Annotated in this window: 222 protein-coding genes, 2 tRNA genes and 2 riboswitches (2 of these 226 running past the window's edge); of the genes, 64 read left to right on the top strand and 160 right to left on the bottom strand. The window is 66.2% G+C overall.

The window, feature by feature from the left end:
• From xth to G0A00_RS01355, 5 genes are all read left to right on the top strand, one after another.
• On the top strand, positions 1–310 hold the final stretch of the coding sequence (gene xth, locus G0A00_RS01375; RefSeq protein WP_066100685.1) for an exodeoxyribonuclease III. It extends 500 nt beyond the left edge of the window; 310 of the gene's 810 nt are visible here — the last part of the coding sequence; the start codon falls outside the window, past its left edge; it ends in the stop codon at positions 308–310.
• A 124-nt stretch (positions 311–434) separates the two neighbouring features.
• Positions 435–677, top strand: coding sequence for a BolA/IbaG family iron-sulfur metabolism protein (locus tag G0A00_RS01370; protein WP_066100688.1), 243 nt, complete (start codon positions 435–437; stop codon positions 675–677).
• A gap of 60 nt (positions 678–737) precedes the next feature.
• Positions 738–1103: a Grx4 family monothiol glutaredoxin gene (grxD, locus tag G0A00_RS01365; protein ID WP_164179098.1), complete on the top strand. Its 366-nt coding sequence runs from the start codon at positions 738–740 to the stop codon at positions 1101–1103.
• 14 nt (positions 1104–1117) lie between these two features.
• On the top strand, positions 1118–1618 hold the full coding sequence (locus G0A00_RS26475) for a GNAT family N-acetyltransferase (protein WP_164179097.1): 501 nt from the start codon (positions 1118–1120) through the stop codon (positions 1616–1618).
• A gap of 115 nt (positions 1619–1733) precedes the next feature.
• Positions 1734–2489, top strand: coding sequence for an SDR family oxidoreductase (locus G0A00_RS01355; protein ID WP_164179096.1), 756 nt, complete (start codon positions 1734–1736; stop codon positions 2487–2489).
• Between the two features lie 84 nt (positions 2490–2573).
• On the opposite strand, the gene ccmE is transcribed toward G0A00_RS01355, so the two are convergent.
• The 3 genes from ccmE to G0A00_RS01340 form a co-directional block, all read right to left on the bottom strand.
• Positions 2574–3029 carry a cytochrome c maturation protein CcmE gene (ccmE, locus tag G0A00_RS01350; protein WP_164179095.1) on the bottom strand — a complete coding sequence of 152 codons (456 nt, stop codon included), beginning with the start codon at positions 3027–3029 and terminating at the stop codon, positions 2574–2576.
• Between the two features lie 175 nt (positions 3030–3204).
• A complete protein-coding gene (murI, locus tag G0A00_RS01345; protein WP_164179094.1) occupies positions 3205–4017 on the bottom strand; it encodes a glutamate racemase in 813 nt (270 codons plus the stop codon).
• Between the two features lie 341 nt (positions 4018–4358).
• Positions 4359–7784: an indolepyruvate ferredoxin oxidoreductase family protein gene (locus G0A00_RS01340; RefSeq protein WP_164179093.1), complete on the bottom strand. Its 3426-nt coding sequence runs from the start codon at positions 7782–7784 to the stop codon at positions 4359–4361.
• Between the two features lie 166 nt (positions 7785–7950).
• On the opposite strand from G0A00_RS01340, the gene G0A00_RS01335 reads away from it, so the two are divergent.
• The 5 genes from G0A00_RS01335 to G0A00_RS01315 all read left to right on the top strand — a co-directional run bounded on the left by G0A00_RS01335 (position 7951) and on the right by G0A00_RS01315 (position 13919).
• The gene (locus G0A00_RS01335) at positions 7951–8856 is read left to right on the top strand and encodes a LysR family transcriptional regulator (protein WP_066100705.1); all 906 of its coding nucleotides are present in this window, start codon (positions 7951–7953) and stop codon (positions 8854–8856) included.
• 262 nt (positions 8857–9118) lie between these two features.
• Positions 9119–9994: a class I SAM-dependent methyltransferase gene (locus tag G0A00_RS01330; protein ID WP_164179092.1), complete on the top strand. Its 876-nt coding sequence runs from the start codon at positions 9119–9121 to the stop codon at positions 9992–9994.
• A 64-nt stretch (positions 9995–10058) separates the two neighbouring features.
• Complete coding sequence (gene purL / locus G0A00_RS01325; RefSeq protein ID WP_164179091.1) at positions 10059–12218, top strand: phosphoribosylformylglycinamidine synthase subunit PurL; 2160 nt, start codon at positions 10059–10061, stop codon at positions 12216–12218.
• A 293-nt stretch (positions 12219–12511) separates the two neighbouring features.
• Complete coding sequence (locus G0A00_RS01320) at positions 12512–13369, top strand: LysR family transcriptional regulator (RefSeq protein WP_164179090.1); 858 nt, start codon at positions 12512–12514, stop codon at positions 13367–13369.
• Between the two features lie 160 nt (positions 13370–13529).
• Positions 13530–13919 carry a hypothetical protein gene (locus tag G0A00_RS01315; protein WP_164179089.1) on the top strand — a complete coding sequence of 130 codons (390 nt, stop codon included), beginning with the start codon at positions 13530–13532 and terminating at the stop codon, positions 13917–13919.
• A 112-nt stretch (positions 13920–14031) separates the two neighbouring features.
• Here G0A00_RS01315 and G0A00_RS01310 read toward each other — a convergent pair whose 3' ends face one another.
• The 3 genes from G0A00_RS01310 to G0A00_RS01300 are packed head-to-tail and all read right to left on the bottom strand — an operon-like array spanning position 14032 to position 17448.
• Positions 14032–15504 (bottom strand): carboxypeptidase M32, encoded by a 1473-nt coding sequence (locus G0A00_RS01310; protein ID WP_164179088.1) that lies wholly within the window; start codon positions 15502–15504, stop codon positions 14032–14034.
• Between the two features lies 1 nt (position 15505).
• Complete coding sequence (gene ctaA, locus G0A00_RS01305; RefSeq protein WP_164179087.1) at positions 15506–16648, bottom strand: heme A synthase; 1143 nt, start codon at positions 16646–16648, stop codon at positions 15506–15508.
• A gap of 56 nt (positions 16649–16704) precedes the next feature.
• The gene (locus G0A00_RS01300; protein ID WP_164179086.1) at positions 16705–17448 is read right to left on the bottom strand and encodes an RNA methyltransferase; all 744 of its coding nucleotides are present in this window, start codon (positions 17446–17448) and stop codon (positions 16705–16707) included.
• A gap of 155 nt (positions 17449–17603) precedes the next feature.
• On the opposite strand from G0A00_RS01300, the gene G0A00_RS01295 reads away from it, so the two are divergent.
• Together G0A00_RS01295 and G0A00_RS01290 are read left to right on the top strand one after the other, a co-directional pair.
• Positions 17604–18128, top strand: coding sequence for a GNAT family N-acetyltransferase (locus G0A00_RS01295; protein WP_164179085.1), 525 nt, complete (start codon positions 17604–17606; stop codon positions 18126–18128).
• Between the two features lie 221 nt (positions 18129–18349).
• On the top strand, positions 18350–18970 hold the full coding sequence (locus G0A00_RS01290; RefSeq protein ID WP_164179084.1) for a thiamine phosphate synthase: 621 nt from the start codon (positions 18350–18352) through the stop codon (positions 18968–18970).
• 30 nt (positions 18971–19000) lie between these two features.
• On the opposite strand, the gene G0A00_RS01285 is transcribed toward G0A00_RS01290, so the two are convergent.
• From G0A00_RS01285 to G0A00_RS01275, 3 genes are all read right to left on the bottom strand, one after another.
• The gene (locus G0A00_RS01285) at positions 19001–19825 is read right to left on the bottom strand and encodes a lysophospholipid acyltransferase family protein (RefSeq protein WP_164179083.1); all 825 of its coding nucleotides are present in this window, start codon (positions 19823–19825) and stop codon (positions 19001–19003) included.
• On the bottom strand, positions 19822–20580 hold the full coding sequence (locus G0A00_RS01280) for a GNAT family N-acetyltransferase (RefSeq protein WP_164179082.1): 759 nt from the start codon (positions 20578–20580) through the stop codon (positions 19822–19824). Before G0A00_RS01280 ends, G0A00_RS01285 begins: the two co-directional genes overlap by 4 nt.
• Before the next feature lie 131 nt (positions 20581–20711).
• Positions 20712–20894 (bottom strand): DUF3553 domain-containing protein, encoded by a 183-nt coding sequence (locus tag G0A00_RS01275; RefSeq protein ID WP_164179081.1) that lies wholly within the window; start codon positions 20892–20894, stop codon positions 20712–20714.
• Between the two features lie 26 nt (positions 20895–20920).
• Here G0A00_RS01275 and G0A00_RS01270 point away from each other — a divergent pair, with 26 nt between their 5' ends.
• Complete coding sequence (locus G0A00_RS01270) at positions 20921–21526, top strand: histidine phosphotransferase family protein (RefSeq protein WP_164179080.1); 606 nt, start codon at positions 20921–20923, stop codon at positions 21524–21526.
• A gap of 26 nt (positions 21527–21552) precedes the next feature.
• Here the strand turns inward: G0A00_RS01270 and G0A00_RS01265 are convergent, their stop codons facing one another.
• The 6 genes from G0A00_RS01265 to G0A00_RS01240 form a co-directional block, all read right to left on the bottom strand.
• The gene (locus G0A00_RS01265; RefSeq protein WP_066100743.1) at positions 21553–22818 is read right to left on the bottom strand and encodes a glutamate-5-semialdehyde dehydrogenase; all 1266 of its coding nucleotides are present in this window, start codon (positions 22816–22818) and stop codon (positions 21553–21555) included.
• Positions 22819–23040: 222 nt separating this feature from the next.
• The gene (proB, locus tag G0A00_RS01260; RefSeq protein ID WP_164179079.1) at positions 23041–24147 is read right to left on the bottom strand and encodes a glutamate 5-kinase; all 1107 of its coding nucleotides are present in this window, start codon (positions 24145–24147) and stop codon (positions 23041–23043) included.
• On the bottom strand, positions 24135–25166 hold the full coding sequence (gene obgE / locus G0A00_RS01255) for a GTPase ObgE (protein ID WP_164179078.1): 1032 nt from the start codon (positions 25164–25166) through the stop codon (positions 24135–24137). The genes proB and obgE overlap by 13 nt, the downstream gene beginning before the upstream one ends.
• Positions 25167–25423: 257 nt before the next feature.
• A tRNA-Asp gene (locus G0A00_RS01250) sits at positions 25424–25500 on the bottom strand.
• Between the two features lie 33 nt (positions 25501–25533).
• A tRNA-Asp gene (locus G0A00_RS01245) sits at positions 25534–25610 on the bottom strand.
• 217 nt (positions 25611–25827) lie between these two features.
• On the bottom strand, positions 25828–26118 hold the full coding sequence (locus G0A00_RS01240) for a hypothetical protein (RefSeq protein WP_164179077.1): 291 nt from the start codon (positions 26116–26118) through the stop codon (positions 25828–25830).
• A gap of 551 nt (positions 26119–26669) precedes the next feature.
• Between G0A00_RS01240 and G0A00_RS01235 the strand changes: the two genes are divergently transcribed.
• The 5 genes from G0A00_RS01235 (at position 26670) to tpiA (ending at position 31312) form a co-directional block, all read left to right on the top strand.
• Positions 26670–27653, top strand: coding sequence for a LytTR family DNA-binding domain-containing protein (locus G0A00_RS01235; RefSeq protein WP_164179076.1), 984 nt, complete (start codon positions 26670–26672; stop codon positions 27651–27653).
• Between the two features lie 80 nt (positions 27654–27733).
• Positions 27734–28090: an SUF system Fe-S cluster assembly protein gene (locus G0A00_RS01230; protein ID WP_066100759.1), complete on the top strand. Its 357-nt coding sequence runs from the start codon at positions 27734–27736 to the stop codon at positions 28088–28090.
• 146 nt (positions 28091–28236) lie between these two features.
• A complete protein-coding gene (locus G0A00_RS01225) occupies positions 28237–29898 on the top strand; it encodes a mechanosensitive ion channel family protein (protein ID WP_164179075.1) in 1662 nt (553 codons plus the stop codon).
• A gap of 144 nt (positions 29899–30042) precedes the next feature.
• Positions 30043–30426 carry an iron-sulfur cluster assembly accessory protein gene (locus tag G0A00_RS01220; RefSeq protein WP_066100770.1) on the top strand — a complete coding sequence of 128 codons (384 nt, stop codon included), beginning with the start codon at positions 30043–30045 and terminating at the stop codon, positions 30424–30426.
• Between the two features lie 145 nt (positions 30427–30571).
• Entirely contained in the window at positions 30572–31312 is a 741-nt protein-coding gene (gene tpiA, locus G0A00_RS01215; protein WP_164179074.1) for a triose-phosphate isomerase, read from the top strand.
• Positions 31313–31482: 170 nt separating this feature from the next.
• On the opposite strand, the gene G0A00_RS01210 is transcribed toward tpiA, so the two are convergent.
• The 5 genes from G0A00_RS01210 to G0A00_RS01190 form a co-directional block, all read right to left on the bottom strand.
• Positions 31483–32859, bottom strand: a complete 1377-nt coding sequence (locus tag G0A00_RS01210; RefSeq protein ID WP_164179073.1) for a TRAP transporter large permease — start codon at positions 32857–32859, stop codon at positions 31483–31485.
• A gap of 5 nt (positions 32860–32864) precedes the next feature.
• Positions 32865–33554: a TRAP transporter small permease gene (locus G0A00_RS01205; protein WP_164179072.1), complete on the bottom strand. Its 690-nt coding sequence runs from the start codon at positions 33552–33554 to the stop codon at positions 32865–32867.
• Between the two features lie 105 nt (positions 33555–33659).
• Positions 33660–34664, bottom strand: a complete 1005-nt coding sequence (locus G0A00_RS01200) for a TRAP transporter substrate-binding protein (RefSeq protein ID WP_203595224.1) — start codon at positions 34662–34664, stop codon at positions 33660–33662.
• A gap of 302 nt (positions 34665–34966) precedes the next feature.
• A complete protein-coding gene (locus tag G0A00_RS01195) occupies positions 34967–36190 on the bottom strand; it encodes a sigma-54 dependent transcriptional regulator (RefSeq protein WP_066100785.1) in 1224 nt (407 codons plus the stop codon).
• Positions 36187–37986: a sensor histidine kinase gene (locus G0A00_RS01190; RefSeq protein ID WP_235952893.1), complete on the bottom strand. Its 1800-nt coding sequence runs from the start codon at positions 37984–37986 to the stop codon at positions 36187–36189. Before G0A00_RS01190 ends, G0A00_RS01195 begins: the two co-directional genes overlap by 4 nt.
• A 16-nt stretch (positions 37987–38002) precedes the next feature.
• Between G0A00_RS01190 and G0A00_RS01185 the strand changes: the two genes are divergently transcribed.
• Positions 38003–39175, top strand: coding sequence for a cytochrome P450 (locus tag G0A00_RS01185; RefSeq protein WP_164179071.1), 1173 nt, complete (start codon positions 38003–38005; stop codon positions 39173–39175).
• Positions 39176–39326: 151 nt separating this feature from the next.
• On the opposite strand, the gene G0A00_RS01180 is transcribed toward G0A00_RS01185, so the two are convergent.
• The 34 genes from G0A00_RS01180 to G0A00_RS01015 all read right to left on the bottom strand — a co-directional run bounded on the left by G0A00_RS01180 (position 39327) and on the right by G0A00_RS01015 (position 71176).
• The gene (locus tag G0A00_RS01180; protein ID WP_164179070.1) at positions 39327–40994 is read right to left on the bottom strand and encodes a ribonuclease J; all 1668 of its coding nucleotides are present in this window, start codon (positions 40992–40994) and stop codon (positions 39327–39329) included.
• Entirely contained in the window at positions 40991–41773 is a 783-nt protein-coding gene (locus tag G0A00_RS01175) for a type III pantothenate kinase (protein WP_066100798.1), read from the bottom strand. The genes G0A00_RS01180 and G0A00_RS01175 overlap by 4 nt, the downstream gene beginning before the upstream one ends.
• Before the next feature lie 11 nt (positions 41774–41784).
• The gene (locus G0A00_RS01170; protein ID WP_203595222.1) at positions 41785–42528 is read right to left on the bottom strand and encodes a biotin--[acetyl-CoA-carboxylase] ligase; all 744 of its coding nucleotides are present in this window, start codon (positions 42526–42528) and stop codon (positions 41785–41787) included.
• A 115-nt stretch (positions 42529–42643) separates the two neighbouring features.
• Positions 42644–44086 (bottom strand): NADH-quinone oxidoreductase subunit NuoN, encoded by a 1443-nt coding sequence (nuoN, locus tag G0A00_RS01165; RefSeq protein ID WP_164179068.1) that lies wholly within the window; start codon positions 44084–44086, stop codon positions 42644–42646.
• An 11-nt stretch (positions 44087–44097) separates the two neighbouring features.
• The gene (locus G0A00_RS01160; RefSeq protein ID WP_164179067.1) at positions 44098–45648 is read right to left on the bottom strand and encodes an NADH-quinone oxidoreductase subunit M; all 1551 of its coding nucleotides are present in this window, start codon (positions 45646–45648) and stop codon (positions 44098–44100) included.
• On the bottom strand, positions 45648–47834 hold the full coding sequence (gene nuoL, locus G0A00_RS01155) for an NADH-quinone oxidoreductase subunit L (RefSeq protein WP_164179066.1): 2187 nt from the start codon (positions 47832–47834) through the stop codon (positions 45648–45650). Before nuoL ends, G0A00_RS01160 begins: the two co-directional genes overlap by 1 nt.
• 6 nt (positions 47835–47840) lie before the next feature.
• Positions 47841–48146: an NADH-quinone oxidoreductase subunit NuoK gene (gene nuoK, locus G0A00_RS01150; RefSeq protein ID WP_066100814.1), complete on the bottom strand. Its 306-nt coding sequence runs from the start codon at positions 48144–48146 to the stop codon at positions 47841–47843.
• A gap of 122 nt (positions 48147–48268) precedes the next feature.
• On the bottom strand, positions 48269–48877 hold the full coding sequence (locus G0A00_RS01145; RefSeq protein WP_066100817.1) for an NADH-quinone oxidoreductase subunit J: 609 nt from the start codon (positions 48875–48877) through the stop codon (positions 48269–48271).
• Positions 48874–49281, bottom strand: coding sequence for a carboxymuconolactone decarboxylase family protein (locus tag G0A00_RS01140; RefSeq protein ID WP_066100820.1), 408 nt, complete (start codon positions 49279–49281; stop codon positions 48874–48876). The genes G0A00_RS01145 and G0A00_RS01140 overlap by 4 nt, the downstream gene beginning before the upstream one ends.
• Positions 49282–49403: 122 nt before the next feature.
• Positions 49404–49898 carry an NADH-quinone oxidoreductase subunit NuoI gene (nuoI, locus tag G0A00_RS01135; RefSeq protein ID WP_066100823.1) on the bottom strand — a complete coding sequence of 165 codons (495 nt, stop codon included), beginning with the start codon at positions 49896–49898 and terminating at the stop codon, positions 49404–49406.
• A gap of 6 nt (positions 49899–49904) precedes the next feature.
• A complete protein-coding gene (nuoH, locus tag G0A00_RS01130; protein WP_164179065.1) occupies positions 49905–50942 on the bottom strand; it encodes an NADH-quinone oxidoreductase subunit NuoH in 1038 nt (345 codons plus the stop codon).
• Positions 50943–50952: 10 nt separating this feature from the next.
• The gene (locus G0A00_RS01125; protein WP_164179064.1) at positions 50953–51345 is read right to left on the bottom strand and encodes a hypothetical protein; all 393 of its coding nucleotides are present in this window, start codon (positions 51343–51345) and stop codon (positions 50953–50955) included.
• A 3-nt stretch (positions 51346–51348) separates the two neighbouring features.
• Positions 51349–53337 carry an NADH-quinone oxidoreductase subunit NuoG gene (nuoG, locus tag G0A00_RS01120; protein ID WP_164179063.1) on the bottom strand — a complete coding sequence of 663 codons (1989 nt, stop codon included), beginning with the start codon at positions 53335–53337 and terminating at the stop codon, positions 51349–51351.
• Between the two features lie 85 nt (positions 53338–53422).
• The gene (locus G0A00_RS01115) at positions 53423–53836 is read right to left on the bottom strand and encodes a DUF5333 domain-containing protein (RefSeq protein WP_164179062.1); all 414 of its coding nucleotides are present in this window, start codon (positions 53834–53836) and stop codon (positions 53423–53425) included.
• Positions 53837–53964: 128 nt separating this feature from the next.
• Positions 53965–54321 (bottom strand): hypothetical protein, encoded by a 357-nt coding sequence (locus tag G0A00_RS01110; protein ID WP_164179061.1) that lies wholly within the window; start codon positions 54319–54321, stop codon positions 53965–53967.
• Positions 54322–54328: 7 nt separating this feature from the next.
• Positions 54329–54760, bottom strand: a complete 432-nt coding sequence (locus G0A00_RS01105) for a DUF5333 family protein (protein WP_235952891.1) — start codon at positions 54758–54760, stop codon at positions 54329–54331.
• 4 nt (positions 54761–54764) lie between these two features.
• Positions 54765–56060 carry an NADH-quinone oxidoreductase subunit NuoF gene (gene nuoF / locus G0A00_RS01100; protein WP_164179060.1) on the bottom strand — a complete coding sequence of 432 codons (1296 nt, stop codon included), beginning with the start codon at positions 56058–56060 and terminating at the stop codon, positions 54765–54767.
• Between the two features lie 3 nt (positions 56061–56063).
• Positions 56064–56294, bottom strand: a complete 231-nt coding sequence (locus G0A00_RS01095; protein ID WP_164179059.1) for a DUF5337 domain-containing protein — start codon at positions 56292–56294, stop codon at positions 56064–56066.
• 67 nt (positions 56295–56361) lie between these two features.
• On the bottom strand, positions 56362–57081 hold the full coding sequence (locus tag G0A00_RS01090; protein WP_164179058.1) for an endonuclease: 720 nt from the start codon (positions 57079–57081) through the stop codon (positions 56362–56364).
• A 28-nt stretch (positions 57082–57109) separates the two neighbouring features.
• Positions 57110–58270 carry an NADH-quinone oxidoreductase subunit E gene (locus G0A00_RS01085; protein ID WP_164179057.1) on the bottom strand — a complete coding sequence of 387 codons (1161 nt, stop codon included), beginning with the start codon at positions 58268–58270 and terminating at the stop codon, positions 57110–57112.
• A 90-nt stretch (positions 58271–58360) separates the two neighbouring features.
• On the bottom strand, positions 58361–58693 hold the full coding sequence (locus G0A00_RS01080) for a hypothetical protein (protein ID WP_164179056.1): 333 nt from the start codon (positions 58691–58693) through the stop codon (positions 58361–58363).
• On the bottom strand, positions 58690–59910 hold the full coding sequence (locus G0A00_RS01075) for an NADH-quinone oxidoreductase subunit D (RefSeq protein WP_066100855.1): 1221 nt from the start codon (positions 59908–59910) through the stop codon (positions 58690–58692). The genes G0A00_RS01080 and G0A00_RS01075 overlap by 4 nt, the downstream gene beginning before the upstream one ends.
• Positions 59910–60521, bottom strand: coding sequence for an NADH-quinone oxidoreductase subunit C (locus tag G0A00_RS01070; protein WP_164179055.1), 612 nt, complete (start codon positions 60519–60521; stop codon positions 59910–59912). The genes G0A00_RS01075 and G0A00_RS01070 overlap by 1 nt, the downstream gene beginning before the upstream one ends.
• Before the next feature lie 19 nt (positions 60522–60540).
• Positions 60541–61074, bottom strand: coding sequence for an NADH-quinone oxidoreductase subunit B family protein (locus G0A00_RS01065; protein ID WP_066100862.1), 534 nt, complete (start codon positions 61072–61074; stop codon positions 60541–60543).
• On the bottom strand, positions 61065–61430 hold the full coding sequence (locus G0A00_RS01060; protein WP_066100865.1) for an NADH-quinone oxidoreductase subunit A: 366 nt from the start codon (positions 61428–61430) through the stop codon (positions 61065–61067). The genes G0A00_RS01065 and G0A00_RS01060 overlap by 10 nt, the downstream gene beginning before the upstream one ends.
• Before the next feature lie 399 nt (positions 61431–61829).
• Positions 61830–62621 (bottom strand): crotonase/enoyl-CoA hydratase family protein, encoded by a 792-nt coding sequence (locus G0A00_RS01055; RefSeq protein ID WP_164179054.1) that lies wholly within the window; start codon positions 62619–62621, stop codon positions 61830–61832.
• Between the two features lies 1 nt (position 62622).
• Positions 62623–62778, bottom strand: coding sequence for a hypothetical protein (locus tag G0A00_RS01050; RefSeq protein WP_164179053.1), 156 nt, complete (start codon positions 62776–62778; stop codon positions 62623–62625).
• A gap of 2 nt (positions 62779–62780) precedes the next feature.
• Positions 62781–63635 carry a hydroxymethylglutaryl-CoA lyase gene (locus G0A00_RS01045; protein WP_164179052.1) on the bottom strand — a complete coding sequence of 285 codons (855 nt, stop codon included), beginning with the start codon at positions 63633–63635 and terminating at the stop codon, positions 62781–62783.
• Positions 63636–63701: 66 nt separating this feature from the next.
• Positions 63702–64364, bottom strand: coding sequence for a glutathione S-transferase family protein (locus G0A00_RS01040; RefSeq protein WP_164179051.1), 663 nt, complete (start codon positions 64362–64364; stop codon positions 63702–63704).
• Complete coding sequence (locus G0A00_RS01035; protein WP_164179050.1) at positions 64361–66301, bottom strand: biotin carboxylase N-terminal domain-containing protein; 1941 nt, start codon at positions 66299–66301, stop codon at positions 64361–64363. The genes G0A00_RS01040 and G0A00_RS01035 overlap by 4 nt, the downstream gene beginning before the upstream one ends.
• Before the next feature lie 237 nt (positions 66302–66538).
• Positions 66539–68143, bottom strand: a complete 1605-nt coding sequence (locus G0A00_RS01030) for a carboxyl transferase domain-containing protein (RefSeq protein WP_164179049.1) — start codon at positions 68141–68143, stop codon at positions 66539–66541.
• Positions 68140–69699: an AMP-binding protein gene (locus G0A00_RS01025; protein WP_164179139.1), complete on the bottom strand. Its 1560-nt coding sequence runs from the start codon at positions 69697–69699 to the stop codon at positions 68140–68142. Before G0A00_RS01025 ends, G0A00_RS01030 begins: the two co-directional genes overlap by 4 nt.
• Positions 69700–69704: 5 nt before the next feature.
• Positions 69705–70010 carry a hypothetical protein gene (locus G0A00_RS01020; RefSeq protein ID WP_164179048.1) on the bottom strand — a complete coding sequence of 102 codons (306 nt, stop codon included), beginning with the start codon at positions 70008–70010 and terminating at the stop codon, positions 69705–69707.
• Between the two features lie 2 nt (positions 70011–70012).
• Positions 70013–71176, bottom strand: coding sequence for an isovaleryl-CoA dehydrogenase (locus G0A00_RS01015; RefSeq protein ID WP_164179047.1), 1164 nt, complete (start codon positions 71174–71176; stop codon positions 70013–70015).
• 161 nt (positions 71177–71337) lie between these two features.
• Here G0A00_RS01015 and G0A00_RS01010 point away from each other — a divergent pair, with 161 nt between their 5' ends.
• Positions 71338–71823: a pyridoxamine 5'-phosphate oxidase family protein gene (locus tag G0A00_RS01010; RefSeq protein WP_164179046.1), complete on the top strand. Its 486-nt coding sequence runs from the start codon at positions 71338–71340 to the stop codon at positions 71821–71823.
• Between the two features lie 21 nt (positions 71824–71844).
• Entirely contained in the window at positions 71845–72312 is a 468-nt protein-coding gene (locus tag G0A00_RS01005; RefSeq protein ID WP_066100886.1) for a CreA family protein, read from the top strand.
• A 7-nt stretch (positions 72313–72319) separates the two neighbouring features.
• Here G0A00_RS01005 and G0A00_RS01000 read toward each other — a convergent pair whose 3' ends face one another.
• Entirely contained in the window at positions 72320–73489 is a 1170-nt protein-coding gene (locus G0A00_RS01000) for an FAD-dependent monooxygenase (protein ID WP_368667648.1), read from the bottom strand.
• A gap of 107 nt (positions 73490–73596) precedes the next feature.
• A complete protein-coding gene (dksA, locus tag G0A00_RS00995) occupies positions 73597–74019 on the bottom strand; it encodes an RNA polymerase-binding protein DksA (RefSeq protein ID WP_164179045.1) in 423 nt (140 codons plus the stop codon).
• A gap of 259 nt (positions 74020–74278) precedes the next feature.
• Here dksA and G0A00_RS00990 point away from each other — a divergent pair, with 259 nt between their 5' ends.
• Together G0A00_RS00990 and G0A00_RS00985 are read left to right on the top strand one after the other, a co-directional pair.
• Complete coding sequence (locus G0A00_RS00990) at positions 74279–75118, top strand: MoxR family ATPase (protein WP_164179137.1); 840 nt, start codon at positions 74279–74281, stop codon at positions 75116–75118.
• 274 nt (positions 75119–75392) lie between these two features.
• Entirely contained in the window at positions 75393–76904 is a 1512-nt protein-coding gene (locus tag G0A00_RS00985; RefSeq protein ID WP_164179044.1) for a DEAD/DEAH box helicase, read from the top strand.
• A gap of 288 nt (positions 76905–77192) precedes the next feature.
• Here G0A00_RS00985 and G0A00_RS00980 read toward each other — a convergent pair whose 3' ends face one another.
• From G0A00_RS00980 to G0A00_RS00970, 3 genes are all read right to left on the bottom strand, one after another.
• Complete coding sequence (locus G0A00_RS00980; protein WP_164179043.1) at positions 77193–77618, bottom strand: OsmC family protein; 426 nt, start codon at positions 77616–77618, stop codon at positions 77193–77195.
• Positions 77619–77706: 88 nt separating this feature from the next.
• Positions 77707–77997, bottom strand: a complete 291-nt coding sequence (locus tag G0A00_RS00975; RefSeq protein WP_203595243.1) for a SelT/SelW/SelH family protein — start codon at positions 77995–77997, stop codon at positions 77707–77709.
• An 18-nt stretch (positions 77998–78015) separates the two neighbouring features.
• A complete protein-coding gene (locus G0A00_RS00970) occupies positions 78016–78471 on the bottom strand; it encodes an Lrp/AsnC family transcriptional regulator (protein ID WP_066100897.1) in 456 nt (151 codons plus the stop codon).
• Positions 78472–78623: 152 nt separating this feature from the next.
• Between G0A00_RS00970 and G0A00_RS00965 the strand changes: the two genes are divergently transcribed.
• The 5 genes from G0A00_RS00965 (at position 78624) to G0A00_RS00945 (ending at position 82767) form a co-directional block, all read left to right on the top strand.
• Positions 78624–78929, top strand: coding sequence for a DUF2849 domain-containing protein (locus tag G0A00_RS00965; protein ID WP_164179041.1), 306 nt, complete (start codon positions 78624–78626; stop codon positions 78927–78929).
• A 50-nt stretch (positions 78930–78979) separates the two neighbouring features.
• On the top strand, positions 78980–80650 hold the full coding sequence (locus G0A00_RS00960) for a nitrite/sulfite reductase (RefSeq protein WP_164179040.1): 1671 nt from the start codon (positions 78980–78982) through the stop codon (positions 80648–80650).
• A gap of 16 nt (positions 80651–80666) precedes the next feature.
• Complete coding sequence (locus G0A00_RS00955) at positions 80667–81458, top strand: phosphoadenylyl-sulfate reductase (protein WP_164179039.1); 792 nt, start codon at positions 80667–80669, stop codon at positions 81456–81458.
• Positions 81455–81832 carry a DUF934 domain-containing protein gene (locus G0A00_RS00950; protein ID WP_066100907.1) on the top strand — a complete coding sequence of 126 codons (378 nt, stop codon included), beginning with the start codon at positions 81455–81457 and terminating at the stop codon, positions 81830–81832. The genes G0A00_RS00955 and G0A00_RS00950 overlap by 4 nt, the downstream gene beginning before the upstream one ends.
• Positions 81833–81903: 71 nt before the next feature.
• Positions 81904–82767, top strand: coding sequence for a ferredoxin--NADP reductase (locus G0A00_RS00945; RefSeq protein ID WP_164179038.1), 864 nt, complete (start codon positions 81904–81906; stop codon positions 82765–82767).
• Positions 82768–82958: 191 nt separating this feature from the next.
• Here G0A00_RS00945 and argE read toward each other — a convergent pair whose 3' ends face one another.
• The 4 genes from argE to G0A00_RS00925 form a co-directional block, all read right to left on the bottom strand.
• Complete coding sequence (gene argE / locus G0A00_RS00940) at positions 82959–84164, bottom strand: acetylornithine deacetylase (RefSeq protein WP_164179037.1); 1206 nt, start codon at positions 84162–84164, stop codon at positions 82959–82961.
• Positions 84161–85651 (bottom strand): tripartite tricarboxylate transporter permease, encoded by a 1491-nt coding sequence (locus tag G0A00_RS00935; protein ID WP_164179036.1) that lies wholly within the window; start codon positions 85649–85651, stop codon positions 84161–84163. Before G0A00_RS00935 ends, argE begins: the two co-directional genes overlap by 4 nt.
• 12 nt (positions 85652–85663) lie before the next feature.
• Positions 85664–86158 (bottom strand): tripartite tricarboxylate transporter TctB family protein, encoded by a 495-nt coding sequence (locus G0A00_RS00930; protein ID WP_164179035.1) that lies wholly within the window; start codon positions 86156–86158, stop codon positions 85664–85666.
• Between the two features lie 109 nt (positions 86159–86267).
• Positions 86268–87239 (bottom strand): tripartite tricarboxylate transporter substrate binding protein, encoded by a 972-nt coding sequence (locus G0A00_RS00925; protein ID WP_164179034.1) that lies wholly within the window; start codon positions 87237–87239, stop codon positions 86268–86270.
• Between the two features lie 124 nt (positions 87240–87363).
• On the opposite strand from G0A00_RS00925, the gene G0A00_RS00920 reads away from it, so the two are divergent.
• Positions 87364–88275, top strand: a complete 912-nt coding sequence (locus tag G0A00_RS00920) for a LysR family transcriptional regulator (protein ID WP_164179033.1) — start codon at positions 87364–87366, stop codon at positions 88273–88275.
• Between the two features lie 23 nt (positions 88276–88298).
• On the opposite strand, the gene G0A00_RS00915 is transcribed toward G0A00_RS00920, so the two are convergent.
• Both G0A00_RS00915 and G0A00_RS00910 read right to left on the bottom strand, forming a co-directional pair.
• Positions 88299–88937 (bottom strand): hypothetical protein, encoded by a 639-nt coding sequence (locus G0A00_RS00915; RefSeq protein WP_164179032.1) that lies wholly within the window; start codon positions 88935–88937, stop codon positions 88299–88301.
• Positions 88938–89118: 181 nt separating this feature from the next.
• Positions 89119–89823 (bottom strand): hypothetical protein, encoded by a 705-nt coding sequence (locus G0A00_RS00910; protein WP_164179031.1) that lies wholly within the window; start codon positions 89821–89823, stop codon positions 89119–89121.
• 208 nt (positions 89824–90031) lie between these two features.
• On the opposite strand from G0A00_RS00910, the gene infC reads away from it, so the two are divergent.
• Positions 90032–90577, top strand: a complete 546-nt coding sequence (infC, locus tag G0A00_RS00905) for a translation initiation factor IF-3 (protein ID WP_095881355.1) — start codon at positions 90032–90034, stop codon at positions 90575–90577.
• A gap of 184 nt (positions 90578–90761) precedes the next feature.
• Here the strand turns inward: infC and G0A00_RS00900 are convergent, their stop codons facing one another.
• The 4 genes from G0A00_RS00900 to G0A00_RS00885 are packed head-to-tail and all read right to left on the bottom strand — an operon-like array spanning position 90762 to position 94879.
• Positions 90762–91754, bottom strand: coding sequence for a molybdopterin-binding protein (locus tag G0A00_RS00900; RefSeq protein WP_164179030.1), 993 nt, complete (start codon positions 91752–91754; stop codon positions 90762–90764).
• The gene (locus tag G0A00_RS00895) at positions 91751–92746 is read right to left on the bottom strand and encodes an XdhC family protein (RefSeq protein ID WP_164179029.1); all 996 of its coding nucleotides are present in this window, start codon (positions 92744–92746) and stop codon (positions 91751–91753) included. The genes G0A00_RS00900 and G0A00_RS00895 overlap by 4 nt, the downstream gene beginning before the upstream one ends.
• 32 nt (positions 92747–92778) lie before the next feature.
• Positions 92779–93987, bottom strand: a complete 1209-nt coding sequence (locus G0A00_RS00890; RefSeq protein ID WP_164179028.1) for a DegT/DnrJ/EryC1/StrS aminotransferase family protein — start codon at positions 93985–93987, stop codon at positions 92779–92781.
• A gap of 46 nt (positions 93988–94033) precedes the next feature.
• Positions 94034–94879: a LysR family transcriptional regulator gene (locus G0A00_RS00885; RefSeq protein ID WP_164179027.1), complete on the bottom strand. Its 846-nt coding sequence runs from the start codon at positions 94877–94879 to the stop codon at positions 94034–94036.
• Positions 94880–94983: 104 nt separating this feature from the next.
• On the opposite strand from G0A00_RS00885, the gene G0A00_RS00880 reads away from it, so the two are divergent.
• Positions 94984–95202 carry a hypothetical protein gene (locus G0A00_RS00880; RefSeq protein ID WP_164179026.1) on the top strand — a complete coding sequence of 73 codons (219 nt, stop codon included), beginning with the start codon at positions 94984–94986 and terminating at the stop codon, positions 95200–95202.
• On the opposite strand, the gene G0A00_RS00875 is transcribed toward G0A00_RS00880, so the two are convergent.
• Positions 95192–95854: an HAD-IA family hydrolase gene (locus G0A00_RS00875; RefSeq protein WP_164179025.1), complete on the bottom strand. Its 663-nt coding sequence runs from the start codon at positions 95852–95854 to the stop codon at positions 95192–95194. The two genes, G0A00_RS00880 and G0A00_RS00875, sit on opposite strands and share 11 nt — an antisense overlap.
• 120 nt (positions 95855–95974) lie before the next feature.
• Here G0A00_RS00875 and glmU point away from each other — a divergent pair, with 120 nt between their 5' ends.
• Positions 95975–97345 (top strand): bifunctional UDP-N-acetylglucosamine diphosphorylase/glucosamine-1-phosphate N-acetyltransferase GlmU, encoded by a 1371-nt coding sequence (glmU, locus tag G0A00_RS00870; RefSeq protein WP_164179024.1) that lies wholly within the window; start codon positions 95975–95977, stop codon positions 97343–97345.
• A 4-nt stretch (positions 97346–97349) separates the two neighbouring features.
• Complete coding sequence (glmS, locus tag G0A00_RS00865) at positions 97350–99167, top strand: glutamine--fructose-6-phosphate transaminase (isomerizing) (protein WP_164179023.1); 1818 nt, start codon at positions 97350–97352, stop codon at positions 99165–99167.
• A gap of 221 nt (positions 99168–99388) precedes the next feature.
• Here glmS and G0A00_RS00860 read toward each other — a convergent pair whose 3' ends face one another.
• The 11 genes from G0A00_RS00860 to G0A00_RS00810 all read right to left on the bottom strand — a co-directional run bounded on the left by G0A00_RS00860 (position 99389) and on the right by G0A00_RS00810 (position 108080).
• Positions 99389–100609, bottom strand: coding sequence for a cysteine desulfurase (locus G0A00_RS00860; RefSeq protein WP_164179022.1), 1221 nt, complete (start codon positions 100607–100609; stop codon positions 99389–99391).
• A complete protein-coding gene (locus G0A00_RS00855) occupies positions 100602–101183 on the bottom strand; it encodes a YIP1 family protein (RefSeq protein WP_164179021.1) in 582 nt (193 codons plus the stop codon). Before G0A00_RS00855 ends, G0A00_RS00860 begins: the two co-directional genes overlap by 8 nt.
• Positions 101180–101689 carry a YIP1 family protein gene (locus tag G0A00_RS00850; RefSeq protein WP_066100966.1) on the bottom strand — a complete coding sequence of 170 codons (510 nt, stop codon included), beginning with the start codon at positions 101687–101689 and terminating at the stop codon, positions 101180–101182. Before G0A00_RS00850 ends, G0A00_RS00855 begins: the two co-directional genes overlap by 4 nt.
• Positions 101689–102969 (bottom strand): Fe-S cluster assembly protein SufD, encoded by a 1281-nt coding sequence (gene sufD, locus G0A00_RS00845; protein WP_164179020.1) that lies wholly within the window; start codon positions 102967–102969, stop codon positions 101689–101691. The genes G0A00_RS00850 and sufD overlap by 1 nt, the downstream gene beginning before the upstream one ends.
• Positions 102970–103725 (bottom strand): Fe-S cluster assembly ATPase SufC, encoded by a 756-nt coding sequence (gene sufC, locus G0A00_RS00840; protein ID WP_164179019.1) that lies wholly within the window; start codon positions 103723–103725, stop codon positions 102970–102972.
• 24 nt (positions 103726–103749) lie between these two features.
• Positions 103750–104346, bottom strand: coding sequence for a hypothetical protein (locus tag G0A00_RS00835; protein WP_164179018.1), 597 nt, complete (start codon positions 104344–104346; stop codon positions 103750–103752).
• Positions 104343–104660: a heavy metal-binding domain-containing protein gene (locus G0A00_RS00830; RefSeq protein WP_066100976.1), complete on the bottom strand. Its 318-nt coding sequence runs from the start codon at positions 104658–104660 to the stop codon at positions 104343–104345. The genes G0A00_RS00835 and G0A00_RS00830 overlap by 4 nt, the downstream gene beginning before the upstream one ends.
• Positions 104661–104670: 10 nt before the next feature.
• Positions 104671–104865 (bottom strand): hypothetical protein, encoded by a 195-nt coding sequence (locus G0A00_RS00825; protein WP_066100979.1) that lies wholly within the window; start codon positions 104863–104865, stop codon positions 104671–104673.
• Between the two features lie 23 nt (positions 104866–104888).
• A complete protein-coding gene (gene sufB, locus G0A00_RS00820) occupies positions 104889–106409 on the bottom strand; it encodes a Fe-S cluster assembly protein SufB (protein ID WP_066100982.1) in 1521 nt (506 codons plus the stop codon).
• A gap of 70 nt (positions 106410–106479) precedes the next feature.
• Complete coding sequence (locus G0A00_RS00815) at positions 106480–107523, bottom strand: cysteine desulfurase family protein (RefSeq protein ID WP_164179017.1); 1044 nt, start codon at positions 107521–107523, stop codon at positions 106480–106482.
• 71 nt (positions 107524–107594) lie between these two features.
• Entirely contained in the window at positions 107595–108080 is a 486-nt protein-coding gene (locus tag G0A00_RS00810) for an Rrf2 family transcriptional regulator (RefSeq protein WP_066106582.1), read from the bottom strand.
• 168 nt (positions 108081–108248) lie between these two features.
• Here G0A00_RS00810 and G0A00_RS00805 point away from each other — a divergent pair, with 168 nt between their 5' ends.
• The 3 genes from G0A00_RS00805 to G0A00_RS00795 are packed head-to-tail and all read left to right on the top strand — an operon-like array spanning position 108249 to position 109812.
• Positions 108249–108902: an alpha/beta hydrolase gene (locus G0A00_RS00805; protein ID WP_066100987.1), complete on the top strand. Its 654-nt coding sequence runs from the start codon at positions 108249–108251 to the stop codon at positions 108900–108902.
• 59 nt (positions 108903–108961) lie between these two features.
• Positions 108962–109228: a hypothetical protein gene (locus G0A00_RS00800; protein WP_164179016.1), complete on the top strand. Its 267-nt coding sequence runs from the start codon at positions 108962–108964 to the stop codon at positions 109226–109228.
• Complete coding sequence (locus G0A00_RS00795) at positions 109225–109812, top strand: HD family hydrolase (RefSeq protein ID WP_164179015.1); 588 nt, start codon at positions 109225–109227, stop codon at positions 109810–109812. Before G0A00_RS00800 ends, G0A00_RS00795 begins: the two co-directional genes overlap by 4 nt.
• Positions 109813–110021: 209 nt before the next feature.
• Here G0A00_RS00795 and lpdA read toward each other — a convergent pair whose 3' ends face one another.
• The 3 genes from lpdA to G0A00_RS00780 form a co-directional block, all read right to left on the bottom strand.
• On the bottom strand, positions 110022–111416 hold the full coding sequence (gene lpdA, locus G0A00_RS00790; RefSeq protein WP_164179014.1) for a dihydrolipoyl dehydrogenase: 1395 nt from the start codon (positions 111414–111416) through the stop codon (positions 110022–110024).
• Between the two features lie 256 nt (positions 111417–111672).
• On the bottom strand, positions 111673–112257 hold the full coding sequence (locus G0A00_RS00785) for a DUF924 family protein (RefSeq protein WP_164179013.1): 585 nt from the start codon (positions 112255–112257) through the stop codon (positions 111673–111675).
• A gap of 131 nt (positions 112258–112388) precedes the next feature.
• A complete protein-coding gene (locus G0A00_RS00780; RefSeq protein WP_164179012.1) occupies positions 112389–113690 on the bottom strand; it encodes an MFS transporter in 1302 nt (433 codons plus the stop codon).
• 438 nt (positions 113691–114128) lie between these two features.
• Between G0A00_RS00780 and G0A00_RS00775 the strand changes: the two genes are divergently transcribed.
• Positions 114129–114512 carry a TadE/TadG family type IV pilus assembly protein gene (locus G0A00_RS00775; RefSeq protein ID WP_066101007.1) on the top strand — a complete coding sequence of 128 codons (384 nt, stop codon included), beginning with the start codon at positions 114129–114131 and terminating at the stop codon, positions 114510–114512.
• Positions 114512–115807, top strand: coding sequence for a TadG family pilus assembly protein (locus G0A00_RS00770; protein WP_164179011.1), 1296 nt, complete (start codon positions 114512–114514; stop codon positions 115805–115807). The genes G0A00_RS00775 and G0A00_RS00770 overlap by 1 nt, the downstream gene beginning before the upstream one ends.
• Before the next feature lie 10 nt (positions 115808–115817).
• Here G0A00_RS00770 and queA read toward each other — a convergent pair whose 3' ends face one another.
• Together queA and G0A00_RS00760 are read right to left on the bottom strand one after the other, a co-directional pair.
• Positions 115818–116867, bottom strand: a complete 1050-nt coding sequence (gene queA, locus G0A00_RS00765; protein WP_164179010.1) for a tRNA preQ1(34) S-adenosylmethionine ribosyltransferase-isomerase QueA — start codon at positions 116865–116867, stop codon at positions 115818–115820.
• 32 nt (positions 116868–116899) lie between these two features.
• Positions 116900–120181 (bottom strand): DUF3971 domain-containing protein, encoded by a 3282-nt coding sequence (locus G0A00_RS00760; protein WP_368667647.1) that lies wholly within the window; start codon positions 120179–120181, stop codon positions 116900–116902.
• A gap of 88 nt (positions 120182–120269) precedes the next feature.
• On the opposite strand from G0A00_RS00760, the gene G0A00_RS00755 reads away from it, so the two are divergent.
• From G0A00_RS00755 to G0A00_RS00745, 3 genes are all read left to right on the top strand, one after another.
• A complete protein-coding gene (locus G0A00_RS00755; protein ID WP_066101019.1) occupies positions 120270–120722 on the top strand; it encodes a peroxiredoxin in 453 nt (150 codons plus the stop codon).
• 321 nt (positions 120723–121043) lie between these two features.
• Positions 121044–122351, top strand: a complete 1308-nt coding sequence (locus tag G0A00_RS00750; protein ID WP_164179009.1) for a DUF5930 domain-containing protein — start codon at positions 121044–121046, stop codon at positions 122349–122351.
• Positions 122341–122835, top strand: a complete 495-nt coding sequence (locus tag G0A00_RS00745) for a polymer-forming cytoskeletal protein (RefSeq protein WP_164179008.1) — start codon at positions 122341–122343, stop codon at positions 122833–122835. The genes G0A00_RS00750 and G0A00_RS00745 overlap by 11 nt, the downstream gene beginning before the upstream one ends.
• 115 nt (positions 122836–122950) lie before the next feature.
• Here G0A00_RS00745 and G0A00_RS00740 read toward each other — a convergent pair whose 3' ends face one another.
• The gene (locus G0A00_RS00740; RefSeq protein WP_164179007.1) at positions 122951–123535 is read right to left on the bottom strand and encodes an HNH endonuclease; all 585 of its coding nucleotides are present in this window, start codon (positions 123533–123535) and stop codon (positions 122951–122953) included.
• Positions 123536–123725: 190 nt separating this feature from the next.
• Here G0A00_RS00740 and G0A00_RS00735 point away from each other — a divergent pair, with 190 nt between their 5' ends.
• Positions 123726–124157, top strand: a complete 432-nt coding sequence (locus G0A00_RS00735; RefSeq protein ID WP_164179006.1) for a VOC family protein — start codon at positions 123726–123728, stop codon at positions 124155–124157.
• A gap of 103 nt (positions 124158–124260) precedes the next feature.
• On the opposite strand, the gene G0A00_RS00730 is transcribed toward G0A00_RS00735, so the two are convergent.
• A complete protein-coding gene (locus G0A00_RS00730) occupies positions 124261–124926 on the bottom strand; it encodes an alpha/beta hydrolase (RefSeq protein WP_164179005.1) in 666 nt (221 codons plus the stop codon).
• Positions 124923–125570: a DNA-3-methyladenine glycosylase gene (locus G0A00_RS00725; protein ID WP_164179004.1), complete on the bottom strand. Its 648-nt coding sequence runs from the start codon at positions 125568–125570 to the stop codon at positions 124923–124925. Before G0A00_RS00725 ends, G0A00_RS00730 begins: the two co-directional genes overlap by 4 nt.
• Before the next feature lie 114 nt (positions 125571–125684).
• Between G0A00_RS00725 and G0A00_RS00720 the strand changes: the two genes are divergently transcribed.
• Entirely contained in the window at positions 125685–126899 is a 1215-nt protein-coding gene (locus G0A00_RS00720) for an MFS transporter (RefSeq protein WP_164179003.1), read from the top strand.
• Between the two features lie 26 nt (positions 126900–126925).
• On the opposite strand, the gene G0A00_RS00715 is transcribed toward G0A00_RS00720, so the two are convergent.
• From G0A00_RS00715 to G0A00_RS00665, 11 genes are all read right to left on the bottom strand, one after another.
• Positions 126926–127711 carry a squalene/phytoene synthase family protein gene (locus G0A00_RS00715; protein ID WP_164179002.1) on the bottom strand — a complete coding sequence of 262 codons (786 nt, stop codon included), beginning with the start codon at positions 127709–127711 and terminating at the stop codon, positions 126926–126928.
• A complete protein-coding gene (cimA, locus tag G0A00_RS00710) occupies positions 127698–129329 on the bottom strand; it encodes a citramalate synthase (RefSeq protein ID WP_164179001.1) in 1632 nt (543 codons plus the stop codon). The genes G0A00_RS00715 and cimA overlap by 14 nt, the downstream gene beginning before the upstream one ends.
• Before the next feature lie 97 nt (positions 129330–129426).
• A complete protein-coding gene (gene cysS / locus G0A00_RS00705) occupies positions 129427–130896 on the bottom strand; it encodes a cysteine--tRNA ligase (protein ID WP_164179000.1) in 1470 nt (489 codons plus the stop codon).
• A 135-nt stretch (positions 130897–131031) separates the two neighbouring features.
• Positions 131032–131583, bottom strand: coding sequence for a DUF1697 domain-containing protein (locus tag G0A00_RS00700; protein ID WP_164178999.1), 552 nt, complete (start codon positions 131581–131583; stop codon positions 131032–131034).
• Between the two features lie 125 nt (positions 131584–131708).
• Positions 131709–132488: a DUF4167 domain-containing protein gene (locus G0A00_RS00695; RefSeq protein ID WP_164178998.1), complete on the bottom strand. Its 780-nt coding sequence runs from the start codon at positions 132486–132488 to the stop codon at positions 131709–131711.
• Between the two features lie 228 nt (positions 132489–132716).
• Positions 132717–133574, bottom strand: coding sequence for a peptide chain release factor N(5)-glutamine methyltransferase (gene prmC, locus G0A00_RS00690; protein ID WP_164178997.1), 858 nt, complete (start codon positions 133572–133574; stop codon positions 132717–132719).
• Positions 133571–134617, bottom strand: coding sequence for a peptide chain release factor 1 (prfA, locus tag G0A00_RS00685; protein WP_164178996.1), 1047 nt, complete (start codon positions 134615–134617; stop codon positions 133571–133573). The genes prmC and prfA overlap by 4 nt, the downstream gene beginning before the upstream one ends.
• A 99-nt stretch (positions 134618–134716) precedes the next feature.
• On the bottom strand, positions 134717–135124 hold the full coding sequence (locus G0A00_RS00680; RefSeq protein ID WP_164179133.1) for a DUF1499 domain-containing protein: 408 nt from the start codon (positions 135122–135124) through the stop codon (positions 134717–134719).
• A gap of 150 nt (positions 135125–135274) precedes the next feature.
• A complete protein-coding gene (gene speB / locus G0A00_RS00675) occupies positions 135275–136234 on the bottom strand; it encodes an agmatinase (protein WP_066101066.1) in 960 nt (319 codons plus the stop codon).
• A gap of 5 nt (positions 136235–136239) precedes the next feature.
• Positions 136240–137406, bottom strand: a complete 1167-nt coding sequence (locus G0A00_RS00670; RefSeq protein WP_164178995.1) for a M20 aminoacylase family protein — start codon at positions 137404–137406, stop codon at positions 136240–136242.
• An 88-nt stretch (positions 137407–137494) separates the two neighbouring features.
• Positions 137495–138655 carry a M20 aminoacylase family protein gene (locus G0A00_RS00665; protein ID WP_164178994.1) on the bottom strand — a complete coding sequence of 387 codons (1161 nt, stop codon included), beginning with the start codon at positions 138653–138655 and terminating at the stop codon, positions 137495–137497.
• A gap of 57 nt (positions 138656–138712) precedes the next feature.
• Between G0A00_RS00665 and mazG the strand changes: the two genes are divergently transcribed.
• Positions 138713–139591, top strand: a complete 879-nt coding sequence (gene mazG / locus G0A00_RS00660) for a nucleoside triphosphate pyrophosphohydrolase (RefSeq protein ID WP_157373934.1) — start codon at positions 138713–138715, stop codon at positions 139589–139591.
• A gap of 91 nt (positions 139592–139682) precedes the next feature.
• Entirely contained in the window at positions 139683–140693 is a 1011-nt protein-coding gene (locus tag G0A00_RS00655) for a Fe(3+) ABC transporter substrate-binding protein (protein ID WP_203595217.1), read from the top strand.
• A gap of 197 nt (positions 140694–140890) precedes the next feature.
• Here G0A00_RS00655 and G0A00_RS00650 read toward each other — a convergent pair whose 3' ends face one another.
• On the bottom strand, positions 140891–142033 hold the full coding sequence (locus G0A00_RS00650; protein ID WP_164178993.1) for an alpha-D-ribose 1-methylphosphonate 5-triphosphate diphosphatase: 1143 nt from the start codon (positions 142031–142033) through the stop codon (positions 140891–140893).
• 73 nt (positions 142034–142106) lie between these two features.
• Between G0A00_RS00650 and G0A00_RS00645 the strand changes: the two genes are divergently transcribed.
• Entirely contained in the window at positions 142107–142790 is a 684-nt protein-coding gene (locus G0A00_RS00645; RefSeq protein WP_235952889.1) for a DUF1045 domain-containing protein, read from the top strand.
• Here G0A00_RS00645 and G0A00_RS00640 read toward each other — a convergent pair.
• The 8 genes from G0A00_RS00640 to phnG all read right to left on the bottom strand — a co-directional run bounded on the left by G0A00_RS00640 (position 142772) and on the right by phnG (position 148214).
• Positions 142772–143341: an AAA family ATPase gene (locus tag G0A00_RS00640; RefSeq protein WP_164178991.1), complete on the bottom strand. Its 570-nt coding sequence runs from the start codon at positions 143339–143341 to the stop codon at positions 142772–142774. The two genes, G0A00_RS00645 and G0A00_RS00640, sit on opposite strands and share 19 nt — an antisense overlap.
• Positions 143338–144021 carry a phosphonate C-P lyase system protein PhnL gene (phnL, locus tag G0A00_RS00635; RefSeq protein ID WP_164178990.1) on the bottom strand — a complete coding sequence of 228 codons (684 nt, stop codon included), beginning with the start codon at positions 144019–144021 and terminating at the stop codon, positions 143338–143340. Before phnL ends, G0A00_RS00640 begins: the two co-directional genes overlap by 4 nt.
• Positions 144022–144085: 64 nt before the next feature.
• On the bottom strand, positions 144086–144856 hold the full coding sequence (gene phnK, locus G0A00_RS00630; RefSeq protein WP_066101087.1) for a phosphonate C-P lyase system protein PhnK: 771 nt from the start codon (positions 144854–144856) through the stop codon (positions 144086–144088).
• Positions 144853–145722, bottom strand: a complete 870-nt coding sequence (locus G0A00_RS00625; RefSeq protein ID WP_164178989.1) for an alpha-D-ribose 1-methylphosphonate 5-phosphate C-P-lyase PhnJ — start codon at positions 145720–145722, stop codon at positions 144853–144855. Before G0A00_RS00625 ends, phnK begins: the two co-directional genes overlap by 4 nt.
• On the bottom strand, positions 145719–146111 hold the full coding sequence (locus tag G0A00_RS00620) for a hypothetical protein (RefSeq protein ID WP_164178988.1): 393 nt from the start codon (positions 146109–146111) through the stop codon (positions 145719–145721). Before G0A00_RS00620 ends, G0A00_RS00625 begins: the two co-directional genes overlap by 4 nt.
• Complete coding sequence (locus G0A00_RS00615; RefSeq protein WP_164178987.1) at positions 146108–147199, bottom strand: carbon-phosphorus lyase complex subunit PhnI; 1092 nt, start codon at positions 147197–147199, stop codon at positions 146108–146110. The genes G0A00_RS00620 and G0A00_RS00615 overlap by 4 nt, the downstream gene beginning before the upstream one ends.
• Entirely contained in the window at positions 147199–147765 is a 567-nt protein-coding gene (gene phnH / locus G0A00_RS00610) for a phosphonate C-P lyase system protein PhnH (protein WP_164179131.1), read from the bottom strand. The genes G0A00_RS00615 and phnH overlap by 1 nt, the downstream gene beginning before the upstream one ends.
• Positions 147765–148214: a phosphonate C-P lyase system protein PhnG gene (gene phnG, locus G0A00_RS00605; RefSeq protein ID WP_164178986.1), complete on the bottom strand. Its 450-nt coding sequence runs from the start codon at positions 148212–148214 to the stop codon at positions 147765–147767. The genes phnH and phnG overlap by 1 nt, the downstream gene beginning before the upstream one ends.
• A 114-nt stretch (positions 148215–148328) precedes the next feature.
• On the opposite strand from phnG, the gene phnF reads away from it, so the two are divergent.
• The 4 genes from phnF to G0A00_RS00585 all read left to right on the top strand — a co-directional run bounded on the left by phnF (position 148329) and on the right by G0A00_RS00585 (position 153938).
• The gene (gene phnF, locus G0A00_RS00600; RefSeq protein WP_164178985.1) at positions 148329–149102 is read left to right on the top strand and encodes a phosphonate metabolism transcriptional regulator PhnF; all 774 of its coding nucleotides are present in this window, start codon (positions 148329–148331) and stop codon (positions 149100–149102) included.
• A gap of 41 nt (positions 149103–149143) precedes the next feature.
• Positions 149144–150325 (top strand): alpha-D-ribose 1-methylphosphonate 5-triphosphate diphosphatase, encoded by a 1182-nt coding sequence (locus G0A00_RS00595; RefSeq protein ID WP_164178984.1) that lies wholly within the window; start codon positions 149144–149146, stop codon positions 150323–150325.
• 154 nt (positions 150326–150479) lie between these two features.
• A complete protein-coding gene (locus tag G0A00_RS00590; RefSeq protein WP_164178983.1) occupies positions 150480–151520 on the top strand; it encodes a D-ribose ABC transporter substrate-binding protein in 1041 nt (346 codons plus the stop codon).
• A gap of 129 nt (positions 151521–151649) precedes the next feature.
• Positions 151650–153938 carry a methyl-accepting chemotaxis protein gene (locus G0A00_RS00585; protein WP_164178982.1) on the top strand — a complete coding sequence of 763 codons (2289 nt, stop codon included), beginning with the start codon at positions 151650–151652 and terminating at the stop codon, positions 153936–153938.
• 149 nt (positions 153939–154087) lie between these two features.
• On the opposite strand, the gene G0A00_RS00580 is transcribed toward G0A00_RS00585, so the two are convergent.
• The 5 genes from G0A00_RS00580 to phnC form a co-directional block, all read right to left on the bottom strand.
• Positions 154088–154708, bottom strand: coding sequence for a chloramphenicol acetyltransferase (locus G0A00_RS00580; RefSeq protein WP_164178981.1), 621 nt, complete (start codon positions 154706–154708; stop codon positions 154088–154090).
• Complete coding sequence (gene phnE / locus G0A00_RS00575; RefSeq protein ID WP_164178980.1) at positions 154709–156019, bottom strand: phosphonate ABC transporter, permease protein PhnE; 1311 nt, start codon at positions 156017–156019, stop codon at positions 154709–154711.
• Position 156020: 1 nt separating this feature from the next.
• On the bottom strand, positions 156021–156887 hold the full coding sequence (phnE, locus tag G0A00_RS00570; protein WP_235952887.1) for a phosphonate ABC transporter, permease protein PhnE: 867 nt from the start codon (positions 156885–156887) through the stop codon (positions 156021–156023).
• Between the two features lie 130 nt (positions 156888–157017).
• Positions 157018–157917 carry a phosphonate ABC transporter substrate-binding protein gene (gene phnD / locus G0A00_RS00565; RefSeq protein WP_164178979.1) on the bottom strand — a complete coding sequence of 300 codons (900 nt, stop codon included), beginning with the start codon at positions 157915–157917 and terminating at the stop codon, positions 157018–157020.
• Between the two features lie 51 nt (positions 157918–157968).
• Positions 157969–158787 carry a phosphonate ABC transporter ATP-binding protein gene (phnC, locus tag G0A00_RS00560; RefSeq protein WP_164178978.1) on the bottom strand — a complete coding sequence of 273 codons (819 nt, stop codon included), beginning with the start codon at positions 158785–158787 and terminating at the stop codon, positions 157969–157971.
• A 289-nt stretch (positions 158788–159076) separates the two neighbouring features.
• Here phnC and G0A00_RS00555 point away from each other — a divergent pair, with 289 nt between their 5' ends.
• From G0A00_RS00555 to thiD, 3 genes are all read left to right on the top strand, one after another.
• A complete protein-coding gene (locus tag G0A00_RS00555) occupies positions 159077–160501 on the top strand; it encodes a hypothetical protein (RefSeq protein WP_368667646.1) in 1425 nt (474 codons plus the stop codon).
• 24 nt (positions 160502–160525) lie between these two features.
• On the top strand, positions 160526–161584 hold the full coding sequence (locus G0A00_RS00550; protein WP_164178977.1) for a dipeptidase: 1059 nt from the start codon (positions 160526–160528) through the stop codon (positions 161582–161584).
• 105 nt (positions 161585–161689) lie between these two features.
• Positions 161690–161808: riboswitch (TPP riboswitch) on the top strand.
• Positions 161809–161843: 35 nt separating this feature from the next.
• Complete coding sequence (gene thiD / locus G0A00_RS00545; protein WP_235952885.1) at positions 161844–162668, top strand: bifunctional hydroxymethylpyrimidine kinase/phosphomethylpyrimidine kinase; 825 nt, start codon at positions 161844–161846, stop codon at positions 162666–162668.
• Here thiD and thiE read toward each other — a convergent pair.
• The 4 genes from thiE to fabD form a co-directional block, all read right to left on the bottom strand.
• On the bottom strand, positions 162665–163294 hold the full coding sequence (gene thiE / locus G0A00_RS00540) for a thiamine phosphate synthase (protein WP_164178975.1): 630 nt from the start codon (positions 163292–163294) through the stop codon (positions 162665–162667). The genes thiD and thiE overlap by 4 nt on opposite strands.
• Positions 163291–164091 (bottom strand): hydroxyethylthiazole kinase, encoded by an 801-nt coding sequence (gene thiM / locus G0A00_RS00535; RefSeq protein WP_164178974.1) that lies wholly within the window; start codon positions 164089–164091, stop codon positions 163291–163293. Before thiM ends, thiE begins: the two co-directional genes overlap by 4 nt.
• Positions 164088–165893: a phosphomethylpyrimidine synthase ThiC gene (gene thiC, locus G0A00_RS00530; RefSeq protein WP_164178973.1), complete on the bottom strand. Its 1806-nt coding sequence runs from the start codon at positions 165891–165893 to the stop codon at positions 164088–164090. The genes thiM and thiC overlap by 4 nt, the downstream gene beginning before the upstream one ends.
• A 129-nt stretch (positions 165894–166022) precedes the next feature.
• Positions 166023–166141, bottom strand: a riboswitch (TPP riboswitch).
• 208 nt (positions 166142–166349) lie between these two features.
• Positions 166350–167285 carry an ACP S-malonyltransferase gene (fabD, locus tag G0A00_RS00525; RefSeq protein WP_066101141.1) on the bottom strand — a complete coding sequence of 312 codons (936 nt, stop codon included), beginning with the start codon at positions 167283–167285 and terminating at the stop codon, positions 166350–166352.
• Between the two features lie 307 nt (positions 167286–167592).
• Here fabD and G0A00_RS00520 point away from each other — a divergent pair, with 307 nt between their 5' ends.
• The 5 genes from G0A00_RS00520 to G0A00_RS00500 all read left to right on the top strand — a co-directional run bounded on the left by G0A00_RS00520 (position 167593) and on the right by G0A00_RS00500 (position 172791).
• Positions 167593–168816 (top strand): ABC transporter substrate-binding protein, encoded by a 1224-nt coding sequence (locus G0A00_RS00520; protein WP_164178972.1) that lies wholly within the window; start codon positions 167593–167595, stop codon positions 168814–168816.
• Positions 168817–168941: 125 nt separating this feature from the next.
• Complete coding sequence (locus tag G0A00_RS00515) at positions 168942–170801, top strand: ABC transporter permease (protein WP_164178971.1); 1860 nt, start codon at positions 168942–168944, stop codon at positions 170799–170801.
• Positions 170798–171568 carry an ABC transporter ATP-binding protein gene (locus G0A00_RS00510; RefSeq protein ID WP_164178970.1) on the top strand — a complete coding sequence of 257 codons (771 nt, stop codon included), beginning with the start codon at positions 170798–170800 and terminating at the stop codon, positions 171566–171568. The genes G0A00_RS00515 and G0A00_RS00510 overlap by 4 nt, the downstream gene beginning before the upstream one ends.
• Entirely contained in the window at positions 171561–172262 is a 702-nt protein-coding gene (locus tag G0A00_RS00505; RefSeq protein ID WP_164178969.1) for an ABC transporter ATP-binding protein, read from the top strand. Before G0A00_RS00510 ends, G0A00_RS00505 begins: the two co-directional genes overlap by 8 nt.
• A gap of 82 nt (positions 172263–172344) precedes the next feature.
• Entirely contained in the window at positions 172345–172791 is a 447-nt protein-coding gene (locus tag G0A00_RS00500; RefSeq protein WP_164178968.1) for a MarR family winged helix-turn-helix transcriptional regulator, read from the top strand.
• A 15-nt stretch (positions 172792–172806) separates the two neighbouring features.
• On the opposite strand, the gene G0A00_RS00495 is transcribed toward G0A00_RS00500, so the two are convergent.
• The 14 genes from G0A00_RS00495 to G0A00_RS00430 all read right to left on the bottom strand — a co-directional run bounded on the left by G0A00_RS00495 (position 172807) and on the right by G0A00_RS00430 (position 190339).
• The gene (locus tag G0A00_RS00495) at positions 172807–175914 is read right to left on the bottom strand and encodes a multidrug efflux RND transporter permease subunit (RefSeq protein WP_164178967.1); all 3108 of its coding nucleotides are present in this window, start codon (positions 175912–175914) and stop codon (positions 172807–172809) included.
• 3 nt (positions 175915–175917) lie between these two features.
• Positions 175918–177108, bottom strand: coding sequence for an efflux RND transporter periplasmic adaptor subunit (locus G0A00_RS00490; RefSeq protein ID WP_164178966.1), 1191 nt, complete (start codon positions 177106–177108; stop codon positions 175918–175920).
• A 178-nt stretch (positions 177109–177286) separates the two neighbouring features.
• Positions 177287–178528 (bottom strand): OpgC family protein, encoded by a 1242-nt coding sequence (locus tag G0A00_RS00485; protein WP_164178965.1) that lies wholly within the window; start codon positions 178526–178528, stop codon positions 177287–177289.
• A complete protein-coding gene (mdoH, locus tag G0A00_RS00480; protein WP_203595215.1) occupies positions 178515–180308 on the bottom strand; it encodes a glucans biosynthesis glucosyltransferase MdoH in 1794 nt (597 codons plus the stop codon). The genes G0A00_RS00485 and mdoH overlap by 14 nt, the downstream gene beginning before the upstream one ends.
• Before the next feature lie 10 nt (positions 180309–180318).
• Entirely contained in the window at positions 180319–180513 is a 195-nt protein-coding gene (locus tag G0A00_RS00475) for a hypothetical protein (RefSeq protein WP_164178964.1), read from the bottom strand.
• Positions 180498–182051, bottom strand: a complete 1554-nt coding sequence (locus G0A00_RS00470; RefSeq protein WP_164178963.1) for a glucan biosynthesis protein — start codon at positions 182049–182051, stop codon at positions 180498–180500. Before G0A00_RS00470 ends, G0A00_RS00475 begins: the two co-directional genes overlap by 16 nt.
• A 282-nt stretch (positions 182052–182333) precedes the next feature.
• Positions 182334–182957 (bottom strand): aspartate/glutamate racemase family protein, encoded by a 624-nt coding sequence (locus tag G0A00_RS00465; RefSeq protein WP_164179127.1) that lies wholly within the window; start codon positions 182955–182957, stop codon positions 182334–182336.
• A gap of 40 nt (positions 182958–182997) precedes the next feature.
• Positions 182998–183459, bottom strand: a complete 462-nt coding sequence (locus G0A00_RS00460; protein WP_164178962.1) for a RidA family protein — start codon at positions 183457–183459, stop codon at positions 182998–183000.
• 16 nt (positions 183460–183475) lie between these two features.
• The gene (locus G0A00_RS00455; protein ID WP_164178961.1) at positions 183476–184681 is read right to left on the bottom strand and encodes an amidase; all 1206 of its coding nucleotides are present in this window, start codon (positions 184679–184681) and stop codon (positions 183476–183478) included.
• Between the two features lie 10 nt (positions 184682–184691).
• Positions 184692–185669, bottom strand: a complete 978-nt coding sequence (locus G0A00_RS00450; protein WP_066101178.1) for an ABC transporter ATP-binding protein — start codon at positions 185667–185669, stop codon at positions 184692–184694.
• Positions 185670–185751: 82 nt separating this feature from the next.
• Positions 185752–186840 carry an ABC transporter ATP-binding protein gene (locus G0A00_RS00445; RefSeq protein WP_164178960.1) on the bottom strand — a complete coding sequence of 363 codons (1089 nt, stop codon included), beginning with the start codon at positions 186838–186840 and terminating at the stop codon, positions 185752–185754.
• Positions 186827–187714: an ABC transporter permease gene (locus G0A00_RS00440; protein ID WP_164178959.1), complete on the bottom strand. Its 888-nt coding sequence runs from the start codon at positions 187712–187714 to the stop codon at positions 186827–186829. Before G0A00_RS00440 ends, G0A00_RS00445 begins: the two co-directional genes overlap by 14 nt.
• A 3-nt stretch (positions 187715–187717) precedes the next feature.
• A complete protein-coding gene (locus G0A00_RS00435; RefSeq protein WP_164178958.1) occupies positions 187718–188671 on the bottom strand; it encodes an ABC transporter permease in 954 nt (317 codons plus the stop codon).
• 69 nt (positions 188672–188740) lie between these two features.
• On the bottom strand, positions 188741–190339 hold the full coding sequence (locus tag G0A00_RS00430) for an ABC transporter substrate-binding protein (protein WP_164178957.1): 1599 nt from the start codon (positions 190337–190339) through the stop codon (positions 188741–188743).
• Positions 190340–190715: 376 nt separating this feature from the next.
• Between G0A00_RS00430 and G0A00_RS00425 the strand changes: the two genes are divergently transcribed.
• The 3 genes from G0A00_RS00425 (at position 190716) to G0A00_RS00415 (ending at position 195051) form a co-directional block, all read left to right on the top strand.
• The gene (locus G0A00_RS00425; RefSeq protein WP_164178955.1) at positions 190716–191741 is read left to right on the top strand and encodes a glycosyl hydrolase family 8; all 1026 of its coding nucleotides are present in this window, start codon (positions 190716–190718) and stop codon (positions 191739–191741) included.
• Positions 191742–191879: 138 nt separating this feature from the next.
• Positions 191880–193058: an HlyD family efflux transporter periplasmic adaptor subunit gene (locus G0A00_RS00420; protein ID WP_164178954.1), complete on the top strand. Its 1179-nt coding sequence runs from the start codon at positions 191880–191882 to the stop codon at positions 193056–193058.
• A 1-nt stretch (position 193059) separates the two neighbouring features.
• Positions 193060–195051 (top strand): glycosyltransferase, encoded by a 1992-nt coding sequence (locus tag G0A00_RS00415; RefSeq protein ID WP_164178953.1) that lies wholly within the window; start codon positions 193060–193062, stop codon positions 195049–195051.
• 15 nt (positions 195052–195066) lie between these two features.
• Here G0A00_RS00415 and G0A00_RS00410 read toward each other — a convergent pair whose 3' ends face one another.
• The 4 genes from G0A00_RS00410 to G0A00_RS00395 all read right to left on the bottom strand — a co-directional run bounded on the left by G0A00_RS00410 (position 195067) and on the right by G0A00_RS00395 (position 198497).
• Positions 195067–195648 (bottom strand): hypothetical protein, encoded by a 582-nt coding sequence (locus tag G0A00_RS00410; RefSeq protein WP_164178952.1) that lies wholly within the window; start codon positions 195646–195648, stop codon positions 195067–195069.
• Between the two features lie 242 nt (positions 195649–195890).
• Positions 195891–197084: a 3-oxoadipyl-CoA thiolase gene (gene pcaF / locus G0A00_RS00405; protein WP_164178951.1), complete on the bottom strand. Its 1194-nt coding sequence runs from the start codon at positions 197082–197084 to the stop codon at positions 195891–195893.
• Between the two features lies 1 nt (position 197085).
• Positions 197086–197769, bottom strand: a complete 684-nt coding sequence (locus tag G0A00_RS00400) for a 3-oxoacid CoA-transferase subunit B (RefSeq protein ID WP_203595237.1) — start codon at positions 197767–197769, stop codon at positions 197086–197088.
• A 20-nt stretch (positions 197770–197789) separates the two neighbouring features.
• The gene (locus G0A00_RS00395) at positions 197790–198497 is read right to left on the bottom strand and encodes a 3-oxoacid CoA-transferase subunit A (RefSeq protein ID WP_066101203.1); all 708 of its coding nucleotides are present in this window, start codon (positions 198495–198497) and stop codon (positions 197790–197792) included.
• Between the two features lie 120 nt (positions 198498–198617).
• Here G0A00_RS00395 and G0A00_RS00390 point away from each other — a divergent pair, with 120 nt between their 5' ends.
• The gene (locus G0A00_RS00390) at positions 198618–199379 is read left to right on the top strand and encodes an IclR family transcriptional regulator (RefSeq protein WP_164179125.1); all 762 of its coding nucleotides are present in this window, start codon (positions 198618–198620) and stop codon (positions 199377–199379) included.
• A gap of 171 nt (positions 199380–199550) precedes the next feature.
• On the opposite strand, the gene G0A00_RS00385 is transcribed toward G0A00_RS00390, so the two are convergent.
• From G0A00_RS00385 to rpiA, 6 genes are all read right to left on the bottom strand, one after another.
• Positions 199551–200954, bottom strand: coding sequence for a DegQ family serine endoprotease (locus G0A00_RS00385; protein ID WP_235952898.1), 1404 nt, complete (start codon positions 200952–200954; stop codon positions 199551–199553).
• 276 nt (positions 200955–201230) lie between these two features.
• Positions 201231–201422 carry a DUF2065 domain-containing protein gene (locus G0A00_RS00380; RefSeq protein ID WP_066101205.1) on the bottom strand — a complete coding sequence of 64 codons (192 nt, stop codon included), beginning with the start codon at positions 201420–201422 and terminating at the stop codon, positions 201231–201233.
• Complete coding sequence (gene hflC, locus G0A00_RS00375) at positions 201419–202450, bottom strand: protease modulator HflC (RefSeq protein ID WP_164178950.1); 1032 nt, start codon at positions 202448–202450, stop codon at positions 201419–201421. The genes G0A00_RS00380 and hflC overlap by 4 nt, the downstream gene beginning before the upstream one ends.
• Position 202451: 1 nt before the next feature.
• On the bottom strand, positions 202452–203606 hold the full coding sequence (gene hflK, locus G0A00_RS00370; protein WP_164178949.1) for an FtsH protease activity modulator HflK: 1155 nt from the start codon (positions 203604–203606) through the stop codon (positions 202452–202454).
• A 62-nt stretch (positions 203607–203668) separates the two neighbouring features.
• Complete coding sequence (locus tag G0A00_RS00365) at positions 203669–205126, bottom strand: FAD-dependent oxidoreductase (protein ID WP_164178948.1); 1458 nt, start codon at positions 205124–205126, stop codon at positions 203669–203671.
• 258 nt (positions 205127–205384) lie between these two features.
• Positions 205385–206149: a ribose-5-phosphate isomerase RpiA gene (gene rpiA, locus G0A00_RS00360; RefSeq protein ID WP_164178947.1), complete on the bottom strand. Its 765-nt coding sequence runs from the start codon at positions 206147–206149 to the stop codon at positions 205385–205387.
• A gap of 203 nt (positions 206150–206352) precedes the next feature.
• Between rpiA and G0A00_RS00355 the strand changes: the two genes are divergently transcribed.
• Together G0A00_RS00355 and G0A00_RS00350 are read left to right on the top strand one after the other, a co-directional pair.
• A complete protein-coding gene (locus tag G0A00_RS00355; protein WP_164178946.1) occupies positions 206353–207726 on the top strand; it encodes an L-serine ammonia-lyase in 1374 nt (457 codons plus the stop codon).
• Positions 207727–207849: 123 nt separating this feature from the next.
• Complete coding sequence (locus G0A00_RS00350; protein WP_164178945.1) at positions 207850–208704, top strand: sulfotransferase; 855 nt, start codon at positions 207850–207852, stop codon at positions 208702–208704.
• A gap of 3 nt (positions 208705–208707) precedes the next feature.
• Here G0A00_RS00350 and G0A00_RS00345 read toward each other — a convergent pair whose 3' ends face one another.
• The 18 genes from G0A00_RS00345 to G0A00_RS00260 all read right to left on the bottom strand — a co-directional run.
• A complete protein-coding gene (locus tag G0A00_RS00345) occupies positions 208708–209247 on the bottom strand; it encodes a GNAT family N-acetyltransferase (protein ID WP_164178944.1) in 540 nt (179 codons plus the stop codon).
• Entirely contained in the window at positions 209244–209840 is a 597-nt protein-coding gene (locus tag G0A00_RS00340; protein WP_164178943.1) for a helix-turn-helix domain-containing protein, read from the bottom strand. Before G0A00_RS00340 ends, G0A00_RS00345 begins: the two co-directional genes overlap by 4 nt.
• A gap of 98 nt (positions 209841–209938) precedes the next feature.
• A complete protein-coding gene (gene hypE, locus G0A00_RS00335; RefSeq protein WP_164178942.1) occupies positions 209939–210997 on the bottom strand; it encodes a hydrogenase expression/formation protein HypE in 1059 nt (352 codons plus the stop codon).
• 35 nt (positions 210998–211032) lie between these two features.
• Positions 211033–212172 (bottom strand): hydrogenase formation protein HypD, encoded by a 1140-nt coding sequence (gene hypD, locus G0A00_RS00330; RefSeq protein ID WP_164178941.1) that lies wholly within the window; start codon positions 212170–212172, stop codon positions 211033–211035.
• Positions 212169–212465 (bottom strand): HypC/HybG/HupF family hydrogenase formation chaperone, encoded by a 297-nt coding sequence (locus G0A00_RS00325; RefSeq protein ID WP_164178940.1) that lies wholly within the window; start codon positions 212463–212465, stop codon positions 212169–212171. The genes hypD and G0A00_RS00325 overlap by 4 nt, the downstream gene beginning before the upstream one ends.
• A gap of 3 nt (positions 212466–212468) precedes the next feature.
• Positions 212469–213944, bottom strand: coding sequence for a sigma-54 dependent transcriptional regulator (locus tag G0A00_RS00320; protein WP_164178939.1), 1476 nt, complete (start codon positions 213942–213944; stop codon positions 212469–212471).
• On the bottom strand, positions 213944–214822 hold the full coding sequence (gene hypB / locus G0A00_RS00315; RefSeq protein ID WP_164178938.1) for a hydrogenase nickel incorporation protein HypB: 879 nt from the start codon (positions 214820–214822) through the stop codon (positions 213944–213946). Before hypB ends, G0A00_RS00320 begins: the two co-directional genes overlap by 1 nt.
• Entirely contained in the window at positions 214822–215163 is a 342-nt protein-coding gene (gene hypA, locus G0A00_RS00310; protein WP_164178937.1) for a hydrogenase maturation nickel metallochaperone HypA, read from the bottom strand. The genes hypB and hypA overlap by 1 nt, the downstream gene beginning before the upstream one ends.
• Positions 215156–216040 carry a hydrogenase expression/formation protein HupK gene (locus G0A00_RS00305; RefSeq protein ID WP_164178936.1) on the bottom strand — a complete coding sequence of 295 codons (885 nt, stop codon included), beginning with the start codon at positions 216038–216040 and terminating at the stop codon, positions 215156–215158. Before G0A00_RS00305 ends, hypA begins: the two co-directional genes overlap by 8 nt.
• Positions 216040–216870 carry a [NiFe]-hydrogenase assembly chaperone HybE gene (hybE, locus tag G0A00_RS00300; protein WP_164178935.1) on the bottom strand — a complete coding sequence of 277 codons (831 nt, stop codon included), beginning with the start codon at positions 216868–216870 and terminating at the stop codon, positions 216040–216042. Before hybE ends, G0A00_RS00305 begins: the two co-directional genes overlap by 1 nt.
• Entirely contained in the window at positions 216867–217688 is an 822-nt protein-coding gene (locus tag G0A00_RS00295; RefSeq protein ID WP_164178934.1) for a hydrogenase expression/formation protein, read from the bottom strand. Before G0A00_RS00295 ends, hybE begins: the two co-directional genes overlap by 4 nt.
• Positions 217689–217705: 17 nt before the next feature.
• Positions 217706–218116: a hydrogenase accessory protein gene (locus G0A00_RS00290; protein WP_066101262.1), complete on the bottom strand. Its 411-nt coding sequence runs from the start codon at positions 218114–218116 to the stop codon at positions 217706–217708.
• 25 nt (positions 218117–218141) lie between these two features.
• Positions 218142–218462, bottom strand: a complete 321-nt coding sequence (locus G0A00_RS00285) for a HypC/HybG/HupF family hydrogenase formation chaperone (RefSeq protein ID WP_164178933.1) — start codon at positions 218460–218462, stop codon at positions 218142–218144.
• Positions 218462–219076: a HyaD/HybD family hydrogenase maturation endopeptidase gene (locus G0A00_RS00280; RefSeq protein WP_164178932.1), complete on the bottom strand. Its 615-nt coding sequence runs from the start codon at positions 219074–219076 to the stop codon at positions 218462–218464. The genes G0A00_RS00285 and G0A00_RS00280 overlap by 1 nt, the downstream gene beginning before the upstream one ends.
• A gap of 279 nt (positions 219077–219355) precedes the next feature.
• Positions 219356–220132 carry a Ni/Fe-hydrogenase, b-type cytochrome subunit gene (gene cybH / locus G0A00_RS00275; RefSeq protein ID WP_066101269.1) on the bottom strand — a complete coding sequence of 259 codons (777 nt, stop codon included), beginning with the start codon at positions 220130–220132 and terminating at the stop codon, positions 219356–219358.
• 4 nt (positions 220133–220136) lie between these two features.
• Entirely contained in the window at positions 220137–220319 is a 183-nt protein-coding gene (locus G0A00_RS00270; RefSeq protein ID WP_164178931.1) for a hypothetical protein, read from the bottom strand.
• A 14-nt stretch (positions 220320–220333) separates the two neighbouring features.
• Positions 220334–222127, bottom strand: coding sequence for a nickel-dependent hydrogenase large subunit (locus G0A00_RS00265; protein WP_164178930.1), 1794 nt, complete (start codon positions 222125–222127; stop codon positions 220334–220336).
• Between the two features lie 3 nt (positions 222128–222130).
• Positions 222131–222714, bottom strand: partial view of a hydrogenase small subunit gene (locus G0A00_RS00260; RefSeq protein WP_066101279.1) — the 3' portion only. It continues 511 nt past the right edge of the window; the window shows 584 of its 1095 coding nt (coding positions 512–1095); its start codon lies beyond the right edge, outside the window; it ends in the stop codon at positions 222131–222133.

The raw sequence follows: 222714 nt of genomic DNA, 5'->3' as shown, positions 1-222714 counted from the left end.
GGATGCCGCCAAGCCGCAGGCCTGGGAGAAGGACGCGCTTTATCTGCAGCAGAGCCGCGACGCCTTCCGCCGCATTCTCAACCTCGGCTTCACCGAGGCGTTCCGCGCCCGCGTGCAGGGGCCGGGGCATTATTCCTTCTGGGACTATCAGGCGGGCGCATGGCAACGGAACAACGGCATCCGCATCGACCACGTGCTGATGACCCCCGCCTGCGCCGACCTGATGCTCGACTGCGGCATCGACCGTGACATCCGTGGCCGCGACAAGCCCTCGGACCACGTGCCGGTCTGGGTCGAGCTGGCGCTCTGAGCAAAACGCAGTCCCTTTGAAACACGGCGCTTCCGGCGCCGTGCCAAGCGACGGGCCGTGCTTGCACCCGCGCGGCGCCCGTCTTACATCTGAGTAGAACAGTCAGACAGCGGAGTCCACCCACATGGCAATCGAAGCGACGGAGATCGAGCAGCTCATCCGCGCCGCCTTTCCCGAGGCCAAAGTCACCATCACCGACCTTGCAGGCGACGGCAATCACTACGCCGCCGAGGTCATCGACGAAAGCTTCCGCGGCCAGAACCGCGTGCAGCAGCAACGCGCCGTCTATGCCGCGCTGAAGGGCAAGATGGACGGCAACCATGGCGAGTTGCACGCGCTGGCGCTCACCACCAAAGCCCCGGACTAAACCATTCCACGCCGCGTGCCCGTGCCGCAGCACCTTGGCGCGCGCAGACAGGAGACAGAGATGACGACCGAAGCGACCACCCAGATCGAAGAGACGGTGAAAGCCAACGACGTGGTGCTCTATATGAAGGGCACCAAGACCATGCCCCAGTGCGGCTTTTCCAGCCGCGTGGCCGGTGTGCTCAACTACATGGGCGTCGAATATCTCGACGTGAACGTGCTGGCCGATGACGCGATCCGTCAGGGCATCAAGGATTACTCGGACTGGCCGACGATCCCCCAGCTCTATGTGAAGGGCGAGTTCGTCGGCGGCTGCGACATCATCACCGAGATGACCCTCTCGGGCGAACTCGACAGCCTCTTCGAGCAGAGCGGCGTGACCTACGACAAGGACGCCGCCGACAAGATCCGCGAAGCCAACGGCTGAGAACGGGCGCTCGCTTGAGCACGATCGACATTCGCGCGGCGGCGGGTCCCGAGGATTTCGCCGCCGTGCGCAGCCTGTGTCTCGCCTATCGCGAAGACCTGCGCGCGCATCACCCCGCCGCCCCGGCGCTGGTGAGCCTCTTCTACCCCGACCCCGCCTATACCGACCTGCTGGACGCGCTGCCCGGCAAGCATGACGCCGTGCTGCTGGCCACACTGGGCGGCGCGCCGGTGGGCTGCGCCATGAGCCAGCCGCTGTCCGATGGCAGCCTCGAGATCAAGCGCGTCTATGTCGCCCCCGCGGCCCGCGGCCATGGGCTGGCGCAGCGGCTGATGGAGGACTTGGCGGCCCGCGCCCGCGCCAAGGGCGTGCCCCTGCTTCGGCTCGACACGATGAAAACGCTGAGCGCGGCGCGGCGGCTCTACGCGCGGCTCGGCTTTGCCGAACGCGGCCCCTATCAGCGGGTGCCCGAGGCGGCGCTGCCGCATCTGTGCTTCTACGAACGCGCGCCCTGAACCAGCGCCCTGAGCGAGCGGCAGCCGCAGACCCGCGACGCTTTGCGCAGGAACCGGGTCGGCCCCTCCCGCCGCTGCAGGCTATCCCTAGGCCCATCCTGAAACGGAGGGCGACATGCGCTTGCACGGAAAGACCATCCTCATCACCGGCGCCAGCAGCGGCATCGGCGCCGAAACCGCACGGCTCTGCGCCGCGGCAGGCGCCAATGTGGTGCTGGGCGCACGGCGTGGCGAGCGGCTCGCGGCCCTTTCCGAAGAGATCACCGCCGCCGGAGGCGCTGCCGCCTATGCGCCGGGCGACATGCGCAGCGCCGCCTATGCCGCCGAACTGGTGGCGCTGGCGCAAAGCCGTTTCGGCGGGCTCGACGGCGCGTTCAACAATGCCGGGATCACCGGCACCCTCGGACCGCTGGCCGAGATGGCGGAAGACACTTGGCGCGAGGTGATCGAAACCAATCTCACCAGCGGCTTTCACGCGGCCAAAGCGCAGATCCCCGCGCTGCAGCAGCGCGGCGGCGGCGGCGCGCTGGTCTTCACCTCCTCTTTCGTCGGCCACACGATCGGCCTGCCCGGCATGGCCGCCTATGCGGCCTCGAAGGCGGGGCTCATCGGCATGACGCAGGCGCTCGCCACTGAGCTCGGGCCGCAAAACATCCGCGTCAACGCCCTGCTGCCCGGCGGCACGATGACCGAGATGGCGGGCGAGGACCGCACCTTCCATGAGACCGTCGCCGCCATGCATGCGCTCAAGCGGATGGCCGCCCCTGCCGAGATCGCCCGCGCGGCGCTGTTCCTGCTCTCAGACGACGCCTCCTTCGTAACTGGCAGCGCCATGCTGGCCGACGGGGGCAATTCGATCACCAAACTCTGAGTAGGCCCCGCCTCACCATGCCAGAACGCAAAAGGCGCCCCCAAGAGGAGCGCCTTTTCGAAATCTTCGAGCCGCGCGCCACGCTCAGCTTTCGGGCGTGGGCTCCTCATAGACGCCCTGCTCTTTCAGCGCGTCGATCACTTCCTTGGGCATATAGGTCTCGTCGTGCTTGGCGAGGATCTCGGTCGCCTGAAACACGCCATCCACATAGCGCCCGGTGCCGACCATGCCTTGGTTCTCGTCGAAGAGATCGGGTAGTACCCCGGCAAACACCACCGGCACCGAGGCACCGCCGTCGGTCACCGAAAAGCTGATCTCATGGCCCTGACCGCGCACCAGCGAGCCCTCTTCCACCAGCCCGCCGATGCGGAAGGTCTCGTTCGGCGAGGGCGGCGCTTCGACAATCTGGCTCGGAGAGCGGAAGAAGTTGATCCCGTCGCGCATGGCGTAGCCGATCAGCGCGGTCGAGACGACCAGCGCCACCGCTGCCAGTGCGACGATCTGGATGCGCCGCTGCTTCTTCAGCGATTTGAGACCCATCTTCTACTCCTCAGCACGTATGCCGTTATCCCTATATGGCATCTTAAAGCCGCAAGAGAACTGTTCCAAATCAAATTGCGTCACCGCGCCGCGCCCGCCCTTCCTCTTGGCGGAAATATCCCGGGGGCCCGGGGGCAGAGCCCCCGTTTTATCTGGCCTGCAAACGCAGGACGGCTCAGACGCTCTCGAAGCTGAGCGGCCGCTTCAGGAACTGCGTGGCATGCACCGACACCTTGCGCGGATCGCCCGTGGTCAGAAAACGGCTTTCCTTGCCGGTGCCATACATATCGGGATGGCGCTGCAGGTAGTCGGCCAGCGACGAAGCCACGAGGTTGGCCTGCGAATAGACCTTCACCTCCGGCCCCAGCGCCTCCTGAAAGACCTCCTGCATCAGCGGGTAATGCGTGCAGCCGAGGATCGCCGCCTGCGGCTCGGGCATCTTGCGCTTCAGCGCCTCCACATGGCTGCGCACCAGCGCCTCGGCGAGGATCATGTCGCCTTCCTCGATGGCATCCACCAGACCGCCGCAGGCCTGCGCTTCCACATCCACGCCGATCGCCCGGAACGCCAGTTCGCGCTGGAAGGCGCGGGCGCGGACGGTGGCGGGGGTGGCAAAGAGCGCCACATGCTGCACCGCCACCTCGCGCGGGGGGGAATTGTCGCCCCACTGCCGCTCGGTCAGCGCCTCGATCAGCGGCACGAACACCCCCAGCACCCGCTTGCCCTTGGGCAGACCGCCCTCCTGCATGCGGCGCAGCGCGGCGGCAGAGGCGGTGTTGCAGGCGAGGATCACCAGATCGCAGCCCGCATTCCAGAGGTTGTGCACCGCATCGACGGTCAGATTGTAGATGTCCTCGGCATCGCGCACGCCATAGGGCGCATGGCTGCTGTCGGCGTAATAGACAAAGGGCACCTCGGGGAGCCGCTTGGCCACCGCGTCGAGAACCGTGAGCCCGCCCAGCCCGGAATCGAACACACCAACCGCCATATCCTGCCCTCCTTGCCGCGCATCGCGGGCCTGCACTCAGCCGGTCTTTGCCGGTCTGCCTCGGATCTCCGCCGCACGACTCGCGCAGCGGAAGCCTTGGGATCCGGTCTTACGGCGCTTTGGCTGGGAGATCCATTGCGGCATGCGGCGCGCTCACGACAACGTTCGCGGGGGCGCGGGATGCGGCGGGGCAAGACGGGGGCTCTGCCCACACGCATGATACGACGGGGGCGCTGCCCCCACACGCATGATAAGACTGGGCCCCGCCCCCGAGCCCCCGGGATATTTTTCTCTAGACGAAGAGGAAGAGGGACGCTCGGCGAAAGCGTCCCTCCCTTGGTTTACTCGGCGGCCCTGGCCAGCGGCGCGCCGCCGGCGCGAATGGCGGCGAGCAATTCCTCGCGGCGTTTGGCGGCCTCGCGCTCGTTGGCCTCTTTCACCGGGCCGTAGCCGCGGATCTTCAGCGGCAGTTCGGCCAGCGCCACCACGGCGTCGAGCGTCTCGGGCGTGACCTTTGGCAGCACGTCGGCCATATCGGCCTCGTATTGCGCGATGAGAGCACGCTCCATCCGGCGCTCTGCGGTGCGGCCAAAGGGGTCGAGCGCCGTGCCGCGCAGCCACTTCAGCTTGGCCAGCAGGCCGAAGGTCTTCAGCATCTTCTCGCCATAGGTCTTCTTGACCGGACGGCCATCCGAACCCTCTTTCGAGAGCATCGGCGGCGCGAGGTGGAAGCTCATCTCAAAGCCCGGCTCGAAGGTCTCTTCGGCCTTTTTGCGGGTCTCGAGATGCAGGCGGGCCACCTCGTATTCGTCCTTGTAGGCGAGCAGCTTGTGATAGCCTTTGGCCAATGCCTCGCGCAGCCGCGGCTCGGTGACGGGCTCGAGCATGGCGCGGTATTTCTTCGCCAGCCGCGCGCTCTGATACTGCGTCAGGTGATCGGCGCGGAAGGCGATTTTCTCGTCCAGAGACTTGGGCTTTTCCACAACCGTCGCTTTCGGCGAGACCAGCCCGGCCGCCTCGGCCGGGTGGAGCACCGCCCAGCGTCCGATCTCGAAGGCGCGCAGATTGCGCTCCACCGCCGCGCCATTGAGGCGGATGGCCTCTTCGATGGCCTCATGCGGCAGCGGCAAGAGCCCCTGCTGCCAGGCCGCGCCGAGGATCATCATGTTCGAGAAGATCGAGTCGCCCATGGTGACCCGCGCCAGTTCGGTGGCGTCGAAGATCGCCAGCCGGTCCTGCATCCGCGCCTCGAGCGCCACGCGCAGCTGATCGAAAGGCAGCGTGAACTCGGTGTCACGGGTGAACTCGCCGGTGATGATCTCATGCCCGTTGACCACCGCACCGGTGCGACCGCGCTTGGTGAGGCCGAGGGTCTTGGCCCCGGCGCTGACCACCAGATCGCCGCCGATGAGCGCATCGGCCTCGCCGGTCGCCACGCGCACCGCCGAGATGTCTTCGGGGCGGTTCGCCAGCCGCAGGTGGATGTGCACCGCGCCGCCCTTCTGGGCGAGGCCTGCCATTTCCATCATGCCCGCGCCCATACCGGCGATCTGCGCCGCCTGTGCCAGCACCGCGCCCACGGTCACCACCCCGGTGCCACCGACGCCGGTGATCACCACGTTGTGGGTCTTGTCGATGCTGGGCAGGTGCGGCTGCGGCAGATGCGGCAGGTCGAGGTCCGTGGTCTCGCCCTTGCGCATCTTCGCGCCCTTGAGCGTCACGAAGGAAGGGCAGAAGCCGCGCAGACAGGAATAATCCTTGTTGCAGCTCGACTGGTCGATGGCGCGCTTGCGGCCAAGCTCGGTCTCGGCGGGGACGATGGAGACACAGTTCGACTGCACCCCGCAATCGCCGCAGCCTTCGCAGACGTCCGTGTTGATGAAGACACGCTTGTCCGGGTCCGGGAAGGCGCCCTTCTTGCGGCGGCGGCGTTTTTCAGCGGCGCAGGTCTGGATGTAAAGGATGACCGACACGCCGCCGATCTGCTCGAAGCGCTTCTGCACGGCCATCATGTCGGCCCGCTCGAAGGTTTCGATGCCCGCCGGGAAGAGATCGAAATCGACGTCTTCCTTCTCGTCATAGACCACCGCCAGATGCTCGACGCCCATGGCTTTGAGCTCGCGCGCGATGCGGTCGGCGGTAAGCCCGCCTTCGTTGGGCTGGCCGCCGGTCATGGCGACCGCGTCATTGTAAAGCAGCTTGTAGGTGATGTTGGTGCCCGCGGCGAGCGCCGCGCGAATGGCCAGCGAGCCGGAGTGGTTGTAGGTGCCGTCGCCGAGGTTCTGGAACACATGGCTGCGCTTCGAGAAAGGCGCCTCGCCAACCCAGTTCACGCCTTCTCCGCCCATATGGGTGAAGCCGGTGGTCTCGCGGTCCATCCACTGCACCATGTAGTGGCAGCCGATGCCCGCGTAGGCGCGCGAACCTTCCGGCAGGCGCGTCGAGGTGTTGTGCGGGCAGCCCGAGCAGAAATACGGCAGACGCGCCGCCAGATCGGGGGCGTTGTCGGCCTTGCGCGCCGCGTCGAGTGCGGAAAGACCGGCCTTGATGCCCTCGGTGCCGCGGCCTTCCTCGACGAAAATCTCGCCCAGCTTCTGCGCGATCCAAACCGGATCGAGCGCGCCGCGGGTCGGGAACAGCTCTTCGCGGTGCATGCCGCCTGCCCCGCCCTTGTACCAGCCATAGACCCGGCGGCCGCGGCGGTCGTCAAAGATCGCTTCCTTGACCTGCACCTCGATCAGCTTGCGCTTTTCCTCGACGATGATGATCAGATCGAGCCCCTCGGCCCAATCGTGGAAGCCCTTCATGTCGAGCGGGAAGGTCTGGCCGATCTTATAGGTGGTGAGCCCCAGCCGCTCGGCCTCTGCTTCGTCGATATTCAGCAGCGACATGGCGTGCTGCAGGTCGAGCCAGTTCTTGCCCGCCGCCACAAGACCGATCTTGGCGCCGGGCTTGCCCCAGACGCGCTTGTCCATCTTGTTGGCGTGGGAAAACTCTTCGGCGGCGAACCGCTTGAAGTCGATCATCCGCGTCTCTTGCAGATGCGGCGTGTCGCCGAGGCGGATGTTCAGCCCGCCGTCGGGCATGGCGAACTCGGGCACCACCAGCGACATGCGGTCCCAGCGGCCATCGACCACGGCGGTCGCCTCGACCGTGTCCTTCATGGTCTTGAGCCCGCACCAGACGCCGGCAAAGCGCGAGAGCGCAAAGCCGTAGACGCCGTAATCCAGCACTTCCTGCACACCGGCGGGCGAGACCACGGGCATATAGGCATCCACCAACGCCCATTCGGACTGATGCAGCACCGTCGAGCTTTCGCCGGTGTGATCGTCGCCCATGGCCATAAGCACGCCGCCGTGCTGCGAGGTGCCCGCCATATTGGCGTGGCGCATCACGTCGCCCGAGCGGTCGACGCCGGGGCCCTTGCCGTACCAGAGGCCAAAGACCCCATCGTACTTGCCCTCGCCCCTCAGCTCGGCCTGTTGCGAGCCCCATAGCGCCGTGGCCGCGAGGTCTTCGTTCAGGCCTTCCTGAAAGACGATGTCATTCTCGGTCAGCAGTTTGCCAGCGCGCTTCATCTGGATGTCGACGGCGCCCAGCGGCGAGCCGCGGTAGCCCGTAACATAGCCGGCGGTGTTCAAACCGGCGGCGCGATCGCGCTCTTTTTGCATCAGCATCAGGCGAACCAACGCCTGCGTGCCATTCAAAAGGACCGGACTCTTGCTTAAATCGAACCTGTCCTGCAGGGAAATTGCTTGCTTGCTCATGCGCGCCTCCCTTCGCTCATTGTGCTTGCAGCTGTCGTTCTATGATAGGTCACACATGCTGACCCGGATAGGGGAATTTTCGTTATTTTCCCACAGTCGGCTAAGATGTGTTTCCGTTTACCGTTCCTGTCGTATACAGGGCGCCAAAGTTGAATAAGATGCCGCCATGGATTGGGATAAGCTCAGGATCTTTCACGCTGTCGCAGATGCGGGCAGCCTGACTCATGCGGGAGATGCGCTGCATCTGTCGCAATCCGCGGTCTCGCGGCAGATTCGTGCGCTGGAGGAGGCGCTCGATACCACCCTTTTCCACCGTCATGCCCGTGGCCTGATTCTCACCGAACAGGGTGAGCTGCTGTTTGATGCCACCGCCTCGATGGTGAAGCGGATCGACAGCGCCACCGCGCGCATCCGCGACAGCGAAGAGGAAGTGTTCGGCGAACTCAAGGTCACCACGACCCATGGCTTCGGCGTACTCTGGCTGGCCCCGCGCCTGACCAAGCTCTACGAAAAATACCCCGATCTGAAGATCGACCTGATGCTCGAAGAGCGGGTGCTCGACCTGCCCATGCGCGAAGCCGACGTGGCGATCCGCATGAAAGAGCCGAGTCAGGCCGACCTGATCCGCAAGCGCCTGATGTCGATCCGCATGCGCATGTATGCGTCCCCGGCCTATCTTGAGCAGAACGGTCTGCCCGAGTCGCTCGAGGATCTTTCGGCGCATCGGCTGATCTGCCAGAATCCGAACTCGGCGCAGGTGCTGTCGGGCAAGGCGCTGGTGCAGAAGCTGCTCACCTATGACATCCGCACGGGTCTCACGGTGAACAACTACTTCGGTGTGCTGCAGGCGGTGATCGCCAATCTCGGCATTGGCGTGCTGCCCGACTACATCATAGAGGATTTCCCGCATGTGGTGCGGGTTCTGCCTGATGTGGAGTCCAACGAAGTGCCGGTGTTCCTCGCCTACCCCGAAGAATTGCGTCATTCCAAGCGCGTAACCGCGTTCCGCGACTTCGTGCAGGACGAGATCTTCGCGCATCGGCGGCAGCTGAAAGCGATGGGCGCCGACTGAATTTGCTCAAAAATCAGGCGTCATGCAAACAATGCATGGCAGCAATGACGTTGAGCGGCGCATTCGGCCCTTGATCGACTCAATACTGATCACATATTCAGCACACGAAGCTTGAAGCGCCCTAGCGCGCGTCATCTTCAACCTCCCTGTTGGACTTCGGCCGAGCTTTGTGCTCGGCCTTTTTTTTTTGCGGAATCGCCAGAGGTTGCTTTGGCGGGGCCACGCGCTGCGGTACCCTTGGCCCTTGAACAGGGAGGGTGGCATGGCAGCGAAAGAGGTCTCCGCCGGGAGCGTTTCACCGGGCAACGCGGCGCAGCAGGCATTCTGGACCGAGGGGCCCGGCCTCACGTGGGTCGCCATGCGCGACGAGCTTGATACGCTGCATTCGCATATCTCGGAGCTGGTGCTTGCGGCGGCGGCGGCCCAGCCCGGCGAGACGGCCCTTGATCTGGGCTGCGGCGCGGGGGCGACGACGCTGGCGCTGGCCGAAGCCGTGGCGCCCGAAGGACATGCCACCGGCATCGACGTCTCCACCTCTTTGCTCGAAGTCGCCCGCGCCCGCGCCGAGGCGCTGGGGGGCATCCGGCCCGATTTCATTCATGCGGACGCGCAGGTCTGGCGGCCCGAGACGCAGGCAGACCTCTGCCTCTCGCGCATGGGGGTGATGTTCTTTGACGATCCGGGCGCCGCCTTCGCCAATATCCTGTACTTCCTGCGCCCCGGTGGGCGGCTCGCCTTCATCTGCTGGCGCGCGAGCGACGAGAACCCGTGGTTCGATCTGCCGATGAAAGCCGCCGTCGCGCATCTTGGCCCACCCGAGGCCGGCGACCCCGATGCCCCCGGCCCCATGGCCTTCCGCGATCCCGAGCGGGTGCGGCGCATCCTTTTGGGGGCTGGGTTCGAACGGATCACCATAGAGACGGTCGAGGCGGTGCTGCGCCTGCCTCAGGGGGCCAAAGCCTCTGATCTGGCCACGCGCATCGGCCCCGCCGTGCGCCACATGCGCGACAAGGGCGCCAGCGAGGCGCAGGCCGAAGCGATCCGCGCAGACATAGAGACCGCCTTTGCCGCGCTGATGGCCAACGGCAGCGCCACAATCCCCGCAAGAATGAACCTTGTGACCGCTTCGAGGCCTTGACCCCTCTTCCCCCTTTGCCGCCCTTGCCTTAAAGAGCGCCTCAACCACGCTAAGGGGAGTCAGGATGCAGGAACCGTCCATCACCGAAGAGCTCATTGCCGCCCACGGGATCAGTCCCGACGAATACGAGCGGATCCTGCAGATCATCGGCCGCGAGCCGACGTTCACAGAGCTGGGGATCTTCTCGGCCATGTGGAACGAGCACTGCTCTTACAAGAGCTCGAAGATCCACCTGCGCAAGCTGCCGACCAAAGGCCCGCAGGTCATCTGCGGTCCGGGCGAGAACGCGGGCGTTGTCGACATTGGCGACGGTCAGGCGGTCATCTTCAAGATGGAAAGCCACAACCACCCCTCCTACATCGAGCCCTATCAGGGCGCGGCGACGGGCGTGGGCGGCATCCTGCGCGACGTCTTCACCATGGGCGCGCGCCCCGTCGCGGCGATGAACGCGCTGTCCTTCGGTGAAAAGGACCACCACAAGACCCGCCAGCTGGTGCATGGCGTGGTCGAAGGCGTGGGCGGCTACGGCAACTGCTTCGGCGTGCCGACGGTGGGCGGCGAAGTGCGCTTCCACCCGGCCTACAACGGCAACTGCCTTGTGAACGCTTTCGCGGCGGGCCTCGCCGACACCGACAAGATCTTCTACTCCGCCGCATCCGGCGTTGGCCGCCCGGTGGTCTACCTCGGCGCCAAGACCGGCCGTGACGGCGTTGGCGGTGCGACCATGGCCTCGGCGGAATTCGACGAGACCATCGAGGAAAAGCGCCCCACCGTTCAGGTTGGCGATCCCTTCACCGAAAAGCGCCTGATGGAAGCCACGCTGGAGCTGATGCAGACCGGCGCGGTGATCTCGATTCAGGACATGGGCGCTGCGGGCCTGACCTGCTCGGCCGTGGAAATGGGCGACAAGGGCAACCTCGGCGTGCGCCTCGACCTCGAAAAGGTGCCGGTGCGCGAGAAGCACATGACCGCCTACGAGATGATGCTCTCGGAAAGCCAAGAGCGCATGCTCATGGTGCTCGACCCCGCGAAAGAGGCCGAGGCCAAGGCCGTCTTCGACAAATGGGACCTCGACTTCGCCATCGTCGGCGAGACCATCGCCGAGGACCGTTTCCTCATCGTGCTGAACGGTGAAGTGAAGGCCGACCTGCCGCTCAAGGCACTTTCGGGCACCGCGCCCGAATATGACCGCCCGTGGGTTCCCACCCCCGCCGCCGAGCCGCTGGCCGATGTGCCGGGCGTCGATCCGATCGACGGGCTGAAGGCGCTGGTCTCTTCGCCGAACTACTGCTCGCGCGAGTGGGTCTACGAGCAATACGACAGTCAGGTGATGGCCGACACCGTGCGCATCCCCGGCTTCGGCGCGGGCGTGATCCGCGTGCATGGCACCGACAAGAAGCTGGCCTTCACCTCGGACGTGACGCCGCGCTACGTGCGCGCCAACCCGGTCGAGGGCGGCAAGCAGGCGGTGGCCGAGGCGTACCGCAACCTCGTCGCCGTGGGCGCCCGCCCGCTGGCCACCACCGACAACATGAACTTCGGCAACCCCGAGAAGCCCGAGATCATGGGTCAGTTCGTGGGTGCCATCGACGGTATCGGCGCGGCCTGCCTTGCGCTCGACACGCCGATCGTCTCGGGCAACGTCTCGCTTTATAACGAGACCGACGGCGAGCCGATCCTGCCGACGCCCACCATCGGTGCCGTTGGCCTGATCGCCGCTGGCGAAGAGCCGATCCTCGGGTACGCCCGCGAAGGCCATGTGGCGCTGCTCGTTGGCGAGACCAATGGCCATCTTGGCCAGTCGGCCCTGCTGGCCGAAGTGTTCAACCGCGAAGACGGCGACGCCCCGGCGGTCGACCTCGAGGCAGAGCGCCGCAACGGCGAGTTCATCCTCGCCAACCGCGATCTGATCCGCAGCTGCACCGACCTTGCCGACGGCGGTCTGGCGATGGCGGCCTTCGAGATGGCCGAAGCCTCGGGCGTGGGTGTGCAGCTTGATGCCGCCGACACGCCGACGCTCTTTGGTGAAGATCAGGGCCGCTACCTGATCGCCTGCAACTTCGACAGCGCCGAAGCCCTGATGACCGCCGCCTCGCAGGCTGGGGTGACCCTCAGCAGCGTTGGCAAGTTCACCGGCGACACGGTCCGTTTCGGCTCCAGCGAAGCGCCGCTTGCCGAGCTTGCCGCCGCCTACCGTGGCAGCTTTGGCGAGTATTTCGGCTGAGCCTACCGGCCCTGCTGCGGTAACGCGACCAAAGCAGCGAACATCGGGCAGATGCCCTCAGAAATCGCCGTATCCTTCCGGGGTACGGCGTTTTTTTCTTCTTCTGTTACAGCCACCTGACACAAATCAGGGTCACTCACTTCTGGTCCCGGCCTTGCTTGACCTAGGGTCCAGCCCTAGTTTGTACCAAAGTTACTACCGCTGAGGGCGCAGGCCCCGCCGGTTGCAACTTCAGACAGGTACCGCGCCGGCACGACACGACGCCCCAGAAAAGTTCGAGTACACCCACGACCATGAATAATTGGGACGACCTTCGTTTCCTCGTCGCGCTTTCCAAGACCGGCACAATGACTGCGGCGGCGAAGCTTCTCGGGACGAACACTGCAACCGTCTCGCGCAGGATTGAACGCCTGTCCGAAACGCTCGGCGTGCCTGCCTTCGTCAAGACCGCAGATGGCTGGCGCCCCTCCGAAGCGGTGCGCGATCTGATCGACGTCGCGCTGAATTTCGACGGTCAACTGAAAGCCACGCTGAACAGTCAGACCTCGGGCATCGAGGGAGAGATTGTGCCCCTCGCGCTTGGGGCCTCGCCGATCATCAGTGCCCTGCTCCTGTTTCCGGGGCTGGCTCCGAAGGCAAATCCTTTGACCGGCGTGCAGCTCAACATCACCGACCGGCTCGACCGCGAGGGACTGGGCCAGAACGATCTGGTTGTGCAGTTCGGGCGTCCGGATCAGGGCCGCATCGTTGCGCGCAAGGCAGGTGACATCAGCTTCCGCCCCTACCGCTTTCGCGATGCCGATCCCGACTGTGACTGGATCGGCCTCAACAATGCGCCGGCCCGCTCGCGCATTCTGCGCAGCGCGCATGACCTTTTCGGCAAGGAACCGAAGTTCCGCGTCGATCACTTCATGGCGCTGCACACGCTGATGCAGACGACCAGACTTGGCGGCCCCCTTCCCGATCTTCTGGCGCAGAACACGCCGGATCTCGTGCCCGTTTGCGCCTCGGCCACGCCGGTGACGCTGGACTGCTGGCTGTTCTATCACGAGAGCCGCCGCTCGGATCCGGGCATGCGCCGCGCGGTCGATTGGGTCATCCATTGTTTCGAAAGCTTTGGCGTCGCGGCGACGCAATCCGAACACGCCTAACAAAGGCCTTGCAAAGAGAGTACAGCCCGCAAGGCACAACCAATGGTTTACGCAAGCTCAAGTTTGATCAATTGAGTCTTGGATTTGACATAGATTACTGTAACACTAACATTTATAGAGAGTTCCGCTAGGTAACTCTCTAAACGTAACGAGCAACAGAATGGTCAGTTTGATACCTACCTTGCAATGTGCCCTGCGTGTCGCGCTCGCCCTTACCCTCGGCGATGCGGTGGCAAAGGAGATTTTTACAGCCGATCCTACCCTCATCGGCGCACTCTCCGTGCAGGTTCCGGGCCTTGCGACTTCTCTCTTGTGCGCGCTTCTGGCGTCGATCGCCATCTGGCTGATCCTCGGCATTGGTGTGCGCGCCGTAGCTCTGATCGGGCTGGGCCTCTATTCCCTCCATGCAATTTTCGCACCGGGACTGGAGCCGTTCGATCTCACCACACTCTACAGCTGCGGCTTGGTCGCGCTGCTGGCGGTCCCGCTCGTTCTCTTCGGCGGCGGACGGTTCAGCATAGCCCATCCCATTGCACCTGACGCGAATTAAGCTCGAAGCACATCACTCACGAACACACACACCTAAAGCGGCCCCTCGGGGCCGTTTTTTTTTTGCGCTGCCGGAAATGCTGGGGGCGACCTGCCCGGCCGCCCCGTCTAAATCACAGCCCGTAGATCGCGCCGAATTTCTCTTCGAGATACTCCAGCAGCGGCGCCTCGCTGGGGGCAAAGCCGCAGGCTTTCTCGATCACCTCGCGCGGAGCATAGAGCCCGCCGTGGCGCTGCACGTTCTCGCGCAGCCAGCCGGTCGCCGCCGACAGATCACCCGCCTGCATCTGCGCGTCGAGATCGGGCACCGCCGTGCGCAGCGCCTTGTGCAGACAGCCCGCGTAGACATTGCCAAGGCTGTAGGTCGGGAAGTAGCCAAAAAGCCCCGCCGACCAATGCACATCCTGCAGCACCCCGTCCGAAGCTTTGTCGACGGCAAAGCCGAAGTCCGCCTTGAACCGCTCGTTCCACGCGCCTTCCAGATCGTCCACCGCCAGATCGCCAGAGATCAGCGCCCGCTCCAGATCGAAGCGCAGCAGCACATGCAGGTTGTACTGCACCTCGTCGCTTTCGGTGCGGATGTAGTTGTTCTGCACCCGGTTGGCGGCCTTGTAGAACTCTTCCGCGCTCAGCCCGATGTCGCCAAAGGCCTCGGTGACCTGCCCGTGCAGCCAATGGGTGAAGGCTGCCGAACGGCCCATCTGGTTCTCGTAGATGCGGCTCTGGCTTTCGTGCACGCCCATCGAGACGCCCTCGCCCAGCGGGGTAAAGCGATAGTCCGGCGCGATCGCCTGCTCATAGGCCGCGTGGCCGGTCTCGTGGATGATCGAGTAGATGCAGTTGAACGGGTCGAGCGCATTGGTGCGCGTGGTGATCCGCACGTCGTCGCCGCTGCCCGAGCTGAACGGGTGCACTGCCTTGTCGACGCGGCCCCGGCTCATGTCGTAGCCGAAAGTCTCGGCCAGCTCGCGCGACAGCGCCATCTGCGCGGCATCGTCATAGGTGCCCGAGAGCGGCTTCGGCGCGGGCCGCTCGAGGATCGCCTGCCGCAGCGCCACGAGGCGCGGACGCAGCGCGCCGAACATATCCGAAAGCTGCTGCGCCGTGGCACCGGGCTCGTAATCATCAAGCAGGGCATCATAGACATCGCCGCCATCCGCGAGCGCCGCGCCCTCTTCGCGCTTCAGCGCCACCACGTCGCGCAGCACAGGGGCAAAGGCGGCGAAATCATCATCCGCCCGCGCCTCGGCCCAGATGCGATGCGCCCGGCTGGTGAGCCGCGCCAGATCGGCCGCCAGTTTGCCCGGCACCCGCCCCGCGCGGGTGTAGCTGCGGGTGATATGGCGCAGCTGCGCCTGCCCGACCTGATCCAGCTCTTCGGGGCGGATCACCGCCAACCACTCGCCGACGCGCGGATCGGTGCGGCGAGCGTGCAGCACGCCCTCCAACGCCGCGATCTCTTCCGAGCGCTGGTCCGCCGCGCCATGCGGCATGGTCGTCTCTTGGTCCCAGCCGAGCCGGCCAGCGACCTGCGCCAGCGCCCCGGTGTCGCGCTGGAACGCCATCAGATCATCGAATGCGGACATTTCAGCGGGTCTCCCGGATGGATTGCGTCTTGGGGAATTGCGCACCGAAGCGGGCGCGCAGGATCAGCACCCAAAGCACCACAGCGCCAAGTTGGTGGGTGATCGCGATATGCCACGGTGCGACGTAAAGGACCGTGGTGATGCCCAGCACCAGTTGCACACAGAGCATCGCCATCACCGCATTGAAGCGGAAGCGCGTGTCGGCATTGGCGGACTTGCGGCCCTTCAGCCATGTGACGATGCCGAAGATGAACAGCAGGTAGCCCGCCATCCGGTGCATGAATTGCACCAGCCCCGGATCCTCGAAGAAGTTGCGCCAGAGCGGCACCAGATCGAAGGGCTGCGGCGGGAAGAAGCCGCCCGCCATCAGCGGCCAGTCGGTGTAGGAGCGCCCGGCGTCGATGCCCGCCACCAGCGCGCCCAGCAGGATCTGCAGGAAGGCGAAATGCAGCATCCCCGTCGACATCGAAAAGAGCTTCGGCTCACGCAGGCGCCGCGCCTGCATCAGATCCCGCTCCTCGCGCCCCAGCAGGAAGATGTCCCAAGCGATGAAGCCAAGGATGATGAACGCCAGCCCCAGATGCGTCGCCAGCCGGTAGGAGGCGACCGCGATCATTTCGCCGACAAGGCCCGACGAGACCATCCACCAGCCCACGGCCCCCTGCAGCCCGCCGAGCGCGCCCAAAAGCAGCAGACGCCCGCTCCAGCCGGTGGGGATTTTCCGCGCGATCAGGAAACCGAAGAAACCAAGCGCCCAGACAAGGCCGATCACCCGGCCCAGCTGGCGGTGGCCCCATTCCCACCAGTAGATGCCCTTGAACTCCGAAAGGGTCATGCCCTTGTTGAGCAGCTCATATTGCGGGATCTGCTGGTAGAGGGTGAATTCCTCCTGCCATTCGGTCTCGTTCAGCGGCGGGATGGCGCCATGCAGCGGCTTCCACTCGGTGATCGACAAGCCGCTGTCGGTGAGCCGGGTCAGCCCGCCGACGCAGATCATCGCCACCACCAGCGCAAAGATCAGCATCAGCCAGATGCGGATCGCGCCGCGGGCGCCGCCGCGCCCTTTGTCGATCATGCCGCCCGCCGGGGCAGCTTTCTGGGTCTCCGCCCCAACCTCTTCAAAGAGCTTGCGGTTTCCGGCCATGATCTTCTCCTTCATCCGTCGCGGCGACGATAGGCGGCGCCTGCCGCCCCATCAAGTCAGCCGCGTTCCTTCCAGCGCACCATCTGGCGCATCACCCCATGCAGGGTCTTCACGTCTTCGCGGGTCAGCGGCATGCGGCTCCAGAGGTTGCGCAGCGTCAGCTTCATGCTCTCGGCCTTGTGGTCCGGAAAGAAGAACCCGGCCTCGCTCAGCCGCTCCTCGTAATGCTCGGCCAGCTTCTCGACCTCGAGACCGCTGGCCCATTCGGCGCCCGCCATCTCGACCCGCTGCGCCTCGATCTGCGTCGAGGCCCGCTGCCATTCGTAGGCACAGAGCAGCACGCATTGCGCAAGGTTGAGCGAGGGAAACTCGGGGTTCACCGGCACGTTGATCAGCGCATTGGCCACGGCAACGTCGGAGTTTTCCAGACCAGCGCGCTCGGGGCCGAACATCACCGCCACCTTGCCGCCCTGCGCGAGGCGCTCGGCGGCCTCCTTCATTGCCTGCTCGGGCGAATAGACCGGCTTGGTGAGCCCGCGCATCCGCGCCGTGGTGGCGAACACCAGATCGCAATCCTCGACCGCCTGCGCCGTGGTCTCGACCAGCTGCGCCTCGTCCAGCAGCCGCCCCGCGCCCGAGGCCATGGCCACAGCCGAAGGGTTCGGCCAGCCATCGCGCGGGCTGACCAGACGCATCCGGTCCAGACCAAAGTTCCACATGGCGCGCGACGCCGCGCCGATATTCTCGCCCATCTGCGGCCGCACCAGCACAAACGCCGGCTGCCTCGTCTCGCTTGGCATGACAAACTCCGTAAATTCCGCTCCCGCATAGTCCTGCCCGCCGCCAAGAGCAAGAAAGCCGCACATCACGGCTCCGATTTGTCGCGGGGCACGCCGCGCTTGCCCTGCGCCGCGCGCCCTGCCACGCAGGCCCGGAAAGCCAGAGACGAAACCCCATGCCGCTCAGAGACGCCACCCTCACCGATGCCTCCAGCCTTGCCGCCCTGTCGGTCGAGGTCTGGCTCGGCACCTACATCCGCCACGGGGTGAGCGCGCGCTTTGCCAACTACGCATTGGACACCTTCACCCGCGCCAACTTCGAGCGCTGGCTGAAAAGCCCGCCCGAGCGCTTCATCGTCTCGCAGAACCGCGACGGGATCGACGGCTTCCTGCGCCTCTCGACCGGCGCCCCCGGCCCGCTGCCCGGCTGCGGCAGCTGCGAGATCGCCACGCTCTACGTGCAGCCGCGCCACCATGGCCGCGGCATCGGCCGCGCGCTGCTGCAGGCGGGCCTGCGCATGGCCCGCGATCAGGGCGCCGCATCGGTATGGCTCACCACCAACTCCGAAAACGCCCCCGCCATCGCCTTTTACCACCGCATGGGCCTTCAGCACATCGGCGAGACCCATTTCCGCATCGACGGCGAGGCCTACCCCAACCACGTCTTCGTGCATCCCCCGAGCCAACCGCCCGCCGCCTGACCCCTAGCTTCCTCTTGGCAAAGATATCCCCGCCGGAGGCATCCCACGGTTCCGCCGGGCGCACCCCCCGGCAGAAGCGCCCAGACCACGCCCTCCGCGCCCCGCGGGCCGAAGTTTCGCTGGACTTTGTCCGCGCGCTGCCGCCGAAATGACGCTGCCCCCTTTTCTTGCCCCCTAAAGCCGCGATATAGGGGCGCAATTCGCAAGTCAGGAGCCGCGCCATGGCCGAAGCAGACCAGCCTCAGCTCTATCTCGTCACCCCGCCCGAGTTCGATCTCTCGAGCTTCCCCGATCAGCTCGCCTCGGTGCTCGAGGCCGAGGAGTTCGCCTGCATCCGCCTGTCGCTCGCCACGCGCGACGAGGACCGGCTGCAGCGCGCCGCCGATGCGGTGCGCGAGGTGGCGCATCGCTTCGACATCGCGCTGGTGATCGACACCCATGTGGTGCTCGCGCAGCGGCTGGGGCTCGACGGGGTGCATCTCACCGACGGCTCGCGCTCGGTGCGTGCCGCGCGCAAGGAACTGGGCGCGGACGCCATCGTCGGCGCGTTCTGCGGCAGCTCGCGCCATGACGGCATGAACGCGGGCGAGGCCGGGGCCGATTACGTCTCCTTCGGCCCGCTCAGCGGCACGGCGCTTGGCGACGGCACGCTGGCCGATTTCGAGGTCTTCGAATGGTGGTCGCAAATGATCGAACTGCCGGTGGTGGCTGAGGGCGGGCTGACGCCCGAGCTAGTCGCCAAACTGGCGCCGGTCACCGACTTCTTCTCGATCGGTGAAGAGATCTGGAATGCCGAAGACCCGGTTGCCGCGCTGCGTGAGCTGACCGCCGCAATGCGCTGATCTTACAGCGCATTCACGCCATTCTTAACGCTACTCCGCAAAGGGATGCGCGGCCCGGAGCCGCGCTTCCGCCTCGCGCGCCAGCGGCTTTCGTCCGGCGAAACCTGCCACCTGCAGCGGCGCGTGATAGATCACCTCGACCCGGCCCTGACGGCGCGCGCCCAAGACCCGCAGAAGATGCGGCCCCAGCGCCATATCCCCCCACCATCCGTAGAACGCAGGCGCCACCCCCGGCGGCGCATGATAGACCACGGTAACCGGCTGCAGCTGCAGATCCGCCTTCACACCTTCCGACAGGAACGCCTCGAAAAGCGTTGTTTTAAATGGTAAAACACGCAGGCCATCTGTCGAGGTTCCCTCGGGAAAGAACAGCAGCCGATCGCCCGCAGCAAGCCGCGTCTCGATCACGCCGCTCTGCGCCGCTGCCTCACGCCGGTCGCGCCGGATGAACACCGTGCCGGTGAGTTTGGCCAGAAGCCCGATGCCCGGCCAGCCCGCCACCTCGGCCTTCGAGACGAAGAGCACATTGCGCCGCGCGTTGAGCACGAAGATGTCGAGCCATGACGAATGATTGGCCACATAGGCGCCGCGCCCGCCCATCCGCGGCCCGCGCGCCTCGTGCCGCAGCCCGAGGATCAGCAGCACCAAACGGCAGGTCAGCTGCGTGACAAACGGCGACCAGATGCGCCGCCCGCCGCACAGCAGCCGCTCGCCGACCAGAACCAAAAGCTTGACGACGATCCCCACCAGCAGCGCCGCGCCGACCACCAGAGCGCGCAGCGCCGCGCGCAGATAGTCAGCCCAGCCCAGCGAGATGACCGGCGGCTCCGCTCCGCGCCAGGTCGGATCGCTCACCGGCGCGCCCGCGTGTAGCGCGAGGCCGCCTGCGCGTTGAGCCGCTCGGTATCCATCACCAGACAGACATCGGTGGTGTTGAAGGCATGATCGACAAAGGCCCCCTCGCCGACCGTCCCGCCAAGGCGCAGATAGCCTTTGATCAGCGCCGGCGTCTCGACCATGGCGCGGCGGCGGTCAATCTCGGCCTCGGGCAGCAAGTCCATCCGCTGAAACGCCCGGCTGCGCACGCGCAGGTCTTCGGGCGCGAGATGCCGCTCGTGCAGCAGCGAGAGCGGATGCGCCAGCGCCTGCACATCGGTGCCATGGAACGACGCGGTGCCGAAGAGAATCTCGATCCCATGCTCGGCCACATAGCTCGCCAGCGCCTGCCACATCAGCATCACCCCCGGCCCGCCCCGATACTCGGGATGCAGGCACGAGCGCCCCAATTCCAGAAGCCGCCGCCCAGAGGCGCGCAGCAGCGCCAGATCATATTCATCCTCGGAATAGAACTGCCCGGCCGCCTTGGCCTGATCGTCGCGCAGCAGGCGGTAGACGCCCACCACCTCGCCCCCCCGCCGTGCGTCGCTGAGCAGAAGATGATCGAAGAAGGGATCGAACCGGTCGCGCTCCAGCCGCCGCGCGTGATCCACCATCTCGCCGCCGCCGCCAAGTTCGGAGACAAAGACCTCGTAGCGCAGGCGCTGCGCCGCCTCGATCTCGTCCTGCGTGCGCGCCAGCCGCACCGTCAAATTCCTGTCGTCCAGCGCCATGGCCGTCCTCTTTCGCTTGTCGCGGTTCTAATGCGACAAACCACAAAGGAAAACAGTTTTCCCTATGCAGAGGGCCTCCGGCAAAATTCGGAAATGTTGGTTAACTATTCGTAAACGACTGCGCTCTAAGCCTAGGCGTCGAACACCGGCAGGAGGGTCACCCGCTCACCATCGAGCACGACCTTGCCCTGCTCCCTGAAATTGACAGTGATACGGCCCCCGATATTGGATTGCACCTGCCCTATTCCCCAATCCGGTTGGTCGGGATGCTGGACCAGCATCCCCGGCTCGAGAAACGCGTTGAGCTCACTCATGTATGTCCCCTTTCATCGAGGCTTGAATGGAAGATCGTAACGCCAAACTCGCGACGCTGGTAGCCTCGCGCCTCTGCCATGATCTGGTTAGCCCGGTCGGCGCCATCGCCAATGGGCTCGAGCTTCTGGCGCTGTCGGGCGATATGATGGACCGCCCCGAACTTGCGCTGATCAACGACAGTTGCAACGCCGCCCGTGCGCGGATCAACCTGTTCCGCCTCGCCTTTGGCAATGCCGAGGGCGAGCAGATGATCGGCCCTTCCGAGGCGGCCCGGCTGCTGCGCGACTATTGCGCGGGCGGGCGGCTCAGCCCCGACTGGCGGCGGATCAGCGATGCGCCGCGCCCCGAGGTGCAACTGGCGATGCTGGCGTTCCTGTGCTGCGAAAGCGCGCTGCCGCTCGGCGGGCAGATCGAGATCGCCGAACATGAGGGCGGATGGCGGATCACCGGCACCGGCCCGCGCATCGGCCATGACCCTGCGCTCTGGGCCTTGCTCGGGGCACCCGGCGCGCTGCCCGGCGTGTCGGGCGCGCAGGTGCATTTCCCGATGCTGGCCGCGCTCGCCGCCCGCAGCGACCGCCGGATAGAGGTGACCGCGGGCGATGCCGCGGTCACGCTCGATCTTGTCTGAGCGCAAAGCGCCCGGGCTTGCCCGGATCAGCTGCGCACCGCGCCCTCAGAGCGCACCACATATTTGAAGCTGGTCAGCTGCTCGGCCCCCACCGGACCGCGCGCGTGCATCTTGCCGGTGGCGATGCCGATCTCGGCGCCCATGCCAAATTCGCCGCCATCGGCGAACTGGGTCGAGGAGTTGACCATGACGATGGCGCTGTCGACCCGCTGGATGAACGTCTCGATCGCCGCCTCGTCCTGCGACAGGATGCAATCGGTGTGCTGCGAGCCATAGCGGCGGATATGCGCGATGGCGTCCTCCTCGTCGGCCACGAGCTTGGCGGCGACGATCTTGTCGAGATACTCGCGCCCCCAGTCCTCTTCGGTGGCCGGGACCACCCCGTCGATCTGCTGCAGACCGCTGTCACCCCGCACCTCGACCCCCGCATCGAGCAGCGCCCGAATGACGCCCTGCCCGACGGTGTCCATCGCCTCGCGGTGGATCAGCAGGCATTCGGCGGCGCCGCAGATGCCGGTGCGCCGGGTCTTGGCGTTGAGCACGACCTTCAGCGCGGTGACCGGATCGGCGGATTTGTCGATATAGATGTGCACGATGCCCTCGAGATGGGCAAAGACCGGCACCCGCGCCTCGCGCTGCACCAGCCCGACGAGCCCCTTGCCGCCGCGCGGCACGATGACATCGACGTAATCGGTCATGGTCAGCAGCTGCTGCACCGCCGCGCGGTCGCGCGTCGGCACCAGTTGGATGGCATCCTCGGGCAGGCCCGCCTTGCGCAGCCCATCCACGAGGCACTCATGGATCGCGCCGGAGCTGTGGAAGCTTTCCGAGCCGCCGCGCAGGATCACCGCATTGCCCGCCTTGAGGCAGAGCGCCCCGGCATCGGCGGTCACATTGGGGCGGGATTCGTAGATCACGCCAATGACGCCGAGCGGCGTGCGCACGCGCTTGATGTGCAGCCCGCTGGGCTGGTCCCATTCGGTGATCACCTTGCCGACCGGATCCTCCTGCGCCGCAATCGCGCGCAGACCGGTGACGATGCCCTGCAGCCGCTCTTCGGTCAGCTTCAGACGGTCCATCATCGCATCCGACAGGCCCTTCTCGCGACCGAACGCCATGTCCTTGTCGTTGGCGGCGAGGATCTCGGCGCGGCGCGCCCAGACCGCATCCGCGGCGGCCTCGAGCGCCTCTGTCTTGCGCTCTGGCGGGGTAAAGGCGAGCTCCGCGGCGGCGGCCTTGGCACGTTTGCCGAGGTCGGTCATGATCGCTTGGATATCGCTGAGGTCTTTCATCGCTCTTTACCCTTGGTGTTGGGGTTTGGAGCCCTCTTATAGCGCCGTGACCTTGGGGGATACAGTGCCGATTGCGCCCCCTTCCGGCCTATTGCGGGGTTGGCCAGCGCCGGGCCGTGCGTATTTTCAAAGAGAAGAAGCCCGAAGGTTTCCACGTCCTTCTTCTCTTTTCTAAATACGCATTCCGAGGCGCGCCACACGCGCGAGGCCTGGCAGAGGCGCTCAGAGCGCCATATCGTCGCGGTGGATCAGCACGGCGCGGCCGGGATAGCCCAGCACCTGCTCGATCTCGGAGCTGTGGTGGCCGATGATCGCCTGCGCCTCATCGGCGGTGTAGCGCGTCAGCCCCTGCCCCAGCGTGCGGCCCGCGCTATCGCGGATCATCACCGGATCGCCGCGGCCAAAGGCGCCCTCGGCGCGGGTGACCCCGACCGGCAGCAGCGATTTGCCATGCGCCAGCGCCTCGGCGGCGCCCTCGTCGAGGGTCAGCACGCCGCAGGGTTTCATCGACAGGATCCACGCTTTGCGCGCCGCATGCGGGTCGGTCTGCGGCGTGAACCATGTGGCATTGGCGCCGCCTTCCAGCGCGCTGAGCGGGTGCAGCACCGAGCCTTCGGTGATCGCCATGGCGCAGCCCGCCGCGGTGGCGGTCTTGGCGGCCATGAGCTTGGTCTTCATCCCGCCCTTCGACAGGCCCGAACCGGCGTCGCCGGCCATCGCCTCGATCTCGGGGGTGATGTCGTGGATCACCTCATAGCGCCGCGCCTTGGGGTCCTGCGCCGGGTTGGCGGTGTAGAAACCGTCCACATCCGACAGAAGGATCAGCTGATCCGCGCCCACGGTCACCGCCACCTGCGCCGCCAGACGGTCGTTGTCGCCGTAGCGAATCTCATCCGTGGCGACGGTGTCGTTTTCATTGACGATCGGCACGGTGCCGAAACCAAGCAGCGTTTCCATCGTCGCGCGAGAGTTGAGATAGCGCCGACGCGAGGCGGAATCCTCAAGCGTGACAAGCACTTGTGCGGTGATGAGCCCATGCGGCTCCAGCGCTTCTTCCCAAGCGCGGGCAAGGCGGATCTGCCCCGCAGCCGCCGCGGCCTGACTCTGTTCCAGCGGCAGTGCCACGGGCGGCAATTTCAGGATGCCGCGCCCCAGCGCGATCGAGCCTGAGGAGACCAGCACCACATCGGTGCCGCGCGCCTTCACCCGCGCCACATCGGCGGCCATGGAGGCGAGCCAGTCGCGGCGCAGATCGCCGGTATGTTTGTCGACCAGAAGGGCCGAGCCGATCTTTACAACGAGGCGGCGCGCCTCGCTCAGGGTTGCCATTGGGTGTCTTCCTCGGGCGCTTCGCGCAGGCGGTTGTCGTCGATATGGGCACGCAGGGCGCGCAGCACTTCGGTCACGCCCTCACCGGCGGCGCCCGACATGAGCATCACCTTGGTGCCGCATTTCTCTTCGAGTTCTTCGCGCAGGAAGACGCGTTCCTCGTCGTCCAGCGCGTCGATCTTGTTGAGCACGGTGACGCGGGGCTTGTCGGCAAGCCCTTCGCCATAGGCTTCGATCTCGTTGATGATCGTCTGCCAGTCCTCGAGCAGCGTGCCCGAGGTGCCATCCACCAGATGCAGCAGCACGGCGCAGCGCTCGACATGGCCGAGGAAGAGATCGCCAAGGCCGCGGCCCTCGTGTGCGCCTTCGATCAGGCCGGGGATGTCGGCGACGACGAATTCCTTGCCGTCGACCCCCACCACCCCGAGGTTCGGGTGCAGCGTGGTGAACGGGTAGTCGGCAATCTTTGGGCGCGCGTTCGAGGTGGCGGCGAGGAAGGTCGATTTGCCCGCGTTGGGCAGCCCCAGCAGGCCCACGTCAGCAATGAGTTTCAGGCGCAGCCAGATGGTGCGCTCGATCCCCGGCTGGCCGGGGTTGGCGCGGCGCGGGGCCTGATTGGTCGAGGTCTTGAAGTGCAGGTTGCCCCAGCCACCGTTGCCGCCCTTGGCCAGCAGCACGCGCTGGCCCAGTTCGGTGAGATCGGCAATCACCGTTTCTTCGTCCTCGTCGAGGATCTCTGTCCCCACGGGGACACGCAGCACGATGTCGTCGCCATCGGCGCCGGTGCGCTGGCGGCCCATGCCCGGCACGCCGTTGCCGGCGAAGAAATGCTGCTGGTAGCGGAAGTCGATGAGCGTGTTGAGCCCGTCCACCGCTTCAGCCCAGACATCGCCGCCGCGACCGCCGTCGCCGCCGTCGGGCCCGCCGTATTCGATGAATTTCTCGCGCCGGAACGAGGTGCAGCCTTTGCCGCCCTGACCGGATCGGATGTAGACCTTGCAAAGATCGAGGAATTTCATGGTCGGACTTTCCGGCTGGGTGACGTCAGGGCGCATCGCATAGGGTTGCGGCGCGGTTTAGCGCGCTTCGGCGCGCGGCTCAAGTTGCGGGCCGGGCGTCTTTGGGGGCGCTGCCCCCGCCGCGCGCTGCGCGGCTCCCCCGGGATATTTTTGTCTAGACGAAAGGCGCGAGGCCCTTCCTCCGGGAAACCTACCCCCCGAAAAGCAGAAACGCCGCGCGGCCCGAGGGCTGCGAGGCGTCTGCGTTCCGAAGAAAGTGGCGCGGTTGACGGGGCTCGAACCCGCGACCCCCGGCGTGACAGGCCGGTACTCTAACCATCTGAGCTACAACCGCGCTTTTCTGCCAGTCATCAATCCAAGGTAGCGGTGGCGCGGTTGACGGGGCTCGAACCCGCGACCCCCGGCGTGACAGGCCGGTACTCTAACCATCTGAGCTACAACCGCTCGCTACCGTCTGGACTGTGTCCTGAACGTGAGGGGGCTTTTAGGCGGGGTGGCGAATACCGTCAAGCGCTTTCCTAGGGGCAAATGCGGATTTTTCTTTGCGAGGCCAAATTTCTCTGCCGGGAGGGCGCAGCTTCCCTAGCGGAATGGTAATTTCAACGCGTTATCAAAGGCTTTGCGCCCGCGCCCGTTTGCACCATGCGCGTGCCCTGCCGGATCACTGGACCTTGGCGTCGCGGGCCATGCGCTCAATTTCCGCTGAAATCAGGATGATCCGGGACACCTGCCCGCCCTGCTCGCTGCGCGCGAGTTCATAGGCGCAATGCTCGAGCAGCGAGGCCGAGAGTTGCAGCAGATCCGCCACCTCGGCACGCCCCTGGATCCGGTCGACGAGCGCAATCGCCGCGTCGCGCAGCTGCGCTTCTGGGCTTTGTCCCTCGCCATGGCGGGGCGCGTGCTGCGCGCCGAGACCATCGACTGTGCGCTCATCCTGAGCGTCTTCGAACACTCTTGGTTCAACCGTGTGAATCATAACCATACATCCCCAAATTCCCCGTGGCCGCATATCGCCACGCCGAGCGGCACAGTTCCCCGCGCCCCGTCCTTTCTCAAAAGTCCCCCGTGGCACACCCAAGCTGGCCCAGCGACGCCCCACACCTCCAAACGGAGGTCCCCGCGCTGCGGCGTCGCGATCATTCCGTCTTGGTAAATGTCCCCGTCTCGGCAAATGCCCCATGTGTGCCCGGCAGCCGTCGCGCCGACACGCTGAAATCCCCCAGTTGGGAAGATTCCCAGATTCCCCTCGTCCGTGCTGACCTCTGGCTGCGCGCCCATGTGCCGTTCGGCAAGTGCCCTTCCGACGTGGCCGCGTGGCGATGACGCCAACTAGCGCCAATCGTACCACAAGTTTTGCCCACAAAAAGACATTTTTCAGAATTGCACAGCTGAAAGCGCGGCTTGCGCAGGATCTGCCACAGCGACAGGCACAGCGCAGCATAACCGCTGAAGACATCGCCCAATCCTCTTGTGCACCCGCGAGAGATTGGGCACGAAAAGGCAATGATTACGGATATCTACAACAGATCGCGCGGGTTTGGCGCAGTGCTTTTCGAAGAATTGGACCTGCGCGATATCGTGTGGCAGCGGCAGAGCTACACGGTCGCGGGGCATCTGCTGCATTACGGCCAGCGGCGGACGTGGCGATATCTGTCGATCGTTCTGGTGGCCCTTGTTGCCTCTGATCCGGTGGGGCTTGGGGGCGAATTGTCCTTTCCCGCCTACCTGCTGGGATGGATGCTGGGCATGTGCTGCTACCTTGCGGCGCAGGTCTCGCTGATGCTTGCGGCGGCGGCGCTGCGGCGGCTCCTCCCCCGCCTGCCGGTCTATGAGCCACTGATCTCGCTGCTGGCGCTTGTGCCGACGCTTGCGCTGCTCGACGTCGGGGTGGAGGCGTTCACCGGCGTTTCCGTGGGGCCGTTTCTGGCCGATCGGCTGGCGTATCTTTGGATCACCGTGGTCATGCTCGAGACGATCTTCCTGAGATTCGTCGTCACTTGGGACGCGGGCCCCGAGGCCTCGGTCGCCACATGGCACGCGCAAAGCGACACGCGCCCGCTGCCCTTGGACCTCGCCGGGGGCGATGCGCTGGCAGAATCTGGGCAGGTCGACCCGGTCTCGCCTGCGGTCACAACGCCCTCTGAAACGGCCACCGCCAGCCGCATCCTGCTGATCGGATCGCAGCCCGTGGCCTTGGACGATCTGATCTGCCTTGAAGCGCGGCAACATCATGTGCTTGCACGCCATAGCGGCGGAACGCTCAGCCAGCGGGCACGGCTTTCGGACATCGTGGCGCAAACCCGCCTTGAGGAGGGGCTGCAGCCGCATCGCTCTTGGTGGGTGGCGGCGCATGCGCTATGCCAGTTGGAGCGGCAGGACGGAAAACCTGTCCTGCGGCTGACGGATGGCACGCTGGTGCCGGTGGCGCGCGGACGCATGGCAGATGTGGAGCGCTGGCTGCACGGGCGCCCACGCCAAGCGGCGTGACGTCGCAGCGCCGCCTACTCTTTACCCCGGCGCCCGCTTTTCCTATATCTTCGCTCAGGAACCCCGAGGAAGGACCCGCCATGACCGACGCACCGCTCGAAGGCGCCCCGCTGATCGCGCCCTCCAGCACTGACCATCCGCTTTACGATTCGGTCGTCGAGGCCTGTCGCACGGTGTTCGACCCCGAGATCCCGGTGAACATCTACGATCTGGGCCTGATCTACACGATCGACATCGCCGAGGGCGGCGAGGTGAAGGTCACCATGACGCTCACCGCACCAGGCTGTCCGGTGGCGGGCGAGATGCCGGGCTGGGTTCAGGATGCCGTCGCCTCGGTGCCCGGCGTCAAGGATGTGGATGTGGACATGGTCTTCGATCCGCCGTGGGGCATGGACATGATGTCCGACGAAGCGCGGCTTGAACTGGGCTTCATGTAAGCGCGGCCTGCCGCCTTAACCTGCCACCATGTACTATGAGACATGTACGACGAAACCGGGCGCCCCTGCGGCGCCCTTTTTCGTGCCCGCGCCCCGCTGACACAGGTTGAGGCGGAACCTCCTGCAGTTTGGGCGGTTAAGCGGTGATGCTTCGATTGATCCAGTTCTTCGCCTGCGCCCTGATCGCGCTGTCTGTCGCCCTGCCCGGATCGGGTCGGGCGCAGGAGTCTAATCCCGGCACTTGGTACGAGGTCGATCTGGTCAATCCCGGTCTCGGCAGCCCGCCGCAAAACATCGACCGCAGCACCCCGCGCTCTAGCCTCGAAAGCTTCCTCTTCCGCGCCGACGCCGAAGATTGGGAGGGCGCGGCCCATATGTTGGACCTTGGCTCGATCGAGCCGGGCAAGCAGGCGGAAGTGGGGCCCGAGCGCGCCGAGCAGTTCTCGACGCTCATGGATCGCAAGATCATGATCAACTGGTACGATCTGCGCGACCGGCCCGACGGCGTGGATGCAAGGACCAAGGATGCGCCGATGGCGGGCGAGCCGCGCCGCTCGCTCTTGCTGTGGTACGTCAAGCTTGGCGACCGCCCCGTGCCGATCCGCATCAACCGGGTGAAGGGCGCGACGGGTGAGCCGGTCTGGCTGGTCTCGCGCCAGACCGTACAGGCGCTGCCCGCGCTGGCCGAGGCCTATGGCCCGACAGAGCTTGAGAAATCCCTGCCCGACCCGCTGCGCGAACGCGCGGTCTGGGGGCTGCGCTGGTGGGAGGTGATCGGCCTGCCGCTGGTGCTGCTGCTGACCACCGCCATCGGTGTCGTGGCCAATCAGCTGATGTCGCGCGGGATGAACCGCACCCATCGCGACGCGCCCTATTCGATGCTGGTGGCCCTGCGCGGGCCGCTGACGCTGGCCCTGATGACGCTCTGCTTGTCGCTGATGACCAGCAAGGTGGTCGTCTTCTCGGGGCGAATCGACACGGTGCTGTCGCCGCTGATCATCCTCGGCTTTGTCGTCGCGGTGCTTTGGCTGGTGATCAATTTCGCCGATGTGGTGCTCAACCGGCTGGTGAAATTCGACGGTGACGAGCTGTCGCAGATGGGCGACGGGCAAGAGCAGCGCCGCAACATCGCCACAAGAATCTCTGCCGCGCGGCGCGCGCTGATCGTCATCGTCGTCTTGGTTGGCGCGGGCATCGTGATCAGCGAGGCCAGCGTGATGCGCTCGCTCGGCATCTCGCTGCTGGCCTCGGCGGGTACGGCGACGATCATCCTCGCCTACGCCGGGCGCAATGTGCTGACCAACATCATGGCCTCGCTGCAGATCGCGCTGAACCAATCGGCGCGGATCGGCGACAAGGTTCTGTTCCGCGGCTATCTCTGCTCGGTCGAGCGCATCCATTTCACCTATGTGCAGCTGCGCGTCTGGACCGGGCAGCGTCTGGTGGTGCCCGTGGTCGATTTCGTCGCAGAGCCTTTTGAGAACTGGACCATGCAGGAGCATTTCTTGATCCGCGAAGTGACGCTGCGGCTCTCGCACAAAGCCAATATCGAAGCGCTGCGCCAGCGCTACGAAGAGATTCTCGATGGTATGGAGATGATCGCCGACCGCCCCGAGTCGCGCGGGGTCTATGTGGCCAAACACGATGTCTTCGGACAGGAGGCGCTGTTCCTCGTGCCCTGCCCCGATCCCAATATCGCGTGGTCGCTGGAGTGCGAGGTTCGCGAAAAACTCCTCGCCGCCGCGCGGGACCTCGACGCCGAGGCCGAGGCGATCTTCCCCGATGCCGCCGCGGCGCAGGCCGCCTGAGCCGCGCCCGCTTGCGCAGGCCGCAGATGCGCAGGCCGGGTTGCGCGTGGATGCACCGAAGCGCGCGGCGCTGCGCGCGCCCTCCCCTTGTTTCCCCCGCTCAAGAGCCTTAGATTCAACGCTCAAAGCTCACAGGAGACGCGGATGTTCGGCATTCCCGGAAAACAGGCAGTCACCATCACCCCGGCCGCGGTGACGCAGGTGCGCAAGCTGATGGAACGCGACGGTCGCGCCGGTCTGCGCATCGGCGTGAAAAAAGGTGGCTGCGCGGGCATGGAATACACCATGGAGTTCGTCGACACCGCCGAGGCCAATGACGAAGTGGTCGAGCAGGACGGCGCGCGGGTGCTGATCGCCCCGATGGCGCAGATGTTCCTCTTCGGCACCGAGATCGATTACCAGACCTCGCTGCTGGAAGCGGGATTCAAGTTCAACAACCCCAATGTCACCGATGCCTGTGGCTGCGGCGAATCGATCAAATTCAAAGACGTCGAAGAGCTCGAAGCCGAGCGCCGCGCCGCCGAATAAGCGGCGCAGCGACCTGCGTCTATATGGCTCCCCTTCGCGCGGGCGCGCCCTATGTAAGTCCCCTAGATCATTGATTGCGCAACCGAGCTTGACGCCACGGTCTGCGCCGCGATGATACCCGCGAATTGCGAAGATAGGAGCGACCATGCGCAGGAAACTTGCCGCCGGAAACTGGAAGATGAACGGGCTGGCCGCCGCCCTCGAGCAGATCGTGGCGATGGCCCCCGCCGCCAGTGGCGACACCGAGGTGCTGATCTGCCCGCCCGCCACGCTGCTGGCGCAGGCCGCTGCGCTGAAGGGCGACATCGCGATCGGCGGGCAGGATTGCCACGCCAGCGAGTCGGGCGCCCATACCGGCGACATCTCCGCCCCGATGCTGAAGGATGCGGGCGCGAGCTATGTGATCCTCGGCCACTCCGAGCGCCGCACCGACCACGACGAACGTGACGACGAGATCCGCGCCAAGACCCGCGCCGCATGGGACGCCGGGCTGACCGCCGTGGTCTGCGTCGGCGAGAGCCTCGCCGAGCGCGAGGCGGCGAACACGCTCGACATCATCGGCGGGCAGCTGGCGGGCTCGATCCCCGACGGCGCCACCGGCCACAACCTCGTGGTCGCCTATGAGCCGATCTGGGCGATTGGCACCGGCAAAGTCCCGACCACCGATCAGATCGGCGAGGTGCATGATTTCATGCGCGCGCGCCTGGAAAAGCGCTTCGGCGAAGGCGTGGGCCGCTCGGTCCGCCTGCTCTACGGCGGTTCGGTGAAGCCCGGCAATGCCGCCGAGATCTTCGCCGTGTCCAATGTCGACGGCGCGCTGGTCGGCGGCGCCAGCCTCAAGGCGGATGATTTCGTGCCGATCATCGAGGCGCTTGGCGCCAGCTGAACCGGCGCAACAGTGCGTATTTGAAAAGAGAAGAAGCAGGGGGTGGCGCACCGTCCCCTGCTTCTTCTCTTTGATAAATACGCCCGCCGGAGGCGGTCCTGCCCTAAACGCAAACGCGGCGCCCCAGATGAGGGCGCCGCGCTTTCGTTTGTCGCTGAGCCGCAGGCGGATCAGTTGGTGATGATCTCGGGGCCCATGAAGGTCGTGGGCAGCCAAGTGGACAGCCACGGGATGTAGGTCACCATGATCAGGAAGACAAAGAGCACCGCGAGGAAGGGCAGCGCCGCCTTCACCACCCGCATCATCGGCATGCCCGCAACGCCCGAGGTGACGAAGAGGTTGAGGCCGACCGGCGGGGTGATCATGCCGATCTCCATGTTGACCACCATGATGATGCCGAGGTGGATCGGATCGATACCGAGTTCGATGGCGATCGGGAAGACCAGCGGCGCGACGATCACCAGCAGGCCCGAGGGCTCCATGAACTGGCCGCCGATCAGCAGGATCACGTTGACGATCACCAGGAAGATCACCGGCCCGAAGCCCGCGTCGAGCATCGCCGCGGCGATCTGCTGCGGGATTTGCTCGTCGGTCAGCACGTGCTTGAGGATCAGCGCGTTGGCGATGATGAACATCAGCGTGATCGTCAGCTTGCCCGCCTCGAAGAGCGTGTCGCGGGTGTCGCGGTGGAAGAAGACGGTGACCAGCGCGATCGGCTTCTTGATCAGCGGCAGGTTCGGCGCCCCGTCCTTGCCCGCCAGCGGCCCCATGTCACGATAGACGAAGTTGGCGATGAAGAAGGCGTAGACGGCGGCCACGGCTGCGGCCTCGGTCGGGGTGAAGATACCGCCGTAGATGCCGCCGAGGATGATGACGATGAGGAAGAGACCCCATGCCGCCTCGCGGCCCGAGCGGATCGCCTCACCCCAGCCCATCCATTCGCCCTTCGGCAGGCCGCGGATGCGGGCGATGGCGTAGATGGTGATCATCAGCATGGTGCCCGCCAGAAGGCCCGGGATCACACCGGCAAGGAACATCCGCCCCACCGACACATCCGTGGCCGAGGCATAGACCACCATCACGATCGACGGCGGGATAAGGATGCCAAGGGTGCCCGCGTTGGCGATGACACCCGCCGCGAAATCCTTGGTGTAGCCCACCTGCCGCATGCCGGCGATGACGATCGAGCCGATGGCCACCACGGTCGCGGGCGACGAGCCCGAGAGCGCCGCGAAGAGCATACAGGCGAAGACGCCCGCAATGGCGAGGCCGCCGTGGAAATGGCCGACCAGCGAGATCGAGAAGCGGATGATCCGCCGCGCCACGCCGCCCGTCGACATGAACGACGAGGCGAGGATGAAGAAGGGAATGGCCAGCAGCGTATAGTGCCCGGCCATGGCCTGGAACATCGACTGCGCCACAGAGGCCAGCGAGGTGTCCGACAGCGCCAGCAGGAAGATGATCGACGACAGGCCCAGCGACACCGCGATGGGCAGGCCGATCAGCATCAGTCCGATGATGCAGATGAAAAGGAGAAATACTTCCATCGGACTCAGTCCTCGCGGTTCATATGGGCAACGTCATCGATGGCGTCTTCGGCCTCGTGACTGACGATCAGGCTGTCCTGCTTTCCGGTCCAGATACGGACCCCGGCCTGGACGAAGCGGAAGAGCAGCAGCGCCATGCCGAAGGGCAGCATGAAATAGGGGATGAAGCGGGGCAGCTTTTCGTAGTGCTCGCCCTCATTGATCATCGGCTCGATGAAGCGCAGCCACTCGGGCATCGGGATGTCGACCACCTCGTACCACGAGCGGTAGGAGGTGCGTTTCATCTCTTCAAAGCCGGTGGGGAACCAGCGCCCGGTGGTCTGCGGCAGGTTGGCGAAATTGGCCCAATAGTCCCACGCGCCCTTGAACAGCAGGAAGGCGTAGAAGATGCAGAGCAACGCGGCGATGATCGCGAAAGTGCGGCGCAGCGGCGTGGGCAGCAGGCTGGTGACCGCATCGACGCCGAGATGCGCGGTGACCTTCACCGCGTAGCTCACGCCGAAGAGCACCAGCCAGGCAAACAGGAAGGTGACCGCTTCGAGGCCCCAGATCAGGCCGGTGTTGAACCCGTAGCGCAGGACCACGTTGATGAAGGTGATGATGGTCATCAGCCCGAGGATCAGCGCAATCGCCGATTCCTCCAGCTCGTTGACGAAGCGGCCGAGTGGCGAGCCGCCGTGGGTGATGTTGGACATCCTGTCCCCCGCTATGCCGGATGGGTTGCCCCAAGATGAAGGTTCGGGTGTGAAAAGGCCCGGCCCCGCGCTGCGCAGGACCGGGCCGAACGCAACGGCGCCAGATCAGAACTGCGCGTTGAACTCCTGCGCGGCGTCGATGTTTTCCTGGCCGACGTCATCGGTGAACTGGTCCCAGACGGGCTTCATCACGTCGAGCCATGCGGCGCGCTCTTCGGGGCTCAGCTCGCGGATCTCGCCGCCCGCATCCAGCACCGCCTGACGGTTGTCGGCGTCCACTTCGGCGATGGCCGCGTTACGCTCGGCGGTCACCTCGTCGAGGATGGTGCCCATCTGCTCGCGCACGTCCTCGGGCAGGCTGTCCCACCAGTCGGCGGAGGTCACGACCATATAGTCGAGCACGCCGTGGTTGGTTTCGGTGGTGCCGTCCTGCACTTCAAAGAACTTCTGGCCGTAGATGTTCGACCAGGTGTTTTCCTGACCGTCGACAACGCCGGTCTGCAGCGCGCCGTAAACCTCCGAGAAGGCCATCGGCTGCGGCGAGGCGTCGAGCGCGGCGAACTGCGCCTTCAGCACTTCCGACGGCTGCACGCGGAACTTCAGGCCCTTGGCATCAGCCGGCTCGATCAGCGGCTTGTTGGCCGAAAGCTGCTTCATGCCATTGTGCCAGAACCCGAGGCCCAGCAGGCCGCGGCGCACCATGACCTCTTTCATGTCCTGGCCGATTTCGCTGTTCTGGAACGCGTCCACGGCTTCCATGTTCTTGAACATGAACGGCAGGTCGAAAATGCGGAACACTTTGGTGAACTGTTCGAACTTCGACAGCGAGGGCGCGGCCATCTGAACGTCGCCGTTCAGCATCGCCTCGAGCACCTGATCGTCGTTGTAGAGCGTGGAGTTCGGGAAGACCTCGACACAGGCCTTGCCGTCCATCTCTTCGTTCACGCGGTCGGCGAAGAGCTGCGCCGCGATGCCCTTGGGGTGCTTGTCGGTGTTGGTCACATGGCTGAACTTGACCACGATCTCGCCGTCGTCACAGGCCGCCGTTGCAGCCTGCGTGCCGGACACGAGTGCGCTCACCGCCGCTGCGGTCATCAGAAACTTTTTCATGTTATCCTCCCGGATGGTCCGTTCCTGGCGCCCGCCTGCTCCTCAGCGCGGGCCCTCCGAAGACGAGAAGACAGCCCGGCAGAAATCCGCGCAAGAATTTGTGCAGAGCACGTCAAAAATTCTTCGTATTCATTAATTTTCAATGCATTAAGTGACATCACGCCGGGTTTCACAAGCATACACGGCTCTGCGATGTGTGAAATCCCACACGCTGAATTTTGCACCTGTGCGGAAATCCGCACAGTTTTCCAAGCGCTCATTATTGACGCAGTTTCGCGACTCGTCGCCAAAGTGCTCCGCAGTCAGCGAAACTCCTCGGCGCGGATGCCGTATTTGGCGAGCTTGTCGTAGAAGGTCTTGCGCGGCAGCTTCAGCGCCTGAGCCGCGGCGCTGGCCTGCCCGCCCGTGCGCTTGAGCGCCTCAATGAGCAGCGAGCGCTCGACCTGCGCCATGCGTTCGGCCAGCCCCAGCCCCTCGCCTTCATCGCCGCTTTCGGCCAGCCCCAAGGCAAAGCGCATCGCCGCCGACATCAGCGCGCGGGTGTTGCCCGGCCAGTCGCGGGCGATCAGCCCATTGGTGATCTCGTCGGTGATCTCGGGCGGTTGCAGCCCCGCCTGCTCGGCGGCCTGCGCGACATAGTGGCGGAACAGCACGGGGATATCATCGGGGCGCTCGGCCAGCGCCGGGATCTGGATCTGCATGACCTCAAGGCGGTAAAACAGTTCCGCCGAAAGCGCCCCCTCCGCGACTTTGGCCGCAAGATCATCCACCGAGCCCGCGATCAGCCGCGCGCCGCCTTCGTCGAGCCGGTCGATCAGCGCCAACTGGCTGTCCTTGGGAAGCTGGCCAATCTCATCGAGAAACAGGCTGCCGCCCGCGCAACTGGGCCAAAGCTCGTTCAGCGCGTCGCGGCTGAGCCCCGCCGCCGAGCGTTTCTCGAACGGCCCTTTGGCGCGGGGCGAGCAGAGATGCACCACCTCGGCCACCTTCGAGATGCCCGAGCCGGGCGCGCCGGTGACCAGCACGTCCGTCCCGGCACGCGCCGCCACTCGGCAGCGCGCCCGCAGCGCGTCGGCCTTGCGCGAGGTGCCAAAGAGCAGCCGCGCCGCAGCGTCGCCGGTCTCCAGCTCCGCCTTCAGACGGCGGTTCTCGAGCACCAGCGCGCGGGTGCGCAGCGCGCGTTCGACCACAGCCGTCAAATCGGCGGGCGCGCAGGGTTTCTCCAGAAAATCAAAGGCCCCCGCCGCCATCGCGCGCACCGCCATCGGGATGTCGCCCTCGCCGGTCAGCAGGATCACCGGCAGCTCGGGATCCTGCCGGTGGGCATAGTCGAGCAGGTGAAACCCGTCGCGCCCCGGCATGCGGATGTCCGAGACGATCACCCCTTCGAACCCCGGCTCGATCAGCTCCTTGCACTCGACAAAACTGCCCGCCGTCACCGCATCCAGATCGGCCAGCTCCAGCGTCTGGCCGAGCGCCTCGCGCACCGCCGCATCATCATCCACAAGCAATACGCGCCGTGTCATGCCAGTTCCTCTGCCTGTCTCAGATCGAGCGTGAATTCCGCCCCGCCGCCCGGCAGGTTGGTGCCGCGCAGTTTGCCGCCAAAGCCTTCGACGATCCCATAAGAGATCGAAAGCCCCAGCCCCATGCCCTCTTCGGGGCCGACCTCCTTGGTCGAATAGAAGGGATCGAAGATGCGGTCCGGCTCGGCAATTCCCGGCCCGCTGTCGCGCACCGTCAGCCGCACCAGACCCGCCGCATCGTCATGGCTGATCCGTAGGTGCAGCCTGCGGTCCGGCCCGCCTTGCATGGCGTCGAGCGCATTGGAGATGAGGTTCACCACCACTTGGCTCAGCCGTACCTCGCCGCCCATGACGATGGCCGGGCGCGCGGGGCGCTGCCAGTCCACTTTGGTGCCGGTGCTGTCGATGCGGCGCTGCATAAGCTCCAGCGCCTGCTCCACCACAGAGGCCAGCCCGACCCGATGCGCGGGCCCCGGCTCGGCCTTGGCGAAGGCGCGCAGGTTCTTGATGATCCGGCCCATGCGACCGGCCATGTCACTGATCCGCCCGAGGTTCTCGGCGGCGCGCTCGGGCTTGCCCCGGTCGAGGAAGGCCGCGCCGTTCTCGGCGAACGAGCGGATCGCCATCAGCGGCTGGTTGAGCTCATGGCTGATCCCCGCGCTCATCTTGCCAAGCGCCGAAAGCTTGGACGCCTGCACCAGTTCGGCCTGCGTACGCTTGAGCGCCGCCTCGGCCTCCTGCCGCTCGACCACCTCGCGGCGCAGCGCAAGGTTGGCCTCTTCGAGATCGCGCGTCCGTTCCGAAACACGCTGCTCGAGCGCAAGGTTGATCGCCGCCAGCGCCTGCCGCCGCTCCACCGCGAACCACAGCAGCGCAAGAAAGAACAGCGCCCCCGCCCCGACCGCCGCCGATTGCAGCAGCGCGTAGCGCCGCGCCGGGCGTACGTCGATCATCAGCACGCCGGTCATATTGATCACCGGCAGATCGGCGGTGCGGCGCAGGGCGCGGGCGGGAATATAGGACGACCAGTTCTGCGCCACGATCTCGTGGCTGCCGTGCTGGATCGTTTCGGTGACATAGTGACGCCCCGAGGGCGAGAGCATCCCGTCCCCTTCGCGCCGCCATCCCAAAAGCTCGGTGCGGTTGGTGACAAACACCGTGCCGCTTTCATCAAGGAAGAACACCGCCGGAAGCGAGCCGCGCCAATCGCGTTCGAGCACCGCCGCATCGACCACCACCACCAGCACGCCGCGCACCTCGCCTGCGGGCGCAAAGCTGGGCGCGGCGTAGTAGAACACCCGCTCCGCCTCGCCCGGGCCCTCGCCATGGGCGACGCCAAGCGCGCCGGTGAGCGCGCGGCGGAAATAGCTGCTGCGCGGCACATCACCCGGCAGCGGCCCGCCCGAAGAGGCCAGAAGCTCGCCCGAAGCATCCATGTAAAAGGCGCTGACCGCGCCGGTCCGGTCGGCGGCGCCGAGCAGCATCGCTTCGGCAGTGCCGCGCGAACCGCCTTCGTGCAGCGCCTCGAGCGCCGGGTGGCGCACGGTGAGCACGGCAAACTCGCGGAACCGCTGCAACTGGCTGACCAGACGGTCCGAGGCCAGTTCCAGATCGCTCTGCCCGCGCGCCGCCAGCGGCCCCAGCGCCTGCAGATAGCCATAATGCCAGACCGCGCCCGACAGCGCGGCCACGAAGGCGAGCGTCAGCACCAGCCATGCGGCGCGGCTCCGGGTCAGCAGGCTCCAGTTCATCGCTCCCTCATAGCAACAGCGCTCTTGCCAAGAAAGCGTGGCCATGGCCTAGGCTTGCGCCATGAGACGCTTTTCCCGATCCCCGACCGATCCCGCCTTCGTGCAGGACCCCTACCCGTTCTACGACGAGATGCGCGCCGCGGGTGATCTCGCCTATTGGGACGACTATGCAATGCCCTGCGCGGTGTCGCATCGCGCGGTCTCGGCGCTGTTGAAGGACCGCCGCTTTGGCCGCGAGGTGCCGCCCGAGATGGCGCGCGACATTCCCGCGCATCAGGCGCCCTTCTACGCGGTCGAGGCGCATTCCATGCTCGAGCTTGAGCCGCCGCGCCACACCCGCCTGCGCGGGCTGGTGCTGCGCGCTTTCACCTCGCGCCGGATCAAGGCGCTGGGGCCCGAGGTTGCCGAACTGGCGCACCGGCTGATCGACGAGATGCCCGAGGGTGAGGTCGACCTGCTGCCCGCCTTCTGCCAGCCGATCCCGGTGATCGTCATCGCGCGGCTGCTGGGCGTGCCCGAGGAAATGGCGCCGCAACTGCTGCGCTGGTCGGCGGATATGGTCGGCATGTATCAGGCCCGGCGCGACATGGCGATGGAGCTTGCCGCCGCCAGCGCCGCCACCGAGTTCTCGGACTTCCTGCGCGGCTATGTGGACGAGCGGCGCAAGGCACCGGGGGACGATCTGCTGTCGCATCTGATCGCCGCCGAGGAGGATGGCGAGAAGCTCTCGACCGACGAGCTGATCACCACCTGCATCCTGCTGCTCAACGCCGGGCATGAGGCGACGGTCCACACCATGGGCAACGGCATCAAGACGCTGCTCGAAGAGGGCGTGGCGATCACCGAAGAAAACGCCGCGCCGGTGGTCGAGGAGGTGCTGCGCTTCGACCCGCCGCTGCATATGTTCACCCGTTTCGCCTATGAAGAGGTCGAGGCCTATGGCCACAGCTTCCAGCGCGGCGATCAGGTGGCCTTGCTGCTGGGCGCGGCGAACCGCGATCCTGCGGTCTGGGCCGAGCCCGCGCGCTTCGATCCCTCGCGCGCGGTGGTGACGAGCACCAGCTTTGGCGGCGGGCTGCATTTCTGCGTCGGCGCGCCGCTCGCGCGGCTGGAACTGGTGACCGCTCTGCCGATCCTCTTTGACCGGCTTTCGGGAATCGAGCTGGCAGGACTGCCGAAATACGCCGACCTCTACCATTTCCACGGGCTCGAGACGCTGCGGGTCACGCGCTGACCCGCCCGGAATCAAGGCGAAGCCGCCGGGCGAGCGCCTGCCCGTCCCGGCGGGCTGGCGCCCACCCGAGGCTCGGGCGCGGCCCTTCGTCCCACAAACGAAAAGGCGCGCCGCTTTCGCGACGCGCCTTTTGTCCGTCCGGCGGAAAGCCTTACGACAGGCGGCTGATCACCACCGTCACCTCGGGCTTCTTGCCAATCTCATTGACCGCCGAGTTGCGCACGATGCGGCGCATGCCTTCCTCGAGCTTGTCGTCATCGGTCAGCGTCTTCTCTCCGGCGCGGCCAAGGAACTGCGCCAGATCCTCTTCGAGGATGTCCACCAGCGGCGCGTTCGAACGGCCGATCTCGGGCAGGCCCTTCAGCTCGCACCACGGCTCGCCCAGCGGCTCGTCTTCCTCGTCGAGGATCACCGTCACCACCACATGGCCATTGAGCGCCATGCGGATACGGTCGCGCACGATGCCGTCCATCGCGCCGATCTGCACCGAGCCGTCGAGATAGGTGCGGCCCGTCTCCACATAGCCCGCCACGGTGGGCTGATTGCCCGACAGATCCACCATCGTGCCGTTGATCGCCAGAACCCCGGCGCGGCCCAGCCCCTCGGCCAGCTTCATGTGCTCGCGCAGGTGGCGGTGCTCGCCGTGCATCGGCACGACGATCTGCGGGTTCACGATGTCCTGCATCCGCTCCAGATCGGGGCGGTTGGCGTGGCCCGAGACGTGATACTTGCCGCCGTTGTCATCGACGATGTCGACGCCCTTCTCGGACAGCGAGTTCATGATGTGGATCACGCCCTTCTCGTTGCCCGGAATGGTCTTCGACGAGAAGAGGAACAGATCGCCCTCTTTCAGCTCGATGCCATTGTATTTGCCGCGCGCCAGCTGCGCCGAGGCTGCCCGGCGCTCGCCCTGCGAGCCGGTGACGATCAGCATGACATTCTCACGCGGGATCTGCGTCGCGTCCTCGGGCGAGATCACTTTCGGGAAGGACGTCACCACGCCGGTCTCGATCGCCGCCTCGATCATCCGCCGCATGGCGCGGCCCAGCAGGCAAATCGAGCGCCCGGCCCGCTCACCGGCCTCGGCCAGCGTCTTCACCCGCGCCACGTTCGACGCGAAGGTGGTGGCCACAACCATCTGCGGCGCGCTGGAGATCAGCGTCTCGATCTCGGGGCCGACGGTGATCTCGCTGCGCCCGGGGTTGGGCGAGAAGACGTTGGTCGAGTCGCAAATCAGCGCCTTCACCCCTTTCGAGGCGACCTCGCCCCAGAGCGTCGGATCAAAGGCTTCGCCCACCACCGGATCGCTGTCGAGCTTGAAGTCGCCGGTGTGGATGAGCCGCCCGCCGGGGGTGTCGATCACCAGACCCGAGCTTTCGGGGATCGAATGCGAGATCGGCAGGAAGCCGACGGTGAAGGGCCCCGCCTTGGTGGTTTCGGGCCAGGGCGACACGGTGGTGACCGTCTCGGGCGAATGGCCGTATTCCGCCAGCTTGCCGCGGGCGATATTGGCGGTGAAGGCGCGGGCGTAGACCGGCACGCCGAGGTCTTCGAAACAGTGGCCGATGGCGCCCACGTGGTCCTCGTGGGCGTGGGTGATGAACACCGCTTCCAGCCGCTCGCGGTTCTCTTTCAGCCAGGTGATGTCGGCGAAGATGATGTCGACGCCGGGGGTCGTGTCCATGTCGGGAAAGGCGACGCCGATGTCGACGAGGATCAGCCGTTCCTCGCCCGGTTTGCCGTATCCGTAGACATAGGCGTTCATGCCGATCTCGCCGGCGCCCCCCAGAGGGAGGTAGATGATGCGTTCACTGCTCATGTGCTTTGGCTCCTGCCAAGATTGTACGTATGGATGACGGTGAGACCATGCATGGTCAAATCTTCCCGCCAGTCGTCGAAGAGGTCTTCAGCCTGCTGGAAAAGCGGCGCCAGCCCGCCGGTCGATATGACGCGCATCGGGCGGTCTCGTTCCGCCTTGATGCGCGCGCAGATTTCTCTCACGAGGCCCACATAGCCCCAGAACACGCCTGACTGCATGCAGGCGACGGTATTGGTTCCCACCACGCGCTGTGGCTTGGTGATGTCCACATGCGGCAGCGCGGCGGCGGCCTGATGCAGCGCCTCGAGGCTGAGGTTCACGCCGGGCGCAATCACCCCGCCCTCATAGGCCCCGTCCTGCGCCACCACGTCGAAGGTGGTTGCGGTGCCGAAGTCGACGACGATGAGATCGCCGCCGTAAAGGTCAAAGCCCGCCACGGTGTTCACCAGACGGTCGGGGCCCACATTGGTGCCCAGATCCACGCGCACCTCGACGGGCAACTCCACATCGGGCTTGCCCACCACCAGCGCGCGGGTGTTGAAATAACGATCCGCCAGAACCCGCAGGTTGAACACCACGCGGGGCACGGTAGAGGAGACGATCACATCGGTGATCTCGGCCTCGATCTTCTGAAACGCCATCAGCGTCGAGAGCCAGACGTAATATTGGTCGGCGGTGCGCTGGTGCTCGGTCGAGGTGCGCCAGGTCGCAAGGAAGCGCGCCCCGTCCCAGATCGAGAACACGGTGTTGGTATTGCCGCAATCGATGGCCAGAAGCATCCGCCGCTCCTTCAGAAAAACACGTCTGCCGCGGCAATCGCCTGCCGGCCGCTGGCTGTCCTTAGGACAAGATTGCCGGCATCGTCCACCGTTTCGAACGTGCCCACGAATTCGTGCCTGCCGGTGCGCGCGGTGATCACCGATCCCAGCCGCGCCGCCCGCTGCAGCCAGGCCTCGCGCAGCCCGGCGAACCCATAACCGCGGAACCGCGTTTCCTCGCGCGCATAGGCGGCGGCGAGCGCGGTCAGAAACTCCTCGGGCCCCACACGCGCGCCGGTTTCCGACAGCAGCGAGACCGGACGCAGCGCGCCGGGCTCGACCTCGCCCACATCCGGCGCGGCGGCGAGGTTGACGCCGATGCCGATCGCCAGCCAGTCGCAATTGCCGTGCCGCCCAAGGCTTTCCAGCAGGATGCCCGCCACTTTGCCGCCATTCATCAGCACGTCGTTGGGCCATTTCAGCGCCAGCCCGTCCGAACGCCCGGTCACCGCCACGAAGGCCTCATAGAGCGCCAGCGAAGCAACGAAACTGCGCAGGGCCACCACCTGCGGCGGCTCGGCCACGGGCAGCACCAGCGTCGCGGCGAAATTGCCCTCGGGCATCGACCACGCGCGGCCCCGGCGCCCGCGCCCGGCGCTCTGCCGCAGCCCGAGGATCCATTCGGGCGCTTCGAGCGCGGGCACGATCCGCACCGCCTCGGCATTGGTGCTGTCCACCTCGTCCAGCACGCGCCGCCCATAGCCTTCAGGCCACATGCCCTGCCCTTTCATCTTTCCGAAAATACTCCCGCCGGAGGCAACTCCGCCAAGGGCGGAAAAAAAGCGACGCGCCAGAGGCGCGTCACTCGAAGGCTCGTACCTGAGTTGGGGCTCAGTTGACAAGGGTGGCTGCCGCCGCGGCCGCAGGCCCCTCGATGCCGAAGAGGTTCACCACCCCGGCCACCATGATCACCGCCGAGACCATCAGGAAGCCCCAGAGGATCGGCGAGCCGCCGGTGTCCAGCGCATCCTCGCGGTCTTCACCAAAGTACATGTAGAAAACGATGCGCAGGTAGTAGAAGGCCCCGATGGCCGAGGCCACGGCGGAGGCGACCACCAGCCAGACCATGTCTTCGGCGATGGCGGCGCGCCAGACGCCCAGCTTGGCAAAGAAGCCCAGCAGCGGCGGCACACCGGCAAGGCTGAACAGCAGCACCAGCATGGCCAGCGCCTTGCCCGGCTCGCGCTTGGAGTACATCCCCAGCGTGGTGATATCGGCGACCGGCTGGCCGTCCTTGCTCATCGACATGATGAAGGCAAAGGTGCCGACGTTCATCGTCACATAGATCACCATGTAGATCAGCATCGCCTCGACACCCGCCTCGGTGCCCGCGGCGAGGCCGATCAGCGCATAGCCCATATGGGCGATCGAGGAATAGGCCATCAGGCGTTTGATGTTGGTCTGGCCGATGGCGGCGATGGAGCCGAGGAACATCGACAGCACGGCGATCAGCGCGACCACCTGGCTCCAGTCCGCCACGGCGCCGCCGAAGGCGTCATGCATGACGCGGGCGAAAAGCGCCATGGCCGCAACCTTCGGCGCGGTGGCGAAGAAGGCGGTGACCGGCGTCGGCGCGCCTTGATAGACGTCGGGGGTCCACATGTGGAAGGGCACCGCCGAGACCTTGAAGGCAAAGCCCGAGATCATCAGCACGAGGCCGATCAGCAGGCCGATCGACAGATGCCCCTCGGAGGCGGCGTTGATGATGCCCGAGTAAAGCGTGGTGCCAGCAAAGCCGTAGGTCAGCGAGGCACCGTAGAGCAGCATGCCCGACGACAGCGCGCCCAGCACGAAATACTTCAGGCCCGCCTCGGTGGACATCTCGCTGTCGCGGCGCAGCGAGGCAACCACGTAGAGCGAGAGCGACATCAGTTCGAGCCCCATGTAGAGCGTCATCAAATCGCCCGAGGAGACCATGACCATCATGCCCACGGTCGAGAGCGCCACCAGCACCGGGTATTCGAAGCGCAGCAGCTTCTGCTTTTGCATGAAGCCGAGGCCCATCACCAGCACGCAGGCCGCCGAGACGAGGATCACCACTTTGGCGAAGCGCGAGAAGGCGTCATCCACGAACATGCCGTGGAAGGCCGGGCGCGTGCCGCTCGCCGTGGAGCCGATCCACAGCGCGAGGAGCACCATCACCGCCGCGGTGGCCCAGACCAGCGCCGGGGCCAGCTTGTCCTTGCCGGTGTAGACCGCCCCGACCAGCGCCAGCATGGCGTAGACCGCCAGCAGGATCTCCGGAAGGATTGTGTTCAGATCAGCCGAGATCATGCCCCGTCCCCTCAGTGGTTCGCTTCGGCCACGGTGGTGCCGCCGAGATCGGCGGCCGCCACGGCCGTATCATAATTGTTGACCAGCGCCTCGACCGACGGGCCGATGATGTCCAGCGCGGCGGCCGGGTAGACTCCCAGCCACAGGGTCATGACGACCAGCGGCGCGAAGGTCCAGCGCTCGCGCGGGGTCATGTCCTGAATGGTCTTGAGGCTTTCCTTGATGAGATCGCCGAACACCACGCGGCGGTAGAGCCACAGCGCGTAGGACGCCGACAGGATCACCCCAGAAGCGGCAAACAGCGCCACCCAGGTGTTGACCTGGAAGATCCCCATCATGGTCAGGAATTCGCCGATGAAGCCCGAGGTGCCCGGCAGGCCGACGTTGGCGATGGTGAAGAACATGAAGATCAGCGCATAGGCGGGCATGCGGTTCACCAGGCCGCCGTAGGCGTCGATCTCGCGGGTGTGCATGCGGTCGTAGATCACCCCGACGCAGAGGAAGAGCGCGCCCGACACAAAGCCGTGGCTGATCATCTGGAAGATCGCGCCATCAATGCCCTGCTGGTTGGCGGCAAAGATGCCCAGCGTCACATAGCCCATGTGAGCGACCGACGAATAGGCGATCAGCTTCTTCATGTCCTCCTGCACCAGCGCGACCAGCGAGGTGTAGACGATGGCGATGGCCGACATCCAGAACACCAGCGGCGCCAGCACTTCCGAGCCCACCGGGAACATCGGCAGCGAAAAGCGCAGGAAGCCGTAGCCGCCCATCTTCAGCAGGATCGCCGCCAGCACGACAGAGCCCGCCGTGGGCGCCTGCACGTGCGCGTCGGGCAGCCATGTGTGCACCGGCCACATGGGCATCTTCACCGCGAAGGAGGCGAAGAAGGCCAGCCACAGCATTGTCTGCAGACCGCCGACGATATGGATACCCAGCACCGAGAAGCCCGCGGTCGAGAACTCATGGGTCAGCAGCGTCGGGATATCCAGCGTGCCCGCATCGGCATACATCGCCACGATCGCCACCAGCATCAGCACCGAGCCGAGGAAGGTGTAGAGGAAGAATTTGAACGAGGCGTAGATGCGGTTCTTGCCGCCCCAGATGCCGATGATCAGGAACATCGGGATCAGGCCGGCCTCGAAGAACAGGTAGAAGAGCACCAGATCGAGCGCCATGAACACGCCGAGCATCAGCGTCTCGAGCAGCAGGAAGGCGATCATATACTCTTTGACCCGCACCTTCACGTCCCACGAGGCGAGGATCACCAGCGGCATCATGAAGGTGGTGAGCATCACGAACAGCACCGAGATGCCGTCGACGCCCATCTTGTAGCTCATGCCCATGATCCAGCTGCCGGTCTCCACCATCTGGAAGCCGGGGTTCGACGCGTCGAACTGGAACAGGATGAACAGCGAGATCACGAAGGTCGCCGAGGTGGCGATCATCGCGAGCCATTTGGCGTTCCGGTCCGCCGCGGCGTCGCCGCCGCGCAGGAAGAGCGCGAGGATCAGCGCCGCCAGCGCGGGCAGGAAGGTGACGATGGAAAGAAGGTTGGCCATTAGTGAGCCCCTCCGAGGATCGACATCCAGGTGACCAGAACGGCGATGCCGATCACCATGGCGAAGGCGTAGGTGAAGATGTAGCCGGACTGGGCGCGGCCCGCGAGCTTGGTGAAGAAGGGGATGATCCCCATCGCCACGCCGTTGATCGAGCCGTCGATGACGTTGCCGTCACCCCGCTTCCACAAGAAGCGCCCGATCGCCTTGGCTGGCCGCACGAAGATGAAGTCGTAAATCTCGTCGAAATACCACTTGTTCAGCAGGAAGAGATACAGCGGGCGCTGGTTCTCTGCGAGCCGCTTCGGCAGCGCCGGGTTCACGATGTAGAAGAGATAGGCGACGCCAAAGCCGATCAGCATGGCGAAGAACGGCGAGACCTTGACCCAGACCGGCGCGTGGTGCGCCTCGTCCATGACGTGGTTGTCCGGCCCCATGAAGATCGCACCCTCGGGCGCCATGCCGGTGGCGACGTGGGTGGTCTCTTCGGCGGTGGTCTCCTCGGCGTGGCCCTCTGCGGCGGCAGCCTCGGCAGGCTCGGTGCCATGCTCTTCGGTGGCAACGGCGGTGTCTTCGCCGTGCGCTTCGGTTGCCGCGTGCTCTTCGCCCGCAGCTTCACCTGCCGCCTCACCATGCCCCTCTTCCGAGGCTTCCGCATGATGCGCCGGGATGCCGAAGAAGCGGTTCACCCTCTCATGGTCGCCAAAGAACGGTCCGTAGAAGACCATCCCGGCAAAGACCGCGCCCACGGCGAGAACCGCCAGCGGAATGGTCATGACCTTGGGGCTTTCATGCGCGTGCTCATGCGTGTGCTTGTCGCCGCGCGGACGGCCATAGAAGGTCAGGAAGATCAGGCGCCACGAGTAGAACGAGGTGAACAGCGCCGCGATGACCAGCATCCAGAAGGCGTAGCCGCCCGCGGTGCCTGCCCATGCGCTCTCGATGATCGCGTCCTTCGACAGGAAACCGGCAAAGCCGATGTGCGTGAGCGGGATGCCAACGCCGGTGATCGCCAGCGTGCCGATCATCATCGCCCAGAAGGTGTAGGGGATCTTGCCGCGCAGACCGCCGTAATTCCGCATGTCCTGCTCGTGGTGCATCGCGTGGATGACCGAGCCAGCGCCGAGGAACAGCATCGCCTTGAAGAAGGCGTGGGTCAGCAGGTGGAACATGGCCGCCGAGTAGACGCCGACGCCCGCCGCCACGAACATGTAGCCAAGCTGCGAACAGGTCGAATAGGCGATCACGCGCTTGATGTCGTTCTGCACGAGGCCGACCGTCGCCGCGAAGAAGGCGGTGGTGGCACCGAGGAAGGTGACGAAGGCCATCGCTTCCGGCGCGTATTCCATCAGCGGCGACATGCGGCAGACGAGGAAGACACCGGCGGTCACCATGGTCGCGGCGTGGATCAGTGCCGACACCGGGGTCGGGCCTTCCATCGCGTCGGGCAGCCATGTGTGCAGCAAAAGCTGCGCCGATTTGCCCATGGCGCCGACAAACAGCAGGAAGGCCAGCAGGTTCGCCGCGTTCCAGTCGGTCCAGAGGAAGGTCAGCTGCGTTTCCGCCAGCTGCGGCGCTGCCGCGAAGATGTCGTCAAAGCGGATGGAGTCGGTGAGGAAGAAGAGACCAAGAATGCCGAGCAGGAAGCCGAAGTCGCCCACGCGGTTGACGATGAAGGCCTTCATCGCAGCAGCCCCTGCCGAGGGTTTCTTGTAGTAGAACCCGATCAGCAAGTAGGACGCGACGCCCACGCCTTCCCAGCCGAAGAACATCTGCACGAGGTTGTCCGAGGTCACCAGCGCGAGCATCGCGAAGGTGAAGAACGACAGGTAGGCAAAGAAGCGCGGCTTGTAGCTCTCGCCTTCCTTGAACTGCGGGTCATGCGCCATGTAGCCGAAGCTGTAGAGGTGGACGAGCGCCGAGACCGTGGTGACCACGATCAGCATGATCGCCGTCAGACGGTCCGAGCGGATCGCCCATTCGGTGCTGAGCGTGCCGCTTTCGATGAAGCGGAACAGCGGAATGGTTTCTGCCTCGCCGAGGAAGAGGAACACGATCCACGACAGCAGACAGGCCAGAAACAGCAGGCCGGTGGTGACCCACATGGCCCCCTTCTCGCCGATGAAGCGCCAGCCGAACCCCGCCAGCACGGCCCCGAGCAGCGGGGCAAAGAGAATAATCGTCTCCATGGGCGGTCAGCCTTTCATCACGTTGACGTCTTCCACGGCGATCGAGCCGCGGTTGCGGAAGAAGCAGACGAGGATCGCAAGGCCGATGGCCGCTTCGGCCGCCGCCACGGTCAGCACGAAAAGCGTGAAGACCTGCCCCGCGAGATCGCCCAGAAAGGACGAGAAGGCGACAAAGTTGATATTGACCGAGAGCAGAATGAGCTCGATCGACATCAGCAGGATGATCACGTTCTTCCGATTGAGGAAAATCCCGAAAATCCCGATGACGAACAGCACGGCCGCCACCGTCAGGTAATGTTCAAGTCCGATCATGCATCCCTCCGGGTCATTGCCCCGATCCTTCAAGTCCCTCGCGGCCCTTTGTCGGGTGGGTCCGCGTCATATCCCGTTGCCCGCAGCGCCCGCCCCTCCCGGGGGGCGCTGCAGGGTGTAATTCAGAGCCCCTGCCCGGGCTTCACGTCTTTCAGTTCCAGCGCCTTGGCCGGATCGCGCCACATCTGCGCCAGCACGTTCTGACGCTTGACGTCGGTGCGGTGGCGCAGCGTCAGCACGATCGCGCCGATCATGGCGACCAGCAGGATCAGCCCCGCCAGCTGGAACAGCAGGAAGTAGCGGTCATAGAGCAGCACGCCGAGTGCGACGGTGTTCTGCATCTCCTCGGGCGCGGGCGTCGGTGCCGAAAGCTGGCTTGCCGCCAGTTCCGAGGCTTCCCAGCCGCCGAAGGCCATGCCCAGCTGCATCAGGATGACCACCCCGATGAGCAGCGCCAGCGGCATGTATTTCGCCATGCCCGCGCGCAGTTCGGCAAAGTCCACGTCCAGCATCATCACCACGAAGAGGAACAGCACCGCCACCGCGCCGACGTAGACGATGATCAGCAGCATCGCCACGAACTCGGCGCCCAGCAACACGAAGAGCCCCGCCGCGCTGAGGAAGGAGAGGATCAGCCAGAGCACCGAGTGCACCGGGTTCCGGGCGATCACCGTGAGCAGCCCGCCCACGATCACGCAGAGCGAAAAGAGGTAGAAGGCGAACACCATCATTTTGCGTTATCCTCGTTGTCTTCCATCACCTCGCGCGCAAGCTCCATGGCGCGGGTCATGGCGGGTATGCCAGCGAACATCGACATATGGGCGATGGTCTCGGCGATCTCGTCTTTGGTGGCGCCGGCCTCGATCAGGTGGCGCACGGTCATGCGCACCGGCGTGTCGGCCTGCGCGCCCTGCATGGTCAGCCCGGCCAGCGTCAGCAGCAGCCGGGTCTTGGCGTCGAGCCCATCCTTGGACATGCCCTTGCCGAACCAGAACTCCATGATGTCCTTGGGCATGGTCGGCCAGAGCTTTTCGTATTCCTTGGGCGCGAAGCTCTCGAGCGCGGGGTTGAAGGCTTTCGCCATCTCCTGCGCCTGCGTCATCATCAGCTCGAAAGGGGTTTTGGGATCGCTCATGCCTGATCTCCTGAATGGCCTCCGGCATGGCCAAGCCGCGCGCTGCCCCGCGCGCGGGTGCGGCGGGCCTCGGTCCGAGCTTGGTCAAAACTGGCGGTCATCTGCTCTCCTCCCCTGCGGCGTCAGCGATACGGAGCGTCAAGCTCGAGGTTGCGGGCGATCTCGGCTTCCCAGCGCTCGCCGTTCGCCAGCAGCTTGTCCTTGTCGTAGAACAGCTCCTCGCGGGTCTCGGTCGAGAACTCGAAGTTCGGCCCCTCGACGATCGCGTCCACCGGGCAGGCCTCTTGGCAGAAGCCGCAGTAGATGCATTTCGTCATGTCGATGTCGTAGCGCGTGGTGCGGCGGCTGCCGTCGTCCCGCGGCTCGGCGTCGATGGTGATGGCCTGCGCCGGGCAGATCGCCTCGCAGAGTTTGCAGGCGATGCAGCGCTCTTCGCCGTTGGGATAGCGGCGCAGCGCGTGCTCGCCGCGGAAGCGCGGCGACAGATAGCCCTTCTCATGCGGGTAGTTCAGCGTGGGCTTGGGCGCGAAGAAGTACTTCAGCCCCAGTTGGAAGCCTTTGATGAAGTCTGCCAGCAGGAAATATTTCGCTGCCCGGCCGTAATCGATCGATGCCATGGTTGCTTAACCTCCCGTGGTCCAGCGGGCGAAGATGCCCCAGAACCATCCGAATTTCGCCGCGAAGGACACGAAGACCACCCAGAACAGGCTGAACGGAAGGAAGACCTTCCAGCCAAGGCGCATCAGCTGGTCGTAGCGGTAGCGCGGGGTGATCGCCTTCACCATCGCGAAGATGAAGAAGAAGAACGCCATCTTCGCGACCATCCACAGCACGCCGTCGGGCAGGCCGGGGATCGGCGACAGCCAGCCGCCGAAGAACAGCAGCGAGGTCAGCGCGCACATCAGGAAGATCGCGATATATTCACCTGCCATGAACAGCAGGAAGGGCGTCGAGGAATATTCCACCTGATAACCGGCCACCAGTTCCGACTCCGCTTCGGGAAGGTCGAACGGCGGGCGGTTGGTCTCGGCCAGCGCCGAGATGAAGAACAGGAATACCATCGGGAAATGCGGCAGCCAGTACCAGTTGAACAGGCCAAAGCTGCCATCCTGCGCCCGCACGATGTCGCCAAAGCTCATCGAGCCGGTCGAGATGATCACGCCGATGATGATCAGGCCGATCGACACCTCGTAAGAGATCATCTGTGCCGCCGAGCGCAGCGAGCCGAGGAACGGGTATTTCGAGTTGGACGCCCAGCCCCCCATGATCACGCCGTAGACCTCGAGCGAGCTGATCGCCATCACGTAGAGGATCGCCACGTTGATATCGGCGAGCACCCAGCCGTCGTTGAACGGGATCGCCGCCCAGGCGATCATCGCCATCACGAAAGAAATGATCGGCGCCAGCAGGAAGACGGCCTTGTCAGAGCCCGCCGGGATCACCACTTCCTTGAGGATGTATTTAAGCGCGTCCGCCACCGACTGGAGAATGCCGAACACCCCCACGACGTTGGGGCCGCGCCGCATCTGCACGGCGGCCCAGATCTTGCGGTCGCCATAGACCAGGAACAACAGCGAGATCATCACGAAGGCCACGACCGCAAGGGTTTGCGCGAGCACTAGGATGAAGATGCCGAAGGGCGTTGCGAAGAAGTCTGCCATCAAGTGTCCCTCACACCATCGGTATTCCGTTCTCGGCGCAGGCTGACGCGACGACTTCCGCGTCGATCGTCTTGAGCCCGCGAGGCAGCGCCGCAGAGATGGTGTAAACCGCATCTCCGCGCCAGAGGCCACCCTCTTCCGACACATTCGTCCGCAGATGACGCGCGAACCCGTAGCCACGGATCAGCGCATATTGCGCCGCGGCGCAATCTGCGTAGTTCTCTACATCCTCCGAGCCGCGCGCGCCGCGCATCGCCACGAAGAAATTCACCAGATCGCCATCCAGCAGCCGCGTCTCCACCCCCTCGTAGCGCGGCGCAAAAGGCGCTGTCTCCGGCGCGGGTTCCGCGCAGGCGCTCAGCGCGGCCAGCGCCGCAAGGGAAAGGGATATCCGCAGCGACATGGATCACTCGGCTGCCATCGGCGCGTCGCGCCGGGCCTTTGCGTTTGCCGAAAGCTCGGCCATCAGCACAGAGGCGCGGGCGATCGGGTTGGTCAGCCAGAAATCCTTCACCGCGTTGCGGAACGACGCGTCGCCCAGCTTGTCCGTCTCCAGCGGCACCCACGCGTTCTCGGGCACCGTGTCGATCTGCGCCAGATGCGGCACCTCGGCGACCAGCGCCTGACGCAGCTGCGCAAGGCTGTCCCACGGCTGCTTGGCGCCAAGCTCGGCGGACAGGGCACGCAGGATCGCCCAGTTTTCCTTCGCCTCGCCCGGTGCGAACCCGGCGCGGAAGGCCAGCTGCGGGCGGCCTTCGGTGTTGACGAAAAGGCCGTTTTCCTCGGTGTAGGCGGCGCCCGGCAGGATCACGTCGGCGCGGTGTGCGCCCCGGTCACCGTGGCTGCCTTGATAAATTACGAAGGCACCCGGCTCGATCTCGATCTCGTCGGCGCCGAGGTTGTAGATCACGTCGGCATCCTTGGTGGCGGCCTCGAGCCCGCCTTCGGTCACCGCGCCCACGTCCAGCGCACCGACGCGCGAGGCGGCGGTGTGGAGCACCAGCAGCTTGCCGGTGAGCGCCTGCGCCGCAGCCAGAACCGCCAGACCGTCGGCCTCGCGCAGCGCGCCCTGCCCGACGATCACGATGGCGTCTTCCGAGACCTTCGCGTCAGCCAGCGCCTTGCGGTCTGCGCCGAGATGCGTCGCGTCATAGGTCAGATCGGCAGCCTCGCCGATCACCTTGACCTCGGCCCCGGCGATCCATGCCTTGCGGATGCGCGCGTTGAGCACCGGCGCCTCGTCGCGCGGGTTGGTGCCGATGAGCACGATCTCTTTCGCGGTGTCGATATCCTCGACCGCCACATTGCCCACATAGGCCGAACGGTTGCCCACCGGCAGCCGCGCGCCGTCGGTCCGGCATTCGACCGAACCGCCCAGCCCTTCGACCAGTTGCTTGAGCGAGAAGGCCGCCTCAACCGGGGCGAGATCGCCCACCAGACCAGCCACCTTCTTGGCGCCCTTCAGCGCCGCGCTCGCCGCGGCCAGCGCTTCGGGCCAGGTGGCGGGCTTCAGCTTGCCGTCCTTGCGGATATAGGGGCGGTCGAGCCGCTGGCGGCGCAGACCGTCCCAGACGAAGCGGCTCTTGTCCGACAGCCATTCCTCGTTCACGCCATCATGATTGCGCGGCAGGAAGCGCATCACTTCGCGGCCCTTGGTGTCGACCCGGATGTTCGAGCCGAGCGCATCCATCACGTCGATGCTCTCGGTCTTGGTCAGCTCCCACGGACGAGCGGTGAAGGCATAGGGTTTCGACACCAGCGCGCCCACCGGGCAGAGGTCGATGATGTTGCCCTGCAGGTTACTGTCCAGCGTCTGGTTCAGATACGAGGTGATCTCGGCATCTTCGCCGCGCCCGGTCTGGCCCATCTGCGTCAGCCCCGCCACCTCGGTGGTGAAGCGCACGCAGCGGGTGCAGGAAATGCAGCGGGTCATATGGGTCTCGACCAGCGGACCGAGGTCGAGATCGTCGACCGCGCGCTTGGCCTCGCGGAAGCGCGAGAAGTCGACGCCATAGGCCATCGCCTGATCCTGCAGGTCACACTCGCCGCCCTGATCGCAGATCGGGCAGTCGAGCGGGTGGTTGATGAGCAGGAACTCCATCACCCCCTCGCGGGCCTTTTTGACCATCGGCGAGTTGGTTTTCACGACCGGCGGCTGGCCCTCGGGGCCGGGCCGCAGGTCGCGCACCTGCATGGCGCAGGAGGCCGCGGGTTTGGGCGGGCCGCCGACCACTTCGACAAGGCACATGCGGCAGTTGCCCGCGATGGACAGGCGCTCGTGATAGCAAAAGCGCGGCACTTCGATGCCGGCCTCTTCACAGGCCTGGATCAGGGTCATCGCCCCATCCACCTCAAGCTCTTTGCCGTCGATGATGATCTTACGAAGGTTGGTCATTGGCATCTTCCCATGACTGGTGACACACGCGACGCTCCCGCCGCCTGCGGCAGGGCGCTGGGGGATATGCACGTCGCGTGTCGCATCATTTCTCCCTCAGGAGGCGCCCGATGGCGCTGCCCCTGGCAATTTCGTCGAGCCCGACGCGGCACAGACCGGCCGTATCCTTGGGCGATACGCCGCGGGCCGCCATATAGGCCTCGCCATCGGCGCGCATTTGCTTCTTCTCGGCCTTCGAGGTCACGTAATCCTCGATCTCTTCGTCGCTGTAGCCAAGCGCGCGGGCCCGGTTCTTCAGCGCGTTGAGCGTGGTCATCGCGGTGATCATCCGCGCGCCGATATTGTCGCAGCGCTTGCGGATCTCATCCGCCAGACCCACCGCCAGCAGACCGTCGTGAATCTCGCGCACCTCGCCCAGCGGGGGCTTGGTCTGGGCCGCAGCGGGAAGCGCCCCGAGGCCGATCAGCATCGCGGCGGCAGCGGCTTTGAACTTGCGCATATCTTCTCTCCATTGACGAAGGGTGGAGCCAGCCGACGGGCGGACTCCCTCGTCACGGAATGTGGGGACCCGAGGTGCGGCTATGCAATAACCGCCCGGAAATCCGCCAGATATGAGCGCGCTCTCTCTCATTCCACGCAGCGTCCGCTCAGCATGAGGTCACTTCCCGCAAGCCGCGGCTGCGCGCGCAGCGCCGCCGGGTCCACCGCCCAGGCGATGTCGGAGGTGCCGAGATAGTTGATGCAGTATTTGGTGCCTTCATAGACCGCCGCGTCCACCGCCAGTTGCGGCGCGCGGGCGGCGTTCTTGACCGTGGCGGCAAAGGCCGCGCGGTCCTGCTTGGACGCCTTGGCGTCGGCGCGGAACTTCAGGCCGCCGAACTCCGGGTCATCCTTGCTGGTGCCGCAGGCCGCCAGCGCCGCGATCAGCGCTAGAGCGGCGCCCGCGCGCAGTTTGCGACCAGCCAATTGGTTTGCCAGTGCCATCACTCGTTCATCCCTTCTGCAGCGTCAGGCCCAGATCGGACCCCGCCGCGATTTCCTTCTCGCCGAGCGCGCAGAGCGACGCGGGCTGCGCCTCATTGCCGCCGCGCCGGGCGATCTCGCTGTCGATCTTCGTCGAGAGCGCACCAAAATCCTGATTTTGATAAGCCGCTTCCAGCGCCGCACGATCGGTGCCCTCGGCGGCCATCTCTTCGGTGGCGCGGTGCACAGCCCCGCCGTAGCGCGAGGCGGCCAGATAGATGCCCTCATCGTGGCAGGCATCGGCGATGCGCTCGGCCATCGAGATGGTCACAACCCGGTTCTCCCAACGGCTCGCCACCGAGCCGCCACCAAAGCCGCCGGTCGAGGGCGTGCCCGCACAGGCCGCCAGCGTCAGCGCGACGATCAAACCAAAAGCACCGTTCATATAAGTCACACGCATCAGATCACTCCGCCGCCATGGCGCCCATGCGCCCGGTCTTCTTGGCCTTGATGCGGTCTTCGATCTCTTCGCGGAAGTGCCGGATCAGGCCTTGGATCGGCCATGCCGCCGCGTCGCCGAGCGCGCAGATGGTATGGCCTTCGACCTGTTTGGTCACGTTGAGCAGCATGTCGATCTCTTCGACCTCCGCATCGCCGGTCACCAGACGGTCCATCACGCGCATCATCCAGCCGGTGCCTTCGCGGCACGGTGTGCACTGGCCGCAGCTTTCATGCTTGAAGAACTTCGACAGGCGCCAGACCGCCTTCACCACGTCGGTGCTCTGATCCATGACGATCATACAGCCGGTGCCGAAGGACGACTGGTTCTGACGCATCCAGTCGAAATCCATGATGGCGTCTTCGAGCTTGTCCTTGGGCAGGATCGGACAGGACGCGCCGCCGGGGATGATCGCCTTGAGATTGTCCCAGCCGCCGCGGATGCCGCCGCCATGCTTTTCGATCAGCTCGCGCACCGGCAGCGACATCTGCTCTTCGAAGACCGAAGGCGTGTTCACATGGCCGGTGATGGCAAAGAGCTTGGTGCCCGCGTTGTTCTGCCGTCCGAACGAGGAGAACCACGTCGCGCCGCGGCGCAGGATGGTCGGGCAGACGGCGATGGATTCGACGTTGTTCACCGTGGTCGGGCAGCCGTAGAGGCCCGCGCCCGCCGGGAACGGCGGCTTCATGCGCGGCATGCCCTTCTTGCCCTCGAGGCTTTCCAGCAGCGCAGTTTCCTCGCCGCAGATGTAAGCGCCCGCGCCGTGGTGCAGGTAGAGATCGAAGTCCCAGCCCGAGCCAGCGGCGTTCTTGCCCAGCAGGCCCGCGTCATAGCATTCGTCGATCGCCGCCTGCAGCGCCTCGCGCTCGCGGATGTATTCGCCACGGATGTAGATGTAGCTCGCATGGGCGTTCATCGCGAACGACGCGATCAGCGCACCCTCGATCAGCGTGTGCGGATCGTGGCGCATGATCTCGCGGTCCTTGCAGGTCGCGGGCTCGGATTCGTCGGCGTTGATCACCAGATAGGACGGGCGACCGTCGCTTTCCTTGGGCATGAAGGACCACTTGAGGCCGGTCGGGAAGCCCGCCCCGCCGCGCCCGCGCAGGCCCGAGGCCTTCATCTCGTCGATGATCCAGTCGCGACCCTTGGCGATGATGCCAGCCGTGCCGTCCCAGTGGCCACGCTTCTTCGCTCCGGCGAGGGAGCGATCCTGCATGCCGTAGAGATTGGTAAAGATCCGATCTTCGTCCTTCAGCATCTCTCAGTCCTTGTCTTCCTGGCGGCCTTTCTGACGCGACCGCCAGAGCCCGTAAATCATCCAGATCGCCGTCCCGAACCCGGCCAGAGCGGCAAGGTCAAAGAAGGCCCTCATGCGCTGGGTCCAGCCCAGCATCTCGCCCGCCACCGTTGCGGCGATCCAAGCCAGCCCGGTTCCGGCGATGACCAGCGCGATAATGCGCCCCTGCCGGCTGTGCTGTGCCTCGTCGCTCATCTTCGGTCCGGTCCTCTTCCCGTTCGCACCGCCGGATCTGTCCGGCGGCGCTCATCCTCTGGGCACGTCAGTAGACGTCGCCCTCTTCGACGCGCTTCGAGAACTCGGTCTCGCCGCCCGCCGCAAGTGTCTTGGCCTGCCCGATCCAATCATCGCGCGAGACCCGGCCGCGGAACCCTTTCAGGTTCTGATCCATCCAAGCCACTTCACTGGCGCTCCAGCCAGCGATCTGGTCGAAATGGTAGATCCCAAGCTCGTGCAGAAGCGTTTCAAGCTTGGGGCCCACGCCCTTGATTTCCTTGAGGTTGTCCGCCTCCCCTCCGCGCGGCGACGCCAGCGCCTCGGGTTGGGCTTCCTCCTCCTCAGTCGCCGCGGGGGCGACCGTCTCCGGCTTCGCCGGTGTCTCTTGTTTCGGCGCCGGAGTAGGCTCCGGTGCGGGGGCCGCCGCAGGTGCCGGCTCCGGCACCTCTGCCGCGGGCGGCACTTCTTGCGACGTCATCAGCGTGGCCGGCTCTGCGGTCACCGTGTCCGGCATCGTCGGCACCTCGCCCTCGACCGCCGGGGCAAGCGAGGACATCGGCGAGCGCTCGCTAAGCTGCGGCACCGCCGCGCAGGAGAGCCAGGTGAACAGAGAGCCGAGCAGACCGGCGGTGATCAGCGCGAGCACGATGGCTGCAAAGAACCCTTTCCCGCCGCCAAGCGCGAACAGCGCAACGATGAGCCCAAAAACGGCTGCCGTTATCCAGCATTTGCGGGCGCATCCGTCCTGCATCGTCACGTCTGTCATCTCTCACTCCCTGTCTAACTCATCCTGCTTATTCGTCGTCGTAGACCTCGCCCTTCTTCACACGGGTCGAGAAATCCGTCTCGCCACCTTCGGCCAGTGTCTTGGCCTGAGCAACCCACTCGTCACGCGACGCCCGGCCCTTGAAGCCTTCGAGGTTGGCATCGACCCAAGCAAGCTCTTCCTCGGTCCACGAGGCGATCTGGCCGAAGTGGAAAAACCCAAGGCGGTGCAGCAGCTCTTCGAGCTTCGGCCCAACGCCCTTGATCATCTTAAGATCGTCGGCCCCGCCGTCCAGCGGCGCCGAGAGCGTCTCGGGCTTGCGGCCTTCGTCCAGCGGCTTCGGCTCGGCGGGTTCGGGATCGGATTTGACCTCGCCCGCCGGAGTGACCGGAGCCTCGCGCTTGTCGATGCCGGTGGCATCTGCGGGCTCGCCCTCCGAGAGCTTGGGCGCATGGGTCTCGGGCTTTGCGTCGCCCTTCTCGTCCGAGCGGTCACGCCACGGCGCGCGCAGCGGCACCTCGGTGCCGTCGATGCGTTTCACCGTGTCGCCAATCGAGGTTGCCAGCGCGACCGAAGCGTTCTGCGCCTCTTCCTTGCCTTCGGTCAGCACCACCGGACCGCCCAGCGGCTCCGAGCCGAAACGGCCGTTCTGCGGGCCGGGCACCGGCACCTCGCCGGCGGCCATTGCATCAAGGATCTCGGCCAGTTTCTCGCCGGTCAGATCCTCGTAGTAATCCTTGCCGATCTGCGCCATCGGGGCGTTCGAGCAGGCACCGAGGCATTCCACCTCTTCCCACGAGAACTTGCCATCCGCCGAGACCTCATGCGGCTTAGCGGCGATCTTGGCCTTGCAGACCTCCATCAGTTCGCCCGCGCCGCAGATCATGCACGACGTGGTGCCGCAGATCTGCACATGCGCCACCGAGCCCACCGGCTGCAGCTGGAACATGAAGTAAAAGGTCGCCACTTCGAGCGCGCGGATATAGGCCATGCCCAGCATGTCGGCGACATGCTCAATCGCCGGACGGCTCAGCCAGCCCTCCTGCTCCTGTGCGCGCCACAGCAGCGGGATGATGGCGCTGGCCTGACGGCCCTCGGGATACTTGCTGATCTGCGCCTCGGCCCACTCAAGGTTGGCGGGCGTGAAAGCGAAGCTCTCGGGCTGTTCGTGATGAAGACGGCGCAACATGGCAAACGGACCTTCGGTTCATATCATTGGCCGGGGGCGAGGCCGCCGCGGCGTTAGGACGGGGCACCTGCCCCGCCGCTCTTTACTCTCTCAGCCCGCTGCCGGAGCCTCGGCCATAACATCAGCCTCGGGGGCCGGTGCGGCCGGGGTGCAGGTACCGGTGATCAGACGCACGCCGCCGGTGGCATTGGGCTCGGCCACGCCGGTTTTCACCTTATAGGACGCGATCTCTTGCACCTGCGCACGGCTCAGGCCGGTCTGCAGTTCGACGGGCAGATAGTCGCTCTCGGTCGAAAGCTCGCAGCCGATCGAGGCCACGGCCTCGTCCCACGCGGCGAGTTGCAGGTCGTCCACGCCCTTCGGCGGCATGGTGCAGGCGGTGAGCAGAGCGAGCGCGAACAGCGCAGCGGTGATGCGGATCATCGGTCAACTTCTCCGAAAACGATGTCGAGCGAGCCGAGGATCGCCGCGACGTCGGCCAGTTGGTGGCCTTTGCAAATGTAGTCCATGGCCTGCAGGTGCAGGAAGCCCGGCGCGCGCAGCTTGGCGCGGTAGGGTTTGTTGCTGCCATCGGCCACGAGGTAGACACCGAACTCGCCCTTGGGCGCTTCGACGCAGGCGTAAACCTCGCCCGCGGGCACGTGGAACCCTTCGGTGTAGAGTTTGAAGTGGTGGATGAGCGCCTCCATCGAGGTTTTCATCTCGGACCGCTTCGGCGGGGTGATCTTGCCGCGCGCCAAAACGTCGCCCTGGTTCTCGGGCAGCTTCAGCTTTTCGCAGGCCTGAACCATGATCTTCACGCTCTCGCGCATCTCGGCCATGCGGACGAGGTAGCGGTCATAGCAATCGCCGTTCTTGCCGACGGGGATCTGGAACTCGAACTCGTCGTAGCACTCATAGGGCTGCGCGCGGCGCAGGTCCCATGCAAGGCCCGACCCGCGCACCATGACACCCGAGAACCCATGCTCTTGGATGTCTTGCTCGGTCACCACGCCGATGTCGGCGTTGCGCTGCTTGAAGATGCGGTTCTCGGTCAGCAGATCGTCGATGTCCTGCAGGCGCGCGGGGAACTCTTCGCACCAGGTGGCGATGTCGTCGATCAGTTCGGGCGGCAGATCCTGGTGAACGCCGCCGGGCCGGAAGTAGGCCGCGTGCAGACGCGCGCCACAGGCCCGCTCGTAGAAGATCATCAGCTTCTCGCGCTCCTCGAAGCCCCAGAGCGGCGGCGTCAGCGCGCCCACGTCCATGGCCTGCGTCGTCACGTTCAGCAGGTGGTTCAGGATGCGCCCGATCTCGCAGTAGAGCACGCGGATCAGCTGCGCACGGCGCGGCACCTCGACGTTGCAGAGCTTTTCGATCGCCAGCACCCAGGCGTGTTCCTGGTTCATCGTGCCAACGTAGTCGAGCCGGTCGAAATACGGCAGGTTCTGCAGGTAGGTGCGGCTTTCCATCAGCTTTTCGGTGCCGCGGTGCAGCAGGCCGATGTGCGGATCGCAGCGCTCGACGATCTCGCCGTCAAGCTCGAGCACGAGGCGCAGCACGCCGTGCGCCGCCGGGTGCTGCGGACCGAAGTTGATGTTGAAGTTGCGGATCTTCTGCTCGCCCGTCAGGGCGTCTTCGAAACCTTTGGAGCCGTCCATCACTTCGCCTCCTCCTCGGCCTTTTCATCGCCGGGCAGCACGTATTGCGCACCTTCCCACGGCGACATGAAATCGAACTGGCGGTATTCCTGCACCAGTTTCACCGGCTCATAGACCACGCGCTTCAGCTCTTCGTCGTAGCGCACCTCGACATAGCCCGTGGTCGGGAAGTCCTTGCGCAGCGGATGGCCGCGGAAGCCATAGTCGGTGAGGATGCGGCGCAGGTCCGGGTGCCCCGAGAACAGGATGCCGAACATGTCAAAGACTTCGCGCTCCAGCCAGTTGGCCGAGGGGTGCACCGAGGTGATCGAGGGCACGATCTCATCCTCGCGCACCGAGACGCGCAGGCGGATGCGGTGGTTCTGGTACATCGACAGCAGGTGATAGACCACGTCGAACCGCTTGGGCCGGTCCGGGTAGTCCACCGCGGTGATATCCACCAGCGACGAGAAGCGGCAGCTCGGATCGCTGCGGAGAAACTCCACCAGCCCGCCGATGTTGGCAGGCGCGACGTCGATGTTGAGCTCGTCGTGGGTGACGTCCCAGGCCACCACGCAATCGGGGCGTTTCACCTCGATGTGGGCGCCAAGTTCGTTCAGTGCTTTGGTCATGATCCCCTCCCGCGAAGGCTCAGCGCACGATTGTGCCGGTGCGGCGGATTTTCTTCTGCAGCGCCATCAGCCCGTAGAGCAGCGCCTCTGCCGTCGGCGGGCAGCCGGGCACATAGACGTCGACGGGCACGACCCGGTCGCAGCCGCGCACCACGGAATAGCTGTAGTGATAATAGCCGCCGCCGTTGGCGCAGGACCCCATCGAGATCACATAGCGCGGCTCGGGCATCTGGTCGTAGACCTTGCGCAGCGCCGGAGCCATCTTGTTGGTCAGCGTGCCCGCAACGATCATCAGGTCCGACTGGCGCGGCGAGGCGCGCGGCGCGGTGCCGAACCGCTCGAGGTCATAGCGCGGCATCGAGGTCTGCATCATCTCGACCGCGCAGCAGGCCAGACCAAAGGTCATCCAGTGCAGCGAGCCGGTGCGGGCCCAGTTGATCACGTCATCGACGGAGGTCAGCAGAAAGCCTTTGTCCTGCAACTCGCGGTTCAGCGCCTGCGTGGCAACCTCGCGATCTCCCCCGGCGGTATTGAGGCCGGTCGTCACTCCCATTCGAGCGCCCCTTTCTTCCATTCGTAGGCAAAGCCCGCGGTCAGCACCGCAAGGAACACCATCATCGACCAGAAGCCCACCATGCTCACATCCTTGAACGCGGTGGCCCAGGGGAAGAGGAAGGCGATCTCGAGATCGAAGATGATGAACAGGATCGACACCAGATAGAACCGGACGTCGAATTTCATCCGGGCATCGTCGAATGCGTTGAATCCGCATTCATATGCCGAAACTTTTTCGGGGTCGGGACTGCGCACCGCCAGCACGACGGCCGCCAGGATGAGCACGAGACCGAGGCCGACGGCGACGGCGAGGAACACGAGGATGGGAAGATATTCCCGCAGCATCTCGTCCACGATGTGGCTCCTTTGCGAGGCGCACCGCAAGCGGCGCGGAGACCATGGCTTTGTTGCCTTGCTGTGAGTGACTTATCGCCGAGTGAGGCCCGGGTCAACAACGGCCCAAGATATTCACGAATGATGAAAATCTCGTCATTTCATGGAGATACCCCTTGTTACGCGGGGTAATCACTGATGTTTCGACATTTTTTCCGTCGACCGTTGCATACATTCTGCGCGGAGCCGCAGACTCAGGCACTCAGGACTGCCAAAGAAAGCGCCACGAGCACCATGTCGAGAGGCAGCCAAATTTTGCGGTCGACAGGGGCGTTTAAGCCCAGATGCCACCGGCAGTGCCAGCGTGAAGGGACTGGCCCGGACCGCGCCCGGCAGCCAAGGGATGCGCGGGCTGAACGCTCATTGCCCGGCTTTGGTCCCCCAAGGCGCGGGGCGCTTGTCAAAGAAGGCGGCGATGCCCTCCTGCGCCTCGGCGGTCTCCCAGCGCGCCGCCAGCGCGTCGATCGCCATATCCACCTGCGCCGCGCTCACCTGCCCCACAAGCGCGTTCAGCAGCGCCTTGCTCTCGCGCACCGCACCGGGGGCGCAGGCGAGATAGGGCGCGACCTCGGCCTCGACCGCCGCCTCCAGACCCTCCGGCGCGACAACGCGGTTCAGCAGGTTCAGGCGGCGTGCCTCCTCGGCGCCGAATATCTTCGCGTTCATAAACACTTCGCGCGCCGCCGCGCCGCCCATACGGGCGATCACATAGGGCCCGATATTGGCCGGAAGCAGCCCCAGCCGGGTCTCGGTGAACCCGAATTTCGCGCCCTCGACGCCGACCACCATGTCGCAGACCGAGATCAGCCCCATGCCGCCGCCAAAGGCGTTGCCCTGCACCCGCCCGATCAGCGGCTGCGGCAGCGCCGCCAGCGCGCCGAGCGCCTCGGCGATGCGGCGCGATTCCGTGCGGCGCGTGGCGCTGTCCATCTCGAACTGCGCCCGCATCCACGCCAGATCGCCGCCCGCGCAAAAGGTCGGCCCCTCGGCGCACAGCACCACCACGCGCACGCTCTCCTCCGCCGCGAGACGCGCCGCCGCAGCCACAAGCTCGCGCATCATCTCAGCCGACAGCGCATTGTGCTTTTCGGGCCGGTTCAGCCGCAGTTCAGCGACACCGCGCGCGTCGATCTCTGTCTCGATCAGGGCCATCTCAGGCATCCTCCATCTTCGCGGCGATCCGCGCCGCCGCCACTTCGGGATCGGCAAAGGCGGTGTCGATCCGCAGATCGGCGCCCTGCCAAACTGTATCGTCGCGGGCCTCGACATCGCGCCAATTGGGCAGTCTCAGGCCCGGCAGCCCCGCCATACTCAGCCCGTCCGCATGGCGCGCGCCAGCGCCGCCGCCTCTGTCAGCACAGCCGGGTTGAGGCCCGTCTCATATCCCAGCGCGGCCAGCCGCTCCGCCACCGCCTCGGTCGCCACATTGCCCGCTGCCCCCGGCGCATAGGGGCAGCCGCCAAGCCCGCCCACCGCCGCGTCAAAGACCCGCAGCCCCATGGCCAGCGACGCCTCGATATTGTCGAGCGCCCGTCCCCCGGTGTCGTGGAAATGCCCGGCAAGCTGGGCTGGCGGCACCACATCCGAAACCGCCTCAAGCATGGAACGCACCGCCTCGGGCGTGCCGCGGCCGATGGTGTCGCCGAGCGAGATCTCATAGCAACCCATGTGATGCAGCGCCCGCGCCACATGCGCCACCGCCTCCGGCGCCACCGCGCCATCGTAGGGGCATTCCACCACGCAAGAGACATAGCCGCGCAGCGGCAGCCCCGCCTCCCGCGCCGCCTCGGCCACCGGGCGGAAGCGCTCAAGACTCTCGGCGATGGAGGCGTTGATATTGGCGCGGCTGAACCCTTCGGAGGCCGAGCCGAAGATCGCCACCTCGTCCACCTGCGCCGCCAGCGCCGCCTCCAGCCCCTTCATATTGGGTGTCAGCGCCGCATAGGAGACGCCCGGCGCACGGCTGATCCCGGCCATGACCTCGGCCGAGGTCGCCATCTGCGGCACCCATTTGGGGCTGACGAAACTGGCGCATTCGATGCGCCGGAAGCCCGCCCGGCTGAGACAATCGACCAGCGCGATCTTCTCCTCCGCCGGGATCATCCGCGCCTCGTTCTGCAGCCCGTCCCGCGGCCCGACCTCGAAGATCTCGACGAATTCACCCATCCTGCGCCCCTTCTTCTCTTTGCCAAATACGCATGGCCCCGCGCCCGCCCAAGGGCGCTGCGCCGCTCAGACCTCCGGCAGATCCCACGCCGGATAGAAATCGCGCCGACACAGCCGCTCCCCCTCGTCGGGCAACGAGCGCTGAAACGCCTCGCGCGCGGTGATCCGCTCGTACCAGCCCTGCAGGTGCTCCAGCCCCTCGGTGCTGCGGAAATGCCGCCCGATGTAGACCGCCTGCCCCACCGCGATATCCGCCGCCGAAAAGCCCTGCAGCAGATAGTCCCCGCTCTGTGCCAGCCGTGCCTCGATCGCCTCGAAACATTTGCCCAGACGCGCCGCCTCCAGCTGCATGATGATCGGCGAGCGCATAGCGTCCTCGCGCAACATCAGATGCTGCTGGGTGAGCGCCGCGCCGTGATGGCTCATGGTCTCGGCAAAATGCAGCCAGACGAGAAAGTCGCGCCGCTCGGCGTCGCCGCACAGCCGCCCGAGCCCACTGTCCGGGTAAAGCTCGCACAGATACTCGAGGATGGCACCGGACTCGAACATGGTCTCACCGCCGATCTCCAGCGCCGGCACCCGCCCGGCGGGCGAGCGCGTCAGATACGCCTCGCGCCGCAGCGACTTGTCGAACCGCTCGGTCACCAACTCATAGGGCAGACCCAGCTCTTCGAGCAGCCACAGCACCCGCATCGAGCGTGACTGCGGCACATGATGCAGACGGATCATGCGTCTTCCTCTTCGAGCCGGATCAGCGCGGCCCCGGCCTCGACCTGCGCGCCCGCCTCGACCAGCACCTCTGCCACGGTGCCATCGCGCGAAGCGCGCAGCGTGTGCTCCATCTTCATCGCTTCGAGCAGCGCCAGCCGGTCGCCAGCGGTGACCTGCGCCCCCGCCTCGGCAAAAAACGCGACCACCTTGCCCGGCATCGGTGCCTCCACCAGATTGCCGCCTGCACCGGCGTCCGCCGCCCGCGCCAGCGGGTCGATCAGCTCAAAGCGCAGGCCATAGTGCGCAAAGACGGTCACATGGCCATCCTCGCGGAAATGCCCCGCCGCAGGACGCCCGTCAAAGCGCCAGCGCCCGCCGAAACGCTCGGCCAGCACGGTCGCCCCCGGCACGTCGATCTCCACCAGATCGGGCCCCTTGGCGCGCAGCACACAGGCCAGATCCTCGCCCTCGTGCCGCAGCAGCAGCGTGCGCGCCAGCGGCGCCCAGAGGGTAAAGCCGCTCTCCCAGCCCGAAGCACCATCCAGCCCCGCCAGCACCAGCGCCGCCTCGGCGACCACCTGAGCCGCCAGTTCCGGCTCGGCCACCAGCGCCTCGAGATCGCGCCCGATGAGCCCGGTGTCCACCTCTCCGGCGGCAAAGCCCGGATGCTCGGCCAGCGCGCCAAGGAAGCCAAGGTTGGTCACCGTCCCGGCCACCCGCGTCTGCCGCAGCCCCTGCGCCAGCTTGCGCAGCGCCGCCGCGCGGCTTGGCCCGTGCACGATCAGCTTGGCGATCATCGGGTCGTAATGCGGCGAGATCACATCGCCCGACCGCACGCCGCTGTCCGAGCGCAGGCTCGGCGGAAACTCCAGATGCGCCAGCCGCCCCGTCGCGGGCAGAAAGCCCGCGGGCACATCCTCGGCATAAAGCCGCGCCTCGAAGGCATGCCCGGTGATCGACAGCTCCTCCTGCGCCAGCGGCAGCGGCTCGCCGCCCGCAACGCGCAGCTGCCATTCCACGAGGTCGACGCCGGTGATCGCCTCGGTCACCGGGTGCTCGACCTGCAGGCGGGTGTTCATCTCCATGAACCAGAAACCATCGGGCCGCAGCCCGTCCGATCCGTCGACGATGAACTCCACCGTGCCCGCGCCCTTGTAGCCGATCGCCTCGGCAGCGCGCACGGCAGCGGCCCCCATGGCGGCGCGCATCTGCTCGCCCATGCCCGGCGCCGGGGCTTCCTCGATCACCTTCTGATGCCGCCGCTGCAGCGAGCAGTCGCGCTCGAAAAGATGCACCGCTTTGTCGCCATCGCCAAAGACCTGCACCTCGATGTGGCGCGGCGCGGTGATGAACTTCTCGATCAGCACCGCCTCGTTGCCGAAGGCGCCGCGCGCCTCGGCCTTGGCGCCTTCCAGCGCGGCGCTGAAGTCTGCCGCGCTCTCGACCAGCCGCATGCCTTTCCCGCCGCCGCCCGCCACGGCCTTGATCAGCACCGGATAGCCGATGGCCTCGGCCTCGCGCGCCAGCCGCGCCGGGTCCTGATCCTCGCCAAGATAGCCCGGCACCACCGGCACACCGGCCTCATCCATCAGCCGCTTGGCCGCATCCTTCAGCCCCATCGCCCGGATCGCCCGCGCCGAGGGCCCGACAAAGATCAGCCCCGCCGCCTCCACCGCCTCGACGAACTCGGGGTTCTCGGAAAGGAAGCCATAGCCCGGATGGATCGCCCCCGCCCCTGTGGCCAGCGCCGCCTCGATGATCCGCTCGCCCTTCAGATAGCTCTCCGAAGGCGCCGCACCGCCGATACAGACCGCCATATCGGCCTCGGCCACATGCTGCGCGCCGGCGTCCGCCTCGGAATAGACGGCAACGGTGCGCAGCCCGAGCGCCCGCGCGCTGCGCATGACCCGGCAGGCAATTTCGCCCCTATTGGCAATCAACAGAGTGTCAAACATCACGCCCTCCAAGCCCGTCGCGGCTTCGTCTAGACAAAAATATCCCGGGGGTGTCGCCGCAGGCGACGGGGGCAGAGCCCCCATTTTTCCTGATTGCGGGCCTGTGGCCCGCACGGGCAGAGCCCCCTGCATCCCATTTTGCGGACCTGTGGCCCGCGGGGGCAGAGCCCCCATTCCCCCTCATTGCGCGCCCTTGGCGCGCGGGGGCAGAGACCCCTCTATCACCGAGCCCGCCCATCACATCCGGAACACGCCAAAGCGTGTCTCCTCGACCGGGGCGTTCAGCGCGGCGCTCAGCGACAGCGCCAGCACGGCGCGCGATTTGCGCGGGTCGACGCAGCCGTCGTCCCAGAGTCGGGCCGAGGCGTAGAGCGGGTGCGACTGCTCTTCGAACATGTCGATGGTCGGCTGCTTGAAGGCCGCCTCTTCCTCGTCCGACCAGCTGCCGCCGCCGCGCTCGATCGCGTCGCGCTTGACCGTGGCCAGCACCCCCGCCGCCTGCGCGCCGCCCATCACCGAGATGCGGCTGTTGGGCCAGCTCCACAGGAACCGCGGCTGATAGGCCCGACCTGCCATGCCGTAGTTGCCCGCCCCGAAAGAACCGCCGACCAGCATGGTGATCTTGGGCACATTGGTGGTCGCCACCGCGGTCACCATCTTGGCGCCGTGCCGGGCGATGCCCTCGTTCTCGTACTTCCGCCCGACCATGAAACCGGTGATATTCTGTAGAAAGACCAGCGGGATGCCGCGCTGCGAGCAAAGCTCGACGAAATGCGCGCCCTTCTGCGCCGCCTCGGAAAAGAGCACGCCATTGTTGGCGATGATCCCGACCGGGCAGCCCTCGACATGGGCAAAGCCCGTCACCAGTGTCTCGCCGTAGCGCGGTTTGAACTCGTCGAAGCGCGAGCCGTCGACCAGCCGGGCAATGACCTCGCGGATGTCGTAGGGCGTGCGCAGATCGGCGGGGACGACGCCGAGAATTTCTTCAGGGTCATAGGCGGGCGCCTCGGGCGACTGCCACTCCACGCCTGAGGGTTTCACCCGGTTCAGCCCGCCCACCGCGCGACGAGCCAGCGCCAGCGCATGGGCGTCATCCTCGGCCAGATAATCCGCCACGCCGGAAAGCCTTGTGTGCACGTCGCCGCCGCCGAGATCTTCGGCGGTCACCACCTCGCCCGTCGCGGCTTTCACCAGCGGCGGCCCGGCAAGGAAGATCGTGCCCTGCTCCTTCACGATGATGGTCACATCGGACATGGCGGGCACATAGGCGCCGCCCGCGGTGCAGGAGCCCATGACCACGGCGATCTGCGGGATGTTCTTGGCGCTCATCCGCGCCTGATTGTAGAAGATGCGCCCGAAGTGGTCACGGTCGGGGAAGACCTCGTCCTGATTGGGCAGGTTCGCCCCGCCGCTGTCGACAAGGTAGACGCAAGGCAGATGGTTCTCCTCGGCGATCTCCTGCGCGCGCAGGTGCTTCTTGACGGTCATCGGGTAGTAGGTGCCGCCCTTCACCGTGGCGTCGTTGCAGACCACCATGACCTCGCGGCCCATGACCCGACCGATCCCGGCGATGACCCCGGCGCATGGTGCGGCGTCGCCGTACATGCCATGCGCCGCCGTCGCGCCGACCTCGAGGAAGGGCGAACCCGGATCAAGGAGGTTGGCGACGCGCTCGCGGGGCAGCATTTTGCCGCGCGACACATGGCGCTCGCGCGCCTTTTGCCCGCCGCCCGCCGCCGCCTGCGCGGCGGCCTCATCGATGACCCGGAGCGCCTCGAGATGGCCCGCGCGGTTGGCGCGGAACGTCTCGGAGGACGGGATGGCCTGTGACTGCAGTTTCATGTGTCCTCCTGAACCTTCGCGTGTTCGGCCTTGGCTTCGGCGCTGGCACGGGCCTTAAGTTCCTTGCGGATCACCTTGCCGGTGACCGTCATGGGCAGATCCTCAAGAAACGAGATTTCTCTTGGGCAGGAATAGGTTGCTAGACGTTCCTTGACCCATGCCTTCAGATCCTCCGCGCTGGCCTCGGCGCCCGGTCTGAGCACGACATAGGCCTTCACGATCTCGGTGCGCAGCGGATCGGGCTTACCCACCACGCCGACGGTCAGCACCGCGGGATGGGTGATCAGGCAGTCCTCGATCTCCGCCGGGCCTATCCGGTAGCCCGCCGAAGAGATCACGTCGTCCTCGCGCCCCAAAAAGCGCAGGTAGTCTCCCTCCCAGATGCCGCGGTCGCCGGTGAGCAACCACTCGCCGCGAAACTTATCTGCCGTCGCCTGAGGGTTCGTCCAATATTCCAATAGCATAGATCCCGATCCCCGGCGGATCGCCACATCGCCTTCGCCCGTCACAGGCGTGCCCTCAAGGTCAATCACCGCGATCTCATGGCCCGGTACCGGCTTGCCGATGCAGCCCGGACGCGGCGCGAAAAGCGTGCCCGCCGAGCTGGCCACCATGTTGCATTCGGTCTGGCCATAGAACTCGTTGATCGTCAGCCCGAAGGCCTCGCGCCCCCATGTCAGCATCTCTGCCCCAAGCGGCTCGCCACCGCTGGCGACCGAGCGAAGGCCGGGGATGCGCGCGTCTGCCGCCTTCAGCATACGCAGAGCCGTAGGTGGGAAAAACACATTCTTAACAGCATGTTCCGCGCAGATATTCGCGCACTCCGTGACGTCGAATTTGGCCATCCGCGCGGCAACCACGGCCACGCCGAGCGCCAGCGCAGGCATGGCCACATCGAAGAGCCCGCCGATCCATGCCCAATCCGCCGGGGTCCAGAGCACGTCGCCCGGCTGGCCGAGCCGGTCATGGCTCATCTCGACGCCCGGCAAATGGCCCATCAGAACGCGGTGCCCATGCAGCGCGCCCTTGGGTTTGCCGGTGGTGCCGCTGGTGTAGATGATGATCGCCGGGTCTTCGGGACCGGTGTCGGCGATGGCGCTTGTAGAAGGCTCCGCGGGCAGCTCGGTGATGACGCTGAGGTCGAAGGGCGCGAGCATCCCGGCCCCCTCTTCATCGGTCACCACCACCTGCGCCCCGCTGTCGCCAAGGCGCGAGCGCAGCGCATCTTCGCGGAAGAGCTTGAACAGCGGCACAGAGATCGCCCCCATGCGCCACGCGGCGATATGGGCGGCAGCGCAGAGCGGCGATTGCGAGAGCAGCACGCCCACACGGTCGCCCCGCGCCACGCCGCGCGCCTCGAGCGCCGCCTGCACCCGCCGCGACAGCAGCGCCAATGCGCCATAGGTCACGGACCCGCGTCCATGGTCGAGAATGGCGACGCGCTCGGGCTCCAGCGCCGCCCAGTCGTCACAGACCTGCGCCGCCATGTTCAGCCGCTGCGGAAAGCGCCAGTCGAAGCGCGCCCGCATCTCGTCATATGTGCCATCCGGCAGCATCGGATTCATGTCTGCGGCCCCCTCCTGACCCGCGCGTGTAGGATGCGCCCCAGCCGGTCCATCTCGTAGACATGCGCCAGATCGTCCCGCGCGCATGTGACCACGATCCAGACCGGCGCCTCTGCGGGGCGCCCCGTGCAATCGCTTTTCTCGGCCCCCTCCGGGCCGGTCTCGACATAGAGCGTGGCGGCGGCCTCCATGGCCTCGGTCTCGGTGAGTTCCGCCGCCTGCATCCCGGCCCGGTAGGCCGCCAGCGCCACCAGCGCGAGGAGCGCCAGCGCGGGGGCATACCAGAGCGGCCGGGACATCATGCTCAGCTCATCGCGTTCATCAACTCGCGGCCCACCAGCATCCGGCGGATCTCGGAGGTGCCCGCGCCGATCTCCATCAGCTTGGCATCACGGAAGAGCCGCGCCACCGGTGCATCGGCCAAAAATCCCGCGCCGCCCATCGCCTGAACCGCCTGATGCGCCTGCACCATCGCCTGCTCGGAGGCATAGAGACAGCAGGCCGCGGCGTCCTGACGGGTGACGTCGCCACGCTCGCAGGCCTTGGCGACCTCATAGACATAGGCGCGGGCCGAATTCATCGCGGTGTACATATCGGCGATCTTGCCCTGCATGAGCTGGAAGTTCCCGATGGATTGGCCGAACTGCTTGCGCTCGACCATATAGGGCATGACCTCGTCGAGGCAGGCGGCCATGATGCCGGTGCCGATGCCCGCAAGCACCACACGCTCGTAGTCGAGGCCCGACATCAGCACACGCACGCCCTTGCCCTCTTCGCCGAGGATGTTCTCGAAGGGCACTTCCACGTCGTCGAAAATCAGCTCGGCGGTGTTCGAGCCGCGCATCCCGAGCTTGTCGAAATGCGGCGAGGTCGAAAAGCCGGTCATGCTCTTTTCGATCAGGAAGGCGGTGATGCCTTTGCTGCCCGCATCGGGGTCGGTCTTGGCGTAGACCACCAGCGTATCGGCATCCGGCCCGTTGGTGATCCAATATTTGTTGCCGTTCAGCACGAAGCGGTCGTTCTTCTTCTCGGCGCGCAGCTTCATGCTGACCACATCGGATCCGGCGTTCGGCTCGGACATGGCAAGCGCGCCGACATGCTCGCCCGAAATCAGCCCCGGCAGGTATTTCGCCTTTTGCTCCGGCGAGCCGTTCAGCTTGATCTGATTGACGCAAAGGTTGGAATGCGCGCCGTAGGAGAGCGAGACCGAGGCCGAAGCGCGGGCGATCTCTTCGACCGCGACCACATGCGCCAGATAGCCCATGCCCGCCCCGCCGAACTCTTCGGGCACGGTGATGCCCAAGAGGCCCAGCTCGCCCATCTCGCGCCACAGCTCATTCGGGAACGCATTGTCCCGGTCGACCTGCGCCGCCATCGGCTTGACGCGTTCCTGCGCCCAGCGATGCACCATCTCGCGCAGAGCGTTCACGTCTTCACCCAGATCGTAGGTCATGACCGCGTTGAACATCAAACCGCCCCTCCCCTGGCAGTTATTGAACAGTTGTTCATATCTAAGCTCTCTGCCCGCCGGGCGTCAACAGCAAAGGCGCGTCACCCTGCCGTGATCAAACGGAACGGCCCGCAGGACCGCGCGTTGACGCGGTGACACAGCAGATAAGGAGAGACGATATGCCCAAGGATCATATCACCGACCTCAAAGCCGACTTCTGGAAAAACATGAAGAACGTGCGCGCGGGCCTGCTGGCTGCCGACGGCGAGCGCCCGGTACCCATGTCGCCGAACGCCGATCCCGAGGAAAACGCCATCTGGTTCATCACCGCCAAAGGCTCGGCTGCGGATCGTGCCGCCAAGAGCGGCGGCGAGGCCTCTTTCTATGTGGCCGACCCCAAATCGCACCTCTACGCCAATATCTTCGGCACGCTCACCATCTCGGACGACGAAGAGAAACTCGATGAGATCTGGAGCGTCGTCGCCGGTGCGTGGTTCAAGAACGGCCGCGAGGACGACTCAGTGCGTCTGGTCAAGATGACGCCGAAGGAAGGCGAGGTCTGGGTCAGCAATGGCGGCGCGAGCTTCCTTTACGAGATCGCCAAGTCGCAGATCTCGGATGACACGCCCGACGTAGGCGAGCATGGTCGGGTGGTCTTCTCGTAAACCGCAGAGCGGAGATTCCCCATGAAACGCGCCCTTCTCACCCTCTTGTGCCTGCTGCCCTCTATGGCGGCTGCCGAACAGGTCGGCGAGGTGGGCGTGGATTGGGTCGGCAACGACATCGAGATCGAGGCCGTTGCCGACCCGAAAGTGAAAGGCGTCACCTGCCACATCGCCTATTTCGACCGCGGCATGTTCGACCGTCTGTCGAAGGGCAACTGGTTCGAAGACCCGTCGAACGCCTCGATCGCCTGCCGCCAGACCGGCCCGATCGAGATCGGCGACATCGACCGCGACAAGGATGGCGAGGACGTGTTCCGCACCTCGCGCTCGATCATTCTCAAATCGCTGCGGGTGAAACGCATCTACGACGAGAAGAACCAGACGCTGATCTACCTCGCCCATGCCGCCGAACTGACCGACGGGTCGGCCAAGTTGGCGATTTCCACCGTGCCGCTTTACGGCACCGAGGTGACATGGCTGGACGAGTGAGCCGCGCTCAGACCGCCTTGGTCACGTCGTAGCCGTAGATCCAGTCGAACTGGCCCAGCATCTTTGCAGGCGCGAGCCGTCCCAGCACCCCCATCCCCATATGCGCAACACCGCGGATCAGCGGGTTGCTCAGATGGTACTTCCACGCGTTGCCATTGGCCGCCTCGACGATCTTGACGCAGCGTTCGCGCCGCAGGTCCTGATAGCGGGTCAGCGCCGCGTCCATATCGGTGCCGGAGGTCAGACAGGCGGCCAGCGCCCATGCATCCTCGAGCGCCATATTCGCCCCCTGCGCCATGAACGGCAGCGTCGGATGCGCCGCGTCGCCGAGGATCGCAACGCCCTGCCCGTGCCAATGCCGCGCGACCGGATGGCGGAACAGCCCCCAGAGCCCCGGACGCTCGACCGCGGCAAGAAGCTTTGCCACATCGCCCCCGAAGCCAGCAAAAGCGGCGCGCAGGTTGCCGGCATCGTCATGCTGCGACCACCCCTCTTCGGTCCACTGCCGGCGCTCTTCGACGGCCACCAGATTGACCTTCTCGCCGCCGCGCAGCGGATAGCTGACCACGTGCCGTCCCGGCCCCATGTGCACCCGCGCCTCGGGCGGATGGCCGCACAGGTTCGGCACCACCGCGCGCCACGCCACTTGCCCGGTGAAGAAGGGCGCCACCACCCCGTTAAGCGCGCTACGCACCACCGAATGCAGGCCGTCGGCACCGATCACCAGATCAGCCGAGCAGGAATCCCCATTGGCCATCTCGATCCGCACCGGCGCGCCGGGCCGCACGGCGGCCACCTTCTGCAACAGACGGACCTGCACCCCAGCCTCGCGCGCCGCCTGCGACAGCAGCGCGATAAGATCGGCACGATGCACGAAGTGATAGCTCTGCCCCTCGGGCAGCCGGGTCAGATCGAGCCGCAGCACCTCGCGCCCGGCGCGGTGATCGCGCAGCGACACGGCGGTGCCCCGGCAAGCCCCGGCGCGCAGCGCCCCGCCCACACCCAGCGCCTCGAGCACGCGCAGCCCGTTGGGGCTGATCTGCAGCCCCGCGCCCACTTCGGCAATCGCCTCGGCCTGCTCCAGCACCCGCACATCGCAGCCGCGCTGGCGCAGCGCCAGTGCCGCAGCGAACCCGCCGATCCCTCCACCGATGATCGTCACTGACTTAGCTGGCACCACGTGCCTCCGAATTGGGCAAAAAAACAAAACGCCGGAGCCATTGGCCCCGGCGTCTTGTCTTGTCAAGCCTTTGGCCCCGCCGACGTGGTGCCGGCGGCGATGGCTTAGTCGTCGCGGTGGACCTTCTCGCGGCGCTCGTGACGCTCTTGCGCCTCAAGGCTCATGGTCGCGATCGGGCGTGCATCCAGCCGCTTGAGGCTGATCGGCTCGCCGGTCACTTCGCAATAGCCATACTCGCCTTCGTCGAGGCGGCGCAGGGCCGCATCGATCTTGGCCACCAGCTTGCGCTGGCGGTCCCGCGTACGCAGTTCCAGCGCGCGATCGGTCTCTTCGCTGGCGCGATCGGTCACGTCGGGAATGTTCCGCGTGGCTTCCTGCAGCGCTTCGATCGTATCGCGGCTTTCGGCGAGAATGTCATTTTTCCATGCGAGCAGCTTACGGCGGAAATACTCCGTCTGACGCTCGTTCATGAAAGGTTCGTCTTCAGCCGGACGGTAATCGTCGGGCAGAAAAGTCTCGGGCTTCATTTCTGCTCCCTCTTCAAAACCGGCGTCCGGTCGAGGAATTCCTGACCGGCTCCGGCACCCCTTGCGAGGCTGCTGTTATCCCAAGCCCCCCCCGATGTCACTACACAATAGGATAGGTCGCGAACGAAACTTCGGCAGGTGCCTAATTTGTAACCACTGGGTAACAGCGCCCTCTCTGACGCCTTCGAAAGCGCGCTTGAACCGTGCAATCGCGCCCTCTATCCCTTCCCCTAGAGCAGCGGAGGAATGCGTGATGAGCCTGAATTTCCAAGGCACCGAAGCCTATGTGGCCACCGAGGATCTGACCATGGCGGTCAATGCGGCGATCACGCTCGAACGGCCGCTGCTGGTGAAAGGCGAGCCCGGCACCGGCAAGACCGAACTGGCCCGGCAGGTGGCAAGCGCGCTGAACCTGCCGATGATCGAATGGAGCATCAAATCCACCACCCGCGCGCAGCAGGGGCTTTACGAATACGACGCGGTCAGCCGCCTGCGCGACAGCCAGCTTGGCGACGAAAGGGTGCATGACGTCGGCAATTACATCCGCCGCGGCAAGCTCTGGCAGGCCTTCGAGGCCGAAGGCAAAGTGGTGCTGCTGATCGACGAGATCGACAAGGCCGACATCGAGTTCCCGAACGATCTGCTGCAGGAACTCGACCGCATGGAGTTCCACGTCTACGAGACCGGCGAGACCGTGCAGGCGCGCCAGCGCCCCATCGTCATCATCACCTCGAACAACGAAAAGGAACTGCCCGACGCCTTCCTGCGCCGCTGTTTCTTTCACTACATCCGCTTTCCCGACGAAGACACGCTGCGCCGCATCGTCGAAGTGCACCATCCCGGCATCAAGCCGGCGCTGCTGACCGAGGCGCTGAGCCAGTTCTACCAGTTGCGCGAGCAGCCGGGACTGAAGAAGAAACCCTCCACTTCCGAGGTGCTGGACTGGCTGAAGCTGCTGCTGGCCGAGGATCTGGACGCCGCCGATCTGCGCGCGGGCAGCACCGATGCGCTGCCGAAACTGCACGGCGCGCTGCTGAAAAACGAGCAGGACGTGCATCTCTTCGAGCGGCTCGCCTTTATGGCGAGAGGCCGCCGCTGAGTCCCTGCCCGTGAGTCTTTGCCTTTGAGTCTCTGCCCTCGCGGCACTCCGCCCGTTTGAGCAGCAAATGCCTTCACGATTCCGTGGCGTAGCTGCCTCAAATTCCCGCGAAACCGCCGTTTCGGGCGGCAAAACCCCAGCGAGATTGACCTTTCCCGCCTGATTCCGGTACAAGCCCGCATCATGACCGCATCAAGGCGGTTTTCTCGGGCCATCCGGGCCCTTCTCCTGACGCGCGGGCCAAGTTCAGTGTCCGCATGACATTCGGACATACATGACCAAGTTTACTGATCTTAACCTGAACCCCAAGGTGCTGAAGGCCATTGAAGAGGCGGGCTACGAGACGCCCACCCCGATTCAGGCTGGCGCCATTCCCCCCGCGCTTGCGGGTCGCGACGTGCTGGGCATCGCCCAGACCGGCACCGGCAAGACCGCGTCCTTCACGCTGCCGATGATCACGCTGCTGGCGCGTGGCCGGGCCCGTGCCCGCATGCCGCGCAGCCTCGTGCTCTGCCCGACGCGGGAACTGGCCGCGCAGGTCGCCGAGAACTTCGACACCTACACCAAGCACCTGAAGCTGACCAAGGCGCTGCTGATCGGCGGCGTTTCGTTCAAGGAACAGGAACAGCTGATCGACAAGGGCGTGGACGTGCTGATCGCCACCCCGGGCCGCCTGCTCGACCATTTCGAGCGCGGCAAGCTGCTGCTCACCGGCGTGCAGATCATGGTGGTCGACGAGGCCGACCGGATGCTCGACATGGGCTTCATCCCCGACATCGAGCGCATCTTCTCGCTGACGCCCTTCACCCGCCAGACGCTGTTCTTCTCGGCCACCATGGCGCCCGAGATCGAGCGCATCACCAATACCTTCCTTTCGGGCCCCGAGCGCATCGAAGTGGCCCGTCAGGCCACCGCCTCGGAGACCATCGAACAGGGCGCGGTGTTCTTCAAAGCCTCGCGCAAGGATCGCGAAGGCTCGGAAAAGCGTGCCGTGCTGCGCGCGCTGATCGACAAGGAAGGCGACGCCTGCACCAATGCGATCATCTTCTGCAACCGCAAGGTTGACGTGGATATCGTCGCCAAGTCGCTGAAGAAATACGGCTATAACGCTGCGCCGATCCACGGCGATCTGGACCAGTCGCAGCGCATGCGCACGCTGGACGGCTTCCGCGACGGCTCGATCCGCCTGCTGATCGCCTCCGACGTCGCCGCCCGCGGCCTCGACGTGCCCTCGGTCAGCCATGTGTTCAACTTCGACGTCCCCGGCCACGCCGAGGACTATGTGCACCGCATCGGCCGTACCGGCCGCGCCGGTCGCGAGGGCAAGGCCTTCACCATCGTCGTGCCGAAGGACGAAAAGAACTTCGAGGATGTCGAGACGCTGATCCAGAAGGAAATCCCGCGCATCGACCCGCCGCTGAAGGGCAAGCGCTCCGACGATGCCCCCGAGGCCGGTGACGAGGCCGAAAAGCCCGCACGCCGCAGCCGCTCGCGCAGCCGCAAGTCCGACAGCAAGCCCGAAAAACAGACCCCGGTCGAAGTGGTGGACACCGCCGCCGCCGAAGCGCCGGTCGAGACGCAGGCCGAACAGCCCGCAGCAAAGCCCGAAAAGGCGCCGCGCAACGAGAAGCCCACCGAGCGCTCCGGAGACCGTTCCAGCGATCGCGGCAACGACAAGTCGCGCGGTCGCGGCCGTCGCGGCGAGCGTGAGAACACGGTGGTCGGCATGGGCGATCACATGCCCGAGTTCATCGCCCTCAGCTTCGAGCAGCGCCGCGCCAGCTGAGCCGCGCTCTTTTATGAGACAGATGGAGCCGCCCCTCGGGGCGGCTTTTTCGTGAGCGCCTTTGCCCATGATCCGCGCAAGCCCGACGCATCGGCCTGCCTCCGGCGGGGATATTTGTATCTAGACGAAGGCGTAAGACGCTCTTGCCTTCATCTAGACACAAATATCCCGGGGAGCGCGAGGGGCTGGCCCCTCGCTCCTGCGAGCGCCAGAGGCGCCACGCCGGATGTGAAAAGGGCGCCCCCCGCAGGACGCGCCCTTTCAGATTGCGGGCCGCGCTGCGCCCACTCAGGCCAGCGAAGCCTCCATGGTGATCTCGGCATTGAGCAGCTTGGAGATCGGGCAGCCCGCCTTGGCCTTGTTCGCCGCCTCCAGGAAAGTCTCTTCGCTCGCGCCGGGGATCACGGCGGTCAGCTTCAGGTGGCTCTTGGTCACGGTAAAGCCGCCGTCCCCCTGCTCCAGCGTCACCGTGGCGACGGTGCTGATGTCCTCGGCCTTGAGATCGTAGTCACCAAGGATGTTGCTCAGCGCCATGGAAAAACAGCTGGCGTGGGCGGCGGCGATCAGCTCCTCGGGGTTGGTGCCCGCCTCATCGCCGAAACGCTTGTTGAACCCGTAGTTCTGCTTGTCCAGCACGCCGGACTCGGTCGAGACGGTGCCCGTCCCATCCTTCAGCCCGCCCTTCCAGTTCGCCGATCCGCTCTTGTTGATCATCTCTTGGGTCTCCTCTTTCTGCCCCTTCGGGCGTTCTGGAGCGAAACCTAGCACAGCGCGGCGCAAGGTCACGCCTGTCGGAAAAACTTCATGACCCGCGGTCGGAATGGCCCAGATCGCGCTCGGGGGCGATCACGTCGCGCAGCCGCTGCTTGAGCACCTTGGGCTCGGGGAAGCCACCATCGCGCTTGCGCTCCCAGAGCAGCTTGCCGTCCACCGAGACCTCGTAGACCCCGCCGTAGCCGGGCACCAGCGTCACACCGCCGAGATCCTCGCCGAAGGTCTGCAGCAGTTCCTGCGCCATCCAGCCCGCGCGCAGCAGCCAGTTGCAGCCGGTGCAATAGGTGATCGACACCTGCGGTTTCGATGGCTCCGGCATGTCGGTCATCTCGCCTCCTCAGAGCGGCAGCGCGTTGGTGTTCTTGATCTCTTCCATCGAGAGCAGCGCGGTGACGTTGTAGACCTTCACCTCCGAGATCAGCGCCTGATAGAAGACATCATAGGCGCGGGCGTTCTTCACCCGCACCTTGAGGATATAGTCGATCTCGCCCGCGAGGCGATGCGCCTCCATCACCTCGGGCCGCTCGCGCAGGGCCTTGAGGAATTTCGCCTGCCAGTCGGCCTCATGCTCGGACGTGCGGATCAGCACGAAGAAACAGGCCTCAAACCCCAGCTTCTCGGGATCGGGGATGACCACCTGCGGGCCAATGATCCCGGCCTCGCGCATCTTGCGGATGCGATTCCACACCGGGGTCTTGGAAGAGCCCACGGCGCGGGCAATTTCGTCCAGCGAACGGCCCGCGTCCTCCTGCAGTTCCAGAAGGATTTTCCGGTCGGTCTCGTCGATCGCCATGGCTGTTCCGCCCTTTTGCCTGCTTTGGAACGTCGTCACCCTGCTTAACCACAGGATGGAACGGATGTCCTTATATTTCCGCCCCACTGGCCGCAACGGGGGACAAAATTCTATATTGGGTGGCAACAAACCCCTTCCCGGAGTGTACCCCGATGCCGAAGCCCTTCACGCCCAAGGTTATCACCGCCAACGCGCTGATCGAAGGCGACGTGATCTATCTCGCAGCCGATGACAGCTGGGTGCGCGATCTCGCCAAGGCCGAGGTGATCACCGATGAGGCGATCGCGCAGGTCCGCCTTCTGGACGCGCAGGCGCGCGCCTCGGAAACCGTTGGCGTCTACCTCGCCGACGTCAAGCCGGGCGCGGGTGGGCCAGAGCCGACGCACTTCCGCGAGGATTTCCGCCGCACCGGCCCCTCGAACTATTTCCACGGCAAACAGGCCGAAGCCGACGCCTGATCCGGCGCCCCCTCCCACCGCAGCGACCAGGCCAGACGCAGGAGACCCAGATGTACCGCTACACCGAGTTCGACACCGCTTTCATTCAGGAACGCAACCGCCAGTTCCGGGCGCAGGTCGAGCGCCGCATCGCCGGCAACCTCACCGAAGACGAGTTCAAGCCGCTGCGCCTGATGAACGGCCTCTACCTGCAGCTGCACGCCTATATGCTGCGTGTGGCGATCCCCTATGGCACGCTGAGCTCGGCGCAGATGCGCCAGCTCGCGCTGCTGGCCGAGAAGTGGGACAAGGGCTACGGCCATTTCACCACCCGCCAGAACATCCAGTACAACTGGCCGAAGCTGTCGGATGTGCCGGACATGCTCGACGCGCTGGCCGAGGTGAACCTGCATGCCATCCAGACCTCGGGCAACACCATCCGCAACGTGACCGCGGACCATTTTGCCGGCGCTGCCGCCGACGAGATCGCCGATCCGCGCCCAGTGGCCGAACTGCTGCGGCAATGGTCCACCGACCACCCCGAGTTCCAGTTCCTGCCGCGCAAGTTCAAGATCGCCGTCACCGGCGCGCCGAACGACCGCGCGGTGATCAAGGCGCATGACATCGGCATCGAGATCGTCGAGAAAGACGGCAAGCAGGGCTACCGCGTGCTCGTCGGTGGCGGCCTTGGCCGCACCCCGATGATCGGCAAGGTGCTGTCGGACTTCGTGGCGCAGGAAGATCTGCTGCCCTTCGTCGAGGCCACCGTCTCGGTCTGGAACCTGCTCGGCCGCCGCGACAACAAATACAAGGCGCGCATCAAGATCACCGTGCATGAGCATGGCATCGAGGAAATCCAGCGCCTCGTCACCGAGCGTTTCGCCGAGACCAAGGCGGCCTTCAACGGCGCCGACCTCGAGCTCTACGAAGAGATCAAGCAAAGCTTCCAGCCGCCCGCCTTCCGCAATGCGCCCGAGGACGACTTCACTTCGACCTATGACGCCGATCCGGTATTCCGCTCCTGGGCCGACACCAACCTCGCCGAGCACAAGGCGCCGGGCTATGCCATCGTGCAAGTCTCGCTCAAAGCCCATGGCCAGACACCGGGCGACGCCTCTGCCGACCAGATGCGCGTGCTGGCGGACCTCGCCGAGCGCTTCGGCCATGACGAGCTGCGCATCTCGCACGAGCAGAACGTGATCCTGCCGCATGTGCACAAGTCGGACCTGCCGCAGCTGCACCAGATCCTGAAGGCGCATGGGCTTGCCACTGCCAATATCGGCAAGATCAGCGATATCATCGCCTGCCCCGGCATGGACTACTGCGCGCTGGCCACGGCGCGCTCGATCCCGATCGCCACGCAGATCGCCACCCGCTTCGACGAGCTGAAGACCGAGCATGAGATCGGCGATCTGAAGATCAAGATCTCGGGCTGCATCAACGCCTGCGGCCACCACCACGTGGGCCATATCGGCATCCTCGGGCTGGATCGCGGCGGCGTCGAAACCTATCAGATCACCCTCGGCGGCGATGCCACCGAGACCGCCGCGCTCGGCGAGCGCACCGGTCCGGGCTTCTCCTATGAGGAAATCGTGCCCGCCATCGAGCGGCTGGTGGACGCCTACGTCGAGAACCGCGAGAGCGCCGACGAGACCTTCCTGCAGGCCTATCGCCGCCTCGGCATGGCGCCCTTCAAGGAAGCGCTCTACGAGACCGACAAAAAGAACGCCGAAGCGGCCTAACGGAAGCGCGGAGCGGATGACCCTTCATCTTTCCCCAAATACTCCCGCCGGAGGCATCCCGGCGCTGCCGCCCGAGGAGCTGGCGGCGCGTCAGGCCCGGGTGGACGCGCTGAACGCGCGCTACCGGCACCACGGCGCGACCGCGGTGCTGGAGGGCGCGCTGCGCGATCCCGAGGCGGGGCGTATCGCCATGGTCTCGTCCTTCGGGGCGGAATCGGTGGCGCTGCTGCACCTCGTGGCGGTGGTGGACCGGACCACTCCGGTGCTCTTCATCGACACGCGGCTGCTGTTTGCCGAGACGCTTGAGTATCAGCTCGAGGTGTCCGAGCGCTTGCGGCTGTCGGACGTGCGGGTGATCCGCACCGACGAGGCGCTGCTGCAATCGCGCGACCCCTATGGCGCCCTGCGCTTTTCCGATCAGGACGCCTGCTGCGTCCTGCGCAAGACCTTCCCGCTGGAGCAGGCCCTTGCGGGCTTCGACGGCTGGATCACCGGGCGCAAGCGCTATCAGTCCAAGACCCGCGCGGGCCTCGAGTTCTTCGAGCTAGAAGAAGAGACCGGGCGGATCAAGGTGAACCCCATGGCCCATTGGGCACCCGAGGACATCGGTGCCTATATGGACGAGAACCGCCTGCCCCGGCACCCGCTGGTGGCGCAGGGCTACCCGTCCATCGGCTGCGCGCCCTGCACCAGCAAGGTCGCCCCCGGAGAGGACCCCCGCGCCGGACGCTGGCGCGGCGAAGACAAAGTTGAATGCGGCATCCATTTCGTGAATGGCGAAGCCGTGAGAGAAGGACAGAGCCAATGACCGTCATCGTCACCGACGCGGGCTTCGGCCCGGACAGCTGGGCAGATCAGGACACTCCCGTGGTTGACCTGCCCTCCGACACCGACCCTGCGACGCTGGAAGTGCCGCATAACGCCATCCATGTGCGTATCGCCTTCCCCAGCTTTGCCGATGGCCGCGGCTTCACGCTGGCCCGCCTGCTGCGTCTGCGCGGCTACACCGGCACGCTGCGCGCCGCAGGCCATGTGATCTCGGACCAATACGCCATGGCCCGCCGTTCGGGCTTTGACGAGGTCGAGATCTCGGACGAACTGGCCGCGCGCCAGCCCGAGGACGAGTGGAAATTCCGCGCCGATTGGCGGAAACACGACTACCAGTCCCGCGTGCGCGGCTAAACCGCCTTTCGCCTGATCTGCATCAACGATACACCCAAGGGGCCGGTCCTATAGGATCGGCGAGAGAGATCATGACAGAGATGACCCCCGTGACCGAAGCCTCCGCAGCGAAAGCCGACGCGCCCAAGAAGATGGTGCTCCCCGACGCCCAGACCGTGACCGAGGTCAAGCATTGGACGGATCGGCTCTTCTCGTTCCGCGTCAGCCGCCCCGCCAGCCTGCGCTTCCGCTCGGGCGAGTTCGTGATGATCGGCCTGATGGGCGATCCCGACCCGAAGACCGGCAAGCAAAAGCCGCTGCTGCGCGCCTATTCCATCGCCTCGCCCAGCTGGGACGAGGAACTGGAGTTCTACTCGATCAAGGTGCAGGACGGCCCGCTCACTTCGAAGCTGCAGCACATCCAGCCCGGCGACGAGTTGATCCTGCGCCCCAAGCCCGTCGGCACGCTGGTGCATGACGCGCTGCTGCCCGGCAAGCGCATCTGGTTCTTCGCCACCGGCACCGGCTTTGCCCCCTTCGCCTCGCTGCTGCGCGAGCCGCAGACCTACGAGGATTACGACGAGGTGATCATCACCCACACCTGCCGCGAGGCGGGCGAGCTGGAGTATGGTGCCGCGCTGATCGAGAGCCTGAAAACCGACGCGCTGCTCAATGAGCTGATCGGCGAAGGCTTCTGGAAGAAGATCAAATACTACCCCACGACCACCCGCGAAGAGAGCCCGAAGATGGGCCGCATCACCGACCTGATGCGCTCGGGCGAGGCCTTTGCCGATCTTGGCGTCGCGCCGCTGAACCCCGAGACCGACCGCGCGATGATCTGCGGCAACCTCGCCTTCAACCTCGAGCTGAAGGAGATGTTCGAGGAATACGGCCTCGAAGAGGGCGCCAACTCGGACCCCAAGCATTACGTGGTGGAAAAGGCCTTCCTCGACTGAAGCGCCCTGCCCGCGATACAAGAACGCCTTCCGAAGGAGACTTCGGAAGGCGTTTTCTTTTGTAGGGTTGTCAGGGCTGACCGGCGACGCCGGGGATAGGTGAAGACGTCGCCGGCCCCGGCCCCGGGCAGACCCCGGGCCATGCCGAAGACCGCCGCGCAAGGCTCTCGCGCGGCGGCCAGTTCAACCCCTCAGGCGGCGGCCTTCTGCGACAGCTCGGCGATGATGCCGCGCAGGAAGTCCACGCAGAGGTCAAGCTGCGCGAGGTCGACGAACTCGTTGGGCTTATGCGCCTGTTCGATCGAGCCGGGGCCGACGATGACCGAGGGGATGCCGCCGACCTGCTCGAACACCCCGCCTTCGGAGCCGTAAGAGACCTTTCCACCCCACGCCTCGGGCATCCGCCGCGCGTAGCGGGCGTAGCCTGCGCTGTTGCGCGCCTCGCCCATCGCCGGATAGGCGAAGATGCGTTCAAAGCGGATGCCGGTGCCCGGTGTCTTCTCGGCCATGGGCGCGCCCACCTCGGCCTCGATCTGGGCCAGCAACTCGGCCATGTCGGCCTCGGGGTCCATATCGGCGATCGAGCGCAGCTCGAAAGTGAAGCTGCAGCTGTCGGGGGTGACATTGGTCGCAACGCCCCCCTCCACCATGGTCGCCAGCATGGTCGCATGCGGCACGGTGAAGTCCGCGTCGAACGGGCCTTCGGTCTCATAGCGCTTGCCGCGCTCGGAGATGCGCGCGATGGCCTGCGCGGCGTATTCGATGGCGTTCACATGCTCGGGCACGAAAGACGAATGCCCCGAGGTGCCGGTGACATGGGCGCGCATGGCGATCTTGCCCTTCTGGCCGGTCACCAGTTCCATCATCGAGGGCTCGCCGATGATGGCGAACTCGGGCGGCACCGGCAGCGACGCCAAATGCTTGGCGATCGCCGGAGCGCCGAGGCAGCCGACCTCTTCGTCGTAGGAGAAGCAGAAATAGACCGGGCGTGTCAGCTGCGCCGCCGCAAGCTCGGGGGCGACCGCCATGGCGCAGGCGGCAAAGCCCTTCATGTCGCAGGCGCCGCGCCCGTAGAGCTTGCCATCCCGCACTTCAGCGGTGAAGGGATCGCTCTCCCACTCGGGCTCGTCGGCGGGAACCACATCGGTGTGGCCGGACCAGACCAGCCCCGCCACATCTTCGGGACCGAAGGCCGCGACGAGATTGGCCTTGGTGCCGGTCTCGTCGGGGAGGATGGTGATCCGCGCGCCGAGCGCGCGGAGGTAGTCTGCCATATGGTCGATCAGCGCGCGGTTCCCATTGCGGGAGACCGTGTCGAAGCCGATCAGATCCGAGAGGTGCTGCGCGGCGCTGGCCTGCCGGTCAGGGGCGGGCGTTGTCTCGCTCTGCAGGGTCATTGGGCAACTCGTCTTTCTGTTTTTGTTTTCTGGAACTCGCGGCGCACGGTGACGGACACGACGAACACGATGAGCGCGGCAAACACCCATGTGATCGGCGACGACAGTAGCACCGCCGGGTCACCGCGCGAGATCGCAAGCGCGCGGCGCAGGTTCTCTTCCAGCATCGGGCCGAGGATGAAGGCGATCAGGAAGGGCGCTGCGGGAATGTTCAGCAGGAACATACCGAAGCCCACCAGCCCCATCACCAGCAGCACGGCCACGTCGAAGGTGCTCGAAGCGATCGAATAGATGCCGAAGATACACAGCAGCAGCACCAGCGGCGTCAGCAAGGTCTGCGGGATGTGCGAGACCTTGGCGAACATGCGCATGGTGATCTTGCCGGCGAAGAACAGCAGCACCGAGGACACCAGCATGCCGATGAGCAGCATGTAGACCTCGTGGATGTTGGTCTGGAACAGCAGCGGTCCGGGGGTGAGACCCTGGATCATGAAGGCCCCGAGCATGACGCCGGTGATCACGTCGCCGGGCACGCCTAGCGCCAAGAGCGGGATCATCGTCGCGCCGCAGGCGCCGTTGTTGGCCGACTCCGAGGCCGCGATGCCTTCCAACTCGCCCTTGCCGAAGTTCGCGCCCTTCTTGGAGCTGCGCTGCGCCTCGCCGTAAGAGAAGAAGGCCGCCGAGGACGGGCCGATGCCGGGGATGGCGCCCAGCACAGAGCCGATCACCGAGCCCTTGAGGATGGTCTTCAGCGAGCCCATGAACTCTTCGCGCGTCACATGCTGCGCGCCCAGCGTGGCCGCCTCTTCCTTCTTGGCCGCGCGCATCACCACGAGCTTGATCAGCTCGGGCAGCGCGAAGAGGCCGATCAGCACCGGCGCGATCGACAGACCCGCCTGCATGTCGGGCGTGAAGGCAAAGCGGAACGAGCCGTACATATCCTCGCCCACGGTTGCCAGCAGCAGACCCAGCGCCGCCGAGACGAGCCCCAGCAGCAGCGAACTGCCCGAGACGCCCGCAACGGTGGTCAGCGCGAAGAGCATCAGCATGAAGAACTCGGGCGGGCCGATGCGCAGCGCCAGAACAGCCAGCGGCGCGGCAAAGAAGATCAGCGACAGGTTCGACAGGAAGTCACCGATCACCGACGAGTAAAGCGCCATGTTCAGCGCCTTGCCCGCCTTGCCCTGCTGCGCCAGCGGGAAGCCGTCGAGCGCGGTGCAGGCCGCCGAGGCGGTGCCCGGGGTCTTGATCAGGATGGCCGAGACCGACCCGCCGTAGGTCGAGCCCTTGTAGAGGGCGACCAGCAGCAGGATCGAGGGCACCGGCTCCATGTAGAAGGTGAAGGGCAGCGCCAGCGTCACTGCCATGGTCCCGGTCATGCCGGGGATCGCGCCGACGATCACCCCGCCCCAGATGCCCGCGACCATGATCAGCAGGTTCTGGAGGGTGGCAACCGCTTGCAGCGCCGAAAGAATTTCATTGAGCATTGTGGTCTCCGATCAGAAGCCGAAGGGCTTCGTCAGCGCGCCCTTGGGGAACTGCGTGCCAAGCGCGGAATGGAAGAACAGCGTCAGGAGGATCGGGCCGCCGAAGCACAGGATGGCGATCCAGATCTTGTAGCCGCGCTCGCCGGTCATCAGCACGATGGCCAGCGTCAGCGCCATCGTGGCAACCAGAAAGCCGACGTAGGGCAGCAGCGCCAGAAACAGGCCGAAGGCGACGACGAGGCCAGCAAACCGCCCGATCATCCGGGCGCGGCTGCTGCCGTCGGTCTCGATCGGCTCATCCTCGGGCTGCGGGCGGCTGAAGGCCAGCACCAGCGCCAGCAGGCCAAGCGCGAGACCGGCGATCGACACGGTGCGCGGCCACATATCCGGCGGCGGGGCAAAGCCGGGGATGAAAGCGGGGCGAGGCACGAAAACGGGAACCAGGGCGAAGGCGGTAAGCGCGAAGAAAGCAGCAATTACCAGCCCCCGCAGGACGGGCTTGGACATGGCGATGCTCCTGGGAATGGGGTCCTCCGGCGGAGGAGAGTGGCGCGGCCCTCAAACAGGGGCCGCGCCTTAAGCGTCACTGGGGCGGGCGTTCGGGCCCGCCGCACGCTCAGTTCGACAGGTAGCCGAAGTCCCGCGCGAGACCGTGGAACAGCTCGTACTGGCCTTTGGCGTAGTCGGTCATGTCGACGTCACCGATGGTCGAGATCGAGCCGCGGCGCGCCGCGAGGTCGAGCCACTTCTCGTCGGTGGCAACCTGGCTCAGCACTTCGTCCCACTTGGCGACGACGTCTTCCGGCAGGTCCTTGGGACCGTAAAGCGCGCTCCAGCCAGCGATCTGACCGGCTTTCTCGTAGCCCATCTCTGCTGCGGTGGCGACGTCGGGCAGGCTGTCCATGCGCTTGGGAGCAAAGACCATCAGCGCCTTCATGTCACCGCTTTCGATGTGCGGCATCAGCGAGGCTGCGGCCATGGCGACGAAATCCACGTGACCGCCGAGCAGAGCGGTCGCCAGTGCGCCGCCGCCTTTGTAGGGCACGAGGGTCGCGGCGGTCAGCGGGTCGAGGTCGTTGTCGGCCAGCAGCGCCTGCGTGGTGAAACCGTCGATGGCGGTCGCGCCCGAGGCGGCATAGGTCATGCGGCCGTTGCTGTCTTTGATCGCGGCGATCAGGTCGTCGACGCTGTCATAGGGCGCATCGCCGCGCACGGCGAGGATCATCGGCGTGGCTTCCAGCGCGCCAAGGAAGGTGTAGGCGTCCCACGGAACGGCGTTGCCGGGGGTCACGGCGGGCGACAGCGCCATGCCGACGCGAGCCAGCAGCAGAGTGTAACCGTCGGCATCGGCTTCCGACACAGACCGCGCACCGTTCATGCCGCCAGCGCCGGGCTTGTTCATCACGGTGACCGGCTGGCCGAGGAAGGGCTGCGCGGTCTCTGCCAGCGCGCGGCCAGCGAGGTCCGACGCGCCGCCGGGGCCATAGGGCACCACCAGCGTCACCGCTTGGTCGGGGTAGGTCTGGGCCGCTGCGGGGCCGGTTGCTGCGATCACGGCAAGGGCGATCGATCCGAGTAGCTTTTTCATTATTCACCTCACATAGGGTCCGGGGAGGCCCCGGAACTGTTGGATCGGCGCCACCATCCACAGTATGCGATTGTTGACAATAGATGCTGAACAGTTGCAGAAAATGCATACTGAGGGAGCACTCATGTACAAGATACGGGAACTGGAGGCCTTCGACGCCTATATGCGCCTCGGCGGTGTGAAGCTGGCCGCCGAGCATATGGAGACCAGCCAGCCGATGATCAGCCGGCTGCTCTCGGGTCTCGAAGAGAAAGTCGGCTTCGCGCTTTTCCTACGCAAGCGCAACCGCTTGGCCCCCACCCCCGAGGCCTTTCGCTTTCACCAGACGGTGGTGCGCCATCTTGCCGGTCTGCGCGATCTGGAACAGGAGGCGGTGGCCATCGCCAATGGTCAGGTCGGGCATCTGGTGATCGCCGCGCAGCCGGTCTTTTGCGACACCTTCCTGCTCGATGCGCTGCGCAGATTTCGCGAGACGCACCCGCAGGCGACGGTTCAGATCGTCGATGTGGGCATGGCCGAGATGCTGCGGATGATCTCGGAGCAGCGCTGCGACCTCGCCTTCGGAATCACCCTCAACGCCGATGCCTTTGGCGGCGAGGCGCTGCCGCTGGGCCATTGCACGGCGCGCTGCATCATGCCGAAGGGTCATCCTCTGGGCACGGTCGAAGAGATCCCCCTGCCCCGGCTGCGCAAGGAGTGGTTCATCGACCTCTCGCCCGACAGCCCGCTGCGCCAGCGCGTCGATCACATGATGGATACGATTGACGTGCGCCGCACCATCGCCGCCGAATTGCGCACGCTGCACGGCGTGGTGCGGCTGGTGGAGCGCGGGGTTGGCGTGGCCATCGTCGATCCGGTGGCGCTGCGGCTGATCGACCCCGAGAAGGTCTCGGCGCATCGGCTGATCCCGGAAATCACTTGGGATATCGCGCAGTTCCTGCCCCGCGACAGGCCGCTGAGCGCGGTGGGTCAGGCCTTTGCGAAGGCCATCGCCGACGAGATCGACAGTCTCAAAAACGATGGGCTGGTGACCTGATGCACAGAGCCGCCCGGCGCAGGTCAGTCCCGATTGAGCTGCGTGAAGGTCGCCGAGGATGACGGAGCCAGACCAAGCATCAGCAGCCCCCCGAACACGCCCAGCAGGCTGAGCGCCGTGTAAATGGACATGCCTTCAAAGAAGCTCAGCGCCATCACCGTGCCGGGCAGAAAGTTGTGAACCATAAAAACAGCGGTGATCCCGGTCAGCCCCGAGAGCGCGGCCAGAAGCGGCAGTTCCGCCCGGCGGAGCGATGGCAGCGAAAGCCCCGCAAGTCCCGCCGCGCCGATGAGCAGGCCGGTGACTGTACCCGGAGACATGCGATCGTGCATCGGCCGTTTCGCCAGCAGCGCGTCGAGCCCCTCGGCCCCGAAACTCACCACCAGCGTATTGGTCAGCGCCACCATTGCCGCGCCCGCCGCGCAGGCGAGAACCCGGCCAGAGGTCTCGCGCCCGCTTGCCGCAACCGCCAGACCGCAGAACAGCAGGGCAAGGGAAATGGCGGTGCTCGGCACCATGGCGGCCCTGTCGGGCCCGGAGCGCACCAGCACCTCGATATGCGCCAGCCAGCCAAGCAACACGCTGGTCACAAGCGCCAGCGCTACCAGCGACATCAAAAGGGCGAGGTTGCGCAGCAGCACAGGGTTTTTGTGGCTCGTCATCAAGGTCGATCCGGCTTGGCGCGCGCGTGCGCGAAACGATCAGGAGTACGCGGCATTTAACCGGTCGGATCATCCTCGCGCCAGAATTTCTTGGCGCGGGGATGTCGTTTTTTGTGCCAGTCTCAGCGGCCAGTCTCAGCGTCCAGTCTCGCCGGCCAGCATGAAGACCGCATCGGTGCCCTCAGAGGCCGAGCCGTTCGCGCGCTTCTTCGAGCACCGGGGCCAGTTGCTCGGGCGCGTCCCGCACCGCCGCCAGCGCCGATTTGGTCGCCTCTTTTGCCGCGAACCCAAGGTCGGACTGGTCGATGTAGGCCTCGGCCTTGTCGTAGTCGAAGCCGTCCACGGTGAAGAGCTCGCGCAGGTCCTCATCGCTCATCGCGGCGACCTCTGCCGCGCTGTCGCCGGCCCCCTCGAGCGCGCGATCCGCATCCTCCATCGCGCCTTCGGCCGAGGCCATGGCGCTGTCAGCGGCTTCGCGCAGGCTGTCGGCGGCATTGCCCGCTGCTTCGGATGCGCTGTCCATCGCCTCGCGCGCGCCTTCGGCCACCGCCGCCGCGGCACCCTCTGCGGTTTCCGCCGCCTTGCCCGCCGCATCCGACACCGCCTCCATCGCGCTGTCCGCCGCCTCGCCCGCCTTGTCGAGTGCCTCGCGTCCCGAGGCCGCAGCCTCATCGGCCACATCGTTCAAGGTGTCGCTGGCCTCCGCCGCTTCTTGCTGCGCTTCGTCCGCCAACTGATCAGCCTCAGTCCCGGCGTCTTCCAGAGCCTCCTGCATCGTATCCGGCTCGGTGGTGCCTTCGCTCATCGGCACGTCGTCCTGCCCCATGCCGAAAATCACGATGATCAGGATCAGCACGGCGCCGACGATCAGAATCGCTTGTTTCATCTCAGATATCTCCAGTGTCGCGTGCGTGTGACATAGGTAGTCACCCTGCCATGACCAGCACCCATGCGCCTCGATCGCAGGCCAAAGCCCCCCGGATCGGCAAGTTGAGGCTCGTCAAGCGGCGCATTCGGCCATTTGCCGCTTGAAACGACCGGGTCGCAGCACTACTTTGCGCGCCTACCAGATATGGCAACAAAGGACGAAAACCATAGCCCGCAGACCTCACAACGCGCCCCCGACGCGCGACACCGGCCCCCGCGTCAACGATCGCATCCGGGCTCCCGAAATCCGCCTGATCGGCGCTGAAGGCGAGAACCTCGGCGTGCAGACTCCTGCGCGCGCGATGGAAATGGCCGAAGAGGCCGGTCTCGATCTCGTCGAGATCTCGCCGAACGCCAAACCGCCCGTCTGCAAGATCATGGACTTCGGCAAGTTCAAATATGAACAGCAGAAGCGTGAGAGCGAGGCGCGGAAAAAGCAGAAGACCATCGAGGTCAAGGAAGTGAAGTTCCGCCCCGGCACCGATACGCACGACTATGACGTCAAGATGCGCAACGTGCTGAAGTTCCTCGAAGGCGGCGACAAGGTGAAGATCACCCTGCGCTTCCGTGGCCGCGAGATGGCGCACCAGAACCTTGGCCGCGAACTGCTTGAGCGGGTTGCCGAAGACGTCAAGGAAGTGGGCAAGGTCGAGAACATGCCCAAGATGGAAGGCCGCCAGATGGTCATGATGATCGGGCCGGCTGCCAAATAAGGCAAACTGCCAAGCACGGCATCTCGCCTGCTGATTGTACAAACCCGCCGCGCTGCCGCCGGCGGGTTTTGCTTTTCTTGGGGGCGCTGCCACTTTGCGTTTGTTGGGGGCGCTGCCCCCGTGCGCCTGCGGCGCCCTCCCCCGGGATATTTTCATCTAGACGAAGATCAGGGCGCTGGCCGCTTCAGCCCTCACGGGGGCGCGGGCGGGAGGGCGGCTCTTTGAGCAGGCCGCCGACGCCCATGGCGGCGATCTCGGATGGGCTGACGGGCACGCCGCAGATCAGCCGCTCGAGCACCCAGTCGGCGCCGTTGAGCGCGGGTGAGCGGGCACAGCCCGGCAGGCCGATCACCGGGCGGCCCATGTGCTGGCCGTAGAACAGCAGATTGCCGGGATCGACCGGCATGCCGAAATGCGTGACCTCACCGCCGGCGCGGCGCAGCGCCTCGGGCGCCACGTCATGCAAATCGGACGTGGCCGAGCCGGTGAGGATCAGCACCATGTCTCCCGGCGCCGCGCTTATCGCCTCGGCCAGAGGCTCCGCCCGATGCGGCACCTGCACGCGCGGCCCAAGCTCTGTGCCGAAGCGGTCGAGCCGGGCGCGGGTGGCGCGGCGCCCCTTGTCGCCCGGATCGCTGCCGACGCTGGTTTCGATCAGCGTGGCGCTGCGGGCGACGGGCGCATGCAGGCGCAGCGCGCCGCCCTGCGCCGCCGCGCTAGCCGCTGCCAGCGCCGCCTCGGGCACGGCATAGGAAATGATCTTCACCGTTGCCACCATGGCGCGGGCGGCGCAGCGCTGCCACGGTCGCAGGGTGGCCACGGTGATCATCGGGTGCACCGCGTTGACCGCGTCGATCCGCGCCGCGTCCACCTCGATCACCCCCGGTCCGCCTGCATGAAGGTTGACCCGCCCGGTGGTCGCCGGACCCAGCTTGAGCCCCGCCGCCTCGGGCGCGGGCAGCAACGCCTCGGCCAGCCGCTGCGCGGCGATATCCTCGGGCACATCACCCGGACCGAGCCTTGCGACGATCACCTCGTTTTGCCCCGCCGCGCGCAGCCGCGAGAGGTCGCCCTCGGTCAGAATATGCCCCTTCTTGAGCCGCCCCTGCGGCAGCGCCACCGCATGGGCGAGCACCGCGCCTGCGGCCTCGCCAAGGGGCACCGGCCCGAATTTCACGCGCCTTTCCTCAGCACGCGGGTCATTTCGGCAATGATCGAAACAGCGATTTCCGCCGGGCCGGAAGCGCCGATGTCAAGCCCGATGGGGCCATGGATCAGCGCGATCTCCGCCTCGCTGAACCCGGACTCGCCGAGCCTTGCCACGCGCTTGGCATGGGTGCGGGTGGAGCCGAGCGCGCCGATGTAGAACACCTTGCTGCGCAGCGCCGCCTTGAGCGCGGGATCGTCGAGCTTGGGGTCATGGGTCAGCAGCACCAGCGCGGTGCGGCTGTCGAGGCCGAGCTTGCTGACCGCCTCATCGGGCCAGTCGTCAAGGATGGTCTCGCCGGGAAAGCGCGCCTCGGACCCAAAGGCGCCGCGCGGGTCGATCAGCACCGGATCATAGCCCGCGATGCGCGCCATGGGCAGCAGCGCCTGCGCGATATGCACCGCGCCCACCACCAGCAGCCGCAGCGGCGGGTTATGGATGGCGACGAAGGTCCGGCTCTCCTCGGCAAATCCCGAGCGGTCCATGCGGAAGGCCGTTTCATGCCCGTCATAGGCCAGTTGGCGCGCCCCGCTTTCGAGGTCCACCACATAGGCCACAGGGGTCCGCGCGGCGCGCGCGGCGCAAAGCTCTGCCAGCAGCGCCTCGGGCAAGACCTCTCCCACGGGCTCGACCAGCACGCGGATCGTGCCGCCGCAGGCGAGGCCCACGGCAAAGGCATCCTGATCCGACACACCAAATTCCAACTCGCGCGACTTGCCCTCGTCCAGCGCCTCCAGCGCCTCGACAATCACCGCGCCTTCGACGCAGCCGCCCGAGACCGAACCCTCTATTTCGCCATCTCCCGAAATGGCCAGCAGCGCGCCGGTGCGGCGCGGCGCCGAGCCCCATGTCTCGATCACCGTCGCCAGCGCCGCGCGGCGCCCGGCGCGGTGCCATGCGAGCGCGGTTTCGGGGATGGCGTCGAACCGCGCGGTGTCGAGGCTGCCTTTGATATCGCTCATGGGATCTCCTCCGAAGGGCGGACCGGGCCGCGTCAGCCCGCCTGCTGATAGACCGCCGACACTTCAGCGCGGATGATCCGCGCGATCAGTGCGCAATCCTCGAGGCTGAAGGTCAGCGGCAGGCGCATGTCGAGAATGCCGGTCAGGATGCGGTCGGTGGCGGGCATCGGGCTGGACGGCGCGTAACGCCAGCTGTCGTAGCGCGAGGTGAAGGCCACCGGCTCGGCACCGCCGAACCACTTCAGCTCGACCCCGCGCGCGGCACAGCGCGCCAGCAGATCGGTGATCGCCTGCGGCGCCCAGTCGAGCACCAGCGCCTGGATCGACGAGCCGACGTAGCTTTCCTCCGCCGGTCGCTCGATCACCGTCAGCCCCGGCGTGCCGCGCAGCCCCTCTTCGACCACGCGGTACCGGTCATTCCAGCGCGCGATCTGCTCGGGCAGCGCCGCCAGTTGCGGGCGCAGCAGCGCCGCGCGCAGATTGTCCATCCGGCCAGAGACATTGGGGGTGACGTATTTCACCCGCTCAAAGACCTCGGGGCCCGGCGCAGCAAGGTGCCGCTCGTAGAGCATGTAGCTGCCCGAGAGCATCACCGCGCGCGCCGCGATCTCTTCGTCGTCGGTGACCAGAAAGCCGCCCTCGCCCGAGTTCATATGCTTGTAGGTCTGCGTCGAATAGCACCCCACCGCACCGTGGCGGCCCGAGGGCGTGCCGTTCCACGACGCGCCCATCGTGTGCGCGCAATCCTCGATCACCGGCACCCCGGCGGCGTCGCAGAGCGCCATCAGCCGGTCCATGTCGCAGATGTGGCCGCGCATGTGTGAGAGCATCAGCGCCCGCGCGCCGGGCAGTTTCGCGGCAAGATCGTCGAGGTCGATGACCAGCGCTTCGGTCACCCCGACGAACTCTGGCACCGCGCCCACCGAGGCGATCGCCCCCGGCACCGGCGCCAGCGTGAAGGCGTTGGTCAGCACCCGGTCGCCCGGCCCGACCTCCAGCGCGCGCAGGGCGCAGCCAAGCGCATAGCCGCCCGAGGCCACCGCGACGCAATAGCGCGCGCCGGTAAAGGCGGCGAACTCCTGTTCCAGCAGCGCGGTCTGCGCGATCTCACCGGCGGCGGTGTTGTAGCGGTGCAGGCGGCCGTGGCGCAGCACTTCCAGCGCGGCCTCGATGCCCGCCTCCGGGATCGGCTCCTGCTGGGTGAAATTTCCGGTAAATTGTTCGGTAAATCGCTCGGTCATGAGGCATTGATGCGCCCCCGCCGCGCGCGGGTCAATGCGGATTGCGTCACGCTGTCGTGCCGCGCCGCTCGGGCGCGGTGAGCAGCCCGTGCAGCGCGTCCAGCGCGGCCCGCACCGGCGGATCGTGGCGGGCGTCGTGATGGGCCACCAGCCATTCGTCATGGCTCAGCGCGTCGATCGGCTCGGACAGGCGCATCAGCCCCGGCTCGGCATCCCCGGCAAAGCAGGGCATGACGATGCGGGCCACGCCGCCAAGCGCGAGATCGAGCGCCAGCCGGGCGTCGGAGGCGTGGGTGACGATCTCCTCGGGGTGGGTCGCCCGCAGCCAACGCTCGGAGGGCGTGCTCGCGGCGCCGGGCGGCAGAGTGACATAGCCCTGCACCTGCGGGCCGCGCCCGTAGGCGGCATAGCTCAGCCGCACCGTGCGGCGCCCGGCGAGCCAAGGCTGCTCGGGGCGGCGGTTGCGGATGCCGATGTCTGCGGCGCGGCGGGCGATGTCGAGATCGGCGTTGGAAGCGGCAAACTCGGGCAGCCAAGCGTCCTGCGGCGACCAGACCCGCGCCAGCCCGCGCGCGATGTAGCGCGAGGTCCAGAGCCCGGCGGTGATGCGCACCCGCACCGGCCCCTCCTGCGCGGTCCAGCGCGCCAGCCGCGACGCCTGCGCGCGCAGCCCGCGCATCTCTTCGGCCAGTTGCCGCCCCTCGGCGGTGAGCGCATAGCGCTGCGCGCCGCGCTGGAACAGGCGCTGTCCAAGCTGACGCTCAAGCTCGGTCATGCGGCGGCTCAGGGTCGGCTGGCTTGCGCCAGTCAGCGCGGCAGCGCCGCCGAGCGTGCCTGCGTCGGCCACAGCAAGGAACAGCATGACATCGTCGAGGCTGGGTGCGTCTTTCATTTTTGAAAATCCGCTTCGGCATTTCGCGACTGATCGCGCCTTCATGTGCCAGCTACACTGGAGCCTAGGAAGGCACATCTTTCATTATCAGAAGGAGAGCCGCGATGCAGGTTCTTTTGCAGCCGCTGCGCCAAGCGCAGCAGGCCCCGACCTCTTATGCGCTGGAGAAACAGGCGGCGCTGACCGAATTGGCAGCACAACGCCGCGCGAAACGGCGGCACCTCGCGACGGCGCCACTGCGGGCCGCGCGTGCCCTTTCAGGGCTGTTGGTGGAAAAGCTGTTTCGGAAATTCCCGAAATCGCGCCTCAGGCTCAGCCGATGAGCCGCGCCACCGCTTCGGACAACTCGTCGAAATGGCCGATCATCGCCTCGGGTGCCAGATCGCGTACCGCCTCGCCATCGGGGCCGAAGCCGACGAGGATGCAGGGCACACCCGCCGCCTTAGCGGTGTTGCGGTCGGTCGCCGTATCGCCGACCAGCAGGCTTTGCGCCACTGCGCCGCCCGCACGTTCCACCGCCGCCACATAGGGCGCCGGATCGGGCTTGCGGGTAGGCAGCGTGTCGGCCCCGATGAGCGCGTCGAAATGGCTCCGGGCACCCATCCGCTCCATCAGCGTCTGCGCCAGCCCCTCGGGCTTGTTGGTGCAGATGCTCACCTTGTACCCCGCCGCGCGCAGGCCAGACACAGCCTCCAGCGCACCGGGGTAAAACCGGGTGTAGCGGTCGATCGCCTCGCCATAGACCGACAGAAGCTCGGGATACCATCGCGCGATCAACTCCTCAGAGAAGGCATTCTCACGCTCCAGCCCGGCGGTCAGCATGGCGCGCCCGCCTTTCACCGCGATGCCCGCGTCGGCGTCAGGGTCGAGCCGGACCTCCAGCCCCATGCCTTCGAAACAGGCATTGGCGGCAGCGATCAGGTCACCGCTGGTGTCGGCGAGCGTGCCGTCGAGATCAAAGACCACCGTGCGCATTCTGCTTGTCCCTTTCGCCCTGCCCTGTCACAGGCTGAAATCCAACGTGACATGGGGCACCTTGCCCCCCTGCCTCAAGCGGATAAAACGGGCGCAGGCAGAAGACAAACAGGAAACCGCATGAGCATCGCGCTGATCCTCCTTGCCGCGGGCAAGGGCACCCGGATGGAATCCGACCTCCCCAAGGTTTTGCACCGTCTCGGTCAGGCGCCGCTGCTGTGGCACGCGCTGCGCGCCGGACAGGCGCTGGAGCCCTCGCGCGCCGTGGTGGTCGCCGGACATGGCGCCGAGGAGGTCACCGCCTCCACCGCCGAGTTCGCCCCCGAAGCGCAGGTGGTGATCCAGTCCGAGCAACTTGGCACCGCCCATGCGGTGGCGCAGGCCAAGCCCGCGCTCGAAGGGTTCGAGGGCGATGCGCTGGTGCTTTACGGCGACACGCCCTTCATCACCGACACCACGCTCGAGGCCATGCGCGAGGCCCGCGCCAAGCATGACGTGGTGGTGCTGGGCTTCGAGGCCGCCGATCCGGGCCGTTACGGCCGCCTGATTACGACAGGCGACGCGCTGGAGCGGATCGTCGAATTCAAAGACGCCTCGGAGGCCGAGCGCGCCATCACCCTGTGCAATTCCGGTGTGGTCTGCGCGGCCAGCCAGACGCTCTTTGATCTCATCGACGCCGTGGGCAACGACAACGCGTCGGGCGAGTATTACCTCACCGATATCGTCGAGATCGCCCGCAGTCGCGGCCTTTCGGCGGGCGTCGTGCGCTGCGACGAGGCCGAGACGCTGGGCATCAACTCCCGCGCCGAGCTGCTCGCCGCCGAGGCCGCCTTCCAGTCCCGCAAGCGTGCTGAACTGCTGGACGATGGGGTGATGATGCTCGCCCCCGAGACCGTCTTCTTCGCGTGGGACAGCTACATTGGCCGCGACGCCGAGATCGAGCCCAATGTGGTCTTTGGCCCCGGCGTCACCGTCGAGAGCGGCGCGCGCATTCGCGCCTTTTCCCACCTCGAAGGGTGCCACGTCAGCCGCGGTGCCATCGTCGGCCCCTACGCCCGCCTGCGTCCCGGCGCCGAACTGGCCGAGGACGTGCATGTGGGCAATTTCGTCGAGGTGAAGAACGCCTATCTGGCCGAAGGTGTGAAGGCCAACCACCTGACTTATCTGGGCGATGCCGACGTGGGCGAGCGCACAAACATCGGCGCGGGCACCATCACCTGCAATTACGACGGCTTCTTCAAGCACCGCACCACCATCGGCAAAGAGGCCTTCATCGGCTCCGACACCATGCTGGTGGCGCCGGTGACGGTCGGCGACGGCGCGATGACCGGCTCGGGATCGGTGGTGACCGAGGATGTGCCCGCCGGGGCGCTGGCACTGGGACGCACCAAACAAGTGACCAAACCGGGCTTTGCCACCAGACTGCGCGACATGCTGCGGGCAAAGAAGGCCGCCCAAAAGGCAGAGCAGACCGCCGGAAAGAAGGAATAAGACCATGTGTGGCATCGTAGGAGTTCTGGGCACGCACGAGGTCGCCCCCATGCTGGTCGAGGCGCTGCGCCGGCTCGAATATCGCGGCTATGACAGCGCGGGCATTGCCACCGTCAACGACGGAAAGCTCGACCGCCGCCGCGCGGTTGGCAAGCTGGTGAACCTGTCGGACCTGCTGGTGCATGAGCCGCTTCGCGGTAAGTCGGGTATCGGCCACACCCGCTGGGCCACCCATGGCGCGCCCACCGCGCGCAACGCCCACCCGCATCAGGCGGGCAAGGTCTCGGTCGTGCACAATGGCATCATCGAGAACTTCCGCGAGCTGCGCAGCGAGCTGGCCGCCTGCGGGCTGACGCCGGAAACCGACACCGACACCGAGACCGTCGCCATGCTGGTGTCGCACTACCTCGATCTGGGCATGGCGCCGGTGGAGGCCGCCTCCAAGGCGCTCGGCCGGCTCGAGGGTGCCTTTGCCCTCGCCTTCCTCTTCGATGGCGAGGAAGACCTCATCGTCGCCGCGCGCAAGGGCTCGCCGCTGGCCATCGGGCACGGGAGCGGCGAGATGTTCGTGGGCTCGGACGCCATCGCCCTCGCCCCGATGACCGACCGGATCAGCTATCTCGAAGAGGGCGACTGGGCCGTGGTCACCCGCGCCGGTGCCCAGATCTTCGACGAGACCGGCGCGCCGGTGGAGCGCGAGATCAAGCAGGTCCGCCTCGATCAGACGCAGGTCGACAAGGCTGGCTACAAGCACTTCATGGCCAAGGAGATCGCCCAGCAGCCCACCGTTCTGGCCGAGGCGCTGGGGGCCTATCTCAAGGGCGACGAGATCGTACTGCCGCAGCCCGGGCTCGATTTTTCGCAGATCGACCGGCTGGTGCTGGTCGCCTGCGGCACCGCCTATTACGCCTGCCTCACTGCCAAATACTGGTTCGAGAAGCTGGCCCGCATCCCCGTCGAGGTGGATATCGCCTCGGAGTTCCGCTACCGCGAGCCGCCGGTGACCAATGGCACGGTGGCGCTTTTCGTCAGCCAGTCGGGCGAGACCGCCGACACGCTGGCAGCGCTGCGCTACTGCGCCGGACGGGCCGACAAGATCGTCTCGGTGGTCAATGTCGAGACCTCGACCATCGCCCGTGAGAGCGATCTGGCGCTGCCGATCCACGCCGGCGTGGAAGTCGGCGTCGCCTCGACCAAGGCCTTCACCTGCCAGCTCAACGTGCTGCTGCTGCTGGCCATCAGGGCCGCCGAAGTGCGCGAGCGCATGGATGCCGCCGAAAAGGCCGAACTGCTGGCGCAGCTGCGCGCCCTGCCCGGGCTGTTCAACGCCGCACTTGATCGCGACGAGACCATCGCCGAGGCCGCCCGCAAGATCGCCGAGGCGCGCGACGTGCTCTTTCTGGGCCGCGGCATGATGTATCCGCTGGCGCTCGAAGGCGCGCTGAAGCTCAAGGAGATCAGCTACATCCACGCCGAAGCCTATGCGAGCGGAGAGCTGAAGCACGGGCCGATCGCGCTCATCGACAAGAGCGTGCCGGTGATCGTCATGGCCCCGCGTGACGGGCTTTTCGACAAGACCGTCTCGAACATGCAGGAGGTGATGGCGCGCGGCGGCAAGGTCTGCCTGATCTCCTGCGCGGGCGGCATCGAGGCGGCCGGCAGCGGCATCTGGTCGAGCATCACCCTGCCCGAGGTCGACGAGCGCCTCGCCCCGCTGCTCTACGCGCTGCCGGCGCAGCTGCTGGCCTATCACGCCGCCATCGCCAAGGGCACCGACGTGGACCAGCCGCGCAACCTCGCGAAATCGGTGACGGTGGAGTAAGGCCGTTCGGCGGTGGCGCACTGATACAAGATGGGGGCTCTGCCCCCGTCCGCTGCGCGGCCTCCCCCGGGATATTTGGGTCTAGACGAAGCTGCGAATGCAAAAAACCCCGAGGGTCCGCGCGACCCCCGGGGCTTCTTCTCTTTTCAAATACGCAAATCCGGCGGTGCCACCCGGCCCCCGGCCCGGCAAGGGCTCTGGTTAAACCTTCAGAGCAAAACTCAGGCGAAAAGCTCGTGCGCCAGTTCCAGCGCCTCGACCAGCGTGTCGACCTCGGCCTCGGTGTTGTAGAGACCAAAGGAGGCGCGGCAGGTGGCCGAGACCCCGAGGTGATCCATCAGCGGCCCGGCGCAGTGATGGCCCGCGCGCACCGCGACACCCTTCTTGTCGAGGATCGTCGAGATGTCATGCGCATGCGCCGCCCCATCCAGCGTGAAGGAGAAAATCGCCGCCTTGTCCGGCGTGGTGCCCTGCACGTTGAGCCAGTTCAGCCCCTGCAGCTTTGACGCGGCATATTTCGCGAGCTTCGCTTCATGGGCGGCGATGTTCTCCATGCCGAGGCCCATCATATACTCCAGCGCCACGCCGAGGCCGATCTGCTGCACGATGCCGGGCGTGCCGGCCTCGAATTTCATCGGCGGCTCGGCATAGGTGATGCAATCCTTATGGACCTCGCGGATCATGTCGCCGCCGCCAAGGAAGGGGCGCATCTCGGCCTGACGCTCCTTGCGGATCCAGATCGCGCCGGACCCCGAGGGGCCGTAGAGCTTATGCCCCGTGATGGCGTAGAAATCGCAGCCGAGGTCCTCGACGTCGACCGGCATGTGCACCGCGCCCTGCGAGCCGTCGACCAGCACCGGCACGCCCTTCTCGCGGGCGGCGGCGGCGATGGTCTTTACGTCGACCACCGTGCCCAGCACGTTCGACACCTGCGTGACGGCGATCAGCTTGGTCTTGGGGGTGATCGCATCGATCACCGCCTGCGGGTCGAGCGCGCCCGTGGCGTCCACATCGACCCATTTGATCACCACACCCTGCCGCTCGCGCAGGAAGTGCCACGGCACGATATTGGCGTGGTGCTCCATGACCGACAGGATGATCTCATCCCCGGCCTCAAGGTGCGGCATGGCCCAGCCGTAGGCGACGAGGTTGATGCCCATGGTCGAGCCATTGGAGAAGACCACCTCTTCCTCGTCCTTCGCGCCCAGAAAGCGCGCGATGGTGCCGCGCACGCCCTCGTATTTCTCGGTGGCGAGGTTCGACAGGTAGTGCAACCCGCGGTGGACGTTGGAATATTCCTCGGCATAGCCACGGGTCACGGCGTCGATCACCACCTGCGGCTTCTGCGCCGAGGCGCCATTGTCGAGATAGGTCAGCGGCTTGCCGTTCACCTTGCGCGACAGGATCGGAAAATCTTCGCGGATTTTTTGCACGTCATACATAGCCAGCCATCCCGTTCGGCCCAACTCCCAGCAGGGAGACGATCATCATCAGCGCCAGAACCAGCGCCACGCTTGCGAGTATCAGCACCAGCAGCGCCTTGAAAGGGCTGCCGAGACCATGCGCCTCGTCGAGAAAATTGACGAGGATCCAGATGCCCACGATGAGGCTGCCCAGCACCACAAGCAGCGCCAGCCCGCCCGAGACCGCGCCCAGAAGCGCCACCCCCAGCTGCGCCAGCGCGCGCAGCGCCTGCAGCCAGATCAGCAGCACCGCCACATCCTCGATCCGGCCCGAGCCGCCCAAGGTGCGTCCGGCCCATGTCATCACGGCGATGGTGGCGGCCAGCATGGTGGCCAGCAGCAGCCCCATGGGCACGGGTGCCAGAAGCATGCCCGCGGGCACCTCGCCGCCGAGCTGCATCAGCCCGACGATCAGCGCGTTCAGCACCACCACCAGCGCGAAACCGGTCAGCAGCACCTCGCGCGACAGCCGCAGCGAGATCAGCCGACGCGCCACCTCGCGCGGGGCGACGATGGTCTGCCACGCCAGCGAAAGCAGGGCCGCGGCGCTCATGTGGCGGGCCGTCCGGTCACCGGTTCGGCGGGGCGTTCGGCGACGATCAGGCAGCGCAGCCAGAACCACAGGAACACCGCGAACCACAGCAGGCCGACCAGCGACAGCTGTGCCCCCTCGCCGACAAAGCCCGCGACGAGCCCGTTCAGCAGCACCAGCGGACTGGCCGCCAGCAGCGCCCAGAACAAGGCGAGCCGGGCACCATAGCCGGTGCCCTGCCCGCGAAAGAGTTTGGCCACGAGGTGGCTCAGCGCCGCCAGCACGTAAAGCGCAAGCGGCAGAATCACCATGCAGGCCAGAAGCGAGGCGCCCATCAAAGGGTTGAGATCAACCTGCTCCAGATGTGCCTGCCGCGCGAGACCCGGCAGCTGCGCAACGAAGAAGATTGCGCAGGCCACCATGGCAAACATCAGCGCCCGATCCTCGCGGGGGCCCTGCGACAGCAGGCGGCGCATCACCGCGCCCGGCCCCCGATAGGTGGCGACAATCTCGCGCGAGAGCGACATCAGCCGCGGCGCCGGCCCAGCCAGGCAGCGACGAGACCGTTGATCTCTTCCTGGATGCTCTCGTCCTCGACCTCCTGCACCGCCTCGGCGATGAAGGCGATGGTCAGCAGGTCTTCGGCCTCGCCACGCGACACGCCGCGGGCGCGCAGGTAGAACAGGCCATCCTCGTCGATCGCCCCCGAGGTCGAACCGTGCGAACAGGCGACGTCATCGGCATAGATTTCCAGCTCGGGCTTGGCGAGGAACTGGCTGTCCTCATCAAGCAGCAGCGACTGGCTGATCTGGTAACCATCGGTCTTCTGAGCGCCGGGCTTCACGAGGATCTTGCCCTGGAACACGCCGGTCGCGCCGTTGCGCAGCACCTTCTTGAACACCTGACGGCTTTCGCAGTTCACCGCGTCATGGGTGATGAACACCGTGTCGTCGTGGTGGAAATCGCCATCGCCCATGCAGGCGCCCGCGATGTGGCACAGCGCATCGTCGCCAGTCAGTTCGACCACGCATTCGTTGCGGGTCAGCACGCCGTTGACGGTCAGGGTGAAGGTCTTGAAGGTGCTCTCGGTGCCGAGACGGGCGAAGACATGCGTCGCCGCACGGCGCTCGTGGTCACGGCCCTGCACGCGCACGTGGTGGAAGCCCGCGCCATCGGCCACGTCCACTTCCATCACCTTGTTGAAGCGCGCCGCAGCCGGGCCGGATTCCAGCACCGTCAGATCGCCGCCCTCTTCGACCTTCACCACGTGGTGCAGGATCGCATCCGAGGTGTCCTCGGCATGGCGGTAGATCAGGTGCAGCGGCTTGGTGGCCTTGCCGGTCACGCGGATCAGCAGACCGTCGGTGGCGAAGGCGGTGTTGAGCGCGGCGAGCGGGCGCTCGACCGGGGTCTGACCCGCCGTTTCCAGCTGGCCGTAGAGGTCCTTGGCCCAGTGGATGTCCGACGTTTCTGCAAGACGCTCGATGCTGACGCCGTCGAGGGCCAGATCGTCGGACTCCTCGGCGCTGAACACGCCGTCGACGAAGACCACCTTGAGGGTGTCGCGTTCGCCGAACACCGGCGCCTCATCCGAGACGTCCATGACGGCTGCCGCGGGGGCCGCGGCGGCGGTCAGCGTCTCGGGGCGGGTGTATTTCCAATACTCGTCACGGGCGCCGGGCAGACCCATGGCCTGCACGCGCGTCAGCGCCGCCTCGCGGGCGGGGCGCGACCAGCCACCCTCGGGCAGGCTCAGCGCCGCCAGCCGCGTGTCGGTCGCGGTCTGTTTGACTTGGGGAAGTGCCATTTACGCTTCCTCCTCGATCAGGTCCGCATAGCCGTTCTGCTCGACTTCGAGCGCCAGCTCGGGGCCGCCGGTCTTGATGATGCGGCCGTTCGACATGATGTGCACGACGTCGGGTTTGATGTGGTCCAGAAGACGCTGGTAGTGGGTGATCACGAGGAAGCCACGGCCTTCGTCGCGCAGCGCGTTCACACCGTCGGCGACCAGCTTCATGGCGTCGACGTCGAGGCCGGAGTCGGTCTCGTCGAGGATGCACATCTTCGGCTCGAGCATCGCCATCTGCAGGATCTCGTTGCGCTTCTTCTCACCGCCCGAGAAGCCGACGTTGACCGGACGCTTGAGCATCTCGGCGTCGATCTTCAGCGATTTCGCCTTCTCGCGCACGACCTTGAGGAACTCGGTCGAGGACATTTCTTCCTGACCACGGGCCTTGCGCTGCGAGTTCACCGCGGTGCGCAGGAAGGTCATGTTGCCGACGCCGGGGATTTCCACCGGGTATTGGAACGCGAGGAAGAGGCCGGCTGCGGCGCGCTCTTCGGGCTCCATGTCGAGGATGTCTTCACCGCCGAGCGTGGCTTCGCCGCCGGTCACCTCATAGCCGTCCTTGCCCGACAGGACGTAGGACAGGGTCGACTTGCCCGAACCGTTCGGGCCCATGATCGCATGCACCTTGCCCGCTTCGACGGTCAGGTCCACACCTTTGAGGATCTGCTTGTCCTCTTCTTCCAGCTTCACCTGAAGGTTTTTAATTTCCAGCATAGGTTTCCCTCCTTGGGGGTGCGGTCAGGGCCGCACGGTCAGTTTCATGATCCGCAGCAGATCCTTCACCGGGAAGGCCTGAGGGACGATCTCGAACCGGGCCATGCGCCCGGTCATTTGCGGTCGGCCGAGCCAGTGCTCGACCTTGTGATAGTGTTGCCGCGGCGCGTAATCGTCGAAGAGCAGCACCAGCGGTTTCTCGGTCATGAAGGCGGCGGCAAGCGCGCAGCCCTCGCGGAAACGCCCGTCGACCAGCACCACGTCGGGCTGGCGGAACTCGGGCAGGTCCCAAACTTTCAGCGGGTACTCGGGGAAGCTGCGCCATTCGGCGTCGCTCACCGGGTGCCCCCATTCCTTTGTCGGCCCGATGTCGGACCAGATCACATCCACCTCGGTGCCCTGCGCGGGCGGGTTGGCGGCAAGCCAGCGGCGCATCATCTGCGCCCAGTCCTTGTCCGACTCCACCGAGAACACCGATTTCCCCGGCATCTCGGAGGCCAGCACCGTCGAGCCGCCCGACCCATACTCGAGGATCACCTCCGCCGCGGCGTATTCAGCGCGCAGGAGCGCGGCCTCCGCCTCGGGGAGCGTGAGCTCGGGCCGGGTCAGCACGTCGCTCATGGGGTGATCACCACCGCCGTACCCGACACCGAAACCATGAGCATCGAGTTGCCCACCACCTCGTAATCGAGATCGACGCCGACCACCGCGTTCCCGCCGAGCGCAATGGCGCGCTCCTTGAGTTCACGCATGGCCACGTCGCGCGCGTCCTGCAGCTTGGCCTCGTAGGCGCCAGAGCGCCCGCCGATCACATCGGTGATCGAGGCAAAGAGATCACGCACGACATTCGCGCCCATGATCGCCTCGCCCACCACGACCCCTTTGTAAGAGGTGATGCGGTGGCCTTCGATGCTGTTGGTGGTGGTGACGATCATCGCTCAGCCCTCAGCCCAGAAAGTAGCGGAACGCCATCATGACGATGAGCGCGAGGCCCGCCGCGGCGCTTGCGGTGAGCAGCACCGAGTTGGCCATCAGCCCCTCGGTGTTGCCCTTGCGCTTGCGCACGCCAAGCCCGATCAGCACGCCAAGAAAGACGCCAATCGCCGCCCCGGCGGACTCCAGAACCAGCTGTTGCAGCATCCGGTCTCTCCCTTCGGCGGGCCTTAGCCCACCGAGCCTTCGAGCGAGATGGCGACGAGCTGCTGGGCTTCCATGGCGAACTCCATGGGCAGCGCCTGCAGCACTTCCTTGCAGAAGCCATTGACCACCAGAGCCACGGCCTCTTCCTCATCCATGCCACGCTGGCGGCAATAGAAGAGTTGGTCGTCGTCCACTTTCGAGGTGGTCGCCTCATGCTCGCAGCGCGAGGAGTTGTTCTTCACCTCGATGTAGGGAACCGTATGCGCCCCGCATTTATCGCCGATCAGCAGGCTGTCGCACTGCGTGTAGTTGCGCGAGTTCTTCGCCTTCGGGTGCATCGACACCAGACCACGATAGGTGTTCTGCGCCACGCCCGCCGAGATGCCCTTCGAGACGATCCGGCTCTTGGTGTCCTTGCCAAGGTGGATCATCTTGGTGCCGGTGTCGGCCTGCTGGTGGTTGTTGGCGATGGCGATCGAGTAGAACTCGCCCTGGCTTTCGTTGCCGCGCAGGATGCACGACGGGTATTTCCAGGTCACGGCCGAGCCGGTTTCCACCTGCGTCCACATCACCTTGGCACGGTCGCCGCGGCAGTCGGCACGCTTGGTGACGAAGTTGTAGATGCCGCCCTTGCCTTCCTCGTCGCCGGGGAACCAGTTCTGGACGGTCGAGTATTTCACCTCGGCGTCTTCCTCGACGATGATCTCGACCACGGCGGCGTGCAGCTGTGCGGTGTCACGCTTCGGCGCGGTGCAGCCCTCGAGGTAGCTGACGTAAGATCCCTTGTCGGCGATGATCAGCGTCCGCTCGAACTGGCCGGTGTTCTCGGCGTTGATGCGGAAGTAGGTCGACAGCTCCATCGGGCAGCGCACGCCCGGCGGCACATAGACGAACGAGCCGTCCGAGAAGACCGCCGAGTTCAGCGTGGCATAGAAGTTGTCCGACACCGGGACCACCGAGCCAAGGTACTTCTTGACCAGTTCGGGGTGGTTCTTGATCGCCTCGGAGATCGAGCAGAAGATCACGCCCGCCTTCTCAAGCTCTTTCTGGAAGGTGGTGCCGACCGACACGGAGTCGAAGACCGCGTCCACGGCGACCTTGCGGCCTTCGGCAGGCGCATCCTCGGCACCTTCGATGCCCGCAAGGATCATCTGCTCCTTGAGCGGAATACCCAGCTTTTCATAGGTGGCCAGCAGCTTGGGGTCGACCTCGTCCAGCGACTTGGGCTTGGTCTCCATGCTTTTGGGGCGCGCATAGTAATACTGCTTCTGGAAGTCGATCTTGGGATAATCGACCATCGCCCAGCTGGGCTCTTCCTTGGTCAGCCAGCGGCGGAAGGCCTCGAGACGCCAGTCGGTCATCCACTCGGGCTCTTCGTTCTTTTCCGAGATCAGACGCACGATGTCCTCATTGAGGCCCATCGGCGCGTATTCCATCTCGATGTCGGTTTCCCAGCCGTATTTGTAGGTCGAGACGGCCTCGACCGCGTCAACGGTCTCCTGCTCGACACCTTCTTTCACGGTGATGTTGTCAAAAGCTGCCATCAGCCTTTTCTCCTGTCGTCCCGGGGCGCACCATGCGGGCTGCCCTGCGTTTCCGGTGACGCGCGTGACCTCAGGAGGCCGGCGCGTATTTCTTCCGATACTGACGTGCCCATGCTTCGGCGAAGCGCAGCACGTCCTCTTCCCGTGTCGTCGGGCCAAGGCTCACGCGGATCGCGCTGCCGGCCACTTCGTCGTCAAATCCCATTGCCCGCAGCACGCGGGAGGCGCGGACCTTGCCGCTGGAACAGGCCGAGCCCGCAGAGATCGCGAAGCCGGCCAGATCCATCTGCATCACCTGCGTCTCGCCCTTCCAGCCCGGCAAAGCGAAGCAGGAGGTGTTCGGCAGGCGCGGCGCACCATTCCCGACAAAAATAGTCTCTGGGGCGGCAGCCGCAATAGCGTTTTCTAGAATAGTTCTAAGTTTTTCGATTCCTGTCCAGACGTCATCGGCCAGATCGCGCGCAGCCGCCTCCGCCGCTGCACCAAATCCCGCGATACCGATCAGGTTCTCGGTGCCCGCGCGGCGCCCCATCTCCTGCCCGCCGCCCTTCATCTGCGGCGGAAGGTCGGTGCCGCGCTTCATCACCAGCGCGCCGATTCCCTTCGGCCCGCCCAGCTTATGCGCCGAGACGATGGCCATCTGCGCGCCCGACCAGTTGAAAGCGAAGGGCAGCTTGCCAAAGACCTGCGTGGCATCCACCACCGCCAGCCCCTGCGGCAGGTCCTGAATGACGCCGGTCTCGGAGTTCGCCGCCTGCAGCGCGGTCTGCGCCGGGTCGCTCACGCTTACGCGCCCCTGCCCGTCCACCGGAAGATCGCAGGTGAGCCATGCCGCCATGGCATCATGCTCGATATCCGCGCCATGCAGCCCGCGCCCGACACAGGCCAGCGCCGCCGCTTCGGTGGCGCCGGAGACAAAGACCACATCCGCCCCATCTGCCCCCAGCGCCGAGGCGACCTGCGCCCGCGCCTTTTCCATCAGCCCTTTGGCCGCGCGCCCTTCGGCGTGCACCGAAGACGGGTTGCCCACGACATCCATCGCCGCGATCATCGCATCCCGCGCCTCGGCCCGCAGCGGGGCCGTCGCATTCCAGTCGAGATAGGCCCGCGTCACGCCGCCCCTCTTTCATTGTTCCAAAAATACGCGCCCCGGGGTCACGGACCGACCGGGCCGCCGCCTGAGCCTCACGCCTCGCTGGCGGCCACTTCGTCCTGTTCGTCGACCACGGCGAAAAGCGACGGCACCGCCGGACAGGGCGCGAGCGCATTGCTCACCACATCCGACAGCCGCGCCTGATGCAGGTAGACATAGACATGCGCCGAAAGCGACTGCCACAGGCGGTTCGAGAGCGATTGCGCCCGGCTGCCCGAAGCCCCGCCCGAGGCACCAGCCCCCTTGTGCATCGCGTCCACGGTCTCGTCCACCGCCGCGAGGATGTCCACAACGCGGATCTCGTCAGGGGTCTGGGCGAGCCGATATCCGCCGCCCGGCCCGCGCACAGAGGCCACCAGCCCCGCCCGCCGCAGCTTGACGAAAAGCTGCTCGAGATAGGGCAGCGAGACGTCCTGACGCTTCGAGATGTCACCGAGGGTCACAAGCTCGCCCTCTGGCTGCAGGGCGATGTCCACCAGCGCCACCATCGCGTAGCGCCCTTTCGTACTCAGCTTCACGCTCGCCTCCCCGGGCGCCATGCGCCCAACCGATTGACCTTGACCGGGCAATTGCCTATCTGCAATGAAGCCCTTTCCCGTGCCCGCACGGGATTTAGAAACGTTCTAAAGTGCCGCAGAAATATCGTCAAGAATTTCGCGCACACCGATCAGGAGCAGTTCCGCCCGATGCCCGAGGTCATTTTTCCCGGACCCGAAGGCCGCCTTGAAGGCCGCTATCATCCGCAAAAAGACAATGACGCCCCCATTGCCATCGTCCTGCATCCGCACCCGCAGTTCGGCGGGACGATGAACAACAAGGTCGTCTATAACCTTCACTACGCCTTCTACAACATGGGTTTCACCGTGCTGCGGTTCAATTTCCGCGGCGTGGGCCGGAGCCAGGGCGAATACGACCAGGGCATCGGCGAGCTTTCCGACGCCGCCTCGGCGCTCGACTACCTGCAGTCGATGAATAACAATTCCAAGCACTGCTGGGTCGCGGGATTTTCTTTCGGTGCCTGGATCGGCATGCAACTGCTGATGCGCCGCCCCGAGATCACCGGCTTCGTCTCGGTCTCGCCGCCGGCGAACATGTATGATTTCTCGTTCCTCGCCCCCTGCCCCTCGTCGGGTCTGATCATCAACGGCACCAATGACCGCGTGGCGCCGCCCGCGGACACCACGACGCTGGTGAACAAGCTCAAGGAACAGAAGGGCATCACCATCACCCACGAGCAGATCGAGGGTGCCGGCCACTTCTTTGAAGAGCCGCATATGGACACGATGATCGACAATGTCACCGGCTACGTGAAGCGCCGCCTGACCGAAACCACGCGCTGAGCCGCGGGCGCGGGCCCGGCCCGCGCTGCGGTCCGCAAGCCCAAGCCCCGGAGAGCGTCATGCAACTGACCGAGGAACTGGCCGACAAACTGGCCGATGACACGTTCAAGGTGATGAAAGTGACCGGCGACGACCGGTTCTTCATGGAGGTCGCCAAAGTCATTGGCGCCTCCTCCACCACCCTTGAGGAAGCCTATCTCACCTCGATCCGCGTGCGCATGGCCGAGCGCCGAGCGCGCGCCTTCCTCGTCGAGCGGCTGAACGCCGCCAAAGCGAGCGGCCTCGATGCAGACGGTGCCGCGGACACCGGGGACACGCCCACATGAGCACCGAACGCCTCGACGCGCAGATGGCCTTCCTCATCGAGGCGGGCCGCCTTTCTGCGGTGACCCGCGCCACCAAGACCTCGGATGGCGCGCGCTTCGAGAACTCCGCCGAGCACAGCTGGCACCTCGCGCTCTTTGCGCTGGTGCTGGGCGAGCACGCCCCCGAGGGGGTGACCATCGAGCGCGTCATCAAGATGCTGCTGCTGCATGATCTCGTAGAGATCGACGCGGGCGACAACCCGTTCTTCGGGGATGTGGACGAGGCCGCCAAGGAAGCCGAGGAAGCCGCCGCCGCCGACCGTCTCTTCGGCCTGCTGCCCGCCGATCAGGGTGCCGAATTGCGCGCGCTCTGGGACGAGTTCGAAGCCAATGATACCCCCGACGCACGGTTTGCCAAATCCGTCGACCGGTTCCAGCCGCCGAACATGAACCTCGTCACGCAAGGCGGCTCCTGGGTCGACTACAAGGTGACCTGGCCGGTGTTCGAGAAGAAGATGGCGCCGAAGATCCAGAGCGGCGCGCCGAAACTCTGGGATTGGCTGGCCCCCAAGGTGCAGAGCTTCCTCGCGCGGCTTTCGGCCTGACGTTGCAAGATGGGGGCGCTGCCCCCGTCCGCCTGCGGCGGCCTCCCCCGGGATATTTCGGTCTAGACGAAGCCCGATGCCCGCTTCGCTTAGATCCAAATATCCCGGGGGTGAGGCGCAACGCGCCGAGGGGGCAGCGCCCCCTTTATCCCGACATACGAAAAAGGGCGCCCGACCGGGCGCCCTTTTCTTTTGCGAGCTGCGCGGCCTCAGTAGTGGATCGCGCGGCCCCATGCGTCGAGGACGCTTTCGTGCATCATCTCCGACAGCGTCGGGTGCGGGAAGACGGTGTTCATCAGGTCTTCTTCGGTGGTCTCAAGCTGGCGGCCCACCACGTAGCCCTGGATCAGCTCGGTGACTTCCGCGCCGATCATATGCGCGCCCAGAAGCTCGCCGGTCTTCTCGTCGAAGACGGTTTTCACCAGCCCCTCGGGCTCGCCAAGCGCGATCGCCTTGCCGTTGCCGATGAAGGGGAAGCGGCCGACCTTGATTTTATAGCCCGCCTCTTTCGCCTGCGCTTCGGTCATGCCGACCGAGGCCACCTGCGGGTGGCAATAGGTGCAGCCCGCGATGGAGTTGGGATCGACCGCATGCGGATGACCGCCGGCGATGAGCTCGGCCACCATGACGCCCTCGTGGCTCGCCTTATGCGCCAGCCAGGGCGCGCCGGCGATGTCACCGATGGCGTAGACGCCTTCGATGCCGGTGCGGCAATGCTTGTCCACCACCACGTGGGTGCGCTCCACCTTCACGCCGAGCGCTTCGAGACCCAGCCCTTCGGTGTTGCCGACGATGCCGACCGCCGAGATCACCGTGTCGAACTCTTCCTTGGTGACCTTGCCGCCTTGCTCGATATGCGCGGTGACCTTGCCCTTGGCGCGGTCAAGCTGCTTGACCATGGTCTTCTCGCGGATCTTCAGACCCTGCTTCTCGAACTGCTTCTTGGCAAACTTCGAGATTTCTTCATCTTCCACGGGCAGGATGCGGTCCATCACCTCGACCACCGTCGTATCGGCGCCGAGCGTGTTGTAGAAGCTGGCGAACTCGATGCCGATGGCACCCGAGCCGATGACCAGCAGCTTCTTGGGCATGCGGCCCGGCTGCAGCGCGTGCTTATAGGTCCACACCAGATCGCCATCCGCCTCGAGGCCCGGCAGTTCGCGCGCGCGCGCGCCGGTGGCGATGACGATGTTCTTCGCCGTCAGCTCTTCGGTGCCTTTGTCGGTCTTGACCGTGACCTTGCCCTTGGCGGGGATCGAGGCCTCGCCCATGATCGCCGTCACCTTGTTCTTCTTGAGAAGATGGGTGACGCCGGAGTTCAGCTGCTTGGCCACACCGCGCGAGCGTTTCACCACCGCATCGAGATCGTAACCGATCTTCTCGGCGCTCAGGCCGTAGTCTTCGGCGCGCTGCATGAAGTGGTAGATCTCCGAGGACCGCAGCAGCGCCTTGGTCGGGATGCAGCCCCAGTTGAGGCAGATGCCGCCCATGTGCTCGCGCTCCACCACGGCCACCTTGAGGCCGAGTTGGGCGCCGCGGATGGCGGCGACGTAGCCCCCCGGTCCGGCACCGATGACGATCATATCGAAGCTTTGCGAAGCCATGGCTCTCTCCCGCCGAGTCAAATTAGTTTGATATTAAACCATCTCCCCGGGGGCTTCAACGCCGCGCCGCGAAAGATCGCCTGCCCCGCAGGCAGCTAGGGCGATGCGGGACTTCAGGCAAGGTGACGGGCCACGGCGGAATACGCAACCCGCCACGCGAAAGCTTGCCGCCGGACCGCCGCAAACAACAAGAAAGGCCCGGGCGACAGGATCGCACGGGCCTTAATTCATTAGGCTAATCTGAGGTTCTGGCCGCTCAGGCCGCCTCAACCGCCTGCAGTTTGCGCAGCACCTCGCCATAGCCGCCACCCTGAAGGTAGCCGCTTTCGGGCGAGGTCGAATTGCGCGACAGCGCCTCGTTGCGGGTGGGGAAGCGCCCGAACTCGCGGATCACTTCGCGGTGTGCCCGAGCGTGCAGCAGGTTGCTGGCGCCGGTCTCGGTCAGCCTCTCTTTCATCAGGCGGATGCACCGCTCCTGATCGCAGAGGTTCTCGGAATGCATCAGCGGCAGGTAGAAGAACTGCCGCGCGGGCTCGTCGATCTTCAGATCCCAGCCGCGCCAGATCGCCTGTTTGGCTGCCGCCAGCGCCACCTCATCCGCAGAGAAGGCCTTGGCCTCGCCACGGAACATGTTGCGCGAGAACTGATCGAGCAGGATCACATAGGCAAGCGCGCCGCTGGGATAGGTGAGCCATAGCCCGAACCGCCCCTCCATCGCGCCTTCCCAAGTCTCCTCGAACTGGGAGCGGATCTCGGCGTCGAGCGCCGGGTCCGTTTTGTACCATTTGTCGCTGTCGGTCTGGTCGAGCCAGAATGCCAGAATATCCTCGGGGGCCTTCATACCTTCCATCCTTGCGTGCCGCTCCGGTGTCATGAACAGGTTACATTCGCCTGCACCGGATGCTGAAGTCACAAATTCTGTCAATTGCGACAATCCCTGCTTTCGTCCGTGTCTGCCCGAAAATCAGGCATTCACCTCAATCTGTCTTCGGCCTCTGCCTCGGCGCGCGCGGCCTCGATCATCTCGGCCTCCGCGGCTTCTTGTGCGTCGATCACCGCCTCCTGCGCGACCTCGACCGCCACCATGGAGCCGGTGGGCGCCACTGCGGCGAAGGCGCCGATATCGTCCGCCTGCGGTGCCGCGCGGCGGGTCATGCGCCAGCCCGCGTAGCCGGTGAGACCCAGCATCAGCGCCGAGATCAGCATGAAGAAGCCGCCCGGCCCCATCGTCTGCATCGCGTAGCCCGAGATCAGCGGCCCGGCGATGGCCCCAAGGCCGTTGATGAACAGCAGGCCCGCAGAGGCCGCCGCCATACGGTCCGTGCCGAGGAAGTCGTTGGTGTGGGCGATGAGGATCGAATAGAGCGGGTTCGAGGCGCCGCCGATCAGGAAGGCCGCCGCCAGCAGCACGGTGAAATGCCCCGAAAGCGTCACCGCCAGCGCCGCCGCCACGCCGCCGACCAGCGCCACCGCCATGACCAGCACGCGGCGGTCCATCCGGTCCGACAGCCAGCCCAGCGGATACTGAGTGACCAGCGCCCCCACATAGAAGGCCGCGACGAAGGTGGAGATCTGCGCAAGGCTCAGCCCCGCCTCCGAGCCATAGACCGCCGCCATACCAAACTGCGAGGCGAAGACACCGCCCAGCAGGAACATCCCGACCATGCCCAGCGGCGAGACGTGGAACAGCTCCAGCAGGCTCATCGGGCGGGTGGTGTCAAAGGCGGGCGTCGGCGAGATCGACAGCAGAATGGGCGCGAAGGCGATCGAAACCAGCACCGAGGGGATCACGAAAAGCAGGAAGCCCGAGCTGTCGGGGATCAGCAGCATGGCCTGCGCGGCGATGATGCCGACCATCTGCACGATCATATAGGCCGAGAGCGCCTGCCCGCGGTTCTCGTTCGACGAGGCGTTGTTGAGCCAGCTTTCGGCGGTCACATAGACGCCGCAGTAGCAAAAGCCGATGACCATCCGCTCGATGGTCCAGACGATGGGATGCGGGAACGCCGGGTAGAGGATCAGCACCGCCGAGATGAACGAGCCAAGCGCGGCGAAGACCCGCACGTGCCCGACGCGGCGGATCATTCCGGGCGTCAGCCGCGAGGCAAGCAAGAAGCCCGCGAAGTACCCGGCCATGACGATCGACATGGAGAAGGCCGAGAACCCCGCGTCGCCGCCGCGCACACCCAAGAGCGAGCCCTGCAGACCGTTGCCCACCATCAGCAGCATGACGCCCAAAAGCAGCGCCCAGGAATTCTTCAGAACCTCGGTCATGTCCGGCCCCTTTTTCCACATCCGCCGCGACGCAGTTTGGTCACGATCTGCTGCGGCGATTCTTACCTTTGCCCTGCCCTGCCCTCACGACGCTTTCGGCGCAAGAGCATTCTAATTTCGTCGCAAAATTGGGCATATTTCGCACCGAAAACCCGCGTGATTTGTTAACTACCTAGTATGGCACCGTCACGGTTGCATTTTCACAAACGCGAAAATGCGACAGGTAAACAAACTCTTACCGGGAGTCGCATGCAGCTTGGTGAATTCAAATGGCGCGCAGCCACATGAGCGCCGCAAAGAAGGCGCAATTCAGGCGCCAAATATGGATGTGCGGGACATGTTTTCCCCGCGCAGTGGAGGAACCAGTGAGGGGGCGCATCCGTCATGACGCGCACGAGGAGTACGACTGGAAAGACCCGACGGCTCGGCAAGACATTCATGCTGAGAAGGTTTCGCGAGCAGGAGGACGGCTCGCTGACCGTGGAAATGGCGATCTGGGCACCGTTTTTGCTCTGCATGCTCGCGCTGATCATGGATTTCGCCTATCTCATGGTGGTCAACGCCAACATGTGGAGCGCCGCGCGCGACACCGCCCGCGCCGTCTCGATCCACCGGGTGCGCCCGGAAGAGGCCAACGACTACCTGCGCAGCAGGCTGTTTTTCGGCAACAATGATTATGTCGTCGATGTGCAGGTCGACCGCGACGAGGTCGATGCCCGCATCAGCCTGCCGGGGGCCAAAGCGTCTCTGACGCCGGTCATGGGCCGCTACGTGGTGGGCGAGTTGAAGGCGTCGATCTCGATGCTGCGGGAGCCCAGCTGATGACGGCATCCCGTATCTGGCCGCGCCTGCGGGCCGGGCTGTGGCGCAATGAAGACGGCGCAGGAACAGCCATCGCGCTCTTCATGCTGATCATCGGCACATTGCTCGGCGGCGCAGCGATCGACGTGGCCAACGCGTGGCGCGTGAAGGAAATCCTGCAATCCAACGCAGAGGCCGCAGCCCTCAGCGCCGCCACCCGCGCCTCCGAGCCGCTGATCGGTCAGAGCCCGCGCAAGGTCGCGCAGCGCATCGCAGGCAGCGGGCTGGAGGTCGCGAAGCTCGACAACGCATGGCACAAGCAAAGCTTCGAGATCGGGCGGCGCGACGCCCAAAGCGGCGACTTCCTGCCCGGCCAGCATCCCTATGACGCCGTGCGGGTCACGCTGAACCGCGACGAAGCCCATGACAGCGCCGAGCCGCTGCTGTTTCTCGGCCTCTTTGGCTACGACAAATGGGACTTGCAAGGTCAGGCCGTGGCGCAGTTCCGCACCCGTGGCGCGCTGCGCTGCCCCGCGCCGCTGCTGTCGCTGCAGACGCGGGTGGATGTCTCGGCGCTGGATGTCTTCCTTGGCATTTGTCTGATGGCCAACGCCGGTGTCGACTACGGCGAGATGCCGCTCTGGCGGACCGATGAAACCGATGCGCTGATCGACAAGCTGCTCACCCAAGGTGTCGCCCTGCCCCGGCTCGACCTCTTCGGCCTGCAAGAGCTCAGCCTGTCGGACATCGAGGCGGTCGCCCGCACCGCCACGCAGAACCTGCACATCCGCGATCTCGACGACATCGAGGTGCTGAGCGACGGCAGCGTCTACATCGACTGCGAGGCCGGAGAGGTGCTGCGCTTGGGCGATGGGTTCGTGGTCGAGAACGCGGCGATCTTTTCCGAATGCCCGATCCGCTTCGAGGGCGAGGTGTCGCTGCGCGCCAGCCTCGTGGTGTCGAACCTGCTGTCGCTGGTGCGTGACCTCGACGAGGTGCGGCTGCGGCCCGACAAGCTGCTCACCGGATCGCCAGCCTGCGCGCCCGGGGATGGGGTGAAGGTGCTGCTCTTTGCCGATCTCGATGCGGTTGCGGGCATCCCCGCGCTGGTCTCGACGGACCGGCCGCTGGGCCAATTCCTTGACCAGACGGTCGAGGAGACAGGCACGCTGCTATCCGGCACGCTCGATCTGCTGGGCGGGATCGTGAACCCGCTGGTGCGGGAGATCTCCGAGATCACCACCGATCTGCAACTGCTGCCGATCTGCCTCAACGCCGAGACCATGCTGAACGGCGATACGGTGGTGCTGCGCTGACCGCTCGCCCTCAGGGGATCAGCAGCGAGGCATCACCGTACGAGAAGAACCGGTAGCGTTCGGCAATCGCATGAGCATAGACGCGGTCCATCCGCTCCTTGCCCATGAAGGCCGCCACCAGCATCATCAGCGTCGATTTCGGCAGGTGGAAATTGGTCATCAGCGCGTCGGCGACGTGGAAGGTGAAGCCGGGGTAGATGAAGATGTCCGTCACTCCGCTCCAAGGCGCGATGGCCCCTGTGTCGCGCGCGGCGGTCTCGATCAGGCGCAGCGCGGTGGTGCCCACCGGGATCACCCGCCCACCGGCCGCCTTGGTGGCGGCGATCTCGGAGGCGGCCACTTCGGTCACCTCGCCCCATTCGCCGTGCATCTTGTGGGTGGTCACATCGTCCACCTTCACCGGCAGGAAGGTGCCCGCGCCCACGTGCAGCGTCACATGGGTGAATTCCACGCCCCGCGCCTTCAGCGCCGCCAGCAGCGCATCGTCGAAATGCAGCGAGGCCGTCGGGGCGGCCACCGCGCCCGAATTCTTGGCCCAAACGGTCTGATAGTCTTCCTTATCTTGGGCATCGGCGGCGCGTTTGGCGGCGATATAGGGCGGGAGCGGCATCGCCCCGGCCTCGGCCAGCGCGGCATCGAAATCCTCGCCGGTGAGGTTGAAGCGCAGCAGCCCCTGCCCGTCCTCGCGCGCCTCAAGCGTTGCCGAAAGCTGGTCCGAGAACACCACCGTCTCGCCCTCGCGCAGCTTCTTCAGCGGCTTGACCAAGGCAGACCAGAGCCCGCCCGCCCGCGGCTCGAGCAGCGTCACCTCGATCCGCGCCTCGGTCTCGCCCTGCGCGCTGGAGCGATGGCGCAGACCTGAAAGTCGCGCCGGGATCACCTTGGTGTCGTTCAGCACCAGCCGGTCGCCGGGCTGCAGCCAGTCGGTCAGGTCGCGCACGATGGCATCGGTGATGCACGCGCCCTCGGCCACCAGCAGCCGCGCTGAAGAGCGCGGATGCGCCGGGCGCGTGGCAATGAGGTCCTCGGGGAGAGGGAAGTCGAAATCGGAAAGCTGCATGGATTTGGGTGCTCTTGGAAGTGGGCGCTGCGCTACTGACTCACCTGCGGCGGCGGGCGCCGGAAGATGTCACGGAACATGCCCGGGGTGAAGACCGAAAGCGGGTTCACGCTGACCGCCGGATCGGCGACCGGGCCGCGCAGGTTGAAGTTGAAGCCGATCAGCCCCTCGCCCTTGCGCGAGAAAAGCTGCCCGATGCCGTTGATCACATAGATCGGCGACAGCACGCCCTGCATGTCCATCATGCCGCTGGCAAGGTTGGCATAGCCGTCCATCGAAATGCCCATTGACGGGCCAGTGGCGCTGGAGCGGGTGAGGATGATCTGCTGCGGGGTGAGGCGGAAGCGGGCGTCTACCTCGGAAAAGAAGATGCCCGGCCCGTTGAGCTGGTCGAGGATGCCAACCACGCTGATACCGTCGAGCAGTTGCACCACCGCCGGATTCTTTTGCATCCGCGTTCCCTCGATGGTGAGCGCGCCGTCGTATTCGCCGGTCTTGCCCTGCACCGGCACGAGGGTCAGATCGAAGGTGCCGTCCTGAATGTTCTGCATCACCCCCGCGCCCTTGAGCACGTCGCCCGCGTCCCGCGCCCGGATGCGGATGGCCGTGCCGCCGTTCTGCGGAACCACATCGCCGCGCACCGGGGCCCGCCCACCCACGCTGCCGGTGAAGGTGCCGTTGATGCCGCGCCGGGTGTCGAACTTTCCCTGCAGATTGGTGATGGCGATCTTGTCGGTGACCTGCAGGCGGTTCACGGCGATGTCGATCGGCCCGCCACCGCTGCCACCACCGCCCGAGCCGCCAACCGGCGCGCCGCGCATGTCGAGCATATTGCCGGTGAGGCGCATGGCCGGTGCCGCGTTGCGCCCGCGCCCGCTCAGCACCGCCGCCCCGTCGAACCAGCCGCCTGCGCGCAACACCGGCAGCGACAACTGGCGCAGCGTGCCGTTCTCGTTGAGCGAGACCGAACCCTGCGCAGTCAGCCCCGGCGCACGCAGCGCCAGCTTCTCGACCGAGACCGGCGTGCCCAGCGTGCCCGCCACTTCCAGCGATCCCGTGCCGCCCTGCGACAGCCGCCAGCCCAGTTGCGGCAGCGACACGCCAAGACCCGCAAGATCCGAGGTCAGCACGAACTGCGGCGGCTGGCCGTGCGCCAGCGTGATGTCGATGCTGCCGCGCCCCTGCCCCGAGAAGGTGCCCGCAGGCAGGCCGATCCCCAGCGCCTGCGAGACAGCTTCGGAGAGCACCACCGCGCCTTCGACCTTGCCGGGCGTGTCCGGCGTGAAGGATTGGCTCCACGCGCCGTCAAAGGGCGCGCCCGACAGATCGCCCTTGCCGCTCACACTGACGCCAGTGTCATCCACCGCCACGTAAAGCTCATCGGCGCTCAGCACCTTGCCCGGCACAAGCTCGGCGCTTTCGACGCCCGTCACTATGGCGTCGGCGATCACCGCGATCTCCTCGCGCTGCACGCCCTTCTTCAGCGGCGTCACCACCCGCACCTGCGCCGAGACCTCTCCGGTCCCCAGCGCCACGGGTTTGTTGGCCTTCTTCATCACCTCGAGCGGCTCTTCGTCGAGATAAGAGAGCGCCGCCTCAAGCGAGCCCGTCGCCTTGACGTTGACCTCGCCGGTCATCGGGCGCTGCGTGAGATCGGGAATGACAAAACTCGAGCCCTTGCCCTGCAAAAGCCCGCCCTGCGTGGGCCGCACCTCGCCGCTGTCGAGCATCACGGACAGGCGGTTGCGCAGGAAAGAAAGCTGGCCGACGCCTTCGTAAAGACGCGGCAGCGTGCGCGAATAGGTCAGCTCCACCCCCTCGAAGCGGCTTTGCAGATAGGGCACCAAGCTGCCGCCGGGATCGAGCCGCAGGGCCAGCCCCACATCGTGGAAGGTGCCCGCGTAGATGTTCTTTTCGACCCAGTCGCGCGCCTTTTCCGCCGCCGCGCGCGGCCAATAGGCCAGCAGCGTCTCGGGGGTCAGCGTGTCGAGCTGCGCATCCAGCGCCAAGCGCCAGCCCGCCTCCTCCGCCGCCAGAGTGCCACTCGCGCGCAGCGGCAGCTTCGGATCGGTCACCCGCAGGCGGCCAAGCTCGAAGCGGAATGGATCGAAGTTCAACCGCCAGTCGGTCTCGGCCCCCGCCAGTTGCAGCTTGTCGTCAAAGAACCCCTTGGGATCGGCCTCCAGCCGGGTAAAGCGGAACTGACCCACCATGGCGCCGGGCATGCCCTGCGACAGCCCTTCGAGCACCGCGCGCCCGTCCGAGACCATGGTGCCCAGACGGCTCTTCACCGAGATCTCGTCAAAGGTCAGCGTGGCGGTCTTGGGGTCGAACGAGAAATAGGTGCGGGCATTCTCGAAGGGGATCGGCTGCGTCTCGGGGCGCGGCTGCAGCACGCCCTCGCCGATCTGCAACGTCGCCGACAGCGCGCCCAGCTTGTCGCCGCCGGTGACATTGCCGCGCAGCGAGCCAGAGATGGGCGCGCGCAGACCATTGAGCCACGCCAAGGCCGGGCTTTGCGTTGCGATGTCCTGCGCCAAGAGGTTGCTGAGCGTGGTGCCGAAGCTGACACTGTCCTCGCCAATCCGGCTCTCGGCATTGAACGACAGGGTGGCGGGCACATCGCTGTTGCCCAGCAGCGCCACATCCCCCGCAATGCGCAGCGTGTCGCCCTCGCGCCGCAGCCCGACGCGGCCGCCGTCCGCCGTCCACGCCCGGCCCGCGCGGGCGTCCTCATAGCGCAGCGTCAGCGCATCCGCCTCGACCGAGCGCAGCCCGGCCAGCCGCGGCTCCTCGGCCAGCGTGTCGATCTGCGCAAGGATCGTCGCAAGATCGGGGGCCAACCCGTCCGAGGCGAACATACCATCGACACCCATGGTGAGGTCGCCATTGGGATCGCGCCGCAGCATCAGTTGCACGCCAGAGACACGCACCGCCCGCAACTGGTACTCGCCGCGCAGCAGCTGCGTCGGAGCCAGCCCGACCTCGACCAGCGCCAGCGAGCCCAGCTGCCCGCCCTCGGCGCTTTGCAATTGCACATCGGTCAGCGCGATGCGGGCCAGCCAGTCGGGCTGCAGCCGCAGCCGCAGGTCGCCGAAATCCACCTTCAGGCCCGGCACCGCCTCGGCCAGCCGCGTCTCGATCGCGCTGCGCATCCAGTCCGGCGCCGAGACCGAGCGCCCCATCGCGTACCAGATGCCGCCTGCCAACAGCGCCGCCACCAGCACCAGTACGCCAAGCCCGCAGCCGCAGCCCCAGAGCACGACGCGGCGGCGTCCGGAACGGGATTTTCTGGCTTTGCGGCGGTCGGTCACTGGCGGCGCGCTTTCATCTCGCTATTGTCCTTCTTCGGGTTCTAGCCCAAGAACCACGCAAAGCGAACTGCCCCAAAGGAGATGCGCGATGTCCGACATGGCCCACGATTTCACCCTTCCCGTCACCGGCGGCGGAGAGATCACCCTCTCGGACCTGCGGCCCTCGAAGGTGGTGCTGTTCTTCTACCCGCGCGACGACACCTCCGGCTGCACGGTCGAGAACCAGGATTTCTCGCGGCTGCTGCCCGAGTTCGAAGCTCTGGATACCAAAGTCTTTGGCATCTCGGCAGACTCCTTGGAAAGCCACGAAAAATTCATGCGCAAGAAGGCGCTAACCGTGCCGCTGCTGTCCGATGAGACCGCCCAGACCTGCACCGCCTTTGGCGTGTGGAAGGAAAAGAAGATGTACGGCAAGACCTTCATGGGCATCGAGCGCACGACGATTTTGATCGACGGCGAAGGCCGCATCGCGCGCGAATGGCGCAAGGTGAAGGTGCCCGGCCACGCCGAAGAAGTTCTTGAGGCGGTGAAGGCGCTTTAAGCGCTCCGGCGGCAAGTGGCGGATCAACTCCCTTCGAAGGGAGTTCCAAGGTCCTTACAAGGACGTTGTGGTCCGCCAAGCGGCCCGCGCGCCGCTGCGTGCCAAGTGCGATGCCGAAAAACCGGGCATGCCCCGGCGTAACTTCTATACAAAAGAAGTATCTGAGATCGGCGAGTTTTCGCCGTTTGCGCGTTGATCCGCTGCTCTTGGCGAATCGCAAGCCCAAAATTGTTGCGATTTCGGGGGGGTCTGTTACTCCCCTAGCAGGCGTTGGAGTTAGGGGACCTTCGCCAGAACAGGGACGGAATAAGGGACTGACACGTGCGAACGCGTCTCGCGATCAAATGGCACGCGCTGCTAGAGCGCTACTTTCCGGAACGCCGACTTTTTCTGAGATCGGACAATGACACGCGGTTCATCCGCCTCCGATCCGGCACGCAGGCCGCCGCGACGCTTGGCATCGCCCTCACCGTGGGCTGGACCATCGTCGCAACCGCCATCCTGATGATGGACAGCATCAGCGCTGGCAATTTCCGCGAGCAATCCCGCCGCGACCAGACCACATATCAGCAGCGCCTTAACGAGCTTTCGCGCGAACGCGACGTGCGCGCCGCCGAGGCCAAGGCCGCGCAGGAACGGTTCAACGTCGCGCTCGCGCAGGTCTCTGAGATGCAGTCGCAACTGCTCGACAGCGAGACCCGCCGCCGCGAGTTGGAGACCGGGATCGACGTGATCCAGTCGACCCTCGGCACCGCGATGAAAGAGCGTGAAGAGGCCACCGACCGGCTTACCACGCTGCAGGACCAACTGGCCGAAGGCGGCACCGCCATCGCCTCTGCCGAAGGTGACAGCACGCTCGACCTGCTGTCCGAGGCGCTGGCCCGCACCGCCGAAGAGCGCGATCAAGTGGTGGCAGACGCACAGGACGCGCTGGTGCGCGCCGACGAAATGGCCACCGAACTGCGCCTGCGCGAAGAGCAGAACGACATCATCTTCCGCCAGCTCGAAGACGCGATGACCATTTCGGTCGAGCCGCTCGACAAGATGTTCAAGGCCGCGGGCATGAGCCCCGACAGCCTGATCAAGCAGGTCCGCAAAGGCTATTCCGGGCAAGGCGGTCCGCTTACCCCGCTGACCTTCACCACCCGCGGTCAGGAACCCTCGGCGGACGCCGAGCGCGCCAACCGCATCCTTGGCGAAATGGACAAGCTGAACCTCTATCGCATCGCCGCCGAGAAGGCGCCCTTCTCGGTGCCGCTGAAGGATCCGTTCCGCTTCACCTCGGGCTTCGGACGCCGCTGGGGTCGCCTGCACGCGGGCACCGATTTCGCCGCGCCGCATGGCACGGCGATCTATGCCACCGCCGATGGCGTGGTGATCCACGCGGGCTGGATGTCGGGCTACGGGCGCCTCGTGAAAATTCAGCACGAGTTCGGCATCGAGACGCGCTATGCACATATGTCCAGAATCAACGTGAAGGTCGGCCAAAGGGTCTCGCGCGGGCAGCAGGTTGGTGCTATGGGAAATACAGGACGCTCGACCGGCACGCATCTTCACTATGAAGTTCGCGTAGGCGGCGAGCCAGTCAATCCCATGATCTACATCAAGGCTGCAAACGATGTTTTCTAAGAGCAAGATCAATGAACCCGGTCCCAAGGCCGAGGACACCGCGGCAAAGCCCGCTGTTTCCGACGCGCCCCGCTCGACCGAGTTCAAACCCACGGCCCCGAAAGCCAAGCCTCCGGCTTCGGTGCTGTCGAGCGATCTGCACATCACGGGCAACATCAAGACCACCGGCGACATTCAGGTCGAAGGCACTATCGAGGGCGACATCCGCGCCCACCTGCTGACCGTGGGCGAGTCCGCCACCATCAAGGGCGAGATCATCGCCGATGACGTGGTGATCAATGGCCGCATCGTGGGCCGCGTGCGCGGCCTGAAGGTGCGCCTGACCGCCACCGCGCGCGTCGAGGGTGATATCATCCACAAGACCATCGCCATCGAGTCCGGCGCCCATTTCGAGGGGTCGGTGCAGCGCGCCGACGATCCGCTCTCGACCGGCAAGAAAGCCGCGGCTCCTGCCGCCGCCGCGGACCAGCCCACTGCGGGCTGAGCCTTTCACGGCATCGACAGAATGCGAAACGCCGGGCCCCTGCCCGGCGTTTTTCATTTTGCGATCATGAAGATAGCCGCAACGACCGCGCCCCACCAAAGGCTCAAGCTCAGGCTCAGGCCTCCAGTTCGGCATCCCAGTAGAGGAAGTCGAGCCAGCTGTCGTGCAGGTGGTTGGGCGGGAACTTCCGCCCGACGTTCAACAGGTCGCCCGCCGTGGGCTGGCGCGGCGCGTGGTAAAGCGACATACCCGCCCGGCGCAGGCTTTTCGAGCCCTTGCGCAGATTGCAGGGCGAACAGGCCGCCACCACATTCTCCCAACTGGTGATCCCGCCCGAGGCGCGCGGCACAACGTGGTCAAAGGTCAGATCGCCCTTGCTGCCGCAGTACTGGCAGCGGAATTCATCCCTCAAGAAAAGATTAAAGCGCGTGAAGGCCACGCGCTTTCTCGGTTTTACGTAATCTTTCAGCACCACGACGCTGGGGATTTTCAGCGTCATCGAGGGGCTTCGGACCTCCTCGTCGTACTCGGCTATGATGTCCACCCTGTCGAGGAAGGCCGCCTTCACCGCTTCCTGCCATGGCCAGAGCGACAGCGGGTAATAGGAGAGCGGGCGGTAATCCGCGTTCAGCACCAGCGCGGGGTGTTGCCGGAGCGCCGAGGGCTCTCTTACGAAGTGAGTTCTGAAGTCGCCGTCCATGGGTGAGTCGTCCCCCGCTCTGTCTGCTCGTAAGGGCACCAGAGCGGGACACCCCGCCCCAGCTTTCAAACCACTATATATCGCGGATAGGCTCTGGCAAGCCTCGCTATATGCCCTGATGCCCCTGTGGATAGGTGATGCTCATGACATGAGCATGACACCGGTGCGACACCTGCGCTAGCCTTGCCGCATGAGTGATGAACAACTTCCAAACACCGCCCCGCCGCCGCATCTTCTCGAGGCCGCGCTCTATTGTGCCGATCTCGATGCCGCCGAGGCGTTCTATTCCGGCGTGATGGGGCTGACGAAACTGCAGCGCGTGGGGGATCGCCACGTCTTCTTCCGGGTGGGTAGCGGCGTGCTGCTCATCTTCAACCCCGATGAGACAGAAAAGCCGCCGCGCAACCCGGCGCTGCCGGTGCCCGCGCATGGCGCGCGCGGGCCGGGCCATGTTTGCCTCGCCATGCCCGGCGCGGCGATGGACGGCTGGCGCGCCCGCCTGCTGCAGGCGGGCGTCGAGATCGAACAGGATTTCATCTGGCCCAATGGCGCGCGGTCGATCTATTTCCGCGACCCCGCCGGCAATTCGGTGGAACTGGCCGAGCCGCGGCTCTGGGAATAACCGGGCTGGGCATCACGCGGGCATGTGCACTGACGCGCCCGCGGCTCCGCGCCGCGGAGCCGCTACACGCGCTGCGCATCGAGCGGGCAAGCCCGCTGATGCGCTAGAACCCGCATTTGTCCCGCAGGAAGGCCAGCGCCACGCCCAGCCCGTCCGGGGCAATACCGTGGCCGGTGCCCTTCATCACATGGGCATAGACCTCTTTCCAGCCCGCGCCCTGCAGCGCCTCGGCGGCGGCGGGCATGGACTGCGGCGGCACAACGTCATCCTGATCGCCATGCACCAGCAGAACCTGCGGGCGCACCACAACGTCGTCGGCCAGCAGCTCGGGCGAGATCAAACGGCCCGAGAAGGCCACGACGCCTGCCACTTCATCCTCGCGCCGGGGCGCCACATGCAGCGCCATCATCGAGCCCTGCGAGAAGCCGACCAGCGCCACCTGTTCGGGCAGCAGATCCTCATCGACCATCAGCGCGTCGAGAAAGGCGTTCAGATCCTCCACCGCGCGCGCCATGCCCTGCATCGACTCCTCTTCCGAGGACCCGTCGATCCAAGGGATCGGGAACCACTGAAAGCCCATGGGCGCTCCGGCGCAATCCTCCGGCGCGTCGGGCGCGACGAACATCGTGTCGGGCAGATGCTCGCCCAGCGGATCGGCGAGGCCCAGCAGATCGGCCCCATTGGCGCCATAGCCATGCAGGAACACGACGCAGGAGCGGGTCTCGCCCGAAACGGGGCCCTTGCGGCCGGCCTGAAGAACGCGGGTCATGCAATACCTTCCCTTTGCTTTTGCACATGGTAGTAGGCCCAGAGCGCCCGCGCCGCAACCGCCCGCCATGGGCTCCATGCCTCGGCCATCTTGCGCAGCGCGCGCTCCTTGGGGCGCTCATCCAGATCGAAGAGGATGCGCGCCGCCTCCTGCAGCGCCAGATCGCCCGGCGCGAAGACATCCGCATGGCCGAGCGAGAACATGGCATAGATCTCGGCGGTCCAGACCCCGATCCCCTTTACTGCGGTCAGCGTCTCAACCACTTCCTGCGTCGGCGCGGTCCGCAGCGCGTCGAAGTCGATCCCCTCGGCGGCCAGCGCCTGCGCGTAGGTGGCCTTCTGCCGCGACAGGCCAAGCGCGCGCAGCCCCTCGATATCCTGCGACAGGATCGCCTCGGGCGAGATCATCCCCGCCGCCTCGAGCCGCGCCCAGATCGCCCGCGCCGAAGCCACACTGACCTGCTGGCTGACGATGGCCGACAGAAGCTGCGCGAAGCCGTCCTCGCGCCGCCGCAGCGGCAGCGGCCCGGTCAGTTCCAGCGCATGGGCAAAGCGCGGCTCGGCCTCCGCCAGCCAAACGCAGCCCTCGGCCACGCAGGCGTCGGAATGAATGATCCGTCCGACCTGCCGCACCGCATCCGTCATGGCGTCCCTTTCATCTTTCAACAAATACTCAAACCCTGCGCAGAGACGCCAAGCGGCGTCAGGCCGCAGCCGTCCCCCCTTGTGCTCCCCCGCACCGCGCCCTACCGATTGCGCATGCACAGCACAACAGAGTCCCGCGCCCGGCGCAATGTCACCATTCTGGTTCTCGCGCAGGCTTTCCTCGGCGCGCAGATGCCGATGATCTTCACCATCGGCGGGCTGGCCGGCCAGTCGCTGGCGCCGAACCCCTGTTTTGCGACGCTGCCGATCTCGCTGATCGTGCTGGGCTCGATGCTGTCGGCAACGCCGGTCTCGGCCTTCATGCAGCGCTTTGGCCGCCGCGCGGGGTTCTTCCTCGGCACCTTCGGCGGCACGCTCGGCGGCATCGTGGGCGCGACGGGGCTTTACCTGCAGTCCTTCCCGATCTTCCTGCTCGGCAGCCTGCTCACCGGGCTCTACATGTCGGCGCAGGGGTTCTACCGCTTCGCCGCCGCCGACACCGCCAGCCCCACCTTCCGGCCCAAGGCGATCTCTTACGTGATGGCGGGCGGGCTGGTCTCGGCGCTCATCGGCCCGCAGGTGGTGAAGCTGACCGCCGACGCCTATGTGATCCCCTTCTTCGGCACCTATGCGGCGGTGATCGCGGTGAACCTCGTGGGCTCGCTGCTGTTTCTCTTCCTCGATATTCCAAAGCCCCCCGCCCCGGCCGAAGGCAGCCCCTATGGCCGCACGCGCTGGCAGCTGATCACCACGCCGCGCATCGCCGTGGCGGTGATCTGCGGCATGGTGAGCTACGCGCTGATGAACCTCGTGATGACCTCGACGCCACTGGCGGTTGTGGGCTGCGGGTTCGAGACCTCGGACGCGGCCAATGTGGTCAGCGCCCATGTGCTGGCGATGTTCGCGCCGTCCTTCTTCACCGGGCAGATGATCAACCGCTTCGGCGTCGAGAAGATCATGGGCCTCGGGCTCGTCATCCTCGCTGGCGCGGGCGCGGTGGCGATGACCGGCGTCGAGCTGGAGAATTTCTTCTTCGCGCTGGTGCTGCTGGGGATCGGCTGGAACTTCGGCTTCATCGGCGCGACCACCATGCTCTCTGGCGCGCATAGCGCCGAAGAGCGCGGCCGCATGCAGGGGCTCAATGATCTGCTGGTGTTCGGCGGGGTGACCTTTGCCTCCCTCGCCTCGGGCGGGCTGATGAACTGCTCTGGCGGCACGCCGCAACAGGGCTGGAGCGCGGTGGTGATGGCCATGGCGCCCTTCCTCGTGCTGGCGGGCGGCGCGCTGATCTGGCTGGTGCTGCGCCCAGAAGAGCAACCGGCGGAGTAAGGCAAATCCCTATCAAGGGATTTGCGCTACACCCGCCCGGTAAAGCCCGCCTTCGCCAGACGCGCCCGTCGCGAGAATTCCGACAGCTGCAGCGTTCCCTCGGCGACCCGCTGCGGCTCTTTTGCCGCCATCTGCAACAAAGGCCCCGCCTGCCATCCCACCAGCAGCGCAGGACGCGCCGCCTTCGGCACGGCGCCAAAGCTCTTTCGCGCCCGTGCCAGCCGCGCCAGCCCGCCGCGCGCCAGCGCCGCCACGCCCTCGGGGCGTCCGTCGAGCAGCGGCACGCGGCCCTTGCTCTCAAGCTCCGGCACCGCGCGCAGGAAGGCCGCGAGACCAAAGGCATAGCCCGCATCCAGCGCAAGCTCTTCGCCCATACCGGCAGGTCCCGCCAGCCCCCGCCCCGCCGCCAGCAGCAGCAGCCCCGAGGTTTCCTCGAGGTAGCGCGTCAGATGCGCCTCATCCTCGAAGGGATCGCGGTAGATGTCCCAACGCCGCGCGCCGACCAGCGGATCGAGCCGGGCCGCGGTCTCGCCATCCAGCACCTGCGCCAGCGGCGTGACCACCTCGTGCCGCCGCACCGCACCGCCCTTGGCGATCTCTTCCAGCGCGTCGCGCCACCATTGCAGGCGCATCTCGGCGATCATCGTCTCCTGCGTCACCCAAGGCGCGCGGGCGACCTCGAGGTTGAACGCATAGAGCGGGAACAGCACGCGCCGCGCCTGTGGCGGCGCGGCCATGGCCGCGGCGAAACGGTCGGGATCGCCGCGCTCGATCAGCCCGGCACAGGCGATCAGATCGTCACTGAGCTGCACGCGCGGCCCCGCAGTCGCGGATCAGCTTCCAGCGCACCGCATCCAGCAGCGCCTCGAAGGAGGCGTCGACTATGTTGGCGCTGACGCCGACCGTCTGCCAGCGCCGCCCGGCCCCGTCTTCGCTGTCGATGATGACGCGGGTCACCGCCTCGGTGCCGCCTTGGGTGATGCGCACCTTGAAGTCCACCAGCCGCATGTCGTCGATCATCGACTGATAGGGCCCGAGGTCCTTGGCCAGCGCCTTCGACAGCGCGTTCACCGGACCACGGTCGTGGCCCTCGGTGTCGAGACTGTCGGAGACCGAGAGCTTCTTTTCACCGTCGATCTTCACCACCACCACGGCCTCGGAGAGCGAGACCATCTGGTCGTATTTGTTCTTCCGCCGCTCGATGGTCACCCGGTAGCGCTTCACTTCGAAGAACTCCGGCAGCAGCCCCAGCTCCTCGCGCGCCAAGAGCTCAAAGCTCGCCTGCGCGGTGTCATAGGTGTAGCCCTCGGCCTCCTGCGCCTTGATCCGCTCGAGGATGCGCCCCAGCGCCGGATTGCCCTTCTCGACCTCCAGACCCGCTTCGGCGAGGCGGCGGCGCAGGTTCGACTGTCCGGCTTGGTTCGACATGGGGATCACACGGCGGTTGCCCACCTGCCCCGGCTCGATGTGCTCGTAGGTGCTGGGATCCTTGAGGATCGCGCTGGCGTGCAGCCCCGCCTTATGGGCAAAGGCCGAACTGCCGACAAAGGCCGCCTGCCGCATCGGCACACGGTTGAGGATCTCGTCGAGCATCCGGCTCATCTGGGTCAGCCCCTCCAGCGCCTCGCGGCTGACGCCGGTCTCATAGCGGCTGGCGTAGGGCTCCTTGAGCAGCAGCACCGGGATCAGCGTGGTGAGATTGGCATTGCCGCAGCGCTCGCCCAGACCGTTGAGCGTGCCCTGCAACTGCCGCACGCCCGCGTCGATCGCCGCCAGCGTACAGCCCACGGCGTTCTCGGTGTCATTGTGGGTGTGGATGCCAAGCTTGTCGCCGGGCACGCCCGCCGCGATCACCGCGCGCACGATGCGCCCCACTTCCTCGGGCAGCGTGCCGCCGTTGGTGTCGCAGAGCACCACCCAGCGCGCGCCACTGTCCAGCGCCGCCTTCACGCAGCCAAGCGCATAGCCGGGGTTGGCCTTGTAGCCATCAAAGAAATGCTCGGCGTCAAACAGCGCCTCAAGCCCCTGCGCCACGCAATGGGCGACCGAGGCCGAGATCGCCTCGAGGTTCTCCTCAAGCGTGATGCCAAGCGCGGTGGTGACGTGGAACTCATGGGTCTTGCCCACGAGGCAGACCGACGGCGTGCCCGCGTTCAGCACCGCCGCCAGCACGTCGTCATTGGCCGCCGAACGCCCCGCCCGCTTGGTCATGCCAAAGGCGGTCATCGTGGCGCGGGTCTGACCCACCTCGTCGAAAAAAGCGCTGTCGGTGGGATTGGCCCCGGGCCAGCCGCCTTCGATGTAGTCGACCCCCAGCGCATCCAGCGCCGCGACGATGCGGTGCTTCTCGGCGGTGGAGAACTGCACGCCTTGGGTCTGCTGCCCGTCGCGCAGGGTGGTGTCGTAGATGTAGAGACGCTCCTTCCCCATCACGCCGCTCCTTTCATCTTTCCACAAACACTCCGGGGGCGCGGGGGCTGGCCCCCGCATCCCGCTGCCCGCCGGCACAGGGCCATTCGGTACATCATCACACGAGCCCCTCCAGCTTGGAGGCATCAAAGCCGGCACCGGGCAGAAGCTCGACGCCCGCCTTGGACATGCGCACTTCGACCCCGGCTTCGATCAGCGCGGTCTTGAGCCGGTCGACCTCGGAGAAATCCTTGGTCTCCATAGCCTGCGCCCGCACGCCCGCGAGGTGGTCCGCCAGACCCGAGAGGTCCGGCCCGGCATTCACCCAATCGCCCAGTTCGTCCGTCAGCAGGCCCAAAAGCTGCGCCGAGGCAACAAATTCTTGAGCCGTCTTAAGCCATGTGACGTCCTCTCGAGCGGGCGCGTCAGGTTCCCAGGTTTTCCCTGCCTTCTGGTAGAGGTACTGCCCCAGATGCCCGAGCTGATTGAGGGCTCCTGCCGTGTTGAGATCGTCTTCCAAGAGTTCGGCGATCTCTTGTGACGGCTTTGACGGCTGAACTCCGTCAGTCAAACTGCGCCAGCGCCGCAAGGTGCGTTCCGCTTGCGCCGCCTTCTCGGCGGTCCAGTCCATCGGCTTGCGGTAATGGGTCGAGAGCATGACGAAGCGGATCACCTCGCCCGGCACGGCGGGCATGCCGTCGTGGCCGTCGAGCAGGTCGCGCACGGTGAAGAAGTTGCCCAAGGATTTGGACATCTTCTTGCCCTCGACCTGCAGCATCTCGTTGTGCAGCCAGACCTTGGCGAACTCCCCATGCGGGTGCGCGCAGCAGCTCTGGGCGATCTCATTTTCGTGGTGCGGGAACATCAGGTCGTTGCCGCCGCCGTGGATGTCAAAGCTCTCGCCCAGAAGCTCATAGGCCATGGCCGAGCACTCGATGTGCCAGCCCGGACGGCCCCGGCCCCAGGGGCTGTCCCAGCCCGGCAGGTCATCCGCCGAGGGCTTCCACAGCACGAAGTCCATCGGGTTGCGCTTGTAGGGCGCCACCTCGACCCGCGCCCCGGCGATCATGTCGTCGACCGAACGGCCCGACAGCGCGCCATAGTCCTTGTAGCTCTCCACCGCGAAAAGCACGTGCCCCTCCGCCTCATAGGCGTGACCGTCGGCAATGAGCCCGTCGATCATCGCGACCATTTGCTTGATGAACTGCGTGGCGCGGGGCATGTGGTCGGGCTCCATCACGCCGACCGCGCCCATGTCCTGCAGATACCAGCCGATGGTCTCTTCGGTGCGCTCGGCGATCAGATCTTCAAGGCTGCGCGGATCGCCCGCCGCCTTGCGCGCCTGCGCGGTGGCGTTGATCTTGTCGTCGACGTCGGTGAAGTTGCGCACATAGGTGACGTGATCCGCCCCATAGACATGGCGCAGCAGCCGCGCCAGCACGTCGAAGACGATGGCCGGGCGGGCGTTGCCGAGGTGCGCGCGGTCGTAGACCGTGGGCCCGCAGACATACATCCGGACGTTCTTGGGATCGATCGGGGTGAAGACCTCCTTGCGGCGGGTCTTCGAGTTGGTCAGCGAGATGGTCATGGCGCGCTCCTTCGCGGCGGTCGCGGCGGGAGTAGCAACTTCATCTCTCGATTGGAATAGAAGACCGGCCCGCCGAAGATATCAGCAGGTAATGCAGCAAATCTGAATGGCGTTGCGCAGGGTCATGCGGGATGTCTAGCGCGGCGCGTCCCGCGCGTCCAGCATTTCCACCAGCTTTGCCAGAGACGAGAGGTTGCGCGCGGTGAGCGGCGCACCCGCGATGGCCTCGAACCGGGGCGCGAGCTTCGAGCGGCCAAAGCCGCCGGGCGTGTGCAGCCAGATCATGCCCTCGCCCTCGGCGATCTCGTCTCCGGGGGCGGCAAAGCGCTCGAACAGCGCGCGATCAAGTCTGGCGGGAGTGAGGCTGGCAGACGCGAAGAGAAACCCCACATGCACGCGTTTGGGATCATCGGGCGCGAAGGGACAGCGCTCCAGCGCCGCGCGCAGCCGCTCCGGCGGCAGCACCAGCACCGGCACGTCGAGCCCCTGCCCCGACAAAGCGCCCTGCAGCGCCGCGGCCAAAGCCTCTGGCGCGCCCTCGGCGTCGAACAACAGATTGCCCGAGGCGAGATGGCTCTGCACGTCCTGCCAGCCCAGCCCTTCGCAGAGTGCGCGCAGCTTGGCCATGGGCAGCGCATTGGCACCGCCGACATTGATCCCGCGCAGCAGGGCGACATTGAGAGCCATGGATCACCTCCGGCGCCAACAAAGACCAAGGGGCAGTTTCGGTCAATCGGGCACCGGCTCAGCGCCCCCGCAATGCAAAAGGCCCCGCCATGCGGCAGGGCCTTTCAAAACTCATCCAGCGCGGATCACTCCGCCGCGTCGGGCGCGGGCGCGCCATCGGTGGGCGCATCCTCGGCCTTCTTACGCGGCTTGCGGGTGCGCTTGGGCTTTTCCTCGGCCTGCTCCGCCGGAGCGTCAGCGGGTTTCGCCGCCTCTTCGCCCTCGGGCTTCTTGCGACGGGTGCGCGGCTTGGGCTTGGGCTTGCTCTCGGCGCGGCTTTCCGGGGTTTCGACGAGACCGCTGTCATCATCGTCATCCGATGCACCGCCCAGCACGTCCGGCTGATCGCCAAGGCCCGGCAGGCTCTGGGTTTCCACCTCGGGCTGCTGCGCCTTGGGCTCGTGCCCGGCATCGCCCTGCGCTGGCTGGTTGCCGCCGCTCTGGCCACCGCCGCTATGGTTGCCGTGGTTCTGGCCGCCATTGCCCTGCTGGTTGCCGCCGTCGCGGGTCTCACCACGGTTTTGGTCGCGGCTTTGATCACGGTCGGACCGATCGCGGTCGCGCTGCGCCTGACGCTCGCGGTTCTCGCGCTCTTGCTGTTCGCGGCGCTGGTCGGCTTCCTTCTGCGCTTCCGACAGCAGGCGCATATAATGTTCGGCGTGCTGCTGGAAGTTCTCGGCAGCAACGCGGTCGTTGCCGAGCGCCGCATCGCGGGCCAACTGGTTGTATTTGTCGATGATCTGCTGCGGCGTGCCGCGCACCTTGCCCTCCGGGCCCGAGCTGTCGAACACGCGGTTGACGACGTTCCCAAGAGTGTTGCGGTTGCGGTTGTTCTTCGACCGCGAGCGGGATTTCGAGGATCGCATCTTGTCTGCTATCAGCCTTGTGTCTGACTGTCCCTGTGACCTCGGCGCTGCGCCTGATGTGGCGCCGTCAATGCCCGTGATCACTCCAATGTCGGGTTGATGTCGGGCGGGACCGCTGTGAGGCATCCACCGCTCCGACCCCTACTGCTAATCATTTCGAGGCAGGGCTGACAAGGGAAAATCTCGGGAAATATGAGATTTTCACCCGAAATGCGCCGAAACGTGGTTTCAAAGCGCTTGCAGCCGCCCCGTAACCACCCGATCGCGTCCATCGAGATCGGCAATGACCGCAACGTCAACCAGCCCAGAGGCGCGGAAAAGGTCTGCGACCGCCGCGCCCTGTGACGGCCCGATCTCGACCAGCAGACGCCCGCCCGGCGCCAGATGCGCCGCCGCCCCCGCCGAGATCGCGCGATAGGCCGCCAGCCCGTCGCCCTCGTCGGTCAGCGCCATGCGCGGCTCGTGATCACGCACCTCGGGCGCCAGCCCCGGCATCTCGGTCAGCGCGATATAGGGCGGGTTCGACACGATGAGATCGAAGGTCTCGGGCGCATCGCCAAGCGCGCCCCACCAATTGCCCTGCGCCAGCGCGGCGCGCGGCTCCAGCTGCAGCGCGTTGCGGTTCCAGAAGGCCACCTCCAGCGCCTGCGCGCTGAGATCGGTGCCGATTCCCGTGGCGCCGGGCCGTTCGGCCAGCAGCGTCAGCAGGATACAGCCCGAGCCGGTGCCCAGATCGAGCACCCGGGTGAAGGGCTGCGACAGCGCCGCCTCGATCAGAATCTCGGTCTCGGGGCGCGGATCGAGCACACTCGAGTTGACGAGGAACTCGCGCCCGTAGAACTGCCGCCGCCCGGTCAGATGCGAGACCGGCACCCGCGCCGCGCGGCGGTCGATCAGCGCATCAAAAAGCACCGCGTGTTCAGGCGCGACGGGTTCGGGCAGAAACAGCGTCAGCCGCCCCGGCGGCACCTTCAACACATGCGCCAGCAGCCGCCGCGCGTCGCGCCCGGGGTCGGCCACGCCTGCCTCGACCAGCCGCGCGGTGGCGCGGGCCAGAAGCTGCGATCCGGTGCTGCCCCCGCTCATGCCATCTCCGCCAGCATAGACGCCTGCGCATCGGCGGTTAGCGCGTCGATGATCTCGTCAAGATCGCCGCCCAGCACCGCTTCGAGCTTGTAGAGGGTCAGCCCGATACGGTGGTCGGTCATGCGCCCTTGCGGGAAATTATAGGTGCGGATGCGCTCGGAGCGGTCGCCCGAGCCGACCTGCGCCTTGCGGTCGGAGGCGCGGCTTTCGTCCGCCTTTTGGCGCTCCATGTCGAACAGCCGCGCGCGCAACACGTTCATCGCGATCTCGCGGTTGCGGTGCTGGGACTTTTCGGAGGAGGTGACCACAAGCCCGGTGGGAATATGGGTGATGCGCACGGCAGAATCGGTAGTGTTGACGTGCTGGCCGCCCGCGCCCGAGCTGCGCATCGTGTCGATGCGGATGTCATTGGGGTTGATCTCGATATCCACCGCCTCGGCCTCGGGCAGCACCGCCACGGTGGCCGCCGAAGTGTGGATGCGCCCGCCGCTCTCGGTCTCGGGCACGCGCTGGACCCGGTGCACGCCGCTTTCGAACTTGAGCCGGGCAAAGACGTTCTCGCCCTCGATGCGCACCACCAGTTCCTTGATGCCGCCAAGCTCGGAAAGCTGCTCTTCGATGACCTCCCAGCGCCAGCCGCGCGCCTCGGCATAGCGCTGGTACATGCGCGCCAGATCACCGGCAAACAGGGCCGCCTCGTCGCCACCGGTGCCGGGGCGGATCTCGAGGATCGCGGGCCGCGCATCGGCAGCGTCGCGCGGTAGCAGTGCCAGTTGCAGCGCATGCTCGGCCTCGGGCAACCGCGCGCGCAGGGTGGGAAGCTCTTCCTCGGCGAGCGCCTTCATCTCGGGATCGGCGAGCATCTCCTCGGCCTCGGCGAGATCGGCCTGCAGGGTTTCCCATTCGGCGATCTGATCGACCACGGGCTTGAGCTCGGCATATTCGCGTCCCAGCGCGGCAATATCGCCCCGCCCCTCGGCCATGCAGGCCTGGACATACTCGAAACGGTCACGGATCTGGTGAAGTCGGTCAGCGGGGATCATCCGCTTTCCTTTCCCCATTGCAACGTCCGGGTCAAGTCTGCGTGGCGCCGGACAAATCTCTTGCAAGAGATTTGCAAGCTCCTTGCAAGGAGCTTGGCGTCAGCCCTGCTGCCCGGCGAGCGTGGCCAGCCAGCCGTCCACCCGCGCCTTGTTCACCCCCATGTCGGACTGGCCAAAGCGCTGGCGGGCGTAAAGCTCGAGGTGGTCTTCGACGAATTGCACGGTGGTGTAATCGGGAAAGCCCATCCATTTCGAGCGAGAAACGTAAGTCACGCGGCCCTCACCCGGGCTGCCCGCAAGCACCTCGGTGCGCGGGGTCTCGAGAATGATGCGGTGCAGCGCCTCGAAGGTCTCTTCCGACCCGGCGACGCGGCGGCGCACGCCGCTGGCCAGATCCTGATCGGCGGTCACCTGCGGGTCGACGTTCCACACCGAAGGGTCCGACGGCGCGAGGCGAATCCAGGCCAGACCGGCCACCACAAGCAGGATGATGATCCAGAATACCATGCGCACCACGTGTTCCTTTCCATTCAGTGCCCGCCGCGCGCGGCGGCGGGTTGCTTCTGATTTCACGATTCCCGCGCGTAATCAAAGGCCGAACACGGCTGCTCGCGGGATTGTGCCCACGCGGGAGGAGGCCCGCGCGGGTGCCTTGGCTCAGCGCCGTGTCCAGCCCCAGAGGCAGAGCAGCTCGGTCGCCACATGCGCCCCGGCGATGGCCGTTGCGCCGCTGGTGTCGAAGGGCGGCGAGACCTCGACGATGTCACCGCCGACCATGTTGATCCCCGCCAGTTCGCGCAGGCAGACCGCCGCCTGATGGCTCGACAGCCCGCCCCAGACCGGCGTGCCGGTGCCCGGCGCGAAGGCCGGGTCAAGCGCGTCGATGTCGAAGGTCAGATAGACCGGATGGCCGCGCACGATCTCGCGCGCCCGTGCCGCCGCCGCCTCGGGGCCGATGCGGTGCAGCTCGCGCGCGTCGATGATGTTGAAGCCCAGCGTGTCGGGGTTGTCGGTACGGATGCCGATCTGCACCGAGCGGTTCGGGTCGACCAGCCCCAGCTTCACCGCCTTGTACATGAAGGTGCCGTGATCGATGCGGCCAAAATCATCGTCCGCCCAAGTGTCGGTATGGGCGTCGAACTGGATCACCGACAGCGGGCCGTATTTGGCGGCATAGGCCTTGAGGATCGGCAGGGTGATCGAATGGTCACCGCCCAGCGTGACCGTCGCCGTATCGGTGGCGAGGATGCCCGCAATATGCGCCTCGAGCGTGCCCGGAAAGGCCGGCACATTGGCATAATCGAAAGCCAGATCGCCGTAATCGGCGATGGCGAACTCCGACAGCACGTCATAGCCCCAGCCGTAGGGCGCATCGCAGGGCTGCAGCAGCGAGGCCTCGCGGATCGCCCGCGGGCCAAAGCGCGTGCCGGTGCGGTTGGTCACCGCCTGATCGAAGGGCACGCCGGTCACCGCCACATCGGCGCCCGACAGGTCCTTGGTGTAGCGACGGCGCAGGAAAGAGGCGGCCCCGCCGAACACATTCTCGAAGCTGGAGCCTTTCAGCTCCTCGCGGGTGAAGGCATGGTCGATCTGGGTCTTGGCGTCTTCGAGAGCCATCTGGGTTACTCCTGCACCGGCAGCGCGGTCTCGATCAGCCGCGCAAAGAAGCTCGCGCCGATGGGCGCGATATCGTCGTTGAAGTCATACTGCGGGTGGTGACAGCCAAAGGTGTCGCCCTGCCCGAGGAAGAGATAGGCCCCCGGCCGCGCCTGCAGCATGTAGGAAAAATCCTCGGCGGGCATGATCGGATCGCAATCGTCCACGACCTTATCGGCCCCCACCACCTCGCGCGCGATCTGCGCCGCGAAGGCCGCCTGCTCGGGATGGTTCTCGGTCACCGGATAGCCGCGGTGATAGGTCACCTCGGCGGTGCAGCCATAGACCTCGGCCTGCAGTCTGGCGATCTCGCGGATGCGCGTCTCGGCGAGATCGCGGGTCGGCGTACTGAAGCAACGCACCGTGCCGGTCAGATAGGCGGTCGCGGGGATGATGTTGTCGGTTGTGCCCGCGTGGATCTGCGTCACCGAGACCACCAGCCGGTCGAGCGCGTTCACGTTGCGGCTGACAATCGTCTGCATCGCCTGAACGATGCCCGCCGCCGCCGGGATCGGGTCGATGCAATCCTGCGGCGAGGCGCCATGCCCGCCCTTACCCGACACGTCGATGCGGAACTCATCCGCCGAGGCCTGAAGCGGCCCTGCAGTGGTCAGGAAATGGCCCTGCGCATCGCCCGGCGCGTTGTGCATCCCATAGACCTCGGCCACGTCGAACCGGTCCATGATGCCTTCGTCGATCATCGCCTTGGCACCTCCGCCGCCCTCTTCGGCGGGCTGGAAGATCAGCGCCACACGGCCCGAGAAATTGCGCGTCTCGGCAAGGTATTTGGCGGCGGCGAGAAGCATGGTGGTGTGCCCGTCGTGGCCGCAGGTATGCGCCACGCCCGGCACTTTTGACGCGTGCTCCGTGCCCGACAGATCGTCCATCGGCAGCGCGTCCATATCGGCACGCAGCCCGATGGTGCGCCCATTGCCGCGGCCCTCGATGATCGCCACCACGCCCGACTGCGCGATCCCCTCATGGATCTCGGTGATGCCAAAGCTCTTCAGCTTCTCGACCACGAAGGCCGCGGTCTTGTGGCAATCATAAAGCAGCTCGGGATGCTGGTGCAGGAAGCGGCGCCATTCCTTGAGGGTTTCGGCCTCGGCGGCGATGGAGTTGATCACGGGCATTGCGGTCTTTCCTTGGTGCTGGTCCGGACCTCTTGTCCCCGCGGGGACAGGGGGCCCGGTCTTTGGCGCCATGAAAGGCCGAAAACCCTCACGCCCGCAAGGGTTGACGCGACTCCACCAGTTTCACGAAATACGACGCGCCAATCGGGGCCGCCTCGTCGTTGAAGTCGAACTTCGGGTGGTGCACCGAAGGCCCAACGCCCTGACCGAGATAGAGGAACGCCCCCGGCCGCGCTTCGAGCATGTAGGAGAAATCCTCGGCCCCCATCGAAGGCGCGATCTCGTCCAGCACCTCGGGCGCAACGCCCTGCGCCACACCCACGGCGAACTCGGTCTGCCGCGCGTGGTTCACGGTCGGCGGATAGTTCGGCTGGAAGTCCAGCGCCGCGCTGACGCCATAGGCGCGCGCCTGACCCTCGACGATCTCGTGCAGGCGGCGTTCGGCCATGGCGCGGATCTCGGGATCGAAGCTGCGGATCGTGCCTGCCATGCGCACCGTCTCGGGGATGACATTGGTGGCCGAGCCGCCCTGCACCGTGGTCAGCGAGACCACCAGCGACTTCAGCGGATCGGCATTGCGCGACGGCACCGACAGCAGCGCTTGCCCGATCGCCAGCGCGCAGGGCACCGGATCGATGCAGAGATCGGGATGCGCCGCATGGCCGCCCTTGCCGGTCAGCACCAATTCGAAGTCATCGACCGCCGCCATGATCGGGCCCTTGGTGGTCGCCATTGTGCCAAGGGGCAGCGACGGGTCGGTGTGGATGGCGTAAACCTCGGAGATCCCAAAGCGCTCCATGATGCCTTCCTCGACCATGATGCGGCCGCCGCCGATGGTCTCTTCGGCAGGCTGGAAAATCAGCGCCACCTTGCCCGCGAAGTTGCGCGTCTCCGACAGGTATTTCGCCGCGCCCAGCAGCATCGTCGTGTGCCCGTCATGGCCACAGGCGTGCATCTTGCCCGGCACTTGGCTGGCGTGCTCGGCGCCGGTTTCCTCGTCCATCGGCAGCGCGTCCATGTCGGCGCGCAGCCCGGTCACCGGCCCATCGCCCTGCCCCTCGATGATCGCAACGACGCCGGATTGAGCAATGCCCTCATGAATCTCGGTGATCCCGAACTCGCGCAGCCGCGCCACCACAAACCCCGCCGTCTCGTGACAATCGAGGCTCAGCTCGGGGTTCTGGTGCAAATGGCGGCGCCATGTGCGCATCTCGTCGGCGTAATCCGCGATCCGGTTCACGATGGGCATGGGTGGACTCCTGAAGGTCTTTGAAGCAGGACAAGGTAAAATACCCATATAGCGGAGATGTCCATGACCAGCGATCCGAGCGCCGATCTGATCCACGATGAACGTGGCGGCATGCCCCGCCTGCTGGAGATTATGCGCCGCCTGCGGCACCCCGAGACCGGCTGCCCGTGGGATCTGGAGCAGGATTTCGCCACCATCGCGCCCTATACGATCGAAGAGGCCTATGAGGTCGCCGACGCCATCGAGCGCGAGGCATGGGACGAGCTGAAGGGCGAGCTCGGGGATCTGCTGTTCCAATCGGTGTTCCACGCGCAGATGGCCGAAGAGCGCGGGCTGTTCAGCTTCGACGATGTTGCCAACACCATGTCCGACAAGATGGTGTTCCGCCATCCGCATGTCTTCGGCACCGAGAGCAACGACAAATCCCCCGAGCAGCAGACCGCCGATTGGGAGAAGATCAAGGCCGCCGAGCGGGCCGCCAAGGCGGAAAAGGGCGTGCTCGACGGGGTGGCGCTGGGGCTGCCCGCCTTGCTGCGCGCGGTGAAGCTGCAGAAACGCGCCGCGCGCGTGGGCTTTGACTGGCCCTCGACCGACGAGGTGATCGACAAGATCGTCGAGGAAGCGCAGGAACTGCGCGAGGCCACCGATCCCGATCACGCCGAGGAGGAGTTTGGCGATCTGCTCTTTGTCATGGCCAATCTCGCCCGCCACATGGACATTGACCCCGAGCAGGCGCTGCGCCGCGCCAATGCCAAGTTCACCCGCCGCTTCGGCGCCATCGAGGCGGCGCTGGAGGCGCAGGGCAAGCGCCCCGAGGACAGCGATCTGGCCGAGATGGACGCGCTCTGGGATGCGGCCAAGGCCGAAGAAAAGGCCCGAAAATCCGCCGCTTCCCCGGCCCGCGCCAATGGGACGCAACCCGGCGCCAATTCCTGATCTTTCCGATAGGGCATTGATCTGATAATTTCACTCGGGTAAATGGCCGCCTGCGACTAGCCAACCTGACATGCATGACCGGAGGACTTTGATGCTGCGTCTCGGAACCGCCCTCGCCCTGATTGCCCCCACTCTCACGGCGGCCCCCGCGCTGGCCGAAGAGGTCAATCTCTACTCCTACCGTCAGCCCGAGCTTCTGAAGCCGCTGACCGACGCTTTCACCGAAGCCACCGGCATCGACGTGAACGTGGCCTATATCGACAAGGGCCTTGAAGAGCGCCTCGTGGCCGAGGGCGACCGCTCGCCCGCCGATCTCATTTTCACCGTCGACATCTCGCGCCTCGCCGCTGCCGTGCAGGCGGGCGTGACCCAGCCGGTCGAGAGCGAGGTTCTGCAAGAGAATGTGCCCGAGCAATACCGCGACCCCGAGGGCCAATGGTTCGGCCTGACCACGCGCGCGCGCATCGTATACGCCTCCAAAGACCGGGTCGATCCGTCGGAGATCACCACCTATGAGGATCTCGCCGATCCCAAGTGGGAAGGCCGCATCTGCACCCGCTCGGGCACCCATGACTACAACGTGGCGCTGGTGGCGGCGATGATCCACCACCACGGCGAGGAATACGCCAAAGAGTGGCTGACCGGCCTGAAGTCCAACCTCGCCCGCCGCCCGCAGGGCAACGACCGTGCGCAGGTCAAGGCGATCTGGGCTGGCGAATGCGACATCAGCCTCGGCAACACCTATTACATGGGCCAGATGCTGAGCGACCCCGAGCAGGTGGAATGGGCCAATTCGGTCAACGTGCTCTTCCCCGAGTTCGAAAACGGCGGCACCCATGTCAACATCTCGGGCGTGGCGATGACCAAATCCGCGCCGAACCGCGAGAACGCGCTGAAGATGATGGAATATCTGACCTCGCCCGAGGCGCAGGAAATCTATGCCCATGCCAACTATGAGTACCCGATCGCGCCCGGCACCGAGGCCGACGATCTGGTCAAGGGCTGGGGCAGCTTCACCGCCGACGACACCAACCTGATGACCCTCGCCGAGCAGCGCGGCGCGGCGCTGCGCCTGATCGAAGAGGTCGATTACGACGGCTGATCGCGGCGGCACCGTCACCGAACAAGAAGGGGCCCCACGGGGCCCCTTTTTCATGCGCTGCGCCATCGGCAAGCCTGCTGAGGGGGCGCTGCCCCCTCGTCGCTGCGCGCCTCACCCCCGGCGTATTTTCCTAAGAGAAGAAGGACCTAGCGCGCGCCCCGTCCTTCTTCTCTTTTCAAATACGCATATCCCGCGCGTCACGCCACGCGGCGGCCGTGGCTCCAGACGCCGCGCAGGCAAGGCTGACCCTCGATCCGCCGCACCCGCACCACATCGGCCAGCAGCCCCGGCGCAAGGCTGCCCCGGTCATCGAGCCCCGAGGCGGCGGCGGGCGCCCGGCTGACCGTGGCAATCCCGCGCGGCAGGTCGTCCCAGAGATCGGCCAGCAGGAAGGCCGCGCCCATCAGCGCCGCCGGCACGTAATCCGACGAGACGATGTCCAGAAGGTCGCGCCGCGCCAGTTCCTCCGCTGCCACATTGCCCGAATGCGAGCCGCCGCGGATGAGGTTCGGCGCCCCCATCATCACCGCGATCCCCGCCTCTTTGCAGGCCCGTGCCGCCTCGACCGAGGTCGGGAACTCGGCCAGCCGCACGCCGTAGCCGCGGCTCACCTGCACATGCTCGGGCGTGGTGTCGTCATGGCTCGCCAGCACCGCGCCGAGGCGCCGCGCGGCCTCTACCGCGCCCGCCTCATGCGCCGCGCCAAGCTCGCTGCGCAGACGGGTGAGATTGTCCACATGCGCGTCGAAGTCATCGGTGCTGAGCCCATGTTTGCCGCACATGTAGTCGCGGTATTTCTCGATGTCGCGGAACTGCCGCTGGCCGGGCGTGTGATCCATCAGCGACAGGATGCCAACCCGGTCGGCGCCGCCGAACTCGGCCAGTTCCTCGAGCAGCGTTTCCGAGCAGGTCTCGGCCCGCAGATGCAGGAAATGGCTGATCTTGAGCATGTCGCGGCTGCGCGCCTCAAGCAGCTCTCCGGCCAGTGCACGGGCGTATTTGCCGTATTTCGACTTGGCGTCGGTGACCACCGAGCCAACACGCATGGCGTCGAACACCGTGGTGATGCCGACCGAGGCCAACTCGGCGTCATGCGCGAGGATCGCCGCCGCATGTGGCCAGTTCACCTTCGGGCGCGGCTGCATATGGCGCTCGAGATTGTCGGTGTGCAGCTCGATCAGACCCGGGATCAGCAGATCGCCGTCGCAGTCCGTCGCGCCCGCCACGGTGGTGCTGCCCGCATCGACAGCCTCGATGCGCCCGCCCTGCATCACCAGCGTGCCGGTGATCACCTCGTCTTCGAGCACGATCCGCGCGTTGCTCAGGATGGTTCGTGCCATGTCTCTACCTCTTATCGTTGGCGCTCTTTGCGCCGTCATGCATCTGTGACATGACGCTGTCATGAAGCGCGCCATGCAAAATTATTCCCGATACGCCGTCTATTACGCCCCGCGCCCGGGGCCGCTGGCCGAGTTTGCCGCCGCCTGGCTGGGGTGGGACCCGGCCAGCGGCGCTACCGTGCCGCATCCGCAGCTGCAGGGCCTGCCGCGCCCGGTCGCCGAGATCACCGAGAACCCGCGCAAATACGGGTTCCACGGCACGCTGAAGCCGCCCATGCGCCTCACCGGCTCGGTCGATGCGCTGCATGAGGACCTTTCGGCGCTGGCGGCGCGTCTTGGCCCCGTCACCCTGCCCGGCCTTGCGCTCACCCGCATCGGCAGCTTCCTCGCGCTGACCACCCTTGGCGAGGCGACGCCGCTGGCGCAGCTGGCCGCGGAGGTGGTCGAGGTGCTCGACCCGCACCGCGCCCCGCCCAGCGAGGCGGAACTGGAGCGCCGCCGCCGCGCGCGCCTGAGCCCGGCGCAAGAAGACAACCTCGCGCGCTGGGGCTACCCCTACGTGATGGCGGAGTTCAAATTCCACCTCACGCTCACCGGCAAGCTGGCCTTCGGCGAGGCCGAGCAGGTCGCCGACGCGCTGCAGCCGGTCCTGACGCCGCTGCTGCCGCAGCCTTTCAAAGTGCGCGATCTGTGCCTTTTCGGCGAGGCCGAGGACGGGCGGTTCCACCTGCTGCACCGCTACGCCCTCACCGGCTGAAGCAGCGCCTCGAGCCGGGCTGCGGCGATCTCCAGCGGCCCGGAATTGTCGATCTCATGCACCTTGAGCGCCTGCTGCAGTTCCGGCGGCAGCGGCAGCGCCGCCCGCGCCAGACGCGCCTCGATCTGCGCCGCGCTCTCGCGCCCACGGGCCGCCAGCCGTTCGGCCAGCACACTCGGCCGCGCGGTGACATGCAGCACCTCAAGCTCGGGCAGTAGGTCCGCCGCCTGCTCCAGCGCCCCGCGCGAGCCGTTGAACACCACCGGGCGGCCCGCCGCGCGCGGTGCCAGCTCGGACCAGCGGATGCCGTAGCGCAGATCATGCGCGCCCCAGTGCAGAGCGAAATCGCCCGCCTCCAGCATCCGCGCAAACTCCTCCTGCGTCACCGCAAGGCAGGGCTCGCCGCCGGCCTCAGGCGCGCGGGTGATCACCCGCTGCACCACATGCAGGCCGAGCACGCGCGGCGCCACCTCGGCCAGCAGGCTGTCCTTGCCCACCCCCGAGGGACCGACGAGGGCAAAGACCGGTGCCGTATGCTCCAGGCCGGTCATGCCGCCCGCGCCGGGGTGAAGCCGCTGACGTCGATCTCGCGATCGCAGACCCGCTCGCGCGCCTCGGCGTCGTGGAAAATCCCGATGATCGCCGCGCCGCGCGCCTTGGCCTCCTCGATCAGATCCAGCACCACCGCACGATTGGTGGCATCCAAAGACGCCGTGGGCTCATCGAGCAGCAGCGCCGGAAAGCCATGGGCAAAGCCGCGCGCGATATTGACCCGCTGCTGCTCGCCGCCCGAGAAGGTTGTCGGCGAGAGGCTCCAGAGCCGCTCGGGAATGTTGAGCCGCGCCAGCAGCTCCCGCGCGCGCGCCTCTCCCTCGGCAGCGCTGCCGCCCGCGGCCAGCACCGGCTCTGCCACCACCTCCAGCGTCGGCACCCGCGGCACCACGCGCAGGAACTGGCTGACATAGCCCAGCACTTCGCGGCGCAGCGTCAGGATCTCGCGCGGCTCGGCCCGCGCCACATCCACATCGCCCACCATAATGCACCCCGATCCGGCAAGATAGTTGCCGTAGATCATCCGCATCAGCGTGGATTTGCCCGCGCCGGAATTGCCCACCAGCGCCACGCATTCCCCCGGCGCCACGGAGAGCGACGCGCCCTCCATCACCGGGATCACCGCGCTGCCCTGATTGTGCAGCACAAAACTCTTCGACACGTCCGAGATCCGGATCATCGTTTCTGTCCTTCTTCTCTTTCCAAATACGCAGATCCCGCCCGCGCCACGGGCGCGGCGCGTCTCATACCTGCAGTACGCTCGACACCAGCAACTGGGTATAGCCGTGCTGCGGATCGTCCAGAACCTGATCGGTGAGCCCGGTCTCGACCACCTGCCCGCCCTTCATCACCATCAGCCGGTCGGCGAGCAGACGCACCACCGCCAGATCATGGGTGACGATCACCGCCGAGAGGCCCATCTCGCGCACCAGCCCGCGCAGGAGGTCCAAGAGCCGCGCCTGCACCGAGACATCAAGCCCGCCGGTGGGCTCGTCCATGAACACCAGCCGCGGGCCGGTGACGAGGTTGCGGGCGATCTGCAGGCGCTGCTGCATGCCGCCCGAGAAGGCGCGCGGCCGGTCGTCGACGCGATCCTCGGTGATCTCCACCCGGCCCAGCCAGTCGATCGCCTGCGCCCGGATATCGGCGTAGTTGCGCGCGCCCACGGCCATCAGCCGTTCGCCGACGTTGCCGCCCGCCGAGACGCCCATGCGCAGACCGTCGCGGGCGTTCTGATGCACGAAGGCCCAATCGGTACGCGCCAGCATCCGCCGCTCGGGCTCGGACATGGTGAGCACGTCGCGCGGGCCGTTCGCGCGGGTGTCGAAGACCACCTTGCCCGCATCCGGTGCCAGCTGTCCCGACAGGCACGACAGCAGCGTCGACTTGCCAGAGCCGCTCTCGCCGACGATGCCCATGACCTCGCCGGGCCAAAGGTCGAAACTCACGTCGCCGCAGCCGAGCCGCGCGCCGTAGTGCTTGGTAACGCCCTGAACAGACAGCAGCGGGGTCATGCGGGTTCCTCCTGCGGAGACAGCGCGCCACGATGGCCTTGGGCCTGCCGCGAGGCGCAGAAATCGGTGTCGGAGCAGACGAACATGCGCCCGCCCGCGTCGTCGGTGATCACCTCGTCGAGGTAGCTGGTGCCGCAGCCGCAGAGGTCGCAGGCGTGGTCGGCCTTGCTGGCCTCGAACGGGTGGTCCTCGAAATCGAGGCTCACGACCTTCGTATAGGGCGGCAGCGCGTAGATGCGCTGCTCGCGGCCCGCGCCAAAGAGCTGGATCGCCGCGCTTTCGAGCTTGGGGTTGTCGAACTTGGGAATTGGCGAGGGGTCCATCACGTAGCGCCCTTCGACCTTCACCGGATAGGCATAGGCCGTCGAGATCGCGCCGTTGTGGGCGATGTCCTCGTAGAGTTTGACGTGCATCAGCCCGTATTCTTCGAGCGCATGCATCTTGCGGGTCTCGGTCTCGCGCGGCTCCAGAAAGCGCAGCGGTTCGGGGATCGGCACCTGATAGACGAGGATCTGCCCCTCCTCGAGCGGCTGCTCGGGGATGCGGTGGCGGGTCTGGATCACGCTCGCCTCGGCGGTGTGTTCGGTGGTCTCCACCTCTGCGGTGCGCTCAAAGAATTTGCGGATCGAAACGGCATTGGTAGTGTCATCCGCGCCCTGGTCGATGACCTTCAGCCGGTCTTCGGGGGTGAGGCAAGCCGCCGTCACCTGCACGCCCCCCGTCCCCCAACCATAGGGCATCGGCATCTCGCGGCTGGCAAAGGGCACCTGATAGCCCGGCACTGCCAGCGCTTTCAGCAGCGCGCGGCGGATCATCCGCTTGGTCTGCTCGTCGAGATAGGCAAAATTATAGGCCTGATCGGTCATGCCTCTTCTTCCTCGCCAAAGAGATAGACCTCGCCCCAGACGATCTCGTCGCCCAGTTCGGGATCGGTGAACGCTTCCAGCAGCGCCGCGTCGGGCGCGCCATCCTCGTCGAGCGGCAGATCGAGCGGGCCGGAGATCAGCTTTACGTCCTCGATCACCCCCGCCACGCCGCCGCATTCGGCGATATGTTCGGCGATCTGCACCTCGACCTCTGCCGGGGATCCCGCCGAGAGGCAGATGAACAGCACCGCCAGCGAGCTTTCGTCATCGCCGTCCTCGAAGAAGGGCGAGACGCTGTCGGGCATGCGGATCACCTCGACCAGCGCGCAGTACCAATCCTGCCCCTTCGGCAGCGCGGGCAGTTTCGCCCCGTGATAACCCTTGCTCATTCCGCAGCCTCCTTGACCGTTGCAGCGCCCATCGCCTCGGCGCGCATCTTGCGCACCAGTTCCAGCTCGGACTGGAAGTCGACGTAGTGCGGCAGCTTGATATGTTCGAGAAAGCCTGTCGCCTGAATATTGTCGGAATGGGCCAGAACAAACTCCTCGTCCTGCGCCGGAGCGCCGAGGTTTTCCTCGCCCAGTTCCTCCCAGCGCAGCGCCCGGTCGACCAGCGCCATCGAGATCGCCTTACGCTCTGTCTGGCCGAAGACCAGCCCATAGCCGCGGGTGAATTGCGCCGGCTCGGTCTTGGACCCGGCGAACTGGTTGACCGTCTCGCATTCGGTGAGGGTCAGCTCGCCGATGCAGACCGAGAAGCCAAGCTCGGGCACCTCCATCTCGACCTCCACCGCGCCGATGCGCAGCTCGCCGACGAACGGGTGGTTGCGGCCATAGCCGCGCTGGGTGGAATAGGCCATGCCGAGCACGAAGCCTTCGTCGCCGCGGGTCAGCGCCTGCAGGCGCAGTGGGCGGTCCGCGGGGTATTCCATCGGCGCGCGGGTCATATCCGGCGGCGTATCTTCTGAGCGAACTTCGTCCTGTATCAGTCCGTCTTTGTTTAGAAATTCCGTCACGCGTGGTGTCACCTCGCGGCGAGGTTCCGCCACGCGGGCCCGCGGCGGCTCGCCCTCGGCCTCCAGCGCGAAATCGAGCAGCCGGTGGGTGTAGTCGAAGGTCGGCCCCAGCACCTGTCCGCCCGGCACGTCCTTGAAGGTCGCGCTGATGCGGCGGTCGCAGCGCATCTCGGTGGTGTTCACCGGTGCGGAATGTCCGAGCCGCGGCAGCGTGGTACGGTAGGCCCGGACAAGGAAGATCGCCTCGATCAGATCGCCCCGCGCCTGTTTGATCGCCAGTGCCGCAAGGTCGGGATCATAGAGCGAGCCCTCGGCCATCACCCGGTTCACCGCCAGCGCCATCTGCTCGCGGATCTGCGGGATGCTCAGTTCGGGCACCGCCACATCGCCGCGCCGTTCCTCGGCCAGCCACTCATGCGCGGCGTCGATCGCCCGCTCGCCGCCTTTCACAGCAACATACATCAGAGCGTCTCCACTTTGGTGGTCCGCGGCAGCGCCGCCAGCTTGTCAGACGAGGTGAAGAAGCAATCCCAACCCAAGGGGAGAAGGAGGTTATTCCGCTCAAACGCCGTCACTTCCGGAAGCGAAAGCCTTGCCGATGTCTCGATGCCCGGCCCGGTCAGCCGCATGCCGTCGGCGCGCAAATCCGCGCATTCGACGATCAGAGTGACCGAGCGGTCGGGGTATTCGGCACTGCCGATCCGGTAGCGGTCGAGCGGCTGCAGCGCGTTCCATGCCCCGAGCGCGAACATCGCCTCTTCGGCGGGCACCAGCGGCGCGCCGGTGTGGAAGGCGATCCAGCCCTTCAGCGCCTCGCTGTCGCAGCCCGGCGCAAGATAAAGCGGCGTTTCGCGGTCGCAGAGGGTCAGCAGCAGCACCGCCGCGGCGGTGGAGAGGCCCGGCGCCTCGGCGCCCGAGACCTGCGCGATCCGGCCCGGTCGCGCCATGGCGTCGAGCGCTGCGCGGAAGGCGCGCGCCGCTTCGACCGGGGCGTCGGCAAATCCGCCTGTCAGAACATCAGCCTGCATCATTCGCCCCGCACCATGGTAAAGAAATCCACCTTCGTTGCCGCGGCCTTTGCCGCGCGCGCGTCCCGCCGCGCCGCTTCCTCGGTCGCCAGCGGCGTCAGGACCTGCGCCTGCATTTCGTCTGCGCGCGGCCCCTGCATCAGCGCATCCACCAGCGCGGCGCGCTCGGCATGGCTCCGGTCACGGCCCTGCACATGCGCATGGCCCACCTCGCCGCTGCCCAGCCGCAGCGCGCAGCGCGTCACCGTCATCTCGCCCATGTTGAACGGTGCGCCGGTGCCGCCCATGCGGCCCCGCACCATCACGCCGCCTGTCTCGGGCACGCGCAGCCAGTCGAAGCGGGGCAGCGCCGCCCCTTCCATCAGGGCCGCCAGCCGCTCCGCCGGGGCCCGCGCCAGCAGGCCCATCCAGCCCCGCCGCGCCTCGGTTTCCTGTTCGGGAGTTTTCATCTGGACATCTTTCCGATTTGTCTAGATAACTATACAACTAGACAAGTGATAGCTCCATCGCCCCGAGTCGGGCAAGAGGGCATCCCATGAAGTTTCGGTGACAGAGGTCCGCTCATGCCCCGCTCCCCCGTCTGGCAAACCATCGCCACCACGCTTGAAGACGAGATCGCCCGCGGCCATTACCGCGCCGGAGACAAGCTGCCGACCGAGGCGGAACTTGCCACCCGCTTTGCGGTGAACCGCCACACCGTGCGCCATGCGCTTTCGGCGCTGGCCGAGCGTGGGCTCACCCATTCGCGGCGCGGTGCCGGGGTCTTTGTGCGGGCGGCCCCGCTCGACTATCCAATCGGTGGGCACACGCGGTTCAGCCAGAACGTCCGCGCCTCGGGCCGCCTGCCCGACCGCCGCACGCTGCGCATGGAAATCCGTCCCGCGGATGCCGCCGAGGCCGAGGCCCTGCAGCTTGCCACGGGCGCGCCGGTGCTGGTGCATGAGGGCATTTCGCTGGCGGGCGGCGCGCCAGTGGCGCATTTCATCTCTTATTTCCCGATCACCCGCCTGCCCGGCCTCGATGCGACGCTGCGCGAGACCCGCTCGGTCACCGAGGCGCTGCGCCGCCACGGCATCGCCGATTACACCCGCGCCAGCACCCGCCTCACCGCCGAGGCCGCCTCGGCCACGCAGGCCCGTCATCTCAACCTGCGCGAGGGCGAGCCGCTGCTGCGCTCGGTGGCGCTGAACCTCGGCCCGGACGGGATACCGGTGGAACAGGGGCACACGTGGTTCGCCGGCGATCGCGTGGCGCTCACCGTCAGCCACGAAGAAACCGCCGCCCCGCGCAGCACCGATGCGGCCCCACGTCACGCCGGTGACACAGACATTAGGTAGGTCTTGCCAAAACCCCAGAGCAGGCACGGCGGGTAATTTGCATGACGACCTTTCTTCCCCCCTTGCGCCTCACCGGCGCAACTCTTCTCCGAGACGGCCGGATGCAGCGCCGATCTCTGGTCGTCGAGGACGGTCTGATCACCAAGGGCCCGCTGCCAGAGGTCGATCTGAGCGGATATCTCATCCTTCCCGGCATCATCGACCTGCATGGCGACACGTTCGAGCGCCATATCGCGCCGCGCCCCAGCGCCACTTTTCCGATCGACGCCGCGCTGCGCTCGACCGACCGCGAGGCGGCGAGCCATGGCATCACCACCGCATGGCTGGCGCAATGCTGGAGCTGGGAAGGCGGCATGCGGGGGCCGGACTTCGCCGAAGAGATGATGGCCGCCATCGCCGCCTACCGCCCCCGCGCCCATACCGACCTGCGCCTGCAGATCCGCTGCGAGACGCATATGCCAGACACCCGCGCGCGTCTGATCGCCGCCGTGCTGCGCCATGGGGTGGATTATGTGGTGTTCAACGATCACCTGCCCGAGGCGCTGGAGGTGGCCGAGCGCGAGCCGATGAAGCTGGCACATTGGGCGGCCCACGCCGGAAGCAGCCCCGAGGAGTTCCACGCCAAGCTGCGCGCCGCCCGTGCCGCCTCGCGCGAGGTGCCGCGCCATCTCTGCGCGCTGGCCGAGCTTTTCGACGCCCATGACATCCGCTACGGCAGCCATGACGACCCCGACGGCGAGACCCGCGAATACTACCGGCTGATCGGCGCGCGCATCGCCGAGTTCCCGACCACCGTCAGCGCCGCCAAACTGGCCCGCGCCTGCAATGATCCTGTGCTCATGGGCGCGCCCAATGTGGTGCGCGGCGGCAGCCAGTCGGGCAATGTCTCGGCCCGCCATCTGATCGCCGAGGGGCTGTGCGACGCGCTGGTGTCGGACTATCACTACCCCTGTCTTGCCGAGGCCGCTTGGACGCTGGTGGACAAGGGCCTCAAAACCCTGCCCGAGGCTTGGGCGATGATCTCCACCGTGCCTGCCGAGATCATGGGGCTGTCGGATCGCGGCACGCTCGATCATGGCAAACGCGCGGATTTTGTCGTGGTAGACGTCCGCAGCCGCGCCATCGAGGCCACGGTCAGCGGCGGGCGGCTCACCTATCTCGCGGGTGAGGCCGGAGCACGGCTGGTCTCTGCGCTGCCGGGGCGGCGGCTCGCTGCGGAGTGACCGAGGGCCTCATGTAAGCGCTCCTTGGACGGCGGCCTGCGCAGCATTAAGCCATTTAGGCATTAAGCCATTCTTCAACTCTCCTGCCGTAAGACCACTGGGACCCATCGGCCCCAGAAGGGGCACCGCGCGCCTAGCACAGGAGCCCCTCCCAATGCGTCTCAAACTGCGTCTTTCACAGCACCGCCGCCCGGATGATCCCGCTTCTGCAGGCGTCACGTCCCGTCGCCACGCGCCCGGCCTTGCTTCGCTATTCCGCCGCGCCCTGCTCTGCGCCGCACCGCTGCTGGCGTTCGGCCTCATCGCCGGTGCGGCTCTGGCAGAGGGGCGGATCAGCATCATCGTCAACGACCCCGAGAACCCCTATTGGGCCGCCGAGGGCGAGGTTGCCAAAGCCACCGCGGCCGAACTTGGCTACCGCGCCATCGTCTCTGCACATGGCGGCGACACCACGGTCGAGACCGCGCATGTGGACAGCGCCATTGCCGCCAATGTGGACGCCATCATCCTCGACCCGGCGGATGCCTCCGGCACCATCGCCGCGGTGGAACGCGCCGTTGCCGCCGGGGTGCCGGTTTTCGTGGTGAACTCCGGCCTCGCGCGCAAGGGGCTGGCGGTGGCGCAGCTTCTGTCGAACAACGCTCAGGGGGCCGAAATGGGTGCGCAGCGCTGGCTCCGATCCATGGGCGAAAAGGGCAGCTATCTCGAATTGCTCGGTGCCGCCTCCGACCCCAATGCCAGCATCCGCTCCGATGGCTATGCCGCGGTGCTCGGCCAGTATGAGGCTCTCACCCGCGCCGGCATGGCCACCGCCAATTGGAACCGCACGCAGGGCTACGAACGAACACGCGGCCTGATCGCCGAGCACCCCGAAATCACCGGCATCATCGCGGGCAATGACGAAATGGCCCTTGGCGCGATTGCCGCGCTGAAAGAGGCCGGGCTTCTGGACCGGGTCACCGTCGGCGGCTTCGACGGCTCGCCCGACGCGGTTGCCGCGGTGCAATCGGGAGAGCTGGCCTACACGGTGCTGCAGCCGGTCGCCATCTTTGCCGAAGACGCGGTGCATCAGGCGGATCACTACATCCGCACCGGCACCCCGCGCGAGCCGCAGGAAGTACAGCTATTCGATTGCCTGCTCATCGATCGCGCCAATGCGGCCAAGATGTCGGCCCCCTTCGTCATGGGGCAGTGACCCTAGCCTCTTGCATGAAGTCCCGGCGGCACGGCCGATCTTAGGCGCTTCTTCAGGCTTTCATGATTGAACTCACCACAGCGGCCGCCTTGCACCGCCACTACCGCCAGCAGCCACAGGAGCTTGCCCATGGCCCTTTTGCGCAACCTCTCGGTCGCCCTCAAACTTCCGGCCCTGATGATCGCCATCGCCATCGGCTGTCTCGGCATGGCGGGGGCCATCGCCTATAAGGTGTCGCATGCGCAGTTGATCCAAGAGGTGTCGTTCCGCCTCGGCATGCTTGCCGAAACACGCGCGACGATGATCGAGGATTGGTTTCACGAGACCCGAAGCGAACTGGGGGAAAAGGCCGCCGAGCCGCTGGTGATCGACGCGGCCACCGCGTTTCTGAGCACCTATAAAACGCTCGGCGATGACGCCAATGCCCACCTGAGGCGCGCCTACATAGACGATAACCCCAACCCCGCCGATGCCCGCGCCGACCTCGAAGAGGCTGCAGACAACACCGCCTATTCCCTGTTTCACAAGAAGTTCCACGCCGAGTTGCGCGCGCAGGTCGAGGCTTTGGGCCTGCGCGACCTGATGATCGTCTCCGCTGCTGGGGATGTGATTTACTCGGTCCAGAAACAAGAGGATTTCGCCAGCAATATCGCGGAGGATGCGGGCGGGCTGGGCACCGCGCTAAGCGCTGCACTGGCGCCTGACGCCACATTCGGTTTCGGCGATTTCGCTCCAGCCGAGGCGGGCGCGCGCGCCTATCTCGCGGCTCCGCTGCACAACGAATGGGGCGATACGATCGCCGCCCTCGTCTTTGAGGTGGACGATCAGGCGCTGACCCATCTGACGACCATGGAAACGGGCCGCACGCCAACCACTGAACTCGAACTTCTGGCCGGTGATCACACCCGTCGCAGTCACCTCGGGCTTGGCGGTGTGCAAAGCGCCATCGGCACCCAAGGCACCGCCAATCCCGCCTTCGATGCCGCCCTTGAGGGCCAGCGCGGCGTCGTAGACATCACCCTGAGCGACGGGCGCAGCTACACCGCGGCCTATCAGCCCCTCAATATCGCGGGCCGCAACTGGGCCCTGATCGCCGCCGAACCCGCAGAGGTTATCGCCGCCGGTCCGCGCGCCCTGCTCGAGCGGCTGCTGCATGGCACGGCCATCGCGCTGATCGCGGCCCTTGCGCTTGCATGGCTCGCCGCGCGCAATCTCGCCCGTCCGCTGGCGCGGATCGCCAACGCCATGGGCCAAGTCGCGGCGGGCGATTACGAAAGCGAAATCCCCGCGCAACGCCGCCGTGACGAGATCGGGCGCATTGCCCGCACGCTCGAGGCCTTGCGCCGCGATCTCCGCCAATCCCGCGATGACCTTAAGGACGGCGCGACCACGCGCGCTGCGATGCAGAGCGCCCAGAGCGATGTGGTCGAGACCCTGCAGAACGCGCTCGCCAGACTGGCCGAGGGCGACCTCGGCGCCTCGATCGCCCAAGAGTTCCCCGAAGATTACGAGCGGCTCAGAACCGATTTCAACCGCGCCACCGACCGGCTGCAGCAGGCCATGCTGGACGTGACGCAAAGCGCCGGGGCGATCAACGACGATGTCGATCACATCGCGCAGGCCTCCGAAGACCTCGGACAGCGCACAGAGCGGCAGGCCGCCACGGTCGAGGAGACCGCCGCCGCGCTCGATCAACTGACCGCCTCTGTCACGGAAGCCGCGAAAAACGCCGCCGAGGTTGACGGCATCGTCGGCAAGGCCCGCGAAGATGCGCAGGTCAGCGGCGAAGTCGTGCGCCAAACCATCGAGGCAATTGGCGTGATTGAGGCCTCATTTCAGCAGATTTCCAACAACATCAAAGTGATCGACGACATCGCCTTCCAGACGAACCTGCTCGCGCTAAATGCCGGCGTCGAAGCCGCGCGCGCCGGCGATGCGGGGCTGGGCTTCGCCGTGGTCGCCTCCGAAGTGCGGCTTCTGGCGCAGCGGTCCTCGGAAGCCGCGCGCGAGATCAACACGCTGATCACCAGCTCCTCCGAGCACGTCCAGACCGGTGTGCGGCTGGTCGGGCGCACGGGCGGCGCGCTCAAGGAGATCATTGCCTCGATCCGGATCATTGCCGAACGAGTGACGGCCATCGCGGACTCCGCGCGTGAGCAGTCGACCGGCCTGTCGGAACTTAACAGCGCCGTGGGCGAGCTCGACATGACCACGCAGAAGAACGCGGCGATGTTCGAACAGACCTCCGCCGCCAGCAGCGAATTGCGGCGCACGGCGCAAGGGCTGCGGCAAAATATCGAACGCTTCAAATTGCGCGGCGAGGCCGGCGGGTGGGCAAGCGAAGAGGCTGATTGGACCGGCGAGGCGGAACCGCATTCGCCGGAGCTAACAGATGCACCGGGTCTGCGGGCAGGATGAGACAGCCCGTCCCCCAGAGCCGCCGCGCACAATGCGAATACGCTGTGGCGCAGGCATCGAAATTGCCGAGGATTGGCCCTTTCAATCCGGCTACCCAGGCACCGCGCCGCGGTGGCCAAAGGACCCGGCCGCGCGCGCTGCCCGCCCGCTCAGTTCGCGCCTTCATATTTTTCCAGAAATGCCTCGGCGGGCAGTTGCCGGAAATCCTCAAGCCGGGCGCGCAGCACCTCATGCGGCCAGTCCCACCATGCCAGCGCCATCATCCGCTCGGCGACCTTCGGCGCGTAGCGCGCGCGCAGCGGCTGCGCGGGCACGCCCGCGACGATCGTGTAGGGCGCCACATCCTTGGTCACCACCGCCGAAGAGGCGACGACCGCGCCATGGCCCACCGTCACCTCGGGCCGCACCACTGCCCCATGACCGATCCATGTGTCATGGCCGATATGGGCGCGGCGGGCGTGGCGGGCCTCGAAGAAGGCTTCGTCCCGCCCCGCATTGCCCCAATAGTCGCCGGAACGATAGAGAAAGTGGTGCAGCGAGGCGTTCTGCATCGGGTGATCCGTCGGCCCGATGCGGCTGAAGCTGGCGATATTGGCGAACTTGTCCACCGTGCAATTGGCGATATCCGCATAACGGTCGCAGTAGGAATAATCGCCCATCTGCACGTGGTTCAGCCGCGAGCCGCGCCCGATCTCCACATAGGCGCCAAACTCACTCGCGGTGATCTCGCAATCGGGGTGGATGAAGGGCTCAAGCCCGAGACGGGCCATTCAGAGCCCCTTGATCAGCTTGCGGCGCAGCCAGCCCGAAGCGCTGTCCATCGCCATGACCATCAGCACCACGAGGATGATGTAATAGCTCACCTCTTCCCAATCCTTCTGGGTGATCATCGCCTGCGTCAGCAAAAGCCCGATGCCGCCGCCGGTGATCGCGCCGATGATGGTGGCCGAGCGGGTGTTCGACTCCAGATAGTAGAGGATTTGGCTGATCAGCACCGGAACGATCTGCGGGATCACCCCGAAACGGTAGCGTTGCAGTGGCTTGGCGCCGGTCGAAGCGACGCCTTCCATCTGCTTGCCGTCGACATTTTCCAGCGCCTCCGAGAAGAGCTTGCCGAAGCTGCCGGTGTCGGTCAGCAGGATCGCCAGCGCTCCGGTCATCGGCCCGGGCCCAAAGGCGCGGCTGAGCACGATGGTCCAGATCAGCCCATCCACCCCGCGCAGGAAATCGAACACCCGGCGCATGGCAAAGCGCACCGCCGCCAGCGGCGCAAAGTTCTTGGCCGACAGGAAAGCCAGCGGCAGCGCCACGATCGCCGCCCCCATGGTGCCCAGAAAGGCCATCAGGATCGTCTCGAACAGCGCCCAAGCCACATCGGCGTGGCGCCACATATCATTGCCCCAGAAATCCTGCCACGCACCGGCGAGATTGCCGCGTGCCGGGTCGATCTGCGCACCAAAGAGGATCTCTGGCAGACCATGCCCGTGATAGGGGCTGTCGAGGGTGAAGAAGAACAGCTCCCAGCCCGGGAAATAGCGGAAAAGCTCGGTTTTCGAACGGGTCAGCGCCACCCGCGCGCCATCGGCGGTGACCTGCAGGCGCGAGGACGAGGCGGAAACCCAGTCGGGCAGCCCTTCCTCGGGAAGGTTGCTCACCAATGTGCGCCCTTCGAGATGCGCTTCGATCAGACCATAGCCCGGCACCTCCCAGCGGAAGCCATTTCCCGGCAGCAGGATCACCTCCTGCCCGTCCTTGAGCATCACGCGCGTGCTGCCATCGGGCTGCGGGACCACCCAGTCGGGCCCCTTGCCTTCGGGGTATTCGCCCTTGCGCTCGCCCTCGATCGCCACCGCGACGCCGCCGCTGCGGTTGTCGCGCGTGACATGAGTCTTGTAGCTCCAGATGTCCGACAGCAGCGTGCGGGCGTTGTCCCAGCGCGCGCGCTCCGACAGGCCGGCGATGTCAAAGGCGAAGAAAATATAGGTGAGATAGGCCAGCACCACCAAGGGCAGGCCGAAGGAGACCAGCCGCTTGCGGGTGAACTGCCGGTCGGCGGAGGCGTAGAGCGCGGCGTCGGCCATCTCAGTGGCCTCCTTTCTTGGACGAAATCATGGCGTTGCGCACATGGCTCGACAGTTGGTCAAAGACGACGATGGTCGCGAACAGCAGGATGAAAATGGCGGCGGCCTCGTCGAAACGCCCCTGCCCCCAGGCCATGGCGTTGCGCAGCTCGTAGCCGATGCCGCCTGCGCCGACGAAACCGAGAATGGCCGAGGCGCGAATGTTGATCTCGAAGCGCAAAAGCGCGTAGCTGAAGTAATTCGGCGCCACCTGCGGCACCACGCCCAGCCACATGCGCTGCAGCCAGCTTGCGCCCACCGACGAGAGCCCTTCAACGGGCTTGAGGTCGGCGTTCTCATTGACCTCGGAGAAGAGCTTGCCAAGCGCCCCGGCGGTGTGCAGCGCGATGGCGATCATCGCGGGCACCGGCCCGCCGCCCAGCACGAAAATCAGCACCAGCGCGACGACGATCTCGGGCACCGCGCGCAGGATATCCATGACGCGACGGCAGACCGGGATCAGTCGCGGCCAGCGCGCCAGCCCGCGGGTCGAGAGCAGCGACAGGATCATCGCCGCCGCGGCCCCGATCAGCGTCGAGCAGGCGGCAATGTTGATCGTCTCCACCAGCGCCGGGAAATATTCGACAAGGTGCCCCGGCAGCCGGTCGAGTTTGGGCAGCGTGTCGCGCAGGACGTCGGCGGGAAAGTCAAAGATTTGCGGCAGCCCGTCCCAGAAGCCGCCCGCGTTGCGGCTGTCGGCCAGCGTGAAGCCCGAGATCATCAGCAGCGCGAAGATCGCAAGCGTCAGCCCGCCGTAAAGGCGCTTGCGGGCCATCAGCGCGAGGTAATTGGCGCGCGGATCATGGGGGGCGTCGGGGAACTGGGTCATGCGGCGGTCCTGCGGCTGGCCCGCGCCTGGCCCGGCCTCGCCCCGTCTGGGGCGGCACAGTCGGGCGGCAGCGGTCCGGGAAACGTAAAGGGACCCCGCGCATCGGCGGGGCCCCTCAGGTGGTCTGCGATCAGTTGATCTTCGAGCGGCGGGCCGCGACGATCGACTCATACTCTTTGTGGGTCACCGGGATGAAATCCTTGGCATCGCCCGCCGCCACGCCGTAGGCGCAATCGGGGTCTTCTTCCCAGAGGTTGGCGGTCAGCTCGGTGACGCTGTCCTTGACCGACTGCGGCAGCGCCTTGCGCATCACGAAGGGGCCTTCGGGGATCACGTTCGACTGCCAGATCTGCACCAGATCGTTCATGTCGACGAGGCCCGCGTCCACCGCCTTGCGCAGCGCGCCCGAGTTGTAGCCGTCTTCCCAGTTGCCCTGACCGTCGGCCCAGGTCACGCCCGCGTCAACGTCGCCGTTGTTGACCGCGACGATGGTCTGCTCGTGGCCACCGGTGAAGACGACATCCTTGAAGTAATCGCCCGGCTCCATCGAGTAGCCCGCGTCGGCGATCTCGATCGAGGGGATCAGGTAGCCCGAGGTCGAGTTCGGATCACCGAAGCCAAATTCCTTGCCCTTCAGGTCGTCGAGCGAGGTCACGCCGCTGTCGGCGCGGGCAAAGCCGATCGAATAGTAGCCGATGGAGCCGTCAGCGTTCTGCTTGACCAGAACCGGCTCGACCGCTTCGGGGTCGGCGATATAGGTGCCGGCGTAGGAGGAGGCGCCCATCCATGCCGCGTCGATGGTGCCGCCCAGCAGGCCCTGCATCACGCCGTTGTAGTCGGCGGGGGTGAAGATCTTCACCTCGACGCCAAGCGCCGCGGCGATTTTCTCGGCGTAGCACTGGTTCGAGGCCAGACGGTCCTGGGCGTTCTCGCCGCCGAGGATGCCGAGACGGAACTCGGAGATTTCCTGCGCTTGGGCTGCGCCCACGAGCACGGTGCTGGCCAGAGCGGCTGCGATCAGTTTCTTCATCTTCTGTCCCTCATATAAGGAATTGGACCCGTCCCGATGGGCCCCTGGTGATCAGACCGCGACTTCCGCAGCCCGGATTTCCGCCGCGACCACCGGGTCGCGGATTTCGGTGGAGGTGGCGTTTTCCGAAAAATCGGCGCCAGCGCCGTAGATGTCGCGCGCGACCCCGGTGGTCAGCTGCGCCGGGGTGCCGTCAAAGACGATCCGCCCGTCGCGCATGCCGATGACCCGGTCGCAATAGCGCCGCGCCGTATCCAGCGTGTGCAGGTTGGCGATCACCATGCGGCCGTCTTCCTCGTGGATGCGGCGCAGGCTGTCCATAACCAGCTGGGCGTTCATCGGGTCGAGCGAGGCAATGGGCTCGTCGGCAAGGATCACCTTGGGGTCCTGCATCAGGGCGCGCGCAATGGCGACGCGCTGCTGCTGACCACCCGAAAGCGCCTCGGCGCGTTTGGCGGCATGGGCGGCGATGCCGAGCCGCTCGAGAATGTCGATGGCGCGGTGCACGTCCTCGCGCGGGTAGAGGTTGAACATGGTCGACAGCGTGCTGCGCCGCGCCAGCGTGCCGTGCAGCACGTTCGACACCACATCCATGCGCGGCACGAGGTTGAACTGCTGGAAGATCATCGCGCAGTCCGACTGCCACAGGCGCTTTTCCCCGCCCTTGAGTTGCAGCACGTCGCGGCCCTCGAACAGCAGACGCCCCTCGGTCGCATCGGTCAGCCGGTTCATCATCCGCAGGAAGGTCGATTTGCCCGCGCCCGAGCGCCCGATGATGCCGATCATCATCGGCCGGTCGACGGTAAAGCTCGCGTTGTCCACAGCGGTGTTCGCGCCGAAGCGCTTCGTCAAATTCTCGACGGTGAGCATGGTTCCCCCAGACTGTCCGGAGCGATGTCTGGCCCGGCACCGTATCGAGGCTGTGACGCTTCGGACTCAGTTCCGTGTCGGTTCCGTGAAGCTTTCTTGACGCCGCGCATCTGGCGGCAATGCCGGAAGTTCCACGCCTGATTGCGCCGCACAGCGCCCCAGCCACGCCGCAGCCTCGCCGCAGCCACGTCGCCATACGCGGAGCAGCTATGCGGCGCGCGGCATTGCCCTGTGGCAGCAACAATGGTCTATGTCCGTACTAAAGCCCGCCCGAGACTGGACCGCACACGTGCCCATAAGCCTACCGAAGACCCCTGCGTCCCCTCCGAGCCTGACCGACCGTCTGATCGGCGCCCTGCTGATCCTGATCACCTGTCTGCTCATCCTCAAGGAATGGCATCTCGCCTCCTCCGGGCTCGACTACGCGCTGGTTCCCGCCGTGACGCTGGTGGTGGCGCTGCTGGCGACGCAGGTCGCGCCGGGACGGCAGTTCTTCGTGGCGCTCGCCATCGTGCTCAGCCTCGCGCTGGTCTGGCGTGTCGAGGGCTGGCAGCCGGTGCTGCTGAACGCCTTCCACTCCGCCGGGTTCATCGCCGCCTTCTTTGCCGCGCTTGCCACGCTGCGCAGCGCGGCGCAGCAGGCCAGTTCGATCCGTGCGGCGGGCAATTTCCTCGCGCTGCAGCCGCCGGGGCGGCGCTATCTGGCGCTCACGCTTGGCGGGCAGGCCTTCGCCTTGCTGCTCAACTACGGGGCCATCGCGCTGCTCGGCAGCCTCGCCACCGCCGCGGCGGCGGATGAGCCCGACGAGGAAATCCGCACCCATCGCACCCGCCGCATGCTGCTGGCGATCCAGCGCGGTTTCGTCGCCTCGCTGCCGTGGTCGCCCATGTCCTTTTCCATCGCGATCACCACCGCGCTGATCCCGGGCACCAGCTGGGGCTCTGTGGTGCTGCCCGCAATCGGCACCTCGGCGCTGATCACCCTGACCGGCTGGGCGCTCGACACGATCTTCAAACCGAAGCTGTCGCATCCGCCCGCGCCCCGCGCAGCGCCCGAGGGCAGCTGGGCGCTGATGGCACCGCTGCTGATCCTGCTGGGTCTGCTGGTGGTCTCGGTGCTGATCCTGCAAAGCCTCACCGGCCTGCGCATCATCGCGCTGGTGCTGCTGGTGGTGCCCTGCATGGCCGCCGCATGGGCACTGCTGCAAAAGCGCGAGGGCAATCCGCCGCTGCGCGAGCGCGCCCGCACCTTCGCCTTCACCGAACTGCCCGCCTATCGCGGCGAGGTGACGCTGCTGATGATGGCCGGTTTCATCGGCACCGTCGGCGCGCCGCTGCTCGCGCCGCTGGTCAAGGCCTCGGGGTTTCATCCCGAAGACCTGCCGCCCGCGCTGGTGCTGGTCAGCTTCGTCTGGATCATCCCGCTGCTTGGCCAGCTTGGCATGAACCCCATTCTCGCCGTGACGCTGATCGCGCCGCTGGTGCCCGCCGCCTCCGAGCTTGGCGTCGCGCCCGAGGCCATCGTGGTGTCGATCACCGCGGGCTGGGCCTTGGGGGGCATCAGTTCGCCCTTCACCGCCACCACGCTGCTGGTGGGACGTTTCGGCAACGTCAGCGCCCGCCACGTCGGTCTGCGCTGGAACGGCAGCTATATGATCTGCATGCTGCTTCTGCTGTCGGCATGGGTGCTTGCCCTCGGCTATCTCATTCTCTGACCTCCAACTCGCGAAAGTTCCGCCATGAGCCTTGCCCAGACCCCGCCCATCTTTGACGGCCACAACGATCTGCTGCTGCGCCTGCTGCGCGGGGCCGTCAGCGCCAGCGACGTGGTCGGCGGGCTGAGCAGCGGCCATATCGACCTGCCGCGCGCGCGCTCGGGCGGGTTCGGCGGCGGCTTTTTCGCGGTCTTCGTGCCCAGCCCCTCGAAGTCGGGCGACGACATGGACGCGATGGCGCAGCCGCAATACGACCTGCCGCTGCCCGAGATGATCCCCCATGCCGAGGCGCTGGAGACCACGTGGAAGGGGGTCGAGGCCTTCGAGGCGCTGGCCGAGGCGGGCGCCATCACCCCCTGCACCACCGCCGCCGAGATCGAGGTCGCGCTGACCGGCCCCAAGATGGCCGCTGTGCTGCATATCGAGGGCGCCGAAGCGATCGGCCCGGACCTGAGCGAACTGCACGAGCTGCACGCCCGTGGGCTGCGCTCGCTCGGCCCGGTCTGGTCGCGCCCGACGATCTTTGGCAACGGCGTGCCCTTCCGCTTCCCCTCGACGCCGGATACCGGCGACGGGCTGACCGAGGCGGGCAAGCGGCTGGTCAAGGAATGCAATGATCTCAAGATCATGATCGATCTGTCGCATCTCAACGAAAAGGGCGTCGACGATGTGGCCGCGCTGACCGATGCGCCGCTGGTCGCCACCCATTCCAACGCCTATGCGATCACCCCGCACGCGCGCAACCTCACCGACCGCCAGCTTGCGATGATCGCCGAGAGCAACGGTATGGTCGGCGTCAACTTCGCCTCGGCCTTCCTGCGCCCCGACGGGCGGATGGATCCCTCGTGCAGCCTCGACGTGGTGCTGCGCCACTTCGACCATCTGATCGAGAAACTGGGCGAGGACGGCGTCGGCTTCGGCTCGGATTTCGACGGTGCAACGGTGCCCGAGGGCATCACCGACATCGCCGGTCTGCCCAATCTGCGCGCCGCCATGACCGCCCATGGCTTCGACGCCGCGCTGATGGACAAGCTCTGCTCCGGCAACTGGCTGCGCGTGCTGCGCAAAACCTGGGGCGCATAACGCCCGCCCCTTCGTCTAGACGCAAATATCCCGGGGGTCCGGGGGCAGCGCCCCCGGCTCTCTGCAGCCTTTGGGCTTTCGCACCCGGCCGCATCTGCTAGGGTCCTCCACACCTAGGGGGGTCCCGGCAAGGGGCTGAGATACTGCTGGCATGCGTGCGGCGCAGTGACCCTTTGAACCTGATCCGGATCATGCCGGCGAAGGGACAGGTGGAGCTGACCGCATGCCCTCGCCGGCCTCATTTATGGAGGCCGCGCCCTTGAACACCCCCGACATAATCTCCCGCATCCCCAACGTGCTGACGATCGCGGGCACCGACCCCTCAGGCGGTGCGGGGATTCAGGCCGATCTCAAGGCCTTCAGCGCCAACCGTGCCTATGGCATGAGCGTGATCACCGCCGTGGTCGCGCAGAACACCCGCGGGGTGCGGGCGGTGGAGGCGCTGCCGCCAGAGTTCGTCGCGGCGCAGATCGACGCGGTCTTCGACGATGTGCGGGTCGACGCGGTGAAGATCGGCATGGTCGCCAACGCCGGGATCATCCGCGCCGTGGCCAAGCGGCTGCGGGCCCATGGCGCGCGCAACATCGTGTTCGATCCGGTGATGGTGGCCAAGAGCGGCGACGCGCTGCTCGACCCCGAGGCGGTGGCGGCGCTGCGCGAAGATCTGGTGCCGCTGGCAACGCTGATCACCCCCAATCTGCCCGAGGCCGCCGTGCTGCTCTCGCGCGGTGCGGGCTGGAGCGCCGAGGAGATGGCCAAGGAACTGCCTGCGCTGGCCGCCATGGGACCAGAGGCGGTGCTGCTCAAGGGCGGCCATCTGACCGGCAGCCCCGAAAGCACCGATCTTCTGTGGTGGCAAGGACAGACCCGCAGCTACAGCGCGCCGCGCATCGCCACCAAGAACGACCACGGCACTGGCTGCACGCTCTCTGCCGCGATCGCCGCGCTGCTGCCACGCAAGACGCTGCCCGAGGCGGTGGATGAGGCGAAGCGCTACCTGCAAGGCGCGCTGGCCGCGTCGGACCGGCTGGAGGTGGGCGGCGGCCATGGGCCGCTGCACCATTTTCACGAGATGTGGACCTAGGCCGCGGCCCAGGCGCGGGCAATCTCCCGCGCCGCAACCGCAGGATCCGGCTGGCCGCAGATCGCAGAGACCACGGCAAGGCCCTGCGCTCCCGCCTTTTTCGCCGGCGCGGCATGATGCGCTTTCAGCCCGCCGATGGCCACCGCGGGCACCGGGCACGCCGCCACCTGCGCCGCCAGCCCGTCCCAGCCCACGGGCTGCTTGTGGTCGGGCTTGGTGGGGGTGGCAAAGACCGGCCCGGCCCCCACATAGTCCACCAGCGCAGGAGGGGCCGCCCGCGCCAGGTCCGGGCTTTCCACCGAGAGCCCCAGCAGCATCTCCGGGCCGACGCGCGCCCGCGCTTCGGCGGGGGTCATATCGCCCTGCCCCACGTGCAGCCCGTCCGCACCGATCACCCGCGCGGCCTCGACGTCGTCATTGACGATGAGCAGCGCGCCCGAGCCCGCCAGCGCCGCCTTCAGCGCCCGCCCGGTCTCGATCACTCTCGCGGTGCCGCCGTCCTTGTCGCGCAGTTGCACTATGGTGGCGCCGCCCTGCACCGCAAGACGCGCCGTTTCCACCATGCCGATCCCGGCGCAGAGGCCGGGATCGAGCACCAGATAGACCGACAGGTCAAAGCGCCTCATGCGGCATCTTCCAGCACCCGCAGATCGGCCCCGGCGTCCAGCGCCTCGGGCGTCAGCGCATGCAGCCCGTCGAGGAAGCGGGGCGCGAAACTGCCCGGCCCCGCGGCGCCCTCATGCGCGTGGCTCCCGGCGACGGCATAATGCGAGAGCGCCGCGACGGTCGCCTCGAACGGGTCGCCGCCGAGCCCCACGTAAGCCCCGCAGAGGCCGGTGAGCGAACAGCCAAGCGCGGTGTTCAGCGGCATCCACGGCGAGCCACCGCCGATCCGCACGGCACGGCTACCGTCGGTGACGAAATCCACCGCCCCGGTCACCGCCACCACGCCGCCGGTCTGCCGCGCCAGCGCACGGGCGGCCGCTTCTGCGGCCTCCACCCCGTCGCGCCCGTCGACGCCCTGCCCGCGACTGACCTCTCCGGTGAGCGAGAGGATCTCGGAGGCATTGCCCCGCACCACCGTCGGCTTCAGCGCCAGCAGTTCGGCCGAGACCCGCCGCCGCAGCCCGGTCGCCTGACAGGCCACCGGATCAAGCACCCAAGGCTTGCCCGCCGCCTGCGCCCCGGCGATGGCCGCGCGCATCCCCTCGACGAAGGGCTCCGACAAAGTGCCGATATTGACCGTCAGCGCATGGGCGATGCTGGCGAACTCGCCCGCCTCCTCGGCGTCCGAGACCATGGCCGGCGAGGCCCCCGCCGCCAGCAGTACGTTCGCGGCGATGTTCATCGCCACGTAGTTTGTGATGCATTGCACCAGCGGGTTGGTGCCGCGCATCTCCTTCAGCAGCGCGCCAGCGGTCATGCCTCATCCTCCTTCAGCGGCAGATAAAGCGCGCCGCCCTCGCGGAATTTCTCGGCCATCTTCGCCATGCCCTCTTTCTGGGCCTCGGCGCGGATGTCGTGGCTGATCCGCATCGAGCAGAACTTCGGCCCGCACATAGAGCAGAAATGCGCCACCTTATGCGCCTCCTTGGGCAGGGTCTCGTCATGCATGGACCGCGCCGTGTCGGGATCGAGCGCGAGGTTGAACTGATCCTCCCAGCGGAACTCGAACCGCGCACGCGAAAGCGCATCGTCGCGGATCTGCGCCGCCGGGTGGCCCTTGGCGAGATCGGCGGCATGGGCGGCGATCTTGTAGGTGATCACCCCGGTCTTTACATCGTCGCGGTCCGGCAGGCCGAGGTGCTCCTTGGGCGTCACGTAGCACAGCATCGCCGTGCCGAACCAACCGATCATCGCAGCCCCGATGCCGCTGGTGATGTGGTCATAACCCGGCGCGATATCCGTGGTGAGCGGCCCGAGCGTGTAGAACGGTGCCTCGCCGCAGGTCTCCAGCTGTTTGTCCATATTGGCCTTGATCTTGTGCATGGCCACATGGCCCGGCCCCTCGATCATCACCTGACACTCGTGCTTCCACGCCACCTGCGTCAGCTCGCCCAGCGTTTCCAGCTCGGCGAACTGCGCCTGATCGTTGGCGTCGGCGATAGATCCGGGGCGCAGCCCGTCACCCAGCGATAAGGACACGTCATAGGCCCGCGCGATCTCGCAGATCTCCTCGAAATGCTCGTAAAGAAAGCTCTCGCGGTGGTGGTGCAGGCACCATTTGGCCATGATCGAGCCGCCGCGGCTGACGATCCCGGTCACCCGGTTCACCGTCATCGGGATCATGTGCAGCCGCACGCCCGCGTGGATGGTGAAGTAATCCACCCCCTGCTCGGCCTGCTCGATCAGCGTGTCGCGGAACACCTCCCACGTCAGGTCTTCGGCGAGGCCGCCGACCTTCTCCAGCGCCTGATAGAGCGGCACCGTGCCGATGGGCACCGGCGCGTTGCGCAAGATCCAGTCGCGGATGTTGTGGATGTTGCGCCCGGTCGACAGGTCCATGACCGTGTCGGCGCCCCAGCGCGTCGCCCAGACCATCTTCTCGACCTCCTCAGCCATCGAGGAGGTCACCGCCGAGTTGCCGATATTGGCGTTGATCTTCACCAGAAAGTTGCGCCCGATGATCATCGGCTCAAGCTCGGGGTGGTTGATGTTGGCGGGGATGATGGCGCGGCCCCGGGCGATCTCATCGCGCACGAACTCCGGCGTCACATGGTCGGGGATCGACGCGCCCCAATCCTGCCCGTCCCGTTCCAGCTGCGCCTTGGCGGCCTTGCGCCCGAGGTTCTCGCGGATGGCGACGAACTCCATCTCCGGCGTGACGATCCCGGCGCGGGCATAGGCCATCTGGGTGACCGCTTTGCCGTCCTTGCCCCGGCGCGGCGCGTGGCGGACCGGAAACTCGGGCACCAGACGCGCGCCTTCGGCAAAGCCGTTGTCCTCGGGCTTCACGTGGCGGCCATCGTAGCTTTCGGTGTCGGCGCGGGTGCGAACCCAGCCCTCGCGCAGGCGCGGCAGACCGCGGTCGATGGCGATCTCGGCACCGGGATCGGTATAGGGGCCGGAGCTGTCATAGACGGTGACCGGCGGCTCACCGGCGGACGGATGCAGGTCGATCTCGCGCATGGGCACGCGGATCTGCGGGTGCAGCGTGCCCTTGTGCCAGACGCGGCGCGAAGCGGGCAGCGGCCCGCAGGTGACTGTTGGGGTCAGGTCTTTCATCGGTCGGAGCCTCCAAGCTCAAAGCGGTGGAGACCCAGTTCCGGTGCGTGAATGGGGTGACATTGCTGCGGCCAAGGCGCGGGTCTGCCCCGCTTGTCCTATCCGCAAGAACCGGGGCGCAGAGCCCCCGGCAACGCCAGTGCACCATCCCTACGCCAGTATGAACTGGATCAGGTTCGTCGGGTCACTGCGCTGCGCGGACGCCAGCAGAATCTCAGCCCCTTGTCGGGACCCCCCGGGTGAGTGGCGCCACCCTGCGGCGAGTCGGGTCGGGCGTCAAGGTGCGGCCTCGGCCCGGCGGAGCGCGGGCGAAGGCGAAGGCGAAGGCGGTCGGAGGCGTATTTGTGGAACAATGAAAGGCGCTGGTCGCGCCCAGCATGCACACGCCCGGAATGCACGAAGGGCGGCGCCGCATGGCACCGCCCCTGTTTTCTTTTGGCAGAGCTGAGGCGTACCTCAGACCGCTTCGAGCGCGGCCTTCACGTCGTCGGGCGCGCCGATGTTGCGCAGCGTGGCCGGGCGGTGGATGCGCTTCACCATGCCCGAGAGCGCCTTGCCCGCGCCAATCTCCCAGAACTCATCCGCGCCCTGCGCGACCATATACTCGACCGACTCGCGCCAGCGCACCGAGCCGGTGACCTGCTCGACCAGCAGCGCGCGGATGCGGGCGGGATCGGTCACGGCCTCGGCGATCACATTGGCCACCAGCGGCACTTTGGGCGCGGTGATATCCACCTGCTCCAGCGCTTCGGCCATGACCTCGGCGGCGGGGGCCATCAGTGCGCAGTGAAAGGGGGCGCTCACCGGCAGCAGCAGCGCGCGTTTGGCACCCTTCTCCTTGGCGATCTCCACGGCGCGTTCGACCGCCGCCTTGTCGCCCGAGATCACCACCTGCGACGGGTCGTTGTCGTTGGCCGCGGCACAGACCTCGCCTTGCGCGGCCTCTTCTGCGACGGCGCGGGCGGTGGCCAGATCGAGGCCCAGCAGCGCCGCCATGGCGCCCTGACCCACCGGCACCGCCTGCTGCATGGCCTTGCCACGGGTGCGCAGCAATTTGGCCGCATCGCCGACGCTCAGCGCGCCTGCGGCGGTCAGCGCCGAATATTCGCCCAGCGAGTGACCCGCGACGAAGCTGGCCGCCCCGATCTCGATGCCCTCTGCCTCGAGCGCGCGCATGGCCGCCAGCGAGGTCGCCATCAGCGCGGGCTGGGCGTTTTCGGTGAGGGTGAGCGTCTCGATGTCGCCGTCCCAGATCAGCGACGAGAGGCTCTCGCCCAGCGCCGCGTCCACCTCGTCGAACACGGCTTTCGCCGCCGGATAGGCCTCGGCCAGCGCCTTGCCCATGCCGATGGTCTGCGCCCCCTGACCGGGGAAGATGAAGGCTCGCGTCATGATCGTCTCTCCTAAGGCTCGCGCGGTCGGGTTCTGGCGCGCTTTGGCGCGCAGTCCTAGCGCCAAGCGCCCCGTCGCGCAACGCCCCCGCTGAGCGCCCCCATAGGCTTCTTCTCTTCAAAAATACGCCGGGGGAGCCGCGCCCCGGCGCGGCGGGGGCAGCGCCCCGGCGCGGCGGGGGCAGCGCCCCCGGCAGTGGCGCCCACCGAAAACTCCCGCACAGCACCTTGGTAAGAGGCGACGTTCCGGCGTAAGAGGGTCGCAGCGGCCTGCCCCCCGCGCCGCGCAACAGGAGAAAGACGCCGCAATGACCCTGCTTCGACGCACCGTTCTCGCCACCGCCGCCGCGCTGGCGCTGATCCCGGCCGCCGCGCTCGCCCAGGACAGCACGGATGCCCCGATCAAGATCGGCGACATCAACCACTACAAGCGCCTTGCAGCCTTCGCCGAGCCCTACCGCAAGGGCATCGAACTGGCGGTCAGCGAAATCAATGCGCGAGGCGGCGTGCTGGGCCGTCCTCTGGAGTTCGTCTTTCGCGACGATCAGGGCGATCCCGCCGAGGCGGTGCGCATCGCCGAAGAACTGATGACCCGCGACGGCACGGTGATGCTCACCGGCACGATCCTCAGCAACGTCGGGCTCGCGCTCAGCTCCTACGCCGCCGAGAAGCAGCATGTCTATCTCGCCTCCGAGCCGCTGGCGGACACTCTGGTCTGGAGCTCGGGCAATCCCTACACCTTCCGACTGCGCACCTCGACATGGGTGCAGGCGGCGATGCTGGCCGAGCAGGCGGCAACCACCGACGCCATCCGCTATGCCACCATCGCGCCGAATTACGCCTATGGCACCGAGGCGGTCGAGGCCTTCAAGGCAAACCTCAAGCGGCTCAAGCCCGAGGTGGAGTTCGTCGCCGAGCAATGGCCCGCGCTGTTCAAGATCGACGCCGGCGCCGAGGTACAGGCGCTGGAGCGCGCCAAGCCCGACGCGATCTACAACGTCACCTTCGGCACCGATCTGGCCAAATTCGTCCGTCAGGGCACCGACCGCGGCCTCTTCGACGGGCGCGACGTCTACGGGCTGCTGACCGGCGAGCCGGAGTATTTCGAGCCGCTTGGCGAGGAAGCCCCCGAAGGCTGGTTCGTCACCGGCTACCCTTGGTACGATTTCGCCGCCGACACGCCCGGCGGTGCTTTCGTCGCGGCCTACGAGGAAATGTTCGGCGAAACGCCGAAGAACGGCAGCAACGTCGGCTATCTGACCGCGCTCTCGGTCGCCGCCGCCATCGAACGCGCGGGCAGCACCGAGACCGAGGCGATCCGCGAAGCTTTCGAGGGGCTCGACATTCCCGACACGCCGATCGGGCCGTTGCACTACCGCGCGCTCGACAACCAATCGACCTTGGGCGCCTTCACCGGCACCACGGCGCTGAACGATGCGGGCGAAGGCGTGATGGTGGACTGGTCCTACAAGGACCCCACATCCTACATGCCCTCGGACGAAGATATCCGCAAAATGCGCCCCGCCGACTGAGGCGCTTCGGGGGAGGCCGCGCAGCCTCCCCCTTTCATCTTTCCGCAAATACTCCGGGGTGAATTGGCCGTAAGGCCAAGAGGGGCAGCGCCCCGCCCCCTTCCCCCATCCGAGCCTTCCCCACCATGGCCTTCTTCCTCGCCCAGTTCCTGACTGGCCTCGCCAATGCCGCGGCGCTGTTTCTCGTGGCCTCAGGGCTGTCGCTGATCTTTGGCGTCACGCGGATCGTGAATTTCGCGCATGGGTCCTTCTACATGCTCGGGGCCTTCATCGGCGTGACCCTGATGGAGGTGCTGCCCGGCGCGGTCGGCTTTTGGGGGGCGATCGTACTGACCGGGCTCGCGGTGGGGCTGATCGGCGCGCTGGTCGAAGTGATCGTGCTGCGCCGCGTCTACCGCGCGCCAGAGCTCTTTCAGCTTGTGGCCACCTTTGGGGTGATCCTCGTCATTCAGGATCTGGCGCTGATGATCTGGGGTGCCGAAGACCGGCTCGGCCCGCGCGCGCCGGGGCTGCGCGGGGTCTGGCGCATCTTCGGCGAGCCGGTGCCCAAGTATGACATCGTTCTGATCGCGCTCACGCCGGTCATCCTGCTGGCGCTGTGGTATCTAATCACCCGCACCCGGCTGGGCATCCTCGTGCGCGCCGCGACGCAGGACCGCGAGATGGTCGGCGCGCTGGGGGTCAATCAGGCGTGGCTCTTCACCGGGGTCTTTGCGCTCGGCTCGGCGCTGGCGGGCTGGGGCGGCGCGCTGCAACTGCCCAAGGGCGGGGCCGATCTGCTGATGGATTTCAACATCATCGGCGCGGTCTTCGTGGTGGTGGTGATCGGCGGCATGGGCAGCCTGCCGGGGGCCTTCATCGCCTCGGTACTGATCTCGGTGCTGGGGGTCTTCGGGGTGACCTACCTGCCGCAATCGACGCTAGTGCTGATGTTCGTGGTCATGGCGGTGGTGCTGATCATCCGCCCCTATGGTCTGCTGGGCCGCGAGGAGGTGGCGGGCGAGCACGGGCAGGTCGGCGCGCCCGAGACGCCCATCCGCCCCTATGGCCCTGTCGGCATCGCGCTCACCGCCGCCCTGCTCGCAGCCCTCGCCACGCTGCCGCTCTTTGCCGACCAGTTCCTGATGGTGCTGGTGATCGACATCGTGGTCTTCGCGCTCTTCGCCGCCAGCCTGCATTTCATCCTCGGCTCTGGCGGGCTGGTGAGCTTCGGGCATGCGGCCTTCTTCGGCGGCGGGGCCTATGCCGCGGCGCTGCTGGTCTACCACACAGACACCCCGATGGAACTGGCCTTTCTCTTCGCGCCGCTGGCCGCGGGGCTGCTGGCGCTCGGCATCGGTTGGTTCTGCATCCGCCTTTCTGGGGTTTATTTCGCCATGTTGACGCTCGCCTTCAGCCAGCTTGTCTGGTCTCTGGCCTTCCAGTGGCGCAGCGTCACGCGCGGCGACGACGGGCTGATCAACATCTGGCCAGCGGACTGGCTGAACGGCACGCTGCCCTATTACTACTTCACGCTCGCCTTTGGCGTGGGCGGCATCCTCACCCTGCGCCATATCATCCATGCGCCCTTTGGCTACGCGCTGCGCGCCGGGCGCGACAGCCCGCGGCAGGCCGAGGCCATGGGGATAAACGTCAAGCGGGTGCAGCTGGTGGCCTTCGCGCTGGCCGGTATGATGGCGGGGCTTGCGGGCGGGATCTTCGTCTTCTCCAAGGGATCGGTGTTTCCCACCGAGCTTGAGATCGCCAAGAGTTTCGACGCGCTGATCGTGGTCTTTCTCGGCGGGGTAAAGACGCTCGCGGGCGGTGTGGTGGGCGCCAGCTTCATGACCACGGTCGAGCACTGGCTCACCCGGCTTGAGTACTGGCGGCTGCTGCTGGGGCTGGTGATCATCGCCGTGGTCATCCTGATGCCCGAGGGCATCGTCGGCACCCTGCGCAGGCTGGCAGGCCGTCTGCGCCACAGCGACGAGGAGCAGCGCCGATGACCGAAATTCTCCGCGCTGAGCACCTGCGCAAAAGCTACGACGGCTTCCTTGCGGTCGAAGATGTTTCCTTTTCTGTGCGGCAGGGCGAGCTGAAAGCACTGATCGGCCCCAATGGCGCGGGCAAATCCACCTGCTTCAACATGCTCTCCGGGCAGCTCCGGCCCACCGCGGGCGAGGTCTATCTCGGCGGCGCGCGGATCACCGGGCAGCGTCCGCGCGACATCTGGCGCAAGGGCGTGGGGCGGACGTTCCAGATCACCGGGACGTACCGGTCTATGAGCGTCATCGAGAACGTGCAGATGGCGCTGATCAGCCATCATGGGCGCATCTTCTCTTTCGGAGCGCGGGCGTGGAAGCTCTATCGCGACGAGGCGCTGGAATTCCTGCGCACGGTTTCGCTCGAAGATCAGGCCGACCGCCCCTGCTCGGTGCTGGCCTATGGCGATCTCAAGCGGCTGGAGCTGGCCATTGCGCTCTGCCACCGCCCCCGCCTTCTGCTGATGGATGAGCCGACGGCGGGCATGGCTCCCTCGGCGCGGATCGAGCTGATGCAGCTGGTCGCGGACATCGTGCGCGACGAGGGGCTGTCGGTGCTGTTCACCGAGCACGACATGGATGTGGTCTTTGCCCATGCCCATCACATCATGGTGCTGAACCGGGGCCAGCTGATCGCTGACGGCAGCGCCGAAGAGGTGCGCCGCGATCCCAAGGTGCAAGAGGTCTATCTGGGCGGCGGGACGCTGTTCAAGGAGGCGCAGGATGCTTGAGGTCAAAGGCATCCACAGCTTCTACGGCAAGGCGCATATCCTCAGCGATCTGAGCTTTGCGGTGCAGCGAGGCGAGGTGGTGGCGCTTCTGGGGCGCAACGGGGCGGGCAAATCCACCACGATGAAATCGGTGATGCAACTGCTGCGCCCGCGACATGGCTCGGTGCGCTTCGAGGGGCGCGAGTTGGTCGGGCTGCCCGCCTATCGGGTCGCCAAGGCCGGGCTCGGCTATGTGCCCGAGGACCGGCGCGTGTTCACCGATCTGACGGTTCTGGAGAATCTCGAGGTCGGGCGCCAGCCCTGGCGCGAGGGCGCGCCGCATTGGACCGTCGAGCAGCTGTTCGAGCTTTTCCCCAACCTCGCCGAGCGCCGCAACAACCGCGGCAAGCAGATGTCGGGCGGCGAGCAGCAGATGCTGAGCATCGCCCGCACCCTCATGGGCAATCCGGCGCTGCTGCTGCTCGACGAGCCCTCCGAGGGCATCGCCCCGGTGATTGTCGAGCAGATGGCGCGCAGCATCGCGGCGCTGAAATCGCAGGGGCTGACGGTGCTCATCTCCGAGCAGAACCTGCATTTCGCCCGCGCCGTCGCGGACCGAGCGATCATCCTCGAGTCCGGGCAGAAGAAGTTCGACGGCAGCTTCGAAACGCTCGAAAAACAGCCAGAAATCCGCGACGCCTATCTTTCGGTCTAGGCATTGACGCCAAATAGCGCCAATCACGATTGCCGCTGCCGCCTCCGCGCCTTAGGTCTGGAAGGACCGGAGGACTTTGCGCTTGGCCGATATCTCCAATACCGCCCGCAGCACGACGCAGGACTATCACCTCGACGAGCAGGTGGGCTATCTGCTGCGCCGCGCCTACCAGCGCAACTGCACGATCTTCTCGGACAAGATCGACGGCGCGCTGACCCCGATGCAGTTTTCGGTGATGCACCGGCTGGCCGAAATGGGGCCGATGTCGCAGAACTTTCTGGGCCGGTCCGTCGCCATGGATGGCGCGACCACCAAAGGCGTGGTCGACCGGCTGAGCACGCGCGGCCTCTTGCACACCGAGCGCGATCCCAAGGACAAGCGCCGGCAGTTGGTGTCGTTGACCGATGCCGGACAGGCGATGGTCGAGACCACCGTCGCGGGTGTGCTTGCCGTCACCGCCGAAACCCTGTCGCCGCTGCGGGCGCGCGAGCGTGAGACGTTGATCCGCCTGCTGCAGAAAATCGTCTGACGCCCGCGCGGCGCCTTAGGCCGTGCCGCCGCTGACCTTTCGTACCAGACGCATCACCAGCACGTAGAACCCCGGCACAAGGAAGATGCCGATCACCGTCGAGGCCAGCATGCCGCCGATCACCCCGGTGCCGATGGCGTTCTGCGCCGCCGCCCCGGCCCCGCTGGCGGTGGCCAGTGGCACCACCCCGAGGATGAAGGTCAGCGCGGTCATCAGGATCGGCCGCAGCCGCAGCTGCGCCGCCTCTTGCGCCGCCTGCGCGATGCTGCGGCCCTGCCCGCGCAGGTCTTCGGCGAACTCGACGATGAGGATGGCGTTGCGTGCCGAAAGACCGATCGTCGTCAGGATGCCGACCTTGAAGTAGACGTCGTTCGACTGGCCAAAGAGATAGGCCGCGAGCAGCGCGCCCAACAGCCCCACCGGCACCGACAGCATCACCGAGAAGGGGATCGCCCAGCTCTCATAGAGCGCCGCCAGCGCAAGGAAGACCACCAGCCCCGAGATCGCGTAGAGCAGCGGCGCCTGCGCGCCCGACTGCTGCTCCTGATACGACAGGCCAGTCCATGCCAGCGCGTAGCCGCCGTCCATGTCGCTCACCAGTTCCTGCATCACCTCCATAGCGGTGCCGGAACTGACGCCCGCCGCGGGCGAGCCGGAAACTTCGATGGCCGAGGTTGCCGAATAGCGCTGCAGACGCGGCGCCACCGGCTCCCACTTAGTGGTCATGAAGGCCGAGAACGGCACCATCTCGCCATCCGAGTTCTTGGCGTACCAATCCATGATGTTGTCCGGCTGCATGCGGTGCTCGGCATCCGCCTGCACGATCACTGGCCGCAGTTCCGAGCCCATGATGAAATCATTCACCTCGCTGCCCGAGAAGATCACCGAGAGCATCGAGTTGATCTCTGACAGCGTGAGGCCAAAGCTCTCGGCCTTCTCGCGGTCGATCTGGATTCGCAGCGCGCTTTCGTCCTCGGTGCCCGAGACCCGCACGTTGGCGATCTCTGGCCGCGCGGCGGCTTCTGTCTCCAGCGCGTCTGCGGCGTCCTGAAGGGACTCGATGCCATTGCCGGCCTGATCGACGAGGTAGAAGGAAAAGCCCCCGGTGTTGCCGAGCCCGCGAATTGCCGGCGGCTGCATCACCATGATCTGCCCGGCGCGGCTCGAGGCGAAAGCGGCGGTGGCACGCGCCGCCACGGCGCTGGCCGAAAGCTCGGGGTTGCCCTCGCGCTCTTCGAAGTCGCGCAGTTTGACGAAGACCATCGCGCGGTTCTGACCAGAGCCGCCAAACCCGAAGCCGAGCGAGGCAAAGGTGCTTTCCACCGCCTCGCCTTCCTGATTGAGCAAATAGTCCTCGACCTGTTCCAGCGTCGCCCGCGTCTGCTGCGTGGTGGCGCCTTCGGTGAGGTTGATGATGGTCATCAGCACGCCTTGATCCTCGGTCGGGATGAACGAGGAGGTGAGCCGCTCATTGACCAGCCACGCGCCGCCCAGAGACCCTGCCAGCACCAGCAGCACCAGCGCGGGCATTTTCAGCGACCATGCAACGGCGCGGCCATAGCCCTCGGTCACCTTGGCAAGGCCGGTGTTGAACCAGCGCGCCGGGGGGAATTTCGCCGGGCCATGCGCGGGCTTCAGCAGCCGCGCCGACATCGGCGGCGAGAGGATGATCGCCATCACCAGCGACAGCGCCATCGCCGCCACCATGGTGATCGAGAACTGCCGGTAGATCACCCCGGTCGAGCCGCCAAAGAAGGCCATGGGCAGGAAGACCGCCGCAAGCACCACGTTGATCCCCACAAGGGCGCTGGTGATCTGGCTCATCGAGCGTTTGGTCGCCTCATAGGCCGAGAGCTTTTCTTCCTCCATCAGACGCTCGACGTTTTCGACGACCACGATGGCGTCATCCACCAGCAGGCCGATGGCGAGCACCATGGCGAACATGGTCAGCGTGTTGATCGTGTAGCCGGTCGCCATCAGCACGCCGAACGTGCCCAGCAGCACCACCGGAACGGCGATCAGCGGCACCAGCGTGGCGCGCCAGCTTTGCAAGAAGATCATCAGCACCGCGAGCACCAGCACAATCGCCTCGAAAAGCGTGTGATAGACCTGCTCGATCGACAGCTCGACAAACGGCGAGGTGTCATAGGCGGTGCGGAACTCCACCCCCTCGGGCAGCGCGCTGCTCAGCGTGTCGAGCTGCGCGCGCACCCGTGCTGCGGTGTCCACGGCGTTGGCGCCGGTCTCGAGGTTCACCCCGAAGCCCGAAGAGTTCAGCCCGTTGAACCGCGAGTCGCTGCCATAGCTCTCTTGTCCGATCTCGACACGGGCCACGTCGCCCAGCCGCACCACGCCGCCCTCTTCGGACGAGCGCAGCAGGATGGAGTTGAACTCTTCCACCGTGGTCAGCTGACTTTGGGCGGTGATCGTGGCGGTGAACTGCTGGCCGCGGGTTGTGGGCTGATCGCCCAGCGAGCCCACCGAGACCGTCGAGTTCTGCGCCGAGACCGCGCTGGTCACATCCGAGGCGGTCAGTTGGTAGCGCGCCAGCGACAGCGGATCGAGCCAGATGCGCATGGCGTAGCCCGAGCCGAAGCTCTGCACACCGCCCACCCCTTCGAGCCGCTCTATCGGCCCTTCGACGGTGGTCGACATGATGTCGCCCAGCTCCAGCGTGCTGTAGGTGCCGGTGGGGTCGACCAGCGCGCCAACCATCAGGATCGACGAGGACGAGCGCGAGACGGTCACGCCCTGGCTCTGCACGGCGTTCGGCAGACGCCCCTCGACCTGACTGACCTTGGACTGCACGTCGTTCTGCGCGTCCACCGGATCGACGCTCTCGTCGAAGATGATTTCGATCGACGCGCGCCCCTGCGACGAACTGGAGGTCATGTAGAGCATGCCGTCGAGGCCGGTCATCGCGTCTTCGATCTCGCGGGTGACCGAGTTCTGCACCGCCTCGGCGGTGGCGCCGGTGTAGGTGGCAGAGATGCGCACCGAGGTGGGCGCGATGTCGGGATATTGGCTGACCGGCAGGGTGACCACGGCAAGCGCGCCGCCCAGCATGGTGAGGATCGCCAGCACCCAGGCGAAAACCGGGCGCGCAATAAAGAAGTTACCCATGGATCAGCCCTCGTTCTCCGAGGGGGCGCCGCCGAAGCTTTCGGCCTCGCCATCGCTGCGGGTGACCACGCCGGTCTCCGAGATCGCCACCTCGACCGGGGTAACAGGCGCGCCGTTCTGCAGGTTGCGCAGACCGTCGACGATCAGCTGCTCTCCGGCCTCGACGCCTTCGTTCACCATCCATGCGTTGTTGTAGCTGCCATCGTAGGTGAGCGTGCGTTTCACCGCCGTGCCGTCCTGATAGACGAAGGCGGTCAGCGTGCCGTCAGAGGCGCGCGAGGTGGCGTTCTGCGGCACCAGAACGGCGGGCGTGGTGCCGAAGGTCAGCTTCACGCGCAGGAACTGCCCCGGCAGGATGCCCCGGCGCGGGTTGTCAAAGCGCAGGCGCACCACCGAAGTGCCGGTGGTGGTCGACACGCTGACCGGCGGCGAGACGAAAGTGCCCTGCCCTTCGAACATCGCGCCGTTTTCCAGTTCCAGCTCTGCTTCGATCCGCTCGCCGCGATTGAGCGAGCCCTGATCGAGCCGCGCGCGGGTCTGCTGGATGCGCGTGATGGATTCCTGCACGTCGACATAGATCGGGTCGATCCGCGTCACGGTGGTCAACTCGTCCGACTGATTGGCGGTGACCAGATCGCCAACAGACACCTCGGGCAACACCGCGATGCCGTTGATCGGGCTGGCGATCTCGGTGCGGTCGAGATCGAGCCCGGCCAGTTCCAGAGCCGCCTGCGCCGCGCTGAGCGTCGCCTTGGCCTGCATCACGTCAACCTCGGCCGTGTCCACATCCGCCGCCGTCACCCCGGTGCCGACCAGTTTTTGGTAGCGCGTGAGCGTCGCTTCGGCGCTGCGCAGCGCCGCCTCGGCGCCCGCCACATCCGCCTCTGCCGCCGCCACATCGGCCTGATAGGTGTCGCCGTCGATGCGAAAGAGCACGTCGCCCTTTTTCACGTCGGTGCCCGGCTCGTAGAGGATTTCCGAGATGACCCCATCGACGCGCGGGCGGATCGCCACTTCTTCGAAGGCGGTGGACCGCCCCGGCAGCGTCACCGAATAGGGAACCTCGGCCGTCTCGAGCGTGATCACCCCGACCTCACGGGCGGCTTGCTGCGCGTGAAGTGTATTGATCGGCAGGATCAGCGCAAAAGCGGTGGCGAATGCCCATGGCAAGCAGGTGGTCCGGCATGTCGCCATCGTCGTCTCCTTCTATCGTTGGTCCGGGGTGGGAGACCCCCGGGCACGACACTGTTACGCGGCGATGATGACGTTCCGTCGCCACTTTTTAAAAACAATCAATCACGCGCTATCGTGAACACGTGAAAATGGCGCCCCCAAACAGGACGCCACTTTACCTTTCGTAAAGAGGTGAGGCTTAGCCGATACGTTTCTGCTCCGCGCTGGCCACAAGCCCGCCCTGCGCGCGTGGAGCGCTGCCGCGCGGAGCGGCTTTGCGCGTCGAGCCCAGCCAAGCGGTAACCAGCATGATCACGATGCCCAGCGGCGGCAGCCCCCAGCCCATCCGTGTGGAGAGCGGATTGCCTGCCATGTAGACTTGGAACATCAACGACACCACGGTGCCGGTGCAGAAGACCAACAGGCCCTGCTGCCCCAGCAGGCGCAGCGGCGCGGCGGCCTTATGCGCGCAGGCGCGGGTGACCCAAGGCAGGCACGACAACACATAGGCCAGCGCCAGAATGTTGAGCAGCCGCGGCAGCGCCACGAAGGTCTTGTCATGGGTGGTCAGGTGGAACGGAATGCCCGCCTGATAGAGCCGCGCCATCTGGTGGTTGATCACGTCGCCCACCGCCGGCACGAACTTCCACACCAGCGCCAGCACGCAAAAGCCAAGACAGACCCAGAAGAGCGCGCGTGATTTTGGAACGAAGCGCTCGCCGCGACGCATCCCAAGCCCGGTGAGCGCGCCCAGCACAAACAGCAGTTGCCATGAGATCGGGTTGAAGAACCAACCGCCGGGATTGGGGAAGTTCGGCAGGTTGAGCCGCCACAGCCCCGCCGCCATCCAGACAACCAGCGAGAGGGTCAGCAGCGCCCAAGGCCGCCACAGGCCGATCATCAGCATCAGCGGCGCGAAGAGCAGCAGCACTGAATAGGCTGGCAAGATGTTCACATAGCCCAACTGATGCGTCAGCGCGGCAATGCCGAAGAGCGCCTCGCCGGTGTTGCCGAAGACCTGCCGAAGGTTGATCTGCTCGAGCAGCTCGGGCATCGCGTAAATCCCCGCCGCGGCAGAGAAGATCGCGATCGCCCAGACCGTCATGAAGATATGCGCCAGATAAAGCGTCCAGCTGCGTTTCCACATGGGAGCGATACCATTCCATAGCCCATGCTCGGCGCGCGCCTCGGACGTCAGCCGCCCCGAATAGGCCAGCGCGGCGGCAAGGCCCGACATCAGGAAAAAGGCCTCGGCGGCATCGGAATGGGTGAAATTGCGAATGGTCAGATATTCGTAAGGGTTGCCCGGCACATGGTCGATGAAGATCATCACCAGCGCCAGCCCGCGAAAGGCGTCGATGCGCGGATCGCGCGGACGCCGGGCGCCAGTGGCCTTCCCTGCGGGGAAGGACACCAGCTTTGTGCCATCAGGCTGCGACATGACGAGGTTCCTTGGCACCGGGTCCGGGTTCCGGCTGCGGCGCTTGCGGCGCATTGGTCCACTGCGCGAGGATCTCGCGGTAAGAGACCACCACCGGCGACGGGTTGCCTTCGTCAGGGGTGACGAACAGCTTGTGGGTCAGCGGACGCGAGGTCCAGGCGATCAGCAGCGGCGCAAAGAGCATCGGCAGACAGACCGGCAGCAGCCACGGCACCAAATCGCGCGACAGCCAGAAGGTCACCCCCAGCGCCACGGCGCCGGTCACGGTAATCCATGCCCCCGCGCGCAGGCCCTGCATGATGGTCAGCTGGCCCTCACCGCGCTGGCTCGACGGCCAGCCACCATCGCGGCCCGACAGCACCTGCAGCACGGCTTTGGTCTGATACATCAGCATCAGCGGCGCGATCAGCGAGGTCAGCAGCACCTCGACGATCACCGACCAGAAGGCGCGCATCACACCACCAAATCCGGCGACCCGATGGGTCAGCGCGCTTTCGGTAAGGATGGCGAACTTGGGCATGATCAGCAGCCCGAAGATGCCGATCATCAGCGCGATCATTTCCTTGGTGCGATCGCTCGGGAAGACCGGGAACAGCAGGTGCGGCTCGGGGAAATAATCCGGCGGCGGCGCGGTCACGGCGGCGATCACCGAGGCGACGAGGAAGCCGAACCAGAGCAGCGACACCAGATAGGAGAAGATGCCGAGAATGAAGACAAAGCGGCTCCACGGCGCAAGGCCGGGTGCCATCACCAGCCGGATGTGCTGAAGGTTGCCCTGACACCAGCGGCGGTCACGCTTGGCAAAGGAAAGCAGGTTCTCGGGGCCCTCTTCGAAAGAGCCGTCGATGCTGGCATCCACCTCAACCTTCCAGCCACCACGGGCGAGCAGCGCCGCCTCGACGTAGTCATGGCTGAGGATATGGCCACCAAAGGGAGCCTTGCCCTGCAGTTCCGGCAGACCGCAGCTTTCCGCAAAGGCGCGCACGCGCACGATCGCATTGTGGCCCCAGAACGGGCCAGTGGCGCCCTGCATCCGCGCAAGACCGCGGGTGAACACCGGGCCGTGGAAGGCGGCGGCGAATTGCATGGCGCGGCCAAAGAAGCTGCGCCCGCCCACGACGCGCGGCAGCGTCTGCAGCAGACCCATCTGCGGGTCGGCCTGCATCCGCGCGATCATCTGGCGGATGGCGCTGCCTTCCATCAGACTGTCGGCGTCGAGGATCACGGCGAACTCATAGGCCCCACCGGAGCGGCGGAAGAAATCCTCGATATTGCCTGCCTTGCGCCCGCGGTTGTCCTCGCGGCGGCGGTAGAAGATACGCCCCTGCCCGCCTGTGGTGTCGAGCAGCTTCACGAAGGCCTTGCGCTCTGCCGCGGCCGCCGCGTCGTCGCGCGTGTCCGACAGGATCGCCACATCGGCCTCGACGCCCGCGTCCCGGATCGAGCGATCCATGGCTGCGATGCGCGCAAACGTGGCCACCGGGTCCTCGTTACAGATCGGCACCAGCACGGCTGTGCGCGGCTGCGGCAGTTGCAACTCCGCGGGCGCGCGGCGGCGCATGGGGGCCAGCCCCGACAACGCCAACGCGGCCCCCCATGCGAGCCATGCGGTCGTCACAAGGATCAGGCCGGCGCGCACAAAGTCCCACACGGCAACGCCATCCTGCAGCGCCACTTCGAGAAGCAGCGCCGTGGCGGTGCCAGCGGCAGCCAGCGCGAAGAGAGCCGCCAGAAAGCGGGTGGCGACCGTCTTGCGGTCGGGCGAGGGCAGAACGGGCATTGGCGTATCCTTACGCTCTCTGGCCCGGCATGATGACGCGCAGGATCAGTTCATGCAGCGACGCACGTTCGGCGCGCGGCGCCTCGACGTCCTGACGCGGCATTTCCATAGGTGCCTCGGGCGGAGCCCAATGCGGCATTTCAACGGCCCGTGCTTCAGTCACGTCCAGTTCTTTCATCGGTTCAGCATTCATTCCTTCACCCATTGATAAGTCCAGGTTTCGGTAAGAGTACGTCCATAACCTTTGAGCCCCGCCTTGAGTTCGGCCACCGCCCCGTCCGGAGCTTCGACTTCAAGCACAAGGCGCCACGTCTCGGTTCCCGAGATCCGGCTCACAACCGCTTCGGCAATCTCGCCGTTCGCGGCACTCACTGAAGGTTCAACCTCGGCACCGGCAGGAAGTTCCCCCAAAGTGCCACCTTCAAAATCTATGACGAATTTCCGCCGACCGTTGTCCTCGTCGGTTCCGGAAATGCCGCCCTTGCCGACCCGTGTGCGCACCACGCGGGCCCGATCTACCGCACCGTCACCCTCGGGGGACATCCCCCAGTGCAGGCGATAGGCGAACTCCAGCGCATCGCCGGCCTTGGTTTCCGCCTTGGGGATCCAGAAGGCGACGATATTGTCGTTGCCTTCGAGGTCCGAGGGGATCTCGACCAGCCGCACCGAGCCTTCGCCCCAGTCGCCAATCGGCTCGACCAGCAGCGTCGGGCGCTTCTCGTAATGCGCCTGCGCGTCGAGGTAGTGCTCGAACTCGCGGTTGCGCTGCACCAGACCGAATTTCACCGGGCTGAGCGCCCCGAAGTAAGAACTTGCAAGGCGCGGCGGGTTGTTGAGCGGGCGGAAGAAGGTCTCGCCGCCCTGCGTGGTCAGCACCAGCGCTTCGCTGTCGTGCACCGCCGGGCGGAAATCATCGAAATCGCCCATGTCGGGACCGCCAAACAGGAACATCGAGGTCAGCGGCGCGATGCCCAGCTGCTGGATGTCGTTGCGCAGGTAGAGGCGCGCGGTCACGTCGATGCGGGTGTCTTCGCCCGGACGCACCACAAAGCGATAGGCGCCGGTCACCGAGGCGCTGCTCAGCGCGGCATAGATGGTGATATGCTCGGCACCGGGTCCGGGGCGCTCAAGCCAGAAGTCGTTGAAGCGCGGGAACTCTTCGACGCCCGACAGGCCGGTGTTGACCGCCAGACCCCGCGCGCTGAGCCCGTAGAGATTGCCCCGGCCAAGCGCCCGGAAATAGCTCGCCCCGAGAAAGGCGACGAGCTCGTCGAAAGTGTCGGCGCGGTTGAGCGGGTTGTGCAGGCGGAACCCGGCGACGCCGGGCATTTCCGCGTCTGCGGGAATTTCGGTCTTCACGTCGGAATAGTCGAAATCCGAGGTCGAGAAATGCATCGCTTTGGCCTGACCATCGACCACCTCATGCAGGCGCACCGGCTGTTTGAACAGCCAGCCCAGATGGAAGGCCTGCAGCCGGAAGGTATCGTCGGGCAGATCGGCCCAACGCGCCTTCTCCTTGTCGAAGCGGATGCGCTGATAGCCGTCGTAATCAAGCTCTGCGAGGAAGCCTTCGACCTGCTCGGGCTCTTTCTGCTCTTCTTGCGCGGCGCGGGCCATCTGCTCGGACAGAATGTCGAAGGAGAATGGAACGCCCTGCGCCTCCGGCGCATTGGTGTCTTGATCGCCCTCGCCTTGCGCAGCTTCCTGCGCGGCAAGTGGCCCAGCAGCGATAAGCGCGGGCATGGCGACGGATCCCGCCAGGCGGGTTAGGAATTGGCGTCGATTTTGACGCGCCACGGCTGCGCGTCCGGACACGACGGGACTCTGGATCGGAAACTTCCGCAAATGTCTGCTCCAAGGGATAGTACTGGCCGGGAAAATGATATGGACTACGGGAAAGACAACACCCCGTATTCGAAGGGGTTCCCTGCAAAAGCGGGCTTTTGCTGCGCGGCAGCGAAACTTTGCCGAATCTCCGCTGCCATGGCGCTTTCACAGGCAATCCACAGGCGGATTGCCGCAAAGTCAGGCCCTTGGCAAGCGGAGTTTTGCCTGCATTTGTAGCGCTGCATGTAAAATAGGCGAAACAAGTACGCAGGGCGCGTGATCGGCGAGTCGATCCGCCGCCTCGCCCAGCGGTCCGCCCCCGATAATCACCGCCTCGGCCCCATCGTCGCAGGCGCGCTGCACCGCGTAAAGCAATGCGGCGTCGAGCTTTTTCGGATCTGCCGAAAGTTCAGTGGGATCGCCATCCGCAAGATATGTCCCGAGGTACCGCGCATCAGGCGCGGCATTGTGCATCAAAGCGTCGATGCTTGTTTCCAAAGCAGGTGTATGTGTCACCACCGCAAAGGTGCGCCCGCCTTGCGCCGCCGCGCGCGCCGCAGCCTCACCGATCCCGATCACCGGAATGTCGAGCCGCGCAGCAAGTTCGTCCCGGCCCGGATCGCCAAAGGCCGAGACGATGACCCCCGCGAGCCCCCCGGGCAGTTCGGCGGCGGCCACAAGACGCCCCGCCTCGGCCAGCGAGGCGGGATTGGTGAGCAGCGGCGGCCCGGCGGGTGCGGTCCAGCCGGTGACCTCCGGCAGCACCCGCCCCGCGATGGCGCACATGGTGCGCGTGGTGGCGGCGTTGCTGTTGGGGTTCATCAGCAGAACCCGCGGCGCCGAAACGTCTGGCGCAGGCTGCTCAGTCAAGTTCCACCGTCGCCTCGATCTCGACCAGCGCATTGGCAGGCAGCGAGGCCACGTTGACGGCGGTGCGCGCGTGGCGTCCGGCCTCGCCCCACAGGTCGATGAACAGCTGCGAGGCGCCGTTGACGATCAGCGGCCCGTCGCCATAGCCCGCCGGGGCGGCGACGAAGCCGCCAAGCCGCACCACCGAGGTCACCCGGTCGAGCGATCCGGCCACCGCTTTGATCGAATAAAGCAGGTTGAGCGCGCACATACGCGCCGCGTCCTGTCCGGTCTTCACGTCGAACCCCTCCGGCACCGGGCCGAAGTATTTCGGCACGCCTTCCCACTCGCAAATCTGCCCCGAGAGGAACAACAGGTTGCCGCTGATCTTGCCGGGCAGGAACAGCGCCCGCGACGGCGCCGAAGGCGGCAGCGCCAGCCCCATCTCAGCCAGCCGGTTTTCGATCACGCTCATAGGGCTTTCCTTTTTCTCACGCGGTCACCGGGGCGGGATTTCGAGGGCCGGGGCTTTCGGCCATCAACCGGCAGGCCAGCGCCAGCAGAGAGAGATCCGACCCGCGCGGCCCGATCAGCGACAGCCCGTAGGGCGCACCGTCCACGCTCCCTGCGGGCATTACAACCTGCGGCAGGCCCGACAGGCCCGCGACGCAGAGCAGCCGCATGGCGCCGTGGCGATAGGCGTCAAACACCTCGACCGGCGCATCGAGCCGGAAGGGCGGCTCTGGCACCACGGGCGCAAGGATCACCCCGCCCGGCCCCAGCAGCGCCTCGAGATGCGCGGTGAAGGCGCGGCGGGTGGCCTCGGCGCCCGCGATCTCGGCCTCGGTCAGCGCCTCGGCGGCCTCGGCGCGCCCGTCGATCCCGCGCACCAGCGGCATGCCGCTGTGCCGGATGAAGGGCACCACCCATTTGCGCGCGTCCGCTCCCATGGTGCGCAGGAAGGCGGTGTAGGCCGCCTCGACCCCTTCGGGATAAACGCTGACATCGCGCGCGGGCAATGCGCCAAAGCGCGCCTCCCAGACCCCAAGCGCCTCGGGCTGCAGCTGGTCCAGCATATCGACCGGGCGCAGGAAGTCAGGGCTCTCGGGCAGCGCGGCGGTTTCGCCATCCAACATCACAGACATGGCCCGCAGCAGCGTCTCACTGTCGCGCGCGAAGACCCCGCAGGTGTCATAGCTCTCGGCCAGCGGCTGTACGTGCTGCAGCGAGATGCGCCCATGGGTCGGGCGGATGCCCCAGATGCCGCAAAAGCTGGCGGGCGCGCGCACCGAGCCGCCGGTGTCCGAGCCGATGGCGATATCCGCCAGCCCCGCCGCCACCGCCACCGCCGAGCCCGAGGACGAGCCGCCGGGGATGCGGTCCGGCGCGGCGGGGTTCACCGGCGTGCCGAAATGCGCGTTCATCCCGTACATCGACCACGCCAGCTCGTCGGTATGGGTCTTGCCGACAAAGCGCGCGCCCGCGTCCAGCAGCTTCTGCGCGGCAGGGGCAGTGTGGGAATGAACCGGGCTCTGCGCCAGCCGGGTCGGACAGCCCGAGCCGGTGCGATAGCCCGCGACATCAAAGATGTCCTTCACCGCCAGCGTCAGATCCGCCAGCGGCCCGCCTTCGGCGCTCGCCACCGGCACCGGCTCATAGGGCATGAAGCAGCGGAAAGGGTCGTCCTCGATCAGCATGAGAGGGCCTTCACTCCGCCGCGATGGCGGGCTCTGCCTTCACGCAGGCCACGCGGCGGCGCGGGCTGGGCGTATAGACCGGCGGCAGCCCCGCACGGCACTCGGGCATGGCATGCGGGCAGCGCGGCGCGAAAGAGCAGCTGTCGGGCTTGGTCTCGAGCGAGGGCGGTGCGCCGGGGATGGCGCTGAGCCGCGCGCCGCGCTCGACGTCATGCAGGTTCGCCGCCAAGAGCCCCTGCGTATAGGGGTGGCGCGCGTCCTTGATGATCTCGCGCGTGGTGCCCTCTTCGACGATCTGCCCGGCGTACATCACCGCGACCCGCTCCGAGATTTCCACAGCCACGCCAATGTCATGGGTGACAAAGATCACCCCCATGCCGAACTCTTTCTGCAGCTCGCGCAGCAGCAGCAGGATCTGGATCTGCACCGTGGCATCAAGCGCCGTGGTCGGCTCGTCGGCCAGCAGCAGGCGCGGACGGCAGGCCAGCGCGAGCGCGATCATCACCCGCTGGCGCATCCCGCCCGAAAGCTCGTGCGGATAGTTGTGCAGCCGCCGGTTTGCCGAGGGAATGCGCACCCGGTCGAGCATGTCGAGCGCGGTGGACATGGCGTCGGCCTTGCTGACGCCCTTGTGCCGCATCACAGACTCGGCGATCTGGTGGCCGACGGTATAGACCGGATCCAGCGCCAGCGCCGGTTCCTGAAACACCATCGAGACCTCGCCGCCCCGGTACTTCTGCAGCTTCTTGCCCGATAAGCTCAGCACATCGGTGCCGTTGACATGCATCGAGCCTTCGATGTCCGTGCGCTTTGGCGGCAGAAGGCCCAGCAGCGCCTTCAGCGTCACCGATTTGCCCGAGCCGGACTCGCCCAGCAGCGCCAGCGTCTCGCCCTGTTCCATGCTCAGCGAGACGTTGTTGATCGCATTGACCGTGCGCTTGCCCTTGAAGCGGACGGTGAGGTTCTGGATGTCGAGTAGCTTGGTCATTTGCCCTCCTCCGGTTTCGGGGTGGTGCTTGGCGCGGTCCAGAAGACCTCGCGCTTTGGCTTGGCGCATTTTCCCGACAGGATCATTCCGGCACCCCCTGCCCGGCCTTGGGATGGCCCGAGGTGGCGTCATGCAGGTGGCAGGCGGTCAGATGCTCGGCATTGGCGGCGATCGCCTGCAGCTTCGGCACTTTGGTCTTGCAGACCGCGCTGGCGAAACGGCAGCGGGTGTGGAAGCGGCAGCCCTTGGGCGGGTCGATCGGGTTTGGCGGATCGCCCGCCAGCGGCGGCTCCTGCGTGCGGTCATCCGGGTCCATCGCCGGCATCGCCGAGAACAGCGAGCGCGTGTAGGGATGCGCCTGCTCGCGCCAGATGCTGTCGACCGGCGCGACCTCGACCACTTCGCCGAGATACATCACCAGAATACGGTCCGAGATGTAGCGCACCACGTTCAGGTCGTGGCTGATGAAGATATAGGTCAGGCCGAACTCGCGGCGCAGGTCGGTCAGCAGGTTCAGCACCTGCGCCTCGACCGATTTGTCGAGCGCCGACACGGCCTCGTCCAGCACCACCAGCCGCGGCGACATGGCGAGCGCGCGGGCGATGTTCACCCGCTGGCGCTGGCCGCCTGAAAGCTCGTGCGGGTAGCGGTGGGCAAAGCGGTCGGGATCGAGCCCGACGCGCGCCATCAGGCTGCGCGCCCGGCCATTGGGATCGTCGAGCCCCTGCACCTTGGCGCCGAAAGCCACCGAATCCTCGATGGTCAGGCGCGGGTTGAGCGAGGCATAGCTGTCCTGAAAAACCATCTGCACGTCCTTGCGCAGGTCCTTCAGCGACAGCCGCTCGCCCAGACCCTGCCCGTCGAAGATGATCTCGCCCTTGTCCTTCTCGATAAGGCCGATGAGCAGCCGCGCCGTGGTGGATTTGCCGCAGCCGGATTCGCCGACGATGCCCAGCGTCTCGCCCTTCTTCACCTCGAAGGAGACGCCGTCGACCGCCTGCACCACCGCCTGCGTGCGGCCAAGGATGCCGCCGCGGACCGGGAAGTGCTTTTGCAGGTCCTTCACGATGACCAGCGGCTGCGCCGGGCCGCCCTTGTCGCGGCTCGCTGGGGCGGCGGTTTTCGGTTTGATCGCCTGATCTTGGCTCGGTGACAGGTCAGTCGCGGACATTCATCGCGCTCCTCAGTCCGTCGCTCAGCAGGTTGAGGCAGAGCGAAGTGATAAAGATCATCACCCCCGGCAGCGCCGAGAGCCACGGGTTGATGTAGATGGCCGAGCGCAGCGTGTTCAGCATCAGGCCCCACTCGGGCTCGGGCGGGCGCACGCCGATGCCGAGGAACGACAGGCCCGCGGCAAGGATCATGCACACCGAGGTGAGCGAGGTGGCGTAGACGAAGATCGGCGAAAGCACGTTGCCGATCACGTGCACGCGGATCACCGTCCACGCGCTCGCCCCGGTGGCCCGCGCGGCGTCGATATAGTCGAGCGCGCGCACGCCCGAGGTCACTGCCTCGGCAACGCGGGTGATCGGCGGGATGAAGACGATGGTCAGCGACACGAGCGAGTTGACGATCCCCGCCCCCAGCGCGCCCGAGATGGCGATCGCCAGCAGCACCGAGGGGAAGGCAAAGAAGACGTCCACGATGCGCATGATGATGGTGTTGGTCATGCCGCCGACGTAGCCCGCGACGATGCCGAGCGCCGAGCCGATGAAGAAGGCCAGCACCACCGGCATCAGCCCGATGAACAGCGTCAGCCGCCCGCCGTAGATGAGGCGCGCCAGCATGTCCCGCCCCTGCTCGTCGGTGCCGAGGAAATGCCCCTCGGTGCCCAGCGGCTTGAGGCGTGCGATCATCGAGCCTTTGTAGGGATCGGCGAGCCCCAGATAGGGCGCGAAGATCGCCGAGAGGATCAGCAGCAGCACGACCGCGAAACAGATCATCGAGACCGGATCGCGCGCCACGCGCGCGCCCACGCCGGACCAATAGCCCTGCGGTTTCTCGGTCTTGGCGCCCTGCATGTTTTCGGTTTCCGCAAGCGCCATGGGTCAGGTCCTCTTGATGCGGGGGTCGATGGCGGCCTGTGCCACGTCGACGATGAGGTTCATTGCCACGAAGAACAGGGCGAGGATCAGGATCGTGCCCTGCAACAGCGGCAGATCGCGCTGGAAGATGGCATTGGACAGCAGAAAGCCCGAGCCCGGCCAGTTGAACACGGTCTCGATCAGGATCGAGCCGCCGAGCAGGTAGCCCAGCTGCAGGCCCATGACCGACAGCGCCGTGGCGGCGGCGTTGCGCGCCACGTGGCGCAGCACGTCGCCGCGGCTCATGCCCTTGGCATAGAGCGCCTGCACGAAGTCTTGGGTGAGGATGTCTCCGGCCAGCGCGCGCACGGTGCGCGCAACGATGCCGATGGGCACCACGGCCAGCGTCACGGCGGGCAGGATCAGATGGCGCATGTGCAGCCAGTCCCAAGCCCAGCTATGCGAGCCGCCCGGCCCCGCGCCCATCGAGGGCAGCCAGCCGAGGTTCACAGAAAAGATGATGACCAGCACGATGCCGAGCCAGTAGTTCGGCACCGACACGCCGGTGATCGACACCGCGGTGACCGCGCGGTCGAGCAGCGTGTCGCGGAAATAGCCCGCAAGGAAGCCGAGGAAGATGCCGATCGGAAAGGCGATGACGGCGGCGCTGACGGCCAGCAGCAGCGAGTTCTGCACCGCGCCGAACACCTCGTCGGCGACCGGACGGCCGGTGGCGATGGATTTGCCCATGTCGCCTTGCATCAGATTGCCGACCCAGATCGCGTATTGGATGGGAAGCGGCTTATCGAGGCCGTAGGCGGCGCGCATGGCGGCCTGCTCTTCGGCGGTGGCGTCGATGGGCATGATTGCGGTCAACGGATCGCCCGGAGCGATCTGGACCAGCATGAAGCAGATGACCGACACCCCGAAGGCCACGGGCAGCACGAGGATGAGGCGGCGGAGGAAATAGCTGAGCACGGGTGGATCCCTGGCTTGAAGTGGACCCCCGCCGCAGCGCGTGCGGCGGGGGCGAAACCCTTGCGGGCCTTACTCTTCGATGGTGATCGACGAGAAGTTCTGGTACCAGTTCTGCGCCTGCACGAAGCCCTTCACCTTGGGCGCCATGGCGCGCGGTGCGACGTCGTGGGTGACCATGAGGAACAGCGCGTCATCGACGTATTTCTCATGCGTTCTGCGCATCACCTCGTCCTGCGCTTCGGGATCGAAGGTGTTCTTGATCTCCGAGAACAGCGCCTGCATCTCCGGATCGCTGTAGTGGCCCCAGTTGGTGCCATTGGGCGCGATCAGGTTCTCGTCGAGGTGACGGATGAGGCCGGTGAACGGGTCCTGCAGGAAGTAGGTGAAGTTCACCGACATCGCGCCATCGACCGAAGGATCGGCCGCACCGGCACGCCACAGGTTGATCATCTGGTTCCACTCGACCACCGAGAATTCGACGTCGATCCAGATCTCGGCGAGGCTCTGCTGAACGTACTCGTTCATCGGCAGCGGCAGCATCTGGCCCGAACCCGACGGCGAGATCAGCGCCTTGACGGCGAGGTGGTTGTCGGGGCCGTAGCCTGCCTCTTCCATCAGCGCCTTGGCCGCGTCGAGGTCATAGGAGATGTCGAACGAGGGCTCACCGAACCACTGCGAGCTGGGCGGCAGGAAGCCCTTCGCGGGGACCATCAGGCCACCCAGAAGCGGTGCCATGCCTTCGCGGTCGATGGCGAGGTTGGCCGCCTTGCGCACGCGGATGTCGTTCCACGGCGAGCCTTCCAGACGCGACAGGTGCCACGTCCAGTTGTGCGGATAGGCGTTGGACGAGATGACAAAGCCATTGCCTTCCATCGCCGGGATGGTGTCGGGCGCCGGCGCTTCGATCCAGTCGACCTGACCGGACAGCAGCGCGGCCGAACGGGCGTTGGGCTCGGGCAGCGGGATCAGCACCAGCTTGTCGAGCTGGGGAACGCGGGTGTCGTCCCAATAGTCGGCGAAGGGCACCAGTTCGGCGCGCTCACGCGGCACGAAGGTTTCGAGCTTCCACGGGCCGGTGCCCGACGGGCTGCCTGCAACCTTCTCCCAGTCCTTGTCCATGGCTTCCCAGTTCGCCTTCGACGACATGAGGATCCAGGTCATCTGGTAGGGCAGCGTGGCGTCGGGCTCTTTCGTGGTGATCTCGAGCGTGTAGTCGTCGATCACCTCATAGGAGGCCACAGCGGGGATGCGCGACTTGCCCTGCGCCGACTGGCGCGGGTCGTATTGCTCGGAGCTTTCGTCGAGGATCTTGTCGAGGTTCCACACCACATCGGCGGCGGTGAACGGCGCGCCGTCGTGGAAGGTGACGCCTTCGCGCAGCTTGAAAGTCCACTTGGTCTTGTCTTCCTCATCCACCGACCACTCGGTGGCGAGACCGGGGATCAGGACCGAGGGTTTGTCGGCGCTGGTGAGATCCCATTCGATCAGCGAGTCATAGACAGTGTAGCCCATGAAACGCATCCCCTCGCCGCCCTGGTCGGTCTGACCGGTGGTGAGAGGAATGTCGGCTGCGGTCATGCCGATCCGCAAAGTGCCTTGCGCCATTGCGGCGCTGGCCATGGTGGCCGCGACGGCGAGCGCCGCAATGCCTGCTTTCAGACGAAGCATAAGAACCTCCGAAATATCCCTGTTGAATGGCCCGGCCTCGTGAGTGTGCCGGATGCGTGATCAGCTTGACGCGGGCGCAGAGCGATGGGCAGACAGGCGAGCGCATCGGGAAATTATCTTTTTGGCATTCCATCTGGATCGCTCAAAAATTAAACGGAAAATTCACGGACGCACACAAAACCGGCATCGGAAAGTCATTTTTGTACGAACAAAACCGGGAATTACACACATCAAGCGGCGTTGCCGATTGGCCTCACGCTGAAGTAGAAAAGAGCAAGTTACGCTCGCGTAAGCTATGGAAATGCGTGATTTCCCACGCACTATCGGCTTTGAAGAGCGCAGAAGCTGAAACATGCCGCAATTTGACCGAGCAGTTATGGACAGACGCAATTTCCTCGCGGGGCTCACCGCTTTGACCTGCAGCGCCGCCCCGGCAGCGACCGCCGAATCCAGTTCCGAGCAATGCTGGCGGCTGTGGCGCGCACGCTTCATGCAGCCCGACGGGCGCGTGATCGACGATTTGCAGGGCGGCACGAGCCATTCCGAAGGTCAGGGCTATGGCCTGCTTCTGGCGCAGGCCCATGGGGATGAGCGCAGCTTCCGAAATATGGAGGAGTGGACGGCGCATAATCTCGCGATCCGCGACGACCGGCTTATGGCATGGCAATGGATCCCCCGCCGCCGCGACAATATCGAGGATTGGCACAACGCCACCGATGGCGATCTCTTCCGCGCTTGGGCTCTGCTGCGGGCAGCGCGCGACAGCGGCTGGCACGAATATTACGACACCGCCATGGCCATCGCCCGCGACATCGCGCGCCTGTGCCTCGCGCCCGACCCGCGCGCACCCCAAGAGCTTATCCTGAGGCCCGGAGCCGAGGCGCGCATGGCCCCCGACCGGGTGCTCTTTAACCCCTCCTACATCATGCCCCGCGCGCTGCGCGAGCTTGGCGAGGCCGCCGGGGAGCCCAAGCTGATCCGCGCCGCCGACCACGGCGAGAAGCTGCTGGCCGAACTTGCGCGCGAGCCGGTGCTGCCGGACTGGATCGACGTCACCGAGGCGGGCTTTGATGCGCCGCAGGAACATGAGTTGCGCTCGAGCTATGACGCCATTCGCATCCCGCTTTACCTGACATGGTCGGGCCGCACCGCGCATCCCGCCGTCGCCTCTGCGCTGGCAGGCTTCGACGCGGCAGGCCCCGGCGGCAAGGTCGCCGTCGCGCTCGGGCCCGCAGGCAAGGTGCGTGCGGTTTCCGACAGCGCGGGCTATCGCGCCATCGCCGCGCTGGCCCGCTGCGCGCCCCTGCCCCCGGCAACCCGGCAGGATTCCGCGCAGTCCTACTACCCGGCGACCCTGCAACTTCTGGCAAATGTGGCCATTCGTGAGCGCGGAAGCTGCTGACAGCCCAGTTCCGGCCTTAATCCTTGAGAAAAGTTTACCGAGGCACCACCTCGCGTAAACTTTTGCCGGCCAACGGCTTGCACTCTCGCTGCGTCGCGCAGAAAATCCCGCAAAACGGGCAAACACCGCGAGCAGCACATGAAGTATACCCGCCTCATCATCGGCATCGCCGCGATCCTCGCCACGCTGTGGGTGATCATCGGCGAACAGATGACCGCCGCCAGCGCCAACGCCACTGTCAACGCGCCGGTGGTCACGCTGCGTGCGCCGGTGGCAGGCACGCTGGAAATGCAGGGGCACGCACTTGGCGCGCGGCTTGCGCAGAACGATCTTCTGGCCACGGTGAACGATCCGCTCGCCGATTCCGTCCGGCTCTATGATCTGCAACTCGAAGCCGACACGGCAGGCGCCGCCTATGCCCGGATCGAGGCCGACATCGAGCAGAAGGAGAAGGCCCGCGGCGATCTTGAAGCCCGCGCCGAACGCTTTCACGCCGCCCGCATCGAAGAGATCGAGGCGCGGCTGAAAGAGGCGCGCGAGCGCGTCGCATTGCTCGAAGCATCGGACGAAGGCACCGGCAGCGCCGCCGCCTCGCTGGCCGATGGCGTGACCGTCGAAGACAGCCGGCGCCCCGGCGAGCCGGTGACCCGCGCGCTGGCGCTTTCTCATGCCCGCGAGCGCGTCGAGACGCTGGAGATCGAACTCGCCACCGCGCGCGAGGGGGTCTATCTCGGCGACGGCTACAACGACGCGCCCTATGCCGGGCAGCGCATGGCGCAGATCGACGATGAGCTCGACAGTCTGAGCGCGGCCCTCGCCGAGACCGAGGCGCAACGCACCGCGCTCGAGCGCCGCATGACCCGCGCCCGCCAGCGCCTTGGCCGCCAGTCGCGCGCCGAACTGCGCACCCCCGCCGAGGGCATGCTGTTCTGGGAGACGCTGCAGGCCGATGCCGTGACCGTGCAGCGCGGCGATCCGGTTCTGCGCCTCGTCGACTGCAGTCGCAGCATCGTCACCCTTTCGGTGACCGAGCGCACATTCAATTCGCTGCGCGTGGGGCAAGACGCCAGCTTCCGCTTCACCGGGCAGTCGCATCTCTATCCCGCCACGGTCGGCCGCCTTGCCGGCAGCGGCGCGCGCACGATCTACGCCAACCTCGCCGTCGCGCCGAGCGCCAAGCACCTCGAACGCTATGACGTGACGCTGCTGGTGCCCTCGCTCAACGCCGACCCCGAGATCGGCTGCGCCGTGGGCCGCACTGGCCGGGCCTTCTTTGACGGGCGTCCTCTGGACATCTTCCGCGGCTGGTTCGACTGAGATGAACCGAGATCTCGCCCCGTTCCCCCATCTCGGCGAGTTGGGGTCGAGCAGCGCCTATCTGCTCTTGGTGGCGGGCATCGGGCTGATCCTGCCGTTCATCGTCGACATCTACCGCACCCGCGACCGCAGCATCCTTTTCGCCGTCGCCTTCATCCTTGCCGCGCGCTACGCGTGGTGGCGCGGCGCAGAGACCTTGGCGCCGCTGGAGTTCAGCGCCAGCGCCTTCTTCAGCTACGCGCTCTATGGGCTGGAACTGGCCACGCTGATCGGCTCGCTCAGTGCCTTCGTCATCCTCGCCCGCCACAAGCAGCGCAGCATCGAGGCCGACGAACACGCGGCGTGGTGGGGCGACAAAGAGCCCAAAGTTGCGGTGATGATCGCCACCTACAACGAGGACCGCGAGATCCTCGAGCGCACCATCATCGGGGCCAAATCGCTACGGCACCGCAACAAGGAAATCATCGTCCTCGACGACAATCGCCGCGACTGGCTGCGCGACTACTGCGAAACGCAAAACGTGCGCTATATGCGGCGGCCCGACAATAAGGGTTCGAAGGCGGGCAACATCAACCACGCGCTGGACCGGCTGGCCGAAGACCCGGTGCCGCCGGACTTCTGCGCGGTGCTCGATGCGGATTTCGTGCCGCACCGGGGGTTCATCTCGCGCTCGCTGGCGCTGTTTCACGATCCCACCGTGGGGCTGGTGCAGACGCCGCAGCACTTCTTCAACGCCGACCCGATCCAGCACAACCTCGGGCTCAGCGCCTCTTACCCTGACGAGCAGCGGTTTTTCTTCGACCACATGCAATGCTCGCGCGATGCATGGGGCACGGCGATCTGCTGCGGCACCTCGTCGATCAGCCGCTGGGACGCGCTGCGCGAGTTGGGCGGTTTCCCGACGGAGAGCGTGACCGAAGATTTCATGCTGACCATCGCGCTGCAGACCATCGGCTGGAAGACCGTCTATCTCAACGAGCCGCTGACCGAGGGGCTCGCCCCCGAAGGCATCGCCGAATACATCACCCAGCGCGCGCGCTGGTGCCTTGGCCTGATGCAGATCGCCCGCTCGTCCGTAGGGCCGTTCAGCAAAGCCAACCTGCGCATCCGCGACCGTTGGAGCGTCATCGACTCGGTGTTCTTCTGGGCCACCAGTTTTCCGTTCCGCCTCGCCGCCATCGTCTTTCCGCTGCTCTACTGGTTCTTCAACATCACCGTTGTTGATGCGCAGCTGGCCGATGTGCTGATCTATTTCGGCCCCTATTACGTCTGGGTCACCATGGTGATGAACCTGCTGTCGCGCGGGCTGATGATCCCGGTTATGCATGACGTCAGCCAGCTCATCGGCTCGATCCCGATCACCCGCGCGGCCTATACCGGGCTGTTCCGCCCCAAGGGGCACAAGTTCTCGGTCACCGCCAAAGGGGGCGACCGCTCGAAGGTGGTGGTGCAATGGCGGCTGATGGCGCCCTTCGCGATCTGCCTTGTGCTGAGCGTGGTTGGCCTTAGCCTCGGCATTTTCGACGATAATTTTGCCTATAATGATGCGGGTGACGGCAAATGGGTGATCGTCTTCTGGACCGTGTACAATATGGCCGTGCTGACGGTGACCTGCTTTACCTGCATCGAACTGCCCCGCGCCGAATCCCATATCGCCGATAAGCCTGAACGCGTGAGCTTCACCGCCAATGGCCGGAGCGACACACTGTGGCTGTCGTCGCTCACGCTCGATACGGCGCGGCTGCGCGGAAACCTTTATCCGCTGCAGACACGCGGCATCCTGCATCTGCCCGACGTCGGCGATCTCGAGGCCTATGTGATCGCCACCACCACCGACGGCGCGCGCCTGAAGCTGGAGCCGACGGCAGAGCAGCGCGAGGCGCTGTTCGTGCGGTTCTATGCGGAAGGCGATGCGCCGGGCATCGTCAGCACACGGACCTCGGCAGTGATCGCAGATATCGCGCGGCGCATCAGCTTCGGTCTGCCCGGCTGACGCGCTGCGCGAGCCTCAGAACGTGTTGACCGAAAAGCCGATGAAGAACTCGCCCGAGTTGAAGCGATAGCCTGCACGCAGGCTTACCGGCCCGTCGTAATGCTTGTTCACCGCGAGGGTGGTGTCGAGATAGCTGTCACTGCCGCCGCGCGAAAGCTCGGTGTTGAAACCGCTGTCTCCCCAGCCGAAAGACACCAGCCCGAACCAGCTGTTCTCGATGCTGTTAAGCTCGGCGAGATAGTAGAACGAGCCAAAGGACGTGGGCATCCAGCGATCCAGCGAGGCCCGCACGCCGAGGTCATACTCGTCTTCTTCGCCATCCTTGTAGACACCGCCCACCGCCGGGCCGATTTTGAAGCTGGCACCAATCGGCGTGTCGAACCCGTAGGTGAGGCTGCCAACAACCGAATAGCCCCCGTCCCAATGGCTCACCACTCCGCCGTAGTTCAGCTTGTCGCGGTTCACCGCCAGCACCGCGCCCGAGGTGCTTTGCGCCTGTTCGAGCTGCACGAAGGTGCCGTCCGCCGCAGCTGGAAGCGCCGACAATGCCAGAGATGCCGCAAGACCGGCCGTAGCGAGAAAGCCAGAGGTCGTCATGTTCGGTTCCATTTTTGTTGATTGTCTGCCCGCCGGAGGGTCGCCCGGATTGACCTAGGGTTCGCAACGCAGGCACGCCGATGCAAGTGGCCGGGCCAAGCGCAGGTCGCGCCGTGTCATTATCGAGACATTAATCCCTGACATAGCGGCATGTTTCCGCCACCCATCTTTTGACGCAAAAGGGGCGGAGGTTGCCCCCCGCCCCTGACATGCCCTTGCAGAGCAGATGGCTCAGCTGTGGCTCACGCGCCTTCGAGCGCGATGGCGATGCCTTGGCCCACACCGATGCACATGGTGGCCAGCGCCTTCTGGCCGGGCTTCAGCTCCAGCGCGGCGGTGCCGGTGATGCGCGCGCCCGACATGCCAAGCGGGTGGCCAAGCGCGATGGCGCCGCCGTTGGGGTTCACCCGCGGGTCGTCATCGGCGATGCCAAGATCGCGCAGCGTGGCGATGCCCTGCGAGGCAAAAGCTTCGTTCAGCTCGATCACATCGAAGGCGTCCTGCGTCAGACCAAGCCGCGCCATCAGCTTCTTCGACGCCGGTGCCGGGCCAAAGCCCATGATGCGCGGCTCGACGCCTGCGGTGGCGCCGCCGACGATGCGCGCGATCGGGGTCAGCCCATGCGCCTTCACCGCCGCTTCCGAGGCGATGATCAGCGCCGCGGCCCCGTCGTTCACGCCCGAGGCGTTGCCCGCGGTGACCGAGCCACCCTCGCGGAACGGCGTCGGCAGCTTGGCGAGTTTCTCCAGCGAGGTCTGGCGCGGGTGCTCGTCGGTGTCGACAACCAGCGGATCGCCCTTGCGCTGCGGGATGGTCACCGGGGTGATCTCCTGCGCGAGACGGCCATTGGCCTGCGCCGCCGCCGCCTTTTCCTGCGAGCGCATGGCAAAGGCGTCCTGATCCTCGCGGCTGATGCCGAACTCTTCGGCCACGTTCTCGCCGGTCTCGGGCATGCTATCGACGCCGTATTGCGCCTTCATCAGCTTGTTGACGAAGCGCCAGCCGATGGTGGTGTCGTAGATCTCGGCATTGCGCGAGAAGGCCGAGGACGCCTTCGGCATCACGAAGGGCGCGCGGCTCATGCTCTCGACGCCGCCCGCGATGGCAAGCTCGATCTCGCCCGCCTTGATGGCGCGCGCCGCTGCGATGATCGCATCCATGCCCGAGCCGCAAAGGCGGTTGAGCGTGGTGCCCGGCACCGTCACCGGCAGGCCCGCCAGCAGCGCCGACATGCGCGCGACGTTGCGGTTGTCTTCGCCCGCCTGATTGGCGCAGCCGAAGTAAACCTCGTCCACCGCCGACCAGTCGATGTCGTGCTTGGCCATCAGCGCCTTCAGCGGAATGGCCCCAAGATCGTCGGCCCGCACCGAGGAGAGCCCGCCGCCAAAGCGGCCGATGGGCGTGCGGATATAGGAACAGATATAAGCGTCGGTCATCTCAGAGCTCCGGGCAGATCAGGTCGGCAACCTCGCCCTCGACATGCAGCGGCGCGCCGGTGAGCGCCTGCAGTTCGTCGAAGGAGATGGCAGGGATCTTCTCGCGCAGGACGAAATTGCCGCCCTCCACGTCGACCACCGCCAGCGAAGTGTAGATGCGCGTCACACAGCCCACACCGGTCAGCGGCAGCGAGCAGCTGGCGACCAGCTTTGGATCGCCCTTCTTGGTGACATGGTCGGTCAGCACCGCCACACGCTTGGCGCTCTGCACCAGATCCATCGCGCCGCCGACGGCAGGCACGCCGCCCTTGCCGGTGGACCAATTGGCGAGATCGCCGTTCTGCGCGATCTCATAGGCCCCAAGGATGGCCACGTCGAGATGGCCGCCGCGCACCATGGCGAAGCTGTCGGCATGGTGGAAGAAGGCGGTGCCGGGCTTGATGGTGATCGCCTTTTTGCCGGCGTTGATGCAGTCCCAATCTTCCTCTCCGGGCTCGGGCGCCTTGCCAAAGTCCAGCACACCGTTCTCGGTGTGGAAGATCGCCTGCTTGCCCTCGGGCTGGAACTTGGCGACCATCTCCGGGAAGCCGATGCCGAGGTTGACGTAAGCGCCATCCTCGATGTCCTGCGCCGCGCGCCATGCGATCTGGGCGTTGCTCAGCTTGATGGCGGAAATGTCGGTCATGGTATCGCTCGCGATGTCACTCATGGGTAAACGGCCTCCGCCCGGTTCAGCTCTTCTTCCTGTGCGGGCTTTGCCACCTCGACCACCGAGCCGACAAAGATGCCGGGGGTGATGACATGCTCGGGATCGATGCCGCCCAGCGGAACGATCTGCGAGGCCTGCGCGATGGTGTGGGTCGCGGCCATGGCCATCACCGGATTGAAGTTGCGCGCCGCCATCCGGTAGGTCAGATTGCCATGCGGATCGGCCAGCTCGGCCTTGATCAGCGCGTAATCCGCCTTGAGCCAGCGCTCGCGGACGTAGTGCTTGCCCTCGAATTCCTCGACCGGCTTGCCCTCGGCCAGTTCGGTGCCATAGCTGGTGGCGGTGTAAAAGGCCGGGATGCCCGCGCCGCCCGCCCGGATACGCTCGGCGAGCGTGCCCTGCGGCACGATCTCAAGCTCGATCTCTCCGGCCAGATAAGCCTCGGTGAAGACCCGCGGGTCCGCCGAGCGCGGGAAGGAGCAGATCAGCTTCTTGACCCGCTTCTGTTCGATCAGCGCGGCAAGGCCGACGTGGCCATTGCCGGCGTTGTTGTTGACGACGGTCAGGTCTTTGGCGCCGTGGTCGATCAGCGCGTGGATCAGTTCGATCGGCGCGCCGGAGCCACCGAAGCCGCCGATCATCACGGTGGCGCCGTCGGGAATGACCGAAACGGCCTCCGCGGCGCTGGCGATGCTCTTGTCCATGAAAATCCTCCTGTGGGCGCGGATCGCCCTCGGAAGCGGAAATATGACCTGCGAGTAACAGGGGCTATGGATTTCGTGCGCATGTTGACATTTGTTCAGATACCGCCGCAGATCGTGCGCATGTTGAACAAACCGACCGATTACATCGCCTCGCTGGCGAAGGGCCTGCAGGTGATCGAGTGCTTCCGCGCCGAAACCCCGCGCCTGTCGATCGCGCAGGTGGCCGAGATGACCGGCCTCGACCGCGCCACCGCGCGGCGCTGTCTGCTCACGCTGCACCGGCTGGGCTACGCCGATTACGACGGGAAATTCTTTCAGCTGACCCCGCGGGTGCTGCGCCTCGGCATGGGGGCGCTCGCCGCCCTGCCCCTGCCGCAGCTGGTACAGCCCTGGCTCGATCAGCTGTCGGAACAGATCCATCAGTCAAGCTCGGTGTCGATCCTCGACGAGACCGAGATCGTCTACCTCGCCCGCGCCGCGCAGCGCAAAGTCATGAGCATCGGCCTGATGCCCGGCTCGCGCCTGCCGGCCCATTGCACCTCCATGGGCCGGGTGCTGCTCGCCGCCCTGCCCGAGACGGAGATGCGCGCCCTGCTCGACCGCTCCGACCTCACGCCGCGCACGCCGCGGTCGCTGACCGACCCCGAAGAGATCATCGCCCGCATCACCCAGACCCGCGCGCAGGGCTTTGCCATCATCGATCAAGAGGTGGAAATGGGCCTGCGCTCGATCGCCGTGCCGCTCTACAACGCGCATGGGAAAGTGGTGGCCGCGCTGAACACCGGCCTGCCTGCCATGCAGGCGGAACCGGAGGATCTGGCGCAAGACTATCTGCCCGCCCTCCTCAAGGTGCAGGCGGGTCTGCGCCGGGTGCTGCCCTGAGCCTTTCATTGTTCCCAAAATACGCGACTTCGGCGCTGGTGGCAGGTGCCGACTGCGTATTTGCAGAACAATGAAGGCCAAAGGCCTTAAGAGACAGTTGCCCGACAAGAAAAGGGGCGAGGGTTTCCCCCCGCCCCGTTTTCATGAGCTTGACCTGTGGAACCTAGTGGCTCACTCGTCCGTGTCGAGGCTCAGGGCCACGAAGCGCGGATCCCCACCGCGGCGCACCAGCAGCAGGATCGACTTGCGTCCGGCGTCCTTGGCTTCGGTGATGCGATCCTCGAGGTCATTGAGGCTCAGCACCTCGGTCTGACCGGCTTCGGTGATCACGTCCCCGGCACGCAGGCCCTTTTCATAGGCTTCGGCAGCGGGGTCCACGTCGGTCACCGCAAGACCCTTGGCGCTGTCCTGCAGGCCCAGCTCGCTGCGCAGCTCGGCGGTGAGCGGCGACAGGGTGAGGCCCATCAGGTCCTTGGTGGCGGGCTCTTCGATGCCTTCTTGCTGTTGCGAGGCGGGCACGGCGGTCTCGGTTTCCTCGCGGCGGCCGAGGGTCACCAGCAGCGTCTCGGTGTTGCCGTTGCGGTTGACCACCACACGGACCGATTTGCCGACCTCGGTGTTGCCGACGATCCGCACCAGCTGGCGGGTGTCGGAGACCGATTTGCCGTCGAAGGAGACGATCACGTCGCCCGCCTTCATGCCCGCATCCTTGGCCGGGCCATCGGGCACATCCGAGACCATCGCGCCTTCGGCGCTGTCGAGGCCAAGCGCCTCGGCCATATCCGGGGTGACGTCCTGAATGCGCACGCCGAGCCAGCCGCGGCGGGTCTCACCGTATTGCTTGAGCTGGTCGACCACTTTGGTCACCACATTCGAGGCCATCGAGAAGCCGATGCCGATCGAGCCGCCGTTGGGCGAGAGGATCGCGGTGTTCACCCCGATGACGTCGCCGTTCATGTTGAACAGCGGGCCGCCCGAGTTGCCGCGGTTGATCGCCGCGTCGGTCTGGATGTAGTCGTCATAGGTGCCCGAGAGCGCGCGGTTGCGGGCCGAAACGATCCCGGCCGAAACCGAGAAGCCCTGCCCCAGCGGGTTGCCCATGGCCATAACCCAGTCGCCGACCTTGCTGTCGTCGGAGTTGCCGAACTTGACGAAGGGCAGCGGCTCGTCCGCGTCCACCTTCAGCAGCGCGATATCGGTGTTGGGGTCGGTGCCGACCAGCTTCGCGTCCAGCTCCTTGCCGGAGAAGAACTCAATGGTGATCTCATCCGCGCCTTCGATGACGTGGTTGTTGGTGACGATATAGCCGTCTTCCGACACCACGAAGCCCGAGCCGAGCGCCGAGGAGCGGCGCGGCCGGTCGCCTTCGGGGCCATTGCCGTTGCGGTCCTGAAACTCGCGGAAGAAATCCTCGAAGGGCGAGCCTTCGGGAACGATGCCCTGCGGGCCGGTGCGCCCCGCGACCATCGTCGAGGTGGTGATATTGACGACCGAGGGGCTGACGCGCTCGGCCAGTCCCGAGAAGCTGTCAGGCGCGCTCTGCGCCTGCGCCATCAGCGACTGCGAGACGATCATGAATGCGGAGATCGTGGCGAGCCAGAACAGCCGCACCGGGCTCGCACCCTCCGTCACTGCAAGATTTTGTGGTTTCACAGGGAACTCCTTCTGTTCGGCAGCCTTGATCGCGGTCTTGAGCGCGGTGCCCCACGCGGCGCGCTGCCTCCTCATGAACAAGCGTAACATAGGTGCTTTGGGCGGCCACCAAAGAAAAGGTTTCAAGGTTTCAAGCCCATGTGACAGGGCAGTGAAAATTTCGGCGGTGCGCCGCCGGCAGGCTCGGCGCAAGCCCGCTCAGCGGCGCGCGATCCACAGCAGCAGAACCCCGGTGATCAGCGTCGCAAGCCCCAGAAACCTGCGCATCTCCAGCGGCATGTCGCGCAGCGCCTCGAGCATGCGCTCCACAAGCGAAGGGGCCAGTGCGTACACCAGCCCCTCGATCACGAGAACCAGAGCGATCCCCGTCAGTATGTCGGTGCCGCTCACTCGGTGGCGGTGGCGCCGGTGGTGGCGCTTCCACTGGTGGAAGAGCCGGTGGCCGTGCTGCCCGAAGTAGAGGGAGCCGAAGCAGCGGGGGCCGCGGGCGCCGCCGCAGCGGAATCCTCGCCCTCTTCCGAGCTTTCCGCGAGCGGTGCCGGAGTGGCCTCACCCTGATTGCGGAAATAGTCGAAGAACTCGCCGGTCGGGGTCATGACGATCGAGGAATTCTCGCCCGGCAGCGCGTTGCGGTAGGCCTGCAGCGACCGGTAGAAGCCAAAGAACTCGGGATCGGCGCCATAGGCCTCGGCATAGATGCCGTTGCTTTCGGCGTCGGCCTCACCGCGGATGATGTCGGCATCGCGGTTGGCTTCCGATTGCGTCTCGACCACGGTCCGGTCGGCCAGCGCGCGCACGCGCTGCGCGGCCTCGTTACCACGGGCGATCTCGTCTGCGGCTTCCCGTTCCCGCTCGGCGCGCATCCGGGCGAAGGTCGCCTCGAGGTTCTGCGACGGCAGGTTGGTCTGCTTGAGACGCACGTCCACCACATCAAGGCCCAGCGACAGCGCCTGTTGGCGTGCCTGGTCGCGAATGCGGTTGGTCAGCCCGCGACGGTCTTCCGACAGGATCACGTCCGAGGTCACCTGATCGGCACCCAGAACTTCGCGGATCTGCGCGTTGAGGATGCCCGAGAGGCGGTCCTCGGCGGTGCGCAGACCGCCCACGCCCACGGCCTGACGGAAGCGCACCACATCGGCGATGCGGTAGCGCGCGAAGGCGTCCACAACGAGGCGGCGGTCATCCGACGGTGTCACCTCGATGGTGTCGGTGTCGAGCGACAGGATGCGGTCGTCGTATTTCACCACTTCCTGGATCAGCGGCACTTTGAAGGCGAGCCCGGGCTCTTCCTTCACCGATTTGATCTGGCCGAACTGCAGCACGAGTGCCTTCTCGCGCTCGTCCACCACGAAGATCGACGAGAGGGCAATCACCGCCAGAACGACGATCACCGGCAGCACATAAGTCGACTTGCGCATGTCAGTTACCTCCCTCTGTGGTGGTTCGGCTGCGGTTCAGCTCGTTGAGCGGCAGGTAAGGCACAACGCCGCCCTCGCCGGTCACGCCCTCGTCGAGGATGGTCTTGTCGACCCCGCCCAGCACGTTCTCCATCGTCTCGAGGTAGAGACGGCGGCGGGTGACTTCGGGCGCCTTGACGTATTCCTCGCGCACGGCAGAGAAGCGGCTGGCTTCACCCAGCGCCTCGTTGACCACGCGCGCACGATAGCCTTCGGCCTCTTCGCGGATTTGCGCCGCTTCACCACGGGCCTCGGCGACCACGCGGTTGGCGTAGGCGTCGGCCTGACGTTCGAGACGGTCACGCTCCTGCTCGGCGGCCTGCACCTCGCGGAAGGCGTCGATCACTTCGCGGGGCGGATCGGCGGTGTCGAGGTTGATCCGCACGATGTTGATGCCGCTCTCGTACTCGTCCAGCGTTTCCTGAATCTCGCTCATCGCCGTGTCGGCAATGATGCCGCGGTCACGGTTGAGGATGGGGGCGAGGTTGCTGGCCGCGATGATCTCGCGCATCACCGCCTCGGAGACCGCCTGAACGGTCAGCTGCGGGTCGCGAATGTTGAACAGCAGTTTCGCCGGATCGTTGATGTTCCAGACAACCTGAAACTCGATGTCGACGATGTTGGCATCGGTGGTCAGCATCAGGCTGTCCGCCGCATCACGCCCGTTGCCGATGGTCTCGGTCCGCTCCGAGGTCACATTCACCACCTCATGGGTGACGAAGGGCCAAGGCGCGAAGTTCAGGCCGGGATTGCCGGTCGAGGAATATTTGCCGAGGAAAAGCTCCACCGACTGCTCTTCGGGCCGGACGGTGTAGAAGCTCATCCAACCCCAGACACCAACCGCGACCAGCGCGATCAGGGCCACGGTGCTGCGGTTGAACTTGGGCCCGCCCGAGCCGCCGCCGGTGCCACCGGTGCGCCCGCCGTTGTTGCCGCCGCGCCCGCCCATCAGCACGCGCAGCCGCTCCTGGCCCTTCTTCATCAGCTCGTCGATCTCGGGGATCTGCGGATCCTCGGGACGTCGGCCACCGTTGTTGTTGCCTCCGCCACCGCTGGGCGGCCTGCCGCCACCCTGATTGCCACCGCCGCCCCAGGGGCCGCCGCCGTGTCCTGCCATTAGGTTCCTTCCCTCTCACTCACGTCTGTGTGTTCCCCTACCTGTGCATTTTCACCGCGAATTCAAGCGGTGCGCACCGGGGACTTCAGCGTCACGATCTCTTCCGACATGGTCGGGTGCACTGCCACGGTACGATCGAAATCCTCTTTCGTCGCCCCCATCTTTACGGCAATCCCCGCCAGCTGGATCATTTCCCCGGCGTTGGGTGCGACGATGTGGCAGCCCAGCACCTTGCGGGTCGCCTTCGAGACGACCAGCTTCATCATCACCCGGTCGGGCCGACCGGCAAAGGCGCTCTGCATCGGGCGGAACGAGGTGGCATAGACCTCGATCGGCTCCTGCTCGGCCGCCTCTTCCTCGGACAGGCCCACCGTCCCGAACTCGGGCTGGGTGAAGACCGCCGAGGGGATCAGCTCGTGATCGACCTTGGTGGGGTTGTCCTTGAACACCGTCTCGACGAAGGCCATGCCCTCGCGGATCGCCACCGGGGTGAGGTTCACCCGGTCGGTGACATCGCCAATGGCGTAGATCGAGGGCACATCCGTGGCGCTGTACTCATCCACCAGAATCTCGCCCTTGCGGCCCAGCTTCACGCCAGCCTCTTCGAGACCCATGTCGTCGGTGTTGGGCAGACGTCCGGTGGCAAAGAACACCTTGTCAAAGACCTTCACGTCGCCGTTCGAGGCCTTGACCCAGACCGGGCCGTCGCCGGGCTTGCCGCCGCTGTGATCGGCCAGCATTTCCTGCATCCGCGCGCCCATCGACACGCCGGCGATCTCATGCTCTTCGAGATCCTCGGCGGTGGCGAGGCGCATTTCAACGATGTCGGTGCCGCAATGCAACTGCACGCCGTTTTCCACCATGCTCTCGGCGATCAGGCCACGGGCCTGCTCGTCAAAGCCGCGCAGAACCTGCGCGCCGCGGTAGTATTGTGTCACCTCGACGCCAAGCCCGTTGAGGATGCAGGCGAACTCGCAGGCGATATAGCCGCCGCCGACGATCAGGATCGAGCTCGGCAGATCCTCAAGGTGGAAGATATCGTCCGACACCAGACCCAGCTCGGCATTGGGGATCTCGGGGCGCATCGGGCGGCCGCCGGTGGCGACGAGGATGTGCTTGGCGGTGATCGTCTCGCCGGTCGACAGTTCGACCGTATGCGCGTCCTTCACCTTGGCCCGCGCATCATAGGAGGTGACGCCCGAGTTCTTCAGCAGGTTGCGGTAGATGCCTTCGAGCCGGTCCAGCTCGTTGTTGAGCCGGTGCTGGAAGGCGCTCCAATCGAAAGCCCCTTCCGCGATGTCCCAGCCATAGCCCTTGGCGTCCTCGGCAACGGTGCCGTATTCGGACGCGAAGACCATCAGTTTCTTGGGAACGCAGCCGCGGATGACGCAGGTGCCGCCATACCGGTCCTCTTCGGCGAGGGCCACTTTGGCGCCGGTCTCGCCCGCCGCAACGCGGGCCGCACGCACGCCGCCCGAACCGCCGCCGATCACAAAGAGATCAAAGTCAAAATCGCTCATGGGTCGCCTCTGGGTCGCCTTGTTTTCTGTCGGCGGGAGGTAGACCACAGAGCCGGGCGGATGACCAGAGCGACCGGGCCGGATGGCAGCGGCGCCATGCGACGTGCGCGCTCTGCGTGCAGAGGTGCTGCGCCGAGGCGGGGGCCAGCCCCCGCGCCCCCGGAGTATTTGTCGAAAGATGAAAGGCCGCCCACGGATGTTCCATGGGCGGCCTGTCGTTTTGGCGTCGTCTGGTTGGTGTCAGTCTGGGCGCGGGGCTCAGAGCAGGGTCTGAGCCTCGCTGAGATCGACCGTGCTCTCGCCCGCTTCGCCGCCACGCAGCTCGGCGCGGCCATCGGCATGGCCGATCACCACCGTGTCGCAGATGCCGAGGAAGAGGCCGTTCTCCACCACGCCGGGGATCTGGTTGATCGCCAGCGACAGCGCGCGCGGATCGCCGATGCGCTTCAGATGCAGGTCGAGCACATGGTTGCCCTCATCGGTGATGAAGGGCTGCTCACCGGCCATGCGCAGGGTGGTTTCGCGGCCGTCCACATCCATGTCCGCCAGCGCGCGCTCGACCAGCTTGCGGGTCGAGGCGCCGCCGAAGGGGATCACCTCGAGCGGCAGCGGGAAGGCGCCCAGCGTCGCCACATCCTTGGCCGCATCGGCGATCACCACCATGCGGTCGGAAGCGCAGGCGACGATCTTCTCTTGCAGATGCGCGCCGCCGCCGCCCTTGATCAGGTTCAGCGCGGGGTCGAACTCATCGGCGCCGTCGATGGTCAGATCGAGCCAGCCCGCCTCGTCGAGGCTGATCACCTCGATGCCCACCTGACGCGCCAGTTCCGCGGTGCGGCTGGAGGTCGGCACGGCACGGATCTTCAGCCCGTCCTCGCGCACGCGCTTGCCAAGGCTGCGCACCAGCCAAGCGGCGGTGGAGCCGGTGCCGAGACCGACGCGCATGCCGTCCTCGACGAAATCCGCCGCACGGCGGGCGCATACGAATTTGGCCAGATCGCTGGCCGAAAGCTGGTCGGACATCGCCGCGACTCCCCTCTTGTGATATCGGGGGCGCTTATAGGAAAGATCGCGCCCGTGGGCGATAGCCAAAATCCCCGCCAAGGCAGGCCCGCGCTTGGCGCCGCAGCGTTTTTCCCCGGCGGAATGCCGCTTTCCGCGGGTGACATCGCCGCGCCAGAGGATAGGGTCGCCGCAAACAGCCCAACGCCAACCGAGGTTTTTGCATGTTTCTGTCCGTCTTCGAGATGTTCAAGGTCGGGATCGGCCCGTCGTCTTCGCACACGATGGGGCCGATGGTCGCGGCCGGGCGCTTTCTCGACCGGCTGCGCGCCGCGCCTTTCGCCGCCCATGGGCTGCGCGGCTCGCTGCATGGCTCGCTGGCGTTCACCGGCGTCGGCCATGCCACCGACCGCGCCACCATCCTCGGGCTTGCGGGCTTCCTGCCCGAGACCTTCGATGCCGAGGCCGCCGAGGCCGCGCTGGCGGAGATCAACGAGACCGGCATGGTGCGTCCCGAGGGGCTGGCGCCGTTGAAGTTCGACCCCGCCAAGGACCTGCGCTTCGACTACGACCGCAATCTGCCCGGCCATGCCAACGGCATGATCCTGATGGCCACCGACGCGCAGGGCGACGTGATCGCGCAGGAGACGTATTATTCCGTCGGCGGCGGGTTCGTGCTGACCGAGGACGAGCTGAACTCGGGCGAGGACAAGGACCACGGCCCCGCTGTGCCCTACCCCTTCAAGACCGCCGCCGAAATGCTCGAAATGGCCGCGACCTCCGGCCTCGGCATCGCGGAGATGAAGCGCCGCAACGAGCTGTCGCGCCGCCCCGCCGCCGAGCTTGATGCCGGGCTGCTGCGCATCTCAGAGGTGATGATGGGCTGTCTCGAACGCGGGCTGGAAGGCGGCGGCATCCTGCCCGGCGGGCTGAACGTGAAGCGCCGCGCGGGCAATATCCACGAGCAGCTGCAGGCCGAACGTGGCCGCAATCTCACCGCGCCGCATGTGATCAACGACTGGATGAGCTGCTACGCCATGGCGGTCAACGAAGAGAACGCCGCTGGCGGACAGGTGGTCACCGCGCCCACCAATGGCGCGGCGGGCGTGGTGCCCGCGGTGCTGCGCTACTGGCTCGACTTCGTGCCCGGCGCCACCTCCTCGCGCATCCCCGAGTTCCTGCTGACCGCGGCGGCAATCGGCGGGCTGGTGAAATACAACGCCTCGATCTCTGGCGCCGAGGCGGGCTGTCAGGCCGAGGTGGGCAGCGCCTCGGCGATGGCCGCCGCCGGGCTCTGCGCCGTCATGGGCGGCACGCCTGCACAGATCGAAAACGCCGCCGAGATCGCGCTGGAGCATCACCTCGGCATGACCTGCGATCCGGTGAGGGGCCTCGTGCAGGTGCCCTGCATCGAGCGCAACGGGCTGGGCGCGATCAAGGCGGTTTCTGCTGCCTCGCTGTCGATGCGCGGCGACGGCACGCATCTCGTCTCGCTCGACGCCTGCATCGAGACCATGCGCCAGACCGGGCGCGACATGGGCCATGAGTACAAGGAAACCTCGCTCGGCGGGCTTGCGGTGAACGTGCCCAACTGCTGACCCTCTCCGAACGGATTAGTGGGGCATCCGCTTGCCCCCTCCGCCTGTCCGCCGCCGGAGCGGACGGGATCGCCCGCCGCACCGTAACATGCTGTGATACGCATGTTTTTAGCGACGGTTTCCATGGCACGCTCTTCTTCGAGAGACTACCCGGAATTCTACCTCGTCGGCGCGGCGAAAGCCGGGACCGAGACGCTGGGCACTTGGCTGGCCCAGCATCCGGAGGTCTTTCTGCCCGAGAACCGCGCGCCGAGATACTTTGCCCATACGAGCAATGATCCGCGTCCGGCCGCCGGTCCCTACGACCGCGACCAGATGGCAACCGTGGTGACCGATGCGGCCGACTACCTCGCGCTTTACGCCGGGCGCGGCGCGGCGATGCGCGGCGATGCCTCGCCCTGCTACCTTGCCCATTGCGAGGCGGCGGGTCGCATCGCCGAGGCCCGTCCCGACGCGCGGATCGTCATCACCCTGCGCGACCCGGTGGCCCGCGCCTTCGCGCATTATGCGGATTACCGCGTGCAAGGGCTCGACCCCAGCCCCAGCTTCGAAGAGGCGCTGGCCGCCGAGCCGCAGCGCCTCGCCAGCGGCTGGAGCGCGTGGCACGGCTACGCGCAACAAAGCCATTACGTGACGCAGCTTCAGCGCTATCTCGACGCCTTCCCGCGCGAGCAGATCCTGTTCCTGAGCTATGAGGCGCTGCGCGAGACCCCCGCCAAGGTATGGGAGCAGCTGTGCGCCCACCTCGGGCTCGCGCCCGCCGCGATTGACCTCGCCCCCGCCGCCGCGGTCGAGCCGTCCCAGCCCGGAACCGTGCAGCGCCTGCTCGACCGCGCCCTGCCCGGGCGCACAACCCCCGCGCCAGCGCTCAGCGAGCGCACCCGCCGCGCCTTGGCCGGGCGCTATCTGTCGGAACATGCGCCGCTGCGCAGGATGACCGGGCTGGCGCTGGAAAACTGGTCGACGCCGACCGGCTGAGGCTCAGCCCAGCCGGTACATGAACAGCGTCGCATCTCGCCGCGCGCCGCCCTCGGGCGCAAGCGCATATTCGGGAATTTCTCCCGCGGGCAGAAAGCCGCAACTGGAATAGAGATGCTGCGCGGCGTCGCCGCTGCGCGTGTCCAGCGTCACCAGATCACGGCCCATCTGCTTGGACCGTTCCAAAAGCGCCAGCATCAGCGCCCGCGCGATGCCGCGGCGGCGGAACGCCGGGTGCACCAGCATCTTCGACACTTCGGCGCGGTGGGTCTGGTTCGGCATCCCCGCGGGCACAAGCGATCCAGTCCCGACCAGGCGCCCCTCAAGGAACCCACCAAAGAGCAGACGCCCGCCAGTGCCGACCTCGGGCAGCAGGCCCCGCCAGAACCCCTCTGCCTCGGCCAGCGAAAAGGGCATCACGAAGCCGACGCTGGCACCATCGGCGACGCAGGCCTGCAAGACCTCGGCGAGAGCGGCCAGATGACTCTGCGCCTCTGCCAGCCCCAGCGCGCGGATCTCCACCCCGGTGGTCACATCGCTCATGGCGTCACCAGCACAAGCACATAGTCTGCGGGCTTTTTCTTGCTCAGCGCGGTGAAGCGGCTGGCGCCATCGAGCCGGTAGCGCAGCGTGTCCCCCGCCGCCATCTCATGCGCCGCGCCTTCGACCTCGACCCGCAGCTTGCCCGACAGCAGATGCAGGTGATGCTCCAGCCCCGGCACCGGCGAGGCGTCATAGGCGATCTCGGCCCCCGGCGTCAGCGTGCAATGCAGCATCTCGGCGGCAAGCCCGGTTGCGCCGGGCGAAACCACGCGGCGGGTGAAGCCTGTCTCTGCGTCCTCCCAGACCGGCTGTTCGGCGGCGGGCACATGCGCGGTGAACCCCTCTTCGACCATCGCCATCAGCCGCGACATGCTGAGCCCATAGGCGAGGCAAAGCTTGCCCAGAACCTCGGCGGTGGGGCTGGTCTCGCCCTTCTCGAACCGCGAGAGCGCGGCGCGCGACACGCCGCTCTGCTCGGCCAGTTGGTCCAGCGTCAGCCCGCGCTCGCCGCGCAGCGCGGCAAGACGGCGGGCCAGCCGCGCGGCAAAGCCTGACAGGTCATCGGGCGGGGACAGGGTTGCTGCATCGGGCATGGGATCGGCTCCGGGAATCCATCTCTGATACGAGAAAGATTCCCGAATTTGCGCGTTATGGCAAGCCCAATGGAGAGACATGGGCGGCAGCCCCCGTCTCAGCAGATGCGCGGCAGCTGCTCTCCGACCAGCATGTCGACGATGCGCGTGCCGCCAAAAGCGGTGCGGCAGACCACCGGGATCGGCCCCGCCGCCGCGGCATATCCGATGATCGCCGCGCCCTGCCCCTCGGGCCGCGCGCGCATCGCCGCAAGCGCCGCCTCGGCCTGCTTTTCAGGCACGAACATCACCAGCGTGCCCTCATTGGCCAGATAGAGCGGATCGAGCCCCAGAAGCTCACACATCCCGCGCACCTCGTCGCGGATCGGCAGATCGGCGTCTTCGAGCGTGACGGTCACCCCCGCCTCCGCCGCCATCTCATTGAGCGCCGAAGCCAGCCCGCCGCGCGTGGCGTCGCGGCAGGCGCGCGCATCGGGGGCAGCGGCGAGCACCGCCTCGATCAGCGCGTTCAGCGACTGGCAGTCGCTTTCGATGGGCGAGGACAGCGCCAGATCACCCCGCGCGGCAAGGATGGTCGCGCCGTGATCGCCGAGCACGCCGTTGACCAGCACCGCATCGCCGGGCCGGATATTGGCCGCCGCCATGTCGCGCCCTGCCGGGATCACCCCGACGCCCGATGTGGTGATAAAGAGTGTGTCGCAGGATCCCTTCTCGACCACCTTGGTGTCGCCGGTGACGATGCGCACGCCCGCTATCGCCGCCTCGCGCGCCATCGAGGCCACCACGCGGCGCAAAAGCGCAATCTCGCAGCCCTCTTCGATGATGAAGGCCGCCGAGAGCCAGAGCGGCTGCGCGCCGCCCACCGCCAGATCATTGACCGTGCCGCAGACCGCCAGCTTGCCGATGTCGCCGCCGGGAAACTCCACCGGGGTCACCACGAAACTGTCGGTGGTGAAGGCCAGTTGCGCGCCGGGGGCCTGCAGCGCGCCATGCATCAGCCGCGCCTGATCCTCGGTCCCGGCGGGCTCGAAGACCGAGGTGAAGACCTCGTCGATGAGATCGCGCATGGCCTTGCCGCCGCCGCCATGGGCCAGCGTGACCCGGTCGCCGCGCAGGCGCGAGGGTTGGCGCGAGGGTTCGGGAGTGAGGGCGTTCATGGCTGAGCCTCCTTCATGGTCGGGCGGTGCCGCCCTTATTCCGCCGCCGCGACGGCACGCGCGCCGCCATAGGTCCAATAGGCCGCGCAGGCGCCCTCGGACGAGACCATCAGCGCCCCAAGCGGCGTGTCGGGGGTGCAGCCTCTGCCGAACTGCGGACAGGCGACGGGCTTCATCCGCCCGGTCATCACCGCACCGCAAGCGCAGCCCTCGGGCTCTGCCACCTTGGGGCGCGCGCCGTAGCCGATGCCGAATTTGGCCTCGGTGTCCCACGCGCGATAGCCGTCGCGGATGCGCAGGCCAGAGGCGTCAATCTCGCCGAGCCCGCGCCATTCGAAGCTGGGGCGCGGCTCGTAGACATCGGCGATGGCCGCAAGGCTCACCGGGTTGCCATGCTCGGGCACGACGCGGGCGTATTGGTTCTCGACCTCGGCGCGACCCTCGGCGATCTGCCGCAGCACCATCAGCACCGACTGCAGCAGATCGAGCGGCTCGAACCCCGCAACGACGATGGGCTTGCCGAACTCTTCGGCGACGAAATCATAGCAGTGGATGCCGGTGACCATGCTCACATGCCCCGGCCCGACAAACCCGTCGAGGATCATATGCGGGTCTTCCAGCAGCGCGCGGATCGGCGGCGGCACGGTGATGTGGTTGCAGAAGACCGAGAAATTGCCGATCTCCTCGCGCTTCGCCTGTTGCAGGGTGAGCGCGGTCGAGGGGGTGGTGGTCTCAAAACCGAGGCCGAAGAAGACCACCTCGCGGTCCGGGTTGCGCCGCGCCAGTTCCAGCGCGTCGAGCGGAGAATAGACCATACGGATGTCGGCACCGTCGGCCTTGGCCTGCAGCAGCGACTTGCGCGTGCCGGGCACCCGCATCGCATCGCCGAAGGTGCAGAAGATCACGCCGGGCTGTTCGGCGATCTCGACGCAATCGTCGACGCGCGCCATGGGCAGAACGCAGACCGGGCAGCCGGGGCCGTGGATGAACTCGATGCCCGCGGGCACCAGCTTGTCGAGCCCGTAGCGAAAGATCGCATGGGTGTGGCCGCCGCAGATCTCCATGATGCGCAGCGGGTCGTCGGCGGTGCAGCCGATCTCGGTGCAGACCGCTTCGATGGCCCGCAGCACGCCCTGCGCGGCCTTGGGATCGCGAAACTCCTGAACGTATCTCATGCCGTGCCCTCCCCCGCGAGGGCCCTGTCGCCCTCGGCCATCTGCTCCAGCGCCTCCTGCGCCTCGCCCAGTTCGCGCAAGGCGATCAGCGTCTCCTGCGCTTCATGCTCGTCGATCACCGCCATGGCGAAACCGACGTGGATCAGCACCCATTCGCCCACCAGCGCTTCGAGCGGACGGTCGGCGACGGGCGCGAGCGAGACCTCGCGGCGCACGCCCGAAACCTCGGCCATGCCCATCTGGCGGCCCGCATCGGTGATCGAGACGATCTGTCCCGGAATGCCCAGACACATGGTTCAGTCCTCCTCTGCCACGGCGGCATGCGGCTCGATGCCGTAGCGGTCGAGCTTGGCGCGCAGGCCGACGCGGCTGAGCCCAAGCTCCGCCGCCGCCCGCGACTTGTTCCACTTGAGACGGGTCAGCGTCTCGCCAAGGATGCGCATTTCCATCAGTTCCACCCGGTCCTTCAACGTGCCCTCGAGCTGGCACAGATCCTGCCCCGAGATCCGCTCGCCGTCGCGCTGCGAGCCCGCCTGCAGGATCGCGCGCGAGATCAGTTCCGGCCCCAGCGTCATATCCTGCGCGAGGATCAGCATGCGCAGCATCTCGTTGCGCAGCTCCGGCAGGTTGCCGGGCCAGTCGTAGGCCATGAGGAATTCCAGCGCCGCGCGGCTGAGCCCGCGCACCGGCTTGCCGTGGGCGCTGGCGGCGTCATGCAAGAAACGCTCGGCCAGCAGCTCCACATCCTCGCCGCGCGCCCGCAGCGGCGGCATCGCCAGTTCGGTGACCGCCAGTTCGTAAAAGAGATCACCGCGGAACCGTCCGGCCTCGACCGCCGGGCGCAGGTCGGCATGGCTGCCCGCGATCAGCCGCACCCGCGTGGTCAGCGTCTCATGGCCGCCCACCGGCTGAAAGGCGCCCTCGCGCACGATCCGCAGCAGCGCCATTTGCATGACGTCCGACAGCCCGTCGACGCCATTGAGAAAGATCGTGCCCCGGTCGGCCTTTTGCAAAAGCCCCGCACGCGCCTGCACCTGCCCCGCCATGGCGCCGCGCTTCACCCCAAAAAGCTCTGCCGCCAGCGCCTCATCCGAGAGGCCCGTGCAGTTGAGTTCAAAGAACGGCCGGTCGGCGCGCAGCGAGCCGTAATGCATGGCGCGGGCAAGGTCGGTCTTGCCGGTGCCCGGCTCGCCGGTGATCAGCACCGGCACGTCGAAGCTGGCCACCTGCCGCGCATGCGCGATGGTGGCATTGAGCGGCGAGTTCGCCCCGCGCAGCACCTTGTCGAAGCCAAGCCCCGCCTGCGCCTGCCGCCGCCGTTCCTCGAGCTTGGCGGTGGCGGTATTGCCCAGATAGCGCATCTCGAGCGAGATCCGCTCGTGGTCGCGCGCCAGTTCGAACAGCCGCGCCGCGTTGCGCACCGACATCAGCAGTTGATCGGGATGCCACGGCTTGGTGATGAACTGATAGATCCCCGCCTCGTTGATCGCGTCGATCATGTCGCCGGTCTCGGTATAGCCGGTGACGATAATGCGCACGGTCTCGGGCCAGCGGTCGCGGATCTCGGTCAGCAGCTCGATGCCGGTCTTGCCGGGCATGCGCTGGTCCGAGATCACCACCTGCACCCAATGCTCTTCCATCAGCCGCCACGCCTCTTCGGCGCTGCCCGCCTCGAGCACCGAGAAGTCATCCTCCAGCGCCATGCGCATGGCGGCGACCGAATGCGGCTCGTCGTCGACGACCAGAACGGTGGGAAGCGCCGGGCCCGCCATCACTCTGCCGCCTTGACCTGTGCCTTGGCCCGCAGTTTTTCCTGCGCCTCGCTGCGCAGCCAGCCGAGAACCTGCTCCAGCCCCTCGCCAGTACGCGCCGAGACGCGGATCACCTCGATCGTCGGGTTCACCCGCTTCAGGTTCGCCTCGTAAAGGTCGAGGTCCACATCGCAATGCGGCGCAAGGTCCACCTTGTTGAGCAGCGCCAGCCGCGCGGCGGTGAACATATCGGGGTATTTCAGCGGCTTGTCCTCGCCCTCGGTGACCGAGAGGATGGCGATCTTGGCATCCTCCCCCAGATCGAAAGCAGCCGGGCAGACGAGGTTGCCGACGTTCTCGATAAAGAGCGTGGTTCCCGGCTTCAGGTCCAGATGCTCCATGGCGTGGCCGACCATATGGCCGTCCAGATGGCAGCCTTTGCCGGTGTTGACCTGCACCGCGGGCGCGCCTGTGGCGCGGATGCGGTCGGCGTCATTCGATGTCTGCTGGTCGCCCTCGATCACCGCCACGGGCGCCTGCCCAAGCGCGCGGATCGCGGCGCACAGCAGCGTGGTCTTGCCCGAGCCGGGCGAGGACACGAGGTTCACCGCGAAGGCATCAAGCTCGGCCAGCCGCGCCCGGTTGGCCATGGCGTAGCGGTCGTTCTGCGCAAGGATGCCGGTCTCGATCTCGACCAGCCGCTCCTGCGACATGCCCGGCACCTCGACACCCGCCGGACCCTGCCCGAAGTGAATGTCGCCGTGGGAATGGGGATGGGAATGCGTGTGGTGGTGGCCATGATCATGACTGTGACCATGGTGATGATGGTGGTGATGCCCGTGCTCCCTGTGGGAATGCCCCTCGAGCCTTGCATCGCCGCAGCCGCATACCGTGCACATCAGATCACCTCCATGTCCTTGATCCGCATTTCATCGCCCCCGTCGGGCATCAGCTTGCCCCCGCCGCAGTTCGGGCAGGGATCGAGCCGGTTGTCGATCTCGACCTGCGCCATGCAGTCGTAGCAGAGCGCGCGGCCCGGCAGGTCGATCATCTCCAGCGCCGCGCCCTCGGCCTTGGAGCCGCGCATGACGACCTCCCAAGCGAAGGTCAGCGCATGTTTTTCCACCCCGGCGAAGCGGCCGATCTCCAGCCGCACGCGGGTCACCTTGGCGATAGCGGGATCGGCGGCGGCCCGATCGACCACCTGCCGGATCCCCTCGCAAAGCGACATCTCATGCATGCTGCACCTCTTTCAGCCGAAGAGGGCAACAGGGATCGAGAATGTCCAGCAAGAGCGGCCCCAGACCCGATCTTTCCGGCGGCAGCGTGGCGAGGCTGCGCGCCAGAACGCCGCCCTGCGCCAGCAGCGCATCGGTGGGCGTGCGGCGCTCCAGTGCGGTCACCTGACCCGCCGCGACCGTCACGCGCACCGCATAAGCGCCGCGCGCCGCCGGGACCATCGCCCAGCCCGCGCCCTGCAGCACGGCGGGCAGCCTTCCCAGCGCCGCCGCCTCGAGATCATAGAGCCGCGCACAGGCGCGCCAGAGCGGCCCCCGCCCCTCGCGCGCGGCCAGCGCCGCCAGCGCCGGGTGATGCATGTGCCGCGCCGCGACCGAGTTTTCGACCGGCGCGTCGCGCCAGACGCTGGCCGCGTCCACCACCGCCAGACCTTCGGCCACCGCCTCTCCGGGCGCAAAGCATGTCCCGATGCGCTGCAGCGCCCGCGCCGCAGGACGATCCGAGACGATGAAGGCATCAAGCTCGGCCAGCCGCTCGGGGGCGCGTCCGGCGGGGCCGAAGAGCGCCGCAAGCAGCGCCCGCCCGCCCTGCTGCCAGCCCTCGGGCAGCGGCAGCGGCGCAAGGCCGAACTGCCCCGGCCAGCTGACGTGCAGCTTGAGCAAGTGATCGCGCAGCACCTCCGCCGCGATGCCGCCGCTCTCCACCTCCCGCCCCAGCGCCGCCGCCAGAGCCGCCCCCTGCGCCGCGCGGCACAGGTTGAAGAGCCGTGGCATCAGCGCCAGCACCTCCTCCACCGACCGACCGGCGACCAGCCGGGCGACCGGCAGCCCCGGCGCAGCCTGCGCCACAAGGCGCGGAGAGGCGGCGTCGTCAAGCATCAGCCCTGCTCCACCGACGGCTGCTCAGCGGCCCCGCTGTCCGAGAGCCCCGCGGTCAGCACCGCGCGCCGCGAAGGAGCACCGCGCAGGTCCGGCACCTCGCCCGCATCCATCGCCGCCTCTTCAGCGGCCATCTCGGCCAGATCCGCCTCGCGCTGCGCCCGGATCTCGGCGGCGCGGTCGGTCTCGGCACGGTTGGCCTCGTCGAAAAGCGCGGCCATCACCGCACGCGCCACATCGGTGGCGTCCTTCTGGCGGGTGAACTCCCCCATCGGCGAGAACAGCGAGCAGGCCTTGTAGGGGCCGGTCATCTCGCGGCTGTTGTGCAGGAATTCATACTCGCCCGAGGGAAAGCCGATCACCTCCTTGTCGCCCGCGCGAAGCTCGGGCCACTCCGCGCCCTCATCGGGCAGCAGCACGAGGTTCATGAACCACGGCGAGACCAGCACCCCGAGCAGGCAGTCGCCGTGGCGCTGAAAGCCCACCGCCTCGACCCGCAGCGCCTTGTTGACGATCGGCACGTCGCGCATCTTGGCGTGATACACCTCGGCGAAATCGGCCTCGAGCCGGTCCGTCACCGCCTTGATGCGCGCCGCTTCGAGCAGGTCCGCCGCGCCCGGATCTTCCAGCACCATGAATTGCTCCTTGGGGGCCGAGCAATTCGGGCAGGACCAATCCTCGGGCAGATCGGCAAAGGCGGTGCCCGGCTCGACCTGCCGGAAATCGTCGCCCTCGGCCGGATCATAGGGCGTCCAGCAGATCTTGCACTCCATCACCGCCTGCGCGCTGATCCGGTCATTGGCACCCAGATAGGACCCTTCAAAGCTCATCGGATCGCCTCCAGTACTTCGCGCAGACGCTCTGCGCTGTCCGTCAGATCCTCGGGCGCCGCCAGCGCCACCTCGGGCATGGCGGTCACCTCGAAGGTGTCGAGGATCTGCTGATCCATCGAATTGTAGAACCGCACGCGCCAGACGTGGGGCGTGGCGGTGGCGGTGACCCGGCAGTTGCCATAGCCGCGCGACAGAATGTCGACAGAGCCCTCGCCGAGCCGCGCATCGAGCCATGCCAGATCACCCTCTGTGTGCGGCAGCAGCGTCATGTTCACCACATGGGTCGCGCCCGCGTAGGCGGCGCTCTTGTCCAAAAGTTCGGCCAGCAGCGCCGGGGCGTTGACCACCCCCGCACCGGCCTTTTCAGCGCTGCCCCGCCGCGACGGCTCGAACGCCCGGCTGCGCGCCGCGCCCGGCACCGCGCCGATCTCGATCGCGTCGAGCCCCGCCCCGCTCAGCATCCAGACACCCGCAAAAACGCTCTCCTGCACGCGGATCGCCGGGATGCCGCGGATCTTCATCGCCACTTCGCCTTCCAGCATGGTGTCGGCGACGAGCCTGCGGTTCGCCGCGTCCAGCGGGCTCAGATCGAAGCGCTCGGGCGCGCCGCCCGCAGCGACACGCTCGGCGGCCTCCGCCAGCGCCGCCAGCAGCCCCATCGCGGGGGCCAGCGCGGCGCTGGCCTCCACATCCGGCACATGGGCGGTGAAGGTGCGCATGTCCTGCGGCAGCGACATATACTGCAGCTCGGCCTCATCCTCGGGCTGCGAGCCGGGGCCGTAGCCGACGGGCGGAAGGTGAAAATTGCTGACCATGGGGATGTCCTTTCGGCTCAGGCCGCGGAGGTGGCTTCGGAAGCCGGAGGAAGCTCGGGCGTGATCGCCAGAAGATGCGGAATGCGGGCCATGTAGTCGTCCCAGTCGCGCACCTTGGGGATGCCGCCGACACAGGTGCCGCCGCGGTAGAAGATCAGCGACGGCGTCTTCAGCACCCCGGCGCTCTCGCGCAGCTCGGCCTCGATCGCATCGCCCACCACGGCGCAGTCGAAGGCGCCTTGGAAGGTCATGCGCAGCTCGGGCAGGATCACCGCGACATCGGCGCTTTCAAGGTTGCGCTTGGGATCACCGGGCACAAAGAGCACATGCGCCCCGTCGCGCGCGGTGAAGGCACGCAGCGCCTCCATGCTCTCCAGCAGCGGCATGTTCATCTCGGTGCTCAGCCGGTCGATCAGCGGATGGCCCATGTCAGTCACTCCTCGTATTGCGGCCTCAAGCCTTGCTCAAACCGGCCGCGCGGGCCGCTTCCAGATGCGGTGGCAGCGCCGGGCTGCGGTTTTCCAGATCGGCAAAGGCCCCCTCGGCGCTGCCCCCCGCCATGAGGCTGCGCAGCCCCGCCAGCGCCTCGGCGATCAGTGCCGCCTCTTCGGGCGAGATCACCTCGCGGGCGCACCCAAGATGGGTCAGCACCCATGTGCCGGGGGTCAGCGGGCCGGTGAGCGACAGGTCGATCAGCGCCTCGCCCTCGGCGCCCGTGGCGCGGGCGGCGATGCCCTCGACCGAAAGGATCTGCATGGGGATGCCGACGCACATCAGCCGCGTCCGCTTTGCGGAAAGAAGCGCGCGTCGCCGCTGCGGCAGGCCTCATCCTCGGTCGGGCGGCCCGCCTCATAGGCGTCCATGCGCAGCGAGGCATCGGCGAGGTCTGGCGTCTCGGTGCTGCCTTCGGCGGCCACAAAGCCGCGCGCCGCCAGCCAGTCGCGGGCGATGGCCACCGTCTCGGGGATGCGCGCCGTCACCTCGGGCCGCAGCGATCCGCCGTAATCCTCAAGCTCGACCGGCTGGCAGCCGATCAGCACAAGCTCGCCGGGGCAATAGCCCATGAGTTGCGCGGTGGCGATCACGTCCTGAAAACCGGTCTGGTGCAGGCTCATCTTCTTGGCGCCCATGAAGGCGGGCACGTCCTCGCCCTCGACGATCTTCATGGTGCCGGGCTCCAGCCCGTAATCCACCGCGTCAAAGACGACCATAACGTCCGCCTCTTCGAGGAAAGGCAGCAGATAGAGCCCCTGCGTGCCGCCATCGAGAACCGTCACCTCCGGCCCATAGGCCAGCGTCGCGGCCACATGTTCGACGCAGCGCACACCAAAGCCCTCGTCCGCCCAGAGCACGTTACCGATGCCGAGAATGAGCGCCTTTTGCGCCATATGTCCCTCCCTCCGCTTGCGCGCCGAAAACCGTGTTTTCAGCTGCTGGCCCGTCCGAAATTAAGGTCTTCGTTCCGCCACGGCAGCGAATTTCCACCCACCCGGATAAAATCCGCATCTGCATGATATGTTTAACAAAAACCTAAAAATCGCCCCGAACTGACCTACGCTAACCGGAATTCATCTTTCCACAAATACTCAAAATTGGAACATTACTTTCCACACAAAGAAACGGACCCCGAAGGGCCCGCTTCCACGTCTTCCGTCTTGGGAGGGGAGTCAGTCCGGAAGATCGTCCTTGAAGGTGCGGTGGCCCGAGATCATCGTCGAGACCATCGACTGCCGCGACATGATGTCCTCGCGGATCGCGGCGTAGATGTGGATCATCATGAAGATCACGATGAACCACATGCCAAGGTGATGAAGGGAATGCAGAATTTGCGTATTCCCCACCAGCGCGATGAGCCAGCCCATGACCAGATCGGGCAGCGATCCCTGCCCCGCGCCCTCGGCGTAAAGCGCCCAGCCGGTCAGCAGCATGAAGGTGATGCCCACCGTCATGAAAAAGAACATCGCCACCTGCGCCAGCGGGTTGTGGCCCACGTATTTCTTCGGCACGTCCTCAAGGAAGGCGTACCAGCGCAGCTCGTGGACAACTTCTTTCCACCAGCTTTTCTTCCACACCGGCACATAGAACAGCTGCTTGGCATGATGGTTGCCAACAAAGGCCCAATAGACCCGGCCAAGGAAGGCCACGGTCAGCATCTGCCCGGCGGCGAAATGGCCAAAGCGGATGTAGCCCATGACGAACTGATGCGTGGCCTCGGCGAAATTCATCGTCGGCAGCGGCGAAGCGATGAACCAGCCGGTGCCGATCAGCACCATGATCAGCGCCGCGTTGATCCAATGCCAGAGCCGCACCGGCCATTCGTAGACAAAGACCGAGGTACGGCGGCGGACGGTTTCGATGTCCGAGGCCCGCGCATCGCCGGTCAGCGGGCGGGTGGACAGGGTCTGGCCCTGCCCTCCTTGCGTATGAAGCGTGTCCTCCGGCATGGGCTCACTCCCGGCGCGCGGCGTAAAGCCGCCAGACCAGCACGCCCGCCAGCGCCAGAACCCCCAGCCCATGCAGCGGCGAGAGCAGCCAATGCGCCGCGCCATCCGCGGGCAGCGCCGCGTCGTGACCGGGATGGGCCACCGCCACAGAGGCGGAGGCGGCCCAGATCAGGATTGCCTTTTTCATGATCGCTTCTCCTCTCAGCGAACCTTGACCTGCGCCAGTTCGGCGCCGTCGGGGGACATGACATGGGTGGAACAGGCAAGGCAGGGATCGAAGCTGTGCAGCGTGCGCAGGATCTCCACCGGCTCCTCGGGACGCTCGACCTTGGTGTTCATCAGCGACGCCTCGAAAGCGCCGATATTGCCCGCGGTGTCGCGCGGCGAGCCGTTCCACGTGGTCGGCACGACGCATTGATAGTTCTCGATCCGCCCGTCCTTGATCTTGATCCAATGCCCCAGCGCGCCGCGCGGCGCCTCGGTCATGCCCACACCCTTGGCCTCTTTCGGCCATGTCGACGGATCCCATTTCTCGATGTTCGCCGTGCTCTCGTCGCCGTTGCGGATATTGGCGATCATCTTGTCGAAGAAGTGCCGTTGCAGACGGCCGCAATATTCGGATTCCAGCGCCCGCGCCGCGGTGCGGCCCAGCGTCGAGAACAGCGCTTCCTTGGGGAGGTCCATATCCGACAGCAGCCGGTCGACCTGATCGCGGATGTCCTCATGGCCCTTGGCGTAGCCGACGATGTAACGCGCCAGCGGCCCCACCTCCATGGCATGACCGCGCCAGCGCGGGGCCTTGATCCACGAGTATTTCGCCGCCTCATCAAGCTCTTCGATGCGGGTCTTGGTGCCCTTGGCGTTCGGCCCCAACTCGTATTTCGGCTCGGTGACGCCATCCCACGGGTGCAGCCCCTTGCCCGCCTCGCCGTAGGTGTACCACGAGTGATCGACGAACTCCTGCACCTGCTCGGGATCGCGCGGATCGACGTCCAGCACCTCGTCCATATTGCCATTGATGATCGCGCCGCGCGGCAGATGCAGCTGTTCGGGCGAGAAGTCGTTGGGATGCTCGGGGATGTCGCCATAAGCCAGACACGCCTTCGAGGACAGCCCGCCGCCGTACAGCCAGTTGCGGTAGAAGCCGCCGATCGCCTTCACATCGGGGATATAGACGTTGCGGTTGAACTCCTGCGTCTGGTCGATGATGGAGCTGACCATATTCAGCCGCTCCATGTTGATCGCCCCAACCGAGCCCACACCATCCATGTTGATCGGGCACGGCACGCCGCCCACAAGCCAGTTCGGGTGCGGGTTCTTGCCACCAAAGATCGTGTGCACCTTGACGATCTCCTTCTGGAGATCGAGCGCCTCGAGGTAGTGGGTCGTCGCCATCAGATCCGCCTCGGGCGGCAGAAGATAGGCGGGATTGTCCCAATAGCCGTTCTTGAAGAGCCCCAGCTGGCCGCTCTCGACGAATTTCTTCAGCCGGTTCTGCACATCGCGGAAATAGCCCGGGCTCGACAGCGGGTGGTTCGGCCCGACGGTCTGCTGCAACTCGGAGGTCGCCTTGGGGTCGGCCTTCAGCGCATTGATCGGGTTGACCCAGTCGAGCGCATGCAGGTGATAGAAATGCACGACGTGGTCATGAATCTCGAGCGCCAGCTGCATCATGTTGCGGATCGAGTTGGCGTTGTCAGGGATGGTGATCCCCAGCGCATCCTCGACCGCCCGCACCGAGGTCAGCGCATGGGTGCCGGTGCAGACGCCGCAGATGCGCTCGGTGAAGGCCCAGGCGTCGCGCGGGTCGCGGCCCTTGAGGATCACTTCCAGCCCGCGCCACATGGTGCCGGTAGAGACCGCGTTGGTGATCATGTTGTTCTCGTCGACGTTCACCTCGCAGCGCATGTGACCCTCGATCCGAGTGACCGGATCGACCACGATGCGCTGGCCGGAATTGTCGAGCGTAAAGCCGTTGGGGGTTTGCACGACCATGGATCAGACCTCCTCGTGGGACGCTTTGGACTGCGTCTTCTTCTGTGCAGATTTCAGCGCCGAGACGGCGGCGTGCAGCGCGATGCCGCCGCCCACCACGCCCGCCGCCGTAAGGCCCACCTTGTCGGCATTGGCCTCGATCCCGAACTGCGTAAGATCGGTGACGCGGTTGTAGAAACTGCCCTGATCCCAGAAGCCATCTTCCGAGCAGCCGATGCAGCCATGGCCCGACTGGATCGGGAACGAGACACCCTCGTTCCAGCGCACCGTCGAACAGGCGTTGTAGGTGGTCGGCCCTTTGCAGCCCATCTTGTAGAGGCAATAGCCCTTGCGCGCGTTCTCATCGTCCCAATGCTCGACGAACTGCCCGGCGTCGAAATGCGGACGGCGATAGCATTTGTCGTGGATGCGCTGGCTGTAGAACATCGCGGGCCGCCCCTGACGGTCAAGCTCGGGCAGCCGATCGAAGGTCAGCATATAGGTGATCACCCCGGTCATCACCTCGGCGATGGGCGGGCAGCCCGGCACTTTGATGATCGGCTTGTCGGTGATCACCTTGTGCACCGGCGTCGCGCGGGTCGGGTTGG

This window comes from Salipiger sp. PrR002, assembly GCF_010500775.1.
In the GTDB taxonomy this organism is placed as follows: Bacteria; Pseudomonadota; Alphaproteobacteria; order Rhodobacterales; family Rhodobacteraceae; genus Salipiger.
Note: the sequence above shows the minus strand (reverse complement) of the source record. Positions and strands in the feature narration are given on the sequence as shown.

Excerpts from the sequence above, each read along its gene's own strand:
- G0A00_RS01370 (WP_066100688.1), top strand. The coding sequence starts at position 435 with ATGGCAATCGAAGCGACGGAGATCGAGCAGCTCATCCGCGCCGCCTTT.
- grxD (WP_164179098.1), top strand. The coding sequence starts at position 738 with ATGACGACCGAAGCGACCACCCAGATCGAAGAGACGGTGAAAGCCAAC.
- G0A00_RS01355 (WP_164179096.1), top strand. The coding sequence starts at position 1,734 with ATGCGCTTGCACGGAAAGACCATCCTCATCACCGGCGCCAGCAGCGGC.
- ccmE (WP_164179095.1), bottom strand. The coding sequence starts at position 3,029 with ATGGGTCTCAAATCGCTGAAGAAGCAGCGGCGCATCCAGATCGTCGCA.
- murI (WP_164179094.1), bottom strand. The coding sequence starts at position 4,017 with ATGGCGGTTGGTGTGTTCGATTCCGGGCTGGGCGGGCTCACGGTTCTC.
- G0A00_RS01340 (WP_164179093.1), bottom strand. The coding sequence starts at position 7,784 with ATGAGCAAGCAAGCAATTTCCCTGCAGGACAGGTTCGATTTAAGCAAG.
- G0A00_RS01335 (WP_066100705.1), top strand. The coding sequence starts at position 7,951 with ATGGATTGGGATAAGCTCAGGATCTTTCACGCTGTCGCAGATGCGGGC.
- G0A00_RS01330 (WP_164179092.1), top strand. The coding sequence starts at position 9,119 with ATGGCAGCGAAAGAGGTCTCCGCCGGGAGCGTTTCACCGGGCAACGCG.
- purL (WP_164179091.1), top strand. The coding sequence starts at position 10,059 with ATGCAGGAACCGTCCATCACCGAAGAGCTCATTGCCGCCCACGGGATC.
- G0A00_RS01320 (WP_164179090.1), top strand. The coding sequence starts at position 12,512 with ATGAATAATTGGGACGACCTTCGTTTCCTCGTCGCGCTTTCCAAGACC.
- G0A00_RS01315 (WP_164179089.1), top strand. The coding sequence starts at position 13,530 with ATGGTCAGTTTGATACCTACCTTGCAATGTGCCCTGCGTGTCGCGCTC.
- G0A00_RS01310 (WP_164179088.1), bottom strand. The coding sequence starts at position 15,504 with ATGTCCGCATTCGATGATCTGATGGCGTTCCAGCGCGACACCGGGGCG.
- ctaA (WP_164179087.1), bottom strand. The coding sequence starts at position 16,648 with ATGGCCGGAAACCGCAAGCTCTTTGAAGAGGTTGGGGCGGAGACCCAG.
- G0A00_RS01300 (WP_164179086.1), bottom strand. The coding sequence starts at position 17,448 with ATGCCAAGCGAGACGAGGCAGCCGGCGTTTGTGCTGGTGCGGCCGCAG.
- G0A00_RS01295 (WP_164179085.1), top strand. The coding sequence starts at position 17,604 with ATGCCGCTCAGAGACGCCACCCTCACCGATGCCTCCAGCCTTGCCGCC.
- G0A00_RS01290 (WP_164179084.1), top strand. The coding sequence starts at position 18,350 with ATGGCCGAAGCAGACCAGCCTCAGCTCTATCTCGTCACCCCGCCCGAG.
- G0A00_RS01280 (WP_164179082.1), bottom strand. The coding sequence starts at position 20,580 with ATGGCGCTGGACGACAGGAATTTGACGGTGCGGCTGGCGCGCACGCAG.
- G0A00_RS01275 (WP_164179081.1), bottom strand. The coding sequence starts at position 20,894 with ATGAGTGAGCTCAACGCGTTTCTCGAGCCGGGGATGCTGGTCCAGCAT.
- G0A00_RS01270 (WP_164179080.1), top strand. The coding sequence starts at position 20,921 with ATGGAAGATCGTAACGCCAAACTCGCGACGCTGGTAGCCTCGCGCCTC.
- G0A00_RS01265 (WP_066100743.1), bottom strand. The coding sequence starts at position 22,818 with ATGAAAGACCTCAGCGATATCCAAGCGATCATGACCGACCTCGGCAAA.
- proB (WP_164179079.1), bottom strand. The coding sequence starts at position 24,147 with ATGGCAACCCTGAGCGAGGCGCGCCGCCTCGTTGTAAAGATCGGCTCG.
- obgE (WP_164179078.1), bottom strand. The coding sequence starts at position 25,166 with ATGAAATTCCTCGATCTTTGCAAGGTCTACATCCGATCCGGTCAGGGC.
- G0A00_RS01235 (WP_164179076.1), top strand. The coding sequence starts at position 26,670 with ATGATTACGGATATCTACAACAGATCGCGCGGGTTTGGCGCAGTGCTT.
- G0A00_RS01230 (WP_066100759.1), top strand. The coding sequence starts at position 27,734 with ATGACCGACGCACCGCTCGAAGGCGCCCCGCTGATCGCGCCCTCCAGC.
- G0A00_RS01225 (WP_164179075.1), top strand. The coding sequence starts at position 28,237 with ATGCTTCGATTGATCCAGTTCTTCGCCTGCGCCCTGATCGCGCTGTCT.
- G0A00_RS01220 (WP_066100770.1), top strand. The coding sequence starts at position 30,043 with ATGTTCGGCATTCCCGGAAAACAGGCAGTCACCATCACCCCGGCCGCG.
- tpiA (WP_164179074.1), top strand. The coding sequence starts at position 30,572 with ATGCGCAGGAAACTTGCCGCCGGAAACTGGAAGATGAACGGGCTGGCC.
- G0A00_RS01210 (WP_164179073.1), bottom strand. The coding sequence starts at position 32,859 with ATGGAAGTATTTCTCCTTTTCATCTGCATCATCGGACTGATGCTGATC.
- G0A00_RS01205 (WP_164179072.1), bottom strand. The coding sequence starts at position 33,554 with ATGTCCAACATCACCCACGGCGGCTCGCCACTCGGCCGCTTCGTCAAC.
- G0A00_RS01200 (WP_203595224.1), bottom strand. The coding sequence starts at position 34,664 with ATGAAAAAGTTTCTGATGACCGCAGCGGCGGTGAGCGCACTCGTGTCC.
- G0A00_RS01195 (WP_066100785.1), bottom strand. The coding sequence starts at position 36,190 with ATGACACGGCGCGTATTGCTTGTGGATGATGATGCGGCGGTGCGCGAG.
- G0A00_RS01190 (WP_235952893.1), bottom strand. The coding sequence starts at position 37,986 with ATGGCCACGCTTTCTTGGCAAGAGCGCTGTTGCTATGAGGGAGCGATG.
- G0A00_RS01185 (WP_164179071.1), top strand. The coding sequence starts at position 38,003 with ATGAGACGCTTTTCCCGATCCCCGACCGATCCCGCCTTCGTGCAGGAC.
- G0A00_RS01180 (WP_164179070.1), bottom strand. The coding sequence starts at position 40,994 with ATGAGCAGTGAACGCATCATCTACCTCCCTCTGGGGGGCGCCGGCGAG.
- G0A00_RS01175 (WP_066100798.1), bottom strand. The coding sequence starts at position 41,773 with ATGCTTCTGGCCATCGATTGCGGCAATACCAACACCGTGTTCTCGATC.
- G0A00_RS01170 (WP_203595222.1), bottom strand. The coding sequence starts at position 42,528 with ATGTGGCCTGAAGGCTATGGGCGGCGCGTGCTGGACGAGGTGGACAGC.
- nuoN (WP_164179068.1), bottom strand. The coding sequence starts at position 44,086 with ATGATCTCGGCTGATCTGAACACAATCCTTCCGGAGATCCTGCTGGCG.
- G0A00_RS01160 (WP_164179067.1), bottom strand. The coding sequence starts at position 45,648 with ATGGCCAACCTTCTTTCCATCGTCACCTTCCTGCCCGCGCTGGCGGCG.
- nuoL (WP_164179066.1), bottom strand. The coding sequence starts at position 47,834 with ATGGAGACGATTATTCTCTTTGCCCCGCTGCTCGGGGCCGTGCTGGCG.
- nuoK (WP_066100814.1), bottom strand. The coding sequence starts at position 48,146 with ATGATCGGACTTGAACATTACCTGACGGTGGCGGCCGTGCTGTTCGTC.
- G0A00_RS01145 (WP_066100817.1), bottom strand. The coding sequence starts at position 48,877 with ATGATGGTGTTCGCCTTCTACCTCTTTTCGCTCTGCGTGATCGTGGGC.
- G0A00_RS01140 (WP_066100820.1), bottom strand. The coding sequence starts at position 49,281 with ATGAGCGATCCCAAAACCCCTTTCGAGCTGATGATGACGCAGGCGCAG.
- nuoI (WP_066100823.1), bottom strand. The coding sequence starts at position 49,898 with ATGGCATCGATCGATTACGGCCGGGCAGCGAAATATTTCCTGCTGGCA.
- nuoH (WP_164179065.1), bottom strand. The coding sequence starts at position 50,942 with ATGGCAGACTTCTTCGCAACGCCCTTCGGCATCTTCATCCTAGTGCTC.
- G0A00_RS01125 (WP_164179064.1), bottom strand. The coding sequence starts at position 51,345 with ATGTCGCTGCGGATATCCCTTTCCCTTGCGGCGCTGGCCGCGCTGAGC.
- nuoG (WP_164179063.1), bottom strand. The coding sequence starts at position 53,337 with ATGACCAACCTTCGTAAGATCATCATCGACGGCAAAGAGCTTGAGGTG.
- G0A00_RS01115 (WP_164179062.1), bottom strand. The coding sequence starts at position 53,836 with ATGCGCAAGTTCAAAGCCGCTGCCGCCGCGATGCTGATCGGCCTCGGG.
- G0A00_RS01110 (WP_164179061.1), bottom strand. The coding sequence starts at position 54,321 with ATGGCACTGGCAAACCAATTGGCTGGTCGCAAACTGCGCGCGGGCGCC.
- G0A00_RS01105 (WP_235952891.1), bottom strand. The coding sequence starts at position 54,760 with ATGCGTGTGACTTATATGAACGGTGCTTTTGGTTTGATCGTCGCGCTG.
- nuoF (WP_164179060.1), bottom strand. The coding sequence starts at position 56,060 with ATGCTGAAGGACGAAGATCGGATCTTTACCAATCTCTACGGCATGCAG.
- G0A00_RS01095 (WP_164179059.1), bottom strand. The coding sequence starts at position 56,294 with ATGAGCGACGAGGCACAGCACAGCCGGCAGGGGCGCATTATCGCGCTG.
- G0A00_RS01090 (WP_164179058.1), bottom strand. The coding sequence starts at position 57,081 with ATGACAGACGTGACGATGCAGGACGGATGCGCCCGCAAATGCTGGATA.
- G0A00_RS01085 (WP_164179057.1), bottom strand. The coding sequence starts at position 58,270 with ATGTTGCGCCGTCTTCATCACGAACAGCCCGAGAGCTTCGCTTTCACG.
- G0A00_RS01080 (WP_164179056.1), bottom strand. The coding sequence starts at position 58,693 with ATGATCCGCATCACCGCTGCGCTGTTCGCGCTCGCTCTGCTCACCGCC.
- G0A00_RS01075 (WP_066100855.1), bottom strand. The coding sequence starts at position 59,910 with ATGGACGGCTCCAAAGGTTTCGAAGACGCCCTGACGGGCGAGCAGAAG.
- G0A00_RS01070 (WP_164179055.1), bottom strand. The coding sequence starts at position 60,521 with ATGACCAAAGCACTGAACGAACTTGGCGCCCACATCGAGGTGAAACGC.
- G0A00_RS01065 (WP_066100862.1), bottom strand. The coding sequence starts at position 61,074 with ATGGGAGTGACGACCGGCCTCAATACCGCCGGGGGAGATCGCGAGGTT.
- G0A00_RS01055 (WP_164179054.1), bottom strand. The coding sequence starts at position 62,621 with ATGGCCCTGATCGAGACAGAGATCGACGCGCGCGGTGTCGCTGAACTG.
- G0A00_RS01050 (WP_164179053.1), bottom strand. The coding sequence starts at position 62,778 with ATGGCGGGGCTGCCGGGCCTGAGACTGCCCAATTGGCGCGATGTCGAG.
- G0A00_RS01045 (WP_164179052.1), bottom strand. The coding sequence starts at position 63,635 with ATGGGTGAATTCGTCGAGATCTTCGAGGTCGGGCCGCGGGACGGGCTG.
- G0A00_RS01040 (WP_164179051.1), bottom strand. The coding sequence starts at position 64,364 with ATGATCCGTCTGCATCATGTGCCGCAGTCACGCTCGATGCGGGTGCTG.
- G0A00_RS01035 (WP_164179050.1), bottom strand. The coding sequence starts at position 66,301 with ATGTTTGACACTCTGTTGATTGCCAATAGGGGCGAAATTGCCTGCCGG.
- G0A00_RS01030 (WP_164179049.1), bottom strand. The coding sequence starts at position 68,143 with ATGAAACTGCAGTCACAGGCCATCCCGTCCTCCGAGACGTTCCGCGCC.
- G0A00_RS01025 (WP_164179139.1), bottom strand. The coding sequence starts at position 69,699 with ATGCTGCCGGATGGCACATATGACGAGATGCGGGCGCGCTTCGACTGG.
- G0A00_RS01020 (WP_164179048.1), bottom strand. The coding sequence starts at position 70,010 with ATGATGTCCCGGCCGCTCTGGTATGCCCCCGCGCTGGCGCTCCTCGCG.
- G0A00_RS01015 (WP_164179047.1), bottom strand. The coding sequence starts at position 71,176 with ATGTTCAACGCGGTCATGACCTACGATCTGGGTGAAGACGTGAACGCT.
- G0A00_RS01010 (WP_164179046.1), top strand. The coding sequence starts at position 71,338 with ATGCCCAAGGATCATATCACCGACCTCAAAGCCGACTTCTGGAAAAAC.
- G0A00_RS01005 (WP_066100886.1), top strand. The coding sequence starts at position 71,845 with ATGAAACGCGCCCTTCTCACCCTCTTGTGCCTGCTGCCCTCTATGGCG.
- dksA (WP_164179045.1), bottom strand. The coding sequence starts at position 74,019 with ATGAAGCCCGAGACTTTTCTGCCCGACGATTACCGTCCGGCTGAAGAC.
- G0A00_RS00985 (WP_164179044.1), top strand. The coding sequence starts at position 75,393 with ATGACCAAGTTTACTGATCTTAACCTGAACCCCAAGGTGCTGAAGGCC.
- G0A00_RS00980 (WP_164179043.1), bottom strand. The coding sequence starts at position 77,618 with ATGATCAACAAGAGCGGATCGGCGAACTGGAAGGGCGGGCTGAAGGAT.
- G0A00_RS00975 (WP_203595243.1), bottom strand. The coding sequence starts at position 77,997 with ATGCCGGAGCCATCGAAACCGCAGGTGTCGATCACCTATTGCACCGGC.
- G0A00_RS00970 (WP_066100897.1), bottom strand. The coding sequence starts at position 78,471 with ATGGCGATCGACGAGACCGACCGGAAAATCCTTCTGGAACTGCAGGAG.
- G0A00_RS00965 (WP_164179041.1), top strand. The coding sequence starts at position 78,624 with ATGCCGAAGCCCTTCACGCCCAAGGTTATCACCGCCAACGCGCTGATC.
- G0A00_RS00960 (WP_164179040.1), top strand. The coding sequence starts at position 78,980 with ATGTACCGCTACACCGAGTTCGACACCGCTTTCATTCAGGAACGCAAC.
- G0A00_RS00955 (WP_164179039.1), top strand. The coding sequence starts at position 80,667 with ATGACCCTTCATCTTTCCCCAAATACTCCCGCCGGAGGCATCCCGGCG.
- G0A00_RS00950 (WP_066100907.1), top strand. The coding sequence starts at position 81,455 with ATGACCGTCATCGTCACCGACGCGGGCTTCGGCCCGGACAGCTGGGCA.
- G0A00_RS00945 (WP_164179038.1), top strand. The coding sequence starts at position 81,904 with ATGACAGAGATGACCCCCGTGACCGAAGCCTCCGCAGCGAAAGCCGAC.
- argE (WP_164179037.1), bottom strand. The coding sequence starts at position 84,164 with ATGACCCTGCAGAGCGAGACAACGCCCGCCCCTGACCGGCAGGCCAGC.
- G0A00_RS00935 (WP_164179036.1), bottom strand. The coding sequence starts at position 85,651 with ATGCTCAATGAAATTCTTTCGGCGCTGCAAGCGGTTGCCACCCTCCAG.
- G0A00_RS00930 (WP_164179035.1), bottom strand. The coding sequence starts at position 86,158 with ATGTCCAAGCCCGTCCTGCGGGGGCTGGTAATTGCTGCTTTCTTCGCG.
- G0A00_RS00925 (WP_164179034.1), bottom strand. The coding sequence starts at position 87,239 with ATGAAAAAGCTACTCGGATCGATCGCCCTTGCCGTGATCGCAGCAACC.
- G0A00_RS00920 (WP_164179033.1), top strand. The coding sequence starts at position 87,364 with ATGTACAAGATACGGGAACTGGAGGCCTTCGACGCCTATATGCGCCTC.
- G0A00_RS00915 (WP_164179032.1), bottom strand. The coding sequence starts at position 88,937 with ATGACGAGCCACAAAAACCCTGTGCTGCTGCGCAACCTCGCCCTTTTG.
- G0A00_RS00910 (WP_164179031.1), bottom strand. The coding sequence starts at position 89,823 with ATGAAACAAGCGATTCTGATCGTCGGCGCCGTGCTGATCCTGATCATC.
- G0A00_RS00895 (WP_164179029.1), bottom strand. The coding sequence starts at position 92,746 with ATGAGCGATATCAAAGGCAGCCTCGACACCGCGCGGTTCGACGCCATC.
- G0A00_RS00890 (WP_164179028.1), bottom strand. The coding sequence starts at position 93,987 with ATGACCGAGCGATTTACCGAACAATTTACCGGAAATTTCACCCAGCAG.
- G0A00_RS00885 (WP_164179027.1), bottom strand. The coding sequence starts at position 94,879 with ATGAAAGACGCACCCAGCCTCGACGATGTCATGCTGTTCCTTGCTGTG.
- G0A00_RS00880 (WP_164179026.1), top strand. The coding sequence starts at position 94,984 with ATGCAGGTTCTTTTGCAGCCGCTGCGCCAAGCGCAGCAGGCCCCGACC.
- G0A00_RS00875 (WP_164179025.1), bottom strand. The coding sequence starts at position 95,854 with ATGCGCACGGTGGTCTTTGATCTCGACGGCACGCTCGCCGACACCAGC.
- glmU (WP_164179024.1), top strand. The coding sequence starts at position 95,975 with ATGAGCATCGCGCTGATCCTCCTTGCCGCGGGCAAGGGCACCCGGATG.
- glmS (WP_164179023.1), top strand. The coding sequence starts at position 97,350 with ATGTGTGGCATCGTAGGAGTTCTGGGCACGCACGAGGTCGCCCCCATG.
- G0A00_RS00860 (WP_164179022.1), bottom strand. The coding sequence starts at position 100,609 with ATGTATGACGTGCAAAAAATCCGCGAAGATTTTCCGATCCTGTCGCGC.
- G0A00_RS00855 (WP_164179021.1), bottom strand. The coding sequence starts at position 101,183 with ATGAGCGCCGCGGCCCTGCTTTCGCTGGCGTGGCAGACCATCGTCGCC.
- G0A00_RS00850 (WP_066100966.1), bottom strand. The coding sequence starts at position 101,689 with ATGTCGCTCTCGCGCGAGATTGTCGCCACCTATCGGGGGCCGGGCGCG.
- sufD (WP_164179020.1), bottom strand. The coding sequence starts at position 102,969 with ATGGCACTTCCCCAAGTCAAACAGACCGCGACCGACACGCGGCTGGCG.
- sufC (WP_164179019.1), bottom strand. The coding sequence starts at position 103,725 with ATGCTGGAAATTAAAAACCTTCAGGTGAAGCTGGAAGAAGAGGACAAG.
- G0A00_RS00835 (WP_164179018.1), bottom strand. The coding sequence starts at position 104,346 with ATGAGCGACGTGCTGACCCGGCCCGAGCTCACGCTCCCCGAGGCGGAG.
- G0A00_RS00830 (WP_066100976.1), bottom strand. The coding sequence starts at position 104,660 with ATGATCGTCACCACCACCAACAGCATCGAAGGCCACCGCATCACCTCT.
- G0A00_RS00825 (WP_066100979.1), bottom strand. The coding sequence starts at position 104,865 with ATGCTGCAACAGCTGGTTCTGGAGTCCGCCGGGGCGGCGATTGGCGTC.
- sufB (WP_066100982.1), bottom strand. The coding sequence starts at position 106,409 with ATGGCAGCTTTTGACAACATCACCGTGAAAGAAGGTGTCGAGCAGGAG.
- G0A00_RS00805 (WP_066100987.1), top strand. The coding sequence starts at position 108,249 with ATGCCCGAGGTCATTTTTCCCGGACCCGAAGGCCGCCTTGAAGGCCGC.
- G0A00_RS00800 (WP_164179016.1), top strand. The coding sequence starts at position 108,962 with ATGCAACTGACCGAGGAACTGGCCGACAAACTGGCCGATGACACGTTC.
- G0A00_RS00795 (WP_164179015.1), top strand. The coding sequence starts at position 109,225 with ATGAGCACCGAACGCCTCGACGCGCAGATGGCCTTCCTCATCGAGGCG.
- lpdA (WP_164179014.1), bottom strand. The coding sequence starts at position 111,416 with ATGGCTTCGCAAAGCTTCGATATGATCGTCATCGGTGCCGGACCGGGG.
- G0A00_RS00785 (WP_164179013.1), bottom strand. The coding sequence starts at position 112,257 with ATGAAGGCCCCCGAGGATATTCTGGCATTCTGGCTCGACCAGACCGAC.
- G0A00_RS00780 (WP_164179012.1), bottom strand. The coding sequence starts at position 113,690 with ATGACCGAGGTTCTGAAGAATTCCTGGGCGCTGCTTTTGGGCGTCATG.
- G0A00_RS00775 (WP_066101007.1), top strand. The coding sequence starts at position 114,129 with ATGCTGAGAAGGTTTCGCGAGCAGGAGGACGGCTCGCTGACCGTGGAA.
- G0A00_RS00770 (WP_164179011.1), top strand. The coding sequence starts at position 114,512 with ATGACGGCATCCCGTATCTGGCCGCGCCTGCGGGCCGGGCTGTGGCGC.
- queA (WP_164179010.1), bottom strand. The coding sequence starts at position 116,867 with ATGCAGCTTTCCGATTTCGACTTCCCTCTCCCCGAGGACCTCATTGCC.
- G0A00_RS00755 (WP_066101019.1), top strand. The coding sequence starts at position 120,270 with ATGTCCGACATGGCCCACGATTTCACCCTTCCCGTCACCGGCGGCGGA.
- G0A00_RS00745 (WP_164179008.1), top strand. The coding sequence starts at position 122,341 with ATGTTTTCTAAGAGCAAGATCAATGAACCCGGTCCCAAGGCCGAGGAC.
- G0A00_RS00740 (WP_164179007.1), bottom strand. The coding sequence starts at position 123,535 with ATGGACGGCGACTTCAGAACTCACTTCGTAAGAGAGCCCTCGGCGCTC.
- G0A00_RS00735 (WP_164179006.1), top strand. The coding sequence starts at position 123,726 with ATGAGTGATGAACAACTTCCAAACACCGCCCCGCCGCCGCATCTTCTC.
- G0A00_RS00730 (WP_164179005.1), bottom strand. The coding sequence starts at position 124,926 with ATGACCCGCGTTCTTCAGGCCGGCCGCAAGGGCCCCGTTTCGGGCGAG.
- G0A00_RS00725 (WP_164179004.1), bottom strand. The coding sequence starts at position 125,570 with ATGACGGATGCGGTGCGGCAGGTCGGACGGATCATTCATTCCGACGCC.
- G0A00_RS00720 (WP_164179003.1), top strand. The coding sequence starts at position 125,685 with ATGCACAGCACAACAGAGTCCCGCGCCCGGCGCAATGTCACCATTCTG.
- cimA (WP_164179001.1), bottom strand. The coding sequence starts at position 129,329 with ATGGGGAAGGAGCGTCTCTACATCTACGACACCACCCTGCGCGACGGG.
- cysS (WP_164179000.1), bottom strand. The coding sequence starts at position 130,896 with ATGACCATCTCGCTGACCAACTCGAAGACCCGCCGCAAGGAGGTCTTC.
- G0A00_RS00700 (WP_164178999.1), bottom strand. The coding sequence starts at position 131,583 with ATGGCTCTCAATGTCGCCCTGCTGCGCGGGATCAATGTCGGCGGTGCC.
- G0A00_RS00695 (WP_164178998.1), bottom strand. The coding sequence starts at position 132,488 with ATGCGATCCTCGAAATCCCGCTCGCGGTCGAAGAACAACCGCAACCGC.
- prmC (WP_164178997.1), bottom strand. The coding sequence starts at position 133,574 with ATGAGCGGGGGCAGCACCGGATCGCAGCTTCTGGCCCGCGCCACCGCG.
- prfA (WP_164178996.1), bottom strand. The coding sequence starts at position 134,617 with ATGATCCCCGCTGACCGACTTCACCAGATCCGTGACCGTTTCGAGTAT.
- G0A00_RS00680 (WP_164179133.1), bottom strand. The coding sequence starts at position 135,124 with ATGGTATTCTGGATCATCATCCTGCTTGTGGTGGCCGGTCTGGCCTGG.
- speB (WP_066101066.1), bottom strand. The coding sequence starts at position 136,234 with ATGGCTCTCGAAGACGCCAAGACCCAGATCGACCATGCCTTCACCCGC.
- G0A00_RS00670 (WP_164178995.1), bottom strand. The coding sequence starts at position 137,406 with ATGCCCGTGATCAACTCCATCGCCGCCGAGGCCGAAACCCTCAAGGAA.
- G0A00_RS00665 (WP_164178994.1), bottom strand. The coding sequence starts at position 138,655 with ATGCCCATCGTGAACCGGATCGCGGATTACGCCGACGAGATGCGCACA.
- mazG (WP_157373934.1), top strand. The coding sequence starts at position 138,713 with ATGTCCATGACCAGCGATCCGAGCGCCGATCTGATCCACGATGAACGT.
- G0A00_RS00655 (WP_203595217.1), top strand. The coding sequence starts at position 139,683 with ATGCTGCGTCTCGGAACCGCCCTCGCCCTGATTGCCCCCACTCTCACG.
- G0A00_RS00650 (WP_164178993.1), bottom strand. The coding sequence starts at position 142,033 with ATGGCACGAACCATCCTGAGCAACGCGCGGATCGTGCTCGAAGACGAG.
- G0A00_RS00645 (WP_235952889.1), top strand. The coding sequence starts at position 142,107 with ATGCAAAATTATTCCCGATACGCCGTCTATTACGCCCCGCGCCCGGGG.
- G0A00_RS00640 (WP_164178991.1), bottom strand. The coding sequence starts at position 143,341 with ATGACCGGCCTGGAGCATACGGCACCGGTCTTTGCCCTCGTCGGTCCC.
- phnL (WP_164178990.1), bottom strand. The coding sequence starts at position 144,021 with ATGATCCGGATCTCGGACGTGTCGAAGAGTTTTGTGCTGCACAATCAG.
- phnK (WP_066101087.1), bottom strand. The coding sequence starts at position 144,856 with ATGACCCCGCTGCTGTCTGTTCAGGGCGTTACCAAGCACTACGGCGCG.
- G0A00_RS00625 (WP_164178989.1), bottom strand. The coding sequence starts at position 145,722 with ATGACCGATCAGGCCTATAATTTTGCCTATCTCGACGAGCAGACCAAG.
- G0A00_RS00620 (WP_164178988.1), bottom strand. The coding sequence starts at position 146,111 with ATGAGCAAGGGTTATCACGGGGCGAAACTGCCCGCGCTGCCGAAGGGG.
- G0A00_RS00615 (WP_164178987.1), bottom strand. The coding sequence starts at position 147,199 with ATGTATGTTGCTGTGAAAGGCGGCGAGCGGGCGATCGACGCCGCGCAT.
- phnH (WP_164179131.1), bottom strand. The coding sequence starts at position 147,765 with ATGCAGGCTGATGTTCTGACAGGCGGATTTGCCGACGCCCCGGTCGAA.
- phnG (WP_164178986.1), bottom strand. The coding sequence starts at position 148,214 with ATGAAAACTCCCGAACAGGAAACCGAGGCGCGGCGGGGCTGGATGGGC.
- phnF (WP_164178985.1), top strand. The coding sequence starts at position 148,329 with ATGCCCCGCTCCCCCGTCTGGCAAACCATCGCCACCACGCTTGAAGAC.
- G0A00_RS00595 (WP_164178984.1), top strand. The coding sequence starts at position 149,144 with ATGACGACCTTTCTTCCCCCCTTGCGCCTCACCGGCGCAACTCTTCTC.
- G0A00_RS00590 (WP_164178983.1), top strand. The coding sequence starts at position 150,480 with ATGCGTCTCAAACTGCGTCTTTCACAGCACCGCCGCCCGGATGATCCC.
- G0A00_RS00585 (WP_164178982.1), top strand. The coding sequence starts at position 151,650 with ATGGCCCTTTTGCGCAACCTCTCGGTCGCCCTCAAACTTCCGGCCCTG.
- G0A00_RS00580 (WP_164178981.1), bottom strand. The coding sequence starts at position 154,708 with ATGGCCCGTCTCGGGCTTGAGCCCTTCATCCACCCCGATTGCGAGATC.
- phnE (WP_164178980.1), bottom strand. The coding sequence starts at position 156,019 with ATGGCCGACGCCGCGCTCTACGCCTCCGCCGACCGGCAGTTCACCCGC.
- phnE (WP_235952887.1), bottom strand. The coding sequence starts at position 156,887 with ATGACCCAGTTCCCCGACGCCCCCCATGATCCGCGCGCCAATTACCTC.
- phnD (WP_164178979.1), bottom strand. The coding sequence starts at position 157,917 with ATGAAGAAACTGATCGCAGCCGCTCTGGCCAGCACCGTGCTCGTGGGC.
- phnC (WP_164178978.1), bottom strand. The coding sequence starts at position 158,787 with ATGCTCACCGTCGAGAATTTGACGAAGCGCTTCGGCGCGAACACCGCT.
- G0A00_RS00550 (WP_164178977.1), top strand. The coding sequence starts at position 160,526 with ATGAGCCTTGCCCAGACCCCGCCCATCTTTGACGGCCACAACGATCTG.
- thiE (WP_164178975.1), bottom strand. The coding sequence starts at position 163,294 with ATGAGGCGCTTTGACCTGTCGGTCTATCTGGTGCTCGATCCCGGCCTC.
- thiM (WP_164178974.1), bottom strand. The coding sequence starts at position 164,091 with ATGACCGCTGGCGCGCTGCTGAAGGAGATGCGCGGCACCAACCCGCTG.
- thiC (WP_164178973.1), bottom strand. The coding sequence starts at position 165,893 with ATGAAAGACCTGACCCCAACAGTCACCTGCGGGCCGCTGCCCGCTTCG.
- fabD (WP_066101141.1), bottom strand. The coding sequence starts at position 167,285 with ATGACGCGAGCCTTCATCTTCCCCGGTCAGGGGGCGCAGACCATCGGC.
- G0A00_RS00520 (WP_164178972.1), top strand. The coding sequence starts at position 167,593 with ATGACCCTGCTTCGACGCACCGTTCTCGCCACCGCCGCCGCGCTGGCG.
- G0A00_RS00515 (WP_164178971.1), top strand. The coding sequence starts at position 168,942 with ATGGCCTTCTTCCTCGCCCAGTTCCTGACTGGCCTCGCCAATGCCGCG.
- G0A00_RS00510 (WP_164178970.1), top strand. The coding sequence starts at position 170,798 with ATGACCGAAATTCTCCGCGCTGAGCACCTGCGCAAAAGCTACGACGGC.
- G0A00_RS00505 (WP_164178969.1), top strand. The coding sequence starts at position 171,561 with ATGCTTGAGGTCAAAGGCATCCACAGCTTCTACGGCAAGGCGCATATC.
- G0A00_RS00495 (WP_164178967.1), bottom strand. The coding sequence starts at position 175,914 with ATGGGTAACTTCTTTATTGCGCGCCCGGTTTTCGCCTGGGTGCTGGCG.
- G0A00_RS00490 (WP_164178966.1), bottom strand. The coding sequence starts at position 177,108 with ATGGCGACATGCCGGACCACCTGCTTGCCATGGGCATTCGCCACCGCT.
- G0A00_RS00485 (WP_164178965.1), bottom strand. The coding sequence starts at position 178,528 with ATGTCGCAGCCTGATGGCACAAAGCTGGTGTCCTTCCCCGCAGGGAAG.
- mdoH (WP_203595215.1), bottom strand. The coding sequence starts at position 180,308 with ATGCCCGTTCTGCCCTCGCCCGACCGCAAGACGGTCGCCACCCGCTTT.
- G0A00_RS00475 (WP_164178964.1), bottom strand. The coding sequence starts at position 180,513 with ATGGGTGAAGGAATGAATGCTGAACCGATGAAAGAACTGGACGTGACT.
- G0A00_RS00470 (WP_164178963.1), bottom strand. The coding sequence starts at position 182,051 with ATGCCCGCGCTTATCGCTGCTGGGCCACTTGCCGCGCAGGAAGCTGCG.
- G0A00_RS00465 (WP_164179127.1), bottom strand. The coding sequence starts at position 182,957 with ATGAACCCCAACAGCAACGCCGCCACCACGCGCACCATGTGCGCCATC.
- G0A00_RS00460 (WP_164178962.1), bottom strand. The coding sequence starts at position 183,459 with ATGAGCGTGATCGAAAACCGGCTGGCTGAGATGGGGCTGGCGCTGCCG.
- G0A00_RS00455 (WP_164178961.1), bottom strand. The coding sequence starts at position 184,681 with ATGCTGATCGAGGACGACCCTTTCCGCTGCTTCATGCCCTATGAGCCG.
- G0A00_RS00450 (WP_066101178.1), bottom strand. The coding sequence starts at position 185,669 with ATGACCAAGCTACTCGACATCCAGAACCTCACCGTCCGCTTCAAGGGC.
- G0A00_RS00445 (WP_164178960.1), bottom strand. The coding sequence starts at position 186,840 with ATGTCCGCGACTGACCTGTCACCGAGCCAAGATCAGGCGATCAAACCG.
- G0A00_RS00440 (WP_164178959.1), bottom strand. The coding sequence starts at position 187,714 with ATGGCGCTTGCGGAAACCGAAAACATGCAGGGCGCCAAGACCGAGAAA.
- G0A00_RS00430 (WP_164178957.1), bottom strand. The coding sequence starts at position 190,339 with ATGCTTCGTCTGAAAGCAGGCATTGCGGCGCTCGCCGTCGCGGCCACC.
- G0A00_RS00425 (WP_164178955.1), top strand. The coding sequence starts at position 190,716 with ATGGACAGACGCAATTTCCTCGCGGGGCTCACCGCTTTGACCTGCAGC.
- G0A00_RS00420 (WP_164178954.1), top strand. The coding sequence starts at position 191,880 with ATGAAGTATACCCGCCTCATCATCGGCATCGCCGCGATCCTCGCCACG.
- G0A00_RS00415 (WP_164178953.1), top strand. The coding sequence starts at position 193,060 with ATGAACCGAGATCTCGCCCCGTTCCCCCATCTCGGCGAGTTGGGGTCG.
- G0A00_RS00410 (WP_164178952.1), bottom strand. The coding sequence starts at position 195,648 with ATGACGACCTCTGGCTTTCTCGCTACGGCCGGTCTTGCGGCATCTCTG.
- pcaF (WP_164178951.1), bottom strand. The coding sequence starts at position 197,084 with ATGACCGACGCTTATATCTGTTCCTATATCCGCACGCCCATCGGCCGC.
- G0A00_RS00400 (WP_203595237.1), bottom strand. The coding sequence starts at position 197,769 with ATGACCGACATTTCCGCCATCAAGCTGAGCAACGCCCAGATCGCATGG.
- G0A00_RS00395 (WP_066101203.1), bottom strand. The coding sequence starts at position 198,497 with ATGGACAAGAGCATCGCCAGCGCCGCGGAGGCCGTTTCGGTCATTCCC.
- G0A00_RS00390 (WP_164179125.1), top strand. The coding sequence starts at position 198,618 with ATGTTGAACAAACCGACCGATTACATCGCCTCGCTGGCGAAGGGCCTG.
- G0A00_RS00385 (WP_235952898.1), bottom strand. The coding sequence starts at position 200,954 with ATGATCGTCTCGCAGTCGCTGATGGCGCAGGCGCAGAGCGCGCCTGAC.
- hflC (WP_164178950.1), bottom strand. The coding sequence starts at position 202,450 with ATGCGCAAGTCGACTTATGTGCTGCCGGTGATCGTCGTTCTGGCGGTG.
- hflK (WP_164178949.1), bottom strand. The coding sequence starts at position 203,606 with ATGGCAGGACACGGCGGCGGCCCCTGGGGCGGCGGTGGCAATCAGGGT.
- G0A00_RS00365 (WP_164178948.1), bottom strand. The coding sequence starts at position 205,126 with ATGAGCGATTTTGACTTTGATCTCTTTGTGATCGGCGGCGGTTCGGGC.
- rpiA (WP_164178947.1), bottom strand. The coding sequence starts at position 206,149 with ATGTCCGACCAGCTTTCGGCCAGCGATCTGGCCAAATTCGTATGCGCC.
- G0A00_RS00355 (WP_164178946.1), top strand. The coding sequence starts at position 206,353 with ATGTTTCTGTCCGTCTTCGAGATGTTCAAGGTCGGGATCGGCCCGTCG.
- G0A00_RS00350 (WP_164178945.1), top strand. The coding sequence starts at position 207,850 with ATGGCACGCTCTTCTTCGAGAGACTACCCGGAATTCTACCTCGTCGGC.
- G0A00_RS00345 (WP_164178944.1), bottom strand. The coding sequence starts at position 209,247 with ATGAGCGATGTGACCACCGGGGTGGAGATCCGCGCGCTGGGGCTGGCA.
- G0A00_RS00340 (WP_164178943.1), bottom strand. The coding sequence starts at position 209,840 with ATGCCCGATGCAGCAACCCTGTCCCCGCCCGATGACCTGTCAGGCTTT.
- hypE (WP_164178942.1), bottom strand. The coding sequence starts at position 210,997 with ATGAACGCCCTCACTCCCGAACCCTCGCGCCAACCCTCGCGCCTGCGC.
- hypD (WP_164178941.1), bottom strand. The coding sequence starts at position 212,172 with ATGAGATACGTTCAGGAGTTTCGCGATCCCAAGGCCGCGCAGGGCGTG.
- G0A00_RS00325 (WP_164178940.1), bottom strand. The coding sequence starts at position 212,465 with ATGTGTCTGGGCATTCCGGGACAGATCGTCTCGATCACCGATGCGGGC.
- G0A00_RS00320 (WP_164178939.1), bottom strand. The coding sequence starts at position 213,944 with ATGGCGGGCCCGGCGCTTCCCACCGTTCTGGTCGTCGACGACGAGCCG.
- hypB (WP_164178938.1), bottom strand. The coding sequence starts at position 214,822 with ATGTGCACGGTATGCGGCTGCGGCGATGCAAGGCTCGAGGGGCATTCC.
- hypA (WP_164178937.1), bottom strand. The coding sequence starts at position 215,163 with ATGCATGAGATGTCGCTTTGCGAGGGGATCCGGCAGGTGGTCGATCGG.
- G0A00_RS00305 (WP_164178936.1), bottom strand. The coding sequence starts at position 216,040 with ATGCTTGACGACGCCGCCTCTCCGCGCCTTGTGGCGCAGGCTGCGCCG.
- hybE (WP_164178935.1), bottom strand. The coding sequence starts at position 216,870 with ATGAGCTTTGAAGGGTCCTATCTGGGTGCCAATGACCGGATCAGCGCG.
- G0A00_RS00295 (WP_164178934.1), bottom strand. The coding sequence starts at position 217,688 with ATGGTCAGCAATTTTCACCTTCCGCCCGTCGGCTACGGCCCCGGCTCG.
- G0A00_RS00290 (WP_066101262.1), bottom strand. The coding sequence starts at position 218,116 with ATGGGCCATCCGCTGATCGACCGGCTGAGCACCGAGATGAACATGCCG.
- G0A00_RS00285 (WP_164178933.1), bottom strand. The coding sequence starts at position 218,462 with ATGTGCGTCGGCATCCCCATGCAGATCCTTTCGGTCGAGGGCATCGCC.
- G0A00_RS00280 (WP_164178932.1), bottom strand. The coding sequence starts at position 219,076 with ATGGCGCAAAAGGCGCTCATTCTCGGCATCGGTAACGTGCTCTGGGCG.
- cybH (WP_066101269.1), bottom strand. The coding sequence starts at position 220,132 with ATGCCGGAGGACACGCTTCATACGCAAGGAGGGCAGGGCCAGACCCTG.
- G0A00_RS00270 (WP_164178931.1), bottom strand. The coding sequence starts at position 220,319 with ATGAAAAAGGCAATCCTGATCTGGGCCGCCTCCGCCTCTGTGGCGGTG.
- G0A00_RS00265 (WP_164178930.1), bottom strand. The coding sequence starts at position 222,127 with ATGGTCGTGCAAACCCCCAACGGCTTTACGCTCGACAATTCCGGCCAG.